The following is a 230,686-nucleotide window of genomic DNA, read 5'->3' on the forward strand; positions in this document are numbered from 1 at the left end:
AGTGGAAGCTGTAAACCATATTGGCTCGGTAGCTCAGTTGGTAGAGCAATGGACTGAAAATCCATGTGTCGGCGGTTCGATTCCGTCCCGAGCCACCACTTAATAACTTATAATAAAATAATGGCGGTTGTGGCGAAGTGGTTAACGCATCGGATTGTGGTTCCGACATTCGTGGGTTCGATTCCCATCAGCCGCCCCATATATGCGGGTGTAGTTTAGTGGTAAAACCTCAGCCTTCCAAGCTGATGATGAGGGTTCGATTCCCTTCACCCGCTCCAATATAAATGGGCCTATAGCTCAGCTGGTTAGAGCGCACGCCTGATAAGCGTGAGGTCGATGGTTCGAGTCCATTTAGGCCCACCATTTATAATTATTCCGCAGTAGCTCAGTGGTAGAGCTATCGGCTGTTAACCGATCGGTCGCAGGTTCGAGTCCTGCCTGCGGAGCCATATATATGGGGAAGTACTCAAGTGGCTGAAGAGGCGCCCCTGCTAAGGGTGTAGGTCGTGTAAGCGGCGCGAGGGTTCAAATCCCTCCTTCTCCGCCAGTTTTATCATTTCTTAGGCCCGTTGGTCAAGCGGTTAAGACACCGCCCTTTCACGGCGGTAACACGGGTTCGAATCCCGTACGGGTCATATTAAAAACACTGTTTATTAACAGTGTTTTTTTGTTTTGATTTAAATTCTAAATATGAAGTTTATAGTTTTATATGAACTTCTTGTGGTAACAACAAAATGAAAGACAGACCTCGGGGTTGGTGAGTAATGGTCTTTATCTCTATGCCTTATGAAAGACAAGACTTCTTGAGGAAATGACATGAATGTCCTTCATCGGTGTTATGAAAGACAAATTCTCTTGAATTCCCCTCGGTCATGTCCTTCATAGTCAATATGAAAGACATTTCTCTTAAATCACACCTCCGCAATGTCTTCAAAGGCGCTAAAAATACCCCCCTGCAATGCCTTCATAGCTGTTAAAAAAGACAAATGTCCTAACCTATATCACCATCGCATTCTCACAGCCCCTAAGAAAGGTAAATCCCTATATAAAATCACACACCGCCATATCTACATCCACACTATGAATAACTGATCACCTGAAATTACTATTCTATAAATTTCATATATAATCTGTCATAGAAAAACTATAGGTAAAACCTCTAATATTGCTTTACTAAAATATTTTACCTTTCGTTAAACTATTCTTTACCTCCAAGGAAAATCCTTCGTAAATTCAGAAAAACACCTTTATTTCACCTGAAAATAATTCAACAAATTCCAACAAAAAGTCGAAAAAACTATTTTACTTATATAATAATATGCCATATGTGTTTAGGTGGTTTTTCCTAATTAAAGCGGTTTCGTAAGGGATTTGGATATTATATCTAATGATTAAATTTTTTCCTATCACAGGGATACCAGCTATTTTCCTCGTGTATCCCATTAACATATAAAATTTCTCTTAAATTTTAAAAGAATAATAATAAAAAAATTATCATGAGTTCTTGTTGGTTTATGTCGGAAAAAAGAACGTTTTCATTAAAGGGATTCATTTGTAAGTATTGAATCTTTAGCATAGATAATAATAAGTGAAAGGGTGACTTCAGTGACCGTCACGTCTCTAACAGACTACGATATTCATTTATTTCATGAGGGACAGTTTTTTGAAAGTTTTCAAGTATTCGGAGCACATCTTACAGAGCAAAATGGTAAGAGAGGTACTTCTTTTTGTGTCTGGGCTCCACATGCCAAACAAGTTAGTGTAGTAGGCAATTTTAACAATTGGGATAGGAACACTCATCAGATGAAAAAGATGAATGAGGAGGGAATATGGAGCTTATTTATTGAAGGAATAGAAGAAGGTGAGATTTATAAATATGAAATTATTACTTCTAGTGACGAAACTTTATTAAAGGCTGATCCATATGCCTTTCAATCTGAAGTAAGACCGAATACAGCATCAGTTGTAGCTGATTTAGCAGGATTTAATTGGACAGATCAAAAATGGAAGAGAAGGAAAAAGCAAAGGCAACCGTATGATCGACCTTTAGCCATATACGAAGTTCATTTAGGTTCTTGGAAGTTAAACGATGAAAAAGAGTTATACAGTTATCAGGAATTATCTGAAATGCTTATACCATACGTGTTGGAGCATGGTTTTACACACATTGAACTTCTACCAATCATTGAGCATCCTTATGATCGCTCTTGGGGTTATCAGGGCACAGGTTATTTTTCTGCAACAAGCCGTTTTGGAAAACCAAAGGATCTTATGCATTTTATAAATGCATGTCATGAAGAAAATATAGGTGTCATTATTGATTGGGTTCCAGGACACTTTTGTAAAGATGCTCACGGACTTTATATGTTTGATGGGCAACCAACATATGAATATGCAAATGAACATGATCGTGAAAACTACATATGGGGAACTGCAAATTTTGATCTGGGAAAAACTGAGGTGCAAAGCTTCCTAATCTCAAATGCGTTGTTTTGGATTGAGTACTTCCATGTTGACGGTTTTAGAGTTGATGCTGTTGCAAATATGTTGTATTGGCCAAATTCTAATGAATTAGTGGAAAATCCTTATGCGATTTCTTTTTTAAAGAAATTAAATGAAGCAGTATTTATAAAAGATCCGGATATTTTAATGATTGCTGAGGATTCAACTGATTGGCCAATGGTTACCGCTCCTACCTCGTCTGGTGGTCTTGGCTTTAACTACAAATGGAATATGGGTTGGATGAATGACATTTTATCTTATATGGAGGCCTCTCCAGAGAGTAGAAATGAACTCCACCATAAAGTAACATTCTCCCTTATTTATGCTTTTTCTGAAAACTTCATTTTACCTTTTTCCCATGACGAAGTTGTCCATGGAAAAAAATCTTTATTGAATAAAATGCCGGGTGATTATTGGCAGAAGTTTGCCCAATTAAGGCTCCTATATGGATTTATGTTTACACATCCAGGTAAAAAACTATTATTTATGGGAGGTGAGTTTGGTCAGTATGATGAGTGGAAAGACTTAGAGCAACTAGATTGGATGCTGGAAGATTATGAAATGCACAATAAAATGAGAGTCTATTTTAAGCAACTTCTTTCTATCTATTCAAAACAAAAGCCGCTCTTTGAATTAGATCATTCAGATGAAGGATTCGAGTGGATTGATGTGAGTAACCGGGAACAGAGTATTTTTTCTTTTATTCGGAAAAGTAGAAAAGAAAATGAATTACTTGTCGTGGTATTGAATTTTAAGCCGGTTGTTTATCATGACTACAAAGTTGGAGTCCCAGTAGATACAGAGTATGTAGAGGTCATGAATAGTGATGAAATGCAGTTTGGAGGCTCTGGCCAAACGAATCCAAAAAATATAAAAGCGGTAGAAGGAGAATTTCATGGAAGACCTTATCATATTTCCATGACAATTCCACCATATGGAGCAGTCATTCTACGTGCAGTCAAAAAAAGAGGGGAGAATAAACATGGGAAAAAAACAGTGCGTCGCAATGTTACTAGCAGGGGGTAAGGGGAGCCGATTGAGCTCATTAACAAAAAATTTAGCAAAGCCGGCTGTTCCATTCGGAGGAAAATATAGAATTATCGATTTTACGCTAAGTAATTGTACAAATTCTAGCATTGATACTGTTGGTGTACTAACACAGTATCAGCCGCTGGTTTTGAATTCATATATAGGGATTGGCAGTGTATGGGACTTAGACAGAAAGAATGGTGGAGTAACAGTTCTGCCTCCTTATTCTGAATCCTCAGAAATGAAATGGTATAAAGGTACTGCCAGTGCAATCTATCAAAATATAAACTATATCAAACAATATGATCCTGAATATGTATTAATCTTGTCAGGGGATCACATTTATAAAATGGATTATTCAAAAATGCTGGACTATCATATTGAAAAAAATGCTGATGCGTCAATTTCCGTTATAGAAGTTCCATGGGAAGAGGCGAGTCGTTTTGGCATTATGAATACAAATGAAAAAATGCAAGTAGTTGAATTTGATGAAAAGCCAGCTAACCCAAAAAGTAATTTAGCTTCTATGGGTATCTATATTTTTAAATGGTCTATTTTAAAAGAATACTTAGAGATGGACGAAAGAAATCAATATTCAAGTCATGATTTTGGAAAAGATATTATTCCGCTGTTGCTAGATGAAAAGCGCAATGTCATTGCCTATCCTTTTAAAGGGTATTGGAAGGATGTAGGCACTGTTAAAAGCTTATGGGAAGCTAATATGGATTTGCTAAATGATGATTCAGAATTAAATATATTTGACCGCAATTGGAAGATATACACAGTTAATTCAAACCATCCACCACAGTTTATTGCAGAAGATGCAGTTGTAACAGATTCGTTTGTAAACGATGGTTGTGTCATTATGGGGAATGTTAATCATTCGGTCTTATTCCAAGGTGTTACTGTCGGTAAAAATACAGTAGTAAAGAATTCTGTTCTCATGCCGGATTGTGTTATCGGTGAAAATGTTTTGATTGAAAACGCAATTGTACCTAGCGGCATTGAGATACCAAATGGAACGGTTATTTGCCCTGATACGAACTCAGATGAAATTCTATTAGTAACAGAAGATATTATAGAGGAAATTAAAGCGATGGTAGAGGACAAAGTAAACTAAGAGATTATGACAAAATAGTTTGGAATAGGGAGCTTTTTAATCATTATCGTATCTTGTCTTTATCTATTTTTTAATACCCTGCATGATGGATAAGCAAACCTATTTCTACAAAGGGGAGTTTTTGACATGAGTAACAAATTATTGGGAATTATTGATGCTACAGCACATAAACCGGAAATTGAAGACTTAACCAACCATCGTTCATTAGCAGCAGTACCTTTTGCAAGCAGATATCGGCTAATTGATTTTGTCCTCTCAAATATGGTGAATTCTGAGATTGAGAGTGTTGCAATCTTTCCGAAATATTCTTACCGTTCATTGATGGATCATTTAGGGTCTGGTAAACAGTGGGATCTTAATCGTAAGAAAGATGGATTATTTTTCTTTCCATCACCACATCTCCACAACGAGTATGATGAATTCGGATCATTTCGTCAATTCTCAGATCATATTGATTTCTTTTTAAGAAGCACACAGGAATATGCGGTCATAACAAACAGCTATACGGTTTGTAACATTGACTTCCAAAAGGTATTAAAGCGACATCTCAATAATGGGTGCGACATTACCGAGGTACGTAAAGATGGTAAGCCTTTGCAAATGTATATTATGTCAACAAGACTTCTTATTGATCTTATTCATGATAAAGAAAAAACAGGCTGTAAAACACTAGCTGAAGTAATTGAAGAAAATCATCATCATTGGACAATTTGTGATTATGAATTTCAGGGATATGCAGCGGTTATTGACTCTATGGAAAATTACTACAAACATAGTATGGATATGCTAAACCCAATAATTTGGAATGAAATTTTCACCAAGAACCGTCCAATTTTAACAAAAGCAAAAGATGAGCCACCAACTAAATATGGTAAAGATGCAATGGTTAAGAATTCATTGGTTGCCAATGGTTGCAGAATAGAAGGACATGTCGAAAACAGTATTATTTTTAGAGGTGTCCATATTGGAAAAGATACAGTTGTGAAGAATAGTGTAATTATGCAGAAGACACAGATTGGGAATCAATGTTTCTTAGAAAATATCATTACAGATAAAGACGTAAAGATTCTGGATTATTCAAATATAACAGGTACGACTAATGCCCCGACTATTTTAAGAAAAAGAACCATTCAAGGAGCGATGATGAACTCGTGAACGTATTATTTGCTGTATCAGAATGTGTACCGTTTGTAAAATCAGGAGGATTAGCTGATGTTGCAGGTGCATTGCCAAAGGAATTAGTAAAGCTAGGCAATGATGTAAGAGTTATTTTACCTAAATATAGCTTAATATCAGAAACATATCGAGATGCCATGACAAAAGTAGAGGAAATAAAGGTTCCAGTTGGTTGGAGACAGCAATATTGTGGAATTGAAACCTTGGAATATGAAGGAATTACGTATTATTTTTTAGATCATGAATATTATTTTTATCGTGATTCATTATATGGCCACTATGATGATGCTGAACGTTTTTCATTTTTTTGTCGAGGTGTCTTAGAAGCGCTGCAGGTGATTGATTTCAAGCCGGATATCATCCATTCACATGACTGGCACACGGGCATGATTAGTTATCTGCTAAAAGTAGATTATCTTGAGCAGGATTTGTATAGAGATATTAAAACCATATTTACGATCCATAATCTTCAATTTCAAGGTGTGTTTCCATATAGTGTACTTGGTGAACTCTTGAACTTGGGAGATGAGCATTTTTATGATTTAGAGTTTCATGGAAATATTAGTTTTATGAAAGGTGCAATTCATTCAGCAGATTTCATTACGACTGTTAGTCCAACATATAAAGATGAAATACAAACAGCATATTACGGAGAAAATTTGGATGGACTATTGCGATCTCATCATGAAAAATTACTGGGAATAGTTAATGGAATAGATGATATAGTATACAATCCTGAGACTGATCAAAATATTACAGTGCCATATAGTGTAGACACTTTAAGTGAAAAAATGAAAAATAAATTAGCGCTTCAAGAAAGATTGGGGTTACCAGAAAATGAATTAACACCAATTATTTCAATGGTGACAAGATTAACGAAGCAAAAGGGCCTAGATTTAGTCAAGCGTGTACTTGACGATGTGCTAAGCCAGGATGTTCAAGTTATCGTGCTTGGAACCGGTGATAAGGCTTTTGAGGACTATTTCAGACATATGGAATGGGTTTACCCATCTAAGTTTAAGGCATACATAGGTTTTGATGAAGTACTTGCACATCAAATATATGCAGGCTCGGACCTTTTTCTCATGCCATCAAAATTTGAGCCATGTGGGTTAGGGCAATTAATTGCCTTAAGGTATGGAACAATTCCAATCGTTAGAGAAACTGGTGGCTTAAATGATACTGTGGCATCATATCGGGAAGATAGTGGAGAAGGAAATGGATTTACATTTAGGAATTTTAATGCACATGATATGCTCTTCACCATTAAAAGAGCTATTGAATTCTACCAACAAGAGGAAGTGTGGAAAAGTATTGTCAAGACAGCCATGACACAGGATTATAGTTGGGGAAGATCTGCATTAAAGTATGACCGGCTTTATGCTGGTTTAATGACTAGGAGTGAAAGTCATGTTCTCTAGTAAAGACAGCTTTAAAGACAGTTTTCTAAAAAGGCTTGAAAGCATGTGTGGAAAAGGTTTTGAAGAAGCGACGAAGCGTGATCAATACCATACATTAGGAAATATGGTAAGAGAATACATTAGTTCAAAGTGGATAGAAACAAATGAATTGTATCGATCAGAAAACAAAAAACAAGTGTATTACTTATCAATTGAATTTTTATTGGGACGTTTATTAGGTCAAAATCTTTTAAATCTAGGAATAAAAGAAGTAGTAGAAGAAGGATTAAATGAGTTAAACATTAGCTTAAAGGAAATTGAAGAATGTGAATCAGATCCAGCACTTGGAAACGGTGGGTTGGGAAGGCTTGCAGCATGTTTCCTGGATTCTCTTGCAACATTAAATCTTCCTGGTCATGGATATGGAATCCGTTATAAGCATGGTCTATTCGATCAAAAAATTGTTGATGGTTATCAGGTTGAGCTGCCAGAACAATGGTTAAGACATGGGAATGTATGGGAAGTGAGAAAACCTGATGAGGCAGTTGAAATTTCCTTCTGGGGAAGAATTGAGACTGGAGTTGATGATGGGACACTTTCCTTTAGGCATGTTGCAGATCAAAAGGTTTTAGCAGTTCCGTATGATATGCCGGTTGTAGGGTATAGAGTCGACACAGTGAATACATTAAGACTTTGGAATGCTGAACCGGCTTCTTTCGGACCAAATCAGGATGTCCTATCATACAAGCGTGAAACAGAGGCGATTACAGACTTTTTATATCCGGATGATACTCATGATGAAGGAAAGATACTTCGATTAAAACAACAGTATTTTCTTGTTTCTTCAAGTCTTCAAAGTATCATTAAGTCTTATAAAAAAGAAAACTCAAATATTCGAGACCTTCATCATTATGTAGCCATTCATATTAATGATACTCATCCGGCTATGGCGGTCCCTGAGTTAATGAGAATTCTTATGGACCAAGAAGATTTATCATGGGAAGATGCCTGGCATATCACAACAAACACAGTATCATATACTAATCATACAATTTTGGCAGAAGCATTAGAAAAATGGCCAATTTATTTATTTAAACCATTGCTGCCGAGAATTTATATGATCATTGAAGAAATAAATGAAAGATTTTGTGCAGAGCTCTGGGATCGTTATCCCGGAGAGTGGGAGCGGATTGAACATATGGCCATCATTGCCCATGGATTAGTGAAGATGGCACATCTTGCTATAGTTGGAAGTAACAGTATCAATGGTGTAGCAAAAATCCATTCTGACATTCTGAAAAACAGAGAAATGAAATCATTTTATGAGGTTTATCCCACGAAGTTTAACAATAAAACGAATGGAATTACTCACCGCAGATGGCTGCTAAAGGCAAACCCTGAGTTAACATCATTAATTAACGATACAATTGGTGAGGATTGGATAAAACAACCTGAGAAATTAATAGATTTAAAAAGACATGTCTATCATCCTGAACTAAAGGAACGATTTGCACAGGTAAAAAGAAAGCGCAAAGAAATCCTTGCGAAAAAAATAGCTGATAAAAATGGAATTCAAGTTGATATTGATTCTATTTTTGATGTTCAGGTTAAGAGGCTTCATGCTTATAAAAGGCAGCTCCTAAATGTTTTGCATATTATGTATTTATATAACCGCCTAAAAGAGGATGCAAATTATTCAATTCAACCTCGTACGTTTATTTTTGGAGCCAAGGCTTCACCTACGTACTATTATGCAAAGAAAATTATTAAGCTTATTCATTCACTGGCAGAAAAAGTGAACAATGATCCGAGAGTCTCGCAGACTATTAAAGTTGTGTTTATGGAGAATTATCGTGTTTCTCTTGCTGAAGATATTTTTCCGGCGGCAGATGTGAGTGAGCAAATATCAACGGCTAGTAAGGAAGCTTCAGGAACAGGAAATATGAAGTTCATGATGAACGGAGCTTTAACTGTCGGGACATTGGATGGTGCAAATATTGAAATCATGGAGGAAATCGGGGAGGGTAATATTTTTACATTTGGATTAACAGCCCCTGAAGTACTCAAATATGAAGAAAATGGACGATATCGTTCAATGGAATATTATCATCATGATTTACGAATTAGGCAGGTCATTGACCAATTAACGAATGGTTTCTTTTCTGAGGATGAAGGAGAATTTGAAGCAATCGCAGATTCCTTACTTGTGCAAAATGATCAATACTTTGTATTACGTGATTTTGCTTCATATATAGATATTCAGGAAAAGGTTGGTACGGCCTATCAAGATAGAGGAAAATGGCTTGAACAGGCACTTATTAATGTAGCGCATTCAGGCTATTTCTCGAGTGACCGGACAATTCAAAATTATGCTGACGGTATTTGGAACATCGAGTCTATCGGAGTAAAAATGTAAAAAAAAAGGTGCTGCTGGTCAGCACCTTTTTGCATGTTATTATCAGGTAAGTAAGTATAAATCTTGTACTTAGTGTTGGTGTCAAGCTCCAGCGCTTTTCCGATCAATCCCCGTCTAATAAGCGGCCTAATCCTCCAAGAATGCTGCCTTCGCCACGTGAATCTCCACCGCCAGCAGAAGGTGCACTTGCGATAACACGATCAGCAAGTCGGCTGAATGGTAGCGTTTGAATCCAAACAGTCCCAGGACCTTGGACAGTAGCAAAGAACAACCCTTCTCCACCAAAAAATGCAGTTTTTACTTTTCCGACAAATTCAATATTATAGTCAACTTCCTTTGTAAGTGCTACTAAACAACCTGTATCAATTCGTAATTTTTCACCTGGTTGCAGGTCACGGCGTATAATGGTACCACCTGCATGCAAAAATGCTAAGCCATCACCCTCGAGTTTTTGCATGATGAAGCCTTCTCCACCAAAGAACCCCGTACCCAGCTTTTTTTGGAAGTCTATTCCAACAGAAACACCTTTTGCTGCACATAGGAAGGAGTCTTTTTGACATATGACTTTCCCACCCATTTCACTTAGATCAACAGGGATAATTTTTCCAGGATAAGGGGCTGCAAACGAAACTCTTTTTTTGCCCACTCCTTTGTTTGTGAACACTGTCATAAACAAACTCTCACCGGTAAGAACTCGTTTACCGGCACCAACAAGCTTGCCTAAAAAGCCTTTTTGGCTATTATCTCCATCACCAAAAATGGTTTCCATGTCGATGCCATCTTCCATCATCATCATTCCACCGGCTTCAGCAACAACACTTTCATTTGGATCTAACTCGATTTCAACACACTGCATATCATCGCCATGCAAAACATAATCAATTTCATGAGCGTTCACTAGAATTCCCTCCATATGTAAAGAACAGTATATTTTTTGATTCATCTTCTATTTTACTAGGTTATGAAAATATTGGAAGATACAAAATAAAAAGGAGCAAGAATGCTCCTTTCAATACTATGCTTTAAACGAAGAGTCTTTGTTTTCCGAATTGCCTTTAGTGGTTCTTTTTCCCCACCATGTAGCGAGGAGTGGACCTGAAATGTTATGCCAAACACTGAAAATGGCGCTAGGGACTGCCGAAAGCGGTGAGAAATGAGCAACTGCTAAAGCGGCACCAAGACCTGAATTTTGCATTCCTACTTCAATTGAGATAGCTTTTTGATCTGCAAAATTTAATTTTAATCCTTTTGCTAATAAGAAACCTATTAGTAAACCCAATCCATTGTGTAATACAACGATGGAGAAGATTAATAAACCTGTTTCAGCGATCTTAGCTGAATTCACTGCTACAACTGCTGAGGCAACTGCAACAATCCCGATAACGGAGATAAGGGGTAAAACTGAAATACTTTTTTCAACTTGCTTTTTAAATAATAAGTTAACAATAATTCCTAAAATGATTGGAACAAGTACAATTTGAACAATAGATAAAAATAGTGAGCCAGCTGATACCGGTAGCCATTTACTTGCAAATAATAAAGTTAGAGCAGGTGTTAAAATAGGAGCAAGTAAGGTTGAAATAGATGTAACAGCAACTGACAATGCTGTATTTCCTTTTGCTAAAAAAGTCATAACATTTGAAGCAGTTCCACCGGGACAACATCCTACTAATATCACCCCTACAGCCACTTCAGGTGGTAACTGAAAAATTGTTGCTAATAAAAATGCTAATAATGGCATGATTGTGAACTGAGCTACCACTCCAATTATTACACTTTTAGGTGCTTGAAAAACGGCTTTAAAATCTTTTAATGATAATGTCAGGCCCATTCCAAACATGATAATTCCGAGTAGTAAAGAGATGTGTGGAGCTATCCATGTGAATCCACCTGGAATAAAAAAGGCCAACATAGCGAAAAGAATGACCCAAATGGCGAATGTATTTCCTGCTGTTTTACTGATTTTCTCTAATAGATGCATATGATCAATCCTCCTTATCGCATTATATATCTATTTATTCTGAAATTTCAATATTTAAGTTGAAAGAATAGAAAAAAATGCAAGCGATCTGGAAGGAAATGTAACATAGATCTTGAAATGTTTGTTATACAAAAAAGAGAACAATTTCTGTTCTCTTTATTTAGTGTGCCAGGCATGGCAACTATCTAGGTGGTGAAAGTCCACTGTGGGGGTACACATCGACCAACCACTAAGGAAGCGCAAGGTACTTATCGCGAGATAAGGGCTGGAGGAAGCGTGGAATAAAATCTTGGCTCGACGAACAGAAATCTGATACTAAGGCTTTACAAAGGGATAAGACTCCTAAACAAGTTAAAGTCCAAAAGATGTGCGTAACTTTGTAAAGGAGATCAGGCGAGTAAAAGAGGAAAGATGGTTGTCTTACCCTGGGAGATCGTGCGGATGTACAAAAGGTACAGTCGAAAAAGGTTAGTCGCAAGAAGTCAGCAGAAGCCATAGTAGTGAAGTAATTTCAGGAAGGGCTGAACAATTTATAGTGTTTCAACACCACGAATGCGCAAGTGACCTACTCCGAATGTGTTAGTGGTGAAAGTATGGGCGTACCTCAAAGGATAACCAAAATGGAGCTATCACTTACTACGTGAGAGGAAAGGAGAAACGAGTGTGGAACTTTTAGAACAAATTCTAAGTAATCAAAATATGAATGAAGCCTACTTGCGTGTATATAAAAACAAAGGTGCTAGTGGGGTCGATGGAATAACGGTCGATGAACTGAAAAAATATCTGAGAGAGAACAAGGATGAGCTACGTCAGCGCATCAGAACAAGAAAGTACCAACCACAAGCTGCCTTAAGAGTGGAGATCCCAAAAGAAAATGGTAAGATGCGCAAATTGGGAATACCAACAGTAGTGGATAGGGTAGTTCAACAAGCCATTCATCAAGTTCTCAGCCCAATATTTGAAAAGCAATTCAGTGAATTCAGTTATGGCTTTAGACCAAAAAGAAGTTGTGAGATGGCAATTATTAAAAGCTTGGAATTTCTAAATGACGGATACGATTGGATTGTGGATATTGACCTTGAAAGATTTTTCGATACAGTCCATCACGATAAACTCATGCGGATCATCTCTAATACAATAGATGATGGAGATGTCATTTCCCTTATAAGGAAATATCTTGTCAGTGGAGTTATGGAGAATGGAAGATATGAAGAAACACCAGTTGGAACTCCGCAAGGAGGAAACCTAAGCCCACTGCTGAGTAATATTATGTTGAACCAACTGGATAAGGAGCTAGAAAGTAGAGGACTTCAATTCGTGAGATACGCTGATGATGCCCTAATCTTCGTGAAGAGTGAGAAAGCAGCGAATAGAGTGATGGAATCAATCGTGAGATTTATAGAAAATAAATTAGGGTTAATAGTGAATGTAGAAAAGAGTAAAATCTCTCGTCCAAAAGATTTGAAATTCTTAGGATTTGGATATTATTACGATTTTAAGAATGAGAAATACCAAGTAAAACCTCATTCAACGTCAATACAAAAATTTCGAAGGAAGCTTCGAAAATTAACAAAGCGAAATTGGAGTGTTTCGCTAGGCTACCGAACCTTAAAACTAAAACAAGTCATACTTGGGTAGGTTAACTACTTTAGAATCTCGAATATGAAAAAAGCAATGACTGAGATAGATAAGAAGCTTCGCTCCAGAATTAGAGTCATCATCTGGAAGCAATGGAAGGTATCGAAGAAACGAATCAAATCGCTTATCCAATTAGGAATCCCTGAGGAAGAGGCGAAGGGATTAACCTTCTGTCGAAGAGGTTATCGATACATCGGATTATCGAAAGTTGTTCAAAGAGCAATCTCAAATAAAAGACTAAAGCAGAGGGGACTTCCCTCTGCTTTAGATCATTATCTAAAAGTACACACTGTAATATAAATTGAACCGCCGTATACGGAACCGTACGTACGGTGGTGTGAGAGGGGCGAAAATAATTAAATTATTTTTCCCTCTACTCGATCTGGTATTATTGTCTATACCTCTTCCTCAGTATATGGGTCCTTCTCATATGGAGGAAGATCTCCAAAAATGGTCATTAGACCTTCTTCATCTAACATATCTTCATATTGCTGATGCTGATTGGATGGATAGATCGTAATTTCTTTTCCTTCAATATCAGTTCCAATAAAGTTTTCGTAATCCTCAACATATCCATCAGGATCATTTGATTCCATGTAGACATCATTATAATGATCTTGTGGATTATTAAAATCTGATGGTGTTTCCGAAGAACCATAACTGTTTACAATTTGATAGGCGTCTTCAGCATCAAATGCCACATTTTCATCTTGATCATCATAATCAAATTTTCCAAAGGGAGGCATTAAAACTCCTTCCTCAATTGGACGGTTATGAGAAACAATTTGTTCAGGAGCATGCTCCTTACAAGTAGTGGCTGTAGGTATGGCATCAAGACGTTCCAGAGGTATATCAATGCCACATACTTCGCATTGTCCATATGTTCCATCTTCAATCTTCTGTAACGCTCGTTCAATGTCTAATTTTTCTTCTTCCGTATGTTCATTTAATGCGATATCTTTTTCTCTCTCATACAGTTCTGTTCCCTCATCACCTGGATGATTATCATAACTGGATAGTTCACCAACGGATTCATGAAAATGCCCTTCTTCTAATCCAAAATGTCCATTCATTTCAAAACGCTCGTCAATTTCCTTTTTCATTTGCGTAAGCTGTGAACGGAAGGTTTCTACTTGTTGTGAACTTAGCATACCATCCACGCTCCTTCCTTGATGAAATAGTTCTATACCTATTATGAACAGTAAGAAGAAAAACATGATTGTAAAAAATTTCATCGGAAAATCTTTAGAAAATTACAAAGGGGTTTATTTTACCAGTTGTACCTATAAAATTGAATGCTTATCCGAGACGTTTTCATTTTAATCTTGTACATCAAGATATATAATAAGGTTAGTACAGGGTAAACCTATTGACACACCTTCTAGCTAGGTGTATCTTAATATAAGCAATTTTTGGTGTCGGGGGGATAAGATTGATAACTACTTTGGACCATACATTAAAAGAATTCATTCAACAGGCATTGGAAGATGCAAAGCGAACGAAACAATCGGTAATCGTTAGCTGCATTAAAGAAGTGGACGCAATGGACCCCCTTCATTTCTTTGCTTCCGGTGAAGATCTTTTCCTTGGAGAGCGATATTTTTGGTCAACGCCTAATCGTGATTTTACAATGGCAGGATTAGGAAATGAATTGGTAATTGAAAATAATCTGACAACTAAAGAACGTTTTCGGGATATAGAAAATGAATGGAAGCGCTTTAAAAAAGTCGTTGTATCGAATGAAACAAATCAGGTAGGGATAGGACCCATCTTATTTGGCGGCTTTTCATTTGACCCGCTTAAAGAAAAAAGTCTACTATGGAATAATTTCTCAGAAGCAAAGTTCGTGTTACCTAAACATATGCTTTCTGTTATTGATCAGAAAAGCTATATAACGATAAATAAACTAGTCACACCTCATGATGAACTAACGATGTGTCTTAAACATTTTGAAAGTTCATTTGAAATTGGTTCGGCTCTTCCTTATCAATTAGATTGTGAAAAAGGTAACGAATTCTCAACCATTGAATATAAAACATCAGAGTGGCTAAAAGCCATTCAAAAGGCAACAAACAATATAAAGTCAAAAGAAATGGATAAAGTTGTGCTTGCACGCGAGGTTCACCTCAAGTTTTCAGACAAAATTAACCCGTATCAAGTTATCTACAACTTACAACAAGAACAGCCAACCAGTTATATTTTTGAGTTTGAAAACGGACCTCAACATTTTGTAGGAGCAACACCTGAAAGATTAATTAAAAAGAAAGACAATGAAGTTCTCTCGACTTGTCTGGCAGGATCAATCAAAAGAGGAAAAACAGAACAAGAGGATCATGATTTAGGACAGCAATTATTACATGATGATAAAAATTTACTGGAGCATGCGATCGTTGTAAAAATGATAAAATCTGCTATAGAAAGCTGTTGCTTTGACGTGATCACACCTAAGTCACCTGCTTTATTTAAATCGAAAAATATCCAGCATCTTTTTACACCTGTTAAGGGTTATGCAAGAGAAGGCTTTTCCTTCTTATCTATGGTAGAGAAACTTCATCCAACTCCGGCATTAGGAGGGTTCCCTAAATGGAAGGCTATTGAGAAGATTAGGGAATTAGAGCCGATGCATCGTGGCTGGTATGCCGGTCCATTAGGTTGGATTGATCATGAAGACAATGGTGAATTTGTTGTTGCTCTTCGATCTGGATTGTTGGAGGGACAAAATGCAGCCCTTTTTGCAGGATGCGGGATTGTTGAAGAATCGGATCCAAAATCGGAATATCTTGAGACAAAAATAAAACTAAAACCTATGATGTCTGCACTAGGAGGAGTTGTGAATGAAGACTAGTGATTCCCTAACAAGATTTGTCGCTAGTTTTGTTGATGAATTAACACGCTTAGGAGTTAATAAGGCAGTGATTAGCCCTGGTTCTCGCTCTACTCCATTAGCCATGTTAATGGCAGAGCATCCTAAACTTTCTTGTTACATGAATATCGACGAAAGATCAGCAGGTTTTTTTGCCCTTGGTTTAGCTAAGGAAAAGAAAAAGCCTGTTGTGCTTGTTTGCACATCTGGAACGGCAGCGGCTAACTACTATCCGGCAATCGTTGAAGCCCGTTACGCGAGAGTTCCCTTAATTGTTTTAACAGCTGATAGACCGCATGAGTTACGTGACGTAGGTGCTCCTCAAGCGATTGATCAGCTTCAAATGTACGGTAATTACCCAAAATGGTTTGTTGATGTGGCATTGCCTGAAGAAGAAGTTGGGATGTATCGTTATGTCAGAACGATAGCTGGCAGAGCATTTGCTATTTCCGCATCACATCCTGCAGGTGTTGTTCATCTGAATTTTCCATTTAGAGAACCTTTAATTCCGAATTTAGGTCTGTCAAATCTGTGGGAAGTAGAAGATGACAGACCAAGTTATTTACATACGATACAAGGTTTACCACAACTTGCAAAAAGTCAGATAGTGGATATTGCAGATATCATGAAGGGTATAGCAAAAGGTCTTATCATTTGTGGAGAACAAAATGATTCCGAATTCATTACAGCTGTTAAAGAATTGTCCGGTAAGCTGAAATACCCTATCTTGGCGGATCCTCTCTCTCAATTACGATCTGGTAAAAGTGATAAACAGGGAATAATTGAGGGATATGATTCTATTTTGAAAGATCCGGAAATGATTAATATTCTTAAGCCTGAACTTATTATTCGTTTTGGACCTATGCCTGTTTCCAAGCCATTGATGCTAATGCTGAAAAACAATCCGGATATTACACAGATTATTGTTGATCCGAGTGAGGAATATCGTGATCCTACATTAAATGCTTCCCATATGATTGTTTGCAATCATACTAAATTCTGTGAGGATTTATCTGAAATCTTAGAAGAATGTGTTTCAAATCAGTTCTATGATGACTGGATTCTTTCCAATACTATTTTTCAAGATATGATTGAGCATAAGCTTGGGCATATCAATGATCTATTTGAAGGAAAGATTGTAAGGGAGCTTCAGCATGTTCTTCCTGATGGTAGTCGTTTAGTTGTTGGGAGTAGTATGCCAATTCGGGATGTTGATACATTTTTTAGGAATACGGATAAAGAAATAAGAGTTCTCGCAAACAGGGGAGCAAATGGAATTGATGGTGTTGTATCTACTGCCTTAGGTATTAGTGCTGTTTCAACAGAACCTGCTTTTCTTTTAATAGGAGATTTATCATTTTTTCATGATTTCAATGGTTTACTGGCCGCCAAGATGAACAATCTTGATTTAACGATTATATTGGTAAACAATGATGGTGGAGGTATTTTCTCTTTTCTTCCTCAATCAAAAGAAGAAAAGCATTTTGAAACATTATATGGAACACCAATTGGCATCGATTTTTCTAAAGTGGTTGATATGTATCAAGGGGAGTATGAAAAAATTAATAGCTGGGATGAATTGCATACGTATTTTCAGGATAAATGGTCAAATAGAGGACTAAAGGTGATTGAAATCGAGACAAATCGCACTACACGTGTCAATATTCATCGGGAATTGTTAGATCATGTTTCCCAGGAAATAAGAAAAGTGTTGAAACAATGAAAATAAGAGATGTTTCTTATCATGTTGAAATTGAGGGAAAGGGAGAGCCGCTAGTATTTTTACATGGCTTTACAGGTTCTTCTTTGAGTTGGCAACACCTCATAAATGACTTTCGTAATTATCAATTAATCTTTATTGATATACTGGGTCATGGAAAATCTGATCATCCATCAGATTCGTCAAGATATAAAATGGAAGAAGTAGTTGAGGATATCATAGAGATTTTTAATCGTTTGACGATCGATAAAGCACATATTGTGGGGTATTCTATGGGAGGAAGATTAGCTTTGTCTCTTGCTGCATTATACCCTCATCGTGTCAAAAAACTTGTATTGGAAAGCAGTTCACCAGGATTGAACACTGATGAAGAAAGAAATCACCGTATCAAATCTGATCAAGCCCTTGCAGATGAAATAGTAAGAGAGGGAATTTCCCGCTTTGTTGATAAGTGGGAGAAAATCCCGCTTTTTTCCTCGCAAATGATGATGTCAGATTCGCAAAAAAACAAGTTGAGAGAACAGCGTTTATTAAATACTGAGATAGGCTTAGCTAATAGTCTTCTTGGCATGGGGACAGGCTCTCAACCATCATGGTGGGATGAATTGCCAACTCTCCATATTTCAGTTTTACTTCTTTGTGGTGAATTGGATCAAAAGTTTTGTGAAATAGCTAAAAGAATGCATGAAAGATTACCATTTTCTGTTTTAAAGGAAATTAATCAAGCGGGACATGCAATTCATGTAGAACAACCGCGAATTTTTGGTAAAATAGTAATTGAGTTCTTAAATGAGGACAAATCTTTAAACTAGGAGGCTATAAACATGGCAATTGAATGGGTTACAGAACGCCAGTATGAAGAAATTATCTATCAAACATATAATGGGATTGCAAAAATCTCAATTAATCGTCCACATGTACATAATGCATTTACTCCAAAAACAGTTATGGAGTTAATTGATGCATTTGCTTATGCACGTGATGACCAAAATGTAGGAGTCATTATCTTAACAGGTGAAGGTGGAAAAGCATTCTGTTCTGGTGGAGATCAGAAAGTCCGCGGACATGGCGGTTATGTTGGTGATGACCAAATTCCACGCTTAAATGTTCTTGATTTACAACGTTTAATCCGTGTTATTCCAAAACCGGTTATTGCGATGGTAGCAGGTTATGCAATCGGTGGTGGACATGTACTCCATATTGTCTGTGACTTAACAATTGCAGCTGACAATGCTGTATTCGGACAAACAGGCCCTAAAGTGGGAAGCTTTGATGCTGGATATGGTTCAGGATATCTTGCACGAATTGTAGGACATAAAAAGGCTCGTGAAATTTGGTACCTATGCAGACAATACAATGCACAAGAAGCAATGGATATGGGACTAGTTAATACAGTCGTTCCTCTAGATCAATTAGAAGAAGAAACAGTAAAATGGTGTGAGGAAATATTAGAAAAAAGCCCAACAGCTATTCGTTTCTTAAAAGCAGCATTTAATGCTGATACAGATGGACTGGCTGGTATTCAACAATTTGCTGGGGATGCAACTTTACTTTATTATACGACTGATGAAGCAAAAGAAGGTCGTGACGCATTTAAAGAAAAGCGTTCTCCAGACTTTAAGCAATTCCCGCGTTTTCCTTAAGCAATATTCTACTGAAACAGCTTGGTGATTTTTATCTCATCAAGCTTTTTTCATTATAGGAGGTAATTTTATGAACCAATCATATCCTAATTGGTTAAAGCAGCGGGCTGAACTTACCCCTGATCGTTTAGCTATCAAAACAGATGAAGTTGATCTGACTTTTTGGGAGCTATATCAACGTGTTCAACTACAGATAAAAAAATTAGTAGCTCTAAATGTGAAAAAAGGTGAGCATGTTGGGGTATTAATGAAAAACAGTGTAGAGATGATTGAGAGCATTCATGCTATTTTCTCTATAGGTGCTGTAGCTGTTTTATTAAATAACCGGCTTACTATGAAAGAAATTGCTTGGCAATTGTCAGATGTTCAAGCAAAGCATTTAATTTGTCATGAAGAATTTTTATTTCAAGTTGATGAAGAGATAAATGTAATAATCGTTGAGAAATTACATAAAAAAAGTAGCCTGGAAACTGATTATTTAATGGAAGGGTATAAAACAGATCAAGTCGCAACGATTATGTATACCTCGGGAACAACAGGTCATCCAAAAGGAGTTATGCAAACTTTTGGGAATCATTGGTCAAGTTCAATTGGCTCTGCCCTCAACCTTGGCATTAATTCGGATGATCGTTGGTTATTGGCCGTGCCTTTGTTTCATATTAGCGGGTTATCTATTTTGTTTCGAAGTGTGATTTATGGTATTGGAATTGTATTGTTCGAACGATTCAATGCGGAAAAAATGAATCGAGCAATTATGGAAGAAGGAGTAACAATTGTATCTGTAGTTACCACAATGCTCAACCAAATGCTGGATAAGTTAGGCAATGAAAAATATCCAGAAACTTTTCGCTGTATGTTAGCAGGGGGAGGACCAGTTCCAAGAGGTGTGCTTGAAAAAGCCATTGAAAGGGAAATTCCAGTATTTCAAACATATGGGATGACAGAGACAGCATCACAAATTGTTACACTTTCACCTGAATACAGTATTAAAAAGCTTGGCTCAGCTGGTAAACCATTATTTTCCTGTCAAATGAAAATAACGAAAGATGGGAAAGACTGTTCCGCATATCAAGAAGGAGAAATCCTTGTAAAGGGTCCAAATATCACAAAAGGTTATTGGAAGCTTGATGAAGCCACCAAAAAGGCATTTACAGAAGGTTGGTTTCATACTGGTGACCAAGGTTACATTGATGAAGACGGGTTTTTATTTGTACTGGACAGACGATCAGATTTAATCATATCAGGTGGCGAAAATGTTTATCCTGCAGAAATCGAAAATGTTTTATTATCACATCAAGCAGTTGTTGATGCCGGAGTTATCGGAATTGATGATGAGAAATGGGGACAAGTTCCATATGCTTTTATTGTTTCAAATAGGACGATAAGTCATGATCAACTTTTAATGTACTGTCAAAACAATCTTGCACGCTATAAAGTACCTAAGGGGATTACATTTTTGGATGAACTGCCAAGAAATGCTTCAAATAAACTATTGAGAAGAAAATTAAAGGGATTTTTGAAATGATCAAAATAGAAAAAGTAACATTACACCATATTACGCAAACGTTAAAAACTCCATTTACATCAAGCATAGGCCATGTAACAGACCGTGAGAGTATATTAGTAGAAGTTATGGATTCTGAAGGAATAAGCGGATGGGGAGAAGTAGTAGCATTTTCAACTCCCTGGTACACAGAGGAAACGACTTCCACATGTTTTCATCTGTTAAAAGATATTTTGGTTCCATTAGCAATTTCTCAAACAATTGAACATCCGGAGGAACTGCAGTTCATTTTTCATAAAGTGAAACGAAATCAAATGGCCAAAGCATCTCTCGAAGGTGCCATATGGGATATTTATGCTAAAAAGAAAAACATCTCTTTATCATCTGCTTTAGGGGGGACAAGAAACGAGATAGAATGTGGAGTTGTCGTTGGTATTACTTCAATTTCAAGTATGATTGACCAAATTTCCCGTTACCATGAAGAAGGATACAAACGATTTAAAATAAAGATTTCACCTGCACAGGACATTCAACTACTGCAAGAAATCAGAAAGACGTTTCCAGATCTTCCATTAATGGCTGATGCCAATTCAGCTTATACATTAGATGATATTGAACAATTAAAAGAGCTCGATCAATTTAACTTAATGATGATTGAACAGCCGTTGGCAGCAGATGATATTATTGATCATGCAAAGCTTCAAGAGGAGATAACCACCCCCATTTGTTTAGATGAAAGCATAGTGACAAGTGAAGATGCGAGAAAAGCAATTGAACTTGGCAGCTGTAAAATAATGAACATAAAACCCGGACGTGTCGGTGGGTTAACAGAGTCAAAGAAAATTCATGATTTATGCCAGGAAAATGGAATTTCCGTGTGGTGTGGCGGAATGTTGGAAACAAGTATATCCCGTGCACACAATATTGCGTTGGCATCTTTACCAAACTTTTCAATTCCAGGTGACATCTCTTCATTCTCTAGATATTGGGAACAAGACATCGTTTTACCGGAAATAAAAACAGTAAAAGGCAAAATCCCTGTCCCTGCTAGTCCAGGAATAGGCTTTGACATTAACAGAGAAGTTTTAAAAAAATACACCTCTTCAGTAACTACACTAACAAAATAGACTTTTGTATTTCTAAAATTGAATTTTATCTAAGTGAAAACCTGATTTTTATTTATGAATTGGCTGTATAAATGAAAAACTACGATTTTTAAAAATTCCCTTAAAACCGTATACTTTACACTGAAAGAAAAACAAATCTTATAAGTGAAGTTTCTCTTTCTGCTCATTTAGGATAACTGGCCTATCAACATATAGGGAGTTATCCTTTTTTGTCTTTAAAAAAATTTAACAGTATTTAAGGATAAAAGTATAAGAAAAATCATTGACTTCCACCATTCTTGGTGGAAGTCGTGTTTTTCTAATCGAGAAAACATAGTTGACATAAATTTCATAATGTTTTATTGTTGCGTTAAGGAAACTTTTTTAGTTGTACGAATAAAAGGTGAGAAAAGTAAAAATTATGGCACTCATCCTAAAAAACAACATAGACTACTTTTGACCTAGGAGAAGTTCTAACGTTTCATCTAAAAAAAGTGAATGGAGGAGAAAAAGGTGAAAAAATGGTTGGCAGGTGTAGGAATCAGTATTTTAATAGTATTTCTATTAACGGCATGTGGCAGTGGTCAAATAAGTGGAGATTCAAAGGATGGAAATGAAAGTTCTAGTGAAACAATTATAGTGACAACCACAACAGGTCAAGTTGCAGACGTAGTCAAAAATGTAGGTGGAGATCAAGTAGAAGTGACTTCATTAATGGGGCCAGGAGTTGATCCACACCTCTACCAAGCTTCTCAAGGTGATATTAAAAAACTAAATGATGCTGACATGATTTTTTATAATGGACTCCATTTGGAAGGAAAGATGGGGGAGATATTTGAAAAGATGTCAAAGGATAAAGCTACGGTAGCTGTTGCGGATTTTATTCCTGAGGATATGCTGTTAGGAGCAGATGATGATTCAAATGCTCATGATCCACACGTTTGGTTCAACATCCAAGCATGGACACATACTGTAGATGCAATAGAAGAAGAATTAACAAAACAATCTCCGGAAAATGCAGAATTATTTAAAGAAAATGCTGCAAATTACAAACAAGAATTAGAAGAAATGGACCAATATGCAAAGGAACAAATTCAAACAATTCCCAAAGAGAGTCGTGTCCTTGTTACAGCACATGATGCATTCAAATATTTCGGTCATGCATATGATTTAGAAGTAATGGGCTTACAAGGGCTAAGTACTGACTCAGAATACGGTTTAAAAGATGTTCAAAGTCTTGTTGATGCATTAGTTGATTCAAACATCAAAGCAGTTTTTATTGAAAGTAGTATTTCGGAAAAGTCAATTAGCGCAGTAGTAGAAGGTGCCAAAAAGAAAGGTCACGAAGTTGTCATTGGTGGAGAACTTTTCTCTGATGCAATGGGTGAAGAAGGAACTGAAGAGGGAACATATATCGGAATGTTCAAACACAATGTTGACACGATTGTATCTTCTTTAAAATAAAACAAGTACAGGTAGCTAAGGACAGGTTTGTATCTATTCTTAGCTCTCGTTGTATTTTTACTAGATATGTAGATTAAACGATCATTCTATGAATATGAAAAGTAAGGTTGGTGTGATGGATGAATCCTGTTACAGTTGAAAATTTAACAATTGCTTATCACCAAAAACCTGTTTTACAGGAAGTAACTTTTGAAGTTCCGGAAGGAAAATTAATTGGAATTATCGGGCCTAACGGGGCCGGTAAATCGACCTTAATTAAAGGAGTCTTAGGCTTAATCCCAACTGCATCCGGTGAAGTGAATATCTTTGGTGAACAATATAAAAAGCAGCGTAAACGCGTGGGATATGTTCCGCAGCGTGGCTCTGTTGATTGGGACTTTCCAACCAATGCCCTTGATGTTGTACTAATGGGGAGATATGGGCATGTTGGTTGGTTTAAACGTCCCGGTAAAAAGGACGTAGACTTTGCAAAAGAGTGTTTAAAAAAAGTAGGAATGCTTGAATTTGAAAATAGACAAATAAGCCAGCTTTCCGGCGGACAACAACAAAGGGTATTTTTAGCAAGAGCTTTAGCACAGGATGCTGATGTTTACTTTATGGATGAACCGTTTGTAGGAGTAGATGCAGCAACTGAGAAGGCGATCATTGCTCTGTTAAATGAGTTAAAAGCTAAAGGCAAGACTGTTCTCGTTGTTCATCATGATTTACAAACGGTAGAAGAGTACTTTGATTGGGTTCTTCTATTAAACATGAGAAAGGTTGCTTTTGGCCCAACGACAGAGACCTTTACAATCGATAATCTGCAAAAAACCTATGGTGGAAAACTTACATTTTTACAAGACCAATCTATTGTAGTTGAAGGAAAATAAGTACACCAATAAGGGAAATTGATATTTTAGGGAATACCCCCTTTAGAAAAATAGGAGTGAAGGAAATGCTTGGAGAACTTATGTTACAACTTCAAAATCCTAATACCCAATGGGTGTTACTTGGTACAATGCTCCTAGGAATTACCAGTGGTGTTGTTGGGAGTTTTACATTATTAAGAAAGCAGAGCTTAATAGGTGATGCCATGGCACATTCAGCATTGCCGGGGGTTTGTATCGCCTATTTACTATATGGTTCCAAATCACTGATTTGGTTTTTAATCGGTGCAGTGGTTGCAGGGCTAATATCTTCTTTTATCATTCAAGTGATTATTAACCATTCAAGAATAAAAGAAGATTCTGCTCTTGGAATTATTATTTCTGTATTTTTTGGATTTGGAATTGTTCTTCTAACCTATATTCAGCATAATGGTGCAGGTAATCAAAGTGGGCTGGATGACTTTATTTTTGGGCAGGCAGCTTCCATGGTAGGGGCTGATGTTCAATTAATCATGATGATTGCCTTACTATTATTAGCAATAACCGCTATCTTTTATAAGGAGTTTAAGTTACTTACATTTGATCCTCAATTTGCAAAAGGAATTGGAATACCAGCTGCATTTTTTAATGGTCTATTACTTTTATTAATTGTCTGTTCCGTAGTCATCGGACTACAAACAGTTGGAGTTGTATTAATGGCAGCTATGCTTATCACTCCGGCCATTAGTGCAAGGTATTGGACTGAGAAATTAAGTTCTATGATCATTATTTCAGGTTTTATTGGCGGTGTTTCCGGTGTAATGGGTACATTATTGAGTACCATTATGGAAGGAATGGCAACAGGTCCACTTATTATTGTGGCTGCTACGATCATGTTTATCATTTCATTAGTGTTTTCACCAAAGCGGGGGTTACTTGCTAAAGCCTTTAAGCTATTGTCCCTTAGAAAACGAACGGCGGTAGAACAAATTTTTCTTAGCATTTATGATGTTGCAGAAGGGGGAAATCTTGGTGACATTACTGAGGATGAAATTCTTATAAAACGTAAGGTTTCATCGAGCCTTTTTCAATATGCGATAAGTGTGTTGGAAAAGAGAGAGTACATTAGCCGAGCTAAGACAGGGAAATGGATGTTAACAGATAAGGGGATTGAAGCTGGATTTGAACTTGTCCTGCAACAGCGTTTGTATGAAATGTATTTAATGCATGAAATGGAGTTTGCTCACCTTGAGCTTAAAACGAGAGAGGATCTTCATTTAGCATCTATCTCAAATGAAACAAAGGATCAGCTGTTAAAGCTATTGCGCATTCATGATCGTGTTCCATTATTAATGCCCAAGTCAGCAATTAGTGATAGGAGGATGATGATAAATGACTTATGATGCATGGATTATCATCACTGGTTCATTAGTAGGTATTACTTGTGCGATGATTGGTTGTTTTCTCGTATTAAGGAAAATGGCAATGTTAGCGGATGCGATCTCACATACTGTTTTATTGGGTATTGTTGGCGGGTATTTAGTAAGCCGCAGTTTAGATGGTCCTTCATTATTAATCGGTGCAATAGTAGTTGGGTTGTTAACAGCATTGCTTGTACAGGTGTTAAGTGGAAAAGGGGTTCAGGGCGATGCTGCAATTGGAATTGTGTTTACATCACTTTTTGCAATCGGGGTCATTCTGCTGTCGTTGTTTGCAGGAAATATTCATCTAGATGTAGACCATGCATTGATGGGAGAGATCACATTTATTCCTTGGGATACAGTGGAGTGGAATGGGATGGAATTAGGGCCAAAGGCAGTCTGGCTTTTATCTTTTGTGTTTATAGTCAACCTGCTCATCATCATCTTTTTTTACAAAGAATTTAAAATTAGCTCATTTGATCCAGAAATGGCTGTTGCAATTGGAATCCCTGTGCTGTTTATTCATTATTTGCAAATGGGAATGTTATCGATAACAACTGTCGCCTCCTTTGATAGTGTTGGGGCAATCCTAGTAGTTGCTATGCTTATTGTTCCGGCATCGACAGCTTATTTATTAACAGATAAATTGATCAACATGCTCTTTATTAGTGCCGGTATCGGTGTGTTTTCGGCGATAAGTGGATATTACATGGCTACTATTCTTAATGTGTCAATAGCAGGTGCTATGGCAACCTCTACAGGAATTCTTTTCGCTCTAGCCTTCTTATTTTCTCCAAAGCATGGTCTAGTAGCAAAAAAACGAGCACAGAAAAAGCTTTCAAAGACAACATCAAAAAAGAATCTTTTCCAAAGTTGATTTTTTAATATGTACTTTGAAAAAATCTAAGTAAGTTGATAGGAGCGGAAGGCGCGAGACTCCTGTGAGAGCTGTGGACAGGTGAGACCCCGCAGGCGCTTAGCGCTGAGGAGGGATCACCGCCCACCCCACGGAAAGCGAGCAACCTGGAGCTCCTATCAACCCTCTCAATACTTAGTGCAAATCAACAAAGTTTATGAAAATAACCTAAAAGAAATCCCGACATCGTTAATGCCAGGATTATTAAGTATTTAAACAATATCATTATGTTTTTATTCCATTAACCCATATTCAATTGCGCGATCAGCTACTAACTCATCCACATCCTGTGGAAGATCATCTAATGAACCAAATTCATAATCCCATAAATTTGTAAAAGAATCGACAAACATAGGAAAAGAATCTGCATTAGAATCTTTAACTTCATGACGAAATGACTCAATAAGGCTTTCCTTCATTATTCATTTCCCCCTAACGCAATGATATCGTTTTTATTTTTTACCAAAATAATATCCTTATACATGGATCTAGGATTCATTTTGCTTTAAATAGCGCTTATCCTTCATAAACAGCTTCCAAAAGTAAACAAACCCTGGAAATAAAATAAGAAAACCAACAATATATGTTACAAATAAAGCTCTAAATGTATTTGGGTGTGTGAAGCCTGTTTCAATGGTTACATCAGGATATATCATATATGGTAAATGGGCCCTTCCGTATGCATAACTCGCTAGGAGATATTGTATAGTAACTGCGATAACTGCAAGTCTAGGGCGTCCAATTCGTCCCTTATGTCTCGCTGAGGGAAAAAATAGTGCAGCACCTGCAAGGATAAAAAGAAGAACAGACCCGATTAAAAATGGTAAATAGTCAAGCATATTTGTATATAACCAAGTTGCTTCAATCCTTAGAGTAATCATGATCAAAAAGGCCATTAATAATGAGATGGGGCCTAGGATCAGGGCATCTCTTCGATAAACCCGATATGCTTCCAGTTCATCAGCAACATTCGAGTAATCAGCTAATAGTAAAGATGATAAAAAAAGTGTGCTACTTATGGCAAAGCCTATAAAGGCATATATATTCGGGCTAGTAAACAAGGCAGCAAAGTTAAGTTGATGAACTTCATTAATTTGCTCTATATAACCACCATGTGTAATAGGTAAAACAAGCATAAGAAGGGCAGGTATAATAAATCCGGATATTCCTGAAACGTAAGTTAGCCCTTTTTCATAATCTTTTGCTACATGAGAAAATACTAAAAATCCACTGCGCAGTGCCAGCAAAATTAAGATGAAACTTCCTGGAATCAATAATACTGTTCCAAGAATAAAGGTGGCGCCAGGAAAAAAACTGACAAGTGCTATAACAATTGCGACAATAAAAACATTGGTTACTTCCCAAGTCGGTGATAAATAACGGTTTGCGATATTCGTTGCATTTGTTTTTTCTTTATTAAAATAAATCATCGACCAAAAGCCGGCTCCAAAATCCATCGTTGCCATTACAGCATAGATAAAAACGAATCCCCAGAGTACAGTGATTGCGAGTAACGAATCTGCGGTCATATTGTTTCACCTCTTTAAGATTAGGTAATACTTACATGATTTTGCTGTAGGCTACCACCGTCAAGCTCGTGCTCAACAGGATGACGTTTGAAATAATATTTTAGAACAGCCAAAACAGCGATTGCTAAAATAACATAAATAAGTGAAAAGAGTAAAAATAAAATTCCAATTTGGGTTGAGCCTGTAACGACATCTTCAGTCGCTAAGATTCGGTAAATAACCCATGGTTGCCTCCCTGTACAAGCAAATATCCAACCGAACTCAATGGAAAGGAGAGAGAGAGGACCTGCAATAACGAAGGCATACATAAATAGTTTTGGGAAATGCTGTTTCTTTAAAAATTTGTGCCAAATAAAGCCGGCGATCGACAAAAATATGAGAAAGCTGCCGATGAGTACCATACCATTGAATAATGTATGAACAAATAACGGTGGCCAATATTCTTCTGGAAAGTCATTTAATCCAATTACGACTGTTTCAAAGCTATTGCCTGCAAGAAAACTTAGTGCCCAAGGTATTTCAATCGCGAATTTAATTTCTTGTGTCTCACGATCTGTAAATCCTCCAATTGCTAAAGGGGCATAATCTTGTGTTTCAAAAAGTCCCTCTGCTGCAGCGAGTTTTTCCGGCTGATATTCATGGAGCATTTGTGCGGATTCGTGACCATTAAGAGCAGTTAAAAGAGAAAAAATCCCACCAACAATCAAGCTAAGCATGAGAGCCTTCCTATGAAAAAGATAGACTCGTTCGTTACGCTTGTTTTTTAACATTTTAAAAGCTGCAATCGTACTAATCATAAATGCACCGGTCATGTAGGCCGAAACTGCAACATGTGCAGCTGAAATAAAGAAGCTTGGATTAAAAAAAGCCGCCCATGGATCAACATCAACAATTTCTCCGTTTTCAATTTGAAACCCTGCAGGAGTTCCCTCAAAGGCATGAACATTTGTTATTAAGACAGCTGAGGCACTAGCTCCAATAAGGACAAGTGTGACACTAAAAATTCGCATTTTAGGTGAAATACGATCAGCGGCATACACATAAATAGACATAAATAAGGCTTCTATAAAAAAGGCATATATTTCAATTTGAAATGGTAAGGACATAACTCTACCAATAACCTCCATAAAGCCCGGCCACAATAATGCAAGTTGAACACCAGCAATTGTTCCTGTAGGTATAGCAACGCCTAATAGAACAGCCTGACCTTTTGTCCAACGTTTAGCCATGACGGCATAATCCTGGTCCTTTGTTTTCTGGAAAAGCAGCTCCGCACATAATATCATTAAGGGAAGCCCAACCCCCAGTGTTGCAAAAATGATATGAAAACCCATGGTTGTTCCGAACAGTGAACGTGCTAAAACTAAATCATCCATCATGATCCGCCTTTCTTTCCACTCTTGTCGTAATCAACCATAGTGTCCACTATTTTCTAAAGAATATTCTTCTAGTTTTGCTAATAATAAACATTAAAAAAAGTGAGCGTTGATCACGCTCACTTTTTTACTTAATTCAGTGCCTTTTCTAATGTTTTAATGTTTTTCTTCATAATACTAAAGTAATCTTCTTTATTAGTAATATCTTCATCAGTAAGTGTTTCTAAATTGTTTAAAGTTAATGCTTCTGCACCAATTTCCGACTGTACGATATCAGTTACATTACTACTTACATTCGTTTCAAAAATAATATATTTAATATCGTGTTCTTTAGCTGTTTCAATGATAGTTTGTAATTCCTTTTGTGAAGGTTCCTGGGTTGGAGACAAACCTAAAACACTAATTTGTTCAATGCCATAACGGCTTTCCCAATACCCATATGCAGCATGAGAAACTAGAATTTCCTTTTTGCTCGCATTGTTGATAACTTCTGAGAAAGATTGATCTAATTCATTTAATTGTGTTTTTAAAGCTTCAAAGTTATTTTCAAATGTTTCTTTTCCATCAGGATGTAATTCTGTTAATGCGTTTTTAATGTTTTCTGCTAATTGAATGGAAAGAATTGGGTCAATCCATACATGTGGATCTGTATCCCCGTGATTGTGCACATGTTCTTCCTCTTCATGAGCAGCCTCAGTTTCATCATGTGCATGTTCTTCTTCGTGAGCAGCCTCAGTTTCATCATGTGCATGTTCTTCTTCATGAGCAGCCTTAGTTTCATCATGTGCATGTTCTTCTTCATGAGCAGCCTCAGTTTCATCATGTGCATGTTCTTCTTCATGAGCAGCCTCATCTTCATCATGCTCTGCTTCATCATGTCCTTCCAACAATTCCAGACCTTCACCTGCATTGATGAAGCGGACATCTTCATCCTTAAGTGATTCTTGTACTGTTTCAGCAAAGGTTTCCAGGCCAACACCTGAATAGATAAAACCATCTGCTTCAGCAATGTTTACCATATCTTTTGTAGATGGTTCAAATGTATGTGCATCGGCACCAGGAGGAATGACGTTTTCAACCTCTACTAAATCTCCACCAATTTTTTTTGTGAAGTCCTCCAGAGGGTACAGTGTTGTGTAAATTTTTAGTGTATCCGAATCAGTTGCAGGTTCGGAGGATTGTGAGGAGGATGTATCTCCATTACTGTTGCAGCCAACTAGTAGACTAGATATAAAAAACATGGTGCTTAATGATAGTAAATATTTTTTCACTTTTCGTGATCTCCTTTCAATAAATCAGTATGATTACGATTAAGCCTTCATTATTATATCTTAATCATTACGATTTGAGAACCATTTTTTATTTTTAGTTATTAAATAGTAAGTATTACGATTTAAACAAGTAATATCTTAACCTAAAATTAGTGATAACTCAATAGATATGATATATTTATTTAAAAGCTTATTTTTTATATGGAGGAGATAGAACATGAGAATCGTAGATGAAATTTTAGCACATAATGAAAAGTTTGTAGCAAATAAAGAATTCGAAAAGTTTGAGACAACGAAATTTCCAGAGAAAAAGCTTGTTGTTCTTTCTTGCATGGATACTAGATTAGTTGAGCTGCTTCCTCAAGCAATGAATGTGCGAAATGGTGATGTGAAAATTGTTAAAAGTGCAGGTGCAATTGTAGCACATCCATTCGGAAGTATTATGAGAAGTATATTGGTTGCTGTATATGAATTAAAGGCAGATGAAATTTGTGTCATTGGTCACCATGATTGCGGGATGAGTAAAATCAGTCCAGAATCATTTCTTTCTAAAGCTATCGAAAAAGGTGTGGATAAAGAGAAAATCGACACAGTTAAGTATGCCGGGGTCGATTTAGATCAATGGTTAAAAGGATTCAATAACGTCGAAGACAGTGTGCGTGATAGTGTAGAAACTATTAAAAACCATCCATTCCTTGCTAGTGGTATTCCAGTACATGGCCTTGTTATTGATCCTTCAACAGGAAAATTAGATGTTGTTGTGAATGGATATGAAGCTTAATTCTCCTTTTTCTTTTCAGGTACAAGATCTATGCCGCCCGGGTGAAAAGGATGACATTTCAAAATCCGTTTGATCGTCAAATATCCTCCTTTAAGGATTCCAAAGCGTTGAATAGCCTCTATACCGTAGTGTGAGCATGTAGGATAGAAGCGACAAGTTGGAGGTTTAATTGGTGAAATGAATTTTTGATAGAACCGAATGATAAGGATAAATATGTTTTTCATAATTGACCTTCTTTTCCAATAAAATTGTCTAATCGCTTTTGTTACTATTTACTATACTAAAAGAGGGTATCATACGCTATTAACTTTACCTATGATACAATGATTAAGAATTAGGACTTATTATTTTTTATAGGAGTGAAAGAGTATGCCTTCAGTTGAAAGCTTTGAATTAGATCATAACGCCGTAAAGGCTCCATATGTTCGCCACTGTGGTGTTCATAAAGTGGGTAGTGATGGTGAAGTAAATAAATTTGATATTCGTTTTTGTCAGCCAAATAAACAAGCAATGAAGCCTGATACCATTCATACATTGGAACATTTATTGGCATTCAATATTCGTGAACATGCTGAGAAATATGATCACTTCGATATTATTGATATTTCACCAATGGGTTGTCAAACCGGCTACTATTTAGTTGTAAGTGGTAAGCCTGAGGTAAATGAAATTATTGATCTTCTTGAAGATACAATGAAAACAGCAGTGGAAATTACAGAAATTCCAGCCGCAAACGAAAAACAGTGTGGCCAAGCAAAGCTTCATGATTTAGAAGGAGCAAAACGTCTAATGCGTTTTTGGCTTGAGCAAGATAAAGAAGAACTAGCGAAAGTATTTGGATAAGTAAAGGTGTCCCAAGGAGGGCATTTTCGGGTATAAAGTACAAAAGATTTAAAAAGCAGACCAATTCAATAGGTCTGCTTTTTAGCCTTTGCTCTAAAAGCAATAGAAGCACTTGAGACAGGTGTAAAAGTAGATATTTAGCTTACTTAAAAGTTAGGTTTAAAATGGAGGATGGTAGAAGACCTCACTTTTTTGCTTAATGTATGGATTACAATTCATCATCCTCCTTTCCACAAAGAACGATTTTAAAAGTTCACATTTTTACCTAATTTATTTATTCTCCTAATTAAGCCTTCTTTCCCTTAAATTAACTCTTTCTCCCAAAACGTATATGTTTCCTGCCATAGCTCCACTACCTAGCTTCATTCTTTTTGTCGATTGTTCTTGATCTGTCTACATAAATTCTTGCTAAAAGATTTCTTTTAACTAGTAACCAAATATTCTTCGATTTGGTTTTGTGTGTATTATTGTTGAGTGATGTGTTTGTTTTGTTGTTTATCAAGTGGAGTCTTGTTATTTTGAAACTTTTAAATGCTTTTAATTTGAGGTTTTCTTAATTTTTTTAGTTTGGAAATTAACTGAGGGTGCTAAATTTGGTGGATTTTGTAGATGTCTATCGATTTTTCTATCTAATAATCCATAAGTAAATGTTCAAAATATTGTTGACATTGAAAGCGTATACATGGATAATGAAAACAAGCCAACAAAAACTCACAAAAACAGTTAACAAACCACAAGCAAACAACAGGTGTAATAGTTGGATTGCATGAAAGTATTCAAAAAACAAGATTTTTGACATCTTATACTAGTAATCTATTTTTGTTCGTGAGTTTCTAGGTGAGGAAATATTCATAACAAAGGGGGAAAAAGAATGAGCAGTATCAAAAAATCTTTATCTTTACTATTGATTTTAGTAATGAGCTTGGGAACGTTCCTAGTAGGTTGTTCCGGAAATGAAGAAACCACAACAAATGAAGAATCAAACAAATCGAAAGATGGGGGATCCGAAGAAGTCGTTGAACTTGATTTTTGGACATTCTGGGGTTCAGAAACACGGAGACCAATTATCGAAAAAATTATTGAAGACTTTAACAACTCCCAAGATAAAATCCATGTTAAACATACATATCTTCCATGGGGAGATATTTGGACAAAAGAGCTAGCTGCAGTAGCTGCTGGTAATCCCCCAGATGTGATCATCAATGACATAAATACAGTAAGACAGCGCGCTGATAAGAAGCAAAACGAAAGTTTAGGAGAATTCTTTGAACAAGATCCAAGTATAAAGGATCAGTATTATCCAGAATTATGGAATGCAGTTGTTCATGATGGTGAGCCATATGCGGTACCTTTTAATACAGACACTCGTTTACTTTTCTGGAACAAAGATATCTTTAAAGAAGTTGGCTTAGATCCAGATCAACCTCCTAAAACTTGGGATGAATTACAAGAATTCGCTAAGAAAATTGATCAAAAAGCAGGGAAGCGTTATACAAGGATCGGTTTCTTACCAAGACATAAAATTGGGCCGGATATGTGGACTATAAATGCAACAGGTCACGGTAACTGGGACTACGAAACTGCTAAACCAATCATTAATGAGCCTAAAGCAGAAGAAGCGCTCCAATGGGTATATGATTATGAACAACAGTATGGAGACGATGTGATCAATGGATTTAAAGCTGAATTTGGTCAAGATCAAGCAGATCCATTCATCTCTGGAAAACTAGGAATGGTTGTAACGACTCCAACTGATGCGTTTACAAAAATTCGTGACTTTGGAAATGGAATGAATTTTGGTGTTGCTCCAATGCCAGAGATGGAACCAGGTAATGGCCATACAGTATGGGGAGGAGGATTTGTAGCAGAAGTACCATTCGGTGCAAAGAATCCTGAAGCATCATGGGAATTTATTAAATATTTAACAGGTCCTGAAGCACAAGAATATTGGGCAGTTCAAAACTTTGATAATGTGGCCAGTATTGAAGGTTCAGAAAATGCTGCAAAAAGTTCTGAATTTGATGAAGATAGCAAGAGGGTTTATGATGCAGCCATTACGAATATGGAGCATACAATTTTAACTCCGTTCCCACTTGAGGCACCTGATCTAAATAACTTAGTTAATCCGGAGTTTGAAAAAGCATTGTTAGGTGAGCAAACGCCTAAAGAGGCATTAGAGGCAGCTCATAAAGCTGTGGAGAAATTAGCGGGAAGTTCAAAATAATTCAAAGAAGAAAAAGGGAGTGAAGCGCATTTTTCGCTCCCTGATTAATTAAACTTGGGATTAGGAGGATGGAAAATATGCAAACCCAGGTTACAACAAATAAAAAGACGGAAATAAAAAAATCGAAAAAAGTCATGAGTCTTGATAAAAAGGAAGGGTTACAAGGATATCTTTTCATAGCACCATGGATATTTGGTTTCCTTACCTTAATTGCAGGTCCGATGTTATTCTCGTTATACGCTAGTTTTACAAACTATGATATTACATCAAGAATGGATTTTGTTGGATTGAAAAACTATGTACGAATGTTTACGAATGATGATTTGTTCTGGACGGCCCTGGGAAATACGCTTTACTATGTTTCGATCTCTGTACCACTAACAACTGTTGGTGCTGTGCTATTAGCTGTTTTATTAAATCAGGGTGTACCAGGAATGAGGATGTATCGAACAATTTTCTATCTTCCAGCTGTCTTATCTGGTGTCGGGGTTTACTTGTTATGGATGCAATTATTAAGCCCAAGCTCCGGTCTAGTAAATACCGTTCTTTCTTGGGTGGGGATAACAGGTCCGGCATGGTTGTTTGATCCAGCATGGACAAAGCCGGCATTAATTTTTATGAAACTTTGGAGCCTTGGTGGTGGAATGCTATTATATCTTGCTAGTTTACAAGGTGTTTCTAAATCACTTTATGAAGCAGCAGAAATAGATGGTGCCAATGCATATAAACGTTTTAGACATATCACACTGCCTATGATTACTCCTGTTATTTTCTTTGACTTAGTGACAAGTTTGATTGGAGGGTTTCAAATTTTCCAAGAAGCATATGTAATGAGTGAAAGTGGTGACGGTGGTCCTGCAAACTCTCTCGTATTTTATAACCTACATATGTGGAATAAAGCATTTGAAGTCTTTGATATGGGATATTCAATGGCCATGTCTTGGGTCCTATTTATCGTCATTCTCGTCATTACAGTTATTAATTTAAAACTAGCTCCACGATGGGTGCACTATGAAGGAGAGGATCGAAAATGAGTGTTTCAGCCCAGAAAACTTCACATTTCCAAAGTGTAAAAGTAAAGAAGATAATAAATCAAACCATTGTCACGATTATCCTCTTGCTAGGAAGTGTATTGATTCTTTCACCAGTATGGTGGATGTTCGCGACATCTGTTAAAGACATGGGAGAAATCATGCAATATCCTCCTACATTTATTCCGAATGAATGGAACTGGAGTAATTATATAGAAACATGGAAAGCTGCTCCTTTTACTAGATACTTATTTAATACATTTTTAATAACCATTTTCGTTGTACTAGGAAATGTATTATCAAACTCCTTTATTGCGTATGGTTTTGCAAAGATTCGCTTTAAAGGTCGTAATTTTTTATTTGCTGTTGTTTTAGCGACAATGATGATTCCTGGATTCGTTACGATGATCCCCCATTATGTCATATTCTCTAAGTTAGGATGGTTAAACACATACCTTCCATTAATCGTCCCTGCTTTCTTTGGAAGTGCGTTTAATATTTTCCTTATTCGACAGTTTTTCCTAACAATTCCGAATGAACTCATTGAAGCAGCGAAAATTGATGGTGCCAGCCACTTTAGGATTTGGTATAAAATCATGCTTCCCCTTGCAAAACCAGCCATTGCAACTGTTGCTATTTTTTCATTTAATGGTGCATGGAATGACTTTTTAGGACCATTACTTTATGTAAATGATGAATCACTTTACACATTACAAATCGGACTTCAAGTGTTTAAAGGCCAGCTAGCCACACAATGGAATTATTTAATGGCCGGATCTCTATTGGTTTTACTACCAGTTATTGTTTTATTCTTTATCTTCCAAAGATATTTTATTGAAGGGATGAATTTAACAGCGGGATCTAAAGGTTAATGAAGTTATATGAGTAAGAATGTAAATATGGTAGTTATCTCTTACATTTTAAAGATAAAAACAGTAGGAGAGATAAGTTTTAAACAATCTGCTGTTAAAGATATCTAGGTTGTCAAAGGAGATTTCACATTATGACAAAAAAAACAAAGCTTAAAAACGTTCTAACTTTGAAAGAAGCTTTAGTAAAAGCTCAAGAAAACCATTTTGCCATTGGTTCTTTTTCACCAAGATATAGCCCAATGATTCGTCCAATTTTACGTGCAGGAGAAAAAACACAATCACCAGTTATTATACAAATTTCTGAAAAAGAATTAGTTCGTTATGATGTTACTCCAAAAGAAATTGCAGAGGAGTTTTATACAGCACTAATTGAAGAGAATATAACTGTTCCTGTAGTCCTTCACCTAGATCACACAAAACAAATGTCTGTCATAGAAGAAGCGATTGAAGCAGGTTTTACCTCTGTAATGATTGACGCATCCGAAAAAGAGCTAGAGGAAAATATTAAAATAAGTAAAGAAGCTGTTGAATTTGCTCACGCAAAAGGTGTGTCAGTTGAAGCGGAGTTAGGTAAAATTGGAACAACTGATTTTGTTGAAACAGATACGGATGAAGAGCTATATACGGATCCACAGGAAGCTCTAAAATTTGTAACGGAAACAAATTGTGATGCTCTAGCAGTTTCAGTAGGTACTGCACATGGTGTCTATAATGTAAGGAAACCAAAAGTAGACATAGAGAGACTTAAAGCGATTCGCGACCTTACACCTGTTCATTTAGTTCTTCATGGTGGATCGGGAGTTCCGTCATACATGATTCAAGAAGCAACAAATCTCCCAAATGGAGGTATCAGCAAAGTAAACATTGCCACTGATTTAGAGCTTTCTTTCTTAAAATCAATAGACCGAGAAGATAGAATGACAAACGAAGAATGTAAAGAACTTCCATTAGAACAATTAAAGGTTGGAAGAGCTGCAGTAGAAAAAACAGTGATTGATAAAATAGAAAATTTCTTAGGCAGTGCAAATAAATCTGATGTTTTTAATCTCTAAGACTCTTTTAGTCTAGCTACTTGATAAGTAAATTAAGCAAACGAAAACACCATCTTTAAAAGGAGATGTTATGTAATGTCCAATTCCCCTTTCCCTATAAGAGGGGTTATAGAAGGATTCTACGGTTTATTTTACACAGCGCCAGAACGAAATGATTTAATTTCTTTTATGGCAGATCATGGGTATAACCAATATATTTATGGCCCAAAAAACGACCGCCAGCACCGTGCTCGCTGGAGAGAACCATATCCTGAATTTATCATGAAACAGTTTGCTGAAACAGTTGAGCACTCAAAAGAACTCGGGATTGACTTTTGCTATTCGATTGGTTCTGGTGTATCCATAAATTATGCCTCTGACGATGATTTTCATTATATAACAACAAAATTTCAAGCATTTTATGATATTGGTGTTCGAACATTCATGATTATGCTTGATGATATTTCCGCTGAATTCCTCCATAAAGAAGAAAAGATGATGTTTGCAAGTTATGGTGAAGCACATGTTTCCTTAACAAATAAATTATTTCGTTGGTTAAAATCTTTTGATCCAACATGTCAATTGGCTATTTGTCCAACAGATTATCACGGTCGGGCACCATTTAGTGATTATATTCATGTGCTTGGAAGAGGGTTAGATCCTGAAATCGATATTTATTACACAGGTCCGGACATTTGCTCAGAAACCATTTCAGAACAAGATGCTGCTGATTTTGCAAAGGCGGTAAAGAGAAAGCCTATTATTTGGGATAACTACCCTGTAAATGATTTGGGGATGACTTCTGAAATGCACATTGGGCCAATTAGTGGTAGAGCTTCTAAACTTCCAGATGTGTGTAAGGGCTTTATTGTCAATACGATGCCACAAGCTGAAGCATCCAAAATTGCTTTACTCACATTTGCAGATTATTTTGAGAACCCTGAAAGCTATAACCTCTGGGATTCATGGGAAAAAGCGTTAAAACTTATTGGTGGTGAAGAACACTATCATGCATTAAGACGCTTTGCGGAGAATTCATTGTTTTCCTGCTTAGGGTACCAAGATGCTGAGTGTTTGAAGCAGCTAACTGCAAATGCTTTGTCTGCTCTTCAATCGGGAGAGTTAGCAACCAATAGTATAAATGTCCAAAACCTTTATGAATACTTAGATTCATTAGATGAAGCTGGTTATACCTTAAAGTTTAGAATGACAAATTATCACTTAAGAAATAATCTTGCCCCATGGATTGAGCTTATGGAAAGCTGGGCATGGGTAGCTAGGAGAGCAATCACTGTCTTAAGAGCCTTGGAAAAAAATGAAGAGGTTGATTCACTAGTCAACTTGCTGAAGGAATCTACTTTAGAAATAGAAAAGCATCCAAAAAAATATGCTGGAAGCATTCTCTATCCGTTAATTGAATTTGCATTGGCAAAGGCTGAAAAGAAGTCGGTTTTACGACAATAGAAGTCATTTAAATGCTAGAGACTGTGCTAAAGGGGCTATTAATAGTAAAGTATTCAATCTTCCAATAAAGACTGGTCCCTTAACTATCTTCCATTATGTTAGGACTTAGGGGTTGTGAATAAACGAATGAAACAAATCTCTACAAATCTATATGTTTATAAAGATACCTGTAATGTCTATATTCTCAAAATAAACGAGAAAGCCATTTTAATTGATTTTGGGCACGGTGATGTGTTGGATGAGCTTCATTCAATTGGAGTTACAGAAATAACGGATATCCTAATGACCCACCATCATCGTGACCAAGCACAAGGATTAGAAAAAGCAGTAAAGAGTGGCATCCGAATTTGGGTTCCACATGTAGAGAAGGATTTATTTGAAGTGGTTGATGAACATTGGAAGGCTAGAGAAATTGATAACAATTATAACATGAGGCAAGATCGATTCTCAATCCTTCATTCAATACCTGTATATGAAACATTAAGGGACTACACCACTTACAGCATAAATGGAATCGAGCTGAAGGTTGTACCTTCGCCAGGTCACACAACAGGATCCATTTCATTCATAACAGAGTTAGACAGAAAAAAGGTAGCTTTTACTGGTGACTTAATCTACGCCCCTGGAAAGGTATGGTCAATGTCTGCAACACAATGGTCATATAACGGGGGAGAGGGGATTGCATATAGTATCCTCTCCTTACTAGATATTCGGGATCAAAAGCCTGATCTATTGCTTCCATCACACGGACATATGATGGATAAAGCTTTTGAAGCGATTAATCAATTAGTAGACCGTTTTTCAAAGCTGATGAAACTTCGAAAGCAAAACCCAAGGTTATTTCAATTAAGAGATAAGCCATATGAAGCCATTACTCCACATTTATTAAAAAATCGCACGAGCATGTCAAATTCATACGTCGTTTTATCAAACAGTGGTAAAGCTTTATTCATAGACTTTGGCTACGATTTTATGGGAGGAGTTGCAGCAGGTGCTGATCGGGCGTCAAGAAGACCATGGCTTTATACGATTTCAAGGCTAAAGGAACAGTTTGGAATTAAAAAGATTGATGTTGTGATTCCAACTCATTTCCATGATGATCATGTGGCAGGGCTAAATGTTTTAAGGGATATAGAAGGGACGGAGGTGTGGTGTTCTGAAAATTTTTCATCCATTCTAGAACAGCCAAAAAAATATAATCTCCCATGTCTCTGGTATGATCCCATAAAAGTAGATCGAACACTGCCGCTGCAAAAAGCAATTAAGTGGGAAGAATATGAATTTACCTTGCATGAGCAATCAGGTCATACCTTTTATTCGGTTGTCATTGATTTTATGGTTGATGGTAAGCGAGTGTTGGCCATAGGAGACCAATATCAAGATGAGAATGTAAATTATGTTTACCATAATAAATTCCGAATTTGGGACTATTGTGACAGTGCTAACCTTTATCGAACATTAAATCCTGATATTTTAATTTCGGGTCATTGGGATCCGATTTATGTCACGGAAGAGTTTTTAAGCCAAATAAATGAACAAGGTCAATTATTAAAGCGATATCACGAGGAGCTGTTACCTTTAGAGGAGCTTGATCTTGGAGAAGAAGGTTTTGGTGCTGCTATTTATCCATACCAAACACATATTGAAGCAGGTGAAACTTTTTCCATAACCATTGAGGTTAAAAATCCTTTCTATGATGAAAAAACAGTCGTTGCCAAACTTATCACACCAGACGGATGGTTCGTTGAAAATAGTGAAGTATGTAAAAGTTTACCTGGAAATACGTCCTATCAGTACTCAACGGGAATTACAGTTCCAAAAGAGTTAGCAGGAAGCAAGCTCCTAATGGCTGTTGATTTAACGATTGATGAGCATCATTTAGGCCAACACGCTGAAGCGTTTGTCTCTATTTCAAATAATAGCAGGAAAGCTTAATGTGAATATAAAAAGCAAGGAGTGAAAATGATGACAGAAAAAACAACTGCAGTGAAAGAAAAGCAACAACCAAAAACTATGGAAAAAACATTACATATGATCGGAAATGCCCATCTTGATCCAGTTTGGTTATGGCAATGGCAGGAAGGATTCCAAGAAACAAAAGCAACCTTTCGTTCAGCTCTTGACAGAATGAAGGAATATCCAGAATTTGTTTTTACAAACAGTTCAGCTGCAAACTATGAATGGATTGAAAACAATGAACCAGAAATGTTTGAAGAAATCAAACAACGGATTAAAGAAGGTCGTTGGGAAATTGTAGGGGGCTGGTGGATTCAGCCAGATTGTAACATCCCTAGTGGTGAATCATTTGTCCGCCAAGGACTATATGGTCAACGTTATTTTCAAGAAAAGTTTGGGGTAACAGCAAAGGTTGGCTACAATGTTGATAGTTTTGGCCACCATGGTATGCTACCACAAATTCTGAAAAAGAGTGGTATGGACTATTATATTTTCATGCGTCCTAGTCCTCAAGAAAAAGGACTTCCAGCAAGACTTTTCTGGTGGGAATCTGATGATGCATCACGTGTATTAGCTTATCGTATCCCATATGAATATTGTACCTGGGGGAAGGATGTTGAAAAACATGTCCGTCGAAATGCCGGGGAGTTAAAAGCACCTTTTAATGATTTAATGTGTTTTTATGGAGTTGGTAATCATGGCGGTGGTCCTACAAAGGAAAATATTGAAAGTATTAAGCGATTAAATGAAGATCCAGCATTTCCGAGATTAGTCTTTAGTACACCAAATAAATTTTTTGAAGAAATGATGAAAAAGAATCTTCCATTCCCAGTTGTCCATGATGACCTCCAGCATCATGCTAGCGGATGTTATGCTGTTCACTCTGGCATTAAAAAATGGAACCGTGAAGCAGAAAATATGTTACTAAAAGCTGAAAAATTCTCTGCTTTAGCGAACTGGACCACGGGACAAAAATATCCAATAAGGGAATATGATCGCGGCTGGAAAAATGTTTTATTTAATCAATTTCATGATATCTTAGCAGGCACAAGCCTTGAAGAAGCGTATGATGATGCAAGAGAAATGCATGGGGAAGCAATGTCCATTGCAAATAGAGGGCTGAACTATGCTATCCAATCATTATCATGGAGAATTAATATTGAAGAAGAAGTAGGGATGAAACCAATTGTTGTCTTTAATCCACACTCCTGGAACAGTAGAGTAAACGTAGAACTGGAAGTTGGCGGATTAAAAGATGGGGATATTCTGATCGATGAAGAAGGAAAGCAAGTACCAATTCAATCCGTACAATCACATGCAACATCAGGCGGACGTTACCGTGTAAGCTTCATTGCTGACTTACCTTCAATGGGGTATCGTGTCTATAAAATTGTACGCAGTGAACTTTTTGAGGAATATACACCGATTCATGCAAGTGATACAACCCTTGAGAATGAGACATTCCGTGTTGAAATTGATCCAGTAACCGGATTTGTAAAAAGTTTATTCAACAAAGAGAAAAACCTCGAGGTGCTTGATGGTCCTGCGGCAAGACCTGTTGTCATAGAGGATAAAAGTGATACATGGTCACATAATGTGCTTCATTTCAATCATGTAGTTGGTTCATTTAAAGCAAAAAGTGTGAAACGTGTAGAACACGGACCTGTTAAATCTGTCATTCGTGTCATAAGTGAATACGGAAAATCTACCCTTATTCAAGACTTTACTATGTATAAGGAATTGGATCAAATTGATGTACATTGTACATTAAATTGGCAGGAACAATTTAAAGCATTAAAGCTTAAATTCCCAGTAAACCTTATTTTTAGAAAAGCAACCTATGAAATCCCTTACGGACACATTGTAAGAGAAAATAATGGTGAGGAAGAACCTGGTCAAAACTGGATTGATATGTCTGGAACAAATCCTCAAACAGGGGAAATGTATGGGTTGAGTTTATTAAATAATGGAAAATATAGCTTTGATATTCATAACAAAGAAATGAGTATAACTGTACTACGAAGTCCAATCTATGCTCACCATGATCCTTTAATACCGGCGGAAGATGGACACTACACATTTATAGACCAGGGAATCCAAAAATTCACATACACAATGCTTCCTCATAAAGGCAATTGGGAAACAGCTGGAACGGTAAAACGTGCAGCGGAATTAAATCAAAAGCCAATCAATATTATTGAAACTTATCATAAAGGGTCGCTACCTCAAAAAGACTCTTTCTTAACTGTTGATGTAGACAATGTCATTGTAAGTGTTGTGAAAAAAGCAGAGGATAATGATGACCTCGTTATTCGAGCATATGAAACATCAAATGATGCTACAAATGCAGTCATTAAACTGCCTAAATGGAATAGAACGATTCATGCTGAATTTAATCCTTCTGAAATTAAAACATTCAGAATTCCAGCCGATGAAGCTATGCCGGTTGTCACAACAAATTTACTTGAATGGGATGAGTAAAGGAAAAAATAAGGTTGAGAAAGGTATCCCTTTTCTCAACCCATTCCCTAGTATTATCTATTTATAAGGATTGTCCAGGAGGAGTTTAACATGTTTGTGGCTGAACGTCGCAAGATTATAAAGGAATTATTAAAAAAGAATAAGAGTGTAAAAGTATCTGGATTAGTACAATTACTCCACGTATCTGAAGAAACAGTACGGCGTGACTTATTGCATCTAGCAAAGGAAGGGATTGTCGAAAAAAACTATGGCGGAGCTATTTTAATTGAAGAAGAGCCAGACAGTAAACATGTTATTCTCCCTGTTGGTGAAAGAAAGCTTCAGTATTCACGTGAAAAGGATTTAATAGGTTACGCTGCAGCAAAATTAGTTAAAGAGGGACAAATTATTATTTTAGATGCAGGGTCTACAACATGGTATATTGCCAAAAATTTACCTGAAAACAATAAGCTCACGGTAATTTCTAATGGAATGAATGTAGTAGAGGAATGCAGTAAGGATGAGACAGCCTCGATTTACTTATTAGGCGGAAAATTACGAAGAAATACGATGAGTCTTGTTGGACCGCAAGCAGAAAATGAATTGCAAAAATATCGTGCAGATTTTGTGTTCCTTGGTACTTCTGGAGTCTCGATAAGACAGGGGTTTACTAGCTTTGACCTATATGAAGCAGAAATGAAACGTGCGATGGTATCAGCAGGGGAAAAGATTGTTGTTGTTGCCGATCACAGTAAGCTTGAAAAAGCTGGACTTACTTCATTTTGTAACTTTGAAGAAACAGATATATTTATTACAAGTGACCTAGCCAATAAAAATATTTTACATGAGATTGAAAAGAAAGGTATTCAAGTCATTGTCGTACCAATGGATCAAATTGAAAGCGTTTGATTTGAAGGCCGTGGAAAAAAACACTAAATTTCTTCAAGGATACCACTGAATTCTCTCACTTTCATATACGAAAGGAAGTGAGGGAAGAAAGCTAAATCATCACTTGGCTTTTTTCCCTGACTTCTATGACATGACAACAGGTTATAAAAAAATATTAAATATTCAGGAGGTTAATCAATGATAAACGTTGCCTTGCTAAGTAAATGGCATGTCCATGCTGATGATTATGCACGTCAAGCAACTAAAAATGAACATGTAGAAATCAAAGTGGTTTGGGATGAAAATCTAGAACGTGGTGAAAAATGGGCTGAAAAACTAGGAGTTCCTTTTGAAAGTGAGTTACTCAATGTTTTAAAAGATCCAGAAATTGATGCCGTCATTATTGATACACCTACAAATCTACATAAAGAAATCATTACACTAGCTGCAAAACATAAAAAGCATATTTTCACAGAAAAAGTGTTAGCGTTCACACTAGAAGACAGTGAAGAAATCATTTCAGCTGTAAAAGAAAATAACGTAAAGCTAATGGTCTCATTACCGCGATTAACGGAAAGTTATTATTTATATGCTCAAGAGATACTAGATAAAGGGTTCCTGGGAAAGCTTACATCAATTCGATGCAGATTAGCTCATAATGGAGCTGTCCCGTATGAGGATCATCCAAATGGATGGTTACCAAAGCATTTCTTTAACAAAGAGGAGTGTGGCGGTGGTGCGCTAATTGATCTTGGTGCACACCCTATTTATTTATCAAATCGTCTAGCAGGACCAGCAAAAGCAGTAACAGCAAAACTACAAAGAACATTAGGACATGAAGTAGATGATAATGCTGTTGTTCTTGTTGAATATGAATCAGGTGTTTTAGGAACTCTTGAAACAGGTTTTCTATCAAGTGGTTCACCATTTCAACTGGAATTATACGGAACAGAGGGAGCCCTATTAATAGAAGATCAAAGTATTCGCTTGAAGAGCAAAAAACTTGGTGATGGGTGGAATGTTCCTGAGCAACTACCAGAGGCACTTCTTATGCCGCTTGATCAATGGGTCTATGAGATTATAAATGATCGTCAACCGACTATTAGGGAAAGTGATTTTATGAATTTAACTGTTATAAATCAAGCAGCAAAACTCTCAAATGAACAGGGCAGTAGAGTTGAAATAGCTAAACTAATTTCTTCAAAATCCAACGTGTAATAAAAGGAGGAGCAAAGATGAGTAAAACGTTAAGGGTTGGAATTATTGGTGCAGGTGGTATAGCAAAAGGAGCGCATATTCCAAACTATTTAAAATGCAAAGATAAAGTCGAAATCGTTGCTGTTAGTGATGTTGTTAAGGAAAAGGCTGAGAAATTGGCGAAAGAGTTTAGTATTCCACACGTATTTACTAGCTATGAGGAAATGCTTGAAAGTGTACAGATCGATGCAATTAGTGTTTGTACTCCTAATAAATTTCATTACCCAGCAACAATGGCAGCTTTAAAGGCTGGTTGCCACGTACTATGTGAAAAGCCACCAGCAATGACTCCTCAAGAAGCAGAGGACATGGATGATACTGCTAAAAAGGCAGGGAAAATATTAACATATGGTTTCCATTATCGTCATGCACCAGAAGTTGAAGCTTTAAAACGATTTGTAGATGGTGGAGAACTAGGATATATTTATGCTGCACGTGTGACGGCAATGCGTCGTCGTGGAATTCCAGGATGGGGAGTCTTTACGAATAAAGAACTTCAGGGTGGAGGACCTTTAATTGATATTGGGGTGCATATGTTAGATACGGCTTTATATTTAATGGGCTATCCAGAACCTGATACTGTATTCGGCGTAACCTATCAAAAATTAGGAAATCGCAAAGGTGTAGGATTAATGGGTTCATGGGATTATGAAAATTTCTCCATTGAAGATATGGCTCGCGGAATGATTACATTTAAAAATGGAGCTTCCATTCTTCTTGAAACAGCTTTTGCAGCAAATGTTGAAAAACATGATGAGATGAATGTTACATTAATAGGAGAGCAAGGGGGAGCTGATGTATTCCCTCTTAAAATCTATCAGGAAAAGCATGAAACATTAATAGATATAACACCTTCCCACTTACCTAAGAAGGGATATCATGAATTAGAAGTTGAAAGATTTGTAGATGCATGTTTAGAAGAAAGAACTCCTTTAAGCACTGGGTTACAAGGAGTATATTTACAACGAATTATAAACGGCTTATACGAGTCAGCTGAAAAAGGTGAAGCTATAAAACTAACTGAAACAGTTAAGGCCTAATGACACAATACTGATTCAACTAGAGCGGTCATTTTTAAACATGGCCGCTCTGATTTTAAATAGAATAGGGAGGTTTTATGATGAGTCAAATCGGCTTACAATTATTTTCGTTATGGAAAGATGCTGAGAAAGATTTTTTAGGAACAGTCCAAAAGGTTACTAGTCTTGGATATGATTCAATCCAATTTGCTGGTTTTTATGATACTCCTGTTATAGAAATAAAGAAGGTAATGGATGCAAATGGATTAAAAACAGCTGGAGCTCACGTTGGGATCAATCAGCTTTTAGGTGAGGAATTATCTAAAACATTTGAAGATCATCATATGCTTGAAAACAATTTACTAATCTGCCCGGCCCTTCCAAAGGAAATGAGGCTGTCAGAGGAAGATTATAAAAAGTCAGCAGAAACCTTAAATGAAATTGGGCTAAGGTGTAAAAATGCTGGCTTTATTTTTGGCTATCATAACCATGATTTTGAATTTGAGAGTGTTGGAGATCAAACAGGGTTTGATTATCTTTTTGAAAACTCTAATCCAGACCTCGTAAAGATTGAACTTGATTGTTATTGGGCAACCTTCGCTAATCAAGATCCATTACAAATTATCAACAAATATAAAGATCGAATTATTTCCTTACATTTAAAAGATTTAAAGATAGTTGATGGGCATAAAAAAGGAACAGAAATTGGCAATGGTCAATTAGATTTTGAATCACTTATTAAAACTGGGAATAGCTTTAATATCGAGTGGTTTACCGTTGAACAGGAAGAATTTGAACGTAATCCATATGAAAGCCTTTCACTAAACGCAAACAATCTAAAAAGATTGATGAATAGGGTGGGAGTAAATTGACGTTGATTCCAAGACAAGAATATCCAAGACCAGATTTTATTCGAAAGGAATGGCTCAATCTAAACGGTCAATGGGATTTTGCCTTTGACGATGAAAATAAAGGTCTTAAGGAAGAATGGTATAAAAACCATCTTTATCATGAAGGAATTAATGTACCATATGCCTTTCAAACAAAGTTGAGTGGAATTGGAAAAAGAGAATTCCATGATGTTGTTTGGTATGAACGAACATTTTCAGTTCCGGAAAAATGGGAAGGAAATAACATTCATCTTAACTTTGGTGCAGTAGATTATGGTGCAACTGTATGGGTAAATGGATTGTTTGTCACGTTTCATGAAGGTGGTCACACACCTTTTTATGCTGACATTACAGAAGCGCTAAAGAAGGGTGAAAATAAAGTAACAGTTAGAGTAGAGGATGTTTCTACTGACCTTGAACAACCACGTGGTAAACAATATTGGGAAGAAGAATCAAAAGGGATCTTTTATACGAGAACAACAGGTATTTGGCAGACAGTTTGGATAGAACCAATTAGTTCATCCAATATTGAAAGAGTAAAGCTAACTCCGGATATTGATGATGGCAAAGTAACTGTTGAATACCTTATTCAAAATAGAACAAAAAACCAAGAAGTAGAAATGGAAATTTCGTTTGATAAGAAGATCGTTTCAAAAGTTATCGCACCTGTTTATTTAGTACAACGTAAAAATAAACTCTCTATTACTCTTGAGGATTTCGAGAAAGGTGAGGGAAAGCTTTGGAGTCCGGAAGAACCTAATCTTTATACAATTAAGTTTTTCTTAAAGGAAGAAAATCAGATTTTAGATGAGGTTGAAAGTTATTTTGGAATGAGAAAGGTAGCAATAAATAACGGGAAAATTGAGCTGAATAATAAGCCGTATTATATGAAGCTTGTTCTGGATCAGGGCTATTACCCAGAGAGTTTATTAACTGCCCCGACAGATTTGGATATAAAAAAAGATATCGAATTAACAAAGGAGATGGGCTTTAATGGCGTAAGAAAGCATCAAAAGGTCGAAGAGCCACGTTATTTTTATTGGGCTGATAAATTAGGGATTCTTGTTTGGGGGGAAATGGCTAACTGTCATACCTTTACAGATCAAGCAGTAAAAAGGATAACATCAGAATGGCAAGAGGCAGTAGAACGAGATTATAATCATCCTTCTATTGTTGCTTGGGTTCCTCTAAATGAAAGCTGGGGAGTGCCTAGATTAAAGAAAGATCCCCGTCAAGCAAATCATTTAGTTAGTATGTATTACTTAACAAAGACATTAGATCATTCACGCCTTGTCATATCAAATGATGGATGGGAGCATACCATATCAGATATCTTAACGATTCATGACTACGAAGGTGAAAAGCCACGATTAAAACAGCGCTATTCGAATGTTGAAAATGTATTAAAATTTACACCGGCTGACCGGTTTTTATATGTTCCAGGATTTAGCTATCGTGTTGAACCAATCATGGTTTCGGAGTTTGGTGGAATCGCCTTTCAAATAGATGAATCACAGGGGTGGGGATACACATCTGCTTCAGATGAACAGGATTTCATTGAAAGATATTATAACGTGGTTTCAGGTTTGCTTGAATCTCCACTTGTTCAAGGCTTTTGCTATACCCAACTAACTGACGTCGAGCAGGAAATAAACGGTCTCTTGACCTATAATCGGATTCCAAAAGTAGATCTTAATTTGATTCGCGAAATTAATGAAGGAAAGAAAATAACATTTTCAAAGTAAAGCCAATAATAGAGGAAGACTTAAAAGTAAAATGAACTTTTGAACCTAAATAGATTAACACGACTTAAGGGTGAGAAAATGAATGTTATTTTTATAATGATCGATACTCTTCGGAGAGATCATTTAAGCTGTTATGGAACTGAAAAAGCATCTCAATTTTTAAAAAAGCAAATCAAAACGCCACATTTTGATGAATTTGCAAGCCGTGGAATGATTTTTGACAAGGCATACCTGGGAAGTTTTCCCTGTATGCCTGTTAGGAGGGATTTTTGGACTGGACGATATGAATTCCCATGGCGAGGCTGGGGACCTTTGGAGGATGATGATCTTGATATGTTCAACCTTCTCCGTTCACATCATTACATTAATATGCTTATTAGTGATCATTATCATATATTGGAACGCGATGCGGGTAACTATCATTTCGGCTTCAATGGATGGGATATGATCAGAGGACAAGAGCATGATCCCTATTTAACTGAACCTTTAAATAATGGCATAAAAGAATCACTAGATCATACTAGAAGTGGAGCATGGTATTTACATCAAAAAAATCTTCGTGGCAACCAAAGGTATGAAGAAGAGCTATATGCACCACAAGTATTTCGACGAGCAGCATCATGGTTAGAAACAAATGCAACAGAAAAGCTTAGAAGAGATCGTCCCTTTTGCTTAATGGTTGAATGCTTTGATCCACATGAGCCTTGGGACCCCCCATTACACCGAGTTGAAGCGTTATATCCAAATGGCTTGAAGGAAAAGATGCCTCATAGCCCGGTATACGGTTCGGCTAATCGTTTTAATGAAGAAGAGCTTTTGCAAATGAGAACGTTATATACAGCAGAATTAACATTAGTTGACCATTGGTTTGGCTATTTTATGGATAAGTTTTCACAATTAAACCTATGGGATGATACTGTCATTGTCGTTACAACAGATCATGGCTTTTTCCTGGGGGAACATGGGCTTATTGGGAAACCTGATTTAGTTCCACTTTATTCAGAAATGAGCCATATTCCACTCATGATTTATCATCCAGAGGGAAAACCCAATTCAAGATCATCCCAACTAGTACAGTTAATCGATATTTTTCCAACGATCATTGACTCATTAAACATTGACCTTCCGCGAAATGTTAACTTTCAGAAAGCAATTGCTGGTTCAGGGCATAAAAAGGCTTGGGAAGGAATATCAGAACGTTCATTACAGTTACATGGAAAAAGCTTATTGCCGATCCTAAAAGGTAAAAGCATATCAATAAGACAAGCGGTCTTTTCTGGAAAGTTCGGTGATATGATCAGAGTGTCTGACGGAAAATGGTCATTATATTTACCACCAATAGAGGACAATGAACTTTATTGGTATGGCGTTCGTGAACCTGGTCGAACATTTATTGGCCGTCGTGGTCAGTTTGAACAGGAAAATCAGCGTTATACAATGGAATATCGCATTCCTTCCTATAAAAAGGAGCTTTACCATGTGGAGCTAGATCCTACTGAAGGAAATAATCTATTAGATCATCATCATGCAGAAATTGAAAGGTTGGAACAGTTATTCATACAGTGGCTTGATGAAATAGACGCACCGAATGAATTGAAAAAGCGTTATGGGGTATTAAGATGATCCCTGTAGTATGTTGGGAGCCCACTAAAAAAACATATCCAGTAGAACGAGATAGAGTTCTATTACAAAGTCTATTACAAAAAGGAGCTCCAGTTGAATTTGAATGTCAATTTGGTCATTGTCGAAAGTGTATCGTTCACCTAAAAGAAGGTTTTGTCAGACATGAAGACGCACAAGGTATAACAGAAGAAGAAAAGAAACAAGGATTTGTTTTACTTTGTTCAGCAAAGCCTTGCAGTGAAACCCTATCTCTTGCCCCGTTAAAAAATGACTGAAAAATATATAATAAAACGAGATCGTTTTTATTATTTCTTTGGCTCAAGAGGTATTTACTGTGAAGGAGAAAATAGTGGTGATAATGTGGCTGTTGGTCGGTCTAAGAACATTTAGGGTCCTTATGTTGATGGAGATGGAAAAGATATACAATTAACCTGGACCATCCTTTAAAATTAGGAGGTTAAAAGCTTGTGAAAAAATAGGATTATATGACAAACCGTTGTCATATAATCCTTTTTCTTATCTAAATGATATATTCAATGCTAGAAAACAAAATCAGACTTCTTTTCTATAACTTAAATTTGCTATTGCATCATGCAAGTGAATGGATTCTTCATTCCGACACTCTACTGAAAAAGCTTTAACAAAATCCAGTTCATATAAGTCAGCAGCTACTAATCTAACCATATCCTCCACAAATCGAGGGTTCTCATACGCTGTTTCTGTTACAACTTTTTCATCTGTTCGTTTTAGGACAGGATGAATCATGGCGCTGGCATTCGTTTCAGCGGCTTCCAATAATGCCGCCTTCCAGTCAATTTCCTCATGGTAGTCATTCGTAAACTCAATATTCATTGTGACAAATCCGCGTTGATTATGAGCGGAATATTCACTAATTTCCTTAGAACAAGGGCAGAGAGTGGTAACAGCACATTTTAATGAGGCAGTGCTCGTAAACCCAATACCTTGCTCATACGAAACAGAAATTGTAGCCTCAGCATGATTGAGTCCTACCAACTCTGAACTAGGGCCTTTTCTTTCATAAAACCATGGGAAAGATACTTCAATACTAGCATCTTGTTGTTTAAGGCGTTCCGCAAGCTCTTTTGTAAAGTCATAGAGATTTGTTAAAGTAAGTTGAAAACCTCCATTTTGGCGATACTGTTCTAACTGTTCTGTAAAACGACTCATATTCGTTCCTTTTGAATCATGAGAAATTTTACTTGTCATTTTAAAATTTGCAATCGTTGTTTGTTGTTTTGGAAGTAAACTAGAATGTATGATAATAGGGTGCTTTACATTACTAATTCCAACTGCATCTATAGTAAAAAGAAAATCTTTTTTCGTATTTTGTAGATCAGGCATTTTGTCTTTTTCAGTTGGCTTCAACTTTACTCCTGGTTCGACGGAGCCAAAAAGTCTATGACGTTCTTTTTTTGGTGGTAAGTTAATCTTTCTTGTCATCTTGATCCCCTCTCACTTACTCGATATTGAGAGTATACTGTATGTCGATAGAAAACATCAACGATTAAATCTCACCGATTTGTCTTAAAGTGTCGTAAGTAATCAAAAATTGTAAGAAAAGGACCAAAGGATTTCGAATTATCGGTCATAATTCTTTATAGAAACTAGTATGATATAGTACAAAGAATAATAGGTTAGGAGTTCAAATATGAATCGAACTGTATTGCCATTTTTGAGAGAGTCTCTTGCACTAGCTTTAATAGGATTGTTTTTTTATTTGTTTTTATTCGTTGATTTCCATGAGATTGAGTGGAATATTCCCTCTCAACTTTTGACTGTTAATACAATGTTTTTGAGTATTTTACTAGAAGCCATACCATTTATTCTATTAGGAGTTTTTGTTTCGGCGCTGATTCAAACATTTGTGTCAGAGGATTTTATTAAACGGGTATTGCCTAAAAATGCAATTCTTGCTTTATTACCTGCTGCCTTACTTGGAGCAATCTTTCCTATTTGTGAATGTGCGATTGTTCCCATTGTAAGACGATTAATGAAAAAAGGTATGCCTTTGCATGTAGGAGTAGTCTTTTTAGTGGGTGCTCCAATCTTAAATCCTGTGGTGTTTGCATCAACTTTCTATGCTTTTTCTTCACAGCTGCATATTGCCTATGCAAGAATGGGACTGGCATTTGTGTTATCCATAATCATTGGGTTTATCATGTACCTCATTTTTAAGAATCGAAATCAGCTAAAATGGACAAAGGAAGAATTAACGACCACTGTTCAGTTAAAAAGTGAGGAGAAGGTAGGGAAGTTAAAATCTACTTTGTTTCACGCCAGTGATGAATTTTTTGAAATGGGTAAATTTTTGATTATTGGGGCTTTTATTGCTAGTCTTTTCCAAACGTTTCTTGATCGAACATTATTAACAGAGCTTGGCAGCAGCGAATTTCTTTCTCCTGCTATCATGATGGGATTTGGATATATTTTATCATTATGTTCTGAGGCAGATGCATTTGTAGCAGCAACTTTCGGAGGAACCTTTACAACTGGTTCGTTGCTTGCCTTTTTAGTTTACGGACCAATGATTGATCTGAAAAATACAATTATGCTCTTTGCCTTTTTTAAAGCAAAGTTTGTCGCGGCATTCATCGGTGTTGTTACAGTCGTTGTTTATGTCTCGATCATCATTTATCAAGCAATTTTTCTATAAGAAGGGAGGTGAGCCCAAGGTGGATAATCAACAAAGTCAATACCGTTTTCAAGTATATATTCGCGGCATCATCTTAATTGGTTTTACATTATTAATGATAAAATTGCTCATTACAGGAAACATGGTCAATTTTATCGCACCTAAAATGATGCCCTTTATGTATTTTGCGATCGTTGTCTTTTTAATTTTAGGAGTTATTCAAATATGGAGAAGCGGTTCAAAGAAGCAAGCAGAGCTTTATTGTGATTGTGGAATAGATCATACGGCCCCATCTACTCCAGTTCGTTCAATTTTCGTTTATCTATTGTTTATCATTCCGATCGTAACTGGTTTTCTTTTTCCGGAGGTTATATTAGATAGTTCAGTTGCTGCTAAACGAGGTTTTAAATCCTTTGCAACGGCAGATACACAGCCTGTCGAAGAAGGTGGCACTGGAACAGAAAAAGCTGAAGCATATCTAAATGATCCCGAGGCTTATATGGAGGAGCTAGATGAGAGGATAGGTGATAAGGTTTTAGAGTCTTCCAGTAATATTCCTGAAGTACCTCTAGAGCATCCTGAAGGGTTTGAAGTTCAAGAGCGTCCTGTGGATATTTATGCTCAGTTAGAAAAAGAGATGCTGGAAATGGAAACTATTCAATTTATCGATGAGAACTATATTGCCATGACAACCATTATCGATCAAAACCCTGAGCAATTTGTTGGGAAAAAGGTGGAGATAGTAGGTTTTGTTTTTCGTGAGCATGACTTTAATGAAAATCAGTTTGTTATCGCAAGGTTTGGGTTATCCTGCTGTGTGGCCGATGCTTCTGTTTTTGGGACACTTGCATCATTCCCTGAAGCGAATCAATATGGTGATGATAAGTGGGTGAAACTAGAAGGGACACTAACAACGACAAACTATCAAGATTGGACATTGCCTTCCATTAATGTATCTAGTATTGAAGTTATCGAACAACCGGAAACACCATATGTATACGAAAAATATTAAAAACACGCAAATGCGTGTTTTTTAATTTTCCTCGTTACCTTGCTTTTTATTTTCTTCATCATCAGATTTTTTAATAGGATCAATTGTATGTTTGTATTGGTAAGCTTTACTTGTGGTTAAAACACTTAATAAAAGGACAACGATAACAATAATAATACAAATAATAAAAACAACTTTCACTGTATTTCCTCCTGTTTCCGAGCAACTGTTTCTTTAATCCTTTAAGAATGTTTAACTTAATTAAAGGATTAAAAGAAAAGAAAAGACATTATTTTCCATTTCGGGCTGTAAGTCTTGTTTTTCTAATCTTATCATGAAAAATTACCTGTGAGGCAATTATTGTTTAACCACAGGGTTTTAGAGCAAACTATTTGGGGTAAATATATACTAGATGCAAAAGGAGGAATAAATAATGTCAGACAAACTAGTCGCAACAGTAAACAAACAAATAGCCAATTGGACAGTGTTGTATGTGAAATTACATAATTATCATTGGTTTGTAAAAGGAGAAAACTTCTTTACTTTGCATGAAAAGTTTGAAGAATTCTACAATGAAGCCGCTGTTCATATTGATGAGTTAGCTGAACGATTATTAGCACTTGATGGTGAACCGGTAGCAACGATGAAAGAATGCTTAGAGATCTCTTCTGTGAATGAAGCTGAAGGAAACGAATCAGCACAACAAATGGTTCAAAGCATTTATGAAGATTTTAGTAAACTTGCAGAGGAATTAAAAGAAGGTATGGATTTAGCAGCAGAGGTTGGAGATGAAACGACAGGTGATATGCTTCTTGCCATTCACCAAGGGTTGGAAAAGCATAATTGGATGTTAAAGTCATTCTTAGGTAAGTAGGTAGGTAGGGACTGTCCCATGATGATAAATGGAACAGTCCCTTTTTTATTAATACTCTTTTTCAGCTATCTCTTTAGACATCTTTTCTGTCATAAAAGGGATGATCATTGACTGAATTTCCTGTTCAGGCAGTTCTTTTACCCAATTGAGAATTTCCTGTTTATTTGCATGGCGAATAATGGATTGAACGTATGCCAAAACATCTTCTTCGTCAGCTCGAAATTGACTGTGATCAGAATTAAAAAAGATTTGATGATCCACTTTTTATCCTCCATTCATTGTATACCAGTATTTAATTTATCCTTAACTTTTAATGAATGTTCTATTCTATCTTATCGACATAGAGAATAATGCAATACATAAGGGCAAAAGCTAATAGAAGGAATAAAAAGAAGGAGTGGGCATCATGGATCAAACAAAGAAGACTTATTATATTACGGTTGGAAGTGGGCAAATCTCTCAATTAAGCACTGTTTCTGCATGGGATTTCAAAATTGAAGCAACAGACGAAGAAATCGTTCAACTGCGTGAGTATTTTGATCAAGTCTATTCTGCAGATTTTCAAGGATTTCTTCGCTCGCATACACCATATGTACAATATCATTATGATCGAGAAAATGATGCGATTGATGAAACGCATAAAAAAGTCTATCGAATGATATATGAGCTAGGTGATGAAGAAGCAAGGGAGCATATCCGTTCCCAACAGCTTATGTCAAAAATTGATGAACAAGAATAAACTCTTACACATAGATTTGACATTGTGATAAGATTTGAATAGATAAGGAAAAATTGAGGGATCAACTATGTACCGATTTATTGATTATTATCACAATGAGGTTTTATTGTCATTTGACGATCATCCGTTTTCAAAAGAACCTAAACATGTTTGGGTTGTTTGTAGGCACAAGCAGAAATGGCTATTAACAAAGCATTCTGATCGCGGGATTGAGTTTCCTGGTGGTAAGGTGGAAGCAAATGAAACAGCACTGGAAGCGGCGATTAGAGAGGTAAAAGAGGAAACTGGTGGAATTGTACACAACATTGAATACATTGGACAATATAAAGTAAGAGGAAAAGAAAAAGTCATTGTGAAAAATATTTATTTTGCTAGAATTGAGAGACTTGAAAAACAAGACGGATATTTTGAAACATATGGGCCTGTTTTATTAGATAAACTTCCGGAAAATATCCAAACAAACAAGCAATATAGCTTTATTATGAAAGACGATGTTTTACAAAAAAGTTTAAAAGAAGTGGAAAAAAGAATAAAAATAAGAGGCGACATGTGACAAATCCCGTTAATGGGATCGTCTCATTCAGCCTCTTTTTTCTGATTTCACAAGCTTTTTTTCTACTAGTTCCACACCTTGATACATAATTGTCGCAAAGACAGCAATAATCAATAGGCTCAATAGAACAAGCGTAAAGTTAAATACTTGAAAACCATATATAATCATATATCCCAGCCCTTTTGCGGAGACGAGAAACTCTCCAACGATGACCCCTACCCATGATAAACCAACATTTACTTTTAAAGTAGACACAATCGTTGGAAAAGAGGCAGGCAAGATAGCATCCCTGAAAATCTGTATTTTATTAGCACCAAATGTTTGGAGAACCTTGATATAGTTGGTGTCCACTTCTTTAAAAGAGGTGTACACAACAATTGTTGTAATAATAACTGATATAATTGTTCCCATTGCAATAATGGATACAAAGCCCGGCCCTAGACCGACAATTAGTATTGGTCCTAAAGCAACTTTAGGCATGGCATTTAAGATCACAAGATAAGGATCAAGAATTTTTGATAATCTCGCAGACCACCATAGCAATGCGGCAAGAATAGCGCCAAGCAAGGTTCCTAAGATAAATCCTAAGACCGTCTCAAATAACGTAACTCCGATATGTGGAAGAAGTGTTCCATCCGTTATTTTCGTAATAAATAAATTCCAGACCTTAGAAGGAGAGCTAAATAGAAGAGGGTCAATCCAATCTCTTCGACTTGCAAGCTCCCAAAGACTGAAAAAACTGATGAAAATCAGAAGCTGATAAAACTTTACCCACATCTTTTCCCGTGCTACATTTCGCTTATAATTTCGATGAAGGAGTTCAATGCTTTCATTCTGTTTCATATTGATCTAACTCCTTCCATATTTGTTGGAATAATGTAGAAAACGAAGGGTGCTGTCTTGCATGAAATGGTGTAAGATCTCTTAATTCTTTAGGTACTACATATGTTTTTCTTATTCTTCCGGGTCTTGCAGAAAAAACATAAATTCGATCGCTCATTGCAATAGCTTCTCCAATATCATGTGTAACAAGAAGGGCTGTTTTATGAAAATCCTTTAATGTTTTGACAACTAAGTCTTCAAGTTTTAATTTTGTTTGATAATCAAGTGCTGAAAAGGGCTCATCAAGCAGTAAAATTTTAGGATCAGTTGCTAACGTTCGAACTAAAGCAGCACGTTGTCTCATACCGCCGGATAATTGATGGGGAAACTGCTTTTCTACTTGATCAAGTCCTATATCTTTTAGCATTTCTAAAGTTGATTTTGTTGTTTCAAATGTTTTTCTCCCTGTAATTTTTAGACCTAACGTTACATTCTCTTCAATTGTTTTCCACGGAAATAAATAATCTTGCTGAAGCATGTAACCTATAGCAGGATCCGGCTTTGTGATAAGTGAATTGGCAATTTTCACTCTACCTTGGATAGGTTTAATAAGGCCGGCGATGATAGAAAGCAATGTTGTTTTTCCACACCCACTTGGTCCAAGGAAGGAGATAAACTCCCCTTCCTCCACAGCCAGTTGAATACCTTCAAGCGCTACAGTTGCACTGTCCTTTGTTAAATATATATGACGAACATCTTCGACAAGTAAAAATGACATAAAGGTTTCTCCTTCCTAATTAGTAACTTCTTCTGCATAAGATGTGTTGACAAGTGTTTCATAATCAACACGCCCAGGAAGTTCTCCTGCTTCGTCCATAATGTCTTGTAAGTTATTCCATTCATCTGCTTCTAATATAGGATCTGTTGAAAAAGAACCTTGTTCCTTGTATCTTTCAACAACAGTTTCAATAATTTCAAGCTCTGTATCTTCAAATTGAGGGGCAATGGATGCGGCAATTTCTTCAACGCTTTTTTCATCTACCCATTGCTGTGCTTTATATATGGCAGCTGTGAATTTTTTTGCAGTTTCTGCGTTATCATCTAAGAAGCTTTGTTTGCTCATAAAGGTTGTATAAGGAACACTGCCCGATTCTGCTCCAAAGGAAGCAACAATATGACCTGTACCTTCTTTTTCAAATATACTTGCTGTTGGTTCAAATAGCTGAACATAATCACCTGTTCCAGATGCAAAGGCACTAGGAATATTAGCAAAATCAACATTTTGAATTAACTCCAGGTCTGAACTAGGATCGATTCCGTGTTGCTTTAATACAAATTCCCCGACCATCTGAGGCATTCCGCCTTTTCTTTGACCTAAAAAGGTACTTTCTTTTAGCTGCTCCCAATCAAATGAATCGATCTTTTCCCTGCTTACGAGAAACGTCCCATCTGTTTGGGTAAGTTGGGCAAAATTGATAATTGGATCATTTGAGCCTTGTGCATGAACATAGATAGAAGTTTCAGAACCAACCAATGCAATATCCGCTCCGTCAGACAAGAGAGCTGTCATTGTCTTGTCTCCGCCCCACGTAGTGGTTAATTCCACATTAAGACCCTCTTCTTCAAAAAAACCTTCTGCCATTGCAACATATAAGGGTGCATAGAAAATAGAATGAGTGACTTCAGCTAGTCGAATGGTTTCGGTTTTGTTTTGGCTGCAAGCAGTAAATGTAAAAAGAAGAAGGAATGCAATACAAACCCATGCTAATCGTCTTTTCATGATAACTTTAACCTCCTTGATGCACAGCATCACTGATTTTTGTACAATAAAAGATAATCTTCGTTACAATATGAAGATTAAATACTAACGGATATAGGATAATTTATGATTATTCTTAAAAATGTGTGAATGCCTAGAAAAATTGATTCACGTTAAATTGGGTAAAGTATTATAGTACAAGGTTTACAAAGTCAATGAGATATGAAAGAAAGAGTGAAAAAAATGAATGGTAAAGTGATAAGTAAAGTCAAATTTCCATCCCCTAGTCCACAAATAAATATATGGATTGTGACATATCTGTCGAATGGGTTAAAGATTAAAGGACTGCTTGCAGAGCCAAAGCTTGAGGGTACATATGATGGGCTGCTATACCTTCGTGGCGGGATAAAAAATGTTGGGATGGTAAGGGTTGGAAGAATTGTTCAATTTGCCTCAGAGGGATTTGTTGTTATGGCGCCGTTTTACAGGGGGAATCAAGGTGGAGAAGGAAATGAAGATTTTGCCGGGGAAGATCGTTATGATGCAATTTCAGCCATCGAAGTTTTGAAAAACCATTCCAAAGTGAATAAAGAACGTATTCATGCATTCGGCTTTTCAAGAGGAGGCGTAATGGCTTTATTAGCCGGAATCGTTGTAGAAAAGCTATGTTCAATTGTTACATGGGGAGGAGTATCTGATATGAGCTTAACCTATGTAGAAAGAGAAGATTTACGTAGAATGATGAAGAGAGTCATTGGTGGTACACCTTCAAAGTATCCTAAAAGGTATAAATGGAGAACACCTTTATATGAGTTGGAAAAGTTACATGCACCGGTCTTAATTATACATGGAGTACAAGATAAAAATGTGTCTGTTGAACATGCCTACAGACTTGAGAAACGTCTAAATGAGTTAGGAAAACAGGTAGAGAGCTGGTATTTTGAAGAGTATACACACTACTTTCCGCCAAGTATTAATCGAGAAACACTCCAAAAGCTTTGTATATGGATGAAAAAACAGCCCATTCACGTTTAATGATAAAAGCAATGATGGTATGATGGATGTATCCAATCAGTTAGAAGAGGAGGAATTCACATTGGGAATGCCAGTTGAATTTAATACAATGATTGTTACAAAAGGTAGAGAAACCCGTATAGATGAAAATACATTTGAACTACTAAAAGAAGGGTACCGTATTTATCCAATCGATATTCCGATAGAAGTAAGAAAAACAAAAAGCGGAGAAATGACAGGACAAGCCATTGTCCAAAAACTAGAATTATCGCATACGAATACGATTTTAACGTATCGTTTAATTAACTTGAATTCAACAAATTAACGTTTCTTATAAAGGGGATTTACAAAGGATCCCCTTTTGCTTCTCGTCTAGGAAATTATAAAATTCTTGAACTGTGGATAAGTGCGCGACATCTAGCTCCAGCGCCTAGCCCCTCTAGGGTCTAGCCACAAAGGAATTGAAGACAAAGAACGTCTTCTATTCCTTTGCGTCTTATTTGCCCTAGGCTGATCAAGGCGCTTGCGCTTTTGTTCATTTGCTGCCACAGGAGTATTGTCAGCTTTCCTTACCATTGCAATAAAACCCCTAACAATTAGAAATGTACTAGTGACTGAGAGAAAACTGTGAAAGCTATTCCAGCCACGTCTAAAGGTCACAAGAGTCGTGTTCTTCTCAAGCAAATGTTCTACAATCAAGTTTGTCCATAAATCTTTAAAATATTGATATAAGGGTCAACAGGATAGAAGTTCGATTATAAGTAAAGCTCTATAAAAAAGGACCTCTCTAAAATGAGAAAGCCCTCTTAAGCGTTTAAACAATATTCACTTAAACAATTGGTCCACCTAGTTTTTCAATATGTGTTGATAGATGTTCGAATTTTTTGAAGTTGTCTTTAAACTTTGTAGCTAACTCATTGGCTTTTAAAAAATATTCTTTTTGCGAATTCCATGTTTTATGAGGTTGCAGGACATCATCTGGAACACCTGGGACATGAATCGGAATATTTAGTCCGAATATTTCATCCTTCACGGTTTCAATATGGTCAAGATCTCCCTCAACTGCCGCCTGAACCATTGATCGAGTGTAATGCAGTTTCATTCGCTTTCCTTCACCATATGCTCCACCTGTCCATCCTGTATTAACAAGAAACACTTGAACATTATGTTCATCAATTTTTTGACCTAACATATTCGCATACCGCGTTGCTTCAAGCGGAAGAAATGGTGAGCCGAAACAAGTTGAAAATGTAGCTTCCGGTGCTGTTACACCTCGTTCTGTGCCAGCTAATTTACTTGTATATCCGCTTAAGAAATGAAACATTGCTTGTTCTCTTGATAATTTACTAATTGGAGGAAGAACTCCAAATGCATCAGCAGTTAAAAAGACAATTGTTTGCGGATGACCTGCGATGCTAGGAACTATAGTCTTGTCAATAGCTGAAAGTGAATAAGCTGCACGTGTATTTTCTGTGTAGAAGGGATTACTATAATCTGCTTCTCTGGTGAACTCATCAATAACAACATTTTCAAGTACAGATCCATATCGAATAGCGTTATATATTTGAGGTTCCTTTTCTTTTGTTAAGTTAATGCATTTTGCGTAGCAACCGCCTTCAATGTTAAACACTCCAGACGTTGACCATCCGTGCTCATCGTCACCTATGAGTCGTCGGTTAGGGTCAGCAGATAGTGTGGTTTTTCCTGTTCCGGACAAACCAAAAAATAAAGCAACATCTCCTTCAAATCCAACGTTTGCCGAACAATGCATAGGAAGAATGTTGTTTTCAGGTAATAAAAGGTTCATCACAGAAAATACAGATTTTTTCATCTCTCCAGCGTATTCTGTGCCACCAATTAAAATTGTTCTCTTCTCAAAAGAGATAATAATAAAGGTTTCGGATTTTGTGCAATCTACTTCTGGGTCAGCTTTAAAATGAGGAGCTGACAAAATGGTAAAAGGTTGTTCATTTGTAATCATTTCTTCTCCATTATTAGGAATGAAGAGCTGACTGGCAAAAAGATTATGCCATGCAAATTCATTTATGACTTTTAATGGAAGTTGATATCGAATATCAGCTCCTGCAAAACCATCGAAAATAAATATTTCATCCCGTTCTTTTAAGTATGAAATCATTTTGCTATAAAGCTGATCAAATACTTCCGAAGAAATAGGTTGGTTTACTGTACCCCAATTAATGATGTTTTTAGTAGTTGCTTCTTCTACAATAAATTTGTCCTGAGGAGATCTTCCGGTATATGCTCCAGTCGTCGCTCTTATTGCCCCTGTAGAAGTAAGAACACCTTCTTTTTTTTCAAGTACTTTTTCAACAAGCTGTGACACAGATAAATTATGCTTCGCATTTTCCCCATTAACAAGCTGAATAAGCCCATTTGTTAAATCAGTTACATTCATCCCCATACCCTTCTTTCTGAAAAAGTGATTTCTCGTTATTCAATAGTATAACACATTTATATTATTAGAACATACTAATTGTGAGAGCTTTATGAAAAAAACTGTACATACTATATTTTAAAACTAATTTCATATTTCATTATATGAGGGGAATACTATTCTTAAGATTTACTTAAAGCATAAGAAAATTCATATGGAATAACTGTCGATTTCTGTTGACACCATTAACTTAGTGCGCTATGATATGACCTTGAACGGATTCTCTTATCCCGAGCTGGTGGAGGGACAGGCCCTATGAAACCCAGCAACCTGCTATCAAAGGAAAGCGGCGAATGCGCACTAATTATATAGTTACTAGTATTAGCAGTTTTTTGCCTGACCTAATAAAAACAAAACTCGTTTTGTTTTTATTAGGTCAAGAATGATGCTATGCATCATTCTAAGCAAGCGTAAGCTTGCTTAGGCAAAAAAGTCCCAATCTGTGGAACTATGTTTAAAAGGCGCACTCCCTGCGACATTTTCCGACGCAAAGGTGCTAACCTGAAGCAAGGCGAAAGCCCTTGATCGATAAGAGCGAAAGGCGATGAACGATAACAAACCTTTCCTCATAGGGGAAAGGTTTTTTTGATAACAGAAATAAGTATTTTCTTCATTAGAGTTTTACCAGGACAAGCATTGTGGTAAAGGTACATAATACTTCTGTTCACAAATATGCCAACGTGATTTTCTAAAGGTCAAACTTTGGGAAGAGTTCCGGATCAACTGAATGAACAAATATGAGGAGGAAGCTTTTAACTATGTCTAAAAAACGTCTATTTACTTCTGAGTCTGTAACAGAAGGCCATCCAGATAAGATTTGTGACCAAATTTCAGATTCAATTCTTGATGCAATAATCTCAAAGGATCCTAACGCACGTGTAGCGTGTGAAACTTCTGTTACAACAGGTTTAGTACTGGTTGCTGGAGAGATTACAACAAGTACGTATGTTGATATTCCTAAGATTGTTCGTGAAACAATTAAAGATATCGGATATACTCGTGCAAAGTATGGCTTTGATGCAGAAACATGTGCTGTTTTAACTTCTATTGACGAGCAATCAGCAGATATTGCAATGGGTGTTGACCAAGCGCTTGAAGCTCGTGAAGGACAAATGTCTGATGAAGAAATTGAAGCAATCGGTGCAGGTGACCAAGGGTTAATGTTTGGTTTTGCTTGTAACGAAACGAAGGAATTAATGCCACTTCCAATTTCTTTAGCTCATAAAATATCCCGCCGTTTAACAGAGGTACGTAAAGAAGAGATTCTTCCATATCTTCGTCCAGATGGTAAAACACAAGTAACGGTTGAATATGATGAAAATAACAAACCGGTTCGTATTGATACAATTGTTATTTCTACTCAACATCATCCGGAAGTTACGTTGGAACAAATTCAACGTAATCTTAAGGAATATGTTATCAATCCAGTTGTTCCTAAAGAATTAATTGATGAAAACACTAAATACTTTATTAATCCTACTGGTCGTTTCGTAATTGGTGGACCACAAGGTGATGCAGGTTTAACTGGTCGTAAAATTATTGTTGATACTTATGGTGGATATGCTCGTCATGGTGGTGGAGCATTCTCAGGTAAGGATGCAACAAAAGTTGACCGCTCTGCTGCATATGCTGCTCGCTATGTTGCAAAGAATATTGTTGCTGCAGGATTAGCTGAAAAGTGTGAAGTTCAATTAGCGTATGCAATTGGGGTAGCACAACCTGTATCTATATCTATTGATACATTTGGAACAGGAAAAGTTTCAGAAGAAGTATTAGTAGAAGTTGTTCGCAGTAACTTTGATCTACGCCCTGCGGGAATCATTAAAATGCTTGACTTGAGACGTCCTATCTACAAGCAAACTGCTGCTTATGGACATTTTGGTCGAAATGACTTAGATCTTCCATGGGAAAGAACAGACAAAGCGGAAGCACTTAGTAATGCTGCGCTTAAGTAATTGTTGATGAAAAGAATGGCCTGTATAGGGTCATTCTTTTTTTATGCCAAAATCACGTTCTAAGATTTGGAAACAACCCTTTAATGGTGTATAGTGAACAGTGCGTATTGTTCAAAAAATCGCAATTCTTTTGTTGCAATTATTGATGAAGTCGATGATATAGTTAATATAGTAAAATGCAGGAGGATATTTATGAAAGCGTTTCTTATCGGGATATCTTTAGTTATAGGAATGTCTATAAGTAGTGGCTGTCAAAGTCAATCTCAAGCAAATGAATCAGATCAGAAAAGCATGAATACGACAAATGAAGTTTTGGCTCCGGAAGTTCAAATTATTGCTAATGAACAAGTTAAAAAAGGAAAGAGAGAAACGATTTCAGCTGTGGTTACTGTGGGTGATGAATTTGTGGATGATGCAGATGTTGAGTTTGAAATCAAACGTGATGAAGAATCTGAAAAAATAACAGCTAATTCTAAAGATAAGGGAAAATATACGATCTATTATACGTTTAAGTCGGATGGGCAATATGAAATTATTGCCCATACAAATGCAGAGGGGTACCATATTATGCCTTCGATGCAAATTCAAGTAGGTGATAGTGATACTGATTCCTCACCAAAACAGGATGAGAAAAGTGAAACATCGGAACATCATCATGATCATGAAGAGGAGCATTGATGCTCCTCTTTGTTTAGGCATAACGTATATGTTTTTCTTCTAATGCATCTTCATATTCCTTCAATAAACCGTTAAATATATGAGCCCAAGTTTGGGTTAAGGCATACTCCCGGGCAGCTTCTCCCATTTTGTTACGAAATGAATAATCTTCTAATAAATGAATAATGGCTTCTATAAATTGCTCTGTATTTTTAGGTTCACATAAAAATCCGGTTTCCAACGGTTTAATAATGTTTTTTACTCCACCTGAGTTTGCCCCAATAACGGGTGTTCCGGAAGCAAATGCTTCTAAAACAACATTTCCGAATGTTTCAGTCGGGGATGGAAAAACAAACACATCAGAACATGAGTAGATTTCAGCGAGTTCTACACCATTCACATATCCCACAAATGTCAGGTTATCTTGAGCATTTTTCTGCATCTCTTCTTTTGCCGGTCCATCTCCAACAATTAACCAGTGAACATTTTCTTGGAAATGATTGGGAAGTTTCTTTGTGATCTCCATTAATGTCTTAATATCTTTTTCCGGAGCTAATCTGCCTACATAAGATAGGATATATTTTTCTTTAATTTGATATTTCTTACGAATTTCTTCGTTCTGATAGTTTGGATGAAATAGGTTACAATCAACACCTCTTCCCCAAATTCGAAGATTTGAAAAGCCTTTTCGTTTTAATTGTTCCAGTGTTTCGTTCGAAGGTACAAATATCTTTCGCAGAGGTTTATGGAACCAATGCATGTATTTCCATAACACCTTCGATAAAAACTGAAAGTCATAATATTCTAAATATTGGTCAAAATCGGTATGATAAGATCCTACAATAGGAATGCCGAGCTTTTTAGCATAATGTAATCCGCAAAGACCAATGTTAAATGGAGTAGCCACATGAATTAAATCCGGTTGGAAGCGTTGTAGCTCAGCTTTAACATGCAGCATGTTTGGCAGTGCTAATCTGCATTCAGGATAAAGGAAGAAAGGTAAACTTGTGAAACGATGGATATGGCTAGAAAACATGCTTTCTTTTGTACTAACAGGTGCAAAAACTCTGTATTCATAGCCATGCTCTTCAAGATAATCTGTAAAACGCTTTAAGGTTCTTGCAACCCCGTTAACATCAGGTGAAAAAGTATCAGTGAAAATAGCTATTCTCAATGCAATCCCTCCAATTACATAAATGAAAGGTACCTAAATATGAGGCACTATTTTTTACACGTTACAAAGGCAATATAAAGAACCTGGTTATGATTGTGTAGCTTAGAAATCCAACAGAACTACCAAATAAGCAGCCTACTAATACGTCAGAAGGATAGTGCAATCCCAGATACATTCTTGAAAGGCCGACACTGATGGCTATTGGTAAAAGAATGACTGTTAGCTGAGGCATAAATAAAATAAATGGAATAATTACAGAAAAAATAGCTGTTGTATGTCCAGATGGAAAGGAATGATCTTCTAAAGGATTTGCAGGTACCTTTGTCTCAAGCAAAGCTAGATAGGGCCGTTTTCTTGGATATAACTTTTTCACCAGTGCAACCGGTAAATGGCTGAATAGAAGGGAGATTGCACATGTTATTCCAATGATTTGTAATAGGTCTTTTGTGAAAAAAACGAGAAATAAACAAACTGCAATGGTTGAAATAGCTCCACCTAGGTGTGTGATGTTTCGAAAATAAAAGTTCAGCATTTTTTGATCGAAATGACGATTAACACTTCGAAACAGCCTGCATTCGAAATTGTACATGTTGGTCATCAGCTTTGTTTTCATTTGGACGCTCCTTTATTTACCCCTTTTCTATTATTTTAGTAGAGAATTATTTAGTTAATAATAAGAAAATGTAAAAAATCCCTTCACATAATATTCACAAAATTAATGTTTGTTGATGAAAAGAGAAAATATTTAAATGAAAAATACTTAGTTTAAAAAGTGGGAGAGTGGTATTTAAATATAGGGGATCATTAATAATAGCAACAGAGTAAGGAATTGAAGAAAAAATACCTATTCCTTACTCAGAAGAGTTTTTAATTTTTATACTTTAAGAAAGTTTAACTATAAAGGTTTAAAGTATAAGAAAAGACATCGACTTCCGCCATTCTTGGCGGTAAATCGTGTTTTTCTAAGATTGTATTGCTTTGTAATATTGACCTTTTTCAACATATTCACGACGAATTCTTTCCATGTCTAACAGATCTTCTGATGTTAATGTTCTTACAACCTTTGCAGGGCGACCTAGAGCAAGTGTGTAAGGAGGGATTTTTTTTCCGGGAGGGACAAGGCTGCCTGCTCCGATAAAGGCTCCTTCACCAACTTCTGCACCATCCAAAATGATGGATCCCATTCCAATTAATGCTTTTTGGCGAATAATTGAACTATGTAGGATAACACTATGTCCAACGGTAACATCATCCTCAAGGATAAGAGGTTTGTTTGGACTTTGATGAAGACAGCACAAATCTTGAACATTTACACGTTTTCCTATCACAGTAGGGGAAACATCGCCACGAATAACTGTTTGAAACCAAATGCTGGATTCATCTCCAATCTCAACATCGCCTGTGATTGTAACGTAGTCAGCAATAAAAGCTGATTCAGAGATCTTTGGACTTTTTTCTTTATAAGGATAGATCATGTTTTTCATTCCTTTCAGTTGGGAATTCTTTATTTATTATATCAGTAGACAAAGAAGAAAGAGAAAGAAGGTAGTGGAATTGTGGAAATGGAAAGCTGAGATTGAACCCGTAAAAGGGGTTATAGTGATCATTCATGGAGCAGCAGAACATCACGGTCGCTACAAATGGCTGGTAGAAATGTGGCGTTTATCAGGTTACCATGTGGTCATGGGAGATTTACCTGGTCAAGGAACTTCAACAAGAAGAAGAGGACATATCAAATCATTTGATGAATATATAAAAGAAGTGAATATATGGATAACTGAAGCGAAAAAGTTCGGGGTACCTTTATTTTTATTAGGGCACAGCATGGGTGGACTGGTAGTTATCAGGGCTCTGCAAGAAAAACATCATGAAATAAAAGCAGTTATTTTATCGTCTCCTTGCTTGGGCATTTTGTTTAAACCAAATAAAGCTATAGAACTGGCTTCAAAAGGATTAAATATGATCGCACCATCGTTTAAAGTTGATTCAAAATTAAGCGTAGAGATTGCCACACGTAATAAATCAGTACAGGAGTTAGATGAAAACGACTCTTTATATGTGACAAAGGTTTCAGTAAGATGGTATCGTGAGTTGATAAAAGCTATGGAAGAAGCTCAAAATCAGGTTGGCAAATTTCAACAAGTTCCCCTGCTTCTTATGCAAGGCGGAGAAGACAAAATTGTTGATAAATCACTAGTGAAAAAGTGGTTTAACAAAGTGGATTTACTGGAAAAAAATTATAAGGAATGGAAAGGGCTCTATCATGAAATCTTTAGTGAGCCTGAAAGAGATCTGGTATTTGAAACAGCTAAACGTTTTTTTGATACCCATTCAGAGTACGTGACTTAGTGTGTAAACTTTGTCTTCTTCATGTGACAAGAGAGCTAATTGATAAAAAAAAGAAACAAGAGGTGACACTCCCTTTGACAGTACCACAGCATCCGATAAAATTAATGACCAAAGTATATAGAGAGATCTTTCCCATTGTTCACTTTTATATTGGACAATGGAGAGTACAAGCAGAAAAAATACCAAATCAGGAATTGAGAATTCAAGCCTTAAACAGTATTCAGGACAAAGAATTTCACTGTGAAGGTGGAGGCATTTTAGCCATGATATCAGGTCCACATAAACAACAATGTATCGAGTTTATTGTAGCATATCAAACAATAAGCGATTATTTAGATAATTTATGTGATCGAAGTACATCGTTAGATCCAGTTGATTTTCGTATGTTACACCAATCTATGCTTGATGCATTAACATGTGGTGAACCTTGCAAGGAGTACTACAAATATAGAGAAGATCAAGATGATGGTGGATATTTGAACCGTTTAGTACAAACATGTCAAAACGTTCTTTCTGAGTTAGAGCACTATCCGATGATATCAAAATATTTACTGGAGCTTTCACGCTATTATTGCGATCTGCAGGTACATAAGCATGTGAAAAAAGATGAGCGTGTTCCAAGACTTGAAAATTGGTTTGAGAATCATAAAAACAGTCTTCCTGAGATGGAATGGTATGAGTTTTCGGCATGTACAGGGTCAACACTTGGCATCTTTTGCTTAGTTGCGTATGCTTTCCAAGAAAGTTTTGAGGAAAAACAAGCACAACAAATAAGAGATAGTTATTTTCCATATATTCAAGGTCTTCATATTTTACTCGATTATTTAATTGATCAAGAGGAAGATGAGCTGGGCGGTGACTTAAATTTTTGCAGTTACTATGATTCAGAAGCAACCATGATGGAAAGGTTAGAGTATTTTGTAGAACAAGCAGATTATCAGTTAAGCGGTATTCCTCATGAAAATTTTCATAAATTAATTAATCGGGGTTTATTAGGTGTTTATTTATCAGACGATAAAGTGGCAACTCACAAAGAGCTTAATAAATTGGCAAAAAGGTTAATAAAAGTTGGAGGCATGACAAGTTTCTTTTTTTATTTTAACGGAAGAGCCTATCGTACAATTCAAAAACTTTCTTGGAAAAAGCATTCACAAAAAGCAATGTAATGTAAAAGGCGCTCATTTGGAAAAAGCGCCTTTTAACATTTCTCAATGGCAACGATATACGGTGGATGATTATTCTTGTTAATAAATTGATATTGTAGGACATGGGCGTCACGGGGATCAATTGTTTTGAGGAATGTCATTAAAGCATCTCGTTCAATTTGTCCTTCCTCATGCCCGTGGTAAATAACAATGACAATGATTCCTTCAGGTTTTAACATGCTTAATAATTGTTGTACAGCAGAAATGGTTGTATCAGGAACCGTTACAATGGTTTGGTCCCCTCCTGGTAAATATCCAAGGTTAAACATTGCAGCTGAAATGGTTCCTTTATGTTCGTCTGATATGACAGAGTTAATATGCTGATGACCTTGCCGGACAAGTGTAACTTGTTCCACGAGGTTCTCGGTCATTAATCGTTCACGGGTATTTATTATTGCTTGTTCTTGAATGTCAAAGCCAAATACTTTGCCTGTTTCTCCAACCAGCTTAGCTAGGAAAACCGTGTCATGTCCATTTCCGATCGTTGCATCTACTACGATATCTCCTTTAGATACAGCTTTTTCTAATAGTTGTTTTGCAAATGGTAAAATTCGTTGAAGCTTCATTATAGTTGTACCTCAGCTTTTTGATAAAACTTTCCTTGATAGCTATTACGACGTTTTAATTCTGCATCAATTGAATTTAAAACATCCCATTTATTCACACTCCACATCGGTCCAATCATTAAATCAATAGGACCGTCACCAGTTATTCGATGAACAATCATTTCAGGAGGGATGATTTCTAACTGATCACATACCAATTTGACATATTCCTCTTGTGTAAGAAATTCAAGCTTTCCTTTTTCATATTGTTTTACCATTGGCGTCCCTTTTAGTAAGTGTAAAAGGTGTATTTTTATCCCTTGTACATCTAATTGTGCTACAGTTCTAGCTGTTTCCATCATCATTTCTTCATTTTCAAGGGGCAATCCATTAATAATATGAGAGCAAATACGGATACCATGTTTACGTAATTTTTCGACTCCATCTACATAGCATTGGAAGTCATGTGCCCGATTAATAAGAAGAGCTGTCCGTTCATGTATTGTTTGTAAACCAAGCTCTACCCATAAATATGTTCGTTCATTTAATTCTGCCAGGTATTCAACAACATCATCCGGTAAACAGTCTGGCCGGGTAGCAATTGAAAGACCGACAACATCTTCTTGATTTAAGACAGATTCAAACTTTTCTTTTAACACATGTAGGGGTGCATGAGTGTTTGTATAGGCTTGAAAGTAAGCCATATATTTCCCGTCTTTCCATTTTTTGTGCATTTTTTGTTTAATTGTATGAAATTGAGTAACAAGATCATCAGCTCGATTCCCGGCAAAATCACCGGAGCCTGCAGCACTGCAAAACGTACACCCACCATGAGCAACCGTGCCATCACGATTTGGGCAATCAAAGCCTCCATCTAAAGCAACCTTAAATACTTTATGTCCAAAATGGTTTCGTAAATGATAATTCCATGTATGATATCGCTTATTATCTGACGCGTATTCGAATACAGAGGATTGGTTCAAGTAAGATACCTCCTTTTAGGTCATTCCTAATTTTCCATTTAAACATTTTACCATGTCAGCATAAAGAAAAACAGAATGGCTCAATACTTACCAATTATTTAAGCACAATTTTTTTACTGTTTTGCGAACAATAGTATTGATGAAGCATTATTGACTTCATATCGTTTGGAGGAGAGACATATGGCAACAAGACAATCCGTTAACGAATATCTTCAACGCTGTACGGACGCAATCGAATATGCTCGTGAGCAATATAAAATCGGCTCACAACAAGAACACTATAATGCATCTGAATATACAAAAGCACTGCAAGGATTAGAAAATGCAGTGAATGATATTAATCATCTGTCACTTAGTGCGAATGATCAACAACAAGACCAGCTTTATCGTATGAGACTGCAGCTTCAGCAAGTACAAAATGAAATGATTTTAAAAGGAGATGCAGAACGATGAAAAAGCGTTCAAAACAAAACAACCCTGAGCAAAAAACCAAAAATGGTGTGAATAATAATGATTTAGAACTAGGTCAGGATCTTGATCCAGTTATTCAAACAAAAGCAAAAAATGCCAAAAAAGGGCAACCGATTAAATCAAAACAAAGAGTAGAGAACAAGAAGTAGGAGAGGGCCGAATTGGCCCTTTTTGTTTGTGTATTGAGATGATAGCGTAATCATTCATATAGGGAAGTGATCGAATGAAAGGAAAAAGTGGTTGAAAAACGAGGGGAAGTGGTTGAATCAGGTATTGAGAACATAGAGTTGGTTTAAAAAAATAAAATGATAGCGCAATCACGTGAATAAGTGATCGAATAAAAGGAAAAAGCGGTTGAATCATGAGGTGATAGTATGATATAGACAAATTAGACAGGAGGAATGAGATGACAATTGAGGTAAGATTATCAAAAGAAAGTGATTTTGAGCAATTACTCGAAATCGATAATAGAATTTGGAATTCAACTACAACACCTGCAATCATTAAGTGGAATTCAGTAAGTGAATATAAGCAAAGAAATCCGGAGGGAAGTCAGCTTGTTGCATTGGTGAACGGCCAAGTAGCCGGTTTTCTTGGGTTTCATTCACCTACACCTTTGAATACAAATCAACATGTATTGGAAATAGATATTGCAGTAGACATGCATTTTCAAGGTAGAGGAGTAGGAAGGAGTTTGCTTTTGAATGCGGAAAATATATTTAAAGAAAAAGGTATTAAAAAACTCTCGCTCCGTGTATTAGAAACCAATAGTGGTGCAATCCAATTTTATCAAAAATGTGGGTTCAGCATGCAAGGTAAACTGATCAACGAGTTTTTTATTGATGGAAAGTATGTAAATGATCTATTGATGTACAAACTTTTAGAGTGGTAGAAAAATCTATATTTTCGCATTATTATAACATTATGAAATGGGGCATTTCTTCATTGCAAAACAAGGAAAAAGGGGCTAAAATTCTCTGAGGAATATTCACGTGTGAATTCGTGAAAATCATGTTAAAGGAGGAGGATTTATGCCACGTTCTCTTTGGTTGCTTGTAATTGGAATGATGATTAATGTGACAGGTTCTTCATTTCTATGGCCGTTAAATACGATATATATTCATGATCATCTTGGTAAGTCTTTGACGGTTGCGGGAATTGTTCTCATGTTAAACGCTGCAGCAAGTGTTGTTGGAAATCTTCTTGGTGGGGTATTATTTGATAAGATCGGTGGTTATAAATCCATCCTTTTAGGAATTGTGATTACATTGATTTCTGTCGTTGCCCTTATGTTTAACCATTCTTGGCCTGTATATATGTATTTATTAATTTTTATTGGATTGGGATCAGGAATTGTGTTCCCAGCTACATATGCATTAGCCGGAACGGTATGGCCGGAAGGTGGCAGAAAAGCATTTAATGCTATTTATGTTGCTCAAAATGCAGGTGTAGCAGCAGGAGCTTCCCTAGGTGGATTTGTTGCTTCTATCTCATTTGATTATATATTTGTTGCTAACGCAGCACTTTATGCTGTTTTTTTCTTGCTTGCATTCTTCGGTTTCCGAAATATCGATGATTCATCAGTAAAACAAGTATCGATATTGGATCAAAATCCGACCATAAAAAATCGTGAAAAATTTGGGGCTTTGGTCGTTTTATGTATTGGATATTTACTCTGCTGGGTAGGTTATGTTCAGTGGCCTTCAACGATCTCATCCCATACCCAAACCTTGAATATTTCATTAAGTCAATATAGTTTACTTTGGACAATAAATGGTGTGTTGATTGTACTTGGTCAACCGCTTATTTCTCTGTTTGTAAAGCATTTTGCCAAAACATTAAAAAAGCAAATGGTTCTGGGCTTTATCGTGTTTATCATTTCATTTGCTGTTGCATCATATGCAGAGCAATTTACAGCATTTCTTGTGGCAATGGTGATATTAACGATAGGAGAAATGTTAGTGTGGCCAGCTGTGCCAACGATTGCAAATGATTTAGCTCCTAGTGGCAGACAGGGCTTTTATCAAGGCTTTGTTAACAGTACTGCTACGGGAGGAAAAATGATTGGTCCTCTCCTTGGAGGAATTGTTGTGGATTACTACAATATGAGCTTATTATTTATGATCATCATTAGCTTGTTAATAGTAGGGATCTTTACTACCTTGATCTATGATAAAAAATTGAATGCAAAGCTTGAAGGTAAAGGGTCTCAGGCCTCCGACGCTGTCGGGGTCTAAGGCCTTTTTTTTAGTTTCTTTATCTTGAAAGACAAATTAAGACTCTAAAAATAATTGTGGTGTGATACGATATAAGAAAATATTTGCTAGGGGAAGATACTATGTTAGATCATCGTTTTCCATATGCGAAAGAAATAATTGAGACAGTAATAGAAAACGCTTACATTTGGGTTGTGATTGTTGATGCGGATGGAAAGATTATTTATATGAATGAAAACTACTGTCGATTTTGTGAAGTAACAAAAGAGGAAGTCGTTGGAAAGCATGTAACAGAAGTCATTGAAAACACACGAATGCACATTGTGGCTAAAACCGGAGATGAAGAAATAGCTGATCTTCAGTATATCCGCGGTAATTACATGATAGCCAATCGAATTCCAATCTTCGCAGATGGTAAAATAGTTGGTGCTTTTGGAACAGTTATGTTTCGTGATACAAAGGAATGGAGTGAGATGAACTCCCATGTTCGGCATCACCTTTCATCCATTCAGTCTTTTATTGAACAGCAGGAAGTTACTGGAGCGAAATATACATTAAATGATATTCATTCAAATTCTGCTACTATGTCTGAATTAAAAGAGAAGGTCAAATCGATTGCTGCTACAGATAGCTCAGTTTTAATCCGTGGGGAAAGTGGGACAGGAAAGGAATTGTTTGCACATAGCATTCATTTGTTAAGTCATCGAAGTGAAGGGCCGTTTGTTAAGGTGAACTGTGGAGCCATACCTGAGCAGTTGCTTGAGTCTGAATTATTTGGGTATGAAGATGGTGCGTTTACTGGAGCTAAAAAAGGTGGGAAAAAGGGAAAGTTCCAGCAAGCAAATGGTGGTACAATTTTTTTGGATGAAATCGGTGATATGAGTCTTCATATGCAAGTTAAGTTATTGCGTGTTCTCCAAGAAAAAGAAGTAGAACCGATTGGAGGCAATAGGACAATACCCTTGGATGTTAGAGTTATAACAGCTACGAACAGACCGTTAGAGGAACTCATGAAAACAAATGACTTTAGAAGTGATCTTTATTATCGAATCAGCGTTATTCCGCTGTTTATACCGCCTTTAAGGGATCGAATGGCAGATTTAGAAACACTTGTCCGTTATTTTATTAAAAAAGTTTCTTTAAGAACAGGTAAAAGAATTTCTATGATTCATGAAGACGTGATGGAGACGCTTCATCAATATCATTGGCAAGGGAATATTCGTGAACTGGAAAATATTATTGAAGCAGCCATTCATTTAGCCAAAACAGATGTCATTACACTGGAGGCAGTTCCTGAATATATTAAAAATCGGCCTAGCTATCATACTGATATGAAAGTCAACTCATTAAAGGAAATGTTAGCTCAAGCAGAAAAGAACATTCTTATTCGGACAATACAAAAACATGCTGGTGATAAAAGAATGGCAGCAAAAGAATTGCAAATTAGTAAGTCAAGTATGTATGAAAAAATTCAAAAATATGGCTTAACTTAGTAGTCCGAAAAAATGGAAAGCAGTCCGGAATTATGGACTGTTATTTTTTTAGTGTCATATAAATACGTAAAGTAGATGGACAAGTCTCATATTAAGATTGAGTGTCCGAAAAGGTGGAATGATTCTCGTGATATGTGAACCAAATTCGCAAGTTTAATCATAAGTGCATGTAAAGGGATATCGGTTTAAACATATTGTTTATTGAAATAGAGGTATTGGCACACTTCTTGCTGTTATATATGTGAAAGGAGGAAGTGACCATTTTCATTTTCATGATGAAAGGAAGGTTGTAAATAGGCGGACGTAAAAATGGAGAAATGAAAGCGGTTACCAAAAGACGTAGCTAGATTACTAGTTTGAGAACAGGAAAATACAAACGAAAGCCTCAAACAAAGGGGGAAACGAAATGTTAAGTATGATTGGGCTAGTCGGTGGTTTAGCACTCTTAATTTATTTGACTATGAAGGGTATGAACTTGTTAGTTGCAGGTCCGTTATGTGCTTTATTTGTAGCTATTTGTAGCGGGCTACCTTTATTTCCTCAATTAGTTGGTGAAGGGGAAGCTAACTTCGTAGGTAATTATATGACAGGCTTTTCAGGTTTTATATCATCTTGGTACCTGATGTTTTTATTAGGAGCGATTTTTGGAAAGGTTATGGAGGATAGTGGTGCGGCAGATAGTGTTTCAAAATGGATTGTTAGTAAGATTGGGATGAAAAGAGCTGTTATGGCAATTGTCATTGCTTGTGCTGTTTTAACATACGGTGGTGTCAGCTTATTCGTTGTTGCCTTCTCCGTTTATCCAATGGCGGTTAGTTTATTTAGAGAAGCTAACTTACCTCGGCGTTTTATCCCTGCAGCTCTTGCTTTTGGGTCTGTTACATTTACGATGACATCTGCCGGTTCACCCGAAATTCAAAACTGGATTCCAATTGAATACCTTGGTACATCACCGTACGCAGGTTGGGAAGTTAGTTTAATTGTAGCTGTATTTATGATCATTTTCGGGTATTGGTGGTTACGTCGAATGATCACAAAAGCTATTGCAAATGGTGAAACATTTGTTGCAAGAGAAAATGATCCAGTTAATGAAGATAAAGTTTTGCCAAATCCGTTATTCGGTATAATCCCATTGGTTGTTGTGTTAATTATTTCTTTTGCTTTCCACGACTCTTTACAACAATCAGCCCTTATTATTGCTTTATTAGGTGGAGTTATTGCTACGTATTTATTAAATCGTACCTATTTCAAATCTTTTTGGAGTGCAGTTTCAGAAGGGACGTTGGGAGCTTTAATCGCTCTCGGGAATACGGCGGCAGTTGTTGGCTTTGGCGGAGTAGCAAAAGCAGTACCTGCTTTTGAAGTGGCTGTTAATGCGATGACAAGTATACCGGGAAGTCCTCTCATCGGAGGTGCCATTGCTGTAAGTGTGATAGCGGGTATGACAGGTTCAGCATCAGGAGGTCAGGCTATTGCGTTGCCGTTGATTTCACCACATTACATGGATATGGGTGTGAATCCTGAAGCGTTACACAGAGTTGTATCAATTTCTTCAGGGGCGCTTGATTCCCTTCCACATAATGGCTATGTTGTAACAACTATTCGGGGAATTTGTGGGGAATCTCATAAAGATGCTTATAATCCGGTTGGTGCACTAACTGTCATTGTTCCATTATTAGGTGTTATTTTAGCCATTATATTATTTTCATTCGGACTTGGAATTTAGGAACGGAGGTAGGGTGTAAATGGTTCTGGCTCAAGTTGTGCTATTAACAGGAGCTGCCCGGGGGATAGGCTTTGAACTAGCAAAAGCCTTTGCAAAAGAAGGCGCAAAAGTAGTTTTAACAGACTTACATGAAGAACAGGTTCGTGCGAGTACAAAACGGCTGCAAGAAGAAGGATTGGATGTCAGTGGTTTACCTTGTGATGTCACAAACGAACAAAACATAATTGATGTTGTAAAAGAAACAGCCGCAAGATATGGAAGAATTGATACACTTATAAATAATGCAGGGCTTCAACATGTTGCACTTATCGAAGATTTCCCAACTGAAAAATTTGAGCAACTTGTTGGTGTTATGCTAGTCGCACCTTTTGTTTTAACAAAGCATGTTTTTCCGTTCATGAAAAATCAACAGTTTGGGAGAGTTCTAAACATCGCCTCTATTAATGGTTTAATTGGCTTTGCAGGCAAAGCTGCTTATAATAGTGCAAAGCACGGTGTCATTGGTTTAACAAAAGTCGCAGCATTAGAGGGGGCTCCTTATGGTATTACAGTGAATGCCTTGTGTCCGGGATATGTCGACACACCTCTTGTTAGAAACCAGCTTCAAGATTTGGCAAATACAAGAAAATTACCATTAGAGAATGTATTAGAGGATGTATTATACCCTCTCATTCCTCAGAAACGATTGCTTGATCCTAAGGAAGTGGCAGATTACGCTATATTTTTAGCCAGTGAAAAGGCAAAAGGAGTGACAGGGCAGGCAGTTGTTTTAGATGGTGGATATACAGTCCAGTAATATGAATAAAAAAGTTTTCATTATGAAGCTGACATATTACCCGCTACTTGCATATCCCGACAAATTTATATAAAATAAGCTTAATATGTATAGGAAATGAACGGTGAAAAGGAATAGTAGTTAGTAAAAATGTGTTCAGAGAGTTGACGGGTGGTGTGAGTCAATCAATTTTTGCTAATGAACTCACCTTTGAGTTACAAATGTGAACACCGCTTAAGGTAAAGTAATATTTGTCGTCGATCCACGTTACGGATGTCAAAGTGGGCATAATAACACTATGCCAAAGTTGGGTGGTACCACGGGAATTAAGCCTCTCGTCCCTATTTGGGATGTGGGGTTTTTTTGATTTTTTGAATTGGTAGTTGAATCTGAAGTCAGCCTTTCAGAGGTTATAAGCCACTACTGAATGGAAGGTGAAAAAACCTTCTATTCAGTAGCGTCTTATTGCCCTAGGTTGGCCAAAGTGCCTCCACCTTTATTTAAAGCTTTGACCCGTTCAACCGGTTTAATATATATAATGAAAGAATGAGATTTAAGGAGGAAAATACAGATGAGCTTCAATCATCAAGAGATTGAAAAAAAATGGCAAGATCATTGGCTACATAACAAGACATTTAAAACAACAGAGGATACAGACAAGCCGAAGTTTTACGCGCTTGACATGTTTCCATATCCATCTGGTGCAGGCCTTCATGTAGGTCACCCTGAAGGATATACAGCTACTGATATTTTATCCCGTATGAAACGCATGCAGGGCTACAATGTTCTTCACCCTATGGGATGGGATGCATTTGGATTGCCTGCTGAGCAATATGCGCTTGATACAGGAAATGATCCTGCAGAATTTACAAAACAAAATATTGATAACTTCAGAAGACAAATTCAAGCACTTGGTTTTTCTTATGATTGGGACCGCGAAGTAAATACAACAGATCCTGAATACTATAAGTGGACACAATGGATCTTCTTGCAGCTTTATAAAAAAGGTCTTGCTTATGTAGATGAAGTGCCTGTAAACTGGTGCCCTGCTTTAGGAACAGTTTTAGCAAATGAAGAGGTTATTGATGGAAAAAGTGAACGAGGAGGACACCCTGTTGAACGTCGTCCAATGAAGCAGTGGATGTTAAGAATTACAGCCTATGCTGATCGTTTATTAGAAGATTTAGAAGATGTTGATTGGCCGGAGAGCATTAAGGATATGCAACGTAACTGGATTGGTCGCTCTGAAGGGGCACATGTAACTTTCGAGATTGACGGTCATGATGAAACATTCACTGTTTTCACAACTCGCCCTGATACATTATTTGGTGCTACTTATGCAGTATTAGCTCCTGAACACAGCTTTATTGAAAAGATTACAACACATGATCAAAAAGATACAGTTGAAGCTTATATTGATCAAGTAAAACATAAAAGTGATTTAGAACGTACTGAGCTTTCAAAAGAAAAAACAGGTGTATTCACTGGTGCATATGCGATTAATCCTGTAAACAGTGAAAAAATGCCGATCTGGATTGCTGATTATGTTCTTGTAACTTATGGTACAGGTGCAATCATGGCGGTACCTGCTCATGATGAGCGTGACTATGAATTTGCAGTAAAGTTTGATCTTCCGATTAAAGAAGTTGTTAGCGGTGGAGATGTAACGAAAGAAGCGTATACTGGTGACGGTGAACATGTAAACTCTGATTTCTTAAACGGACTAGGAAAGCAAGAAGCGATCGAAAAAGCAATTGCTTGGCTTGAAGAAAACAATAAAGGTGAGAAGAAGGTAACATACCGCCTCCGTGATTGGTTATTCAGCCGTCAACGTTATTGGGGTGAGCCGATTCCAATTATCCATTGGGAAGATGGCACAATGTCAGCTGTTCCTGAAGAAGAGCTTCCACTTGTTTTACCAAAAACAACAGAAATCAGACCATCTGGAACAGGTGAATCACCACTTGCGATTATTGAAGACTTCGTAAATGTTGTTGACCCTGAAACAGGTAAAAAAGGTCGTCGTGAAACTAATACAATGCCACAATGGGCAGGAAGCTGCTGGTATTACCTGCGTTATATCGATCCAAAAAACAGTGAAGCATTAGCAGATGATGAGAAGCTTAAGCAATGGCTGCCTGTGGATATTTATATCGGTGGAGCAGAGCATGCAGTTCTTCACTTACTATACGCTCGTTTCTGGCATAAGTTTTTATATGATATTGGTGTTGTTCCAACAAAAGAACCATTCCAAAAGCTATTTAACCAAGGAATGATTCTTGGTGAGAACAATGAAAAAATGAGTAAATCAAAAGGAAATGTTGTAAATCCTGATGAAATCGTTGGCTCACATGGTGCCGATACACTTCGCTTATACGAAATGTTCATGGGACCATTGGAAGCTTCTATTGCATGGTCAACAACAGGCCTTGATGGAGCAAGACGTTTCTTAGATCGTGTGTGGCGCTTGATTATCGAAGACAATGGAGAAGTAAGTCCAAAGATTGTGGATGAATCAAGTGATACACTTGAACGCGTCTATCACCAAACCGTTAAAAAAGTAACTGAAGACTTAGAAGGCTTACGATTTAACACAGCCATTTCTCAGCTGATGGTGTTCATTAATGAAGCATACAAAACAACTGTCCTGCCAAAAGAATATGTAGAAGGTTTTGTGAAATTACTATCTCCAATTGTTCCGCATTTAGCCGAAGAGCTATGGAGTAAGCTTGGTCATGACACAACCATTTCTTACGAAGCATGGCCAGCATTTGACGAAGCAAAACTAGTAGAAAACGAAGTGGAAATCGTCGTACAAGTAAACGGAAAAGTTCGCGCAAAACTTTTAGTTGCCAAAGATGTAACAAAAGATCAGTTGGAGCAAATTGCTCTTGAAGATGATCGTGTGAAAGATCAAATTGAAGGAAAAACAATTCGTAAAGTTATTGCAGTACCAGGCAAGCTGGTAAATATTGTTGCAAATTAATTATAGCTAGGTAAGCCGACTCTTGGAAAAGAGTCGGCTTTTATATTGGGAGAAATATATACAGTATTGGTAGGGAATATGAAATGATACCGTAATCATACAAGAAAGTGATCGAATTAAAATAAAAGTTGGTTGAAAAAATCGAAATGTTACCGTAATCATACAAGAAAGTGATCGAATCGAAATAAAAGTTGGTTGAAAAACAAAGAAAAGTGGTTGAATCAGGTGGTGAGAGTAAGGAGTTGGTTGAAAAAATCGAAATGTTACCGTAATCATACAAGAAAGTGATCGAATCGAAATAAAAGTTGGTTGAAAAACAAAGAAAAGTGGTTGAATCAGGTGGTGAGAGTAAGGAGTTGGTTGAAAAAAGTGAAATGATACCGTAATCATACAAGAAAGTGATCGAATTAAAATAAAAGTTGGTTAAAAAACAAGAAAATGTGCTTGAATCAGAAGGTGGGAGTACACTATCTTCAATAATAGAGAACATATTATCGCCGAAGCTTCCCAAAACTAGCACCACCGCCCCTCACTTTGATATAATGCAACTATTAAATCTGAAAGGGTGTACAAGATGTACGAAATGAAAGAAATAACAGCTGAAGAAGTGCAACGCAAGTTAGAAAATGGTGAGAACATTGAATTAATTGATGTTCGTGAAGATGATGAAGTAGAAGCTGGAATGATTCCACAAGCACGCCATATTCGTATGAATGATATTCCGGAGCAGCTTGATGCGCTTGATAAGGACAAAGAAACGATTTTCATTTGCCGTTCTGGTGGACGCAGTGCAAATGTATGTGCTTATTTACAGGATAAAGGTTATGATGTTGTGAACATGGTAGGCGGAATGCTTGATTATAAAGGTAAAACAAAGCCAAAGAGTGAACTTTAAGTTCAAAAATAAACGTGCTTGTCCAAAAGACGAGCACGTTTATCTTTTTTCATGATAAATAATGAGGGCTGAGTAACAATAAATTTGCTCACCATCTTCATCCGTAGAAAAAGCAACATTGTATTTAATATCTCTTATTTGATTTTCCTCAAGCTCCTCTAAAAATTCATTGATTTCTTCTTCTAAGTCTTTTTCATGTTCTTCATCAAATAATGCAACCTTTAACATATGTTGTCACATCCTTTTGAAAATACTAGTTACCTACACTATATTAGGCTTCATCCTTGTGTATACCTAGTTTTTGAAAAAGAAAAGTCAAAGACAATCAAATATCATTATTATCTGACGGAATTAGCGTGTAAAGCTGCATTTGTTCCGGCCAGACGACCTGTTACAAGAGCAGATGTAATATTATAACCACCTGTATATCCGTGTATATCTAGAATTTCTCCGCAAAAATATAAGCCATCTATTAATTTTGAGGCCATTTCTTTTGGATGGATTTCCTTAACAGATACACCGCCACCGGTTACAAATGCTTTTTCAATTGACAATGTTCCATGAACCTGAAACTGAAATTGTTTGCAATCTTTCACAAATAAGCGAAGTTTTTCATTTGAAAGATTATCATAAGTAATGAGTGGATCTATCTCATTTTTCTCTAATAAAAATAATAAATATCGCTCAGGTAATAATCCTTTAAGGACATTTTTGATTGCTTTTTTAGCATCCGATTTTAAATCTTTAACAATTGATTGGAACAGCTGCTCTTCATTTGTGTCAGGTATAGCATCAATGCTGACAGTGATTGCATTTGTTTTGTATTTTTTCATCGCCTTCACAACATATTGACTACATCTAAGGACAGCAGGACCTGATATACCGAAATGGGTAAAAATCATATCCATTTTATGAGTGATGATCGCTTTTCCCTTTGGATTTAGCACGCTTAATGCAACATCGCGGAGAGAAAGTCCTTGAAGTGTTTTCTCTTGGATAAATGGTTCATTTGAAGTAATAGGAACCTCTGTTGGAAACAGCTCCGTAATCGTATGACCTGCTTTTTCCGCCCAAGCGTACCCGTCACCTGTGCTTCCGGTGTGTGGCACACTCTTGCCTCCAACAGCAAGCACAATAGATTTAGTTAAAAGGGTTTCACCGTTAATTAATTCAACACTTTGTACCTGATTTTCATGATAATGAACATCTCTAACTGGTTCGTTTGTTCTCACTTCGACATTTAGTCGTTTTAATTCACTAATTAAGGCATCAACGACTGATTGGGCCTTGTCTGTGACAGGAAACATACGACCATGATCTTCTTCTTTTAATTGAATACCTAAGTTTTCAAAGAATAAAATAATATCCTCATTACTAAATTCAGAGAATGCACTATAGAGGAAGCGTCCATTACCTGGTATGTGCTTGATGATTTCATCAATCGGCAGCCGGTTTGTCACATTACAACGGCCACCTCCTGAGATTGCTAATTTTCTACCTAATTTGTTTCCTTTATCTATGAGGAGAACCTTTGCCTTTTTCTCACCTGCTGCAATTGCAGCCATCAAACCTGAAGGACCTCCGCCAATTACGACTACATCATATGTCATTAATTTTTCACACCTTTATTTCTTCGTCTGCTTTAATATTATAGCTAAAGCTCTAGAAAGTAAAAACAAGATACGTTACTTTTTGTATAGAAGTTATGAAACCATACAATGATGTGGTATACAAGAAGGTTTATGGTAAAATAGAAAAGTTGAATCTTCATAGAGAAGAATGGTGAATAAGAAAATATGTCAAATAAATTATTAAGAGGTACCTTTGTCTTAACACTAGGAACCTATATATCAAGAATATTGGGAATGATTTATTTAATTCCATTTGCGGCGATGGTCGGAACAAATGGTGGGGGATTATTTCAAACTGGGTATGCCCAGTACACAATTTTCCTTAGTATAGCGACAGCGGGATTTCCAGCGGCTGTTTCCAAATTTGTATCGAAATATAATGCAGTTGGTGACTATGAAACAAGCAGGAGAATGTTCAAAGCAGGTATTTTCGTCATGCTTGCAACAGGATTTATTGCTTTTGCCATTTTGTATATGCTTGCACCTCAATTTGCGATCATGTCTCTTGCGGAAAACGAGCTTAACGGAATCACAGTTGAGGACGCAACACTTGTGATTCGGATGGTAAGTATCGCTCTTATTGTTGTTCCTTTAATGAGTTTAATTAGAGGATTCTTTCAAGGACATCAGTCAATGGGGCCAACAGCTGTATCGCAGGTTGTGGAACAATTAGTTAGGATCGTGTTTCTTTTAGCTTCAACATACTTAATAATGAATGTGCTAAATGGAGGGCTTGTTTTAGCAGTTGGCTATGCGACTTTTGCAGCCTTTGTTGGCGCAATTGGTGGATTAATCGTTCTGTTTATTTATTGGATTCGTCGAAAACATACACTTTTAGCCATGAAAGAAAATGTTGTGGAGACAGTATCTATGCCTTTAGGAAAAATGTTTAGAGAGGTATTTAGATATGCAGGTCCGTTTGTTTTTGTAGGCCTGGCCATCCCGATTTATAATTATATTGATACCGTTACGTTTAACAGAGCGATGCTACAAGTGGGAAATGACCAATCATACACAATGGATATGTATTCTGTACTGCTTTTGTATGTACCAAAACTTGTCATGATACCTGTTTCATTGGCTACCGCTTTTGGATTAACGTTAATTCCAACGATTACAGAGTCTTTTACGAATAATAACCGTACACTCCTGCATAAGCAAATTGATCAAACTTTGCAATTAATTATGCTGCTTGTTTTACCTGCGGTTGTAGGTCTTTCTATCTTAGCAGGACCCGCTTACAATGTATTTTATGCAGGTACTTCAGAAGAAGTTGGGAAGCAAATCTTAATGTGGTACGCACCAGTAGCATTGCTGTTTTCACTTTTTACAGTTAATGCTGCGATTCTGCAAGGATTAAATAAACAAAAACTTGCTGTCATTAGTTTAGTTATTGGAATTATTGTGAAGTTAGCTTTAAATACAACATTAATCGAGCTTTACGAAGGAGTAGGTTCGATCCTGGCAACAGCTGCAGGATATCTAGTTTCATTAATTTACGGGTTTGCGATGATTAAACGTCATTCAGGATATTCATTTAGGCTGTTAGTAAAAAGAACGGTTCTGATCTCTATGTTATGTATGTTTATGGGGTTAGCTGTTTCAGTTATACAATCCATATTAGGCATTTTTATCAACTATGCTGATGGAAGAACGAATGCGGTAATTGTAACGTGTGTTTCAGTAGCAATTGGAGGAGCAATTTACATATACTTAGCATACCGTTCACACCTCCTGGAAAAAATAATGGGCAACCGACTTAATCGTTTCTTACCGAAAAGGAGAAATCATGAGAATTGACAAATTATTATCTAACATAGGCTTTGGGAGTCGAAAAGAAGTAAAGCAATTACTCAAAAAAGGAGTCGTAAAAATAGATGGGCGGCCTGTAAAAGATCCAAAAACACATGTTGACCCTGATCAACAAGAAGTTATGGTAAATGAAGAGGTAGTTGAGTACAAAGAGTTTGTTTATTTGCTCATGAATAAACCTGCAGGCTATTTATCAGCAACAGAAGATGAATACCAAGAAACAGTCATTGACCTATTGGAAATGGAGGATGCCGTCCTTCAACCATTTCCAGTCGGCCGACTTGATAAAGATACAGAAGGATTACTGTTATTAACGAATGATGGACAACTTTCTCATCAACTTCTTTCACCGAAAAAACATGTTCCGAAAACCTATTACGCTGTCATTCTTGGTGAAGTAACAAATGATGATATCGCTGCATTTAAAAAAGGCGTAGAATTAGATGACGGGTATGTAACGAAGCCAGCTAATCTTGAGATTATATCGTCAGGAAATCAATCGACCATCCATGTGACAATCACAGAAGGGAAATTCCATCAAGTAAAAAGAATGTTTGAATCAGTAGGAAAAAAAGTTACGTATCTTAAAAGAATTTCGATGGGGCCAATTGTTCTGGATGAAGAAGAACTAAAAACAGGTGAATATAGAGAGCTAACTGAGGAAGAGGTTCAGATACTAAGAGAGGCAAAACCTATTGAACTATAGTTAGCAAAAAAAGAGGAACCTTTTAACAGAAAGGTTCCTTTATATGTATAGGGATCTAATTTTTACACTTAAAATTTAAGAAGACATCTTAACCTTTTTCTTTGTAGTGGCCCATTTACCTCTTGTTGGGCTGTGAACCAAATCGTTATATGCTAACACATTTAAGTCCCGCTGTATTGTTCTGGGTGTAATTCCAAATTCATCAACGAGTTGCTGTGTCGTCACAGTTCCCCGCTCATTTATAAACATGTAGACTGATTTAATTCTGGTTAGCATACGGTTTGTTGAAGGTTTCAAAAAACCACTCCTTATCGTTTGATCGCACTGGCTATGCCTACTACAACCTTTCGATGACTGCAACTTCAGATGTCACTTCATACATATTTAGTTTTTGCGGTTAAACGTTACAACAATATTTTACACGATTTCGACAGAAATAATCCATAGAAAAGATTCAATTTACACAATATTTACATATTAGTATGTTAAAAAGCTTGCACGCGCGTACTTAACACACTAAATCTATATGATTATTGTTCTGAATAGTATGACAATAAAATGAAAAAACTTCAAGTTTTTTGAATCTTTCTTAAGTTATTTTCGTATAAAAATTAAGGAGGAAAAGCAGATGAGTATCTTAACTGTGAAGATTGAAGAAGCTGGTTATGATGAAAAGGCACCGGTGATTAAAGATATTGAATTTATCCTGAACAAAGGTGAAATGATTGGACTAATCGGACCAAATGGTGCTGGTAAGAGTACAACCATTAAGACATTACTAGGTGTTATGGAATATGTAAAAGGAACAGTAACAAAGCAAGATCAAAGCGTATATGCTTATATACCGGAAAAACCAATTTTTTATGATCATTTGACATTATGGGAACATCTTGATTTAATCGCTTCCATCAATAGGATAGATGATAACGTATTAAATGAACGTGCTCATACATATTTGAAAACATTTAAAATGGAAAAGGTAAAACATGAAATGCCTGCTACTTTTTCTAAAGGGATGCAGCAGAAAGTGATGATCATCCAAGCATTGATTCTAAGGCCTGATTTTTATATTGTAGATGAGCCTTTTATCGGCCTTGATCCCAGTGCGATTAAGAAGTTTTTAATGATTATAGAAGAAGAAAGAAAACGAGGTGCAGGTGTATTAATGTGTACACATGTTCTTGATACAGCTGAAAAAATTTGTGATCGTTTTTTGCTTGTGTCAGAAGGGAAAATTGTTGCAAGAGGGACAGTTGATGATATAAGAGAAAAGACAGGTTTAGAGAATGGATCATTATTAGATTGCTTTTATCTAATCGAAGAAGGTCTTTAAGATGAGCGGTGTCAAGATATGGTGGTTACGTGCAAAGCGAGATGGGCTTTATCAATTAAATATTTTACGGTCTGTTTTCGACTGGACCGTCATTGTATATCTTTTCATTCCTGCATTAATACTAGCTGGAATTGCCTATAAATCTTGGTGGGTTTCCATGCCGAGTTGGCTTTCTCCTTTTCCATACGAGCTATTTTTTCTGGTTTGTTTTTTCTTTAGCTGGCAAGGGGGAATCCGAACGTTTATGGAAGAGGCAGATCAACTTGCTCTCCTTCAGTTTCCTAAAAGCATTTATACAATAAGATATATAGGTGTAATCTATTCGTGGGGATTGCTTATAGGAAAATGGATAGTGATCTCTTTATGGCTATATCCTTTACTAAATCATTTTCCGGAGCTAGATGCAGTTTATTTTTATTTATACGTGATATTCTTTATATGTTTAAATGTGCTTCTTACAACGTATAAGCAAATCATTTATCGTTATGGATTATTGAAAAGAATTCTTATTCATTGCATTGTGTTTATCATGATTGCTGTATTGGTTTATTTCACTCTATTCAACTTGATCAACTGGTTAATCACCATTATTTCATTCATTTTTATTCTTTATGCCATTTGGCAAGTGAAAATCTATCAATCTCAATTAGGAACTTTCTATACCGATGTTGAGAAAGAACAGCGAATTAAGGTTAAATATATCTCCTTATTTTTTGCTATTAACCCTGAAGTTTATATGCCAAAAGCAAAGAAACAGAAGAAACGTTCATGGGTATTATGGAGAAACTCTACTAGAATATTTCAAGAGCGTACACCGGAAAATGGCGTTACTGAGCTTTTTATAAAAGCTTCCCTTCGTGATAAATCGAATATATTTCGTTATCTGCAACTTCTCTCTGTTACTACAGTTATTATTTTTGCTGTGCCCATATGGTTTAAATGGCTGGTGTTTATCGCATTTTACTTTTTCTTTAGTATGTGGATTGGGATGTTATTTCAAGAATTAGTAAAACAAAATCCATACCTGTCAATTGATTATGGCAAAGAAGATTATATGTTTAAAGCTAAGAAAAAATGTGAAAATCGATTCGTCTATCCCGCTCTGATTGTTGTGTTCCTTGTAACATGTTTATCTACCACCATTTCCAGTATGTTTTTCTAGTCTCTTTCTTCGTAATTGTCTTCAAGGTGTGCTAGGCTATAATCTATAGACAAAAAGTTTATTTGTTTACATACTAAATATCAAATATTTGTATACAATGTAAGGAATGGAACTATCGGAGGGAATATGTATTGATTATTTTAAAGAGTAAACGTGAAATTGAACTAATGCACAAAGCTGGTCAGCTATTAGCAGATTGTCACAAAGAAATTGCTAAGTTGATAAAGCCGGGTATAACAACGTTGGAAATCGATGCTTTTGTTGAAAACTACCTGAAAAAGCATGGAGCAACTCCAGAGCAAAAAGGGTACAAAGGTTATGAATATGCAACATGTGCATCCATTAACGATGAAATATGTCATGGATTTCCGAGAAAAACTCCTTTAAAGAGCGGAGATATTGTGACCATTGATATGGTTGTGAACCTTAATGGTGCACTGGCAGACTCTGCGTGGTCATATGCAGTTGGCGACATATCGCCTGAAGCAAGGAGGTTATTGCAAGTAACAGAAGAAGCTTTAAGTAAAGGGATCGAACAATCAGTTGTAGGAAATCGCCTGGGTGATATTGGACATGCGATTCAATCGTTTGTTGAAGCTGAAGGTTTTTCGGTTGTAAGAGACTTTACCGGTCATGGAATTGGCAGAACTATTCACGAACCGCCAACAATCCTTCACTATGGAGACGCTAATAAAGGGCAAAGGCTTAAAGAAGGCATGGTCATAACAATAGAACCAATGGTAAACATCGGTGCATGGAAATCCAAAATGGACAGTAACGGCTGGACTGCCAGAACAATAGATGGAAAACTCTCTGCACAATATGAACATACAATTGCGATTACGAAAGAAGGACCATTTATTTTAACAAAACAGTGATTTTTTCTAAAAGGAAAGGGCCAGATCGGATAATACGATCTGGCCCTTTCCTTTTTAATGTCCCCCAATAAAAGCGAGTTGGATAAAAAATAAAACCGCAAAGATATAGACAAATATATGAACTTCTTTCCATTTTCCTTTAGCTATTTTCATTAAAGGATATGAAATGAATCCAAGGGCAATACCTGTTGCAATACTGGAAGTCAGCGGCATGCTTAATACGACCAGGAATGCAGGAAATGCTTCATCAAGCTCTTTCCAATTGATTTCTGAGATTGCACCCATCATTAAGCTCCCAACAATGATTAAAGCAGGGGCTGTAATAGCTGAAAGATTAGACACAGCTCCAATTAAAGGGCTAAAGAAAAGGGTAAGTCCAAACAAGATGGATACTGTTAAGGTTGTTAAACCAGTACGACCTCCGGCTGCAACTCCTGAAGATGATTCAATATACGCGCTAGTAGGGCTTGTTCCGAACATAGCTCCAACTGTTGTGGCAGCAGAATCAGCTAAAAGAGCGGTTCTTGCACGAGGAAGTTCATTCCCTTTCATTAAACCGGCTTGTTGGGCAACACCAATCATTGTGCCTGTCGTATCAAATATTGTTACGAGTAAGAAGGAAAAAACAACAGCATATAAACCATGTGAGATCACGTCTGTTAAAGCTGTAAAAGGATTTGTAACAATAAGACCTTCCGGTAAGCTGGGGAATGATACAAAACCTTGTTCAAATGAAAGCTGCCCGGTGAAGAAAGCAATGACTGCTGTGATGACCATACCAATAAACAATGCTCCATGAACATTTAAACTCATCAATACCAATGTAACAGCAAGTCCGATTAAGGCTAATACAACGGATGGTGAGTGTAGGTCTCCTAATGCAACTAAATTGTTAGGATCTGACGTAACAATACCAGTTAATCGCAGTCCAATAAAGGCAATAAAAAGACCGATACCAGCTGTAATTCCGTGTTTTAAATTATTAGGAATTGCTTCAATCAGTTTTTTGCGAAATGGTGTTAAAGACAAGATGACAAAGATAATACCTGCCACAAAAACAGCTGAAAATGCAGTCGTGTATGTAATGTTTTCATTAGCACCAACGACAGAATAAGCAAAGTATGCATTTAATCCCATTCCGGGAGCAATAGCGATTGGATAGTTTGCAGACAGGGCCATCCATAAAGTTCCGACAATCGTTGCAATAATTGTTGCTGTAAAGACTTGGTCAAAAGGAACTCCGGCGTCTGCCAATACAATCGGGTTGACAACAACAATATAAACCATTGTTAAAAAAGTAGTAATTCCTGCAATAATCTCAGTTCGTGCGTTCGTTTTGTTTTCTGATAACTTAAACATATGTACCTCCGGGTTTACGAACATTTTTCAAAACATCTTATATATTATTCGTTTTTTGTCTATATTGCAATAGTTTTCTCTTCTTTTTGCATTTCTATGATATTTAAGTGAAAATAGATAGAAACTACTCATGAGATGGTTTTATTCACCTAGGAGTGCACACACATGTTAGTATGTTAGTAGAACATTTATATCATTTGCAGGAGGTTAACAAATGGATTGGAAGAAAGAAGTAGAAAATCGAAAAGATGATCTCATAAAAGATACACAAGCATTTCTGAGAATAAAAAGCGTACTTGATGAAGAAACAAAATCAGCAGAAGCTCCATTTGGTGATGGAATTAACGAAGCTTTCTTGCATTTGCTCGAACTTGGTGAAGCATCAGGATTTACAGTGAAGAATGTGGATGGATATGCCGGTCATATTGAGTTATCAGGTACTTCAGAAGAAATTGTCGGGATATTATGTCATGTAGATGTAGTACCTGAAGGTGATGGATGGACAAGTGATCCATATCATGCAGAAATCCGTGACGGTAAAATTTTTGCAAGAGGAGCAATGGATGATAAAGGACCGACAATAGCTGCCTTCTACGCAATGAAAATAGTGAAAGAACTTAACTTACCCTTAACGAAGAATGTCCGGATGATTATTGGTACAGATGAAGAAAGTGAATGGCGTTGTGTTGATCATTATTTTAAACATGAAAAAATGCCTGAGCTTGGATTTGCCCCTGATGCAGATTTTCCTATAATCCACGCTGAAAAAGGTATTATTGACTTAACAATAAAACAACAACAAGTTGAAAAAGAACAGCGAACGTCGGAATTAACTCTTGGATCTTTTCAGTCCGGAAGAAGATATAATATGGTTCCTGATTATGCGGAAGCAGTATTAAAAGGGGAAGAGAATCTGGCAAAGGTTGAAATATTATTTGCCGAATTCTTAAGTGACAATGAAGTGAAAGGGCAACATCATCTTGAAGCTGACTCATTAAAACTTTCAATTGAAGGTGTTTCTGCTCATGCAATGGAACCGAATAATGGGAAAAACGCTGGAATTATATTAGCGGCATTTTTACATAAGTTGGAACTTGATCAAAAAGCACATCATTTTGTGAGCACGATTGTAGATAAATTTGAAAGTGACACTCGAGGAAATAAACTAAACATAGCGTTTAAAGATGAGATTAGTGGTGAGCTAACGTTAAATGTTGGGATCATCTCTTATCAGGAAGAAAGACTTGGACAAATCGGAATAAATATTCGTTATCCGGTGACAGGTAATTCTGAACAAATAAAAGAAAAAATGTTACAGATAATTGGTTTTGAGCTGCAATCATTTGATGATTCTAAGCCTCATCATGTTGAGAAAAATCATCCACTCATTCAAGCACTCCAAAAAGTATATGAAGAGCAAACAGGTGATCACGCTGAATTAATTGCAATAGGCGGAGGAACATATGCAAGGTCATTAGAGGCAGGAGTTGCTTTTGGACCTTTATTTCCGGGTCGACCGGATGTCGCCCATCAAAAGGATGAATACATTGAGATTGAAGATCTTTTAAAAGCAACAGCGATTTATGCTCAAGCTATTTATGAATTAGCAAAATAAGAGAAAGAAAAAAGATGATTTTTATGATCATCTTTTTTCTTGGAAATTTAATTAAACAAACACATCACTAGACAAATAACGTTCGCCTGTATCACATGTAATACAAACAATAACATCCTCAGGAGTTAAGCGCTTGGCAACTTCAATTGCTGCGAAGCAAGCTGCACCTGATGATGGACCGACTAATAATCCTTCCTCACTTGCCAGTCTTCTAGTGATATCGTACGCTTGTTTATCTTCAATTTTAAATATTTCATCATAAACCTGTTGATTTAAAATAGGAGGGATAAAACCGGGGCTTGTCCCAACTAATTTATGATTTCCGGGTTTTCCTCCAGAAAGGACAGGGGATCCTGCTGGTTCAACTACATGAACCGTTAAATTTTTATAATGTTCCTTTAGTGCTTCACCTGTGCCTGTAATCGTCCCACCGGTTCCTGCTGTTGCAACAAAAGCTGAAAGCGGCTTTCCAATCTCGTCCATTGCTTCTATAATTTCTCTTGCAGTTGTATGTCTATGTGCATCAGGGTTAGCAGGGTTATCGAATTGCATCGGTATAAAAGAATTTGGTATTTCCTTTGCTAGTTGTTCCGCCTTTTTAATTGAACCGGGCATTCTTTCGGCACCAGGTGTTAAGACAACCTCTGCTCCATAAGCTTTTAGTAAATTAATTCGCTCCTTAGTCATTGTATCAGGCATGACAAGTATAGCTTTATATCCACGTGCTGCTGCGTTCATAGCAATTCCAATTCCTGTATTGCCGCTGGTTGGTTCAATAATGGTTGAGTTAGGTTTTAATAAACCTTTACGTTCAGCTTCTACAATCATATTGAAAGCAGCCCGATCCTTTACACTTCCACTTGGATTGAAAAACTCCAACTTTAAGTAAATGGCTGCCCCTCCCTTTGGATTCACTTTATTTAATTTTACCAATGGGGTATTCCCTATAAGTTCAGACATATTTTGAACAACTTTCACGTCAATCACTTTCCTTTCGGTAGTATCTCAGTTATGTGTTTGTGATTTAATGGTTAAGAGGATTGATAAAATTATAACGTAACTGAAAAAAATATCACAATAATAGGTTTAGCTTATATGAAATGATTAAACTATATCCTTTTAATAGGAGACATTGTGGGATAGAATAAAGAAATATACTCAGTCTGAATCGTTGGCAAATAATGAAATAGCAAACTTAGTGCATATTAAATCTTCTTGGAGGGCTACAATGAAGAAACATTATTTTCTCGCGGTACCTATTGAAGAAAAGCAAAGAATGATACTTCAAAACTGGATACATAATCATAAATCATCACTACCTTTTAAGTCATGGGTTCATCCTGAAGATTATCATATTACCCTTGCTTTTTTAGGAGATATTGAACAACATAGCAATTTAATTGAGTTAACAAAAAGAGTTAATGAAACATTGAAAAATGATCAACAGTTTGAGATTTCGCTAAAAGGGATTGATGTTTTTGGCAAAGCAGAATCACCAAGAATCCTTTGGGCAGGTGTAGAGCATTCTGCATCACTAAATTATTTGCAAACACGAATTGTAAAGGCGTGTGAAGAAACAGGTTTTCAACTTGACCGTAAACCATTTCGTCCTCATATCACACTGGCTAGAAAATGGAATTCTGTCCAACCCTTTATAAAATTTGCAAGGCTGGACGAAGTGTTTAATGATCAACCATCACCAAGCCTTGTATCGTCAATACATTTATATCAAACAAACCTTGATCAAATTCCTAAATATGAAGCGATTAATATCTTTCCTTTAAAACGGAAATAAGGTTATCCTTTGAAACTGCTGTTTTGGGGGGAGAGAGGCAGAAATGTTGAAATATGTTTATTTTATTCTACAAATTGCTCTTTTATATATAATTTTTTTTATAGGTGAATGGATTCAACTGATTACCCACATGCCAATACCAGGAAGTATTATTGGAATGATCATATTGTTTTTAGCGCTAATCTTTAAGGTTATCAGACGGGAATGGATTTCTTTGGGAAGTAATTTCCTTTTAAACAATCTTCCACTTCTCTTTGTTCCTGCTACCGTAGGGATCATTGATTATCTTGAATTATTTAGTGGCTATGGATTTCTCAGCTTGATCATCTCTTTTGTCAGTACAATGGTTGTTTTCATTGCTTCATCAATCATAAGTGAAAAGTTGTTGAAAAATGAGAAGAGGCTCTTAAACAATAAGGAGTTACATTTATGAGTTGGATCATATATGCTGTCGGATTTATTTTTCTAACAGTTCTCGTTTTTTTCTTAATGAAAAAACTTTACCAGCGTTTTTCATATCCTGTTTTTGTTCCAATATTTACAACAAGCCTGCTCATTGTTTGTTTTTTATTGCTTTTTAATATTTCTTATCATACATATATGAGTGGAGGAGAATGGATTGCAAAACTTTTAGGACCTGCTGTAGTGGCATTAGCCATTCCATTGTTTGATCACCGTGAGATGTTAAAAAAATATTTTTTTACTATCGTGTTCAGTGTTTGTATTGGGGCTATTATCGGCATTTCCAGTGGACTGGCATTAGGGGTTATTTTTCAGTTAGATCAAAATCTGCTCCTTTCGATTGCACCAAAATCAGTTACCACACCGATAGCAATGGATATTAGTGAGCTGAGTGGAGGAACTCCAACACTGACCGCAGTGTATGTGATGATAGCGGGGATTTCTGGTGCAATGTTTGGACATTTTGGCATGAACCTCTTTAAGGTGAAAAACCCAATAGCAAAGGGAATTGGATTTGGCACCGCATCACATGGGATTGGTACAGCAAAAGCTTTAGAAATAGGTAGTTTAGAAGGGGCAATTAGCTCAATATCTATGACATTAAGTGCGATCATGACCAGCATCTTTTGTCCGATCATTATATCTATTATTTTTTAGGTCATGTTTTAAGAGGAGTTGGAAAGCATTTGGCGCAAATTATTAAACTTTATGACTATATTTCACGCTATGAAATAGATGCTTATCGGTATCCTAGTCAGTTTATACGGTTAAAACGTCAGCAATGGAACAAGGTTTCACATGCGTGGGAACATAACATGTTTCACACTGTCATGAAGGTAAGTGAACAACCAATTAATACAGTGGAAGAACCGAAGGGAAGATTCATTGAAAAAATTAAAAATCGATTGTCGAAGCACGAAGAGCCACCAAAGGAAGCTAAGCCATTAATTAGGGATGCTGTTTTGGATGATGATGAATTGCAATTTGCATTTACCACCGTTCCTAGAACAAAGGAAGATTTAAAGCACTTATTTTTAGATTATATTTTTCGATTTCAAGTTCGCTGGGCAAGTTCAACAATACGCGAGAAGTCGTCTGTAGACCTGGCAATATATCGAGATCAATTATTACAATACTTTGCTAAACGACTCCCGGATCATTATTTGTTCCTTTATCGACCGATTTTTAAATTAAAAAATGCACCTGTAGAATTAGACATCATTTTAATTGGTACAACAGAGATATACTGTATCACGATTGTTGAACAACAAAACGATACAGTTTTTATAGGCTCAAAAGAAAATTTCTGGCTTGCTCGTAAAGGGGAGGATCAAAAAAAATTCCTCAATCCGCTGCTTAGCTTAAATCGAACAGGTACGATTGTTCAAAAGCTGATTACGTCAAACAACATTGATCTTTCTGTCAAAAAAATGGTGATCAGTCGAAATGGATATATCGACTATCCCTTTGTTCCATATGATATTTCAATCTTAGATAAAAGATCATATAACGAGTGGTTCCAGCGGCTGAGACAGACTTCTGCTCCATTAAAACATACACAATTAAAAGGAGCCCAAGTACTTCTTTCACACTGCGTAACAAACTCCTATTATCGTAAGGAGTGGAATGACACTCCTTAGATGAAGTTAGATATAAGACATGAACACATACATAAACGAGTACATAAACTAAGATAAAGATGGAGTTATAAGGATGAATGGATTATTTTTTATTATTAATCAACATTCAGGGTTTGGTAGGGGTGAAAAGGCGTGGAAAAAAGTAAAAAAAGAACTCGAGAAGAAAAAAATATCGTTCCGTTCTTTTTATACAGACTATCATGGACATGCTGAAGTACTTGCCAGACAAATTGCCACCATTCAAGACTATCATTTAAAAACAATTATTGGTGTTGGTGGTAACGGTACAATGAATGAAATTGTAAACGGTTTAAGTGGTTTTACCAAAGTGAAAATAGCCTTTCTCTATACAGGAAGAACAACACAACGGTCTCATTCCAGATTATCCTCTAACCCATCAAAAGCTATAAAGAATATCCTTAAGATGTTGAGCAGACCTGTCAATAAGGTAGATCTTGTTGAATATCAACTTGAAGGAAAAGGTGTAAAAAGAAAGTATTTTAACAAGCTTGGAATGGGTCTCACAACAAAGGTGATTGAACAAGAAAACTTGCTAAAAAAAGAATTAATGAAGCCCATTTTATTTCGCATCAGGTTTATGACAGGCTTTATAAAGGTAATATGGGGTTATCAGCCAATTTCCATTATGATGAAGACTGATAAACAAGAAATGGTACAGCATGATAATGTTTGGTTACTATCTGTATCAAACCAACCATATCAATGGGCAGGAATTAAAATAGCTCCAAAAGCCAAAGAAAATGATGGAATGTTAACAATAACAATGATTAAAAATATATCTCTTTTTCAGCTAGTTGTCTTTCTTGTATTTAAACAAATGAGTCATCATGTAAAACAGAATGCTTTCTCTGAATTCACTTGTGAGAAAATAATGATTTCTACGAATGCTGTTCAAACTATTGAGGCCGACGGTGAGCTAATTGGTGAAAGTCCGGTGACAGTCGTTGTGAAAAAGTCTCATAGTGAATTAGTCATATAAATTTAAACTCTCATTTGGGGGTGCTCATCTTGCTTAATATTAATAGGCCATTTGAAGCTTTCTTAGATAAAATAGATGAAGTGACAATTCTTATTCCGAAGGATCGGGATGGAGAAAAGAAGAATTTCTCACTTATGTTAAACAAAGGGACTGAACCCCTTTTCATTATAGATCGAATGGATATTGGAACACATAGTAAATATATTTGTAAACTTCCTTGTGAGTTTCAGTTTGGGAAAACGTATATGATTACCGATGAGCAAGGGACAGAAACAGATCTTCAAATAGGTTCTGTTATACGGACGTTCGAGTTTGATGAAAAATTTGCTTATCCTGCATCAGATTTAGGAGCAAATTATTCAAAAGAACGTACAGACTGGAAAGTATGGGCACCAACAGCTACACATATGAAACTACGTCTTTATCTTCAAAATGAACAAGTATTTGAAACCTATCAAATGACCAGAGAAGAAAAAGGAACATGGTCTATTTCCTTAGAGGGAGATTATGATGGATATTATTACACCTATCTTGCCTGTATAAATTTATTGTGGAATGAAGCAGTAGATCCTTATACTAAGGCAGTTTCTATTAATGGAAAATATGGTGTAATTATTGATGAACAAAAAACAAATGTACCCAAAAATAATCTTCCTCATTTAAAAAGCAAAACAGATGCCATTATATACGAAGCCCATATCCGTGATTTCTCAATCCATGAAAACAGCGGTCTTGTTCATAAGGGAAAATATGAAGCTTGGCTTGAAACTCTAACAAATAACAGCCAAGGTGATCCTACAGGAATTAGTTATTTGAAGGAATTAGGGGTCACACATATCGAACTCTTGCCGGTAAATGATTTTGAAGAGGTGGATGAAAAAAAACCGCAAGATTCCTATAATTGGGGCTATAATCCACTTCATTTTTTTGCTCCCGAAGGTAGTTACTCAAAATATCCGGAGGATCCGTATAAAAGAATTATTGAACTAAAATCAGTCGTTCAATCTCTTCATAAGCAAGGCTTGAGAGTAATTCTTGATGTTGTATTTAATCATGTTTATTCAAAAGAAAATTCATCATTTGAAAAATTATTACCTGGTTATTATTTCAGATATGATGAAAATGGAATGCCTTCAAATGGAACTGGCGTGGGAAATGATCTTGCATCCGAACGCTATATGGTAAGAAAATTTATTGTTGATTGTGTCACATATTGGATGAAAGAGTTTGATATTGATGGTTTCCGGTTTGACTTAATGGGAATTCATGATATAGAAACAATGAATCAAGTTGAAGCAGCTGTTCTAACATTAAAGCCGGATGCATTCCTGCTGGGAGAAGGTTGGGATTTAAATACTCCTCTACCATTGGAACAAAAAACAATCATTAAAAATGCACACAAAGTACCCAATATCAGTTTTTTCAATGATCAGTTTCGTGATGTGATAAAAGGAAGTACATTCAGTCTGAACGACACTGGATTTGTGTACGAAAATATGGGTAAATTTGATCAAACAAAGCTTCTGATTAGTGGTTCAACAACAATATTTGCTAATCCCGAACAATCCATTAACTATGTTGAATCACATGACAATCATACAATGTGGGATCGATTCTTCTTATTTTCTGAAACAGAAGAAAAGGAGATAAAGCAAGCAAGGCACCGGTTGGCAACAGGTATTGTCATATTATCACAGGGAGTCCCTTTTCTACATGCCGGTCAGGAGTTTTTCCGGACGAAAAAAGGTGTGGAGAATAGTTATAATTCCCCTGATCATATCAATTGCCTTAACTGGAGCGACCGCTCAAGTTATAAAGATAATATTGAGTATATTAAAGGATTAATAAAGCTAAGAAAACAGCATGGTGGTTTTCGTCTCACAACAAAAAAACATATTGAGAAGCATTTATCCTTTAGTACTAATCAACAGCTGCTTTCTTATCACCTGAGAGATATTGGAGTATTCGGTCCTTGGGAGCAAATATATGTTGTACATCATGTTCAATTAAATCTTTCCCATGATTTAAGACTTCCGGGCGGTGGGGAATGGATGCAAATTGTAAGTCCGACACATATCTTTTTGGATTCACCAACTGCAGTGAAAAATGAAATCAAGGTGAATGAAATAGGAACGTATGTTTTTTGTAAAAACTAGGATTTTAGTTTTGCTTGACTAGTCTTATCATAAGGGGATAAAATTTAATAGGATGGCTATAGTGCAATATTTTATATAATTACTAATAGCTATCCTTTTTATGTGAATAAACATTAAACTAAGCATAGGATTGACTGTACTTATACCTGAAAAGGAAAACGTTAAAAACATGCTAATCTTAAATGATAAATTATATTATGAAATGTTGGGTTGAAATTGAAGGTGAACTGGTTGGAACAAGTATTAGGTAGTGAGTGGAAGATTACACCTGCTGGAGGAGCAACAGGAGATGCATACTTTGCAACAAATGACGAGCAGGAGCTTTTCTTAAAGCGAAACAGTTCTCCGTTTTTAGCTGTTCTTTCTGCTGAAGGCATCGTTCCAAAATTAATATGGACAAAGCGGATGGAAAATGGTGATGTAATTACAGCACAACACCGAATTGGCCGTGAGCTTAAACCGAAAGATATGAATGGTCAAAATGTTGCTGAGCTATTAAGAAAAATTCATCGTTCTAAAGAACTGCTTGATATGCTCAAGCGCTTAGGAAAGCAACCGCTCACTCCTAATTCCATTGTGGAAGATATAAAGGAAGCAGTTGCTTTTGAAGGGATAAACCTTTCAATCATAAATGAAGCACTTGAATTATTAACCAAACAGCTGCCGAATGTACAATGTGATGAACAAGTTGTTTGTCATTGCGATGTCAATCATAATAATTGGCTTTTGTCTGACGAAAACCAACTATATTTAATTGATTGGGATGGTGCAATGATTGCCGATCCGGCTATTGATGTCGGCATATTGTTATATTGGTATATTGATGAAGCTGATTGGAGAGAGTGGCTTTTATCGTATGGACTTATATTGGATGAACATTTAAAAACAAGAATTTACTGGTATGTGCTATTACAAGCACTTACTTCATTTTTATGGTATTATGCGAAAAATAATGAAAAAGAAAAACAGAATTGGATTGAGCATATTCACATCATAATGAGAAAGATCATGACATGTTAAGAATAAGTGTCAATATCTTGAATCCACTGAGACAATTGTTGTTGATGTGATTCAATATGCTGATCCAGAGCTGTTGAATTTTTACCAGCTTGACTGTAAGAATAAATATCTTCCAGTAAGGTTTTCGCTTGTTGGTTTGTATTTCCGTTAACCATCAACGATTTAATGACTCTTTCAAGTTGTTCACATTCTGCAACTGTTCCACAGCATTCACTTTGATGATCTGATAAAATATCTTTTAATAAATTCACTTGGTCATGGTATTGGATTGGCAAAATAAACACTCCTTTTCATTGGCCATATACATATAATGTGTGACTTTAGAACAAAAATATTCAAGAATAGACCAAGTAAGGATGAGAGAAGAAAGGGAAACACCCTTAATTCAAATCATTCTTTTTCTTTGTACTATAAGAAAGTATAAAATTTTATACTGAGTTTTAGTGTCCAGCTCCAGCGGCTAGCCCCTCTAGGGTCTAGCCACAAATGAATTGAAGACAAAGAACGTCTTCTATTCATTTGCGTCTTATTTGCCCTAGGCTGATCAAGGCGCTTGCGCTTGTTTCTAAAAGATGTCTTAAATATTGGTAAGAACGAAATAATCCTTGCGGACAAGGTTTTATTCATGGTATCTTTTAAAACGATATTAAATCGATAGAGGTGTCTACATGCGTTTACGTCACAAACCTTGGGCCGGTGATTTTATTGCCGAGCAATCAGAATATGCTATTTCAAATCCTGAACAATATAAAGGAAAATGGCATGAGGTCTTTGGAAATGATAATCCAATTCATATAGAAGTTGGAACAGGTAAAGGGCAATTTTTAGCTGGAATGTCCCAACAGAATTCTGATATTAATTATATAGGTATTGAATTATTCGATAGTGTCATTGTGGCAGCTATTCAAAAAGCTGTGGATTTACAGAGCCGTAACTTAAAATTTCTTAATGTAAATGCTAAAGATTTAGCAGAGTATTTTGCACCTGGTGAAATTGATCGAGTTTATTTGAATTTTTCAGATCCTTGGCCAAAATCGCGTCATGCAAAAAGAAGACTCACATATAAAAGTTTTTTGGCATTGTATGAAGAAATTCTTGTAAAAGGTGGAGAAATTCATTTTAAAACAGATAATCAAGGTTTATTTGAATATTCTTTAATAAGCTTCTCTGAATATGGATTACAATTAAAGTTTGTCAGTCTAGACCTCCATAATAGCGAGTATGAGGGTAATGTCATGACAGAGTATGAAGAGAAATTTTCAGAAAAAGGTCAGAGGATCTACCGTGTTGAAGCAAAATATATGAACGAAGCTATTCGAGATTAAAATAAGATGATGAAAATACCACGGAGATTTGTGGTATTTTTTTATTTCTTCAAACAGACAATGCAGCCTCACAAATACCCTTGATCCTACATATAAATAAATGAATTGCTGAGTTAATTGCCTATATTGGTTAGAACTATCTATGTTTGCCCAAGGTGATTTTCCTTACTAAATTGTGATCATACAGGGGTGTTTGAAAATGAAAAAAGCAAAAGAATTATTAAATCTTCCTATTATCAATATTACGGAAGGAAGTCAGGTAGGCTTTGTTAAAGATCTGGTTATTGATCCAAGTGAATTGTCTGTAGAATTTTTTATTGTTGGCCAGGGGGATTGGCAAGTGGGAGTGAATGCTCTTCGGTATGAGAATGTCATCGGTGTCGGAGAGTTTGCTGTCATTGTAGAAGGAGATCAACCTTTATTGGACTTAAGAGACATACCTTTATTATATAAAAAAGGTAACTTAAATGGAGCTCAAGTTGTGACAACAGGAGGAGACTTTGCAGGAAGTATCGTAGATTATTACTTCAATGAAGAAAATGGTCAATTAGAGACCTTACTCATAAATTCTTCTAACCAGGAATTGTTTTTCCCAATCGAAAACGTTATTTCCCTTGGTAGAGAGTTTATAATGGTTAATGGATCAATATCGGATATGATCCCAAGAATGGAAGGCAATGAACAGCAGGGAGCTGCTTTACAAAGACGGGAAGGACAACAGAACATTAAGAAAGAGGCTCTAAAGGTCATGTTAAGCGAATTAATGAAAAAAGACCTTTCCAAAGAAATCAATAACCCCCAAAAAACGGAGGAAGAGTAAAGAATCGTTATTTTTACTTAATCATGTGACCAGGTCATCATCGACTTTGGTCTTTTATTGTTTTTGGAGAATGTTGTATCAAGTATGTCAAGTTTTCTTTAAAAACAGTTCATATGGTAAAATTATTTAGGGAGGGATTGAAATGGAAACACTTCAAATAGGGAAGACAATCATTACATGGCTAAATGGCGGAGTAACCCATATGGATGGAGGAGCAATGTTCGGGGTAGTTCCAAAACCATTATGGTCAAAAAAATATGCTGTAAATGAAAAAAACCAAATCGAACTCCGGACAGATCCATTGCTTATCCAAAAAAACGGTCTGAATATTTTACTGGAAACAGGAATAGGATCCGGTAAACTGACCGAAAAGCAAATGCGAAACTATGGGGTAGAAGAAGAATCGTCAGTTGAAGAATCCTTAAAAAAATTAGGATTGACGACTGAGGATATTCATTATGTATTAATGACTCACATGCATTTTGATCATGCCTGCGGATTAACGAAGTGGGAAAATGGCAGTTTAACATCTGTTTTTCCTAAAGCGAAAATTATGACGTCATCTATTGAGTGGAAAGAGATGCAACATCCGAATATAAGATCTGCTAATACATATTGGAAACAAAATTGGGAAGCTGTTAAAGATCAAGTAACCACATTTGATTCAACGATTTCAATACTGGACGGTTTAGAAATGCATCATACTGGTGGACATAGCGATGGACATAGCATCGTCATTCTCCAGGATGGAGGAGAAACACTTGTCCACATGGCTGATTTAATGCCGACACATGCCCATGAAAATCCATTATGGGTACTTGCCTACGATGATTATCCTATGACATCTATCGAAAATAAGCAGAAGTGGATAGAATTTGGAAAACAACGCCAAGCATGGTTTACATTCTATCATGATGCTGTTTATCGGGGCATAAAATGGAATGGAAAAGGTGAAATTGTCGATAAGCTTGATCGAATAAAGAATAAATGATAGGGGCATAAATCAATTAAATGCCCCAGTATTCTTATTAATGAATCCGATCAACATGCACGATTGTTCCTGTCTTTGTATCAACGAAAGCTTCATATTGCTCGAGATGATGATCTACTGACCTTGAAATACCTGCTTTGTAAACATCATAGGATAGATGCTCATTAGAAAAAGTTTCAGGAACTGTATATATCCATGATCCATCGATAGGCCCTTTTTCTTTAAAAGCTTTTTTTACAATTTCAAGCGCTTTATCAGAAGATATATTGTGAGGCATTATTTGATCTTTCATAAAATAGGTTCCAACAATACCTATACCTAATCCCAATAAAAAGTACCTTGCCTTCATAATTTTCAACACCCCTTTAGTTTTATGTATACATCACTAGTACAACGGGTATTCATATTCCTTCTCTTATTAGTATACAAAAACCTTAGGTACATGTTAAGGAAGAATAAAAGAAGAGAAACATTTATAATAGGATATAAAGTTTTTATTTACATAAAGGCTTTTTTCTAAATTATTTTTTAAGAAGTTTATGCTATATAACACTATTTAAAAACGATAGTGGAATGGAGCGGAAGCCACTTGACTCCTGCGGGAAGTAGAGGGAAGGCTTAGACCCCACAGGTGAAGCCGAGGAGGCTCAGCTTCCTCCCCGCGGAAAGCGAGTGGCTGGAGCGCAATGGAACGAACTATTTTCTATCTTTAAGTATTAAAGAGCACAAATTCTGAAATTATTTGCAGCGTTATATAAAAAGCTATTTGGCTGAAAAGAGGGATTATATGAACCAAGAAACATTAGAATTATTTAAAACATTAACAGAACTGCCCGGAGCACCTGGAAATGAGCACCAAGTAAGATCATTTATGAGAACGCAACTTGAACCAATATCAGATGAAATTGTTCAAGACAAATTAGGTAGTATATTTGGTGTCAGACGTGGAAAAGAAAACGAACCGACAATCATGGTTGCCGGCCATATGGATGAAGTAGGTTTTATGGTAACGGCCATTACAGAAAATGGTATGCTTCGATTTCAACCACTTGGAGGTTGGTGGAGTCAAGTTCTTTTAGCTCAAAGAGTACAAATTATCACCGACAACGGTCCAATCATCGGAGTTGTTGGTTCGATTCCTCCTCATCTTCTAAGTGAAGGCCAAAGAAATAAGCCGATGGACATAAAAAATATGTTGATTGATATTGGTGCAGATGACCGCGGAGATGCGAAAAAATTCGGAATTAAGCCAGGGCAGCAAATTGTACCTATTTGTCCGTTCACTCCTATGGCAAATCCTAAGAAAATCTTGGCAAAAGCATGGGATAATCGTTATGGATGCGGTTTAGCGATAGAGCTTCTTAAAGAATTAAAAGGTGAGGTTCTTCCTCACACATTATACTCAGGAGCCACTGTACAGGAAGAAGTTGGCCTGCGAGGAGCACAAACAGCTGCAACGATGATTAATCCTGACTTGTTTTTTGCACTTGATGCAGGACCGGCTAATGATATGAGTGGAGATAAAAAGGAATTCGGTCATCTCGGAAAAGGTGCTGTTCTCCGCATACTAGATCGCTCAATGGTCACTCATCGTGGAATGAGAGAATTTGTACTTGATATGGCAGAAACTCATAACATTCCCTATCAATACTTTGTGTCCCAAGGAGGAACAGATGCTGGTCGGGTCCATGTTTCAAACAGTGGAGTGCCATCAACAGTAATTGGAGTAAGCTCACGATATATTCATACTTCAGGGTCAATTTTACATGTAGATGATTATGCGGCGGCAAAAGAACTTCTCATAAAGCTTGTTAAATCATGTGATACAACTACAGTTCAATCGATAAAACGTAATTCGTAATTTCATAAGGGAGATGCAACAGTGAAAATTGCAATAGGAACAAAAAATCCTACCAAAGTTAAAGCGGTGAATGATGCATTTGCTTCATTCATAGAAGCTGAATTTATCTCAACAAATGTGCTTTCCAATGTTTCGGCACAGCCACTTACAGATTTGGAAACATTAACAGGTGCAATCAATCGGGCAAAGAATGCGTTGGAAGCTGAAAGAGCCGATCTTGGAGTTGGTTTAGAAGGCGGGCTCATAAAAACTGATTCTGGCTATTTCTTATGTAATTGGGGAGCCATTTATGTAAAAGATCAACAGCCTATTATTGCAGGTGGAGCAAGGATAGTAGTACCTGATGAAATAGGAGAGCTTGTTTTCGCTGGTCGTGAATTAGGTGATGTGATGGATATATATGCAAGGAAAAAGAATGTTCGTCACAATGAAGGAGCTATTGGCATTTTTACAAATGGAGTTGTGGATCGGACCACAATGTTTAAAGAGCTTTCCAATCTTTTGATTGGTCAGTATTTATATAAACAAAATGTGTAATGAAAAGTAAAAAAAACCCTTCAGTTGTATGATCAACTGAGGGGTTTTTACTTATATTGGTTCTGAGCGTTGAGGCAACCAATTAGCCAAATAGGAAGGCAGATCTCTATCATTTGCTCTAGTTGTATGTCCACCATCTTCCAATAAAAATGTCTTATCTTTACTTGAAACAAAATCAATAACACGCATATTTTGTTCCTTTAAGACAAGACGATCATGTTCAGTGGAGATGACCAATAGATTTGCATGGATATTTTTTAATTCTGCTTTTTTTCCATGAATGATTAACCCGCCGTCAATTAATTTGTTTTTCTTCCCTAATTCATTCATTAATTCTTTCATAGCTGCACCTGAAAAAGGAATATGCCCATCTGTCCATGTTTTTAATCTTTTCCATTTTTCAACATAATTCTCATCATGAGCTTTATTTAGTAACGAAAGATATGGGCTAAAATATATCGGATTTGTCACCATTCTCATTCCGGCTTTCATGGAATCGCCGGAAATTAAACCAACAGCATCTAAAAGTCCATTAATGTTTAGTTTATCCTCTTTACTTGCTTGAGCTAGTTTATCAAAAAAAGGAACGACCTCAAAATCGATCGGAGAAACATTTAAAATGAGGTTGCGGATAGGCTCCTCAGCAATCGTTGCGTACATTGTAGCTAATGTACCGCCAAGACAATATCCTATAATGGTTAATTCATCTGCTTTAGAATGTCGAAGTGCCCTTTTTACTCCTTTTTGGATGTAATCTACAACATAGTCACTTGCAGATATATCTTTGTCTTCATATCCGGGAATACCAAAGTCCATTAAATAGACTTCAAATCCATTTCGTGTGAAATTTTCGATGACACTATTTCCAGGTGCCATATCTAAAATAAACGGCTGATTAACAAGAGAATATACGAGAAAAAGAGGGACATTATATTTTTTTTCTGCAGGGGCGTAATACCATAAAGTAGCTTTGTTTTTTTTCCAAATCGCTTCCTTGGGAGTAGCACCAATCTTTGGAGTCGGGCGGTTCCAAGCGTTTAAAAAACCCTTCCATCTTTTTAATTCTGTTTCAAGGTCATACTTCGGGCCGGAATTATGCTGTTTATTCATATTAATTCCCCCATTTATTTGCCTGTTTTTCTTGAAGCCGGTTCAATAGCTTTTTGTTTATTTCCTTTAAATCCACTTGACCCGGTGGCTTCATTAGTTCTCTTTGTAACTCCTCTTTTAGTGTATTCGTATTTGATAAAGATCCTTGTTTGTGCGCTGCTAATCTTTCCTTATAAGTTATCACTCTATTTTTAATTGTCGTTTCTAACCCTTCTAGTGGAGTTGGGATGTCTTTAACATCCTTTAAGATCATCATTTTAAGTTCTTTTACTAAACTTAAAACCTCATGTAGCTCCTCCTCTACGTTATCCAGCTTATCTTCGGATTGAACAATTAATTTTCCTAACCGTCCTACATCCCTTTTGGTAGGGAAATTTAATTGTGAAGACAGTTGCTCTACATAGTCATGTATGGCTTCAATTAAGTGTGCAAGTACGTGACCAGCTGTATTGGCAGTAACAGCTAGTTCTTCTTTATTCAATTGATCTTGAATATATTTATTCACTTTACCCTCTAGTTGGAAACCCAGCTTTTTTAAGAGTGAAAACAATTCTGGTTTTTCAATGTTTGACATATCCTATTTAATCCTCCAATCTAACGTTCTCCGTATTCGTTTTATAAAAACTTTTATACTCTATTTTAGATAGCAATGATATAAAAGGTGCATAAAATAATGAGTTTGCCTTAGCCTGATTTAAAAATAGATAACTAATTTAATAAAAAATAGTTTTGTAACCGTAACCTGAAAGTAGAGTTGCGAATAAACTATCTCGTTTACTTAAATATGTAGAGGAGGGATAAAGTTATGACTGAACAACAATTTCTGGATTTACTAGATGATCATGATGCACATCGAAACATACAACCATACTATGAACAATTGATGTCTTCACAGGTGTTGAGGTCTATGGATGTAGAACTAGTAGATGCGTTTTTATCGCATTTTGAATTAAGTGAGGATATGACCTTTGAAGAGTTTATGGGTTTGTACAAAATATTTGAAGCAGTCTATGAGAAAGATAAATTTCCTATTATCTATTAACCAGACCAGAGTTTTATGGCTTATTAATTCTTAACATGTTTCTTTTAAAACAAGAGCGGTTGTCTATACACAATTGTATATCCCTCATACCATAGTGTAAAAGGAGGGTATTATCTATGAGAAAGAAACTCATTACAACGAGTACACGAGGAATAAGGGAAACGGCCTTCCCGTATCAGTTATATCAAAAGGCAAAAAAATTCGGAGCATGGAATCCTCAAGACATAGATTTTACGCAAGACAAAGAGGATTGGAAAAACCTTTCTACGAGACATCGCGATTGGATTATAAAATTACTTGCTCAGTTTCAAGGCGGAGAAGAGGCCGTTACACATGATTTACTACCGCTTCTTAAAATCGCTTCTATTGAAGGTAGAATAGAGGAGGAATTGTTTTTAACAACATTTCTCTATGATGAAGCAAAGCATACAGAACTTTTTAGAAAAGTTTTAGATGAGTTGGATGAAAGAGATGATTTAACACATCTGCATTCAAAAACATATCGAAAGTTTTTTTATGAAATCCTCCCTGATACAATGGAACAACTGTGGAATCATCCTACTCCGGAAGCACTTGCTGATGCAGCTACTGTATATAATATGTTTTCTGAAGGAGTATTAGCGGAAACAGGGTATAAAGTTTTCTCAGATGGATTAAATAAAATGGGGATCATGCCCGGATTATTAAAAGGTATAGAATATTTAAAAAAAGACGAATCAAGACATATTGCGTATGGGACGTATTTGCTTCAACGATTAATTAGTGAGCATCCTCAGCTTTTTGATCGGGTAATCAAAAAAATGCAAGAATTGGCCCCTCTGGCTCTAGCTTTAAACGAGGAAGGAATGGCCTTTGAAGAGGATGAAAAAGGAAAAACAGCTACCAAAGAACTAATGAATTTCTCTAAGAAACAATTAATGACGCGAATTGAAATTCTTTCAAGAGCTAAAACAAAAAGTATCGATGAATTATATCCGTATTAAGGTAGAGAGGCTAGGAGATGTTCCTAGTCTTTTATGTTGTATGTATTTCTCCTACTAAGTAAACAATATATTCCATAACGATGACTTTTTACCTTCCTTTAACATATCATTTTTCAAAAGCACCTACACTTGTCAAATAGAAAAAAATAAAGGTAGAATTAAATAGGTCCTTTTTTCCTATCTTGGATGAAGGTTAAATCCTGAGGAGATTAAGTCTTTTCATTAGAGGAGGATTTATATGAGAATATTTTCTTGCTTTTTAAGTGGAATTGTCTTATTTATTCTAACAGGCTGTATGCCATCAAGTGAAGAAATAAAGAAAGAAACGATAGAAAGTGGAGAACAAGCTTTTTTAAGTAAGAAACAAAAGTCAAATGAAACATCAAACCTGTTTTCCTACTATCTTCCAGAAGATTTTCAAGTGAAAGAAATGAAAAAAGCTAATGTTCTGCTTGAAAAGGGGAACCAAAGCTTTATTCTTTTTGTTAATCAAAATGAAGACGAAAGCAGTAAGGTTTCCTATGAAACACTAGCGGAACAATATAAAGAACCTTTCATATCGGAAACATTTGAAAGAGATAATGAGTTTGGATATATATTTGTAGTCAAGATTGATAAAAACTTGTATGAAGTAACCGTTGGTTTAGGTGGAACAAAGCTTACGACAGAATCGGAAGCACATAATCTCCACGATGATGTACAAGTAATGATGGAAATTGTGAAATCTGTTCAATAGGAAAGAAACTCCCCTGGTCACCACGGGAGTTTTTGTATGTTAGGATCAAAAACACATTTTTGCAAGGTGGCTAAGTGGAATCAAAAGAGGATATCATATAAACTAGAATATGTAACAAAAGTAAGGTTGCATGAATAAAGGAGGACATAACAATGAAACAGCTACAATCCATTGATGAATATAAAAAGATCACAAAAGAAGAAAAGGTTATTCTGATGTTTTCTGCTGATTGGTGCCCGGACTGTCGAGTAATCGAACCTATTCTACCAGAGATAGAGCAGGAAAATAGCGAATTTACTTTTTATTATGTAGATCGTGACGAGTACATTGATTTATGTGCGGAGCTGAATGTGTTTGGAATTCCAAGCTTTGTTGCATTTCATGAAGGAAAAGAAGTAGGTCGTTTTGTTAATAAAGACCGTAAATCAAAAGAACAAATTCAGGAGTTTATTGATAGTATTTCAATATAAAGAGATGTGAAAGTGTATAGAAAGGAGGGGTAGAGATGAAAATGACATCAAGAAAATTAGTCGAAATACTAAAAAACCAACTTTCTAATCAAGGCTTGAAGTTTCATTTTGATCGTGAAAAAGACACACTGCGAATAGAAGACAATGAAACAAAAAAAGGTGTTACGTTATCAATGCCAGGCATTATAGCCAAATGGGAGACAAAAAACCAAAATGCGATAGATGAAGTTGTTTATTATGTTGAAGAAGCTCTACATGCAATGAAAAATCAGCAGGAGCTAACAGGTAAGGAAAAATCAATTTTTCCGGTTATCCGCTCAACTTCCTTTCCAACTGAAAGCAATGAAGGCATTGCATTAGTGTATACAGACCACACAGCTGAGACACGAATCTATTACGCTCTTGACCTAGGTAATACGTATAGGCTGATTGATGAAAAAATGATGCAAAGGGAAAATTGGAATATGGAGCAAATCAAAGAAATTGCATCATTTAATATAAGGTCATTAAAGACAAGTGTGAAAGAAGATCATGTCGCAGGAAATGTTTTTTATTTCTTTAATGCTAATGATGGTTACGATGCAAGCCGTATATTAAATGAAAGTCTTCTCCATTCATATAAAGAAAGAATGGTTGGAAAAATGGCGGTTGCTGTTCCACACCAGGATGTCCTCATTATTGTTGACATTCAAAACGATACAGGATATGACATTTTAGCTCAATTAACGATGAGCTTTTTCGCAAGCGGAAGAGTTCCTATTACGGCTTTGTCATTCTTATATGAAAACAATGAGTTGGAGCCAATCTTCATTTTAGGGAAAAACAAGCCCAAGCATTGATTTAATTAGTATGAACGTAATGTAACCATTAATAGAGGGCTTTATTGACACCCATAAAAAAACAATTGAATCGTAACATGTACATAGAAATGAAAAAGGAGGCGCCGTGCAATATGAAACAATTGCATTGGTACCTCTTTTTTTATTATCACAATGGTGAAACAAAATTTTCTTTTACACTTATACCTACAAATTCAGACATTTATTGATACAATAGAAGAGATATTTTTTAGTTCTTAACTAAAATAAATGGCTCCTTGATTATGAGATGAGCCATATTTTGATTATATTGAAAGAGTGATAATATGAGTTGGTTTAAAAAAATGATTTCACTATTGTTCGGAGATGAAGAAGAAACGGAGACAGATGCGATCGAGCATCAGCCAAAATCCCATCAAGAGCATCAATCAGTAAAAAATGTTCTTAGCGATCCCAAAACAACTGATGGGGAAAACCGTCAGCAGATTAAAGCGGAGGCAAGAGTTTCCTATCAATATCCAAAAGGGAATTTTCGATTTCCTATTATTCCTGATGAAAGACATATCAAAAGAGTTGAACGTCCAAGAAGAAAAGATAATCAAGAAAACAATCAAAGGAAGCAGCCTGAGAAAAAAACACAAGATTATAAGAGCTTCGACCGATACAAACAGGCACAGGAATCTGCAGTTGAAAAGAAAGAAATAGTATATGCAAATAAAAGGCCGTTTCATCCAACAGCTATTCCATCACCTGTTTATGGGTTTCAGCCTAGAGATGAGAGGATAAAGAAACGGCCAATTCACCTCGAAAACCATAGGAATAATCAAGAACAACAGCTTGCAGGTGAAACAAAAGAATCCGGAGAAGAAAAGATCACTTCAATAGAACTTGAAGAATCATATGAAACAAACCATGTAGTGGAACATGTACATAGAGATGAAGAGCAGCCTGCTCATCTTTCGGATGATCAACTTACTGCAGTTGATGAAGATGAGGATGAGGATACATTAACTTTCGAGGTTGATAGTAAAGAAATAAACGCTGAAATTCATCTTGAGGAAGAAGATCTTGTAGATGAGGCTCTAACGATTGTAAAAACAGAGTATCAAAAACAATTACATGATGATCAAGTAAATTTAAAAGAAATAACTAAGCATGAAGAACAGGCTGAGTACCGATATGAAGAAAATGAAACTATCATTGAACTAGAAGAATCTCCACAAGAAGGTGAACAGCATGATGAGAATATACACGCTGAAAACACGATACTTGTAGAGCAATCGCCATCAACTGAGGTAGATCAGACAGAAAGTATGAAACAGGAGAAACTAGATAGTACAAACCATAGTCATAGTGAAAACACACCTAGACGTAAGTCAGCTCCATTTAATGTGATGATGTTAGGGAGAGATAAGCAGAAATTAAGAGAGAAGAGTCAGGAACATGGCTATCAATTTCCATCACTTAACTACTTAAATGTAGCGGATAGAGAAGTAATCGAAGATCATACTTGGCTGGAATCTCAAAAAGATCTTTTGAATGTCACATTAAAAAACTTTAATGTGAGAGCCAGTGTTGTAAATGTTACACAAGGACCTTCTGTAACACGATTTGAAGTACATCCTGAGCCCGGAGTAAAGGTAAACAAGATAACAAATTTGAGTGATGATATTAAATTAAGCTTATCTGCTAAAGACATAAGAATTGAGGCGCCAATTCCGGGGAAAAATACAATAGGAATTGAGGTCCCTAATAAAGTAAGTAAGATGGTTTACTTAAGAGAAATCTTAAGAAGTACTGAGTTTCGTTCAAATCCTTCACCGATGACTGCAGTATTAGGTTTAGATATTGCCGGACAACCGGCTGTTACAGATTTAAAGAAGATGCCACATGGTTTGATAGCAGGGGCAACAGGATCAGGGAAAAGTGTGTGTATCAATACGATTCTTATTAGCTTGTTATATAAGGCTTCCCCACATGAAGTGAAATTAATGCTAATTGACCCAAAAATGGTTGAATTAGCACCTTATAATGAAATCCCTCATCTTGTAAGTCCGGTGATTACAGATGTAAAAGCTGCAACAGCTGCATTAAAATGGGCTGTTGAGGAAATGGAAAGACGCTATGAATTATTTGCACACTCCGGTACCAGGGAAATTACAAGATATAATCAGCTCGTCAAAGAGCACAAACAAGGTGAGCATTTACCATATTTAGTCATTATCATAGATGAGTTAGCTGATTTAATGATGGTTGCTCCAAATGATGTTGAGGAAGCGATTTGTCGGATTGCACAAAAAGCACGGGCATGTGGTATTCATCTTATCGTTGCAACTCAAAGACCATCTGTTGATGTTATTACAGGATTAATTAAAGCAAATATTCCAACAAGAATTGCCTTTTCTGTATCATCACAGGTTGATTCAAGAACAATCATTGATGTTAATGGAGCAGAGAAATTATTAGGTAAAGGTGATATGCTGTTTTTGGAAAATGGTTCATCAAAAGCAGTTAGACTTCAAGGTACCTTTGTATCAGATGAAGAAATTGAGCGAGTTGTGAAACATGTGAAGCTTCAATCAAAGCCTGATTATTTATTTCATCAAGATGAATTGGTAAAAAAAGCGACCATTCAATCAGAAGAGGATGAACTATTCCTTGAGGCCTGCGAGTTTGTCGTAAATCAGGGTGGTGCATCAACATCCAGTCTGCAAAGAAGATTTAGAATTGGATACAATCGTGCCGCCAGATTAATCGATATGATGGAAGAACAAGGAATTATCTCCGAAAATCGAGGAAGTAAGCCAAGAGATGTGTTAATCTCTGAAGAAGAGTTAGATGCAATCCACGAAACCCACGTACTATAAAAAAATATGATAAGATACGATTAAAAAGGTAAGGTTTTTTGTATGGATAATATTGTTTATCTACAAGCTCTTCGTGAAGAAAAAGAAAATCAACTCACAACTTTTATATGTGACCATTTAAAGGCGGTCCAGACACATGTTGACCGCCATGTAAACATAAGGGAGAAAGTAAAAGCAAAACATATTTTAACCAAAAAGCTTTGGAATGAGAAATCAGCGGTTTTAACTTTATCTCAAGAGTTATTATTTAAAGACTGGTTTACGTTTGATTATTTAACGATAAAAGGCTTGACCAACTATCAAACTTATATTAAATACGGGAACCGTATGAAGCACCCACTGGATTCTGTCGTACATGCTTTATTTATGGCTAGTGTACTTGAACCATTTAAAGTAATAAAATATGATAAACCACATATACATGCAAAGAAATTACTAACGAATGAAGTCTGTACAATAAAGCTGGATGAAGGAATTCCTGACTTACAGGATAATGAATGGGTCTTTTTACGCTCAATTCCTGTATTTGATGATTTATTTTTAATAAGTGATATGTTTATTCAACATGATAATATGATGATGGATGAATTACATAAACACTTCGAAAAAAGTACTGATAGTTGGCGTACATTTTTAAAGAAATATTCCATAAAATATAGTTGGAATTGTACGAAGGTGAAATTGAGTTCAAAAGAGTAATTCGATTTTTCATAGTCATTACGGATGGCTAATGGTATAATATAATTTTGTAGGCTGATTACATATTAGGAAAAAAAACAAGAATTGTTTGTATTTCTAAGAGACGTTTACTATACAACGGGTTGCAAATCAAGATAAGCGTCATATACTGTCAATCAGATAGACGTTTGTTGGAGGTTCTAATTATGACTGTTTATCATTTTGTTGGAATTAAAGGGACTGGAATGAGTGCCCTTGCACAGATTTTACATGATATGAACTATGAAGTTCAGGGCTCTGATATAGAGAAAAAAGTATTTACACAGAAAGCACTTGAAGCACGAAATATTAAAATTTTACCCTTCTCAAAAGAAAACATTAGAGAAGGTTTAACGATTATTGCAGGAAATGCGTATCCGGATACACATGAAGAAATTGTTGAAGCAAAAACACAAGGCTTACCAGTCATTCGGTACCATCGCTTTTTGGGAGAATTTCTTCAAAAATATATTAGTGTGGGTATAACGGGTGTACATGGAAAAACATCGACAACCGGATTGCTTTCACATGTAATTAAAGGCGCTGAACCTACCTCGTTTTTAATAGGTGATGGTACAGGTAGTGGAGTTCCTGAAAGCAAGTATTTTATTTTCGAAGCATGTGAATATCGCAGACATTTCTTATCTTACCAGCCGGATTATGCGATCATGACAAATATCGATTTTGATCATCCTGATTATTTTACAAGCATTGAAGATGTTTTCAGTGCATTTCAGGAAATGGCTCTTCAGGTGAAGAAAGGGATCATCGCATGTGGGGATGACGAGCAGCTGCAGCAAATTCAGGCAAAAGTACCAGTTGTTTATTATGGATTTAATGAAGATAATGATTTTCAAGCTAGAAATATCGTGAAATCAACTGAGGGTACAGCATTTGATGTATTTGTTCGTAATACATTCTATGCATCTTTCAACATTACCTCTTACGGAGATCATAGTGTATTAAATGCATTATCAGTTATTGCACTATGTCACTATGAAGGAATTGATGTTGAAATTATTCAACAAAGACTTCAAACGTTTGAAGGTGTAAAAAGACGTTTTAATGAAAAACGAATTGGAAACCAAATTTTAATTGATGATTATGCACATCATCCAACTGAAATTAACGCAACGATTGATGCTGCTAAACAAAAATATCCTGATCGTGATATTGTCGCGGTTTTCCAGCCGCATACATTTACAAGAACACAATCCTTTTTAGATGAGTTTGCGGATAGCTTGCAAAGAGCAGACTACGTCTACTTATGTGATATTTTCGGTTCTGCACGTGAAAATGTTGGAAAGTTATCAATTGATAATTTGCTTGAGAAAATTGAAAATTCAAGTCTTATTAAAGAAGATGGTACTGCTGTTCTTAAAGCACATGAACATGCTGTATTGGTTTTCATGGGTGCTGGTGATATTCAAAAATATCAAGAAGCTTATGAAAACGTCTTAGCATAAAGTATATAAAAACAGCTGACATTTATGTCAGCTGTTTTTATATACATGAATTTCTTTTACCTGCTAACAATGGGTATCCTATCCTCTTTCATGGTTAGTGTGTAACCTCTGCCCCTGATCGTGTTGATTTTAATTGAACTCGGTAATTTTTTTCTAAGCCTATAAATAAGTGCATTCACTTCTTCATTCCCAACCAAGTATTCGTTACTAACCGTTATTTGTCTTTCCGGCCACACATATTCAATAATTTCTTCTCTCGATATAAACGTTTTTCTTTGTAAAAGAATATCTATGAACTTGAATTCTTTCTCAGTTAGGGAAATAGTGTCGTTTTGAATGTGCAATGTTTGCTTAAGAAAGTCAAGTTTAGGCTCAGGTTTCGCCAGATTGTCTATGTTTAGGACTGATAGCTCAGAGGTTTGCTCAAAATCTCTAAGTGAAAATGATAAAACAACTAAATTTTTAGCAAATGAAATTTTATCGTTGGTTTTGAGTTGAACGGGTTTAAAAGGATTTAATTTTTTATCATTAAGGTAAGTGCCGTGTTTGCTAGCCAAATCCTTAATATAAATATTGTTCGACTGAAGGAAAATGGTGAAATGCTTCCTGGAAACAAAAATATTATTAAAAGATATATCAGGTGTCAAAGTACTTGATTTCCTACCAAAGGTTGTTTCTGGTTTATGTAAGGAAATAATATCCCCTGATTCAAAATATGGTGCTTGTTGAACAACAAGATAAGAATAAATGTCCATTTTTCTAATTACTCCTATTTATTAGATTCCTATCATTCACTTATTATCCTATAACTATTGTCTATCGGCAATTGAATCTTTACTATAAAAATGTGGAAGAAGCAATTTAGGAAGCAGGTGTTATCATGCAAGAGCAAGATATACTATTAAAAGTATCAAATGTATCGAAAAAAATAGGAAAAACATCGATAATTAATGATGTTAGCTTTGAATTGTGTAATGGTGAAATCCTCGGTTTATTGGGGCCAAATGGTTCTGGTAAGACAACAATCCTAAAAATGCTTGTTGGACTATTAAAACCAACGAAAGGATCTATAACAATTCACGAGTTTGATCTGCAGAAAGACTTTGAAAGAGCTATTTCAAATGTAGGAGCAATTATCGAAAACCCGATCATGTATGACTTTCTTTCAGGTTATGAGAACCTTGTCCAATTATTTAGAATGACAGACCAATTTTCCTACGAGAGAATAGATGAAATGATAGAGTTATTAAGAATGGACGAGTACATAAATGACAAGGTCCATACTTATTCATTAGGAATGAGGCAAAGATTAGGCTTGGCACAGGCTTTACTCCACCGTCCTTCAATCCTTTTGTTAGATGAGCCAACAAATGGCTTAGATCCTGAAGGAATGAAAAGTCTAAGAGATACCCTGAGAAGACTCGCAGACAAAGAAGGCGTATCAATCATTATATCAAGTCATATTCTTTCTGAAATTGAACTTATTTGTGACAGCGTGCTTGTGATGAATGATGGAAGATGTATTGAGCGTTCACAATTAAGAGATTGGCAAAACAATCAAATTGAAAAACAAACCTTTCAATTCAGAATATTAAATGTAGATTCACTTAAAACATACTTAATAGATGAATATAGAGGAAAAGATATTGTTTTTCAATCTAATGGATTCTCAATTGAGGTAGAGCTTGAAGAAGTGGCAAGATTAAATAAACTGTTAGTAGGTAGGGGATTTGATGTAGTGGGCATCGAGAGAATAGATAACCCAATAGAGCAGATATTTCTAAAGAAGTTAGGAAGGGGGGAATAGCCATGAATATCCTTTACCAGCTTATCCGTAATGAAAATCAAAAGTTATATAAGCGCATGAGGATGTGGATCTTCCTTGGGTTGATCATGGTTGCAAATATCCTGATGGGTCTCTTTTTCCATTTTTTATTTAAGGATACTGAATTTTCTTTTTGGGATTATGTTCAAGTGAGTTCGTATGTACTGCTTGTTATTCAATTAATAAGTATTATCATAGCGGGGGAGATTGTTTCTAGTGAGTTTGAAAGAGGTACGATTAAATTTTTGTTAATCAGACCTGTTAAACGTGTAAATATATTAGTTTCCAAATATATAACTGTTCAATCCAATGTATTTTTACTTGGAATGTTTCAATTATTTTTATCGATCATAATTGGCCTCATCTTTTATGGTGATACACTTTTTGTACTTGATCAAAGAGTACTTGTTGGATTAGGCAGTTACTTATTTCAGTTGATAGAAATTGGAATCATCACCTCAATAGCTTTTGGTTTGTCAGCTATAACGAGAAATAGTGTCATTTCAATTGCACTGCCTATTTTCTTGGTTTTTACTTCAAGTGCACTTATGACACTATTTCAACATTATCATGTTGATGCAGCAAAGTATTTATTGTTTGCTAACACAAATTTAATGCCTTACTTTTTTGGAGAGCCAATGTTTGAGGGAATGACCTTACTTTTTTCAATTGTCATTATTATGATTCATATGATGTCATTCTTTCTACTTGCTGGTTATTTATTTACAAAGAAAGATGTGCATGTTTAATACATAAAAAGACGGTAGAAGCAGCTCTACCGTCTTTTTTAGAATACTATTTTAAATTTTCAGGATTAAGAGGCTCTAGTTCAGGAATGACAAAACGTCCATCTTTTCGTATAAGAACATCATCAAAATAAATCTCGCCACCGCCATATTCCGGGCGCTGAATCATAACCATATCCCAATGGATATTGGAGTTATTTTCATTATAAGCATCATCATAAGCTTGACCAGGGGTGAAGTGGAAGCTGCCGTCAATCTTCTCATCAAACAAAATATCCTGCATTGGATGCTGGATGAATGGATTCACTCCTATTGCAAATTCACCTATATACCTTGCACCTTCATCTGTATCGAAGATTTTATTGATTCTTTCTGTATTGTTTGCAGTTGCTTCTACAATTTTTCCATCTTTAAAAGTAAGTTGTACATTTTCAAATGTAAAGCCATTATATGGCGATGGAGTATTATATGAAATTTTCCCATTAACTGAATCACGAACAGGCGCTGTGTAGACTTCTCCATCCGGAATATTCATTTGTCCAGAGCATTTAATTGCCGGAATGTCTTTAATTGAAAATGTTAAATCTGTATCATTTCCAGTTAAACGCACTTTGTCTGTTTTATTCATAAGCTCAACTAAAGCATCCATTGCTTTGTCCATTTTGCTGTAGTCAAGATTACATACATTAAAATAGAAGTCTTCAAATTGTTCAGTACTCATTTTGGCTAATTGAGCCATAGAAGAAGTTGGGTATCTTAACACAACCCATCTTGTTTTAGGTACACGAATGTCCCGATGAACCTTTTGGCCGATCGTTTGACCTTGCAACTTCATTTTATCATCTGGGATATCGGCAAATTCATTAATGTTATGACCAGATCTTAAACCTATGTACGCATCCATTTTACCCATTACTTCAGCTTCGAAGTCAGCCATCATTTCATATTGTTCTTGGATTCCGCCCATCATGAGGGCACGGTCTACCTGATGATCTTTTAAGGATACAAATGGATATCCTCCAGCCTTATAGGCTTCTTTAACAAGAGCAACAACCAACTCTCTTTGTAGGCCGAAATTCTCAATCAGAACCTTTTCACCTTTTTGTAATTTTATCGAATAATTTATAAGGTTTTTTGCTAAAGTATCAATTCTTGAATCTTTCATATATATCCTCCTTTTCTGCTTAAACAAGCCTGGTAATTAGTGTTGTGCATGGTTGATTGCAGCTCCAGGATGCTCGCTTTCCGTGGGGCGTGCGGTGAGCCCCCTCGTCGCACAGCGCCTGCGGGTCTCACCTGTCACGCTGCTCCCACAGGAGTCTCGCATATCCGTTTCAATCAACCAAACAGTTTATTGATAGAACTTTTAGTAAACAAAATTATGTTCAAAAAGCTTCCTTTTATATTGTACCCGATTCTATTGAAACATTGGTGTTTCATCAATACAAAAGGTTGTTTTTTAGAACACTAATTAATTAAGATGAAAGTGGAAAGCAAGTGTCTGGAGCGCAATGGAACGGACCTGTCTTTACTTTTTATCTGCCTTAAAATATAACAAAGTATGCAGAAATAACCAACCAATTAAAATCAATGTCTAAAAAGAAGGAGATTTTAGCTATTATGTAAAATTTATGTTTATAATAGAAAAGATAGGGTATGGAATATAACAAGGAAAATATGGGAGGTGTATGATTTGATTATCATTTTATACTTAAGCGTAGCATTAATAGCCATTGCATTTACAATATTAGTGGTATATGTATCGAAAACATTAAAAGCTTTACAAGCTACGCTCACAAATGTTGCAGGAACTTTATCAGGTCTTGAGAATCAAATGGCAGGAATAACGACCGAAACAACAGAATTATTACATAAAACAAATGCACTTGCGGAAGATATTCAACACAAGTCTGAAAAGTTGAATAATGTTGTCGAATCAGTAAAAGATGTAGGGGATACCATTCAACAACTTAATGTAACAGTCAAGAAGGTAACAACTACAGCGTCAACAAATCTTGAGCAAAATCAGGAAAAAATTAATCAAGTTGTTCAATGGAGTAATGCTGCGATGGAAATATGGGCAAAATGGAAACAGAAGAGTGAAAAAAAACAACAATTGAATGGTTAGATGCACAAATAATTTGAGGAGGTTGAAATCATGGCTAAAAATAGCAATGGAAAAGACTTTATTATCGGTTCACTAATCGGAGGACTTGTTGGTGCAGCAACTGCATTGTTTTTGGCTCCTAAATCCGGAAAAGAAATGAGAAGCAATTTAGGTCAACAAGCATCAGTAATGAAGGAACGCACAGGCAAAATGACCAATGATGCGTTAGAAAAAGGTTCAGAATTTGCAGCAGTTGCAAAGGATAAAACATCCTCTCTTACACAAGTAGTAACAGGACAGTCTTCACAAATTATGGACAAAGTCCGTTCGATAACAAATTCATCGAACTCAAGTGAACAATCAGATGTTGTAGAAAAAGAGATAACAAATGCTTTAGAACAATTAACAGAAGAATCAACTGAAGTAAAGAATCAAGATAAAACTGAAACACCTTCAGAATCTGATGCAGAAACAAAAAATAGCCATGTTCAAGAAGAATCTCCTAAAGAAGAGGGTTTTGAAACTACGGTAAAATCTAATAGTTAATATTGAACATGAATATTACTTAGATAAAAATGAATAATTGACTAGGTGTAGAGGTGATAGAATGAGTAACCAGATAATTGAGTCAATTGAACAATTTGAGGGACTATTACAAAAACATGATGAGTTTTTATTTGTTAAGAATAGTTTAACATGTCCTATAAGCCAAGCAGCATTTGATGAATACCAGGAATTTACTGAAATTCATAAAGATTATCCCAGCTATCATTTACATGTTCAAGAAGCTCGTGATCTCTCCAATTATATTGCGGAAACATACGGTGTAAAACATGAATCTCCACAAGCATTAGTTTTTCGGGGAAATGAAGTTGTTTGGAATGCTTCCCACTGGAAAATTACATATGATGCTTTAAAACAGGAAATTGTAGGGTGAAAGAAAAGAGGATTATGCCTTGTTATGGCATAATCCTCTTTTCTTTATATCCATTGAATCTCGAGCTCATCTCCAGGATTCAAGGGTTCTTGAAAAGATACTTCCCTGCTGTTTTTTAATAACTTAAATTGATTGCTGCTTGAATGAGGTATGTCAATCTCAACGGCAGTAAAAAGGTCTTGAAAAATAAAGGGTTCTACCTTTCTTCTTTTCGTTTCTACAAATTCTCCATTATATAGAACATCACGATCGGTTAGCTTTATTCCATCTCGATAAAATTCTTGTAGTGTTTTTTCTAGTACAATTGATTGTCCATTAAAAATAATCGGCATTGTTTGTGATTGTTGGATGTTGGCTTCTAAGATAAATTCTTTCAATAATGGCTCTTTCATAGGTTTGAGAACGAGAATATCGCCATCTTCAAGTTTTGAATCTCTTGAGGCTTCCAATCCGTTTTTAAAGAGTTTCCCTGAACATGCTGGAACTGGTAAGACTTTATCATCTATCATTATTGAAAACGGTTTTACCTTGTCTAATTCATATTTTAAACCAATGGAATATAGACCTTCTTCAACAGTTTCCGGTATTGAACACAATAAATGGTCACGATCAGACAAAAGCACATTTTGGCTAGCTTTCTTGTTGTTAAGCAAAATAGAAGCTGTTAATTTATAGTCCTGTCCATTCACATGAAATGATTTTGTAGGAATATCATCTAAAATAGAACTGACTGTAACAACAGGATCCTCTCCATCTTTTCCTTTTTCCACTGTAATTGTATCACCATGTGTAATCGGATCCTTAATGGAACAGATCATGCCGTTTCTCTTTATAATTGGTGCTGTGCCATGCCCACCAGGTATGGTAATCGCTTTATTGTTTACAGTTACCATTAAGGCCATTCCGGGTTTTCCATACAGTTTCGTTAATTGTACGCCAGAAGACAATAAACTATCAGCTACTGTTAAAGATTTCATATGGAATAGCCGAACAGTACGCTCATTAACGGTTACACTTATATATTGAATGGGATTTTGTTTGGATGAAACGGCAATTCCAATCGGAGTGACTAGTTCGGGACCTTTTTGAACATGCTCTTCTAGCTTAAGCTGAGGTATAGCATCAATTCCTCTGATCGCCACCCGATTTTCAGGTAACTCTAGTAATGCTGCCAACCTTTTTGGAAGTTCCGGAGTTAGACTGCCTCCTCCTACAAGCATAATCGCTTTAGGAGATACGCCATTATTCAAACGGATGATCTCATCCCTGATTGATGCAGCAAGCTTATCAATTGCAGGGGAGATTTTTTTCAAAATATCTTCTTTTGAAAGTTCAGTTTCGAATCCTAAAATATCTGTAACTGTTATCTTATTCTCAGATTCCAGTTGTCGCTTAGCTTCTTCAGCTTTTGGGAAATCAAGTAAAAATTCGTCTGATACAGCTTCTGTAATTTCATCACCTGCTATAGGAACCATTCCATATGAAATGATCGTTCCCATATCAGTAATAGCTATATCAGATGTTCCTGCTCCAATGTCAACAAGAGCAACATTCAATCTCCTCATTGACGTGGGAATTAAAACATTAATGGCGGCAATTGGTTCTAATGTTAATGCTTCCATTTCAAGTTCGGCGCGATTAAGTGCAGCAAGCAAAGATTCAACCACAACTTTTGGAAGAAAGGTGGCGATAATCTCCACCGATACTTCCTCACCTTGTTGATCAATTAAACTACCAATCTCTTCACCATCAAGATCATAATGTAGAACAGAATATCCTACACAATCATAATGATGGGCACGCTCATTTTCATGTTTTTTAGCAAGTTGTTGCTGAGCAATTTGTACAGCCATGAGTTCCAGATGAAGAATGTCTTCTTTTTGGATCATAGGTTTGCCGGTTATTTCAATAGAAGCAGTTGCTCTTTCTGTTTTTAATGCACGACCTGCTGCAGCAACACATACTTTATGAAGAGGTCCGTGTATTTTTTCAAGTTCTTTTTTTACAGAAGAGATGACATTTGCGACAGACAAAACATCATGAATTTGTCCGTCTAACATAGATCGTTTTGTGTGTTCCTTTACTACAGTATCAACAATAAGATAAGAATCGTTTTCTTCTTTTAAGATTAAGCCGACCACAGATCTAGTTCCTATATCAAGTGCAAATGCTAGGTCATTAGGGGTCATGTTTGTACACCTTCTTTAAGCAGATGGTCATCATCATTTACAAATAAACGACAAATAAAATAATAATACAATTCCATTGTGTTTGTTCGCTTTATCGCATAAAAGCTTAAAAGCGTTTAAATGTTAAAGTTTTTAATGACAATCACAATTATATGGTTTATAATTACAACTAATTAAAGAAAATGTACCACACTTTTAGTGAATGATAAAGAAATCTTACCCTAGTTTTCATACTAGTAAGAGAATCGAATTTCTAATCAATTTTAAATGCGAAAGGATGAGAGAGATGAGTAATGCAGAATTAGAAGCATTAAGAGCGAGAGCTGAGGAAATTAACTTACAAATCTTAAAGTTAATTAACGAGAGAGGTAGAGTTGTTCAAGAGATTGGTAAGGCTAAAGAAGCACAAGGTGTCAATCGTTATGATCCTGTTCGCGAGCGAAAAATGCTAAATAGTATTAAAGAATATAACGATGGACCATTTTTAGACTCAACCTTACAACATATTTTCAAAGAAATCTTTAAGGCTGGTTTAGAGCTTCAAGAAGATGATCATAGTAAAGCATTGCTAGTTTCACGTAAGAAAAAGCCGGAAGATACAGTTATTGAAGTGAATGGTGTTAGGATTGGGGATGGAAGCCAATCATTTATAATAGGTCCTTGTGCTGTTGAGAGCTATGAGCAGGTAGCTGCAGTTGCAGAACAAGCCGTTAAACAAGGGATTAAAATCATGCGTGGGGGTGCCTTCAAACCGCGTACCAGTCCATATGACTTCCAAGGCTTAGGAGTAGAAGGCCTTAAGATACTAAGAAAAGTTGGAGACGAATACGGTTTAGCTATTATTAGTGAAATTGTAAATCCAGCAGATATTGAATTAGCATTAGATTATGTTGATATTATTCAAATTGGTGCACGTAACATGCAAAACTTCGAATTGCTAAAAGCAGCGGGTGCTGTTCGTAAACCTGTTCTTTTAAAACGTGGTCTTGCAGCTACAATTGATGAATTCGTAAACGCAGCAGAATATATCATTGCACAAGGAAATGATCAAATCATTCTATGTGAGCGTGGAATCCGTACGTACGAGCGTGCAACTAGAAATACGTTGGATATTTCAGCAGTTCCTATTTTAAAACAAGAAACACACTTACCGGTATTTGTTGATGTTACCCATTCAACAGGTCGAAGAGATCTATTAGTTCCTACTGCAAAAGCAGCACTAGCAATCGGAGCTGACGGTGTAATGGCCGAAGTACACCCGGACCCGGCTGTCGCTCTATCTGACTCTGCACAACAAATGGACTTCGACCAATTCGATCAATTCATGACTGAATTAAAGCCTTTAGTTAAAGTAAATGTATAAGAATTTAGAAAAGATTTTTGATTGTAATTAAAAAGGTACTTGAACAAAGAGGTTGACTTAAGATAGGAATTTCAATTCTTCTTTTTAGAGGAACAATTCCTATTATATAAAGTCACCCTCTTTTTTTGTTTTTTATTCATAAAAATGAAAAAGTTAGGCAAAATAATAATAAGTAAAACCTCAAAAACTGAATAAAAGTGTGAAAATCGAACAAATATGTGAAAACAGCCTGAAAATCGATGGAAATAGATTGCGGACGTTTTCAGAGTATCGTATGATAAGAAACATAGAATTGGATTTACGACAAGACGTAACAACTTTCTACATAACAAAATGAGACTGGTAAAACCAAGTCAGATAATAAATGTTCTTAATGTAACAGAAGGAGTGTTTTAAATGTCAAGTGTAACAATATATGATGTAGCTCGTGAGGCAAATGTATCAATGGCAACTGTCTCTCGTGTAGTAAATGGTAATCCAAATGTTAAACCAACAACAAGAAAAAAAGTGTTAGATGCAATTGAAAGATTAGGGTATCGTCCAAATGCAGTTGCAAGAGGTCTTGCAAGCAAAAAGACAACAACTGTTGGGGTAATCATTCCTGATATTTCAAGTATCTTTTATTCAGAGCTTGCGCGTGGAATTGAAGATATTGCCACAATGTACAAATACAATATTATCTTGAGTAATTCTGATCAAAATAAAGATAAAGAATTACATTTGTTAAATACAATGCTTGGAAAACAAGTGGATGGAATAGTCTTTATGAGTGGAAATGTAACAGAAGAGCTTGTAGAACAGTTCAAACGCTCTCCAGTACCGATTGTTTTAGCAGCATCTGTAGATTTAACGAATACTACACCATCGGTTAACATTAACTATGAACAGGCTGCCTATGATGTAATTTCCATGCTTATTGAAAAAGGCCATAAGAGAATCGCTTATGTTGAGGGACCAGCAGAGGAGCCGGTTAACCGTCTGAAAAAATCAGTAGGATATAAACGTGCTCTTGAGGATGCAGGACTGCCGTTTGATGAAGAATTGGTTGTAGAAGGAGACTACACATACGATTCTGGTATAGAAGCTTTTGAAAAAATTGAGGAATTAACAGAGAAGCCAACAGCTATCTTTGTTGGTACCGATGAGATGGCATTAGGTGTCATTCACGGGGCACAGGACAGAAACTATTCAATTCCTTCTGATTTCGAAATTGTTGGGTTTGATAACACAAGATTGGCAACAATGGTACGCCCGCAGCTAACAACAGTTGTTCAGCCAACATATGATATTGGTGCTGTAGCTATGCGTTTATTGACAAAATATATGAATAAAGAAGAAGTTGAAAATCACATCGTTGAATTACCTCATCGATTGGAATATAGACAATCAACGAAGTAATCAATAGCTGAAATGATAAGAAGGGCTGTCCTAAACTTTAGGCAGACCCTTCTTTGCTATTTTGGTCAATTTCGTCGAATAGGATGTAGTGCCTTTTCGACAGTCAAAGCATTTTTCTCTTCAATCTCAGGTTTTCTTGGTATTGGTTTATACATATCTGTTGGATCGTACCAGCGATCGGACAGGGTAACAGGTGCCTTTTTCTGCCATTTATCAATCCATGTTTTTGGAAGGTTTTCCGGTACTTCTATTTGATTCATTTCAAGCCAAATTAAGCTCCATGCTCTTGGTACAACACGCCATATATCATATCCTCCTCCACCAACGGCAATCCACTTACCATTACAATATTGATGAGCAATTTTATGAGCAATCTTAGGAATCTCATGATAAATGGCCATTGTGGCGGATAAATGTGTTAAAGGGTCGTAAAAATGAGCATCTGCACCGTTTTGGGTTAAAATAACATCCGGTTTAAAAAAAGCAGCGACTTCTTCAATTGATGTTCGATAGGCATGAAGCCAGGAATCATCTTCAGTAAATGCGTCTAATGGAATATTGAATGTATAGCCATATCCTTTGCCTGCGCCTCTTTCTGTAATATTTCCTGTTCCCGGGAATAAGTATCTCCCTGTTTCATGGATTGATAGTGTACATACATTCGGATCATCATAAAATGTCCATTGAACTCCATCACCATGATGTGCATCTGTGTCAATGTATAAGACTTTTGCCCCGTATTTTTCTTGTATATAGCGAATAGCAACAGAACTATCATTATAAATGCAAAAGCCTGAGGCCTTTCCTCTAAAACCGTGGTGTAACCCGCCCCCAAAATTAGCAGCATGTGTTGCTTTGCCTTCCATGACATAATCTACAGCTGTTAAGGTAGCGCCAACAAGCAAAGAACTTGCTTCATGCATTTGTGGAAATATAGGTGTATCCTCTGTCCCGATCCCATAATTATTTCCTTCTTCATTTGCTAGTTTTCCGTGTCCGGCTAATTCTACAGCTTGAATATATTTTTTATCATGGATAAGAGCTAATTCTTCAATTGATGCAACCCTGGGTGTGATAATCCTTGAATCATCTAATGCATTCATGTTCTTTAATAGGTCATAAGTAAGCTCTACCCGCAACTGATTAAAAGGATGATCATGTGAAAATTTATATTGTTGAAAATCCGGTGAGTAAATGAAGACAGTGTCTTGGTTTGTCATTTTGCATTCTCCGGCAATTCAGGCCATATAACCTGATATCCTGATGATTGTATATCCTTAATAATCAGAGTTACATTTATTGTTTGGACACGAAGAACAAGAATCTTATATCGGTCATCAGTGTCAGAATAAACGAGTGCACTCGCAATATTTACTCTTCGATTTAATAATATGGACGAAACTTCTGCTAGCATGCCGGGCTTATTTGGAACTCTTATTTCAAGGTGTGAAGCAGGCTGGTCTGCACCTGTAAGCTTTACAAAAGTATGTAATAAGTCTGTCTCAGTAATCAATCCAACAAGTTTCCGGTCTTGTAGAATAGGGAGGCACCCGATTTGATTATCAATGAGGACTGCTGCAATTTCCTCAACAAAATCGAGAGGATGTCCAGTAATGAGATCTGTAGACATTACATCTTTAATAGGTTTTGTTAAAAAGTTTTCTTTTAACTCTAATTGAAAAATAGATGGACTGGCATCTTTAACATCACGTTCAGTAATAATTCCTACTAGAATATGATGATCGTTTACGATAGGAATATGTCGTATTTTATTTTCTTTCATTGACTTTAATGCCAGACTAATCGTGTCTTCAGATCGAAGAGTTATCATATTTTTTTTCATTATATGTTTAACAAGCAATTTTTTGCCCTCCTTACCCTTTAGAGCGTGCAATATAGTTTTGATTATTCGTTAATACATGAAACGGTTTTTAAATCTTAACTGATCGAATTTCTGAACAGAGTCAGAAGGAATTCTTTTTCCGATTCTAGCCATTAAACAATTAGCGGGATGGGAACTTATTTCCGGCTCATCTGTTGCATACCATTCTAAACCACCTGCATTCATCATTTTCTCCATCACTTTTCGATATTCCCACACGTTTAAACCAGAACCCTTTAAGTCCCAATGCCAGTAATATTCTGTTGTAATAATAATATAATTTTCCATTGCGTCATCCATCATGGAGACTTTTAGTAGATTTTTCCCAACTGAAAACCCTCGAAACTCAGGTGCAACCTCAATCGCCCCAAGCTCAATTAAGTCTTCCATATTTCCTTCAGACCATCTTTCCAGAGGATCGGGATATAGATATGTAACATAGCCGATAACGACATCACGGTGTCTGGCAATAATGATTCTGCCTTCTGGCAATTCTCCAATTTCAACTAGAGCCTTTTTCTGTTGATCTGGTTGACGAAAAGCAACTAAACCATTGTGAAATTCGTAGCTTGAAAGTTTATCAGGTGAAACAGGTCCTTCGATTAAAATACTTCCGATGGATGTTTTTAATTCTTTTGCATTATATGTCTTAGGGTGTTTCATTAAGTCACCGCCCTTTAGTTTTAGTGAAAGATTATCAATAATTTGTGAAAGTAAATCTTTTGGGAGATATCATATCTTTTTTCTATTATACTAGATTAATTGAAAAAATTAAGCGTTTACAAGATAGTTAAGAATATAAATTTCAAAAATTGAGAAAAATGAAGTATTGTAATATAATAGAAATTGAATTCTACATAAGGGGGAATTAGGGATGAAATTGGAAGCGTTACCAGTGGTGAAGGGTAATCATAATTTAGCAGATTACGATCATACTTATGAGACGTTCGATTGGTCAGAGGTAGAAAAGAATTTTACTTGGTCAGAAACCGGACGTATGAATGCAGCTTATGAGGCTATTGATAAGCATGCAGAAACTGCTCGTAAAAATAAGGTGGCGCTTTATTATCGCGACCCTGAACGAGAGGAAAAATATACGTTTAAAGAGTTAAAAGAGCTATCAAACAAAGCGGCAAATATCCTGAAAAACAAGGCAGATGTTGTAAAAGGTGACCGTCTTTTCGTCTTTATGCCAAGAACTCCTGAATTATATTCAGTCATCTTAGGAGCAATTAAACTTGGCGCAATTGTGGGGCCTCTGTTTGAAGCATTTATGGAAGGCGCAGTAAAGGATCGATTAGAAGATAGTGATGCTAAAGTTATAGTAACGACTCCTGAGTTGCTAGAAAGAATTCCATTAAATGAACTTCCATCATTAAAACATGTTGTAGTTGTTGGTGATTCTGTTGAAGCACCGCATATTGATTTTTTAAATGAAATGAAAACGGCAAGTAAAGAGCTGGAAATTGAATGGGTTGATAAAACCGATGGATTACTTCTCCACTACACATCAGGCTCAACCGGTAAACCAAAAGGGGTTCTTCATGTTCATCAGGCCATGGTACAACATTATCAAACAGGACAATGGGTGCTTGATTTAAAAGAAGATGATGTTTATTGGTGTACAGCTGATCCAGGCTGGGTAACAGGCACGGTATATGGTATTTTCGCACCTTGGTTGTCAGGTGCAACAAACGTTATCGTTGGAGGAAGGTTTAAGCCTGAAACATGGTATCAAACGATCGAAGACTTTGGTGTGACTGTTTGGTACAGTGCTCCAACAGCATTTAGAATGCTTATGGGTGCAGGAGATGAACTTGTTAAGCAATTTGATACGAGTTCATTAAGACATGTTTTAAGTGTCGGAGAGCCTCTTAATCCGGAAGTTGTTCGCTGGGGTGTAAAGGTATTTAATAATCGCATTCATGATACTTGGTGGATGACAGAAACAGGGGCACAACTTATTTGTAACTATCCTGCGATGGAAATAAAGCCAGGTTCAATGGGAAAACCTATCCCTGGAGTAAAAGCAGCCATTGTGGATGATCAAGGTAATGAATTACCACCGTATCGAATGGGGAACTTAGCGATTAAAAAGGGTTGGCCGTCCATGATGCATACCATTTGGAATAATCAAGAAAAGTACGAATCCTATTTTATGCCTGGTGATTGGTATGTATCAGGTGATTCAGCTTATATGGATGAAGAGGGCTATTTCTGGTTCCAAGGTAGAATAGATGATGTAATCATGACTTCAGGTGAACGTGTTGGACCATTTGAGGTTGAGAGTAAGCTTGTGGAGCATCCTGCTATTGCAGAAGCTGGTGTAATTGGAAAACCTGATCCTGTAAGAGGAGAAATTATTAAAGCATTTGTTGCCCTTCGAGAAGGCTATGAGCCGACAGATGAACTGAAGGAAGAAATTCGTACTTTCGTAAAGAAAGGTTTAGCGGCACATGCTGCACCACGTGAAATTGATTTCCGTGACAAATTGCCGAAAACACGAAGTGGAAAAATCATGAGACGTGTCCTAAAAGCATGGGAATTGGATTTACCAACCGGTGATTTATCAACGATGGAAGATTAATTTAAAACAAATAAAAAAGAGCTGATTACAGCTCTTTTTTAATACAACTATTCGTAGTTATTCGGGTTTGTTGTTGTCAGTTGAGGAAGAGGCTGGTGCCTCTTCTTGTTTTTGTTTTTGATCAGCATTTTTATTTTCATTTTGTTTGTTAGTATCTTTGTTTTGATCAGCATTTGCTGCTTGCTTTGGATCCTCAGTTTTTGGCTTTTCTTCAACTTTTGGTTTTACCTCAGCATAATCACCGATTTTAACAATAGTAGAAGGTGAAGATTCATTGCCGGCAACATCAACTGCGACAATGTAATAAGCAGCAGGGCTACTTCCAACTGATACAGATAATTTGTCAGATGACGGCAAACTCGCTACCTTTTTAAAGCTGGTTGAGTGATTTGCTGCACCATATACACGGTATCCAACAACGTCATTATCTGAGTTGGCTTTCCAGCTTATCGTTGAACCGCCAGATGAGACTCCGCTTACTTGTCTCGGCTTGGAGCCATTATCAACAATTTCTTTTCCATCTGTAACAACTAAGTTACCCCATTTAGAAGTACTAGGCAACAAGCGTTTAAGATCACTTGTACTGCTAATATTATATTTTTGAAGAACTTCTTTTTTTAGCATTACACCTTCTTGAACAAATTCAGAAGGAGCAGAAGCTGGCACTTTGTATGCTCTGTCTTTTACATACACATATTTTCCTTGTGTTAAGCTATCATCAACTTTGGTAGGAACATATTTTGCATTAAATATGTCTGTTGCGACAAGTCCTGCTTTACGGCAAAGATCTGAAGCCAATTCTCCTGTTAATGCACAATAAGATCTTTGAACAATACCACCTGGTGTTTCATGTCGGTTTTTTGGTGCAATCAAGTTTGGTTCAACATCATGTGAAGCATTCATCAGTTTTGCCCAAAGTAAGAGATTACGTTTGCTGTATGACATGCCTTTATAGTTTTGTTCCAATGGCTTTGGTGTATCATACCCAATCCATGTTCCGAATGTTACATTCGGATTTGTCGCAACGAACCATGCATCATGGTAATCTTGACCAGTACCTGTTTTTCCGGCCCAATCAGCACTAAATGAGAGGTAGCCATTTAGTGAAGCGGCTGTACCACTGCTTATAACATCCCGCATCATATCGATTGTTAAATAAGCAGTTTGAGCTGAGAATACATCGTTTTGTACCTTTTCATGTTGATAAATGACTTCTCCATCACTATTTTCAATTTTTTCTATAAGGTAAGCATCAACAAACTTACCTTGGTTGGCAAATGTTGAGTAGGCATTTACATTTTCTTCAACTGTTACTCCGTCGGTCATACCACCTAAACTTAGTGATGCTATTCCATAATCAATTTTGTTTAAGCTGGAAAAGCCCATTTTTTCTAAGTAGGAGACAGGTTTTTGATTCATAATGTTCATATATGTTTTAGCCGCGGGCACATTGTATGAATATTTCAAGGCAGTTCGTGCACTTGTTAATCCGTGGTAGGCACCGCCATAGTTTTTTGGCTTATATGAACCTGTCATTGGCGTATCCGCAATAACTGTTCCCGGTTGAGTTGCTCCCAATTCCATTGCAGGAGCATAAACCAATAATGGCTTCATTGTTGATCCATTAGCACGTAGTGCATCTGTAGCATGATTTAAATTTTCACGTTCAAAATCGCGTCCGCCAACAAAACTAATGATTTTTCCTGTCTTGTTTTCAATTAGAACACCGCCGACTTCGACAGGTTCTTGAATGGTTTTCGTTTCACCAGTGTCCGAATCTTTGATTTGTTCTGGTTTATCACTACCATAATATTCATATTGTTTAACAACTTCCTGCATCTTGTCATATATATCTTTATTTATTGTTGTATGAATTCGGTATCCATTATGTCTTATGTCTTGATCAGCGAGTGTACGGTACTGATTTTTCAAATCTATATCTTTTGTTAATTCATCTTCTGTATACCCGTCTTTTTGGGCAAGTTGTACAGCTATAATATCTTTCGCCCGATCTTCTACTTCATAAGTCAGGTATGGATATTGTTCAGTGGATGTCGGTTTTTTAGGTGTTAGATTAGCACGAATATCATATGAAAGCGCTTGTTTGTATTGCTCTTGTGAAATAAACCCGCCAGTGTACATCCGGTTTAAGACAGTTTTCATTCTGTTTATGCCTGAACTTAGATCTTCTTTTACCTTGCCGCCATCATTTGAAAATGGAGTATATCCAAACGGACTTTGAGGCAAGCCTGCGATAAATGCAGCTTGTGGAATTGATAGGTCCTTAGCAGAAACTCCAAAAATGCCTTTTGCAGCTGCTTCTACACCTGCAATATTCTTACCATTAGAATTTCGTCCAAAATCTGCAACATTTAAGTATGCTTCAATAATTTCCTCTTTCTCAAAAAACTTTTCTAATCGTAACGCTAATAGAATTTCCTTTGCTTTTCGATCAAAAGATACTTCATTTGTTAGTATTTGGTTTTTAATTAATTGCTGTGTTAGTGTACTTCCACCCGTTTGAACAGAGGCATTTGTGAATTCCTGAAAAATTGCGCGCATGATTGCTTTAGGTACAACACCGTCATGTTCGTAAAAGAGTTCATCTTCAGTTGCAATAACTGCATCAACGAGATGTTGAGAAACGTTTTCCAACTGGACTTCCTCGCGTTCAATGTCAGCATTTAATTTTCCTAAATAAATATTTTGATCAAAGAAGACCTGTGACGTCTCTTCATAGTTGTAAATATCATTTTTCATTTCTTCGTAAGATCGAACAGGTTCATCCTTCACAAGTGAAGCGAAATAACCGGCCCCTACACCCCCTGCAAAACATATACCTATAAGTCCAATAATGAGAAATAGTAAAAGGAGATTTCCAATAACATTGTATGAGATCCGTAGACTTTTACCTATATCTTTGTTAAAGGGTGAGAAACGCCTGTGTTTTTCTTCCTTTTTTTTCATTGTGCATTCCCCCAAATCTAACTTATTATAACATAGGAAATGATGAAATTTGTATGCTTTTGTCATAAAGGTTGGAAACACTTCATGCCAAGTGTTGACATTAGAATGATATTATGGTTAAAATTGCTTGTAATTAGTATATGAAAAAGCAAAGATTGGATTCAGTAATGGATGTCTCCCTGTTATTAGAGAGCTGATGGGTGGTGAAAATCAGCACATAGATATTCCATGAATTACATCCATGAGCTTCTTTTTTGAAAAGGTTAAATAACCTGAGTAGGAGAAGACGGTCTAACCGTTATGTAGTCGAGAGAGGATTACGCTTAAGTAATTCTAAGTTGGGTGGTACCGCGGATTATTTCGCCCCTTCAGTGATGAAGGGGCTTTTTCGTGTTTTCTTTGCTGAAAAATAGAATATTATAAAAAGGAGTAAAACAATGAGCGAATTATTAAATGATTTAAAGTTTAGAGGTTTAGTGAATCAAGTAACAGATGAAGAAGGCTTAGCAAAAGTTTTAGAAGAAGGAGATATTAGGCTTTACTCAGGTTTTGACCCTACTGCAGACAGTCTTCATATTGGGCATTTGTTACCTGTGTTAACTTTGCGCCGCTTTCAATTAAATGGCCATCATCCAATTGGACTTGTTGGAGGTGCTACGGGTTTAATTGGAGACCCAAGTGGGAAAAAAGCTGAGCGCACTCTTAATACAGCTGATATCGTACAAGATTGGTCTAACCGAATTAAAGGACAGTTATCAAGATTTCTTGATTTTGAGAATGAAAAAAACCCTGCCATTATCGTGAACAATTTTGATTGGATAGGAAAGCTGGATGTTATTTCATTTTTACGAGATGTTGGTAAAAACTTTGGGATCAATTACATGCTTGCAAAAGATTCTGTTCAAACGCGAATTGAAACAGGTATTTCTTTTACAGAATTTAGTTACATGATTTTGCAATCATATGATTTCTTGAATTTATACCAAAACAATGGTTGTAAATTACAAATCGGTGGAAGTGACCAATGGGGAAATATTACAGCAGGTTTGGAACTAATTCGTAAATCTGAAGAAGATTCAAAAGCATATGGATTAACAATTCCTCTTGTTACAAAGGCTGATGGGACAAAGTTTGGAAAAACAGAAGGTGGAGCTATCTGGTTAGATGCTGAAAAAACATCTCCATATGAATTCTACCAATTCTGGATCAATACAGATGATCGAGATGTAATGAAATACTTAAAATACTTCACTTTCTTGACTCATGAAGAAATCTTGGAGCTCGAAAATGAAGTTGCAACAGCACCTGAAAAACGTTCTGCTCAAAAAGCACTTGCAGAAGAGGTGACAAAGCTTGTACATGGTGAAGAAGCACTTCAACAAGCAATAAAAATTTCTGCTGCCTTATTTAGCGGTGATATTAAACAATTAACTGCGAGTGAGATTTTAGAAGGATTTAAAGATGTTCCTACTACTGAAATAGAAGAAGGCGAGATTGGCTTAATCGATTTACTAATTCAAGCAAAAATATCTCCGTCAAAACGTCAAGCTCGTGAAGATATTTCAAATGGTGCGATTTATATTAATGGAGATCGTGAGCAAGATTTAACAAAAGTTATCACAAACGAAGATAAGATTGATGGAAAGTTCACAGTCATCCGCAGAGGAAAGAAGAAGTATTTCCTAATTCGTTACGTAAAATAACATTTATTAGTGGGGGAACTCAATAATGATTCTACAAAAGAATCTGTTATTGGGTTTTTTTATATAAATAAGAACAAAAAAACCTATGCCAAAGGACATAGGTTTTTTTACTATTAACGAGAGTAGAACTCAACGATAAGAGCTTCGTTAATTTCAGCAGGTAATTCAGAACGCTCAGGTAAGCGAGTGAAAGTACCTTCTAATTTATCAGCGTCGAAAGTTAGGTAGTCAGGTACGAAGTTGTTTACTTCAATAGATTCCTTAACGATGTCAAGGTTACGAGATTTTTCACGTAAAGTGATTGTTTGACCAGGTTTTAATTGGTAAGATGGGATATCTACACGTCCGCCATCTACCATGATATGACCGTGGTTAACTAATTGACGAGCTTGACGGCGAGTACGAGCTAAACCTAAACGGTATACTACGTTATCAAGACGAGAATCAAGAAGAATCATGAAGTTCTCACCATGGATACCAGCCATTTTACCAGCTTTATCAAATAAGTTACGGAATTGGCGCTCATTTACACCATACATGTGACGAAGCTTTTGCTTCTCTTGTAATTGTAATCCGTATTCAGAGATTTTTTTGCGTTGTCCCGGACCGTGTTGTCCTGGAGCATATGGACGCTTTTCTAATTCTTTACCTGTACCACTTAATGAAATACCTAAACGACGAGAGAGTTTCCAGCTTGAGCCTGTATAACGAGCCATGCTAACTCCTCCTTTATGTTTTTATTTTGCATAAAATAAAAACCAAACTGATTGACAATCATGCACATTTTATTTTCATGTATCCTCGCTCCAGCAGCATAGAGTTACTCGATACACCTCCTTATAAAAAAGGGGAATAAAATGAAATCAAAACTGCTACATCAATAGGCTGCATATTTTATACACAACGAACATTATATGTTTTTGTATGTATAAAGTCAAGAAGCTTTACATAAAAAATATGTAATAAAGAGCAAACTCATAAATAAAAACATTTCGTCTACTATAAATAGGAAAGTTTTATGATATAATGAATTATCAAATTTTGTAACTTACTGGTGTGGGTGATTTCATGAATAATCAAGTTCAAGCGATAAAAGGTGCTTTTTTTGATTTAGTAAATAAATGTAATGATTATTGTTCTGTTATTGACTTAAATAATGAGCTTGTTACAGTTTTAAAAAGAGAGCTTGCTATTGGTCATGTTGCTTTTTATTCATTGTCGCCACAAACGAATTCCTTCCCGTTTCAAATGTTCCTACACAATTTTAAGCCAGGACAAGCTATTTGGATTCAAAAAGATGTATTGCTTCCAATATATTGCCATGAGGATATGTGTGGAGTCATAGAACTTAGGGAATTTGACAGCACTATATCTGTTGATTTAGATGAAGTTGCAAAAGCATGTTCAGAATTTTATACCTATTACATACACTCTTTTCAGTTAAGAGAAAAGGAACAAAAGTATGAAAAACTATATTATTTAACCGAGAAGTTTCATTCTCTTATGAATAAAGATGATGTTTTAGTTGCATTAATAGAAACATTACAAAAAATGTATCAGGAGTATACGTTCTATTTGTTTCTATCACATGATAATGAAAACAAACACCATTTACCTATAAAAAATTTAAGTTTTGATGATCAGGATGATGAAATGGCAATGGAAGCTTTTGTTACCGGAAAAGCTCAGTCTATTATTCATGAACAGACCAAAGACATGTTTTTTTATTCACCATTAAAAGGAAAACAAGGTGTATACGGGGTTCTGCAGGTAGTCATCCATTTCGCATTAAATTTAGATGAACAAGATAGGCATTTCATTACACTGCTAACAAATGCTGCAGGAACTGCGATGGAAAATGCACAGCTTTATGATCAATCAAAGAGATTAATTAAAGATTTGCAATTAATAAATGAAACATCACACAGGTTAAATAAAAATCTGAGATTAACTGATACGATGAGCTATATGTCTATGCGAATCTTGGAGTCATTCCAAGCGGATGAGGTCGGGTTCTTTACTAAAAATAGCAATGACATTCATATTTTTCCAGGAAGCACTAGCTATTTTGAGTCAGAGGAAGTAAAGGTATATATTAATTATATTCAAGAGAAGCTTGAAAAAGATTTAGAAGGATTGTTTTTGGGAGATATAACATCACATCTTCCTGGTTTGCCATATTCTTCTGTTATGGCCGTTCCAATGGTTCAAAGTGATGTGCTTAAAGGATGTGCTTTAGTTCTTCACAAAAACCCTTATCATTTTTCTTTTGATATGTACAAATTGCTTCAATCGCTGATACACCATTCTACACTGGCATTATCAAATTCTTTATTAAGAGAAGAGCTTGAGACATTAGTGAAAACTGATCAATTAACACAATTATATTCACGTAATTATATGAATTCCTGCATTGAAAATTCGATGAATATAGATCGGCAAGGTACATTTGTATTAATTGATATCGATAATTTTAAGGCGATAAATGACAATTATGGACACCAGATTGGTGATGAAGTTCTCGTTCAAGTTGCAAATATACTAAAAAACAATATTAGGGATCATGATATTGGAGCAAGATGGGGTGGAGAAGAATTGGCCATCTATTTACCACATGTAGAACTTGATGCGGGTACAGCTATTGCAGAAAGAATAGTGAAAAGAGTAAAGGAAAACACTTTACCGACTGTAACAATCTCATGTGGGGTGTCACATTGGAAGGCAGAGCATGAAAGGAATTATGATGAATTGTTCAGACGGGCAGATAAAGCTTTATATGCTGCAAAGAATTTAGGGAAAAATCAAGTGATAGTTCAGGTGAGCTGATGGTAAGCTCACCTTTTATACTATTATCTTTTAAACATGTTCCATTAAAACATCAACAAACTCTTCTAAAAAAGTTTGGTCCTGTTCATTAAAACGATTTTTTGATGGGCTATCGATATCAAGGACACCGATCACTTTGCCATCTGAAACAAGAGGTACGACGATTTCTGAGTTAGAAGCAGCATCACATGCAATATGTCCTGGAAATTGATGAACGTCTGCAATTCTTAATGTTTCTTTTTTTTCTGCAGCAGTACCACACACACCTCTTCCAAGCGGGATTCTTACACATGCAGGAAGTCCTTGGAATGGCCCTAAGACAAGCTGATCTTCTTTCAACAGATAAAAGCCTACCCAGTTGATATTCTCTAAAAATTGATTTAGGAGAGCAGACGCATTAGATAGGTTTGCAATGATATCTTCTTCCCCTTCTACTAATGCTCTTAGTTGTTTAATAACTAAAACTGATTGTTCAGCTTTATTGCCTTGGTATTTTTCGACATGAAACATCTTTATTACCCACCTTTTGATTATTTTTTTGCTATAGAAAAAACTTTGTCGAGAAAAACATGAAGGAGTAACTCCCCTATAAATTGAATTTGTAACATAAGGTATAGGGGGTGTGAAATTTGACTCAAGAAAATACACGAGATACAAAACAAAAAATAGTAAATGCAGCAATCTACCTTTTTAACTCGAAAGGATTTACAGGAACTTCTGTTAGAGAGATTGCTTCCAGAGCAAATGTGAATGTTGCACATATCTCATATTATTTTAAAGGAAAGGGTGGTTTACTCGAATACTTAGTGTCATATTATTATGAAGGGTACTTAAAAGTAATTGAAGAAAACTACACCCAAATTAAGTTTGGTCATGCCTATTCAGTCTTAAGTAAATTGGCTCTTGATTTGCTCTACTACCAGCATGAAAATCGCCAGCTTTCAAGATTGGTCTATCGGGAAGTAACGGTAGACTCCGTTCTGATCCGTGAAGTAATGACGACTTATTTAACAAAAGAAAAGTATTATCTCAAATCATTATTGGAACAAGGGATCGAGGAAGGACAGTTTCGAAAAGGTTTTGTCCCACATATGATTATCCAGCTAAGAAGTCTTTTGCATATGCCGTATTTACAGCCCCAATACATGAGTGAGGTCCTTCATATTCAACCACATGAAGCGTATTTCGTCCATCAGTATTACAAAGAATTGAAAATTTGGCTTAATTCCTTGTTAGCAGAGCAAACGACAAAAGAAAATCGGTTAGTAGCGATTCCTTAAAAGATCATAATGTGTATAGTTCTTTCCAACGTCCCTAGCACTATGGGCATCAGATCCATAGATGAGAGGGATTTTTTGTTTTTGAGCTAAATAAATGATATCCGAATTCGGATAGGTTTCTCCACAATATTCTTTTCTTAATCCGGCAACGTTATAATCCAGTTCAAGGTTTTTCTCCTTTACAGATGCCAGTATTTTCTCTATTATCTTTAGCATTGAAAACGTTACAGGGTAAAGCTTTTGGAATTTATTAACTAATGTAATATGACCAATTCGCTTTGGCTTATAGTCGCCTAATTGGCTATTAATAGATTTTAACACTTCATTATAATAAATATGATGAACATGATATAAGGATCCTGCCTCATTAATCATTAACCCGAACGTTTTTTCATCAAAGTCCATGCAATAGTATCGGTCATTAATCTTCAAAAAATGGACGGATAAGATACTATCATCTAGAAATTTACCATATTCGTTTAGGAAATCGGTTATTTCTTGTTCATAGTCTTGAATATAGTCAACTTCCAAGCCGATATGAATGCGAATATCATTTTTATGCTTTTCTTTCATTTCTTGAACACTTTGAATATAATCTTCCATCTTATAGTAGTCCAATGCACTGTCTTTCATTGGTGTTGGATCAATAAAACCCTTTGGAAGCGGAGCGTGTTCCGTAAATGTTAAATCTGTAAAACCCTCTTGAACAGCTTGTGCAATATACATTTCAAGTGTGTCCTTCGTTCCATGTGGACAAAAAGGTGTATGAACATGCCCATCCTTTTTCCTCATCACTCACATCACCCTCCAAATTGTTAGGATTATGATTTGACCCTTTTTCCAGGTTCTAAATGGCCATTTAATTGAAGTGGACAAATAATGTAAAAAAATTTAAATTTCTGGTCAAAAAATGTCGTTTACATGGTATCATAAATACATTGAAATAACATTAAGAAAGTTTCAATTATAAGATGAAAATCAAAATCATAATAACTTTGTTATTGTGTAAACTTTTTAAAATTGAAATCATAACACATAAAAATATAAATTCGATGTATTTTTACATCATGGAGAAAGATTTTTCTCCTTAACAAGGATTTGTGTAGTAACGAGGGGGCTAACTATGGAGGTTTTAATTGGACTAGTCCTTCTGATATGTATTTTATCGGGTTCCGGATACATGTTTAGAAGAAAGATCTATAAAGAGGTTGATCGATTAGAGGCACGTAAGATTGAAGTCATGAATCGTTCCATTATTGATGAACTGTCAAAAGTTAAAGAATTAAAAATGACCGGACAAGCTGAAGAGTTGTTCGAACAGTGGAGAAGTGAATGGGATGAGATTATCACCAGCCAACTTCCCAAGATTGAAGAACTATTGTTTGATGCGGAAGAATTTGCGGATAAATACCGCTTTAAAAAGTCACAAAATGTCCTTCAGCATATTGATAATATGTTAATGACTGTGAACGAAAACATTGACAAAATCATTGAAGAAATTAATGAATTAGTAACTAGTGAGGAAAAGAATGCTGTTGAAGGTGAAGAGGTTAAAGAGCTGTATAAAAAAGTCAAAAAAACCTTATTGGCCCATAGTCGACAGTTCGGTAAAGCTCACCGGAAATTAGATGAGAATCTAACTTCAATTACAGATTCTCTTAAAGAATTTGATCATGAGACCGAACAAGGAAATTATCTTTTAGCAAGACAGGTTTTGATCAATTTGAAACAACAACTTGATGTCCTTCAATTTAAAATGGATGAGATTCCTAAATTATTAACAGAATGTACAGTTACGATTCCTAGTTTAGTTAATGAACTAAAAGACGGCTACAAAGAGATGAAGGAAGCAGGATATTGCTTAGAACATTTTCAGCTGGATATGGAACTGGACAAAATTAATACAAACTTGGAACAGTTCAAAGGGAAAATAGAGGAAGCAGAACTTGATGATGTGCAGGAGGGGCTTCAGCTTATCCAGGAATCAATAGACCAAATGTACGATCTACTTGAAAAAGAGGTTGAGGCAAATCAGTTCGTTAAACAAACAAAAGATCAAATTAACACGAAATTAATTAAGCTATCTGAGCAGAAGCTCTCGACAATTGAAGAAACGAATCTTGTTAAGCAAAGCTATCAATTATCGGAAACTGAGCTTGATAAACAGAAGTTACTAGAAAAACGCATTACACAGGTAGAAAAGAAATTTGTCCAAATCCAACAAAATCTGTTAGAAGATCAAGTAGCTCATTCTATCGTTAAAGAAGAACTTGAAAAAATTCAAAAGCAGATCTCAGAACTATTCGATGAGCACAACCAATATCGCGAAATGCTTCAAACACTTAGAAGAGATGAGCTTGAAGCACGAGAGAAACTAGTTTCATTGAAACGATTGCTTTTAGAAACAACCAGATCTGTTCAGCAAAGTAATATTCCCGGACTACCTGAAGAATTTTTAAAGCTAATTGAACTAGGAAAAAGAGATGTTCAAAAAGCAACAATGAAACTAGAAGAAATACCTCTTAATATGTTGATGGTCAATGAGTTACTTAAGAGTGCCGTTGAATCTGTTGATTCCCTAAAGGCATTTGCGGATGAATTAATTGAGCAGGTCTACTTATTTGAACAGGTCATTCAATATGGCAATAGATACCGTAGCCGTCAACCACAATTAGCAAACAAATTCATCGAAGCGGAGAAATTATTTAGAGAGCATCTATATAAAGAAGCATTAGATACTGCAGCAGCTGCAATTGAGCAAGTTGAACCTGGCTCAATCAATAAATTACAGAATATAATAAACGAACAAGAAAAAAATGTTTTAGTGAAAAAATAATTGTAGATATTTTAAACAGGAATGTAAAGAATGCAGGTGCCCCTCTTCTTGATCATTCCTGTTTTTTTACGTAATTATTTTTCTTTCACACTCTATTATGATATGATTACAAATTGATAAAAGATAGCTATGGAGGAAATAACATGTTGTATCTAGACAACAGTGCAACAACAAAACCTTATAAAGATGTCCTTTCAACTTACATGAAAGTGACAGAAGATTATTTTGCAAATCCTTCTTCAATCCATAAATTAGGAAGTAAAGCTGAAGCTTTATTGGTTCAATCAAGAAAACAAGTTGCAGGCTTATTAAATGTTTCGGATGAAGAGATCATCTTTACTTCAGGTGGAACTGAAGGAAATAATTTAGCAATAAAGGGTGCAGCATTCGCATATAAGCACAAGGGTAACCATTTAATCACATCTGTTATTGAACATCCATCTGTTTTAGAAGCGTTTAAACAATTAGAAGCCATTCATGGTTTTCAGGTAACATACTTAGAGGTAGACGAAAATGGACGAGTATCTGTTGATGAGTTGAAAGAAGCTATACAGGAAAATACGATTCTTGTTTCTGTTATGCATGTACATAATGAAATAGGAATGATTCAACCAATTGAACAGATTGGAAAGATGATTAAGCAATACTCAAATGCTATTTTCCATGTTGACTATGTTCAGGGTGTAACAAAGGTGCCCCTGAATTTTTATGGAGCCGGCATTGATTTATGTACGATTTCAGGACATAAATTTCATAGCCTAAATGGTACGGGTGCTTTATTTGTGCGAAAGGGTATTCAATTAGTTCCCCTATTTTCTGGAGGGGCTCAAGAGCTACAATTAAGATCAGGTACTGAAAGCTTAGCTGGAATTGTATCGATGACAAAAGCATTAAGAATGTCTATGGAGAAAGCAAACCGACAGATAGAATATCTATTTGCAACACATAAGAAATTAAGATCTGAATTAACAAAAATAGATGGTGTTAAAGTAAATACTCCTGAGGAATTTTATGCACCTCATATTATGAATTTTTCAGTACCGGCATTAAAATCAGAAGTTCTCATCCACTTTTTCGGAGAGAACAATATATTTGTATCAACAACATCAGCTTGTTCATCAAGAAATAAAAAGGTAAGTCAGGCATTGCTTTCGATGAATAAGAGCGAAGACATTGCTAAATCCGCGATTAGGATTAGTTTATCACTTGATCACAATGAAGCCATTATTGATCCATTTGTGACAACACTTACAAAAGGAATAGAAAAACTAACGAAAGTTATGAGGTAGAAAAATGGAATTTGATCACATATTAATTCGGTTTGGGGAAATATCTACTAAGGGAAGAAATAGAAAGAAGTTTGTTGATCGTTTGAAAAAAAATATAAAAGAAGTTCTCAATCAATTTCCTAGCTTAACCTATGAAGGTACAAGAGATCGATTATATATTCATTTGAATAATGAGCAGCATGAAGAAATTGTGGAGAAGCTTAAACTTGTTTTTGGTATTCAATCGTTTAGTTTAGCTATTAAATGCAAAAGTGAAATAACGGATATAAAAGAAATGGCGTTAAAAGCTGTGAAAAGTTTATATAAATCGAATGATACGTTTAAAGTAACGGCTAAAAGAGCCGATAAGCAATTTCCATTGGACACTAATGAGCTTAATTATCAAATTGGAAGTCACATATTAATTCATACTGAAAATCTAACGGTAGATGTAAAAAAACCGGATATAAATGTCCGAGTGGAAGTTCGTGTTGAGGCTACCTATATTACTTGCTATGATTTCAAAGGTGCTGGTGGACTGCCGGTTGGCTCAGGTGGGAAGGCTATTCTGTTATTATCAGGTGGAATTGATAGTCCGGTTGCAGGCTTCTTATCATTAAAAAGAGGTGTAGAACTGGAAGTTGTTCATTTTTTCAGCCCGCCGTATACGAGTGAACGTGCGAAACAAAAGGTAATTGATTTAACAAAAGAATTAACAGCATATGGTGGAAAAATAAAACTTCATATCGTTCCTTTTACAAAGATTCAAGAAAAAATTCAGGAACAAGTTCCGGAAAATTATACAATGACATCTACTCGTAGAATGATGGTGAAAATAGCTGACCAACTCAGACAAAAGCAGCAAGCGTTAGCGCTTATAACAGGTGAAAGTCTAGGGCAGGTAGCAAGTCAAACCCTTGAAAGCATGGTGGCGATTAATGATGTGACGAGTACACCAATTTTAAGGCCGCTTATTACAATGGACAAAACAGAAATCATTGAAATTGCCAAAGAAATTCATACACATGATATTTCAATAAGACCATATGAGGACTGCTGTACGATTTTTACTCCAGCGAATCCAAAAACAAAACCGAAAGTTGATAAAGTATCGAGATTTGAAAGTTTTGTGGACTTTGAAGAGCTTGTCACAGAAGCGGTTAATAATGTTAATACTTTAACTATAACAGAAAATCAAAAAGATGAATTTGCAGATTTATTTTAAATCTGACTATCTAGATGAGCATGGAAAACAAACAATATTTTGTGAAGAATTACCAAAAAAAAAGATGAATGAAGCCATGTGTATTTACACATTCTATACTCACAAGGAGGTGATACACATGGCACAAAACAGCGGTTCAAACAGCTCAAATCAATTAGTTGTACCTGGTGCTGCACAAGCAATCGACCAAATGAAGTATGAGATCGCTTCTGAATTTGGTGTAAACTTAGGACCAGAAACAACTTCACGTGCAAACGGTTCTGTTGGTGGTGAAATCACAAAACGTTTAGTTTCTTTTGCTCAACAACAAATGAGCGGTTCTTTCCAAAAATAATAGAATAAACATGGCTACTAAGGGTGGGGGTAACCCCACTCTTTTCTTGTTCAAGTGTCCAACTCCACCGGAGATGAGTAAAGGGAGGTACATAATATGACAAGAGATGACCGTGAAAACATCGCAGAAGACGGTGAACGAGAGCAGCAACAAAGATTAGAAAAAAGTAGAAAACAACAAAGAAAAAGAAGAAATGAGCCGAAAAACGCGAAACAGGCAAATGAACAAAGTTAATATTTAAAAACAGACCCTCATAAGGTCTGTTTTTTGCATATTGCAAATACTAGGGTTGTATATATTAGAGTGCTTTTATTTCATAAGATTTTAAAAAGTTATATTTATTAGGTATAATATGTATGTATGATCCAAGAAGGAGGGGGAAGTATGGTAAGAGAAGAGCTTCTTGCGCCACCCATTTATAATTTAGTAGAAGAAATAGAAAAGTATTCTAAAGATGTTACAAAGGTAGCTCTAAAATGGGAAAATGAATCAGGTGAGACAAGTGAGATTACCTATAGTTCACTAATAAAAAGAGTAAATCGGATTGGAAACGCTTTCATTAACAGAGGACTAAAGCAAGGTGATAAAGTTCTTGTGGTGATCCCTAGAGTTATTGATGCTTATGCCGTTTATTTAGGAGCCTTAAAGGCAGGGTTAGTCGTTATTCCTAGTTCTGAAATGTTACGTACAAAGGATTTACAATATCGCATAACACATGGTGATGTAAAAGCTATAGTAAGCTATGGTTTATATACCAGTGAGTTTAAAGATATAAAAGAATATGATTCAATTAAAAAGTTTGTCATTCATGGATCTGAGCATGATTGGATTTCTTTAGAACAACTATTAAACACGCAAAGTACTGAAATGGAAATGGTAAAAACAGAATCCTCGAGTATGGCATTTATCTCCTATACTTCAGGAACTACAGGAAATCCTAAAGGAGTTGTCCATACACATGGCTGGGCATTTGCACATTTAAGGACTGCCGCTAAAAACTGGCTAAGTATAAAAGAGGAAGATGTTGTTTGGGCAACTGCAGGACCTGGTTGGCAGAAGTGGGTGTGGAGTCCCTTTCTATCCGTTCTTGGGAGCGGGGCAACAGGTTTAATTTATCATGGTAAATTTAATCCGGAGAAATATCTCCAACTCCTTGATAACTATAATGTTAATGTTTTATGTTGTACTCCAACTGAATATCGTTTGATGGCAAAGGTTGAAAACCTTGAGAATTATTCGCTTTCTTCTTTACATAGTGCCGTTTCTGCAGGGGAGCCGTTAAATCGTGAGGTAATTGAGACATTTGAGAAGTATTTCAATGTACAAGTTAGAGACGGTTATGGCCAAACAGAAAACACATTATTAGTTGGTGTAATGAAAGGAATGGAAATTAAACCAGGTTCTATGGGAAAACCAACGCCTGGAAATGATGTGAAAATTATTGATGATGAAAGCAATATTTGTAAGGTTGGAGAAGTTGGTGATATTGCTGTACATCGTGATACCCCCGCCTTATTTAAGGAGTACTATAAAGACTTTGAACGAACAACGATGCAATTTAGAGGGGACTATTATGTAACAGGAGATCGTGCAAAAATGGATGAAGACGGATACTTCTGGTTTGAAGGAAGAAGTGACGATATTATTATTAGTTCTGGATACACGATTGGACCATTTGAAGTGGAAGATGCGCTTGTAAAGCATCCATATGTAAAAGAATGTGCAGTAGTTGCTAGTCCTGATGAAGTGAGAGGAAATATAGTTAAAGCTTATGTTGTGTTAAGAAATCCATCCTTATCAGAACAAAAGGAAATGACTAAAACCCTGCAGGATCATGTCAAGACTTTAACAGCCCCATATAAATATCCTCGTGAAATAGAATTTGTCGAGGATTTACCTAAAACAACTTCCGGTAAAATTCGCAGGGTTGTTTTAAGAGAACGGGAGCTGCAACTAAAACAAGGATAACAAAAAAATTAAAACCGAGAGCTATTCTCGGTTTTTTTGATATTATCAGAATTTATTAGTTTTGTAATTAGTTTCAGTGTCTAGCTCCAGCGCCTAGCCCCTCGAGGTCATAAGTCAATTTGGAATTGAAGGCAAAGAACGCCTTCTATTCCAAATCGCCTTATGCTTGTCGGGGCTGACCAAGGCGCTTGCGCTTTTCTTATATGGTTTGTTCTGTGCTACTATTATTGAAAAGATTTTGACTTTGGAGGGATGGATAGTGGGTATTTTGTGGTATGGAGGAAGAATTTATACGCTGGAGAACGAAGGGAATACGGTACAAGCTGTTTTGACCAGTGAAGGTCAAATTGTAGCCACTGGAAATCCCAAATTTCTCAGGGCAGTATTCCATAAAGAAATCGCAAAAGAACATAATCTGCAAGGTAATACGATGATACCAGGATTAGTTGATAGTCATATGCATTTAATTGGACATGGGGAAAAGCTGTTAAGATTGGATTTTTCAAAAATAAAGAGTTCCGCTGAAATGCTTGATATGATAAAGCAAAGAGCAAGTGAAGTTCCTAAAGGCCGTTGGATCATTGGTGAAGGGTGGAATGAAAACCAATTAGAGGATAGTAAGATTCTTCATAGAACAGAACTGGATGAAGTATCACCAAATCATCCTGTTCTGCTAAAACGAATATGCCGTCATGCGCTAATTGCCAATTCAAAAGCATTACAACTTGCGAATATTTCCAAGGAAACAATTGATCCTGCCGGGGGAGTTATTGTTAGAGGCGATGACAATCATCCAACAGGTTATTTACTGGATAAAGCTCAGGATATGCTATTATCTATTTCTCCCTTTCCAACGTTGGATGAAATTCAATATGCACTAGAAATCTCAATAAAAGATTGTTATAAAAAAGGTCTGGTTGGTGGCCATACTGAAGATCTTTCTTATTATGGTAGTTTGGAAAATACTTTAAAAGCATACGAAAATGTTGTGGAAAAAGGACTGAAGTTTCGAAGTCATTTATTAGTTCATCATCAAGTAGTTGATGAATTTCACCTTAGAAAAAGAGAGAATGGTCCGTTTATAGAATTTGGAGCGATGAAAATTTTTGCGGATGGTGCATTAGGGGGCAGAACAGCCTTATTAAGCTTCCCTTATAAAGATGATCCGACAACTTCAGGGGTGGCTATTCATACAAAAGAAGAAATTGAGGAATTAATTAAAAAAGCAAGAAGATTTAAGATGGAAGTTGCAGTACATGCAATTGGTGATTTAGCTTTTGAATGGATTCTCGACTTAATTGAAAAGCATCCGCCTGGTGATAGACAACATGATCGTCTAATTCATGCTCAAATTTTAAGAGAGGAATTAATCGAAAAGGCCAAATCACTACCTATTATACTTGATATTCAGCCTCGTTTTGTTGGGAGTGATTTTCCCTGGGTGATAGATCGGATTGGTGAAGAGAATTTGAAATCCTGTTATGCATGGAAAACTCTCATAGACATAGGAATTCCTTGCGCAGGAGGTTCTGATGCCCCAATTGAGCCAGTGGATCCGATACTCGGAATTTACGCTGCAATGAAAAGGACAAGCGATTACGAAAAATCGGGGAAATCCTATTTGCCAGAGCAAAAGCTTAGTGTATATGAAGCGGTAGAATTATATACAAAGGGCAGTGCCTATGCTGTTCATAAAGAAAGGAAACAAGGGATGATCAAACCGGGTTATGTTGCTGATTTCACCGTTTTTGATCAGGATATTTTTGCGATAGATGCGGAAGAATTACTAAATACAAATGTTGTCATGACAGTTGTTGATGGTGACATAATGTATAAAAGGGGACAGTGAAAGCTGGCCCCTTCTTCAAAGTCTATTTACAAAAACGTTCTTTTTACTTTTTCCCAGAATGAGTTATCCTTCAACTTAACTGTTTTAATCGGGAGCTCACTTAGACTATATTCAAGCTGCTGTACATGACGAATACTAAGTGCTTCGTTATCAATACCGATCACCGGGTAATCGTTTCCATCCTGAACAACTTTAAGAGTTAATTTTCGTTTATCACTCAAAATAAAAGAAGAACCTAAGGTACGGTATAAATTGTTATTTAAAGATGCCAGTTCACTTACCTGTAAGCATGGTAGCATAGGATCAACAACTGCTCCATTTACTGATTTGTTATATGCTGTACTTCCGGTTGGTGTAGAGATTAGCATCCCGTCACCTCTAAATGTTTCGAAGTGAAGATCATCAATAAAGACATCAATAACAAACGTTTTAATAATACTTGAGCGGATGGAACATTCATTTAAACATTTGAATGAAGTATTATTGTCAATTTTTACATCTAAAACAGGGTATCTTCTAACTTCAATTTGAGATTCATTCATTGCTTGAAGCATTTTCTCCCGGTCATCAAGATGGAAATCACAATATAGACTTAATGTATCATCCACACCAATTCCTACATATAAACAATCTGCTCTGAAATTTGTTTTTCTTACAGCTTGAAGAAAGGCACCATCCCCGCCAATACTGACAATGATGTTCGCATTTTTATGATCTTCTACGACTTTAAAATCTCTTTCCCTTGCGAAATTGATCAATGAGTGAATTTTATCAATCGTGCTTTCATCTTTTTTGTAATAAAAATAAACATTTCGACGGTCTGACATAGTGAATCCTCCTTATATATGTATACCTCCACTTTTTTCCTGGAAGATGGTACAATACTTTATGTTGTTTAGTTTACCACTTTTGCACGATTAAATGTTTGATTCTGCTAGAATAAAGCATATTGAAATTCTAGCAAAAATTAGGGAGGTAGAAAAAAGATGAATGGTAAACGATGGGGAGCAATTGCTATAGCTGGGGTTTTATTTGTATTTTCCATCATTATAAGTTCGACAATGATGTTTCTAAATCAAAGTGAAATGTTCTCAGAGGCTTTTGCGAGCGGATCAGAATTCTCTGAAGAAGTAATTGAGGAAGGCTCTGAATTCAACAAAATCCTGGTACTGAATGTTAACGGAGTTATTCAAGATACAGGTGAAGATGTTACATCTTTCTTTAGCACCGCTGGCTATCAACATCAAACATTCCTGGATATGGTTGAAGCAGCAGGTGATGACGATGCAATTAAAGGGATTATATTACGTGTGAATTCACCAGGCGGTGGAGTGGTTGAAAGTGCTGAAATACATAAAAAACTCTTAGAATTAAAAGAGTCCAGTAAAAAACCGATTTACGTTTCTATGGGGACGCAAGCAGCTTCAGGTGGTTATTATATTTCAACTGCAGGCGATAAAATCTTTGCAGCACCAGATACATTAACTGGCTCGCTTGGCGTTATTATGCAATCTGTTAACTATGGTGAGCTAGCTGAAAAGTATGGTGTGAAATTTGAAACCATTAAAAGCGGCCCATACAAAGATATTTTCTCACCTACACGTGATATGACTGAAGAAGAGAGAAAAATCTTACAAGCGATGGTAAACAATGCATATGACGGTTTTGTAGATGTTATTACACAAGGGCGTCCATTATCCGAAGAAGAGGTTCGTAAGGTTGCAGATGGACGAATCTATGATGGAAGACAAGCAAAGGAAAATAAACTAGTCGATGAACTAGGTTATTTTGATGATACAGTAGCGACTATGAAAAAGGATTTGAAGTTGAAAGATGCGAAGGTCGTTCAATATGGGTCAGCCTTAGGATTTGAGAGCTTCCTTTCTATGAGTGCTAGCAAAATATTTAAAGAAGACGCCGAGTTATCAATTCTTCTTCAGCTTTTATCAAATTCAAATTCGCCTAGATTGATGTATTTATATTCTGAGTAAGGGGGACTAAAACGTGGACAGTACATTTGAAGGTCCAGAGCAAAATGAATCTGTTGAACAGATGCCTGTAGATAAGAAATCAATCGTTCATTATCCAAACATGCTTGCTGGGTTTTGGATTCGTTTTTGGGCATATCTAGTAGATTTACTTGTAATAGGAAGCGTAAATCGCATTATCATATATCCCTTATTCAGTTTTATTGGCTTAGATACAAGCGACTCATTTATCTTCTCTCCAGTTTCCATTGCAACAGCTATTACCTATTTTGCCTATTTTGTTTTTATGACAAAGTTCCTGAACCAGACTTTAGGTAAAATGATCTTTGGATTGAGGGTCGTATCGAATGATGATACGAGTCTAAACTGGAGTACGATTATATTTAGAGAATTAGTTGGAAGATATATATCTAAGATGATATGGATCGGCTTCCTAATTGCAGCCTTTACGCCGAAAAAACAGACTTTACATGACATTTTTGCAGACACACTAGTCATTCATGAAAAGGTTTTTTCAAAATCAGTAAAAGAAGAAACAATTTATAACACTAGTCCTTCTGAAATATAGATAATACAATTATGTTGTTCTTAGAACCTGCTATATAAAATAGCAGGTTTAATTTGTTTATATAGAGGTGATAATGAGAAATTGAAAGGATGTGATGAATTTGTTGTGGATCATAATAATTCTTATGATATTATTCTTTATTCTTTTTCTTATCTTCATCACAAAAATAACGATTATCCTTGATCTTCAACATATCGGAAATGATGATCATTTGAAAATCAAACTACGTGCTTGGCGATACATTCGGTATACAATAAATATCCCTCTTGTAAAGATCGATGATGAAGCCAATCTAATCATAAAAAAAGAACAAAAAGCCGGGGCAGAAGAGTCCAATCGTAAAGTAAAGGAAACGGAAAATAAAATAACACCAGAAGAAGAAGTGAGAGCTTTACATGATGTAAAAGAAATACTTCAACATATTATAGGGTTACATAAAATAGTTCGTCGTTTTTTAAAGAAAATAAAAGTGAAGGAATTCGAGTGGCACTCACAGATAGGAATAGGAGATGCTGCACATACCGGTATGATTACTGGGGTTGCTTGGTCTATTAAAGGTGGTGTTGTAGGACTAATCAGTAGCTATATGAAATTGCAAACAGTCCCTGTCATGACGATATCACCTGCTTTTAATGTTTTTTGCTCAAGGACAAAACTCAAATGTATGATTCAGTTTAGAATCGGGCAAGCTATTTTCGCAGGTATTCAGTTCATAAAATATTGGCGGGGAGGTCGTCCTCACTTAAAAAGTAAACCATTTTCATTTTTTGCAAATTAAGAATAGACGACCATTCTCGGAAGGTATATGAACTTGACCGTTTAGTTATTTCTAAAGGAGGATACATAAAATGAGTGATCATCCAATTCAAGGATTAATGAAAACCGCGATGGAAAACCTTAAGCAAATGATTGATGTTAATACAATCGTAGGCGATCCAGTCGAAACACCAGATGGTAGTGTTATTCTAACTGTTTCAAAAGTAGGATTTGGGTTTGCTGCCGGTGGTAGTGAATTTAATTCAACAAGTACAGAAGGAAGTAATGGGCAAAATGGTCCTAAGCTTCCGTTTGGTGGAGGAAGTGGAGGAGGAGTTTCAATTACTCCAATTGCTTTTTTAATTGTTTCATCAAATGGCGTGAAAATGCTTCATCTAGATGAAAGTACTCATTTATATGAGAAAATACTAGAAGCTGCTCCTCAAGCAGTTGAAAAGATTCAAGGTGTCTTTAAGAAAAATAAAGATAATGAGTCATCTAAGAGTGATCCGTTGGAAAATACTGGTTCAACGAACAAGCAAGATTTAGATATTTAACTGCCTACTAGTAGGCAGTTATTTTTCTGAAGAAGAATATGAAGAGATAATCATATTTATTGATAAATATGGAAAGCTAGGATATATTTACTCTGTACATAATTTTAAGGGAGGAATTTCGGTATGGCTTCAATTACGTTTAAAAACAACCCTGTAACTTTGATTGGAAATGAAGTAAATGTAGGTGATCAAGCACCAGACTTTACTGTATTATCAAATGATTTATCTCCTGTTACATTAGCGAATTCAAAGGGGAAAGTACGCATTATCTCAGTCGTACCATCTATTGATACTGGTGTATGTGATGCACAAACTCGTCGTTTTAACGAAGATGCATCCAATCTTTCAAATGTAGAAGTTTTAACAATCAGTATGGACTTACCATTTGCACAAAAGAGATGGTGTGCATCAAACGGGCTTGAAAATGTTCAAACATTATCAGACCATCGTGACGCATCTTTTGGTGAAGCATACGGTGTCCTTATTAAAGAATTACGTTTACTTGCTCGTTCGGTCTTTGTAGTAGATTCAAACGATAAAGTAACGTATGTTGAATACGTAAGTGAAGCAACGAATCATCCTAACTATGAAGCAGCAATCGAAGCAGCAAAAACAGCTCAATAAGTTGTAGAAAAAGGACTGTCCATTACATTTGGGGAGTCCTTTTTTTATAGGTTTAGAAAGTAGGCTGACCAAGGTGCTTGCGCTTTTATACTCGTCTAGGAAATTATAAAATTCTTGAACTGTGGATAAGTGCGCGACATCCAGCTCCAGCGCCTAGCCCCTCTAGGGTCTAGCCACAAAGGAATTGAAGACAAAGAACGTCTTCTATTCCTTTGCGTCTTATGCTTGTCGGGGCTGATCAAGGCGCTTGCGCTTTTGTACATAAAGAATTGTTTTCATTTATTTTGACTAAAATATGAAGTATGTCTAGAATGGTAAGAGGGAAAAGGCTAGGAGGAGTAAATGAATGAAAACACTATCGAAAATCGAAAATTTGTTTACGGTTATAAATGAAACAGCAGATTTACTTGCGGCCGAATGTAAAATTAGTTACATAGAAGCATTGGCTGAAACAGGGGAAAATTTATTTCAAGGAACAATACTTCAAGAGAACCTTAGTGAAGTAACAGTAAAGAGCCTGGAGAGAAAATATGATTCGGTTTCTTTACATACATTTGATAAAGAAGAAATTCGTAAGGCATATCAATTGGCAATTTTAAAGGGCTTAAAAGAAGGAGCCCAGCCAAATCATCAAATGACCCCTGATACAATAGGATTGTTTTTAGGGTATTTAGTAAGTAACTTCATTGGACAAAGAAACGTTCTTTCCATACTAGATCCTGCGGTAGGAACAGGTAACCTACTAACAACGACCTTAAATTATTTAGCAATAGAGAATACAAATAGCTATGGTGTTGAAGTGGATGATTTACTTATTAGATTAGCATATATCAATGCAAATCTCCAAGAGCATCCAACACACTTTTATAATCAGGACAGTTTAGAAAGATTATTAATTGATCCTGTAGATGTGGTAGTTTGTGATCTGCCTGTCGGTTATTATCCGAATGATCTAGAGGCGAGTAGATACGAATTAAAGGCGGATGAAGGACATTCGTATTCCCATCATTTATTTATGGAACAAAGCATAGATCATATTAAAGAGGACGGGTATCTTTTCTTTATTGTTCCAAATTCTTTATTTGAAACAAAAGAAGCTCCAAAATTAAATAAGTACTTAAAAGAAACAGCCATTATTCAAGGGTTTATTAAATTGCCTTTATCTTTATTTAAAGATGAGAGACATGGTAAAAGCATCTTAATTCTACAGAAAAAAGGTCCTGAAGCAAAAATGCCTAAACAAGCAATACTTGCAGAGCTACCAAAGTTTTCGAATGTAGATGCAATGAATTCAATCATGAAACAAATGGATCAATGGTTTAAGGATAATAAGGATAAAAATTGAGGCTCATGGTGAATGAGTCTCTTTTTTACGTGAAAGAAACCGCATACTTTTTCTTCCTATACAAACAGTACCACCACTTAATTTACCAGCCAAATTAATTGAATAATACAAATTTTATCTGTAACCGATTGCAATTTTATCAAGTCCTTGAAATGTCGAAAAGGCAGTGTTTAAATGGAAAAGGCAGATAATAATCAGAGACATTTTGTAGAGAATAAGAATGTTTAGAAAAAAGACAAGAGGTACAATTTATCGGAATAATTCTAAAATGAATCCCTCTAAATGATTTTTGTAATTTACTGATCGTTTTACATATATTTTTGTTGTTTACGACAGTTGTTTAAAATGAAAAGGAGCGAAACTAGATGGGTAAAATTATCGCAATCAATGCAGGTAGTTCGTCACTAAAATTCCAACTATTTGACATGCCAAGTGAAAAAGTTCTAACAAAAGGGTTAGTGGAAAGAATTGGAATCAATGACTCTGTTTTTAGCATTTCAGTTAATGATGAAAAACAAACAGAGGTAACAGACATTCCTGATCATGCTGTTGCTGTTAAAATTTTATTATCCAAATTGACTGATTTGGGAATCATTAAATCCTTAGATGAAATTGATGGGATCGGACACCGTGTTGTACATGGTGGTGAAGTGTTTAATGACTCTGCTTTAATCACAGATGAAACACTTGAAAAGATTGAGGAGTTATCTGATTTAGCACCACTTCATAATCCTGCAAATATTGTTGGAATTAAGGCATTTAAAGAAGTATTACCAAATGTAAATGCAGTAGCTGTTTTTGATACAGCTTTCCATCAAACAATGCCGGAACAATCATTCCTATATAGCTTACCTTATGAATATTACGAAAAATACGGTATCCGTAAATACGGTTTCCATGGTACTTCACATAAATATGTATCCGAACGTGCTGCTGAAATCTTAGGTAGACCAATTGAGCATCTTCGTCTAATCTCATGCCATCTTGGTAATGGGGCAAGTATTGCAGCTATTGAAGGTGGTAAATCAATTGATACTTCTATGGGCTTTACACCACTTGCAGGTGTTGCAATGGGAACACGTTCAGGGAATATCGATCCTGCGTTAATCCCATTCATCATGGAAAAAACAAATAAATCAGCTGATGAAGTACTGGATATCTTAAATAAGAAAAGTGGTATTTTAGGTATTTCTGGTTTATCAAGCGATTTGCGTGATATTCACAAAGCGGCTGAAGAAGGTAATGAAAGAGCGAAAACAGCTTTAGAAGTATTCGCCAGCAGAATTCATAAATACATTGGATCTTATGCTGCAAGAATGTCAGGTGTGGATGCTATTATCTTTACTGCAGGAATTGGTGAGAACAGTCATGATATTCGTGCAAGAGTATTAAAAGGCCTAGAGTTCATGGGTATTTATTGGGATCCTGCTCTAAATATGGTTCATGGGGAAGAAGCGTATATTAGCTACCCTCATTCTCCTGTAAAAGTATTAGTTATTCCTACGAATGAAGAAGTTATGATTGCACGTGATGTTGTAAGATTAGCTCAATAATCGTGATAAAAGGCAACCATTACGGTTGTCTTTTTTAAAAATTAAAAAGGGCATATGTTTAATGAGGAAATAGTTCCAACACATGCCCATTTATAAAAATAAAAAGATTGTTAATTTTTTTCTTTTGACCATTAATACTTTACACCTACAAATTTTAGTTTATTGTTTTCGTTTCCTCTTTCTACAATGACTTTTTTCACTTGAGCAATGGCATCAATCATCCCGTTTGCATTAATCACAATTTCATCGGATCCGATGGTAAAGATAAATTGTTTCTTCATAACAAAACACTCCTTTCAAATGATAACTTGAGAACATGATAAGACAGAACAACAGCACTTTCTAGTTGATTGTCAGGTTTTGTTCCTAGTTTTTCTTGTCGAATATAGTGAGTCTGTAACAAAATCTTCATAATTGGAATTAAACAATGTCATTTCTATGACAAAGCTGATTTATGTTATGATAAAACTAATTAATTCACTAAAAAATACCTTTTATGCTTTTGATAAGGAGACATGTGGATGAATGAATTAGAACGTGAAAAGGAAATCTTAGAGGAAATAAAAGCGTGGGAACATGAATTGCAAAATGATAACCGAACAGATTTTCAGCGTACTTTTAGCCGATGGTTGGACCGGAAAATGGATGAAATTCCAGATCGAATGAAGAAGGTATTTTATGAAAAAGTAGATGCAAGTCTGTTTAATTTACATTCTGTTATACAAAATTCGTTTATCCAGCAGGATGCGAAGAAACAAATCATCTTATCTGCAAGAGCTTTAAATGAAAACATAATAGAAATTAGTGATTTGCACTTTCTCTCTGTTGATCAACTTCATTATTTAGCGGATTTACAAACTTCCAAGCACCGGCTATATTCATTTTTACAAGGAGGTATGACAGGAACTGGAGGATTCCTCCTGATTGGTGCTGATCTTCCCCTGCAGACAATATTGAATTTACGTTCTATTCAAATGATCTCAATGTGTTATGGATTTGAGATTAATAATCCTTATGAAATGATGACATCTTTAAAGGTATACCATGCTTCATTGATGCCGAAGCACCTACAGTATAGTCAATGGAAAGAATTAATAGGAGAAATTGATTCAGAAGATCATATGGGCTATTTTTATTCAGGCAATGAGGACTTAGCGGATGTGAAAAGTGTAGAATTTTTCTTAAAGCAAATCGCAAAGCTTTCAGTTTTATCATTGTTTAAACGTAAATTAGTTGCCGGTATACCGGTAGTGAGTATGATGGTTGGCGCAACAAGTAATTATCATGCTACACGGAAAATTACTGAATTTGCCAATAAATTTTATCAATACAGACTAATTACTGAAACAAAACAATAAAGTATTGGAGGATAGTATGAGTACGTTTGAACATAAACAGGAAGCTCCTGATCAAGTTAGATGTAAAGTAATAACAGTTAGTGATACAAGAGATAAAGATAGTGACAAAAGTGGTCAGCTCATAAAGCGTTTTTTAGAAGATCAAGGACATGTGGTGATTGATTATGAAATAGTCCATGATGAAAAAACTCTCATTCGAAGTGCTATTTTAAAGGGATGTGAAGCACAAGAAGTGGATGTTGTCCTAACAAATGGCGGAACAGGTATCGCCAAAAGGGATGTGACAATTGAGGCGGTTGAATCATTGATTGAAAAAGAAATTCCTGGCTTTGGTGAGATTTTTAGAATGCTGAGCTATCGAGATGATATAGGATCTGCCGCTATATTAAGTAGAGCAATTGCTGGAGTGTCCATGGATACAGCGGTATTTGCCATGCCGGGATCTTCAGGGGCTGTTAAACTAGCGATGGAAAAACTCATTTTACCTGAGTTAGGACATATCGTAAGAGAAATTCAAAAGGATCTGTAAAAGAAGGTTGTAAAACACAGCCTTCTTTTCTTATACATTTGAATTTGTTATTAATTATGTATTTTAGCATTTGAGATATGCTGTGTCGTGCGAAACCAAATCCATAAATCATTGATAATAGAAGCGAGCTCGGAAATTTCATGATTTAATTCACAAGATCGATTAAAATCTTCTTCGATGTTCAATGCTTCCTGCTTATTATTTATTTCTGCCTCAAGCTCCCCGATTCGATCTGGAATACTCCCTCGAATTGTTTCCCATTCGGTTAATATTTTATTTTGAATCTGAAGGTTATAGGCTGTCCATGATTTTGTTAATTGTGGAACCTTTATTTTAAGTCTTTGATCATAGGTAAAGTAATCGCTCAATTTTTCTTCCTCCATTCTGATCTTTCCTTATTTTACAATACCTCCAATCATTCATCTACCATCACAAAAATGAGAAAAATGAATAAAATATAATAAAATTTAATTTTTATACAAAAAATCTGCAAAAATATACAATTTTTCTATTGACGAAATAGGGAAACAGTTGGTAAAGTGGTACCTATACAAGAGATGTATTTTTATAAACACACATTCATTTTTATACAACCGAGGAGGAACAAATAGATGAAAAAGGTAGTTTTAGCATATTCCGGAGGATTAGATACCTCTGTTGCAATTAAATGGTTACAAGAACAAGGTTATGATGTTGTTGCGGCATGTCTTGATGTAGGTGAAGGAAAAGATACTGCATTTGTTCAACAAAAAGCTCTTCAAGTAGGTGCAGTTGAATCATATATGATTGATGCTAAAGAAGAATTTGCAAATGACTTTGCGTTAGTAGCACTACAAGCACATACATTATATGAAGGAAAATATCCATTAGTATCTGCACTATCACGTCCATTAATCGCAAAGAAGCTTGTGGAAATCGCAGAGAAAGAAAACGCAGTTGCAGTTGCTCATGGTTGTACTGGAAAAGGAAACGACCAAGTACGTTTTGAAGTTTCAATCAAAGCTTTAAATCCGGAACTTGAAGTACTTGCTCCAGTTAGAGAATGGGGTTGGTCACGTGAAGAAGAAATTGAATATGCTTCTAAGCACGGTATTCCGATTCCGATCAATTTAGATAGCCCATATTCAATCGACCAAAACCTGTGGGGAAGAAGTAATGAGTGTGGTATTTTAGAAGATCCATGGGCTGCGCCACCAGAAGGTGCATACGATTTAACAACACCTTTAGAAAAAACACCTGACCAAGCAGAAATAATTGAAATTGACTTTGAACAAGGTGTTCCAGTAAAGATCAATGGTAAAGCATATCCTTTACATGAACTTATTTTAACTTTAAATGAAATTGCTGGTAGACATGGTGTGGGACGTATCGATCATGTTGAAAACAGACTTGTGGGAATTAAATCTCGTGAAGTGTACGAATGCCCTGGTGCAATGACGTTAATTAAAGCACATAAAGAACTTGAGGATTTAACACTTGTAAAAGAAGTCGCTCACTTCAAACCAGTTATAGAGCAAAAAATGGCTGAACTTATCTACAATGGTTTATGGTTTTCTCCATTAAAACCTGCCCTGCATGCATTCTTAAAAGAAACACAAAAGTATGTTACAGGTACTGTAAGAGTAAAATTATTTAAAGGTCATGCCATCGTAGAGGGAAGAAAATCAGAGTATTCTTTATATGATGAAAAGCTTGCAACATATACAAAAGACGATGCATTTGATCACAATGCAGCAATCGGATTTATTGAATTATTTGGATTACCAACAAAAGTAAACAGCATGGTGAAAAACAAGAAGGTGGAAGTATGAAAAAACTCTGGGGTGGACGCTTCCAAAAAACCCCTGAACAATGGGTGGATGAGTTCGGCGCATCCATCCATTTTGATCAGGAATTAGTTGAGGAAGACATCACTGGCAGTCTTGCACATGTTGATATGCTAGGCAAGTGTGGGATTATTAGCAAAGAAGAAGCAGATCAAATTACAAATGGCTTAACAACTCTTTTAGAAAAAGCCAAAAAGAATGAGCTTACTTTTTCCGTTAACTATGAAGATATTCATCTGAATATTGAAAAAATGTTAATTGATGAAATCGGTCCTGTTGGAGGAAAACTACATACAGGTAGAAGCCGTAATGATCAGGTTGCAACTGATATGCATTTATATTTACGTAAGCATGTTGCAATGGTTGTTGAGCTTATTGAGGGTCTTCAAAAATCGCTGATTGAAAAAGCAGAAGAAAATGTAGAAACGATTTTACCTGGCTATACACATCTTCAAAGAGCACAGCCGATTTCGTTTGCACATCATTTAATGGCTTATTTTTGGATGTTGGACCGTGATAAGCAAAGATTTACAGAATCCCTTAAACGAATTAATATCTCTCCATTAGGAAGTGCAGCGCTTGCTGGAACTACATTTCCGATAGACCGTGAATATACTGCACAAAAGCTTAATTTTGCAGGTATTTATGAAAATAGTCTTGATGGTGTTAGTGACCGTGACTTTATCATTGAATTTCTAAGCAATAGCTCTCTTATGATGATGCATTTATCCCGTTTTTGTGAAGAAATCATTTTGTGGTGCTCTCAGGAATTCCAGTTTATTGAGCTTGATGATACGTATGCTACCGGCAGCAGTATCATGCCACAAAAGAAAAATCCTGATATGGCAGAGTTAATTAGAGGGAAAACAGGAAGAGTCTACGGTAATTTAATGTCTCTATTAACGATTCTAAAGGGACTTCCGCTTGCTTACAACAAAGATCTTCAAGAAGATAAAGAAGGTATGTTTGATACAGTTAAGACAATTGAGGGCAGCTTACAAATCTTTATCGGAATGATTGATACATTAAAAGTGAATAAAGAAAAAATGGAAAAAGCAACATCAGAAGATTTCTCAAATGCAACTGAATTAGCAGACTATCTTTCAACAAAGGGAATGCCATTCAGAGAAGCGCATGAAGTCGTTGGTACTTTGGTTTATCAATGTATCCAGTCCGGAATTTATTTAAAGGATTTGCCGTTTGAAGAATATCAAAAAGCCTCAAATCTTTTTGAAGAGGATATTTATGAGATGATCAATCCTTATGAAGCTGTACGAAAAAGAATGAGTGCTGGTGGGACGGGCTTTGGAGTTGTAAAGAAAGCACTTGAAAAAGCAAAAGCAACACTATCTTAATAAAATCATCGTATAAGCTCTTTATTTTCAGAGACACTAATGTTCGAATGCTGAAAATAAGGAGCTGTTTTATTTTGAAAGAGAAACGTGTAACAAGACAAACCTATTATTATGATCACTTGGGTGAACAAGAAACAATGCAACAACTAACAGATTCTTATTCAAGTGGAGTAGTTGAACAACAGTATGATCCAAATTTTCTCCAAGAGCATTTTAGATTAAGAAGAGACTCATAATGAAAAACTGCTGGCTTACTTTTATAGTCAGCTTTTTTTTGCCCTCAATTTCCCCATACTTACTTTTCCAAAAAGAGCAATAAAAATAGAAACAATTTATATTTTCGTTTATTGTTATAATAACACCCAATACAAATATAAACATAATGAATGAAGGAATATTCATAAAACGGAACAAATAAAGATGTATAGAATAAGACAAGCTTTATGGGGAGGAAATGATATCGTGAGACATGCCCTTATTACTGCAGGATCAAAAGGGTTAGGAAAGAAAGTGACAGAAGAATTTTTGAAAAAGGGTTATTCCGTCACTGTCAATTACCGAAATGATATAGAAGCAGTAAATGAGTTCAAAGCGAATTACTCTCATCTTCTTGATCGTATTTTATTTGTTCAAGGTGATGTTACAAAGAAAGAAGATTTATCAAATATGATCGATGTATCACTTGAACGTTTTGGAAGACTAGATTGTTTAATAAATAATGCAGGCCCTTATATATTCGAAAGAAAAAAGCTTGCTGATTATACTGATGATGAATGGTACCAAATGATCGAAGGAAACTTAAGCTCTGTTTTTCATTTATTTAAAAAGGTTGTTCCCATCATGAGAAAGCAAAAGTATGGAAGAATTGTTACATATGGTTTCCAAGGCGCTGAATCTTCTCCAGGTTGGCTACACCGCTCTGCTTATAGTGCAGCAAAGGTGGGATTAGTTTCTTTAACAAAATCAATTAGTATCGAAGAAGCTGAACACGGGATTACTGCTAATATGATTTGTCCTGGTAATATTATTGGGGAAATGAAAGAAGCAACCATCGAACATTCGAGAAAAATAAGTGAGGGTCAATCAAAAACACCGATAGGACGGTCAGGAACTGGAGAAGATATTGCAAGAACTGTGGCTTTTATTTGTGATGAAAATTCAGATTTGATCACCGGGTCAATTATTGAAGTGACTGGCGGTGCAAATGTCATCCATCGATTCCACTTGTAAAAGTGGTAAGAGGAGAGAGAAGGTTTAAACGATAGTGGATAGTGGGTAAAATTTTTATAAGGTTGATGTAGGACAATATACGTTCCTTTAAATATCAAATTACATTTCAAAGAAAGCGGTGAAAAGTTTGCAAGTTTCATACCACGGTCATTCTGTTGTACAAATGATGAGTAAGAAAAAAAACATAATTATTGATCCATTTATCAAAGGCAATCCTATAACTGATTTAACTGTTGACCAGGTAAAGGTTGATGTTATTATCCTTACACATGGCCATAACGACCATGTGGGCGATACAGTTGAAATAGCCAAGAAAAACAAAGCGTTGGTCATTGCTCCATATGAACTGGCTGTTTACATAGGCAAGAATGGTATAGACATTCATCCTATGAACCTCGGCGGTGCCTATCAATTTGATTTTGGTACCGTAAAGCTTACACAGGCATTTCATGGGTCGAGCTATCAGGAAGAAGATGGAACAGTTGTTTATACAGGAATGCCATCAGGAGTTTTAATTACAGCTGAGGACAAAACACTTTATCATGCAGGTGATACTGCATTGTTTTCAGATATGAAAATGATAGGTGAGCGCCATGAAATAGATATTGCGTTTCTGCCTATTGGTGATAATCTAACAATGGGACCTGATGATGCAAAAGATGCTGCAAAATGGTTGAAGGCGAAAAAAGTCGTTCCAATTCATTACGATACGTTTCCTCACATTAAACAAGACCCTATAAAATTTTCTGAATTGCTCCCTGAAGGGGTCGGCCTGCCTTTAAAAGTCGGCGAATCATATCGAGTATAGAAAGAATTGACGTATCATGGTGATACGTCAATTCTTTTTTAATTTAAAGAAAAGTATGATGATGCATTATGTAAACTTTACATTTCTACTCTCCAAAGCTTCTTTTCTATATTGTACATGCATACAATATTAATAAAGTTATGGATGTGAAAGGATGGTTGAAATGAAAAGTTTGATTTATGCATTTTTAGCATTAGTGATGCTTTATTTTGGACTGCAAAATATTGCATTAACAGGTGATAAGATGCAGACTGTGTTTGTATTAAGTTGGTTATGTCTTGCGATCTTTGTCATAGGCGGTAATTTTGCGCAGTTCTTATATCGTCCAAAGCAGCAAGCTTCTGCAAGACAAGTAAAAGCATATAAAGAGTCACTGCAAAGAAAAAGACAACGCCAAACGTTGCGTTGATATAAGCTATTATCACCCTTATAATATAAGTGGACATGTTTGTTTAGACAACAACTCTCTTAAGAGTTATGTTTGCAGATAGATGCACAAATAGAAAAAGGGTGATGCAGCTTGGCTACAAAGCACGAGCAAATATTACAGCATATAACTTCACTGCCTGTAGGAGAAAAAATTTCTGTTAGGCAAATTGCGAAAGATATTAATGTTAGCGAGGGAACAGCATATCGAGCTATAAAAGAAGCTGAAAATAAAGGGTATGTAAGTACAATTGAACGTGTAGGGACAATTAGGATTGAAACAAAGAAAAAGGAAAACTTTGAAAAATTAACATATGCAGAGGTTGTTAATATTGTTGAGGGACAAGTTTTAGGTGGACGAGCAGGGCTACATAAGACATTAAACAAATTTGTTATAGGTGCCATGAAACTTGATGCGATGATGAGGTATACAGGAGCTGGTAATCTGCTTATCGTAGGAAACAGAACAACTGCTCATCAATATGCACTTGAAGCCGGTGCAGCTGTACTCATTACAGGTGGGTTTGATACCGAAGATAGTGTAAAAAAACTCGCTGATGAACTTGAATTACCGATTATTTCAACAAGTTATGACACGTTCACAGTAGGAGCTATGATCAACAGAGCGATTTATGATCAGCTAATCAAAAAAGAAATTGTCCAAGTTGAAGATATTTTAACACCGATAGATAAAACAATTTGTTTATATACATCTGATACGATTGCCACATGGTATCAACATAATTATGAAACAGGACATGGACGCTTTCCGGTTATTGATCAAAACCTTAAAGTGCAGGGGATTGTGACGTCAAAAGATATCATGGGGAATGATCATTCAACCTTAATTGAAAAAGTCATGACAAAAAGTCCGATTACAGTTATAGGAAAAACGTCCGTTGCTTCTGCAGCGCAAATGATGGTGTGGGAAGGGATTGAGCTTCTCCCGGTTGTTGACCAACATAATCGACTTCAAGGAATCATTAGCCGCCAAGATGTTTTAAAAGCTCTTCAGGTTATTCAAAGACAGCCGCAAATTGGGGAAAAACTTGATGATATTGTGACAAATCAGTTCGTTACAATAGATGATGAGGCAAAACGAAGCAGTATTTTTCGTTGTGAAGTCAGTCCTCAAATGACGAACCACTTAGGTACCATTTCATATGGTGTCTTTACAACCCTTGTAACCGAATCGGTAAATCGGTTTTTAAGAGCACAGAAAAAGGGTGACATTGTCGTTGAGAATATTACGATCTATTTCATTAAACCTGTACAAATGGAATCAATGCTTGAAATACATCCGAAAATTCTTGAAGTTGGGCGTAAATTTGGAAAGATTGATGTTGAAGCATTTAGTAATGGTGTAGTCGTTGGGAAGGCAATGTTAATGGTCCAGCTAATTGAAAGATAGAAAAAGAGGTGTATTTGTCTTGGACTCTTAAAAAGTCATAAGACACACACCTCTTTTTTACTTTTGTTTTACTTCGCTTAACACGTGTGGTAAATAGTGTTTGTAAGCACGATAGCCTGTCCAGGCACTTGCAAAGCCGATTAGAAGGAAGATCGCTCCTACACACAAGGATAATGTTGAGCGATAGAGAAAGAGCTGGTTCATTCCGAAAAATGCTACAAACAAGCCTAAAGCAATGCTTGATTTTGCCGATATCCAACGCTTTTCAATTGGCTTATTTGATCGATAAGATTTGATCTTATAATAAACATAAAAAGCTAAAGCGAAAATGATGAGAACAACTAAAACTGGCATTTACAAAACCTCCATAAGGTTCTACTCTATCTAACTTTTACGAATCTATTTTACCATGTCCCAATTAAAAACAGGATAAAAAATGAACAAGGCAATTAATCATTCTTTTTAAATCCGGAAAATTGTGATTTAATAACTTTATAAAAGGTAAAAAGGAGAACGAAATGAAACAACAAATTTTAGATGAAATTCGCACTCATGATTCCATTATTATTCATCGTCATGTTCGTCCAGATCCAGATGCTTACGGTTCACAATGTGGGTTGTCGGAGATTTTAAAAGCGTCTTATCCGGACAAAAAGATTTATGTTGTTGGAGAAACTGAACCATCATTAGAGTTTCTTTATAAAATGGATCTTGTTCCTGATGAACTTTATCAAGATTCATTAGTGATTGTATGTGATACGGCAAATCAGGCTAGAGTAAGTGATCAGCGTTATCATACTGGAAAAAAACTTATCAAAATTGACCATCATCCAAACGATGATCAATATGGGGACATTATTTGGGTAGATACATCAGCAAGTGCTACAAGTGAAATGATATACGAGTTATTCTTAGAAGGAAAAGAAGCTGGATTAGAGCTTTCTAAAAAGGCTGCAGAGCTTCTGTATACAGGAATTGTTGGAGATACAGGGAGATTTCTTTTTCCAAGTACAACCGAAAAAACATTTCAATATGCAAGTGCATTAATTTCTGTGGGAATTAAACCAACACCAATTTATGATGAGCTATACAAAACTAAGAGAAATGTGGCTAAATTAAGCGGTTTTGTCTTACAAAACTTTTCTTTAACCTCTTCAGGCGCGGCATCTATGAAAATAACAAAAGAAATGTTAAAAGAGTATGAAGTGACACCATCAGAGGCTTCACAACTTGTAGGGATCTTAGGAAATATTGAAGGGGTAAAAGCATGGGTATTTTTTGTAGAGGAGGAGACACAAATTCGTGTTCGACTTCGTGCAAAAAGTCTTGTGATCAATGGATTAGCAAAACGATATAATGGCGGCGGACATCCTCTTGCTTCCGGAGCATCTGTATATAGCTGGGAAGAGGCTAACCAGGTTGTCCAAGAATTAGAAAAGCTATGTCAGGACCATATATAATGAAACTAAGGGCTGTAATTTCTTATGAACAGCCCTTTTCTCTGCATGAAAATCTGTATGAATAGCAAATAATCACTATGTGAGGAACTTAAATATGAGGGAAATTTCGTCTTTCCGTCTTTGATGAAAGTTGGGTTCATACTAAGCCTGAGGAAATCGACTTTAGAAGACAATAAAATAATAGCGCTTACTTTTCTCTGTTCGGAATAAACCAAAAACCAAGCTCTGTTACATCTTCGTAAACATCAAGCTGTAATTTCTTTAATTCTTTTTTTATTAGTCCTGCAAGTTCAGCTGATTCAACATAAGCAGAAAAGCCATTTTTAATAATTTCTACTTTCTCTAAAGCTACTTTTTTAGAATTTAAAATATACATATCTCATCCCTCCATCTCATATTTTCCCTGACTATAGCGCAGAAATATTGGAAAACAAGGGTATGGATGTTTTGTTAGGATATGAATGAACGAAAGGAACATGAATTGTAGGAACTAAGAGTCCAAGAAGCCAATTTTAATGATAAACTGACTTCTTGATGATTTCCTTGTTTTTCCTACTTCTATTTTATCGAAAAAACAAAGAAAATGCGATCCAATTTTTTAAATTATTGGAAAAAAGACATATTTTTAATCAAGAAAGGAAATTTCTACTTCGATGTACAGGGTGGTGTGTAACACTAATTTTATCATCTCAAGGTGATATTTTTTTCCTTCAATATCAAAGGTGCGATTTTCAATTGTCCGCTCAATCAAAAGTTGATTTGAGGATACACTTTCAATATCTTTAGCAACTAAGTCAAATAAATCCTCTTTTATCTTATTTTCGATAATATTAATTCTGAATTCCTTAAAATTGAAACGATCACCATTTGTTAAATGGACATTAATTTCTTGAATCGTTAATTTTTTTTGTGCTTCTTTATTTAGCTTTGTATATTCTTCCTTATAAATTTTATTATCATTCTGTAATTCTTGAATTATTTGCTTTTGCTCATTTATAATTGTACTGTGCTTTTCCTGATTCACACCATAAATAAATAGAAACACGCCCCAACTGATAATTGCTCCTATTGCTGCACCAGCAAAAAATCTTTGCCATGTAGGCTGTTGATAGTGTGGCGGTATTCTCATGATAAATGCTCCTGAGTTAACCAAGTAATAAGAAGCCAGCCTGTTTGTGCTCCTCCCATAGCAGAAACGATTAAGAGTACCTGTTTCACAATATCTCTTGTTTCACCTTGGAAAATCCCGCGTTCAAAACTGTAAAAAGCGTCAAAGGTTCCGCCTATTGCAGCAACAAGAGCCCATATTTTTAGTCGATTTGCAAATTCAAACATCTTTGTTAATGGTGGCTCTCCGGCTAAAAAGGCACCAATAGCGCCGATCAAGGTCCCTCCTAAAAGTACTCCTAAGGCAATAAAATAACTATGAATAAAAGCCGGCATAAAGGCTTCTTTGTCCATGTCCATCAACCTCCTATTTCTATATATATGGACGACCATTTTTAAGTATGTTTGCCATGACAAAATAAATGGTGCTAACTTTTTAAAAGCTCTTATTTGTGCAGCATCCTATACAGGAATATAATATTAACTAAGATACCGATCGAATGATTTTGAAAAGAAAGGGGGATATCAATGCCTTTTGTTCATCTCCAAGTTAAAAGTGCGTACAGTTTACTTACAAGTGCAGCAAGATTAGATAGACTTGTAGGCAAAGCGAAAGAACTTCAATTCAAAGCGATGGCATTAACTGACTTTCAAGTAATGTATGGCGCCATTGCCTTTTATAAATTATGTCAACAACATGGCATAAAGCCAATTATGGGCTTATCCATTAACGTAATCGATAACGATAGTCAAATTCCTCTTGTTCTCTTGGCTGAGAATAATGATGGTTATCAAAATTTAATCAAGATTAGCAGTGCTCTACAAACAAAGTCGCCAGAAGGACTTCCTAAGCGCTGGTTAAAAAGCTATAGCCGGGGATTAATTGCCATCCTGCCCGGACGAAATGTGGTGAACCTCGATGATGCTATCCATAAAGTAGAAGAATATCAGTCGATTTTTGGACAGCAGTCATTTTACTTAGGTTTTCAATTAATATCTAAGAACGAGGATGATGGACCTGAGCATTTGGTCAAGTTAAGTAATCAAACAAACAGTCCTCTTGTTGCTATCAATGACGTTTGTTACATCGAAAAAGAAGACTATTTAGCACATAAGTGTTTACAGGCAATAAAAAATGGAGACAAGCTTTCTGATGAAAAAATTGACCTTAAGGAGCCTAAGGAACACTATTTAAAATCAGCTAATGATATGGTCTCACTATTTGAGGACTATCCTGACGCTCTGGAAAATACATTAAAGATTGCTGAAAGATGTTGTGTGAATTTGGATTTAGGTGTTTCTCATTTACCAACCTTTCCAACTCCTGAAAATCAAAGTGCAGATGTTTATTTGGAGGAGCTGTGCTATGAGGGTTTAGCATCTCGCTTTAACAATAAGGATTCTATATCTATATATGAGCAACGGTTAAAGTATGAGTTGAGTGTGATTAAAAGGATGAATTTTAGTGATTACTTCTTAATTGTATGGGATTTTATGAAGTATGCTCACGAAAATAAGATCCTGACTGGCCCGGGGCGTGGGTCAGCTGCCGGATCGCTTGTATCATATGTCTTAAAAATTACAGATGTGGATCCTATTCAACACAGATTGCTCTTTGAGAGGTTTTTAAATCCTGAACGTATCTCAATGCCTGATATTGATATTGACTTCCCTGACACAAGACGTGATGAAGTTATTGCATATGTTGCTAAAAAATATGGAAAGCTTCATGTTGCTCAAATTATCACTTTTGGCACACTGGCAGCTAAGGCTGCAATTCGGGATGTAGGCCGAGTGATGGGAGCTTCTCCGAAAGAGACAGACGTCCTCTCCAAGCTTATTCCCTCACGTCCTGGAATATCGTTGAATGACGCATATAAAGAATCGGAAACTCTCCAAAAAGCGATAACAGAAAGCGATTTATACAAGCAAATCTTCAAAACAGCTTTGAAAATTGAAGGACTTCCACGTCACACGTCAACACATGCGGCAGGCGTTGTCCTAAGTGATCAGCCGCTTACAAATATTGTTCCAATTCAGGAAGGACAGCAAGATGTATATTTAACTCAATTTTCAATGGATTATTTAGAGGATCTGGGCCTCTTAAAGATGGATTTTCTTGGTTTAAGAAACTTGTCTTTAATCGAAAATGTCATAACACTGATTCAACGTGGAGAAGGAAAAGGTGTAGACCTATCAGACTTGCCTTTTCAGGATGAAAAAACGTTCCGGCTCTTAACAAAAGGGGATACGACAGGTGTATTCCAGCTTGAATCCGATGGTATGAGAAGTGTTTTAAAACGCTTGGGACCAACAACTTTGGAGGATATTGTCGCGGTAAATGCTTTGTATAGACCGGGCCCAATGGAAAATATCCCGCTTTATATAGAGCGAAAACATCATAAAAGTGACATTACATACCAGCATCCTGCACTAAAACCGATTTTGCAGAATACGTATGGTGTAATCGTTTATCAAGAACAAATTATGGAGATAGCATCCACTATGGCAGGCTTTTCATTAGGAGAAGCAGATTTATTAAGGAGAGCAGTAGGAAAGAAAAAGAAAGAAATACTTGATAAAGAACGCGAGCATTTTGTTAAAGGGTGTCAATTAAATGGATATAACCTTCAAGTGGCCAATTCTATCTATGATCTGATTGTGAAATTTGCTAATTATGGATTTAATAGGAGCCACGCTGTTGCATATAGTATGATTGCTTACCAGCTTGCTTTTTTAAAAGCTCATTTTCCTTTATACTTTTGGACCGCATTATTAACAAGTGTGAATGGAAATGAAGATAAGGTTGCTCAATATGTTCGGGAAGCGAAGCAAATAGGAATTTCAATCTTACCTCCTTCCATTAATAAAAGTGCATTTCCGTTTCTTGTTGAAAGGAAGTCCATTCGTTTTAGTTTATCAGGAATTAAGAATGTTGGGGTTGCTGCTGTTAAGGAAATTTTTCATGCAAGAAAACAAAAACCGTTTGAAGACCTATTTGATTTTTGTATTAGAGTCTCTATGAAAGTTATTACTAGACGAACAATGGAGCAACTTATATTTGCAGGTGCAATGGATGAATTTGGGGTGGATAGAGCCACATTACTAGCAAGTTTAGATGTTGCGATTGAGCATGCTGAACTTATGACACCTTCAGATGATCAACATTTTGATTTGTTTTTAGGTGATGAGTTTAACCTAAAGCCCAAATACATTGAGGTAGAGCCATTTAAAGCAGAAGAAAAACTAAGATATGAAAAAGAATCTTTAGGATTTTATTTTTCTAGTCATCCTGTTGAGGTTTTTCGTAAAAAGTTAATTGATATAGGAGCAACTACTATTGATCAATTACCCTCAAAAATAGATCGTAAAGTTTCGATAGGCGGGATGATTGGGGCAGTAAGAACCATCCGTACAAAAAAAGGGGAGGTTATGGCTTTTTTAAGTCTAGGCGATGAAACGGGCGAAATTGATGCCGTCTTATTTCCGCAAACCTATACTAAATTTAGTGAAAAAACAAAGGATGGATTAGTGTTTTTGTTTGGAGGTAAGGTAGAGAAAAGGCAGGATAAGATACAATTTATTATTCAACAAATTTTAGATACAAATGATTTGCCTGAGCTGCCACAACAGGAAAAGCTATTCATAAAAATAGAAAAACAGAGTGCTGAACAAAATAAGCTTATTCAGGTAAAAGAGATGCTCAAAAGTTTCCATGGCAAAACACCTGTTTTCCTTCATTATGAAAATGAGAAACGAACCATACAATTGCCTGAGGAGTTCTTTATTCATGCATCGGACACCAGTCTAGATGAATTAATGAAACTGTTGGGTAAAGAAAATGTGGTGTTAATGAAAGGGAAAGGTGATAGATAAAATATGCCTATGACATTGTATCTAATCATGTAACGACACTTTACAAAGTAGTGATTTATGTTATTATTTAATAATGATTAAAGGGTGGTCAGACCACTTGAGAAATTAGAAAGAATGCTATTTGAACATAACAATTTTTATGTTAGTAACCATTATTTATGAATAAATGTGATCTGAAAAAATATAAGAAAAACTGCTATTCTAAAACGTTTTTATTTTTCTGAGATTGATTCAACAAATGTTAGGATATCTTAATGACTTTCACAGGGGAGTGTTCAATTATGTCATTGCGGGAAGAAGCCTTACATATTCATCGAGTTCATAGAGGAAAGTTGGAGTCAAAATCAAAGATACCAGTTAAGAATGCCCATGATTTAAGTCTGGCTTACTCACCTGGAGTAGCAGAACCGTGTAAAGATATCTATGATGATAAGAACAAAGTATACGAGTACACAATGAAAGGGAACATGGTAGCTGTTGTATCTGATGGGACTGCAGTGTTAGGGTTGGGGAATATTGGACCTGAAGCCGCATTGCCAGTAATGGAAGGAAAGGCTGTATTATTTAAAAGCTTTGCAGGTGTCGATGCTTTTCCAATTTGTTTGAACACAACTGATATTGAGCAAATTGTCAATACTGTTAAACTCCTTGAACCAACATTCGGCGGAGTAAATTTAGAAGATATAGCAGCGCCAAACTGTTTTGTCATTGAAGAAAGGCTAAAAAAAGAAACAAATATACCAATTTTCCATGATGATCAGCACGGTACCGCGATTGTAACCGTAGCAGGACTTGTCAATGCTTTGAAGTTAGTAGGGAAAAGCATGTCAAATATTCGTGTAGTAGCAAACGGTGCGGGAGCTGCGGGTATTGCCATCATTAAGCTTTTATACAGATACGGTGTCAGAGATATTATCATGTGTGATACAAAAGGAGCTATCTACGAAAATCGACTGCATGGAATGAATAGTGTGAAGTCAGAAGTAGCTAAGTATACCAACCGGGATCAAAAAGAAGGATCACTTGCTGATGTTATAAAAGGAGCAGATGTATTCATTGGGGTTTCTGTCCAAGGAGCATTGACAAAAGAAATGGTTCAATCGATGAATGAAAATCCCATTATTTTTGCAATGGCAAATCCAGTCCCTGAAATTATGCCCCAGGAGGCAAAAGAAGCTGGGGCAAAGGTCATTGGTACAGGTCGCTCTGATTTTCCTAATCAGGTGAATAATGTTCTTGCATTTCCAGGAATCTTTAGAGGTGCTCTCGATGTCAGAGCAACACATATCAATGAACAAATGAAAATTGCAGCGGTCGAGGCTATTGCATCTCTTATATCAGAAAAGGATTTGAACTCTGATTATGTAATACCGGCACCTTTTGATCCAAGAGTGGCACCGGCTGTAGCATCGGCAGTTGCAAAAGCTGCAATGGAGACAGGTGTTGCAAGAATAAAGGTTGATCCTGAGGAAGTTGCTGAAAAAACAAGGCAGCTTGCCATTATTGAATAAAAGTGAGTGATACGTCATTGTCAACATCACAATCTAAGGTATATATTGAAATTCTTCGTTATATCCGGGCTTTTATTTCAGAAAAGCAGCTTTCTTATGGGGAAAAAATACCTTCCGAACGAGAGTTAGCTGAAAAATTAAAGGTTGGAAGATCCTCTGTTCGCGAAGCATTAAGAGCGCTTGAGTTACTTGGGATGATTGAAACGCGAAGAGGGGAAGGTACTTTTTTAAAAGATTTTAGGGAACATAATTTGATTGAAGTGCTCGGAACGTTTATATTAGAGGACTCAAAGGCAATAGATGATATTATTGAAATGAATGATCTTCTTGAACGAAATGCCTTGCTATTAATTTTATCAATTGACGAGGAACAAACCCTGAAATTATTAGGGGGAAAACTTCATAATGGTATGATGAGCAGATATGAATTTATGAAGGAGCTAATGCTTCTAGCCGATAACCATCTTTTATATCGTATTTGGAATGTATTAAATGAGTATGTTTACTTTGTTCATAAAGGCAATGATGAAATTTATTATACAAAGAAAAATGGTGAAAAGCTAATAAGCGCTTTAATAGAAAAAGACCAGGTGGAAGTGTACAGAATATATGAATCGGTATCTCTTAAAGAAAATGTCGAATAATAACATACAAAATTCTACAACATCCTTGTCTTTCATTAGTTAAAGTTAGATTAATTGACAAACATCATATAGACATAAGAAACGAAAAAAGAGTAGCAGCTTAAGTATAGGGGAGGTACCGTTTTGCTAAAAGATTTATTTACAAAGCCAAAACCAAAGAAAAAGAAATATGCCTCAATTCCTTCAGAGCAGGCCAAACAAGATGTTCCGGAAGGAATTGTAATAAAATGTCCAAGCTGTAAAAAAATTATGTACACAAAAGAATTAATGAAGAATGTAAAGGTGTGTATGAACTGTTCCTACCACCATCAAATGAACGCTAGAGAGCGTATTGCAAGCTTGTTAGATGAAAATAGCTTTATCGAATATGATAAAGAAATGATTTCTGAGAATCCATTAAACTTTCCCGGTTATGAAGAAAAATTAGAGAAGGACCGCCAAAAAACGAAACAAAATGAAGCGGTTGTTACAGGAGAAGGAACGATCAACGGGTTCAGGACAAGTGTTGCCATAATGGATGCAAGCTTCAGAATGGGAAGCATGGGATCTGTTGTTGGAGAAAAAATAACCCGCGCAATAGAAACAGCTAATGAAAAGGGATTGCCTATCATTATTTTCACTGCTTCTGGTGGGGCAAGAATGCAAGAAGGTGTTTTAAGCTTAATGCAGATGGCGAAAACAAGTTCAGCACTTAAGCTCTTTAGTGATAATGGCGGGTTAATTATCTCGGTCATGACTCATCCAACCACAGGAGGAGTTTCAGCAAGTTTTGCCTCTCTTGGTGATTATAACTTTGCAGAGCCAGGGGCTCTTATAGGTTTTGCAGGTCGTAGAATTATTGAACAAACAATACGAGAAGAACTGCCGGAAGACTTCCAAACTGCAGAGTTTCTCTTGAAGCATGGGCAATTAGATGCGGTTATTAATCGACAGGATTTAAAAGAGAAACTTGGTAATATCCTTGATATTCATCAAGCGGGAGGTGAAATCACATGGTAGGTGAATTAGAATTTGAAAAACCGGTCATGGAGCTCAGAGGAAAAATTAAAGAGCTTAAGGAATTTACAGCCCAGTCTGATGTGGATTTATCTTCAGAAATTCAAAAGTTAGAAGACCGGTTGGAAAAGCTGGAAAATGAAATCTATTCAAATATAAAACCGTGGGACAGAGTTCAAATTGCCAGACATCCAAACCGTCCAACCACACTGGATTATATTGAACATATTTTCACAAATTTTATCGAATGTCATGGTGACCGCTTTTATGGTGATGATGATGCGATTGTAAGTGGAATCGCTAAATTCAGAGGTGTTCCTGTTACCGTAATCGGACATCAACGTGGAAAAGATACAAAGGAAAATATTAAAAGAAATTTTGGTATGCCACATCCTGAAGGATATCGTAAAGCGTTGAGATTAATGAAACAAGCAGATAAATTTAACCGTCCCATCATTTGCTTTATTGATACAAAGGGTGCTTATCCAGGTAAGGCTGCTGAGGAAAGAGGGCAAAGTGAAGCAATTGCTAAAAACTTATTTGAAATGGCTGGCCTCTCCGTACCTATTATTTGTGTCGTTATTGGAGAAGGAGGAAGCGGTGGGGCTTTAGCGCTAGGTGTTGGAAACTACATTCATATGTTAGAGAACTCTACTTATTCTGTGATCTCTCCTGAAGGAGCTGCTGCCCTATTATGGAAGGATGCCGGATTGGCGAAAAAAGCAGCGGAAACAATGAAGATTACTGCACCGGATTTAAAAGAATTAGGTGTGGTAGACGAGATTATCCCTGAAGTAAAGGGTGGAGCACATAAAGACGTAGGTCTCCAAGCAAAGAATATTGAAGAGGTTTTGGCAAAATCATTAAAACAACTTTCAACGATGAGTGATGAAGAACTAATTAAGCATCGTTATGAAAAATATAAAAGAATAGGTCAAGTATCGTTTGCAGACGATCTTCTTGGGGTAAAATAGATAAACGTGTGGCCTTAACAGGTCCACGTTTTCTTTTCGGCCTCTATTATTGATGCAATCATGACAAAGTTGGACAATAATTTTGCAAAATTACATAATTCAATAAACACAAATGATAATTTATTGTATAATGAAAAAGGCTCATAAATAGGATATTCGACAAAAGTTGACCTTTTGTTGTATCTACAATATTTTCATGTTATTTTTGAAGTAATTCAAAATTTCTATTTAAAATAGTGGGGTGAGGAAAGGTTGAAAAAAATAGGTGTTTTAACAAGTGGTGGAGATGCTCCAGGTATGAATGCAGCTATCCGTGCAGTTGTTCGTAAAGCAATATATCACGATATTGAAGTTTATGGAATCTATAATGGATACACTGGATTGATTGAAGGCAGAATTGAAAAGTTAGAACTTGGCTCTGTTGGTGATATCATTCATCGTGGAGGAACAAAATTATATTCTGCAAGATGTCCGGAATTTAAAACAATTGAAGGTCAGAAAAAAGGTATTGAGCAATTAAAGAAACATGGAATCGAAGGCTTGGTGGTCATCGGTGGAGATGGTTCTTATATGGGAGCTAAAAAGCTTACAGAACACGGCTTCCCTTGTGTTGGTGTCCCTGGTACTATTGATAATGACATTCCGGGAACAGATTTTACAATTGGCTTTGACACTGCTCTAAATACAGTAATTGATGCAGTAGATAAAATTCGTGATACTGCAACATCACATGAACGTACATATGTAATTGAAGTAATGGGAAGACATGCGGGTGATATTGCTCTTTGGTCAGGTTTGGCTGGTGGGGCAGAAACCATTTTAATTCCTGAAGCTGATTATGATATGGATCAAGTTGTATCACGATTAAAAAGAGGACATGACCGCGGCAAAAAACACAGTATCATTATTGTTGCTGAAGGTGTTGGAAGCGGTGTGGAATTTGCTAAAAAAATTGAAGAAGCTACTTCATTTGAAACACGTGTTTCAGTATTAGGACATGTTCAACGTGGTGGTTCACCAACTGCATTTGACCGTGTTTTAGCAAGCAGACTTGGTGCATATGCTGTTGAATTACTCTTAGATGGTAAAGGTGGACGCTGTGTTGGTATTCAAAAGAATGAACTAGTTCACCATGATATCCTTGAGATTCTTGATCAGCCTCATTCAATTGATGAAAACATGTACAGATTGTCTAAAGAACTATCCATATAGAAACCTGGTGGTATCGTTTCCATAAATACATGTTTTTTAAATAAAAGATTATAGCCATACTAACAATGGATAAAGGAGTAGGCTGTGAAAGAGTGTCTATCTTCTTTATCCGCTAAATGGTAGGAGGAAAACAATATGCGTAAAACAAAGATTGTATGTACAATTGGTCCAGCTAGTGAAGCAATTGAAAAGTTATCTGAATTGATGGAAGCTGGTATGAATGTAGCCCGTCTAAACTTTTCTCATGGTGATTTTGATGAGCACGGTGCCAGAATTAAGAATATTAGAGAAGCGTCTGCGAAATTAAATAAAAATGTAGCCATTCTATTGGATACAAAGGGCCCTGAGATCCGCACAAATACAATGGAAAACGGTGCTATTGAACTGATTGCGGGAAATGAAATCATCGTTTCAATGGAAGAAGTTGTAGGAACAACAGAAAAATTTTCTGTAACGTATGAAGGACTAATTGATGACGTACATACTGGTTCAACTATTTTACTTGATGATGGACTTATTGAACTTGAAGTTCTTAGTTTAGATCATGCAAAAGGTGAAATTAAAACCTTAATCAAAAACAGTGGTACATTAAAGAATAAAAAAGGTGTTAACGTACCGGGTGTTAGTGTTAAACTACCGGGAATTACTGAAAAAGATGCAAGAGACATCGTGTTTGGAATTGAACAAGATGTGGATTTTATCGCTGCTTCATTTGTTCGTCGCGCTTCAGATGTTCTTGAAATTCGTGAATTACTTGAAGAACATAATGCAGGTCATATTCAAATCATTCCTAAGATTGAGAATCAAGAAGGTGTTGACAACATCGACGAGATTTTAGAAGTTTCTGATGGATTAATGGTTGCTCGCGGAGATTTGGGTGTTGAAATTCCTGCTGAGGAAGTGCCATTAGTTCAAAAAGAGTTAATCCGTAAATGTAATGCGTTAGGAAAACCTGTTATTACAGCTACTCAAATGCTAGATAGTATGCAACGTAACCCAAGACCAACACGTGCAGAAGCAAGTGATGTGGCAAACGCTATTTTTGATGGCACTGATGCAATCATGCTTTCTGGTGAAACTGCTGCCGGTTCTTATCCGGTGGAAGCGGTTAAAACAATGCATAACATTGCATCTAGAGCAGAACAGGCTTTAGATTACAAACAGATTCTTTCTAAACGAAGTGCTGAAGTAGGAACAACGATTACAGATGCAATTGGACAATCTACAGCTTATACAGCCTTAAATTTAGGTGTATCTGCTATTGTTACTCCAACTGAAAGTGGTCACACAGCGAGAATGATCTCTAAATATCGTCCAAAGGCACCAATTATTGCCGTGACAGTTTCTGATTCAATTTCTCGTAAGTTAGCATTAGTATGGGGAGTTTATCCAAGAAGTGGCAATCACTCAACTTCAACAGATGAAATGTTAGACTCCTCAATCTTACAAGCAATTAACAGTGGTTTAGTTACACACGGAGATTTAATTGTTATTACGGCTGGTGTTCCGGTTGGAGAGTCTGGAACGACAAACCTTATGAAAGTACATGTTATTGGTAATGTACTTGCAAAGGGTCAAGGAATTGGAAGAAAAACTTCTTTTGGTAAGGTAGTTGTAGCAAGTACAGCAAAAGATGCTAAAGAAAAAATGACAGACGGTGCAATTCTAGTAGCACAAAGTACTGACCGCGATATGATGGAAGCACTTGAAAAGGCGTCTGCCCTAATTACTGAAGAAGGCGGATTAACAAGTCATGCTGCAGTAGTAGGTTTAAGCCTTGGGATTCCTGTTATTGTAGGAGTGGAAGATGCAACAAACATTTTACAAGATGGTCAGGATATAACGGTTGATGCTGTAAGAGGTGTCATCTACCAAGGGCATGCTAGTGTTCTTTAATAATAAGAGAAAATAGATAACATATAAAAAAGAGAAGGGTTTATTCCTTCTCTTTTTTACTATAAATGAATATGATTAAGTAAAGCTTTCTACAAAATTGATGTGTTATGAGGTGAAGGTGTGCGTTTACTAATGCTACTCATTATCGTTATTCCAGCTTTAGAGATTGGAGTCTTTATCCTTTCCGGCAGGACGATCGGTACAATTCCAACAATTTTACTTATTATCTTGACAGGAGTCTTAGGTGCATGGCTGGCAAAGAAACAAGGACTGGAGACATTACGTAATGCTCAGCAGCAAATGCAGTTCGGTCAAATCCCCGGGGCTGCTCTCATAGATGGGATATGTATCCTTATAGGTGGATTATTACTATTAACCCCTGGATTTATTTCTGATATAGTTGGTTTTTTATTATTAATTCCTACCACAAGGAACAAAATTAAACCTTTATTCCTATTTGTAATCAAAAAAATGATCGATAAAAATCATTTCACAATTATAAGATGACTTAATTGGTTTTATTAGACCAAATTAAACAAATAGGGACAGTTCCTTAAAAAAATTCAATTGGAACTGCCCGCCTCTTTTTATTTTTTATGATGACCAGCAATAAACTGCCACAAATCTTCATACACTCCGGCACTCTTCAATGTTTTTAAAACAACCAGTACAATTGGTCCCACTATTAATCCTAAAAAACCTATCAATTTATAACCAACAAATAAAGCAACAAGTGTAGCTAGAGGATCTAAACCAATACTTGAAGAAAGAATTTTCGGTTCCATGATTTGTCTTTGGACTAAGACTATCATATAAAGTATTCCCAGCCCTATAGCAAGAGGTACTCCATCACTAAAAGAAAGATAAACAATCCACGGTACAAACACTAAACCTGTACCTAAATAAGGAAGAATATCAACTAGTCCAATTAAAAGCGCAATTGTGATGGCATAGTCAACTCGTAAGACTAATAATCCAATTAAGACAATGGCTGTAGTAATGGAAATCAAGGTTGCCTGAGCCCGAATAAAGCCAATAAGTGCTTTCTTTAATTCCACAAAAATAGTTCTCCCGCTTGACTTTGCTTTCTGTGGGATAAAAACAGCCACTGCAGATTTAAACTTATACCAATCTTTGCTAATAAAAAATGTGGCTAATAGCGAAAAGATAATGACTGTAGCGGTGTTAGGAAGCCAGCTAATGATAACAGGTATAATTTCTAAAAAGCTTTTAATGAAGTTTCCTACACTTGATGCAACTTGCTCGCCAATATTCTGGATATTTGCAATAATAGATTGTTGTTGATTTGTTTCAAGTGTATTAAAGAAATATGTTAATTGATTATAGACAGGCATAATTTTAGTCACGAAAAACGTTTCAATGTAAAGAGCTAGTAAATCTAAGTGACCTGGAATAACTTTTGCTAAATAAGTCGTACCGGCAACAATTTCAGCAACTAAAAGAATAAGAACACCTGCTATCAAGCAAATTAAGAGCAAGATAGAAAGAATCACAGCAAAACCTCTAGGTATTCTGAAAAGTCGTTCTATTCCATTTACAATAGGGTTAATCAGCATGCTGATTAAAATTGCAATAATAAAAGGATAAGTGAGTGTTGCCAGATAATAACTAATGGATATGCTCAAAAAAATGATGGCCAAAATAAACAAAGCCCTTAATACACTATTTACGTATTGCAAATTCACTCTTGCAATCCCCCCATACGATAAGCTCTATGTTCCGCTATTAATTCCCAGCCGTTTTCTACTAACCATTGGCGAATCGAAATTGCATGTATATTAGGCTGTAAAATTAAACGAGTGACCTTTGATAGCTTCCCAGATCCTTCTTCTAAAATTTTACTAATGAGAGTTCCACCCATCCCAGCGATTGTTATACAATCAACTTCGTCTTCCTTTCGAAGAACAGATAATCCGTCTCCTTTTCGAACAGATATTACATCAGAAAGTCCACATTTTCTCACTTGGCTGTCAGCTGACTCGTATGGGCCATCTGTAATCTCGCCGGCAATTGCCCCACTGGCTTTTCCTTGTAAGACAGAATAGCAGGGTAAGTAAGCATGGTCTGAACCTATATCTGCAAATACTGCTCCTTCAGGAATATAGTTAGCAACTGTTTCAAGTCTTTTGGATAATTTCAATTCATTCATCATTTCACCACAATTCATTTATTTACACTTAAGAGTGAAGTAACCTATTCATCAAGTATAAAAAAAGTCCTTCACAGATGCAAAGGACTTCTTTATAATTATTTAATTTGTGATACCCATTCTGCCATTTCGTCAAGCTTTTCGTCTGGCACAAGACCAGCTGGCATGATTCCTTTACCTTGCTGAATTGTTGTCTTAATTTCATCTACGCCAATTTTATCACCAACACCTACAAGAGCAGGACCTGCACCACCTTCATAGTTTTCACCATGACAGGAAATACAGTTTTGCTGGTAAATCTCTTCCGGGGTAGCGTTTGCAACATCTTCAGTGCTTGGCTCTTCTTCTCCGCCGCTAGCTAGTTCTTCATGATCGCCGATACCTTTAAATGATAAAAGGAACATAAGGCCGATTCCTAGAACAGCGATTAATAAAAATGGAATAAGTGGATTGCGATTCATCATGTAACCTCCCTTATGTAAATAGTAAACCTTTCCATTAATAGGCTCCATATCTAACCTACTAATGTATAGTAGAATTATCGTAATCATTCGAGCAGCTCCACTCGATAATTCTAATTTTTATTTATGTTTTACTCAGCTGCCCGTTACTGCTGGATAATCAACATAAGTACAAATGTTTTTAAACAACCTCTATTTTACTGTAATTTTCCACTAAGGAAAAGACCTATCTTTTAACATCTCCATGTTTTTCACACTTTAGACAAAAAACAGACAAGAGTTTCGGTTAATGCCAATAACCTGTTGACATTTTCCTATAGACTATAAGAAGAGTGTCACCCCAAATATTAGACTTGCTATTATTCCACTAATTAGTAAATAGTAAATCCGTAAGAAGCCCCCTATTGTGATCCAAAGCAAGCAGTTTGTTACAACCGTCGTTGCAATCCAAAAAGAATTTCCCTCTGTTACAAATTCAACAAATGAAAGAGACGTGATTAACAGCTGAATAAATGTTATAACTAAAGGCATTTGAAACTTACCTTTTCTAACCAGAAGGAAAGCGGTAACAAGAATTGAAGCTAAAAGTAAAAAACCTGATGTAACTGTTTGCAAAACAAAAGACAATTCAGTAAAATAGGTGACAAGAGCACTGATTAGAAGTAACACAAAAACTGCACTAGTCCAAATTATATTCGTACCTGTTTTACTATTAGCAGAGGATGCAGTTGTTTCTTCAAAATGATTTCCTTCAGTATAAAGTGCTAGTAAAAAATCACAGTATGTATCTGGAAGTAGTTTATTTTCTTTCCAGTAATAAATTTCTTTAATGATTATTTCCTTTTTTTCTTTATCCATAAATGCATCCTTAAATAATCTTTCTAAATTGTACAAAAGTAAAAAAAGCATAAATATACTATGCTATGATTCCCTTTTCTAAACTGTTTTTTATGAAGAAAAGACGGACATTCGTCCGCCCTATATCCTACTCTAAGAAATCTTTAAGACGTTTACTACGGCTAGGATGACGCAATTTACGGAGTGCTTTTGCTTCAATTTGTCGAATTCGTTCACGCGTAACTCCAAACACCTTACCTACTTCTTCAAGTGTTCTTGTTCGTCCATCATCAAGGCCAAACCGTAAACGTAATACGTTTTCTTCACGATCAGTTAATGTATCAAGTACATCCTCAAGCTGTTCTTTTAGTAGCTCATACGCAGCATGTTCAGAAGGAGACGTTGCATCCTGATCTTCAATGAAATCACCCAAATGAGAGTCATCTTCCTCACCAATAGGTGTTTCCAAAGAAACGGGCTCTTGTGCAATTTTAAGAATTTCTCTCACCTTATCAGGTGTGAGCTCCATGTCTTCTCCAATTTCCTCAGGAGTAGGTTCTCTTCCTAGGTCCTGTAGTAACTGGCGCTGAACTCTAATCAATTTATTAATGGTTTCAACCATATGAACAGGAATACGTATTGTTCGAGCTTGGTCAGCAATAGCACGTGTAATTGCTTGACGAATCCACCACGTAGCATACGTACTAAATTTATAGCCCTTTTCATAATCAAATTTCTCAACAGCTTTCATTAGTCCCATATTACCTTCCTGAATTAAATCAAGGAACAGCATTCCGCGACCAACATAGCGTTTAGCAATACTAACCACCAGTCGAAGATTGGCTTCTGCAAGTCGGCGTTTAGCTTCTTCATCGCCTTCTTCTATACGTTGAGCTAATTTAATTTCTTCATTAGCTGATAAAAGATCAACACGACCAATTTCTTTTAAGTACATTCTAACAGGGTCATTAATTTTAACTCCTGGAGGTACACTCAGATCATTCAAATCAAATTCTTCTTCTTTTGCAAGATCTTGAATATTAGGATCCGCTTCGGCTGCCTCACCAGCTTCACCAATTAATTCTACACCTTGTTCACCAAGAAATTCATAATACTCATCCATTTGGTCTGATTCAATTTCAAAGTTTGACATACGTTCAGCTATTTCTTCATATGTCAAGACTCCTCGTTTTTTCCCAATTTCTGTTAACTGCTCCTTCACCTGTTCAAAGGTTACTTCAGTTTCGTGGGTTTGTTTATCAGCCATAGGATCCCCTCCTTCCAAACTTACCATTGTAAGATAAGCTATCGGATTACTGTCTAGCAAGTACGTTACATATTTTGATGTGCCCTTTTTACACAATCTTATGCTACAAAATAATCGTCTATTATTAGCTTACTTATCATGATTTTAGAGCTTGTTTTAGTTGAATAATTTCCATTGCAATTTGGGCTGCTTCTTTGTATTGCTTATTTCTTTCAGCCTCAATTTTTTCTACTTCTTTTTCTTTTATCATTAACATTTTTTGATGATTCAACACCTGTTTTATATAATCTGAAAGTTCTTGTTCACTCACCTCAGAATTCAGGGTAATCATTGCAATGTTGGATACAATATGTTGTAATTCAGGACTCGGCAACTTCGATAAAAATGAACTAACATTTTCTTCATTTCCTTCTTCATAAAAAGCGTATAAATAAGTAACAATTGCTTTATGTTCTTCGATATTAAATTGAAGTCCAAGTCGTTCCAAAACTTTTTCTGCCATATCTTTGCTTCTTAACATGTGACCGATTAACATTCTCTCAGCGGTATGAAATGCGGGTAATAACCGCTTGGATTGGATCGGCTTTCTTTTTGGCTGTTCCTGGGTAGTGATTTTTTGCTGCTGCGGAGTTCTTTGCCTGTTCTTCTGTTGTTCTTTCTGCAAAATCTGCTGCTTTAAAACCTCCATCGATAGGTCAAATTCCGATGATAATTGTTTTAAATAGATCTCCTTTTCAACTGCATTGTCCAATTGTGCTAGTTCACTAATGACATTTTCAATATACTGAAGCCTTTCTCCTTCATTTTGAAGGTTTTTGCCTCTCCTGTAATAGGACATTTTAAATGTCATGACCGGAACACTGGCCCCTATTACATCAAGCTTGAATTTTTCAGATCCAAACTTATTAATGTAGTCATCAGGGTCTAATCCATCAGGAATCATCGCAACCTTTAGCTTACAACCGGCCTCTTTAAGGATCTTTGCAGCTCTATTTGTAGCCTCAATTCCGGCTGAGTCAGAATCATAACAAATAATCACCTCTGAAACATTTCTTCGAATGATCTTTGCCTGTTCCTCGGTAATAGAAGTTCCCATTGTAGCAATTGCTTGCTCAACGCCTGCCCTTGTTGAAGAAATAACATCAGCAAATCCTTCAAACAATACAACCTGCTGATTTTTTCGAATATGTACTCTAGCACGATGAAAATTATAGAGTAATTTACTTTTATTAAATATTTTTGTTTCAGGACTATTAAGATATTTAGGCTTCTCGTCTCCAAGTACACGTCCCGAAAATGCAATCGTATTCCCATGGTGGTCCATGATCGGAAACATAATTCGATTCCTGAACCGATCAAAAAATTCTTCGTTTGAGTTGTTTTTTTTAACTAATAATCCTGCTTCCTCCATTAAGGATAAGGTAAATCCCCGCTTTTCTAAAAACTTTTTCACAAAGTCCCAAGAATCTAAGGAGTATCCAATCTCAAACGTATCAATGATGTCTTTAGTAAATCCCCTGCTTAAAAGGTAGTCTAATGCGTGCTGACCTTCCTTTGTGTTTACAAGTAAATGATGGTAGAATTTTTTTAACAGCTCATGAGCTTCGATCATTTTCTCTGAGTCTTTTGAAATTGTGGGTCCTGGCCCCTGCTCAAGTGAAGGTATGCTTGGTAATTCAATATTAGCTTTGTCAGCGAGATGTTGCGCTGCTTCAATAAATGAATATCCTTCGTGCTGAATAAGAAATGAAAAAACATTTCCACCAGCACCACAGCCAAAGCAATGAAAAATCTGTTTGTCTGCTGAAACTGAGAACGAAGGGGATTTCTCGCCATGAAACGGACAAAGTCCAAAGTAGTTGCGTCCTTGTTTCTTCAATTGAACATATTCACTTATTACATCAACAATGTCAGAAGTTCTTTGTATTTTTTCGATTAATTCCTCGGGAATTCGATTTCCCATGCTAACAACCCCGTATTACAGATATTCGATATTTATTTAAGATCTCCTGCATGTTTCGACAAAATCTTTTCAAATGTTGTGATAAAATTCAAGGTATCTTCATCTGTAAATTTTTTCGGACCTTTTGTAAATTTACCACTACGTCTTTCTATAGCAGATAAATAACGAAACTGAAGAGCTGTATCAATATTTTCTTCTGTATATTGCTTTCCCCTGGGTGTAATAAAACAAACGCCTTTTCGTATTAAAAGACCAGCTAATCCAATGTCTTGTGATATTACCATATCACTTCTGCTGACATGGTTAACTATGTATAGATCTGCTTCTTCTTTACCTGTATCAACAAATACCCATTGTCTCCCATAGGTCTTATCAGAAGTGTGGTTATAGGAAGCTACAAAAACAACATCCATTTCGTATTTGTTGGCAATTAGCATGATCTCTTTTTTTACAGGACAAGCATCAGCATCGACAAAAATCTTCATCGTTTTTTCGCCATAATTCTCTATTCTACATCACTCCGCAATTTCCTTCTACCTAATACACTTTTGTACTGAATACTATTCGTGAGAAAGACCTTAAATTCCTTTTTGTCGAAAATTATTTTATTTATTCTCTTGACAGTTTACAAATAATAGTTTATTCCCATATGTCAAGTTCTAAACCTAAAAAAAGTATTTTTATCACAATTTTTTATTATAATACAAGTGTTTCTAAATTTCTATCATTTTTTCAACAAAATAATCGACTCACCTAATTGAGAAAAGGATGACCTACAAATCCCCTTTGTTATGCCATCCTTTTAAACTCATCCATTTTGATTATTCATAAAGTTAGCGATTATATTAGCTGTTTCCTCAACTGCTTTGTTTGAGACATCAACCACTTTACAACCAATTCTTTCCACTACCTTATCAAAATAGTTAAGTTCTTCTTTAATTCGATCTATGTTTGCATAAAAAGCTTCATCATTTAAGCCAAGAGATTTGAGCCGCTCTCTCCTAATATTATTTAACTTCTCCGGCATAATACGCAGCCCGATGCATTTTTGCGGTGAAACTTTGTACAATTCTTCTGGTGGCTCAACTTCTGGTACAATCGGTACATTTGCTACCTTGAATCGTTTATGTGCTAAATATTGAGATAAAGGTGTTTTAGAAGTTCTTGATACACCTATTAATACGATATCTGCTTTTAAAATCCCTCTTGGGTCTCTTCCATCATCGTATTTTACAGCAAATTCAATAGCTTCAACCTTTTTAAAATAATCATCATCCAACTTTCTAACTCGTCCAGGCTCATACTTGGCCGTTATTCCATATGAAGTTTCCATTTTATCAATTAATGGTCCGATTATATCGTAATAAACTACTCCTTTTTTATTTGCCTCTTCAATTAGATACTCTCTCAGCTCAGGGACAACAAGAGTGAAACATACTATTGCATTATCTTTCTTAGCTAAAGCAAGAACCTCCAGAATAGTTCCTTTATCTTCAACATAAGGAATGCGCTTTATTTTTGTGTTTGATGAGACTCCATTAAATTGACTTGCTGCTGCTTTTACTACCAGCTCAGCTGTTTCACCAACAGAATCTGATAAAACATAGATCAATTGATAATTCATTTTCATCCCCATTTCTTATGCTATATTTAGTCATTTAGGAAGCTAACCAAGATTTTCGTCATATTTGTTTTCGTAATTCTCCCGATTACCTCATAGCCCTTTTCAGTTTCTTTGACAACAGGTAATGCATCAATCTGTTTATCTATTAACACTTGTGCAACGTCAATAATGTAGTCATCAGGCTTGCACACCGTAATGTTTGGCATTCTTGTCATGATTATATTTACAGGAATAGATGTAAGTTCCTGCTTGCCAATACTCGTCCGCAAAAGATCCTTACGGGAAAGCACGCCAACTAAAATAGATTGCTCATCAACAACAAACAACGTTCCTACATCTTCTAAAAACATCATGCAAATCGCATCATAGACTGATACATTGATACTGACGACTATTGGAATAGACTGATAATCCTTTACTTGAAGCTTTCTTAGCTGTTCTGTAAGCATATGAGTATTTGTTTTTCCTGTAAAATAATATCCTACTCTAGGTCTTGCCTCTAAGTAGCCAGACATTGTTAATATAGCTAAATCCGGGCGAAGTGTTGCTCTTGTTAAATTTAATTGATCAGCAATCTGCTCACCTGTTATTGGTCCATTTTCTTTAACAATTTCAACAATTTGCTCCTGCCTTTTATTCAGTTCTATTTTCCTCACCGCCTTGCATATTCATTTTTAAACAGAAAATTTGTGGCACAAATGATTTATACTTGTTTGTTAATAAATTATATCTCAGTTTAAATATTATAGATTTCAGATTAAACAGAGCCTAAACTAATTATATACTTTACACTGTTTTTGAAAAGGAATAAGTTTTAAATCTAAAGACTATAGAAAAAGGGCTGACGTCTTTGTCAGTCCCTATTCATCTTGAATTTTACTTACTTCACCAAAATAACATTCATTTTTGCGAATGATTCAATTAGTTGAGATAATTTATGCATTTGTGCCAATCGATTACGTTTTATTTCTTCATTATCTGACATAACCATCGTATGGTCAAAATATTCGTTGATGACAGGCTTTAAAGATGCCAGTGCTTTGTAAACATCCTCAGCATTGTTTAAAGAGTCTATTTTCATGTTTGTTTCTGTATAGGCATTAAATAATGCTGTTTCATAATCACTTTCAAAAAGCTCACTATTAATGTCGCTTTCCGTAGCCTTTTTCGCTATGTTCATCACACGGGCAAGTGCCTCGATTGTTTCTTTGAAATCTGTATGAGATGAAACATCTTGAAGTACTTTTGCTCGAGCTACAATTGAATTAGCCTCTAGCACCGAAGATTCTAACACAGCATCATTTAAATCATAGCGGATTTTCTCTTCAGCCAAACGGTATTTTAATCGCAATTTAAAGAATGAAACTAACTCCCCAAACGCCTCTTTTGATTTCTTATCATCATATTGACTAAGCGCCAGTTCAAACAATTGCGATAAGCTAATTGTCCACTCTTTAGATAATAAAATTTGCAGAATTCCACTTGCTTGTCTTCTAAGAGCATAAGGATCCTGTGATCCGGTTGGAATCTTACCGATCGCAAAGAACCCTACGATTGTGTCCAACTTATCAGCCAGTGCAACGATTGCACCTACATTTGACTCCGGTGCAGCATCCTCTGCATGTCGTGGCATATAGTGCTCATTTATAGCAACCGATACTTCTTCTTTTTCTCCACTTAGACGTGCATATTTCTCCCCAATTTTCCCTTGAAGTTCAGGAAATTCATAAACCATATGAGTAACTAAATCGAATTTACAGATTGATGCGGCCCGTTCAACATTTCCTTTTTCATCATTTTGCAATTGCACCATATCTGCTAATTGTTTAGACAGATTAACTATTCGGTTAACCTTTTCTCCCAAAGTTCCTAGCTCTTCATGGAATACGATTTTGTCCAGTTTTTTCACAGCATCCTCTATCTTAAGCTTTTGATCTTCCTGATAGAAGAAATTTGCATCAGATAATCTTGCACGTAATACTTTTTCGTTTCCTCTTGCTACATTTTCTAAATGGTTTTGATCTCCATTTCTTACTGTAACAAAAAATGGCTGAAGTTGTCCTTCATTATTTCGCACCGGGAAGTAACGCTGATGTTCCTTCATTGTTGTTACAAGCACTTCATCAGGTAAAGAAAGATACTCTTGTTCAAACGTCCCATAAAGTGCGGTTGGGTACTCAACAAGATTATTCACTTCTTCTAGAAGTTCTTCATCCACTGGGATTACCCAATTTTTTTCGTTTTCTAAATCAACCAATTGTTGACTAATCGCTTCTTTTCGTTTGACAGGATCAGCGATCACAAATTGCTCTAACAAAGCAGCTTCATATAGTGAAGGAGAGGCAATCTCTACCTTATTTCCGAGAAAACGATGTCCATATGTAAATGAATCTGTTTTAGCACCGGCAATTTCAAATGGAATAACATCTTGACCAAAGAGTGCAACTAACCATTTAATTGGACGAATATACCGTAATTCTTGGCTTCCCCAACGCATATTTTTAGGGAAAGTAAGACCTGTGATTAATTCACGTGTTTCTAACAGTAAATCTTTTGCTTCTTGCCCTTTAACAAATTTTTGGACATGAACATATTCAACACCATTGATTTCTTTAAAATAGATATCTTCAACAGATGCACCTTGTCCTTTTGTAAAACCAATTGCAGCTTTTGACCAATTTCCATTTTCATCGAGCGCTATTTTTTTCGCAGGACCCTTTGCTTCTTCCTCAATATCCGGTTGCTTTTCAAAAACATCCTTTACAAGAACAGCCAATCTTCTTGGAGTTGCATATGTTTTTACTTCTCCATGAGATAACTGCTTTTCTTCAAGCCATTTTGTAAGCTTTTCAGCAAATTGGTTCATCGCAGGTGTTACATAATGGGCTGGTACTTCTTCTAAGCCAATTTCTAGTAATAAGTCTTTTTTACTCATGTTCTTTTCCTCCTTCCTGTAACATTGGGAAGCCTAATTTTTCACGCTCATCATAAAATGTTTTTGCTACTTTTCTAGCTAAGTTTCGAACACGACCAATATAGCCTGTTCTTTCTGTAACCGAAATTGCTCCTTTTGCATCAAGTAGGTTAAAGGTATGTGAGCATTTTAATACATAATCATAGGCAGGGTGCACAAGACCTTCGTCCATTTGTCTCATTGCTTCTTTTTCATAAATCGAGAACAATTCAAATAACATATCAGTATTAGATGTTTCAAATGTATACTTTGAATGTTCATATTCCGGCATTAGGAAAATATCGCGTATTGTATATCCATCTGTCCATTCCAGATCAAAGACATTTTCTTTATCTTGAATATATGACGCTAGTCTTTCGATACCATATGTTATTTCTGCTGATACCGGCTTACATTCTAAGCCGCCAACTTGTTGGAAATAAGTGAATTGTGTAATTTCCATCCCATCAAGCCATACTTCCCAGCCAAGGCCTGCACAACCTAGAGAAGGATTTTCCCAGTTATCTTCAACAAATCGTATATCATGCTCCAAAGGATTGATACCCAAGGCACGTAATGAATCTAAATATAACTCTTGTATATTGTCTGGTGAAGGCTTCATAATAACTTGAAATTGATGATGCTGATAAAGTCGGTTAGGATTTTCCCCATAACGGCCATCTGCAGGTCTTCTGGATGGTTCTACATAAGCAACCTTCCATGGTTCTGGTCCTATACTTTTTAAAAAAGTATAGGGACTCATTGTTCCTGCACCTTTCTCAGTATCATACGCCTGCATAAGCACACACCCTTGATCAGACCAGTGCTTTTGAAGAGTTAATATCATGTTTTGAATATTCATATCCAAACACCTCCGTGAATAATAAATAATCTCTGACTAAAGACAAAACAAAAAGCTCTCATCCCTATGTCAGATTATTGACATAGGGACGAGAGCTAACCCGCGGTTCCACCCTAATTGCTTATATGTATAAGCCACTTTAGAAGAATTTGCTCCGGAATGCCTTTCCTTACGATTCAATCCTTAGCTTTCACCATCCTAAGGTCGCTTTCATTTGAGTCTTTCGCAAGTACTTCTTTCCATCTACACAAAATGTTAAATTATAATTGCATCTTAATCGAAATTTTGAAGGATGTCAATATCCCCTATTTAAGCTTTCCCTTTAATGAGTCTAATTGATCAAGAAATCTTTTAGACTTAATTGTTAAGCCGGAATACTCTTGATAATACGCATCAATAACTAACTTTAGTTCGTTTTTTGTTTCTTGCTTTACTGAAATATTACCCAGTCTATTTAAATCAAAATAAAAGAACAGTCGAAGAAGCTTTCCTGTCATAGGAGTAATTTTTATACGATATGGGTCAACTTCGAAGCATCTGTGACATAGGAAGCCACCTTCTCTGATCGAAAAATGAAAAGTACCATCTTTTTGCCCGCAATTTGTACAACAATCAAGTTGAGGGTGAAGTCCTAATACAGGAAGCATTTTCATTTCAAAGATATAAAGTAATATGTCCGGATCTACATCTTCATCTAAATAGGTAAAAGTTTGCATTAATAACTCAAATAGAAATGGATTTCTTTCCAGATTTTCTGTACTCTTGTCCAACAATTCTGCAATATATGAGGCATATGCTGTAAGAAAAATATCTTCTCTAATACCCCTTAAAGACTGTATAGTCTCTCCTTGCTGGAGACTTCCTAATCCACTGGATTTTTGAAATAAAAAGGAGCCATAAGTAAAAAGCTGGGTGATAGACGTAAGGCGACTACTTGGTTTCTTTGCGCCTCTTGCCATAACCCCAACTTTTCCTAGTTCTCTTGTATATAGTGTAATAATTTTGTTTGTTTCACCGTAATCAGTTGATCGGATCACAATTCCTTCACATTTTTGTAGCAAAATATCCCTCACCTTTCAAAGGTTCAGGCAAGATCAGGAAATTGGAAAATCTAATTCAGCTAGTTCATCTTCTTGAGAATCGGGTCCTTCATCATTCTCCTTTTCCAGTTCCTTAAAAAGAAGATACGTATCAATGCTACCTGTTTGCGAAAAAACTTTCCAGGTAAAATCCAACATATAAACCCCACCTTTCAGTTGTTAAGACTAGCAAGCATCATTCCAATTTCTTTATCGTTATCTTGACCTTTTCTTCTACTTTTCATGTTAAACAATTTTTGCTAAATCTTAAGATGAATATTATCTTTTTTAGTACTCATCTTCTCTAAAACCATAGTCTCTCAGCTGTGAAGCTTTGTTACGCCAATCCTTCTGGACTTTTACCCAAAGTTCCAAAAATACTTTTGATCCCAAAAGCGCTTCAATGTCCACTCGGGCTCTTTTTCCGACTTCTTTTAACATACTTCCTTGCTTACCAATGACTATTCCTTTTTGAGAATTACGCTCAACAATAATGGTTGCCCCTACATAGATTGCAGCATTATTTTCTCTGCGTTCAAGAGTATCCATCACTACAGCTATAGAGTGTGGAATTTCTTCCCTAGTTAAGTGTAAAACTTTTTCTCGAATTAATTCTGTAATAATAAAACGCTCTGGATGGTCTGTTACTTGGTCTTCAGGATAGTATTGTGGCCCTTCTGGTAAGAGATCTTCAATCTGCTGTAATAATGTATCAATATTATTTCCTTGCAGAGCAGAGATAGGGACAATTTCTTTAAATGGATAAAGCTTTTTATATTGTTCAATTAAAGGTAAAAGTTCATCCGGGTGAATTTGATCAATTTTATTAATAATTAAAAATACAGGTGTATTGGTTTGTTTTAGCCTCTCAATGATAAATTCATCTCCGCGCCCGTAACCTTCTTCAGCATTGATCATAAATAATACTAAATCAACTTCTTTTAATGTATTCTGTGCTACTTTCATCATAAAGTCACCCAGTTTATGTTTGGGTTTATGAATGCCAGGCGTGTCGATGAAAATCGTTTGAGATTGGTTCGTCGTATAAACTCCTTGTATCTTGTTTCGAGTTGTTTGCGGCTTATCGCTCATAATGGCAATTTTTTGTCCGATTACTCGATTGATGAATGTTGATTTCCCAACATTAGGTCTTCCTATTATTGAAACAAATCCTGATTTATATGGTTGATTATGATTCATGTAAATCCTCCGCTGAAAATGCTCCCGGTAGTAATTCCTGTACTGTAAGTTCTGTAATATCACCATGGAGGTTTGTTAATATAACTTTCATATCTTTTGGACAAAGCTCTGAAATAACTTGACGGCATGCACCACATGGAGGTACCGGTCTATCCGTGTCTGCTACAACAGCCATAGCAGAATAAACCTTATCTCCTTCTGAAAATGCTTTGAAAATAGCTGTTCTTTCAGCACAATTACACATGCTGTATGCGGCATTTTCAATATTGCATCCCTTATATACTTTGCCATCTTGAGTTAATAAAGCCGCTCCTACTTTAAACTTTGAGTAGGGAGTATAAGCCATTTCCCTTGCTGCTTTTGCTTCATCGATGAGTTGTTCAATTTTCACTAGAGTTTCTTCCTTTCTATCCTGGCTAATGACTTTACTCTTCTTTATTTTAACTAATTTTCACAGTAATTTCACGCCTAATTCTGCATTTGTAATTTAATTGTAAGAATTTTCGAAAATTAATTAAAATAGACTAAAAATGATGTTCGAACTCCTTACAAGTCTCTTGAAAACACTTTTGTTTTATGAGGCAAAAAGGTGATTGGTAATCAGGATTATTCCAATTATAAATGAAAGAATCGCGTAAACCAAAACAGCCCCTGCCGCTGCATCCTTAGCAGCTTTAGCTAACGGATGCTTTTCACTTGTTATCATATCGACAACACGCTCTATCGCAGTATTAATCAGTTCAAGTGCCAGCATACCACCGATTAAAAACAGGACAATCATCCATTCGATGATTGAAAAACGTAATACCATGCCGGTTATAAACATAATAATTGATATGGCAACATGTATTTGAAAGTTTCGTTCAGATTTAAATGTGGATACAATTCCATTCCAGGCATATTGGAAACTCTTATAAAAACGTACCCATTCAGAATTCTTCGGTTCTTTTGAGTCCATAATTATTTAATATTTCCTTTTGTTTTGTAAACATCACTTTTTCCTCAGAATCTGTCATATGATCATACCCTAGTAAATGTAATAAGCCATGTACTGATAAAAAGCCCAGCTCTCTCATGAAAGAATGACCATATTCTTCTGCCTGCTCTCTTGCTCTTGGAATTGAAATAATAATATCGCCAAGCACACGGGGCTGATCACCCCCTACTATTTCTAGTTCTCCCTCACTCATCTCTTCAAGAGCAAATGAAATAACATCTGTTGGTTGATCTTTATCCCGGTATTCACGATTGACTTCTTGTATACGTTCATTTGTTACAAATGTGACCGACAGCTCTGCACCTTCAGAAACGTCTTCCACATCAGCAGCAAATTGAAGAAGCTCTTCAACAGTCCTTATTTGTTCCTCTGTTAATTCATTTGTTTCATCATGACTGTCAATTGATAGTCTCATTATTTCACCTTCTGTTTTTTAGTTAATTCGGGATACTCAATCCGCGAATGGAAAATCCCTTTTAAAGATTCGCAAAATGATTTGGCGATAATATCTAATTCTTTTAATGTGATATCACATTCATCTAATTGATGATCTTGTAATCGATCAGAAATAATCGATCTGACCAATTTTTCAATTTTCTCTGGTGAAGGGTTTGCCATAGAACGTACTGCAGCCTCTACACTGTCCGCGATTGAAATAATGGCAATTTCCTTTGTTTGCGGCTTAGGTCCTGGATAGCGAAACTCTTCTTCATAAATTGAATCATTTGATTGTTTAGCTTGATGATAAAAGTATTTTAAAAGTGTTGTGCCATGATGCTGCTCGGCAATATCGATAAACTCTTTCGGCATTTTATGCTTTCTTAACATTTCAACACCATCGGTTACATGAGCAATGATAATATTCTTACTAAGTTGTGCTGACAGTTTGTTATGTGGATTCTCAATATTCATTTGATTTTCTATAAAATACTGAGGCCGCTTTGTCTTCCCTATATCATGATAGTATGCGGCAACTCTTGCAAGTAATCCATTTGCCCCAATGGCTTCACATGCTGATTCACTCAAATTGGCGACCATTACACTGTGGTGGTATGTACCAGGTGTTTCCGTGAGAATTTTTCTAAGTAACGGATGATTCGGATTTGATAACTCAATTAATTTCATTGTTGATAAAATACCAAACCCTGTTTCAAAAAATGGCATGAAACCTATTGTTAAAACAGAAGACACAAGCCCAGATACGCACGCCATAATAAAATAGGAGCTTATTTCAACATTTGAGTAGCCGCCGTTTCTGATTAACATAATCGCTGTTAAAGCAAGGATATTAACACCGGCAACAAATAAACCTGCCTGCAGGATTTTTGAACGAAGATTGTGTTCTCCTAAAAATAATACTGCTGCCAAACATCCAAAAAGATAGTAAATTCCAACTGAAAAGTTAAAACTTCCTGTTACACCTTCATTAAAAATAACACTTCCGCAAACTGCAAAAATCATACTTGTCCATATAGCTAGTCGCTCATTTAACAATAATTTAACCAGCATGACTCCCATTGCAACCGGCACAATATAGCCAATATGCGTATAATCAATTTTCTGAAACAAGCTAATGATCTTCATTAGAAGAATTGTAATTGCAAATATCAAACAATATAATAACAAAAAATTATGCTTTTTAGAAATGGGACTATCTTTCTTCTCAAAGAAATACACAACGCCTGATATTATCAGGAGCACAAATATCCCGAGTCCTAAAAAGGGTTTCATGGATTGTTGATCATCCAGCAAACCAACCAGGCCTAACTTTCTGTAAATTTCGCGATTAATCAGCTCATTTTCTTCAACAAGTATTTGCCCCTGTTTAATTTGGGCTTCTTTTACGCCGTCAATGGCTAACTGCCGCTGTTCTTCAGTTGCGGTTAAATCAAATACATAGTTTGGTGTAATGGCGAAACGGGCTAAAAATATGGCAGAATCCATTATTTCAGTTCGCATTGACGTGTATTGCAGTTCTTCCTCGACCTGTTTTTTTGCTTCTGTCAGCTGAACAATAGGAATTTCTTTGCTCATGACATTGTTTACAACTGTTACAACAGCGTCCTTTGCCAAAACAACTTCATCATCCGTAGTTTCTAGTAATGGAAGAAATGTTTCACCAGGAATTTTTTTATTAATCGAAGGTGTTAGTTTTTCTTGTACTTTTTCAACTTGTTCCTCCACAGTTGGTTTTGCAGAATCTGAATTTGCAGCCTCTTCTTTTCGCACTTCAATAACTGTGTCAAAAATTGAAGAAATTAAATCTACTTGTTTTTCAGTTATTTCTTTTTTCAAAACATATTGATCTTCTACAGAATCATACGCTTCTTGGCGTTTCCGCTCTGTTTCTACCTTATCCTCGACAGTTGCTGGAGCATATATCGTTTCATCAGAAACAGTAAAAAGCTCAATATCAAGCGTTTCAGGCTTTACATTACTATATAGGGCAACAAATATTACGACAGCTAATATTGCATATAAAAAAACATATAAAAATCGATATTCTTTAAATTTCTCTACTATTCTATTCGTTTTTTTCACTTCTTTTGAGTTAGGTTTTTTCTTTTTCAACTTTGCACCACCCTCTAAACACCTTCAAACGAAAGGCTTTTTTTACCGTTCTTCTTCCATTATTCAATTTTATCGAAAAATGTTCAACTATTAAGACAAAATATGACAAAAAAAGCTCTTTTTGCAAGCACTTTCATTTATACTCACCAATTAAATAAATATAGTTCTCTAGCTATTTTTGACACCGATCTGCGAAAAAGAAAGTGACCCGTTTCAAACTTCCCGGGTCACGATCCTTCTTTAGAATTTTCATATGCCGTAATAATTTTTGCAACAAGCGGGTGTCTGACAACATCAGATTGTTCAAGATGAACAAAAGACAAACCACTCACATTAGTTAGAATGTCTTTAGCAACAGACAACCCTGATTTTACTCCTTTTGGCAAATCTACCTGTGTAATATCACCTGTTATGACCATTTTTGATCCAAATCCCAATCGTGTCAGGAACATTTTCATTTGCGCAGGTGTGGTATTTTGGGCCTCATCCAAAATAACAAATGCATCATCAAGGGTTCTACCTCTCATATACGCCAACGGGGCGATTTCAATCGTACCACGTTCTATTAAGCGTTGAGTATGTTCCATCCCTAACACATCATGTAAAGCATCATATAAAGGTCTTAGATAGGGATCTACTTTCTCTTTTAGATCACCGGGTAAAAATCCTAGGCTCTCCCCTGCTTCCACTGCAGGCCGTGTTAAAATAATTCGTTTTACAGATCCCAGTTTCAAAGCATTCACAGCCATCACAACGGCCAAATAAGTTTTTCCTGTTCCGGCAGGACCGATTCCAAAAACAAGATCTTTATTTTGAATAGCTGAAATATAGTGGCGCTGCCCCAATGTTTTGACTCGAATGGATTTACCTTTGGCTGTTTTAGCAATTTCTTGGATATAAAGATTCTCTAACTGATCTAACTTTTTTTCCTTCGCCATACTAATGGCATAAAGAACATCGCGTTCACTTATGTTTATCCCTTTTCGGATGATGAGGAGTAAGGATTTTAATAATTCATCTACAAGTTGTACATGTTCAGCATTTCCTGAAACATATACACCTTCTCCCCTTGTTACGATGGATACGTTTAGTTCTTCTTCAATTCTTTTTAAATGAATGTCATGGTTTCCAAAAAGCGCTATCGCTTCATTTGGATTTTCTACTTGCTGATTCATTGTCACTAATTCTTCTGGCATTCTTTAGTCTCCCTGAACAATTGGTGTGGTTTTCACAATATTTTCAATTGCTTGATATAGTACGGTTAACCTAACTTTACCATTCTCATTCGTTTGGTGCAAAACTTTTTCTCCAGTTACCTTCTCTTTATCATCTAAATTCCCCTCTATATCCTTTCGGCCACGATCTAATGCAGCCTCCTTGGCTTGTTCAACTGTATATTTCCTCGTAACTTCTTCTTTTTCAAGGTAGGTTTCATTTGCATATGCGATCGGCAACGTAAAATTCAAAAACTTCAAGTGATAAACATCATCTTCCACTTCAAACGTTTTATACGTGTTTTTTCCAAATCCCCATATTGGAATCCTAAAATTGCCTATTTGAAGAAAATGCTTATCCTTATTATCCCCAGTTAATACTTGAAAAGTCGTATTTAAAGGAATTGTAATTGTTGTTTTATACCAGGTCTCACCATAAATTTCAGCTTTTGCTGGAACTTTCTTTTGGTCCTCTTCCTTACCGATTAAACCTGAAACTAAAACTTGTCCTTTTGTTACGTGTTCATTCAATGTAGTTAATGGCTGCCCCTGCTCGACAAACATTTTTTTAATAACTGCTTCTTTTTCTGCGACAATGTTTCTTGGACTTACAAGTTCTTCTTCTTCAGGTTGATTTTTTTCTACAACTTTTAAATGATAGGTTGTTCCCATCAGTTCAACTCCAACCCATGTAATTTGCTCAATATTATCAGTTAAGGATTTTTGTATATCATCCGGATTCTCAACGAAAAATTGAAGCTTACCTGTTTTCACTCCAATTCTCGCTAATTCTTTTTTTATAATATGTTCTGTTTCCGGTGATGCACCCTCAACCTTAATTCCCCAAATCATATTTGATAAAACAAATATAACAACTAAAAATGCCAATAAACCAAGTACAAATCCACTGTTTTTCCAAGACTTCCTTATTAAGAAAGGAAAACCTGCTCTCCTTTCAAACCGGCATTTACATTCATTTTTTCTTACAACTGAACGAAGGGCATGTACATCTTGGAGGCGAATAAAAAAACTTAAGCTATTATTTTTGCTGCGCTTAACTTTCCAAATAACGATATTCTCCCTCATACAGTCATTTAAAAACCTTTCTGTTCCTCTTCCCTCGATATTGACTTTTACAACACCATATAGATAACTAGTCCATTGATTTTTCATCCTTCTCCCCCTTGTAAACCACATTACACTTAAATGCTCTATTCTATTTGTCTGCTGTGTTTCTTTCAGATGATCCACAGCAGACGCCAGAGATCATGTCCCAAGATCCTTTTTGGTTTTTATCCTGAGTACATTTAACAAAAAAGAAATTATGTTTCATCGAGATATAAAACTTGAACGATTTTTCCTTCTAATAAAATTTCTTCCGGTAGGATCGTCTTTATGACAAAGGCCTCGCCTTTAATTAATAATTGTCCCTGCTTGAGTAATAGGCGAAGCTCAGTATCAGTGAATTTTAGGAGTCCACGATGATTTTCTATGTAAATATGAAGCTGTCCAACCATCGTAATTCTAGGAAGATCCATCATGACATCCGGCGGTAGTTCGATTGTGTTAGTGATCCATCGTGTAAGTTGCTGGCGCCATTTTTTTGCCATAAAAAAAGACCCCCTTTCATCTCATATGTATGAGAGAAAATGAAGTCTTATAACAGATTATTTGATAAGTTACGAATGTCTTCTCGTTTTTGTATAATGTGGATTTTTTGCACGGGGCGGCCCTAATATTTCACTCCAAATAACACCTTGGGCTGCCTTATTTTGATCAATAACAAGATGATTTTGCCGAACATTTCGATTAACTGAAAGTGTTCGCTCCTGAGGCATGACGGACTTTGGTTTAGGTTGCTCTTTTACAACCCTTACCTCTATCTCTTTTTCTGAAGAACGCTGCTTCATCTTCTCATATGCCTCTTGTACCGTTTGAAGAGGTGGCTTACTTCCATCGTTTCTTTTTTTAGATTCAACAGTTGTCATGACAGGTTTTGGTACCGGCCTTGCAGTTGGTCTAGGGTTTTGCCTAGGTTCTTGACGAGTTTTTGGTTGATTAGGTACTTTTTGCTTGTTTTCTTCTTTATTACTTTTATTGGTAAAGAGTCTTGAAAACAACCATACAAGAAATGCCCATACGATTGGATTGGAAATGATATCTGTAATATCCATGTTTTCTCCCTCCTTTTGTGAGGAAAGGGAATGAAGCCCAATCTTTCATCCCCTTATTATTTACAACTATTAATATTGCTCAGGATCACTTTGATCATTATTTGTTTTTCCAATTGAATCTCTCATCTCAGTATCAGCTGAAATATTTTTGATGTTCATATAATCCATCACACCAATATTCCCAGAACGTAATGCCTCAGACATAGCAAGAGGAACCTGTGCTTCTGCTTCCACAACTTTCGCTTTCATCTCTTGGACACGAGCAAGCATTTCTTGTTCCTGTGCTACAGCCATTGCTCTTCTTTCCTCAGCTTTTGCCTGTGCTATTTTCTTATCTGCCTCAGCCTGCTCTGTTTGTAATTCAGCACCGATATTTTTACCGATATCAACGTCCGCAATATCAATCGAGAGAATTTCAAAGGCAGTACCTGAATCAAGGCCTTTACCTAATACTGTTTGTGATATCATATCAGGGTTTTCTAGAACTTTTTTATGGTCTCTTTGAGAACCGATTGTACTAACAATCCCTTCACCAACACGAGCAATAATGGTATCTTCCCCTGCTCCACCGACCAAACGATCTATATTAGCTCTAACAGTAATCCTTGCTTTTGCTTTAACTTCAATACCATCCATTGCTACACCGGAAATGAATGGCGTTTCTATGACTTTAGGGTTAACACTCATTTGTACAGCTTCTAACACGTCACGTCCAGCTAAATCGATTGCTGCAGCACGTTCAAACGTTAAATCAATATTTGCTCTTTCTGCTGCTATTAGTGCATTTACAACACGGTCTACATTTCCTCCCGCTAAATAGTGACTTTCTAGCTGATTTGTCGTAACACCAAGCCCTGCCTTATGTGCCTTAATTAATGGATTAACTACTCTGCTTGGGATTACTCGACGTAATCTCATCCCGATTAGAGTGAAAATACTAATTCTTACACCTGCAGCTAAGGCAGAAATCCACAGTGCGATTGGCACAAACGTAAAGAATACACCCAAAAAGATTAAACCTAAAATAACGAGTCCAATTAATAAGATACCAGATGGATCCATTGTTATATTCCTCCTATTTTCCTAAATATTAATATTAATCATTTAACTCTCTCACAACAATACGTGAGCCTTCAACTTTAATCACTTTAACCTTTTGACCTTTTATAATATACCCGCCTTCAGTTACGACGTCCAGTCGTTCATCATTAATAACCGCTGTCCCAGAAGGTCTTAATGTTGTTAAAGCAATACCTTCTGCTCCAACTAATTCACGTCTGGAAACATTTGATACATACCCACTTTCGGTATTTGTTGAGTCACGCAATATTAGCTTTTTAAAGATATTCATACGCTTTCCAAACACCTTTACTAATAGAATAGATGCTGCAAATGCTACAGCAAAAGAAATCAATAATGATATCGTCATATGAACGAAATTCCCTGACGCAACATACAAACTGCCAATAACGCTTGCAAAACCTAGTATACCTAATATCCCGCCAGGTACAAATAATTCAGCTATTAAGAAAATAACCCCTAATATAAAGAGTATTATGGCTTCCATCCCTGCCAGACCAGCTACTAGGTGCCCGTAAAAGAATAAAAGCAGTGCAGAAATTCCCATAAACCCAGGAACTCCAAATCCTGGTGAATAAAGCTCCACAACTAATCCTAAGCTGCCTATAGATAAAAGAATTGGAACAACAACAGGGTTTGTAATAAATCGGGCTATTTTCTCTGCAAGACTTTCCTCGGCTTTTAAGACTTCTGCACCCTCAAGGTCAAGTTGAGTTAACAAGTCTTCTAAGCTTGAAGCAGTTCCTTCTGAATAGCCAACTTCTAATGCCTGCTTTGTTTCAAGAGTTAACAAATCACCCTTGCCGGCACCATATTCAGGAATATCTACATCTTTATCGGCCATAGCTAACGCAAATTTAGGATCACGGCCATTTCGTTCTGCAGATTCCCGCATTTCAGACAGCCACAAAGATTGTGCTTTATCATCAGCTGCATTCCCATCACCTGTGATAATTGCTGCAGACCCCATTTGACTGCCTGGCGCCATATAAATTTGATCAGCATTTAATGCAATATAAGCTCCAGCTGATATAGCGCGTCTATTTATATAAGCTGTTATTGGAATCTCACTTGAACGAAGGGTATCTGAAATTTCCATGGCTCCGTCAACTGCTCCACCAAGAGTATCAATTTCCAGGATAATATGATCTACATTTTGTGTTTGTGCTTCATTAATATTTCTTTTTATATATTGAGAAAGTCCTTTTTCAACAGTTTCTTCGACAGGAATGACATAAACTTTTTGAGTCGAATCAGCTTTAGCTATTGCCTGATACCCTTGATAAAAACTAAGCAAAAAAGCAAAAGCAATCAAAAATAGAAAAAACTGTTTTTTCACTTATTTCCCTCCTTTCACTTTAATAGTTCATGGTTGGACCAGACGCAAATTGCTTCTTGGCTCAAGCTCTTAAAAGCCCGAATTGAACACTGAAAATCTAAAGCTTAATCAGATAATAGTAATACGAATGTAAGTGCAAAAGGTTTCAATAATTTTATGTATACGTTATCTCACTTCTTATTAGTCTTTTTCTTATATTAGTTTGTTTACTTTTGCAGATAGTAAAAACACCTTGCTAAGGCAAGGTGTTTTACTCATTTATGATAGCTGTTGTTGCACAAGCTTATTAACAAGACTTCCGTCTGCTTTACCTTTTACTTTGGGCATAAGTGCTCCCATGACTTTCCCCATGTCGGCTTTAGAAGTAGCATTTACTTCTGAAATAGTCTTTTTTACAATTTCAGAAACTTCTTCCTCGGAAAGCTGCTCAGGCATATAATCGACAAGTATATCGATTTCTGCTTGTGTTTTTTCAACTAAGTCCAAACGATCAGCATTTTTGAATTCCTGGAGGGAGTCTTTTCGTTGTTTAAGTTCGCGAGAAAGAACCGTCAATTCTTCTTCAGCAGACAATTCGTTATTGCCAAGTTTAATTGCTTCATTTTGTAAAGCAGCCTTGACCATACGAATAACAACTAATTTGTCTTTTTCTTTGTTTTTCATCGCTTGTTTCATGTCTTGATTCAACCGATCAAGAAGACTCATACGTACACCCTCTTTTAGAATTTGCGCTTTCTAGCTGCTTCAGACTTTTTCTTACGCTTTACGCTAGGCTTTTCATAGAATTCGCGCTTTCTAGCTTCTTGTATTGTACCACTTTTTGATACAGTACGTTTGAAACGACGAAGAGCATCTTCAAGCGACTCGTTTTTACGAACGACCGTTTTTGACATTCTCTTTCCCTCCCTCCGAATACAACCAATCGACATCTTGTAAATAAAAACATGTCTATAGATAAACATGTACTTTGACATTATAATATAATGAATAATACAGGTCAACTCATATCATAAAAAGATCTTGGTTTCTGAATAAGTTTAAATGTTAAGTTTATTTTATGCAGATTAAAATTGTTTGATTGTACAAATTGACCAGATGTTATCAGATTTAAATTAGTAATCTGATGTTGAAGCTTCTCCTTTTATAATGGCTACTCCAGAGCTTGCTCCTATTCGTGTTGCACCAGCTTTTATAAGTGCCTCTGCACCTTCTGTATCTCTTACTCCTCCTGAAGCCTTTACACCTATTGTAGGACCTACTGTTTTTCTCATTAGTGAAATATCCTCTACAGTAGCGCCACCTGTTGAAAAGCCTGTCGAAGTTTTCACAAAGTCTGCTCCTGCTTTTACAGAAAGTTCACAAGCTCTAACTTTTTCTTCTTCAGTAAGCAAACTAGTTTCAATAATAACCTTCGTTAACGCTTTCCCATTTGCAGCGTCAACAACTGCTTTTATGTCTTTTAGAATAAGATCATCGTTTTTATCCTTTAGTGCTCCGATATTAATGACCATATCCACTTCTGTTGCACCTTTTTCAATGGCATCCTTTGTTTCAAACGCTTTTGTTTCAGGTGTGTTTGCCCCTAGTGGAAATCCAATCACTGTGCAAACCTTAACTTCTGAATTCTTTAGTAACTGAGCAGCTGTTTCAACCCATGTCGGGTTTACGCAAACGGATGCAAATTTATACTCAGTTGCTTCCTGACAAAGCTTTTCAATAACATCTCTGGTTGTATCTGCTTTCAAGGCTGTATGGTCAATCATATTCGCTATTTTAGACATTATGTATCGTCTCCTTATTAATAGTTGTCCGACCTCTTACATCTTAACATTTATTCTGTATAAAAACGAGTACAAAATTAATTTGTACTCCATCACTGCTTTTTATCACATTATCATTATATATTTCAAAAGGGCCAGCATTTTTTATGCTGACCCTTTTGAAATCATGATGTTAATCGTACTTTTTCAGTTGGTTTGTGAATATCTTCCATTACTTTTACAAACTGACCCTCATTGTAGGGGTACCCGGCTTTCGTAATTTTCACTTTAACAATTTTTCCAACCATTTCTTCATTTGCAGGTAATACAACCTTCAAGTAGTTATCTGTATAACCTACATATAAATCTTCGTTTTGCTCTTCTTTATATCTTTCTTCAGGAATAACCTCTAACACTTCATTTTCAAATTGTGAAGAATATTCCTTCGCAAGTTGGTTAGAAAGTTCAATTAATCGATGAACACGGTTATTTTTAATTTCTTCATCTATTTGATCATCCATGCGAGCAGCAGGTGTTCCTGTACGCTTGGAATAAGGAAAAACATGGAGCTCAGAGAACTTGTATTTTTTTATGAAGTTATAAGTTTCCATAAATTCTTCTTCTGTTTCACCTGGGAACCCAACAATAACATCAGATGTTATGGCTAAGCCCGGCAATGCTTCTTTTAAGCGATCTAAACGTTCCGCAAAAAACTCCATTGTATATTTTCTGCGCATACGCTTTAATACTGTGTCAGATCCAGACTGAATTGGGATGTGCAAATGACGTACAACCTTGTCTGATTTCTTAAGGACCTCAATAACTTCATCTGAAATCTGACTCGCTTCAATAGAAGAAATACGAATACGTTTCAGTCCTTCTACTTGTTCATCTAAATCTCTTAATAGCATAGCAAGATTATAATCTTTTAAATCTTCACCATAGCCCCCTGTATGAATTCCTGTTAGTACGATCTCTTTATATCCAGCGTTAACTAGCTGCTGAGCTTGTGCAACAACCTCTTTCGGATCACGTGAACGCATTAACCCACGAGCCCACGGAATAATACAGAAAGTACAAAAATTATTACATCCTTCCTGTATCTTTAATGAAGCTCTTGTACGATCAGTAAAAGATGGTACATCAAGTTCTTCATATACACGTGTCTTCATGATATTTCTAACACCGTTAATCGGCTGTCTTTCTTTTTTAAATTGTTCTATATACTCAAGCATTTTTACACGATCTTGAGTTCCTACAACAATATCTACACCTGGTATCGCCATAATTTCAGCAGGTGAAGTCTGGGCATAGCATCCTGTTACACAAATAACACCATCAGGATTTTTTCTAATCGCACGTCGAATAACTTGTCGACTTTTTTTATCACCTGTGTTTGTTACTGTACACGTATTAATGACATATACATCTGCAACTCGTTCGTATTCTGTCCGCTCATAGCCAGCTTCTTTAAATAGCTGCCAAATGGCTTCTGTTTCATAATGATTTACCTTGCAACCTAATGTATGAAATGCTACTGTAGGCATTATTTATCACCTCGATAGTTCGAAATAATAAGAAACAGCAGATAATAAATATAATGGCGCTGTTTCCGTTCTTAAAATTCTTGGTCCAAAACTGCATATATAAAAACCAGTTTGCTCTAATCTTTCAATTTCCTTCTCTGTTAGCCCGCCTTCAGGTCCAAATACAACCAGAAGTGAACTGCCTTCTTCTAATTTTTCGAAAGCTTTAGCAAGATTTTTCTTTTCACCTTGCTTTGCCGACTCTTCATAAGCTACGACCTTCACATCATAGCTTTTTGCTAACTCTATAATATGTTGGAAATCACAAGGCTCTAAAACCTCAGGTATTTTATTGCGGTATGACTGTTCAGAAGCTTCCTTTGCAATCTTATTCCAACGCTCAAGCTTTTTCCCGATTTTCTTTGCTTCAAGCTTCACAATTGAACGAGCAGCATTAAAAGGGATAAATGAAGAAGCACCTAATTCGGTGCCTTTCTGAATGATCCATTCAAGCTTATCCCCTTTAGGCAACCCGCTCGCAATGGATATAGATACAGGTAATTCACGATTCACTGTCATCCATTCTAATACAAAACATTGAACCTGGTCATTGGTAATTTCAACAATTTCACAGAGAGCTTCAAAACCATCCTTCGTACAGCATATAATCTTATCGCCTGCTTGCATACGCAAGACCCGCAAAATATGATGGACATCATCACCATTAACATAGATAGTTGTCTCAATATTAGTTTTATCTTCTTTAATAAAGTACCGTTGCAAAAGAAACGCCTTCTTTCCTTACTTCTTTTTTGCTATAAACGCTACCCAGTCTTCCATGACCATTGTTTCTTCAATGACAAAGCCTGCATTTATTAGGGCTTCTTTTACTTCCTGTTTTTTATTTTGAATAATTCCGGACGTGATGAACGTTCCGTTATCTTTTAATACATCATAAGCTTTGTCTATGAAACGAACAATAATTTCAGCTAATATATTTGACACTACTAAGTCAACTGGTCCTTCAACACCATCTAGTAAGTTTTTTTGTGAAACATTTACAACGTTTTGAACCTTATTTAGCTTCACATTCAGTTTTGCGCTCTCAACAGCTACTTGATCTAAATCATACGCTTCAATTTGTTTAGCACCTAGTAATCCAGCTGCAATACTTAACACACCAGACCCTGTACCGACATCAATGATCGTGTCTTCCTTTTGTACGGTACGTTCTAATGCTTGAATACATAAAACCGTTGTAGGATGTGTACCTGTTCCGAATGCCATTCCCGGATCAAGCTCAATGATCAGTTCATCAGAACTTACCGGCTCATATATTTCCCATGTTGGAACAATGGTAAACTTTTCAGAAATCTTTACGGGATGATAATATTTTTTCCATGCCGTCGCCCATTCCTCTTCATTTACCTCACTTATTGTAATATGATTTCTTCCCAGATCAATATCATATAACAATAGATTGTTGATACCGGCTTTAATTGCATCAACAGTTTCCCCAAGAAAGCTATTCACGGGTAAATAGGCTTTTACAACAACGCCCTCTTCAGGATAATCGGTTGGATCGAGTTGGTAGATTTCACCTAGTGCGGTACTACGTTCTTTCATTAAATCTGCAAGATCCTCAATGACTACACCACTCGCTCCAGCCTCATGCAGGATATTTGAAATAGGTTCAACTGCTTCTTGTGTTGTATGAACACTTAATTCTGACCATTTCATATCTACCAACTCCAATCCTAAACCATTAAAAAATTTCGTAATTTAATCACCTTTAAAGGCTCTTTTTACTTTATCAAAAAAACTTTCTTCATGTTCATCAGGCTTTGAACCGCTTATGTCCGCAAATTCTCTTAAAAGATCTTTTTGCTTTTCAGTTAAGTTTGTCGGCGTTAATACACGTAAAATAACGTATTGATCTCCCTGACCATACCCTCTTACATTTGGCACACCTTTCCCAGATAAACGGAATTTCTTACCAGTCTGTGTTCCTGCTGGTACTTTTAATTTCACTTTTCCATGCAATGTCGGTACCTGGATTTCATCCCCAAGTGCTGCCTGCGCAAACGTTAATGGCATTTCACAATAGATATCATCGCCATCTCTTTCAAAGAATTCATGATCTCTTACGTTGAACACGACATAAAGGTCACCTGGAGGTCCACCATTTACACCTGGTTCTCCTTGTGCAGAAACACGTAATTGCTGACCATCATCTACACCTGCAGGAATTTTCACTGAAATTTTCTTCCGTTTTTTCACCTTTCCGGTTCCACGGCAAGTTCCACATTTATGTTTGATCATTTTCCCTGTACCTTCACAGTGGTGACAAACACGGCGATTTACTATACGGCCAAATGGTGTATTTTGTTCAACGCTTTGTTGCCCGCTACCACCACAATGTGTACATGTTTCCGGTTTTGTTCCCTTTTGAGCGCCTGACCCATCACATGTTTCACAAGTTTCTTCTCTAGGAATTTCAATTGTTGTTTCTTTACCGAATACAGCCTCATCAAAATCCAATGTCATTGTATATTGCAGGTCGGCACCTTGTCTTGGTGCATTTGGGTCTCTTCTACGAGTTCCGCCACCAAAGATTGAGCTGAAAATATCTTCAAATCCAAAGCCGTCTCCACCAAATCCGGCACCGCCACCGAAACCTTGGTTCGGATCAGTATGACCGAATTGATCATAATGAGCTTTCTTTTGATCATCACTTAATGTTTCATAAGCTTCCGTAATTTCTTTGAATTTTGCATCAGCATCAGCTTCTTTGTTAATGTCCGGATGATATGTTTTTGAAAGCTTTCGATAAGCTTTTTTTATCTCATCCTTACTCGCGTTCTTACTTAACCCGAGGACTTCATAGTAATCACGCTTGCTCATAATTTCTCACTCCCGATTTTCTCACATAAGGTAAATTGTATCACTCAAAAGAGATGAAAAGCAACATAATTATCTATACATATAATGCTTTTCATTTTAATAAAAAAATCCGGCTTGTCACCAGGTCATAATGGGGAAGCCTTCGTTTTTCATATACGATCATCCATAACATTTTTATATTTTCTGATCGTGCAAAAAAAAGTCAAAGTCAAGACGCACCCTGACTTTGACTTTTTACCTTAGATTGACTTATTTTTTGTCGTCATCATTTACTTCTTCAAATTCAGCATCTACAACATCATCAGCTTTGCTGCCTGCATCTCCGCCTTGTTGCTGCGCACCTGCTGCTTGCTGAGCTTGTTCATAAAGCTTCACTGAAAGCTCCTGTACGATAGTTTGAAGAGCTTCTTTTTTCGCTTTAATTTCTTCTAAGTTATTACTTTCAATCGCTGATTTTAAAGCATCCTTCGCTTCATTCGCTTTTGCTACTTCAGCTTCGTCTACTTTTCCTTCAAGATCTTTTAACGTTTTCTCTGTTTGGAAGACTAATTGATCTGCTTCATTACGAAGTTCCACTTCTTCTTTACGCGCTTTATCAGCATCAGCGTTTTCTTCCGCTTCTTTTACCATACGGTCGATTTCATCATCTGATAATCCAGTGTTTGATTTAATCGTAATGGCTTGCTCTTTGTTTGTACCTAAATCTTTCGCACGAACATTTACGATACCATTTTTATCAATATCAAAGGATACTTCAATTTGTGGCACACCACGTGGTGCTGGTGGAATATCAGTTAATTGGAAGCGACCTAATGTTTTGTTGTCAGCTGCCATTGGACGTTCACCTTGTAGTACGTGAATATCTACTGCTGTTTGGTTATCAGCTGCTGTTGAGAACACTTGTGATTTACTTGTTGGGATGGTTGTATTACGTTCAATAAGCTTTGTAAATACACTACCCATTGTTTCAATACCAAGTGAAAGTGGAGTAACGTCAAGTAATACAACATCTTTAACGTCTCCAGTAATAACTCCACCTTGAATTGATGCACCAAGTGCAACAACTTCATCAGGGTTTACACCTTTATGCGGTTCTTTTCCTAATGCTTTTTTAATTGCTTCTTGTACAGCAGGAATACGAGTAGAACCACCAACAAGGATAACTTTATCAATTTCATTTGCTGAAAGATCTGCATCACTTAGTGCTTGACGAACAGGTCCCATTGTTCTTTCTACTAAATCAGATGATAGTTCATCAAATTTCGCACGAGATAGGCTTACTTCTAAGTGAAGCGGTCCAGCTTCTCCAGCTGTAATAAATGGTAATGAGATTTGAGTTGATGTTACACCTGAAAGATCTTTTTTCGCCTTTTCAGCTGCATCTTTTAAACGTTGTAATGCCATTTTATCTTTAGAAAGGTCAATGCCGTTTTCTTTTTTGAATTCAGCAACTAAGTAGTCAATAATAACTTGGTCAAAGTCATCTCCACCTAGACGGTTGTCCCCAGCAGTAGAGCGTACTTCGAATACACCATCACCAAGTTCAAGTACAGATACGTCAAATGTTCCGCCACCTAAGTCATAAACAAGAATCGTTTGATCTTCATCTGTTTTATCTAAGCCATATGCTAGCGCTGCTGCTGTTGGTTCGTTGATAATACGCTCAACTTCTAAACCGGCAATCTTACCGGCATCTTTTGTAGCTTGACGCTCAGCATCATTGAAATATGCCGGAACAGTAATAACTGCTTTTGTAACTGGCTCACCTAAATACTCTTCAGCATATGATTTTAAGTGTTGAAGAATGATCGCTGAAAGTTCTTGAGGTGTAAAGTTTTTACCTTCAACCTCTACTTTGTGATCAGTACCCATATGACGTTTAATAGAGATAATTGTATTTGGGTTAGTGATAGCTTGACGCTTTGCAACCTCACCAACTTGACGTTCACCGTTTTTGAAAGCAACTACAGAAGGTGTTGTACGGTTTCCTTCTGGGTTTGGAATTACTTTCGGTTCTCCGCCTTCTAAAACTGCGACACATGAGTTTGTTGTACCTAAGTCGATACCGATAATTTTACTCATTGAATAGAACCTCCTAATATGTAAGTTTTTTTATTGATTTACTTTTACCATTGCAGGTCGTATGACCCGATCCTTGAGTTTGTAGCCTTTTTGTAGTTCATCTACTACAGTGTTGGATTCAAAGTTGTCATCTTCAACTTGCATAACTGCTTGATGCAGATGTGGATCAAATGGTTCACCAACAGATTTAATTGTTTCTACACCTTCATTTTGAAGGGCTTGAACTAACTGATTGTAAACCATATTCATACCTTGTAATAATGATTTTGTTTGTTCATTATCAGCTTCTATTTGTAACGCTCTTTCAAAGTTATCAAGAGCAGGTAAAATGTCAGAGACAATACTTTGAGCACGATACTTTTGAGCAGCTTCCTGATCTAAGCGAGTGCGGCGTCTAAAGTTATCGAAATCAGCTTGATTTCGAAGCATTTTATTTTCTGTTTCGTCAAGCTTCGCTTGTAATTCAGCAATTTTTGCAGTTGTTTCATCAGCAGTTTCTTCAGCTTCTTCAACAGTAACATCTTCTGCATCAACTACTTCAACTTCGACTTCTTCAGTGTCTTGTGTATCTACTGTTTCTTCTTGTTCTGCAACGTTTTTCTCATTTGACACGATGTTTCACCTCCCTTAAAGAAATCGTTATATCATATGATTTATATGCATAGGAATCGGATGGAATAGAGTATATCCCATCCATATATCAATATAACCAAGCTTATCTTTCGTGATACAATTCGGTAAGGGTTTTAGAAAGGTCACGGGTCATTCTTGTTAATAAGCTGATCACTCGTGAATACTCCATTCTTGTCGGACCTAATACAGCAATTGTACCGAATTGATTTTCTCCTAGAGAATATGTTGCTGTTATCAAGCTACAATTTTCCATTGCGGAATTATCATTCTCTTTACCGATTTTAATTGTTATTCCCGTGTTGTTGCTTTTTAATAGACCATATAATTCTTTTTCATGTTCAATCATCGTTAATAACGACCTAATTCTGCCGATATCTGAAAACTCGGGTTGGCTTAGCATATTAGTCTTACCGCCAAAATAAATCTTTTCAACTGAGTCTAACTTTAATGATCCAGCCATGATCCTTAATAGCATATCATAGTTTTCAATATGATCTTTAAGAACTGTGACAACTTCTTTGAAAATTTTATTCTGCAGCTCAACTAGAGGAACCCCGACTAATCTTTCATTTAAAATATTGACCATTTTTTCAATATCACCAGGGTCAAGTGATCCTGGAAATGTAATGGTTCGATTTTCAACATGACCGGTATTTGTCACAATGATAGCTACCGCTGTATCATGATTTATCGGGACTATTTGTAACCTTTTTAAGCGATTTTCATTCACTTTAGGCCCGAGTACAATCGATGTATAATTTGTCAATTCCGACAAAATTTGCGCTGATTTTTGAACAACCTTTTCTAGTTCAAATATTTTCTCAGCATAAATTGATTTAATTTGTGATACTTCTGTTTTCGTTAATCTCTGTGGAGATAATAAATGGTCCACATAATAGCGATATCCCTTCTCAGAAGGAACACGTCCAGAAGAACTATGGGTTTTTTCAATAAATCCAAGGTCCTCTAAGTCAGCCATCTCGTTCCTTATAGTAGCCGAGCTAAACGTTATATCGTCTTTTTTCGCTAATGATCGAGAACCTACAGGCTGAGCTGAATGAATAAAATCATCAATTATTACTTGAAGGATTAACAATTGGCGATCTGTAAGCATTATTCATCACCTCTGTTAGCACTCTTTAAGAGTGAGTGCTAAATATATATAAAAAGTTATCAAAACCAAAATAAATTGTCAATTAATAAATACATGAATTTTTATCCAGATTTATGAGATCAAGAACTCTTGAAATACTTCATTACCCAATAATTTACCTTTTCGTGTTAAGAAAATAGACTTTTCAGTATCAACTAATAATCCTTTATGAACTAATTGCTTAATTTGTTCTCCAAACTTACTTTCTAGTGTTAAATCAAATTTCCCAAAAAACCTTTCCTTATAAACACCTTCAACTTTGCGGAGTCCTAAAAACATTTCCTCTTCCATTGCCTCTTCCATACTCACTTGATGTTGAGATTGAAAAGCAGATCCTAGTTCAAGCACATTTTCCATATATTTTTTAACAGGTCCGACATTTGATGTTCTAATCCCATCTTCATAGCCATGTGCGCCGGCTCCAAAACCATAATAGTACTCATTATTCCAATATGTGATATTGTGGTTACTTTCATAGCCCGGTATCGCATAATTACTAATTTCATATTGTTTGAATCCCTGTTTCTCCATTTCTTCCATTGCCAGCTCGTACATAATCGCTTCCTGCTCTTGAGGCGGCAATGATAATCTCCCCTTTTGCATAAGATTATAGAATACAGTTTTAGGTTCAATAATTAAGGAATAAGCTGAATAGTGTTTAACATTTAACGTAAAAGCTGTTTCAAGAGTTTTCTTAAACTGCTCTACCGTTTGGCCGGGAAGAGCATACATGAGATCTAAACTTATATTATCAAAGCCTGCCTTTTCAGCCTGATGGACCGTTCTAAACACATCTTCCGTTCGATGAACACGCCCAATTTTCTTTAATAACTCATCATCAAAGCTCTGAACTCCTATACTTAAACGATTTACACCGGCATTTTTTAATACGGACAACTTCTCTTCTGTTAACTCTCCGGGATTTGCTTCAACTGCAAACTCTACAAGCTGATTTTCAGGAAGTAATTCACTTGTAATTCCTTCAAATAGCCGATCTAACTGTTTTGCTGATAATGCTGTTGGTGTTCCTCCACCTATAAATATTGTCTTAAGAGGGTGTTCCCGGCTAATTTCACTTCTATGATGCATCTCTTTAATGACCATTTCAATATATTCATCAACAGGCTGTTGTTTAAAGAATACTTTATTAAAGTCACAATAGTGACATATATGATGACAAAAGGGGATGTGAATGTAAGCTGATTGAATCATTATTTCACCTTCTAATTAAGAAGCCGCAGACATCGCTGCGGCATCAGTTTATTTCAGTTTAATGGTATCAAGTATAGCACAGGCTACTTTTTGATGAAAAAGATCAGCTTTCATCCATTCGTAGTACTGCCATAAATGCTTCCTGCGGCACTTCTACTGAACCGACTTGCTTCATACGTTTTTTACCTTCTTTTTGCTTTTCTAAGAGCTTACGTTTACGGGAAATATCTCCACCGTAACATTTTGCAAGTACGTTTTTACGCATAGCTTTTATTGTGGACCTAGCCACAATTTTTTGACCAATTGCTGCTTGAATTGGTACTTCGAATTGTTGACGTGGAATTAGTTCCTTTAGTTTTTCAACAATCATCTTTCCACGGTCGTATGCTGAATCACGATGAACAATAAATGAAAGAGCATCTATTTTTTCAGCATTTAACAGAATATCCATCTTCACCAATGTTGATGTCTTATACCCTATTAATTCATAATCAAATGAAGCATACCCCTTCGTGTTTGATTTTAATTGATCAAAGAAATCATACACAATTTCTGACAACGGAATCTCGTAATTTATGCTCACACGATTTTCATCCAAGTATTGCATGTCGATAAAGTTCCCGCGTTTTTTCTGGCAAAGTTCCATAACTGCACCGACATAATCGTTCGGAACCATAATTGCCGCCTTTACATAAGGCTCTTCAATATGGTCTATTTTTTGAGGGTCTGGCATGTTAGAAGGGTTATCTACTCTAATTGTCTCCCCATCTGTTAAATGAACATCATAGATAACACTCGGAGCAGTTGTAATTAAGTCAATTTTGAATTCACGTTCAATTCGCTCCTGGATTATCTCCATGTGTAGTAATCCCAGGAACCCGCAACGGAACCCAAACCCTAAGGCTTGTGATGTCTCTGGCTCAAATTGAAGAGAAGAGTCGTTTAACTCAAGTTTTTCTAAAGCTTCGCGTAAATCATTATATTTTGCCGTATCGATTGGATATAGACCACAGAAAACCATAGGATTAAGCTTACGATAACCCGGAAGTGCCTGAGTTGCCCCATTTTTTGCATTTGTAATCGTATCACCGACACGAGTATCTCCGACATTTTTAATAGCTGCTGTTAAAAAACCTACGTCCCCGACATTTAATTCTTTTAACTGTACAGGCTTTGGATTAAATACCCCTACTTCAGTTACTTCAAATTCTTTACCTGTAGCCATCATCCTAATCTTTTGACCCACTTTAACCGTTCCTTCTACGACACGGATATAGGCAACTACTCCGCGGTAAGCATCATATAAAGAGTCAAAAATCAAAGCTTTTAATGGTCCTTCAGGATCCCCCTGTGGTGCAGGAACTTTCTCAACTACTTGCTCCAGAATTTCTTCAATTCCAATACCAGCCTTAGCAGAAGCTAATACTGCTTCTGAAGCGTCTAGGCCGATTACATCCTCAACCTCTTGACGAACACGTTCTGGATCAGCACTTGGTAGATCGATTTTATTAATAACAGGTAATATTTCTAAATCATTATCAAGAGCTAAATACACGTTTGCCAATGTTTGTGCTTCAATTCCTTGAGCTGCGTCTACAACAAGGATCGCTCCTTCACATGCTGCAAGGCTTCGTGAAACCTCGTATGTAAAGTCGACATGTCCTGGTGTATCAATTAAATGGAAGGTGTATTCCTCTCCATCTTTCGCTTTATATTTCAATTGAACAGCATTTAATTTTATTGTAATTCCACGTTCTCTTTCCAAATCCATAGAATCTAATAATTGATTCTTCATTTCACGCTGAGTTAATGCAGATGTTTTTTCTAAAATACGATCTGCTAGAGTTGATTTACCATGATCAATATGGGCAATGATCGAAAAATTCCGTATTTTCGATTGCCTATTTAATTTTTCTTCTCTGTTCATATTATGACTTCACTCCTACATAGCTTACAAATACACTATTTCTCATTATATCAACTGGCAAATCAACATTCAATGGATAATAAACGTGCATTGAACAAAGTTTATTCCATCAAGAAATGATTCTGTATATATTGGTTGCAAAAAAGCCAGGAAAGTTGCAAGAAAAATATATAACCTGCAAAATTCTGCTGTACATTGCAAAATTCCAGACAAAGTTGCAAAATCGAGGGAAACTGGCCATTGAAAGCAACTATTTACAGTAGATAAGAAAGAATATTGAGTTCCAAACAATAAAAAACTGTCAAAAGATACAGTATATAATGTACTCTTTTGACAGCTTTTTCATTAATTTTTGCTTTTATGATTCATCCATCCATTAACTCTGTTACTATTTTAAGCAAAGATGATACACCACTGCTAACAATATTGGCAAATTGTTTACCTAATTGAGAGAATATATTAAAAGCTTCAATTTGTTCTAACTGTTCTTGTTTTTTTTGAAGGTCTTGGCTTGTAACCTCATTCCCCAGGATTGAAGCTTCTACGTCACCAGTTTCATTACTATCAATTTGGAAAGCACCTTGAAAATCAGGATCATTGTAGCCCTTCATTTTAATCATCCCTTGATTAGCTTGTTGCATCCCTATAAGTACTCCAAAAAGCAGAACAGAACAAAGAACAATGCATTTTAACATAAATTTCACCATCTTGCTTCCCTCACAATAAGTTTACTTTTTTTCAGAAGAAGTTTCCCCATTCACCTTTTCTGCTTGCCAATAGTATTCACTAAAAACATCTGCCACTGCTGCAATTGTATTTTTCAATTCGTCGATGTTATTATCCACACCTCCAAATTCAAGAAGCATGGCATTATTTGATAAATCTTGATTATAAACTCCGTTGTAGCCTTTACCACCTTGTTCAAAAATACCTCTACTTAAACCTGGATATTTTTCTTGCAGTAAATCATGAAGATCTTTTGCCAGCTGTTCATTTTTTTCCGCTGTTGGATTGTCTCCACCTATAACAAATGCAAGCTTCGCGTACGATTTGTCCCCAATTTTTATGGTTGTGACATCCTTCCTTTGTGAATCACGGTGAATGTCAATCATATACGTTAGGTCCTGATTACTCGCCATTGCACTTTGAACTATTGGACGAGAAGCTGTATAAGACTTGGCATAGTTCCAACCTTTTTGCTTCAAATTGTCTTGAATATCGGTTGTTTCCACTTGACTTCCAATTCCTTCTTCTTTAAGGGCTTTTCCTAATAGTTCACTAACCATTGTTACATTAGCCTTGGAATGAATGGCCCGATTTGGATCGTCTTCACCCTCTAAAAGAGGAAGGTATGACTCCGTATTATGCGTGTTGTAAATGTACACTACTTTTTTGTCACCTGTTGTTAATGCCGGAGGAGTTTTAGGTTCACCATCATCAGCATTGACAACATCATTTTTATCAATTGACGCTTCTCTTTCTTGAAGTAATACTTCTGTTGGTGGTGGTGATTCATATGGCATATTTGTATAGTTCGTCCCATCTCCGGCAACAACAATTTCACTGTCAAAGAGAGAAAAACCCGGTAACTCCCGTCCTAAAAGGCTTCGCGGATCATCAGGGTTAATGCTTGTTGCCACTTTAAACATAATAGAGGAAAGTTTTATTGGCTCGGCTTTTTCCGGCATAGCAGAAACAAAATAACGGTTTTCCGCTCCTAACAATTGCAAGAATGCCTCACTATCAATGTGTTTTGTTAAATCATGAATAGATGAAGAAGTTAATCGGTATTCCGGCTTTAACGATGTTAAAATACCGGAAAGTAAAAAGGTTATGACCAAAACAATGAAGCTTATGACGATTCCCTTTTTTATGCTTGTCCCATTTAAGGTAACAATCATATTGCGACTAGTAGTAGTACGCTTCATTCTTATATCCTCCTTATGCTTGTCTACTAAAATGTATGTACAAGCATAAGAAAGTAGAACAACGTGTTAATGGGTATAACCGCCTGAATTACTCTGATCCACTTGTTGATGAAGGGCTGAGTTTAAGCCACTTGCAATAACATTTGCCATGTCATCAATAAATGTATCCACCTCTTTAGGTGTTACCATTAAATTATGTCCCAGAGGTGCAAGCACTTCGTGAATGAGCTTGCGCTTCTCATCATCCTCCAACCCCCCCACAATACCCAAAAATTGTTGGCGATGTTCATCACTTGGTAAATCCTCATCTGTTAACACACGGCGTTCGCCAAAATTCATTCCTGCCGGTGTTAATGATCTTGACGGCCTGTTACCTTCGTTCATTTCTCGACCGAAATGCTTTAAAATATAATCGATCGTATCACTTGTTATGGATACAGCGTCTACTACTGTCGGGATCCCGATAGCAATAACAGGGATGCCGAATGTTTCTTTACTTAATGCCTTTCGTTTATTCCCAACTCCTGACCCGGGGTGGATACCTGTATCTGAGATTTGAATAGTCGTATTTACACGTTCTATTGATCTAGCAGCCAACGCATCAATAGCAATAACAAAATCCGGTTTTGACTGCTCGATTACACCGGAAATAATGTCACTTGTTTCAATACCTGTTAATCCCATAACACCTGGCGCTATAGCACTAACCGGCCTGAACCCTTCTTCAATATTCTCGGGTTGAAGCTTAAATAAATGTCTTGTAATTAGAAGGTTTTCTACTGCAAGAGGACCAAGAGCATCTGGTGTTACATTCCAATTACCGAGTCCAACGACTAAACAGCTTGCATCTTTAGGTATATTTAAATCAGATATAAACTGACTGAAATGTTTTGCAAAAACTTCAATGACTTTTTCTTGAAGCTCTGTGTCTTTTTGTCTTATCCCTTGAACTTCTAGCGTTAAATATTTCCCTGCTTTTTTTCCAACAATTTCAGAACCCTGTTCATCTATTTCCAATGAGGAAAGACCTACTCCCTCTTCCTCCCACTCTTTTATAATAACACCGCTTATATTTGATGTATTTTCAACCTCTGTCTGCTCAAGTGCCATCGCCCTTGCTTCAACTGCCAAGTCTGTTCGAACCGAATATTTACTTAAATCAAGTGACTTATCCATTTTTCATTACCTCCCATTTCATTATTCCTACTTTATAGCCTTGCCATTTATACACGGAAACATTCTCTAATTTTTGTTCAAAATGGAAGGAGAAATTCCACTTGAATCCAAAATGAAATAAATTTTAATGGCTTTCAATGTATTTTCCTTTACATTAGTATTGCAATATGGGTAGCTGTTTGATAGAATATCTTTTGTTCATGTAAAGGAAATGGTCGAGTAATATAGATCTCGATTTACTTCTTAGGAGGTGAAAGATATGCCAAATATTAAATCTGCAATCAAACGCGTAAAAACTAGCAATGAGCGTAATGCACATAACTCTGCTATCAAATCAGCAATGCGTTCTGCTATTAAAAAAGTAGATGCACTAGTTTTAAACAATGATGCTGATAATGCAAAAACTGCACTAGTTGAAGCAAACAGCAAAATTGATAAAGCTGCACAAAGCGGTTTAGTACACAAAAACACTGCTGCTCGTTACAAATCACGTTTAGCAAAAAGTGTTAACGGATTAACTGCATAATTTTAAGAGAAAAATACGCAGGAGCTTTTAGAGTCCCTGCTATCAAATCTTTCTCAAACAAAAAAAAACGATCCGGTTTGGATCGTTTTTTGTTATTTTTCATTAAACAATTTTAATAAAAATAGCTCTATTAGTAGCTGTTTATCTTTTTTCCCTGTCTTCATTTCGTAATCTGCCTCAGCTAACTCCATTAATATCTTGGCCAATTCTTCGGTTTGAAATAGCTTGGCTTGTTGTAAGGCAAGCTTGACTCTGAAAGGATGTACTTTTACAGTTGTTGCAATCTGCTGCTGACCATATCCTACAGTAGACAATTCCTTGACCTGTAAAATCAGGCGAAATTGATTAACTAATAGAGATAGAATTTTAATTGGTTCTTCATTGTTTTTTAATAGGTCATAGAATATTTGCAAAGCATGTTTGCTTCTTTTATGAATAACATGATCAATTAAGTCAAATATATTTTGCTCAAGTGTCCTGGCGACAAGAAGATTAACTGTATCAACTGTAACGATTCCACCTTCTCCCACATATGTACTGAGCTTTTGTAACTCTTGATGAATAACCATTAGATCCCCTGCTGTTAATAAAAGCAGCTGATTAACGGCATCTCCTTCTAGTTCAACTTGCGTTTCCCTAGCAACATTTACCATCCACTTTATTGTATCCGCATCTGATAGTGACTTCATTTCAAGTACTGTCGCTTGCTTTTTTAACAGCTTTGTAATCTTTTTCCGCTCATCTAATTTTTCATATGGCGCAACAAATACGACAACTGTATATGGGGCAGGTGAATGTAAATACTGTTCAAGTTTTTCAATACGATGTTCCACTTTTTCCTTCTTTTTTTCACTTGTTAAAAACACAGGATTTTTTATTACCACAACACGGCGCTCTCCCATAAATGGCAGAGTTTCCGCATCCTCAATGGCTGTTTCAATTGCCGTATCCTCCATGTCATACATAGATAAATTAAAATCTTTTTCCTCTTCAAGTAAAGAAGCTTGAACTATATAGCGCAATGTTTCTTGCATTAAAAAAGCCTCTTCTCCTAAAAGTAAATATACGGGGGTTAATTTTTTATTCTGGATATCCTTCCATACATCAAAAATCATCTTTATTCTCCAATCGTTCATTTCACTTCACTTATCGTAAAATGAAACCATCACTTTGGCAAGTATGAAAAGGAAACTCTATTTGCATTTACCAGGCTTTTTTTTATAAAATAATTGTAAGGGACCTGAGATTGCAGCTCAGATCCCCTTTCATCTATATGAACGTTCCGATCCAGGGCCTAGGTAACCTGAATACGAAACGATGCCCCAATGTTATCTATAGTGTAGCCATTCAACTTAAAATTATTTGTGAGTAATCAAGGCAACAATGGAAAGAAATAGCCTTTGTTAAGTAGAAGATAATGTAGATTTTTTTAGTGTAATCGCTTATACTAAATATGATATAGGAGGGGTAAACGTGAACGAATTTGAAAAGAACGTCCAAAGTAAGCGTAATGATGCTGTCGATTCAGGTGTAGGATTTGTTGTCTCATTTGGATTCTTCGCGACAATTTTCATTATTGCTACTGTTGTAAAACTAATTGCTACATAACTATGATTGACTACATAAGAGACTGCTCCTTGCAGTCTCTTTTTTCTTTCTATTTTACTTCATCATATGGAGGGTGAATCGAAAAGGTTCCATTTGTTCCTTTAAATTCATATAAAATTCCTCCATGTAAATCAGTCCTAAATATTTTAATATCTCGACTTTTTAATTTTTCAATTACCTCAAGATGAGGATGTTGATATCTGTTGTTATATCCTGCAGAAATAATAGCTACAGATGGTGATAAAGCATCTAAAAACAGTTCAGATGTCGAACCCTTACTCCCGTGATGACCAACTTTTAGAACATCAGCTTGTATGCCTGGGTATTTTCTAAGAAGTTTTTCTTCACTACCGTGTTCAGCATCACCTGTAAATAACCACTCCACACCTCCTAACTCAGTCCACAAAACGAGAGAATCATCATTTTTGCTGTCAGTTAGCTCCTGGGGGGATACTATATAAAAAGGAAAACCATTAAAAATCAACTGATTACCGGCACGCACAACCTCCACATTAGTATTGTTTTCATTTGCTATATCTATCACCTCTTTTTCAACATCTCCTCTTACAAACCCTTCCGGGACAATTAGGTCCTCAATCTTTATTTGATTTATGAGTTCTACCGCCTCACCAATATGGTCAACATCACCATGGGTTAGAAATAGACCATTTATTTTTGTTATTCCAATTGATTTTAAATACGGTATTGTGATGTTTTCTACAAGAGAATATGTGCTTTTGGTTTTTTCCCATTCTTCTTGCGGAAAAGAAATTCTCCCACCTGTGTCAATCAGGAAAACCCCCTTATTAAACGGCAATTGTATTAACACTGAATCACCTTGTCCTACGTCGATAAACATAACTTTCCCATACGGATTCACATGAATAGAAGAAACTTGAATAATAAATAACAACATTAAAATTCCTACAGAATGACAGACTTTATTTATTGAAACTCTTTGTTCTATTCTAAAGAGAAGAAAATATGTTGCAAGACAATATAAGAAGATAAAAATTATAGTTGGTCTCCCAGTTACTAGTGTTGAAAATGGCAATTGCAATACATACAATACAAATTGATGCGAATATGAAAGAATACTATCAAGTAACGAAACAAAGACAGTGCCTAAAGGAGGAAAAGCGATGATGAAGAAAGCAGCGGCAATTGACAGTGGCAAAATAAGGTATGAATAGAATGGTACAAACATCATATTTAAAGGTAAACTTATTAGTGACACTTCAAAAAAGTGGAATAACAAAAGTGGTATTGAACAAATTTGAGCGACGGATGAGACGATGGTTAATACAGCTAAAAAGCTTTTATATTGACTGATTAACTTTGCAGAGAGTAATAAACCTAGACTGACGACAAAAGATAATTGAAATCCAATCTGAAATAAATAATATGGATTAAAAATAAGTAAAAATAAGCAAGTAAAGCTTATGACATCAATAGCTGGAATCTTTAAACGGAATATCTTAATAAGAAAATAAAGTATTACCATAAAAGATGCACGAATAACAGAGGGAGATCCTCCCGTTATGACCATATATATTGGCAATAATACAAGGAAGATCAATCTTGCTCTTTCATGAGTAACTCCACAATAAATAATGACATAATATATTCCACCTACTAAAATAGCTACATGAAGGCCAGAAATGGCTAATAAATGGACAATACCTAAGGCTTGGTACCCCTTTTCAACCTCCTCATCAATTAATTGCCTTTCACCAAATAATAAAGCTTGAACAATTCCCTCTGATGAAGGTGGAAAATGAAGTTCAATTAATTCCAACCCCTTCAATCGAATATGTAATAAAAAAGTATCCACTTTAAACTGATTTGGTGAATAACATCTCTCAATTTTTTCGATTTTATATTGCCAATGAATATGTTGGTCATGAAGGTACTGCTTATAGTCAAATGCGTTTGGCATTGTAGCTGCTTTTGGTGTATGTAGCTCCCCTTTAAAAACGCATTGATCACCCGGCTTTAGTTTTTTCACCACTTCTTTTTGCTCTATTGTTTCTATCCTATATCGAAAAGTTAGCTTTTCTTTTTCTTCGTTTTTCATCAGTCCCTTTAGTTGATTTCCATCAACACTTGGAATGGATATTATTTCACCTAGTGTGAAATAATCCCCTTCAGTCAGACTTGATTGATTATGTTTTTCTGTAATTGTAAAAAGGAAAATAAAGAAAAGAATGGTTAAAATATGAAAAACTACGTGAATAGGTTTGAATTTAAGTAGAATATACAGAAGGAATAATAGAGTGAGACATAAAGAAAGAGGATGAAATTGTAAACGGCATATTGATAGTGATAAGGAAGCAGAAATTGCGAAGAAAAGTAACTGACCTTTAATATGCAACACCTCTACAAATTTTTTATATTAAGTTTAAGTCAAGTAGAGAAGGAGGACTAACACTCCACCTCTACTGACCTGACTTAAATTTGGTTATGACAGTATTTGATCTGCTTTGTTTCGAAGAGCTTGTACTACATCATCATCTGTATTTGATTCAGATAGCTTATTAAGTAAGTGTAAGATTAGTTCATCTTTACCCTTGTCAGCCTCACTTATTGTCTTTTCAAATTTAACAAATTCTATTTTGACATCCGCTTGTTCAAAAAGTTCAATAGCATAAGGATGGTTTTTATAATCAGTCGCATAATAAACGGTTTTTATGCCTGCTTGAATTAGTGCTTTACAACATTGTAAGCAGGGAAAATGAGTGACATAAATTTCAGCACCTGCAGTCGGCACTCCGAATTTCGCACATTGCAAAAGAGCATTCATTTCTGCATGAATTGTTCTTACACAATGATTCTCAATCACATAGCAGCCCTCATCTGAACAGTGAACACCTCCTGCAATCGACCCATTATATCCTCCTGCAATAATACGTTTATCTCTAACAATCGTTGCTCCAACAGCTAATCTTGTACAAGTGCTTCTCATTGCCAAAAGATGGCTTTGAGACATAAAATATTGATCCCATGAAATACGGCCCAAGATGTTATCCCCCTACTCGACATTTTTCTTTCTATAGTGTATCTGCAATACTAAATATTCGTCAATTTAAACTTCCTTAATAAAATCATTTTACCGTAATTTCTTCACGTAATTTCTCAAATGATTTATCTCCAATTCCAGTTACTTCGAGAAGATCTTCAATCTTTGTGAAAGGCCCATGTTCCTCGCGATAAGAGATAATTGACTCTGCTTTAGAAGGACCTATTCCTGTAAGTGTTTGAAGTTCCTCACTAGTTGCAAGATTAATATTCACCTTTTTTTGAGAGGGGTCTTCAGCAACATTTTGTGAGATAAAGGGATTTTCTTTTGTTTCTCCTTTAATAGGGATATAAACCACCATTCCATCCTGTAGGGGAGAAGCTAAATTAACTGCTAATTCATCAGCTTTTTCATTTAATCCTCCCGCCTCTTGAATAGCCTCATACACTCTGGAATCCACAGGAACCTCATAAACTCCCGGTTTTAGTACTGCTCCCTTTACATCAATAACAATTGAAGTCCGTTCTTCTCCATTATCAACGTGTTCCTTTTCATTTACGGAAATGGTTTCTTCAAATTCATTCATGTCCATTTCTTCCACCTTAACGACTTCAGATTTCACAGGTTCTTTAGCGTAAAAATAATAAAAACAACAAACAATTAATACACTTATACAAATGATTATCATCCATTTTTTGTTTATTTGTAGATTCACTATTTCAAACTCCTTATTAAATAATCATTAGAAAAACTTGGCTCTTCGCCAAGTCCTACTGGCGAAAGACTTAGATTTTCTTATACTATCATCAATAAAATTTTATACATTTGATAGTATAATTTAACATTTCATATCATATCGTGTAGGAGAGAATTGCATTCTAAGGAGGGGATATACTTTGAATGTAGGTTTTATTGGAACAGGGAACATGGGGAGAATACTTATTGAATCATTCGTTGAGTCGGGTGCTATTAGACCCTCATTCATTTATATGACAAATCGAACAATCACAAAGGCCGAGGTGATAAAAGAAATATATCCAAAGACAAATGTGATGGAAACAGCAGATGAAGTGGTAAAAAGGTCTGATTTAGTTTTTATATGTGTTAAACCATTAGATATACACCCCCTATTAAAAAAACTGGATCACCTTTTAACACCAAACAAGTGCATTGTATCGATTACAAGTCCATTAAGTGTTGAGCAACTAGAATCACTTGTTCATTGTCAAGTAGCACGTGCCATTCCTAGCATTACAAACCGGGCTTTCTCAGGAGTTTCCTTACTCACATTTGGTAACTCATGCCATAAAGAGTCACAAAGAACAATCGAGGAGCTTTTTGAACAAATTTCAAATCCTGTTCAGATTGAAGATGATATTACAAGGGTTTCATCTGACATTGTTAGCTGTGGCCCAGCATTTTTCAGTTATTTACTTCAACGGTTTGTTGATGGGGCTGTAACAGAAACGAATATTTCAAAAGATCAAGCAGTTGTATTAGCCAGTGAAATGATTATTGGGATGGGTAAATTACTTGAAACAGAATTATACACGTTACCTACCTTACAAGAGAAAGTATGTGTAAAAGGTGGAGTAACAGGAAAAGGAATAGAGGTACTGGAAGAAAATGTTGGAGATATGTTTGAGAAAATATTTCAGGCAACACATAAGAAATTCGATGAGGATCTTGTAGAAGTTTCAGAGCAGTTTAGTAAAATACCAAATAAGTAATTCTACTTAAGAATGATAAACTCCTTTATTTATTTAAATTTTTTTAAAAAAAGGTGAACTCACTTAAAATGGAGTTCACCTTTTTTTACAAATGAAAAATATTCTCTCAGTCATATCATTAGGCTCTTTATTTAATTCGAAGTCTCCACAAATGTTTACTATTTCAAAAGAGGCCTCTTTTAACCACAGTGAATATTGTTCGATAGAAAAGGTACGCTGGTAATGGAGCTCATCATAGCGTTCATAACATTCATCTCTTTTCACAAAAAAAGTCATATCATGTTCAATACTATTCGGTTCCTCACCTAAAAAGGAATTCCAAATAAAGCTTACCTCTTCATCTTGATCAGCAAATGTTGCATTTGCGAATACATTGTGAATTTTATGTAGTGAATGGACATCAAAAATAAATAATCCCTCATTTTGAAGCTGTGAATGCACAGCTTCAAACGTTGCTTGTACATCTAGTTCTGTCTCTAAATAATTAAGGGAATCACAACAAATTGTGATGACATCAAAGGGGATGGGGAAATCCGTTAAATGTCGCATGTCTTGCTGAAGAAATAAAATGTTTGCTTTGTTCTTTTCCGCTTTTGACTGCGCGACAGCTAACATATCCTCACTAAGATCAACACCTGTTACTGACAGCTGTTTATCTGCTAATAAAACCGCAATTTCTCCCGTTCCACAACCTATATCTAATAAGGTTGATGCCCCCGGGTGATAGAGTGAAATCGATTCTTCAATAATATTTACCCACAGTTCATAAGGAGCATCCTTCATTAACTGATCATAAATATAGGCGAAGCCTTGATAGATCATTGCTCAAGCTCACTTACAAGATCTTCGATAGGAGCATCTCCCCATAAACGTTCTAAATTATAGTAGCTTCTCTCATCTTTATGAAACACATGTGCTACCACATCACCTAAGTCGATCAATATCCAACGTGCCTCATCAAACCCTTCGAGTCTTCTTACATGAATTCCGTTTTCTTCAGCTTGTTCTTTCATTTCTCTTGCAATGGCCTGTACTTGTTTGTCTGAGTTACCATGACAAATAAGAAAATAATCAGCAATTAATGAAATCCCATCCATATTGAGTGCAACCAGATCCTCTGCACGTTTACTATCAGCTGCTTTTGCTACGATTGTTAAAATATCTCTGCCTGTCATTAACTTGTTTTTCCTCCTTCTAATACTAACCAATTGTATGTCTCTATTGTGTCCGGATATACGGCTTGATTTTTTTTCAGTAAAAATATCATTGTATTTTGTAGAGACTTTAAAAGAGCTTGATTTAAGCTGGTTTCTGCAAGTTCTCTTACTTCTTCCACCCCTGGAAAATGTCTTCCCGGTTCTATATAGTCTGCCACATAAATGATTTTTTCAAGCATTGTCATATTTGGCCGACCGGAAGTATGATATTTTATGGCCTGTAAAACTTCTTTATCCTTAATCCCTACTTCTTTATTAACTAGATATGCTCCAACAGGTGCGTGCCATAGCTCACTATTATGCCTTAATAAAATTGCAGGTATTTCCTGTTCTTTAATGATTTTTTCCATTTCTTCTTTCGGTCTAAATTTAGCGTAATCATGAAAGATGGCTGCCAGTTCCGCCTTTTTGACGTCTCCCCCATATGTTTTTGCAAGCCGGATAGCTGTCTCCATCACACCTAATGTATGAACATATCGATGCTCTGTTATTTGTTCAGCTACTATTTTTAAGGCTTCCTCACGTTCCATATAATTGATTCTCCTCAATATATCTTCTCACATCATCCTGAATAAGAAATTCTGTATTTCCACCTTTTCTTAATCGTTCTCTTAACATTGTTGAAGACACCTCAAACTGTGGTATTTCAACCTCCATTACTGGATAAGGTGTGTTTGTTTGATACCCACTTCTCTTCACACCGACAAAGGTGACCAAGTTGATCACTTCATCGATTTTATGCCAATTTGGCAAATACTCAATCATATCTGCTCCAATGATAAAATAAAACGTATGTTCAGGAAATTCTTCACGTAGCAATCTTAATGTATCATATGTATAAGATGGTCCTTCCCGTTCTAATTCAATTGTATTAACTGAAAAGTCCGCGTGATCCTTTACAGCAATTTTTATCATATTAAGCCGGTGGTCACTGTTAGTAAAATGATCCAGTTGTTTATGAGGAGGAATTTGATTCGGAATAAACCATATTTCAGATAGTGCAAGAGCATGCTGTACTTCACTGGCGATTAATAGGTGGCCAAGATGAGGCGGATCAAAGGTACCACCTAAAATACCTATTTTTTTTGACATCCTCATATCCCCCTACTTGTTAATTAGGTAGTCGAATTTGTTTATTTTCTTTGGATTCTTTATATAATACAATCGTGTTTCCAATAATTTGAACAAGATCTGCACCTGTTCCATTAACAATTTCATCAGCCACCGTATTTTTATCATCTTCACAATTTTGCAATACAGACACTTTAAAAAGCTCACGTGCCTCAAGCGCATCCGATAATTGCTTAATCATATTTTCATTGACCCCACCTTTACCCACTTGAAAAATTGGATTTAAGTGATGAGCTTCAGAACGCAAAAAGCGTTTTTGTTTTCCTGTTAACATGATGTACCTCCTAGTTGGTTATATACAATTTTTGTCATTTTTTCGATTGATGGAGCTTGTTTTGTCCATATCTTGAAAGCTAATGCTGCTTGATGTACGAACATACCAACACCAGTATGAACAGTTAACCCAAGCTCCTCCGCTTCTTTCAATAAAGCCGTATAAATTGGGTTATAAATTATATCACTAACGATTGCAGTCTTTTTAGCATTTTTTAGTGATAAAGGTTTCTGATCGATATGAGGATGTAATCCGACAGCAGTTGTTTGGATAATAATGTCGTAGTTTTCAATAACATCCTCCGCTTCTTGTATGGTTAACGCATTGCTATTATTCGTAAAAGGACACTCTTGAATGAGCTCTTCAGCTTTTGAAATCGTACGATTAGAAATATCAATATCCCGACACCCTTGGTGAGTAAGAGCAAGAAATATCCCTCTTGCTGCACCTCCAGAACCAATAATTAGAATTTTATGATCTGAGACCGGTTTATTGACCATTTCTTTTAGAGATTCAACATATCCATTTCCGTCTGTATTGTGTCCAATTAATCGACCATTGTCATTCACTACAGTATTCACTGCACCTGCTATCTTTGCTGTTTCATGCAGTTCATCTAAAAATGGAATAATAGAAATCTTATGTGGAATCGTAACATTAAATCCTTTTACCTCTAATAACTTTAGGGCTTTAACAGATTCCTTTAAATCTTCGGGTTCAACATGAAAAGCATGGTAATGATGTTCCATGTTTTTTTCTTTAAAAGCATCATTATGGATTGCCGGTGACATTGAATGCTCTACCGGACATCCAATCAGTCCATATAAATTCCCCATCCTCAACTCTCCCTAATTAAATTAGCGATTTTCTCAGTGTAACATTTACTCCTTTTGGTGCAAAAGCAACGATTTTTTTACCCGGATTATTAACTGTAACCCATCCTAAACCTGAAAAGACAACATCTGTTTTTCCTTCATGAATCGTTAATTCATGAGGAACTAACTCCGGAAATGTTTCTACATCATCTTTTCTTGGTGGTGTTAAAAGCTCTCCAACATGTTTTTCATAAAGGGAATCAGCATTCTCCAGTTTAGTTCGATGAATAATTAACTCAGTTGGAATATAGCATACGAGTGCTTCTCTTCCACCTGATACATAATCTAATCTTGCCAACCCGCCAAAA

At 36.1% G+C, this 230,686-nt stretch carries 220 protein-coding genes, 7 tRNA genes, 1 pseudogene and 3 other annotated features (1 of these 231 cut by a window edge); of the genes and pseudogenes, 132 read left to right on the plus strand and 96 right to left on the minus strand.

Annotation, left to right across the window (positions count from 1 at the left end):
* Positions 1–22 precede the first annotated feature (22 nt).
* The 12 genes from BK577_RS06745 (at position 23) to BK577_RS06800 (ending at position 9,643) form a co-directional block, all read left to right on the plus strand.
* Positions 23–98, plus strand: a tRNA-Phe gene (locus tag BK577_RS06745).
* A gap of 25 nt (positions 99–123) precedes the next feature.
* Positions 124–199: transfer RNA gene (locus tag BK577_RS06750), tRNA-His, on the plus strand.
* 5 nt (positions 200–204) lie between these two features.
* A tRNA-Gly gene (locus BK577_RS06755) sits at positions 205–278 on the plus strand.
* 8 nt (positions 279–286) lie between these two features.
* Positions 287–363: transfer RNA gene (locus BK577_RS06760), tRNA-Ile, on the plus strand.
* Positions 364–374: 11 nt separating this feature from the next.
* Positions 375–449: transfer RNA gene (locus BK577_RS06765), tRNA-Asn, on the plus strand.
* A gap of 7 nt (positions 450–456) precedes the next feature.
* Positions 457–547 (plus strand) — tRNA-Ser (locus BK577_RS06770).
* A gap of 16 nt (positions 548–563) precedes the next feature.
* A tRNA-Glu gene (locus BK577_RS06775) sits at positions 564–635 on the plus strand.
* A gap of 970 nt (positions 636–1,605) precedes the next feature.
* Positions 1,606–3,528, plus strand: coding sequence for a 1,4-alpha-glucan branching enzyme (gene glgB / locus BK577_RS06780; RefSeq protein ID WP_139367279.1), 1,923 nt, complete (start codon positions 1,606–1,608; stop codon positions 3,526–3,528).
* Positions 3,485–4,651, plus strand: a complete 1,167-nt coding sequence (locus BK577_RS06785) for a glucose-1-phosphate adenylyltransferase (RefSeq protein WP_078432217.1) — start codon at positions 3,485–3,487, stop codon at positions 4,649–4,651. The genes glgB and BK577_RS06785 overlap by 44 nt, the downstream gene beginning before the upstream one ends.
* 126 nt (positions 4,652–4,777) lie before the next feature.
* A complete protein-coding gene (locus BK577_RS06790) occupies positions 4,778–5,806 on the plus strand; it encodes a GlgC family sugar phosphate nucleotidyltransferase (RefSeq protein ID WP_078432218.1) in 1,029 nt (342 codons plus the stop codon).
* Complete coding sequence (gene glgA / locus BK577_RS06795; RefSeq protein WP_078432219.1) at positions 5,803–7,248, plus strand: glycogen synthase GlgA; 1,446 nt, start codon at positions 5,803–5,805, stop codon at positions 7,246–7,248. The genes BK577_RS06790 and glgA overlap by 4 nt, the downstream gene beginning before the upstream one ends.
* A complete protein-coding gene (locus tag BK577_RS06800; protein ID WP_078432220.1) occupies positions 7,238–9,643 on the plus strand; it encodes a glycogen/starch/alpha-glucan phosphorylase in 2,406 nt (801 codons plus the stop codon). The genes glgA and BK577_RS06800 overlap by 11 nt, the downstream gene beginning before the upstream one ends.
* Positions 9,644–9,746: 103 nt before the next feature.
* On the opposite strand, the gene BK577_RS06805 is transcribed toward BK577_RS06800, so the two are convergent.
* On the minus strand, positions 9,747–10,541 hold the full coding sequence (locus BK577_RS06805; protein ID WP_078432221.1) for a TIGR00266 family protein: 795 nt from the start codon (positions 10,539–10,541) through the stop codon (positions 9,747–9,749).
* Positions 10,542–10,658: 117 nt separating this feature from the next.
* Entirely contained in the window at positions 10,659–11,624 is a 966-nt protein-coding gene (locus BK577_RS06810) for a bile acid:sodium symporter family protein (protein ID WP_078432222.1), read from the minus strand.
* 663 nt (positions 11,625–12,287) lie between these two features.
* Between BK577_RS06810 and ltrA the strand changes: the two genes are divergently transcribed.
* Together ltrA and BK577_RS26740 are read left to right on the plus strand one after the other, a co-directional pair.
* Positions 12,288–13,262 (plus strand): group II intron reverse transcriptase/maturase, encoded by a 975-nt coding sequence (gene ltrA, locus BK577_RS06815; RefSeq protein WP_342743274.1) that lies wholly within the window; start codon positions 12,288–12,290, stop codon positions 13,260–13,262.
* A 24-nt stretch (positions 13,263–13,286) separates the two neighbouring features.
* Complete coding sequence (locus BK577_RS26740) at positions 13,287–13,562, plus strand: hypothetical protein (RefSeq protein ID WP_342743275.1); 276 nt, start codon at positions 13,287–13,289, stop codon at positions 13,560–13,562.
* Between the two features lie 95 nt (positions 13,563–13,657).
* Here the strand turns inward: BK577_RS26740 and BK577_RS06820 are convergent, their stop codons facing one another.
* Positions 13,658–14,413, minus strand: a complete 756-nt coding sequence (locus BK577_RS06820) for a TraR/DksA C4-type zinc finger protein (protein WP_078432223.1) — start codon at positions 14,411–14,413, stop codon at positions 13,658–13,660.
* Positions 14,414–14,694: 281 nt separating this feature from the next.
* Between BK577_RS06820 and BK577_RS06825 the strand changes: the two genes are divergently transcribed.
* The 10 genes from BK577_RS06825 to BK577_RS06870 all read left to right on the plus strand — a co-directional run bounded on the left by BK577_RS06825 (position 14,695) and on the right by BK577_RS06870 (position 26,705).
* Positions 14,695–16,107: an isochorismate synthase gene (locus BK577_RS06825; RefSeq protein ID WP_078432224.1), complete on the plus strand. Its 1,413-nt coding sequence runs from the start codon at positions 14,695–14,697 to the stop codon at positions 16,105–16,107.
* On the plus strand, positions 16,097–17,848 hold the full coding sequence (menD, locus tag BK577_RS06830; RefSeq protein ID WP_078432225.1) for a 2-succinyl-5-enolpyruvyl-6-hydroxy-3-cyclohexene-1-carboxylic-acid synthase: 1,752 nt from the start codon (positions 16,097–16,099) through the stop codon (positions 17,846–17,848). The genes BK577_RS06825 and menD overlap by 11 nt, the downstream gene beginning before the upstream one ends.
* Positions 17,845–18,657: a 2-succinyl-6-hydroxy-2,4-cyclohexadiene-1-carboxylate synthase gene (menH, locus tag BK577_RS06835; protein ID WP_078432226.1), complete on the plus strand. Its 813-nt coding sequence runs from the start codon at positions 17,845–17,847 to the stop codon at positions 18,655–18,657. The genes menD and menH overlap by 4 nt, the downstream gene beginning before the upstream one ends.
* 12 nt (positions 18,658–18,669) lie before the next feature.
* On the plus strand, positions 18,670–19,488 hold the full coding sequence (gene menB, locus BK577_RS06840; protein WP_078432227.1) for a 1,4-dihydroxy-2-naphthoyl-CoA synthase: 819 nt from the start codon (positions 18,670–18,672) through the stop codon (positions 19,486–19,488).
* Positions 19,489–19,558: 70 nt separating this feature from the next.
* Complete coding sequence (locus tag BK577_RS06845; protein ID WP_078432228.1) at positions 19,559–21,013, plus strand: o-succinylbenzoate--CoA ligase; 1,455 nt, start codon at positions 19,559–19,561, stop codon at positions 21,011–21,013.
* On the plus strand, positions 21,010–22,119 hold the full coding sequence (gene menC / locus BK577_RS06850) for an o-succinylbenzoate synthase (RefSeq protein WP_078432229.1): 1,110 nt from the start codon (positions 21,010–21,012) through the stop codon (positions 22,117–22,119). Before BK577_RS06845 ends, menC begins: the two co-directional genes overlap by 4 nt.
* A 477-nt stretch (positions 22,120–22,596) precedes the next feature.
* A complete protein-coding gene (locus BK577_RS06855; protein ID WP_078432230.1) occupies positions 22,597–23,562 on the plus strand; it encodes a metal ABC transporter solute-binding protein, Zn/Mn family in 966 nt (321 codons plus the stop codon).
* 119 nt (positions 23,563–23,681) lie between these two features.
* Positions 23,682–24,431: a metal ABC transporter ATP-binding protein gene (locus BK577_RS06860; RefSeq protein ID WP_078432231.1), complete on the plus strand. Its 750-nt coding sequence runs from the start codon at positions 23,682–23,684 to the stop codon at positions 24,429–24,431.
* Positions 24,432–24,496: 65 nt separating this feature from the next.
* On the plus strand, positions 24,497–25,810 hold the full coding sequence (locus tag BK577_RS06865) for a metal ABC transporter permease (protein WP_078432232.1): 1,314 nt from the start codon (positions 24,497–24,499) through the stop codon (positions 25,808–25,810).
* Positions 25,800–26,705, plus strand: coding sequence for a metal ABC transporter permease (locus BK577_RS06870; RefSeq protein ID WP_078432233.1), 906 nt, complete (start codon positions 25,800–25,802; stop codon positions 26,703–26,705). The genes BK577_RS06865 and BK577_RS06870 overlap by 11 nt, the downstream gene beginning before the upstream one ends.
* Before the next feature lie 272 nt (positions 26,706–26,977).
* Here BK577_RS06870 and BK577_RS06875 read toward each other — a convergent pair whose 3' ends face one another.
* The 4 genes from BK577_RS06875 to BK577_RS06890 form a co-directional block, all read right to left on the minus strand.
* Positions 26,978–27,163, minus strand: a complete 186-nt coding sequence (locus BK577_RS06875) for a hypothetical protein (RefSeq protein ID WP_078432234.1) — start codon at positions 27,161–27,163, stop codon at positions 26,978–26,980.
* A 69-nt stretch (positions 27,164–27,232) separates the two neighbouring features.
* Positions 27,233–28,273 (minus strand): cytochrome d ubiquinol oxidase subunit II, encoded by a 1,041-nt coding sequence (locus BK577_RS06880; RefSeq protein ID WP_078432235.1) that lies wholly within the window; start codon positions 28,271–28,273, stop codon positions 27,233–27,235.
* A gap of 20 nt (positions 28,274–28,293) precedes the next feature.
* Entirely contained in the window at positions 28,294–29,649 is a 1,356-nt protein-coding gene (locus tag BK577_RS06885; RefSeq protein ID WP_078432236.1) for a cytochrome ubiquinol oxidase subunit I, read from the minus strand.
* Positions 29,650–29,780: 131 nt separating this feature from the next.
* Positions 29,781–30,920, minus strand: coding sequence for a metal ABC transporter solute-binding protein, Zn/Mn family (locus tag BK577_RS06890; RefSeq protein ID WP_245823443.1), 1,140 nt, complete (start codon positions 30,918–30,920; stop codon positions 29,781–29,783).
* A gap of 217 nt (positions 30,921–31,137) precedes the next feature.
* Between BK577_RS06890 and BK577_RS06895 the strand changes: the two genes are divergently transcribed.
* On the plus strand, positions 31,138–31,701 hold the full coding sequence (locus BK577_RS06895) for a beta-class carbonic anhydrase (RefSeq protein ID WP_026561801.1): 564 nt from the start codon (positions 31,138–31,140) through the stop codon (positions 31,699–31,701).
* On the opposite strand, the gene yidD is transcribed toward BK577_RS06895, so the two are convergent.
* A complete protein-coding gene (gene yidD / locus BK577_RS06900; RefSeq protein WP_026561800.1) occupies positions 31,698–31,925 on the minus strand; it encodes a membrane protein insertion efficiency factor YidD in 228 nt (75 codons plus the stop codon). The genes BK577_RS06895 and yidD overlap by 4 nt on opposite strands.
* Positions 31,926–32,070: 145 nt before the next feature.
* Between yidD and BK577_RS06905 the strand changes: the two genes are divergently transcribed.
* The 15 genes from BK577_RS06905 (at position 32,071) to BK577_RS06975 (ending at position 51,279) form a co-directional block, all read left to right on the plus strand.
* Positions 32,071–32,544: an S-ribosylhomocysteine lyase gene (locus BK577_RS06905; protein ID WP_078432237.1), complete on the plus strand. Its 474-nt coding sequence runs from the start codon at positions 32,071–32,073 to the stop codon at positions 32,542–32,544.
* 871 nt (positions 32,545–33,415) lie between these two features.
* Positions 33,416–34,768 carry an ABC transporter substrate-binding protein gene (locus tag BK577_RS06910; protein ID WP_245823444.1) on the plus strand — a complete coding sequence of 451 codons (1,353 nt, stop codon included), beginning with the start codon at positions 33,416–33,418 and terminating at the stop codon, positions 34,766–34,768.
* Between the two features lie 77 nt (positions 34,769–34,845).
* Complete coding sequence (locus BK577_RS06915; RefSeq protein ID WP_169908139.1) at positions 34,846–35,802, plus strand: carbohydrate ABC transporter permease; 957 nt, start codon at positions 34,846–34,848, stop codon at positions 35,800–35,802.
* Entirely contained in the window at positions 35,799–36,671 is an 873-nt protein-coding gene (locus BK577_RS06920) for a carbohydrate ABC transporter permease (RefSeq protein ID WP_078432239.1), read from the plus strand. Before BK577_RS06915 ends, BK577_RS06920 begins: the two co-directional genes overlap by 4 nt.
* A 131-nt stretch (positions 36,672–36,802) precedes the next feature.
* Positions 36,803–37,723, plus strand: a complete 921-nt coding sequence (locus tag BK577_RS06925) for a class II fructose-bisphosphate aldolase (protein WP_078432240.1) — start codon at positions 36,803–36,805, stop codon at positions 37,721–37,723.
* A gap of 75 nt (positions 37,724–37,798) precedes the next feature.
* Positions 37,799–39,166, plus strand: coding sequence for a protein O-GlcNAcase (locus BK577_RS06930; protein WP_078432241.1), 1,368 nt, complete (start codon positions 37,799–37,801; stop codon positions 39,164–39,166).
* Between the two features lie 126 nt (positions 39,167–39,292).
* The gene (locus tag BK577_RS06935; protein WP_078432242.1) at positions 39,293–41,101 is read left to right on the plus strand and encodes an MBL fold metallo-hydrolase; all 1,809 of its coding nucleotides are present in this window, start codon (positions 39,293–39,295) and stop codon (positions 41,099–41,101) included.
* Positions 41,102–41,131: 30 nt separating this feature from the next.
* Entirely contained in the window at positions 41,132–43,603 is a 2,472-nt protein-coding gene (locus BK577_RS06940) for an alpha-mannosidase (RefSeq protein WP_218970490.1), read from the plus strand.
* A gap of 90 nt (positions 43,604–43,693) precedes the next feature.
* Positions 43,694–44,491: a DeoR/GlpR family DNA-binding transcription regulator gene (locus BK577_RS06945; protein ID WP_078432243.1), complete on the plus strand. Its 798-nt coding sequence runs from the start codon at positions 43,694–43,696 to the stop codon at positions 44,489–44,491.
* Positions 44,492–44,668: 177 nt separating this feature from the next.
* Positions 44,669–45,688, plus strand: a complete 1,020-nt coding sequence (locus BK577_RS06950; RefSeq protein WP_078432244.1) for a Gfo/Idh/MocA family protein — start codon at positions 44,669–44,671, stop codon at positions 45,686–45,688.
* Positions 45,689–45,705: 17 nt separating this feature from the next.
* Positions 45,706–46,767: a Gfo/Idh/MocA family protein gene (locus tag BK577_RS06955; protein ID WP_078432245.1), complete on the plus strand. Its 1,062-nt coding sequence runs from the start codon at positions 45,706–45,708 to the stop codon at positions 46,765–46,767.
* An 80-nt stretch (positions 46,768–46,847) separates the two neighbouring features.
* On the plus strand, positions 46,848–47,618 hold the full coding sequence (locus BK577_RS06960) for a sugar phosphate isomerase/epimerase family protein (protein ID WP_169908141.1): 771 nt from the start codon (positions 46,848–46,850) through the stop codon (positions 47,616–47,618).
* Positions 47,615–49,381, plus strand: coding sequence for a glycoside hydrolase family 2 protein (locus BK577_RS06965; RefSeq protein ID WP_078432247.1), 1,767 nt, complete (start codon positions 47,615–47,617; stop codon positions 49,379–49,381). Before BK577_RS06960 ends, BK577_RS06965 begins: the two co-directional genes overlap by 4 nt.
* Positions 49,382–49,459: 78 nt before the next feature.
* Entirely contained in the window at positions 49,460–51,004 is a 1,545-nt protein-coding gene (locus tag BK577_RS06970; RefSeq protein WP_078432248.1) for a sulfatase family protein, read from the plus strand.
* Positions 51,001–51,279 (plus strand): 2Fe-2S iron-sulfur cluster-binding protein, encoded by a 279-nt coding sequence (locus BK577_RS06975; protein ID WP_078432249.1) that lies wholly within the window; start codon positions 51,001–51,003, stop codon positions 51,277–51,279. Before BK577_RS06970 ends, BK577_RS06975 begins: the two co-directional genes overlap by 4 nt.
* 277 nt (positions 51,280–51,556) lie before the next feature.
* Here BK577_RS06975 and folE2 read toward each other — a convergent pair whose 3' ends face one another.
* The gene (folE2, locus tag BK577_RS06980) at positions 51,557–52,465 is read right to left on the minus strand and encodes a GTP cyclohydrolase FolE2 (protein WP_078432250.1); all 909 of its coding nucleotides are present in this window, start codon (positions 52,463–52,465) and stop codon (positions 51,557–51,559) included.
* 208 nt (positions 52,466–52,673) lie between these two features.
* Here folE2 and BK577_RS06985 point away from each other — a divergent pair, with 208 nt between their 5' ends.
* Positions 52,674–53,678, plus strand: coding sequence for a permease (locus BK577_RS06985; protein ID WP_078432251.1), 1,005 nt, complete (start codon positions 52,674–52,676; stop codon positions 53,676–53,678).
* Positions 53,679–53,697: 19 nt separating this feature from the next.
* Complete coding sequence (locus BK577_RS06990; protein ID WP_169908143.1) at positions 53,698–54,669, plus strand: TIGR03943 family putative permease subunit; 972 nt, start codon at positions 53,698–53,700, stop codon at positions 54,667–54,669.
* Between the two features lie 21 nt (positions 54,670–54,690).
* On the opposite strand, the gene ytzI is transcribed toward BK577_RS06990, so the two are convergent.
* A complete protein-coding gene (gene ytzI / locus BK577_RS06995; protein WP_078432253.1) occupies positions 54,691–54,849 on the minus strand; it encodes a YtzI protein in 159 nt (52 codons plus the stop codon).
* Positions 54,850–55,081: 232 nt separating this feature from the next.
* Here ytzI and BK577_RS07000 point away from each other — a divergent pair, with 232 nt between their 5' ends.
* Positions 55,082–55,522 (plus strand): Dps family protein, encoded by a 441-nt coding sequence (locus BK577_RS07000; RefSeq protein WP_078432254.1) that lies wholly within the window; start codon positions 55,082–55,084, stop codon positions 55,520–55,522.
* A 48-nt stretch (positions 55,523–55,570) separates the two neighbouring features.
* Here BK577_RS07000 and BK577_RS07005 read toward each other — a convergent pair whose 3' ends face one another.
* Positions 55,571–55,783 carry a DUF6154 family protein gene (locus BK577_RS07005; protein ID WP_078432255.1) on the minus strand — a complete coding sequence of 71 codons (213 nt, stop codon included), beginning with the start codon at positions 55,781–55,783 and terminating at the stop codon, positions 55,571–55,573.
* A 142-nt stretch (positions 55,784–55,925) separates the two neighbouring features.
* Here BK577_RS07005 and BK577_RS07010 point away from each other — a divergent pair, with 142 nt between their 5' ends.
* A complete protein-coding gene (locus tag BK577_RS07010; RefSeq protein ID WP_078433490.1) occupies positions 55,926–56,261 on the plus strand; it encodes a hydrolase in 336 nt (111 codons plus the stop codon).
* Positions 56,262–56,328: 67 nt separating this feature from the next.
* Positions 56,329–56,814: an RNA deprotection pyrophosphohydrolase gene (gene ytkD, locus BK577_RS07015; protein WP_078432256.1), complete on the plus strand. Its 486-nt coding sequence runs from the start codon at positions 56,329–56,331 to the stop codon at positions 56,812–56,814.
* Positions 56,815–56,841: 27 nt separating this feature from the next.
* Here the strand turns inward: ytkD and BK577_RS07020 are convergent, their stop codons facing one another.
* The 3 genes from BK577_RS07020 to BK577_RS07030 are packed head-to-tail and all read right to left on the minus strand — an operon-like array spanning position 56,842 to position 59,416.
* On the minus strand, positions 56,842–57,657 hold the full coding sequence (locus tag BK577_RS07020; protein WP_078432257.1) for an ABC transporter permease: 816 nt from the start codon (positions 57,655–57,657) through the stop codon (positions 56,842–56,844).
* A complete protein-coding gene (locus BK577_RS07025) occupies positions 57,644–58,414 on the minus strand; it encodes an ABC transporter ATP-binding protein (RefSeq protein ID WP_078432258.1) in 771 nt (256 codons plus the stop codon). The genes BK577_RS07020 and BK577_RS07025 overlap by 14 nt, the downstream gene beginning before the upstream one ends.
* Before the next feature lie 15 nt (positions 58,415–58,429).
* Positions 58,430–59,416: an ABC transporter substrate-binding protein gene (locus BK577_RS07030; protein ID WP_078432259.1), complete on the minus strand. Its 987-nt coding sequence runs from the start codon at positions 59,414–59,416 to the stop codon at positions 58,430–58,432.
* A gap of 222 nt (positions 59,417–59,638) precedes the next feature.
* Between BK577_RS07030 and BK577_RS07035 the strand changes: the two genes are divergently transcribed.
* Together BK577_RS07035 and BK577_RS07040 are read left to right on the plus strand one after the other, a co-directional pair.
* A complete protein-coding gene (locus tag BK577_RS07035; RefSeq protein WP_078432260.1) occupies positions 59,639–60,430 on the plus strand; it encodes an alpha/beta hydrolase family protein in 792 nt (263 codons plus the stop codon).
* 61 nt (positions 60,431–60,491) lie between these two features.
* A complete protein-coding gene (locus BK577_RS07040) occupies positions 60,492–60,734 on the plus strand; it encodes a DUF2584 domain-containing protein (protein ID WP_078432261.1) in 243 nt (80 codons plus the stop codon).
* Positions 60,735–61,238: 504 nt separating this feature from the next.
* Here the strand turns inward: BK577_RS07040 and pckA are convergent.
* Positions 61,239–62,825, minus strand: coding sequence for a phosphoenolpyruvate carboxykinase (ATP) (gene pckA, locus BK577_RS07045; protein ID WP_078432262.1), 1,587 nt, complete (start codon positions 62,823–62,825; stop codon positions 61,239–61,241).
* A 797-nt stretch (positions 62,826–63,622) separates the two neighbouring features.
* On the opposite strand from pckA, the gene metK reads away from it, so the two are divergent.
* Positions 63,623–64,819 (plus strand): methionine adenosyltransferase, encoded by a 1,197-nt coding sequence (gene metK / locus BK577_RS07050; RefSeq protein WP_078432263.1) that lies wholly within the window; start codon positions 63,623–63,625, stop codon positions 64,817–64,819.
* A 192-nt stretch (positions 64,820–65,011) separates the two neighbouring features.
* Entirely contained in the window at positions 65,012–65,497 is a 486-nt protein-coding gene (locus BK577_RS07055) for a FixH family protein (RefSeq protein WP_078432264.1), read from the plus strand.
* Between the two features lie 13 nt (positions 65,498–65,510).
* On the opposite strand, the gene BK577_RS07060 is transcribed toward BK577_RS07055, so the two are convergent.
* From BK577_RS07060 to BK577_RS07070, 3 genes are all read right to left on the minus strand, one after another.
* Positions 65,511–66,650 carry a glycosyltransferase family 4 protein gene (locus BK577_RS07060; protein ID WP_078432265.1) on the minus strand — a complete coding sequence of 380 codons (1,140 nt, stop codon included), beginning with the start codon at positions 66,648–66,650 and terminating at the stop codon, positions 65,511–65,513.
* A 61-nt stretch (positions 66,651–66,711) separates the two neighbouring features.
* Positions 66,712–67,263: a phosphatase PAP2 family protein gene (locus tag BK577_RS07065; protein WP_245823445.1), complete on the minus strand. Its 552-nt coding sequence runs from the start codon at positions 67,261–67,263 to the stop codon at positions 66,712–66,714.
* Between the two features lie 349 nt (positions 67,264–67,612).
* On the minus strand, positions 67,613–68,125 hold the full coding sequence (locus tag BK577_RS07070; RefSeq protein WP_078432266.1) for a gamma carbonic anhydrase: 513 nt from the start codon (positions 68,123–68,125) through the stop codon (positions 67,613–67,615).
* A 79-nt stretch (positions 68,126–68,204) separates the two neighbouring features.
* Here BK577_RS07070 and BK577_RS07075 point away from each other — a divergent pair, with 79 nt between their 5' ends.
* The gene (locus BK577_RS07075) at positions 68,205–68,999 is read left to right on the plus strand and encodes an alpha/beta hydrolase (RefSeq protein WP_078433492.1); all 795 of its coding nucleotides are present in this window, start codon (positions 68,205–68,207) and stop codon (positions 68,997–68,999) included.
* Positions 69,000–69,073: 74 nt separating this feature from the next.
* Entirely contained in the window at positions 69,074–70,165 is a 1,092-nt protein-coding gene (locus tag BK577_RS07080) for a tetraprenyl-beta-curcumene synthase family protein (RefSeq protein WP_078432267.1), read from the plus strand.
* Positions 70,166–70,197: 32 nt separating this feature from the next.
* Here BK577_RS07080 and mnmM read toward each other — a convergent pair whose 3' ends face one another.
* Both mnmM and mnmL read right to left on the minus strand, forming a co-directional pair.
* Positions 70,198–70,770 (minus strand): tRNA 5-(aminomethyl)-2-thiouridylate-methyltransferase MnmM, encoded by a 573-nt coding sequence (gene mnmM, locus BK577_RS07085; RefSeq protein WP_078432268.1) that lies wholly within the window; start codon positions 70,768–70,770, stop codon positions 70,198–70,200.
* On the minus strand, positions 70,770–71,732 hold the full coding sequence (mnmL, locus tag BK577_RS07090) for a tRNA modification radical SAM protein MnmL/YtqA (protein WP_078432269.1): 963 nt from the start codon (positions 71,730–71,732) through the stop codon (positions 70,770–70,772). Before mnmL ends, mnmM begins: the two co-directional genes overlap by 1 nt.
* Before the next feature lie 180 nt (positions 71,733–71,912).
* On the opposite strand from mnmL, the gene BK577_RS07095 reads away from it, so the two are divergent.
* From BK577_RS07095 to BK577_RS07135, 9 genes are all read left to right on the plus strand, one after another.
* The gene (locus BK577_RS07095) at positions 71,913–72,185 is read left to right on the plus strand and encodes a YtzC family protein (RefSeq protein ID WP_026561776.1); all 273 of its coding nucleotides are present in this window, start codon (positions 71,913–71,915) and stop codon (positions 72,183–72,185) included.
* Positions 72,182–72,352 (plus strand): glycogen biosynthesis protein GlgD, encoded by a 171-nt coding sequence (locus BK577_RS07100; RefSeq protein ID WP_078432270.1) that lies wholly within the window; start codon positions 72,182–72,184, stop codon positions 72,350–72,352. Before BK577_RS07095 ends, BK577_RS07100 begins: the two co-directional genes overlap by 4 nt.
* Positions 72,353–72,609: 257 nt before the next feature.
* Positions 72,610–73,095 (plus strand): GNAT family N-acetyltransferase, encoded by a 486-nt coding sequence (locus BK577_RS07105; RefSeq protein WP_078432271.1) that lies wholly within the window; start codon positions 72,610–72,612, stop codon positions 73,093–73,095.
* 139 nt (positions 73,096–73,234) lie between these two features.
* Entirely contained in the window at positions 73,235–74,440 is a 1,206-nt protein-coding gene (locus tag BK577_RS07110) for an MDR family MFS transporter (protein ID WP_078432272.1), read from the plus strand.
* A gap of 101 nt (positions 74,441–74,541) precedes the next feature.
* A complete protein-coding gene (locus BK577_RS07115) occupies positions 74,542–75,912 on the plus strand; it encodes a sigma-54 interaction domain-containing protein (protein ID WP_078432273.1) in 1,371 nt (456 codons plus the stop codon).
* 406 nt (positions 75,913–76,318) lie between these two features.
* Positions 76,319–77,638 (plus strand): GntP family permease, encoded by a 1,320-nt coding sequence (locus BK577_RS07120; RefSeq protein ID WP_078432274.1) that lies wholly within the window; start codon positions 76,319–76,321, stop codon positions 77,636–77,638.
* Positions 77,639–77,657: 19 nt separating this feature from the next.
* On the plus strand, positions 77,658–78,434 hold the full coding sequence (locus BK577_RS07125; protein WP_078432275.1) for a 3-hydroxybutyrate dehydrogenase: 777 nt from the start codon (positions 77,658–77,660) through the stop codon (positions 78,432–78,434).
* Between the two features lie 94 nt (positions 78,435–78,528).
* Positions 78,529–78,759 (plus strand) — a binding site (T-box leader).
* Between the two features lie 225 nt (positions 78,760–78,984).
* Positions 78,985–81,399, plus strand: a complete 2,415-nt coding sequence (gene leuS / locus BK577_RS07130; RefSeq protein WP_078432276.1) for a leucine--tRNA ligase — start codon at positions 78,985–78,987, stop codon at positions 81,397–81,399.
* A 574-nt stretch (positions 81,400–81,973) separates the two neighbouring features.
* A complete protein-coding gene (locus tag BK577_RS07135; RefSeq protein WP_026561316.1) occupies positions 81,974–82,294 on the plus strand; it encodes a rhodanese-like domain-containing protein in 321 nt (106 codons plus the stop codon).
* A gap of 39 nt (positions 82,295–82,333) precedes the next feature.
* Here BK577_RS07135 and BK577_RS07140 read toward each other — a convergent pair whose 3' ends face one another.
* Together BK577_RS07140 and BK577_RS07145 are read right to left on the minus strand one after the other, a co-directional pair.
* Positions 82,334–82,522: a sporulation protein Cse60 gene (locus tag BK577_RS07140; RefSeq protein ID WP_026561317.1), complete on the minus strand. Its 189-nt coding sequence runs from the start codon at positions 82,520–82,522 to the stop codon at positions 82,334–82,336.
* 110 nt (positions 82,523–82,632) lie between these two features.
* Complete coding sequence (locus BK577_RS07145) at positions 82,633–83,904, minus strand: BaiN/RdsA family NAD(P)/FAD-dependent oxidoreductase (RefSeq protein WP_078432277.1); 1,272 nt, start codon at positions 83,902–83,904, stop codon at positions 82,633–82,635.
* Between the two features lie 186 nt (positions 83,905–84,090).
* On the opposite strand from BK577_RS07145, the gene BK577_RS07150 reads away from it, so the two are divergent.
* The gene (locus BK577_RS07150; protein ID WP_078432278.1) at positions 84,091–85,725 is read left to right on the plus strand and encodes a putative polysaccharide biosynthesis protein; all 1,635 of its coding nucleotides are present in this window, start codon (positions 84,091–84,093) and stop codon (positions 85,723–85,725) included.
* Positions 85,715–86,443 carry a pseudouridine synthase gene (locus BK577_RS07155; RefSeq protein ID WP_078432279.1) on the plus strand — a complete coding sequence of 243 codons (729 nt, stop codon included), beginning with the start codon at positions 85,715–85,717 and terminating at the stop codon, positions 86,441–86,443. Before BK577_RS07150 ends, BK577_RS07155 begins: the two co-directional genes overlap by 11 nt.
* 75 nt (positions 86,444–86,518) lie before the next feature.
* Here the strand turns inward: BK577_RS07155 and BK577_RS07160 are convergent, their stop codons facing one another.
* Complete coding sequence (locus BK577_RS07160) at positions 86,519–86,740, minus strand: DeoR family transcriptional regulator (protein ID WP_046590011.1); 222 nt, start codon at positions 86,738–86,740, stop codon at positions 86,519–86,521.
* A 331-nt stretch (positions 86,741–87,071) separates the two neighbouring features.
* Between BK577_RS07160 and BK577_RS07165 the strand changes: the two genes are divergently transcribed.
* The 3 genes from BK577_RS07165 to map all read left to right on the plus strand — a co-directional run bounded on the left by BK577_RS07165 (position 87,072) and on the right by map (position 89,816).
* Positions 87,072–87,776, plus strand: a complete 705-nt coding sequence (locus tag BK577_RS07165; protein WP_078432280.1) for an ABC transporter ATP-binding protein — start codon at positions 87,072–87,074, stop codon at positions 87,774–87,776.
* 1 nt (position 87,777) lies between these two features.
* The gene (locus BK577_RS07170) at positions 87,778–88,938 is read left to right on the plus strand and encodes an ABC transporter permease (RefSeq protein ID WP_078432281.1); all 1,161 of its coding nucleotides are present in this window, start codon (positions 87,778–87,780) and stop codon (positions 88,936–88,938) included.
* A 131-nt stretch (positions 88,939–89,069) separates the two neighbouring features.
* A complete protein-coding gene (gene map / locus BK577_RS07175; protein WP_078432282.1) occupies positions 89,070–89,816 on the plus strand; it encodes a type I methionyl aminopeptidase in 747 nt (248 codons plus the stop codon).
* 54 nt (positions 89,817–89,870) lie between these two features.
* Here map and BK577_RS07180 read toward each other — a convergent pair whose 3' ends face one another.
* Positions 89,871–91,175, minus strand: coding sequence for an NCS2 family permease (locus tag BK577_RS07180; protein ID WP_078432283.1), 1,305 nt, complete (start codon positions 91,173–91,175; stop codon positions 89,871–89,873).
* A 214-nt stretch (positions 91,176–91,389) separates the two neighbouring features.
* On the opposite strand from BK577_RS07180, the gene pepV reads away from it, so the two are divergent.
* A complete protein-coding gene (pepV, locus tag BK577_RS07185) occupies positions 91,390–92,790 on the plus strand; it encodes a dipeptidase PepV (protein WP_078432284.1) in 1,401 nt (466 codons plus the stop codon).
* A 51-nt stretch (positions 92,791–92,841) separates the two neighbouring features.
* On the opposite strand, the gene cysK is transcribed toward pepV, so the two are convergent.
* Positions 92,842–93,768 carry a cysteine synthase A gene (gene cysK / locus BK577_RS07190; RefSeq protein ID WP_078432285.1) on the minus strand — a complete coding sequence of 309 codons (927 nt, stop codon included), beginning with the start codon at positions 93,766–93,768 and terminating at the stop codon, positions 92,842–92,844.
* A 250-nt stretch (positions 93,769–94,018) separates the two neighbouring features.
* Between cysK and thpR the strand changes: the two genes are divergently transcribed.
* The 7 genes from thpR to BK577_RS07225 all read left to right on the plus strand — a co-directional run bounded on the left by thpR (position 94,019) and on the right by BK577_RS07225 (position 100,863).
* Positions 94,019–94,585 carry an RNA 2',3'-cyclic phosphodiesterase gene (thpR, locus tag BK577_RS07195; protein WP_078432286.1) on the plus strand — a complete coding sequence of 189 codons (567 nt, stop codon included), beginning with the start codon at positions 94,019–94,021 and terminating at the stop codon, positions 94,583–94,585.
* A 43-nt stretch (positions 94,586–94,628) separates the two neighbouring features.
* Entirely contained in the window at positions 94,629–95,018 is a 390-nt protein-coding gene (locus BK577_RS07200; RefSeq protein ID WP_078432287.1) for a CidA/LrgA family protein, read from the plus strand.
* Positions 95,015–95,704 (plus strand): LrgB family protein, encoded by a 690-nt coding sequence (locus BK577_RS07205; RefSeq protein ID WP_078432288.1) that lies wholly within the window; start codon positions 95,015–95,017, stop codon positions 95,702–95,704. The genes BK577_RS07200 and BK577_RS07205 overlap by 4 nt, the downstream gene beginning before the upstream one ends.
* Positions 95,705–95,733: 29 nt before the next feature.
* The gene (locus tag BK577_RS07210) at positions 95,734–96,687 is read left to right on the plus strand and encodes a nuclease-related domain-containing protein (protein WP_078432289.1); all 954 of its coding nucleotides are present in this window, start codon (positions 95,734–95,736) and stop codon (positions 96,685–96,687) included.
* 73 nt (positions 96,688–96,760) lie between these two features.
* Complete coding sequence (locus BK577_RS07215; RefSeq protein ID WP_078432290.1) at positions 96,761–97,687, plus strand: diacylglycerol/lipid kinase family protein; 927 nt, start codon at positions 96,761–96,763, stop codon at positions 97,685–97,687.
* Between the two features lie 29 nt (positions 97,688–97,716).
* Complete coding sequence (gene pulA, locus BK577_RS07220; protein WP_078432291.1) at positions 97,717–99,843, plus strand: type I pullulanase; 2,127 nt, start codon at positions 97,717–97,719, stop codon at positions 99,841–99,843.
* A gap of 222 nt (positions 99,844–100,065) precedes the next feature.
* On the plus strand, positions 100,066–100,863 hold the full coding sequence (locus tag BK577_RS07225; RefSeq protein WP_078432292.1) for a phosphotransferase family protein: 798 nt from the start codon (positions 100,066–100,068) through the stop codon (positions 100,861–100,863).
* On the opposite strand, the gene BK577_RS07230 is transcribed toward BK577_RS07225, so the two are convergent.
* Positions 100,860–101,138 carry a YtzH-like family protein gene (locus BK577_RS07230; RefSeq protein ID WP_078432293.1) on the minus strand — a complete coding sequence of 93 codons (279 nt, stop codon included), beginning with the start codon at positions 101,136–101,138 and terminating at the stop codon, positions 100,860–100,862. The two genes, BK577_RS07225 and BK577_RS07230, sit on opposite strands and share 4 nt — an antisense overlap.
* A 393-nt stretch (positions 101,139–101,531) precedes the next feature.
* On the opposite strand from BK577_RS07230, the gene trmB reads away from it, so the two are divergent.
* The 3 genes from trmB to BK577_RS07245 all read left to right on the plus strand — a co-directional run bounded on the left by trmB (position 101,532) and on the right by BK577_RS07245 (position 103,999).
* Positions 101,532–102,188 (plus strand): tRNA (guanosine(46)-N7)-methyltransferase TrmB, encoded by a 657-nt coding sequence (trmB, locus tag BK577_RS07235; protein WP_078432294.1) that lies wholly within the window; start codon positions 101,532–101,534, stop codon positions 102,186–102,188.
* A gap of 199 nt (positions 102,189–102,387) precedes the next feature.
* A complete protein-coding gene (locus BK577_RS07240; RefSeq protein WP_078432295.1) occupies positions 102,388–103,008 on the plus strand; it encodes a PRC-barrel domain-containing protein in 621 nt (206 codons plus the stop codon).
* Positions 103,009–103,150: 142 nt separating this feature from the next.
* Positions 103,151–103,999, plus strand: a complete 849-nt coding sequence (locus BK577_RS07245; RefSeq protein ID WP_078432296.1) for a YtnP family quorum-quenching lactonase — start codon at positions 103,151–103,153, stop codon at positions 103,997–103,999.
* A gap of 37 nt (positions 104,000–104,036) precedes the next feature.
* Here the strand turns inward: BK577_RS07245 and BK577_RS07250 are convergent, their stop codons facing one another.
* The gene (locus tag BK577_RS07250; protein ID WP_078432297.1) at positions 104,037–104,348 is read right to left on the minus strand and encodes a PepSY domain-containing protein; all 312 of its coding nucleotides are present in this window, start codon (positions 104,346–104,348) and stop codon (positions 104,037–104,039) included.
* A gap of 438 nt (positions 104,349–104,786) precedes the next feature.
* On the opposite strand from BK577_RS07250, the gene BK577_RS07255 reads away from it, so the two are divergent.
* Both BK577_RS07255 and BK577_RS07260 read left to right on the plus strand, forming a co-directional pair.
* On the plus strand, positions 104,787–105,860 hold the full coding sequence (locus BK577_RS07255; RefSeq protein WP_078432298.1) for a M42 family metallopeptidase: 1,074 nt from the start codon (positions 104,787–104,789) through the stop codon (positions 105,858–105,860).
* A 21-nt stretch (positions 105,861–105,881) separates the two neighbouring features.
* A complete protein-coding gene (locus BK577_RS07260; protein WP_078432299.1) occupies positions 105,882–106,397 on the plus strand; it encodes a DUF84 family protein in 516 nt (171 codons plus the stop codon).
* 51 nt (positions 106,398–106,448) lie between these two features.
* Here BK577_RS07260 and BK577_RS07265 read toward each other — a convergent pair whose 3' ends face one another.
* Both BK577_RS07265 and BK577_RS07270 read right to left on the minus strand, forming a co-directional pair.
* Complete coding sequence (locus BK577_RS07265) at positions 106,449–107,507, minus strand: alpha/beta fold hydrolase (RefSeq protein ID WP_078432300.1); 1,059 nt, start codon at positions 107,505–107,507, stop codon at positions 106,449–106,451.
* A 1-nt stretch (position 107,508) separates the two neighbouring features.
* Positions 107,509–108,081: a hypothetical protein gene (locus BK577_RS07270; RefSeq protein ID WP_078432301.1), complete on the minus strand. Its 573-nt coding sequence runs from the start codon at positions 108,079–108,081 to the stop codon at positions 107,509–107,511.
* 231 nt (positions 108,082–108,312) lie between these two features.
* Here BK577_RS07270 and BK577_RS07275 point away from each other — a divergent pair, with 231 nt between their 5' ends.
* From BK577_RS07275 to murC, 8 genes are all read left to right on the plus strand, one after another.
* Positions 108,313–108,549, plus strand: a complete 237-nt coding sequence (locus tag BK577_RS07275) for a hypothetical protein (protein ID WP_078432302.1) — start codon at positions 108,313–108,315, stop codon at positions 108,547–108,549.
* Between the two features lie 116 nt (positions 108,550–108,665).
* On the plus strand, positions 108,666–109,532 hold the full coding sequence (locus BK577_RS07280; protein WP_078432303.1) for a R2-like ligand-binding oxidase: 867 nt from the start codon (positions 108,666–108,668) through the stop codon (positions 109,530–109,532).
* 238 nt (positions 109,533–109,770) lie between these two features.
* Positions 109,771–110,268, plus strand: coding sequence for a hypothetical protein (locus BK577_RS07285; protein ID WP_078432304.1), 498 nt, complete (start codon positions 109,771–109,773; stop codon positions 110,266–110,268).
* A gap of 152 nt (positions 110,269–110,420) precedes the next feature.
* The gene (locus BK577_RS07290; RefSeq protein WP_078432305.1) at positions 110,421–110,738 is read left to right on the plus strand and encodes a thioredoxin family protein; all 318 of its coding nucleotides are present in this window, start codon (positions 110,421–110,423) and stop codon (positions 110,736–110,738) included.
* A 35-nt stretch (positions 110,739–110,773) separates the two neighbouring features.
* A complete protein-coding gene (locus BK577_RS07295) occupies positions 110,774–111,577 on the plus strand; it encodes a DUF1444 domain-containing protein (RefSeq protein ID WP_139367280.1) in 804 nt (267 codons plus the stop codon).
* Between the two features lie 305 nt (positions 111,578–111,882).
* The gene (locus BK577_RS07300) at positions 111,883–114,423 is read left to right on the plus strand and encodes a DNA translocase FtsK (RefSeq protein WP_078432306.1); all 2,541 of its coding nucleotides are present in this window, start codon (positions 111,883–111,885) and stop codon (positions 114,421–114,423) included.
* 42 nt (positions 114,424–114,465) lie between these two features.
* A complete protein-coding gene (locus BK577_RS07305) occupies positions 114,466–115,122 on the plus strand; it encodes a hypothetical protein (RefSeq protein ID WP_078432307.1) in 657 nt (218 codons plus the stop codon).
* A 185-nt stretch (positions 115,123–115,307) separates the two neighbouring features.
* Positions 115,308–116,606, plus strand: coding sequence for a UDP-N-acetylmuramate--L-alanine ligase (gene murC, locus BK577_RS07310; RefSeq protein WP_078432308.1), 1,299 nt, complete (start codon positions 115,308–115,310; stop codon positions 116,604–116,606).
* A 56-nt stretch (positions 116,607–116,662) separates the two neighbouring features.
* Here the strand turns inward: murC and BK577_RS07315 are convergent, their stop codons facing one another.
* Positions 116,663–117,361, minus strand: coding sequence for an FHA domain-containing protein (locus BK577_RS07315; protein WP_078432309.1), 699 nt, complete (start codon positions 117,359–117,361; stop codon positions 116,663–116,665).
* 125 nt (positions 117,362–117,486) lie between these two features.
* Between BK577_RS07315 and BK577_RS07320 the strand changes: the two genes are divergently transcribed.
* Both BK577_RS07320 and BK577_RS07325 read left to right on the plus strand, forming a co-directional pair.
* Positions 117,487–118,413: an ABC transporter ATP-binding protein gene (locus tag BK577_RS07320; protein ID WP_078432310.1), complete on the plus strand. Its 927-nt coding sequence runs from the start codon at positions 117,487–117,489 to the stop codon at positions 118,411–118,413.
* Positions 118,414–118,415: 2 nt separating this feature from the next.
* Entirely contained in the window at positions 118,416–119,180 is a 765-nt protein-coding gene (locus BK577_RS07325; RefSeq protein WP_078432311.1) for an ABC transporter permease, read from the plus strand.
* Between the two features lie 46 nt (positions 119,181–119,226).
* Here the strand turns inward: BK577_RS07325 and BK577_RS07330 are convergent, their stop codons facing one another.
* The gene (locus BK577_RS07330; protein ID WP_078432312.1) at positions 119,227–120,342 is read right to left on the minus strand and encodes an aminopeptidase; all 1,116 of its coding nucleotides are present in this window, start codon (positions 120,340–120,342) and stop codon (positions 119,227–119,229) included.
* A 528-nt stretch (positions 120,343–120,870) separates the two neighbouring features.
* Between BK577_RS07330 and BK577_RS07335 the strand changes: the two genes are divergently transcribed.
* The 3 genes from BK577_RS07335 (at position 120,871) to ytxJ (ending at position 122,221) form a co-directional block, all read left to right on the plus strand.
* Entirely contained in the window at positions 120,871–121,305 is a 435-nt protein-coding gene (locus BK577_RS07335) for a DUF948 domain-containing protein (RefSeq protein WP_078432313.1), read from the plus strand.
* A gap of 30 nt (positions 121,306–121,335) precedes the next feature.
* Positions 121,336–121,830, plus strand: coding sequence for a YtxH domain-containing protein (locus tag BK577_RS07340; protein ID WP_078432314.1), 495 nt, complete (start codon positions 121,336–121,338; stop codon positions 121,828–121,830).
* Between the two features lie 61 nt (positions 121,831–121,891).
* Positions 121,892–122,221, plus strand: coding sequence for a bacillithiol system redox-active protein YtxJ (gene ytxJ / locus BK577_RS07345; protein ID WP_078432315.1), 330 nt, complete (start codon positions 121,892–121,894; stop codon positions 122,219–122,221).
* A 44-nt stretch (positions 122,222–122,265) separates the two neighbouring features.
* On the opposite strand, the gene pilM is transcribed toward ytxJ, so the two are convergent.
* Complete coding sequence (gene pilM, locus BK577_RS07350) at positions 122,266–124,410, minus strand: pilus assembly protein PilM (RefSeq protein ID WP_078432316.1); 2,145 nt, start codon at positions 124,408–124,410, stop codon at positions 122,266–122,268.
* 286 nt (positions 124,411–124,696) lie between these two features.
* Here pilM and BK577_RS07355 point away from each other — a divergent pair, with 286 nt between their 5' ends.
* Both BK577_RS07355 and ccpA read left to right on the plus strand, forming a co-directional pair.
* Positions 124,697–125,773: a bifunctional 3-deoxy-7-phosphoheptulonate synthase/chorismate mutase gene (locus BK577_RS07355; protein ID WP_078432317.1), complete on the plus strand. Its 1,077-nt coding sequence runs from the start codon at positions 124,697–124,699 to the stop codon at positions 125,771–125,773.
* A 396-nt stretch (positions 125,774–126,169) separates the two neighbouring features.
* Positions 126,170–127,171 carry a catabolite control protein A gene (gene ccpA / locus BK577_RS07360; RefSeq protein ID WP_078432318.1) on the plus strand — a complete coding sequence of 334 codons (1,002 nt, stop codon included), beginning with the start codon at positions 126,170–126,172 and terminating at the stop codon, positions 127,169–127,171.
* 65 nt (positions 127,172–127,236) lie between these two features.
* Here the strand turns inward: ccpA and BK577_RS07365 are convergent, their stop codons facing one another.
* Genes BK577_RS07365 through BK577_RS07375 form a run of 3 tightly spaced genes read right to left on the minus strand, consistent with a single transcriptional unit; the run spans position 127,237 to position 129,716 of the window.
* Complete coding sequence (locus BK577_RS07365; protein WP_078432319.1) at positions 127,237–128,391, minus strand: acetoin utilization protein AcuC; 1,155 nt, start codon at positions 128,389–128,391, stop codon at positions 127,237–127,239.
* Positions 128,388–129,032, minus strand: coding sequence for an acetoin utilization AcuB family protein (locus BK577_RS07370; protein WP_078432320.1), 645 nt, complete (start codon positions 129,030–129,032; stop codon positions 128,388–128,390). Before BK577_RS07370 ends, BK577_RS07365 begins: the two co-directional genes overlap by 4 nt.
* A 51-nt stretch (positions 129,033–129,083) precedes the next feature.
* Positions 129,084–129,716: a GNAT family N-acetyltransferase gene (locus tag BK577_RS07375; protein ID WP_078432321.1), complete on the minus strand. Its 633-nt coding sequence runs from the start codon at positions 129,714–129,716 to the stop codon at positions 129,084–129,086.
* Between the two features lie 211 nt (positions 129,717–129,927).
* Here BK577_RS07375 and acsA point away from each other — a divergent pair, with 211 nt between their 5' ends.
* The gene (gene acsA / locus BK577_RS07380) at positions 129,928–131,640 is read left to right on the plus strand and encodes an acetate--CoA ligase (protein WP_078432322.1); all 1,713 of its coding nucleotides are present in this window, start codon (positions 129,928–129,930) and stop codon (positions 131,638–131,640) included.
* A gap of 57 nt (positions 131,641–131,697) precedes the next feature.
* On the opposite strand, the gene BK577_RS07385 is transcribed toward acsA, so the two are convergent.
* Positions 131,698–134,607 carry a transglycosylase domain-containing protein gene (locus BK577_RS07385; RefSeq protein ID WP_078432323.1) on the minus strand — a complete coding sequence of 970 codons (2,910 nt, stop codon included), beginning with the start codon at positions 134,605–134,607 and terminating at the stop codon, positions 131,698–131,700.
* A gap of 142 nt (positions 134,608–134,749) precedes the next feature.
* Positions 134,750–134,978 (plus strand) — a binding site (T-box leader).
* Between the two features lie 66 nt (positions 134,979–135,044).
* Here BK577_RS07385 and tyrS point away from each other — a divergent pair.
* Positions 135,045–136,310: a tyrosine--tRNA ligase gene (gene tyrS / locus BK577_RS07390; RefSeq protein WP_078432324.1), complete on the plus strand. Its 1,266-nt coding sequence runs from the start codon at positions 135,045–135,047 to the stop codon at positions 136,308–136,310.
* Between the two features lie 113 nt (positions 136,311–136,423).
* Here tyrS and rpsD read toward each other — a convergent pair whose 3' ends face one another.
* The gene (gene rpsD, locus BK577_RS07395) at positions 136,424–137,026 is read right to left on the minus strand and encodes a 30S ribosomal protein S4 (protein WP_026560793.1); all 603 of its coding nucleotides are present in this window, start codon (positions 137,024–137,026) and stop codon (positions 136,424–136,426) included.
* A gap of 352 nt (positions 137,027–137,378) precedes the next feature.
* Between rpsD and BK577_RS07400 the strand changes: the two genes are divergently transcribed.
* On the plus strand, positions 137,379–139,136 hold the full coding sequence (locus BK577_RS07400; RefSeq protein ID WP_245823446.1) for a sensor domain-containing diguanylate cyclase: 1,758 nt from the start codon (positions 137,379–137,381) through the stop codon (positions 139,134–139,136).
* A gap of 30 nt (positions 139,137–139,166) precedes the next feature.
* Here BK577_RS07400 and BK577_RS07405 read toward each other — a convergent pair whose 3' ends face one another.
* Complete coding sequence (locus BK577_RS07405) at positions 139,167–139,646, minus strand: GAF domain-containing protein (RefSeq protein ID WP_078432325.1); 480 nt, start codon at positions 139,644–139,646, stop codon at positions 139,167–139,169.
* Between the two features lie 119 nt (positions 139,647–139,765).
* Between BK577_RS07405 and refZ the strand changes: the two genes are divergently transcribed.
* On the plus strand, positions 139,766–140,416 hold the full coding sequence (gene refZ, locus BK577_RS07410; protein WP_078432326.1) for a forespore capture DNA-binding protein RefZ: 651 nt from the start codon (positions 139,766–139,768) through the stop codon (positions 140,414–140,416).
* On the opposite strand, the gene hisJ is transcribed toward refZ, so the two are convergent.
* Positions 140,399–141,208, minus strand: coding sequence for a histidinol-phosphatase HisJ (hisJ, locus tag BK577_RS07415; protein WP_078433495.1), 810 nt, complete (start codon positions 141,206–141,208; stop codon positions 140,399–140,401). The genes refZ and hisJ overlap by 18 nt on opposite strands.
* Positions 141,209–141,539: 331 nt before the next feature.
* Here hisJ and ezrA point away from each other — a divergent pair, with 331 nt between their 5' ends.
* From ezrA to BK577_RS07445, 7 genes are all read left to right on the plus strand, one after another.
* Positions 141,540–143,252: a septation ring formation regulator EzrA gene (ezrA, locus tag BK577_RS07420; protein WP_078432327.1), complete on the plus strand. Its 1,713-nt coding sequence runs from the start codon at positions 141,540–141,542 to the stop codon at positions 143,250–143,252.
* Between the two features lie 143 nt (positions 143,253–143,395).
* Complete coding sequence (locus tag BK577_RS07425) at positions 143,396–144,541, plus strand: cysteine desulfurase family protein (protein ID WP_078432328.1); 1,146 nt, start codon at positions 143,396–143,398, stop codon at positions 144,539–144,541.
* A 4-nt stretch (positions 144,542–144,545) separates the two neighbouring features.
* Entirely contained in the window at positions 144,546–145,745 is a 1,200-nt protein-coding gene (thiI, locus tag BK577_RS07430) for a tRNA uracil 4-sulfurtransferase ThiI (protein WP_078432329.1), read from the plus strand.
* A 118-nt stretch (positions 145,746–145,863) separates the two neighbouring features.
* Positions 145,864–146,079 (plus strand): alpha/beta-type small acid-soluble spore protein, encoded by a 216-nt coding sequence (locus BK577_RS07435; RefSeq protein WP_078432330.1) that lies wholly within the window; start codon positions 145,864–145,866, stop codon positions 146,077–146,079.
* 96 nt (positions 146,080–146,175) lie between these two features.
* Positions 146,176–146,313, plus strand: coding sequence for a hypothetical protein (locus BK577_RS25915; protein WP_156931967.1), 138 nt, complete (start codon positions 146,176–146,178; stop codon positions 146,311–146,313).
* A 150-nt stretch (positions 146,314–146,463) separates the two neighbouring features.
* On the plus strand, positions 146,464–148,047 hold the full coding sequence (gene mbcS / locus BK577_RS07440) for an acyl-CoA synthetase MbcS (RefSeq protein ID WP_078432331.1): 1,584 nt from the start codon (positions 146,464–146,466) through the stop codon (positions 148,045–148,047).
* A gap of 259 nt (positions 148,048–148,306) precedes the next feature.
* A complete protein-coding gene (locus tag BK577_RS07445; RefSeq protein WP_078432332.1) occupies positions 148,307–149,896 on the plus strand; it encodes an amidohydrolase in 1,590 nt (529 codons plus the stop codon).
* A gap of 26 nt (positions 149,897–149,922) precedes the next feature.
* Here BK577_RS07445 and BK577_RS07450 read toward each other — a convergent pair whose 3' ends face one another.
* Complete coding sequence (locus BK577_RS07450) at positions 149,923–150,723, minus strand: NAD kinase (protein ID WP_078432333.1); 801 nt, start codon at positions 150,721–150,723, stop codon at positions 149,923–149,925.
* A 159-nt stretch (positions 150,724–150,882) separates the two neighbouring features.
* On the opposite strand from BK577_RS07450, the gene sppA reads away from it, so the two are divergent.
* The 7 genes from sppA to BK577_RS07485 all read left to right on the plus strand — a co-directional run bounded on the left by sppA (position 150,883) and on the right by BK577_RS07485 (position 157,287).
* The gene (gene sppA, locus BK577_RS07455) at positions 150,883–151,887 is read left to right on the plus strand and encodes a signal peptide peptidase SppA (RefSeq protein WP_078432334.1); all 1,005 of its coding nucleotides are present in this window, start codon (positions 150,883–150,885) and stop codon (positions 151,885–151,887) included.
* 13 nt (positions 151,888–151,900) lie between these two features.
* Entirely contained in the window at positions 151,901–152,452 is a 552-nt protein-coding gene (locus tag BK577_RS07460; protein ID WP_078432335.1) for an RDD family protein, read from the plus strand.
* Between the two features lie 100 nt (positions 152,453–152,552).
* Complete coding sequence (locus tag BK577_RS07465) at positions 152,553–153,230, plus strand: DUF2953 domain-containing protein (RefSeq protein WP_169908145.1); 678 nt, start codon at positions 152,553–152,555, stop codon at positions 153,228–153,230.
* Between the two features lie 70 nt (positions 153,231–153,300).
* Positions 153,301–153,765 (plus strand): GerW family sporulation protein, encoded by a 465-nt coding sequence (gene ytfJ, locus BK577_RS07470; protein WP_078432337.1) that lies wholly within the window; start codon positions 153,301–153,303, stop codon positions 153,763–153,765.
* A gap of 123 nt (positions 153,766–153,888) precedes the next feature.
* Positions 153,889–154,389, plus strand: a complete 501-nt coding sequence (tpx, locus tag BK577_RS07475; protein ID WP_078432338.1) for a thiol peroxidase — start codon at positions 153,889–153,891, stop codon at positions 154,387–154,389.
* Positions 154,390–154,735: 346 nt separating this feature from the next.
* Positions 154,736–155,734 (plus strand): class I SAM-dependent methyltransferase, encoded by a 999-nt coding sequence (locus BK577_RS07480; protein ID WP_078432339.1) that lies wholly within the window; start codon positions 154,736–154,738, stop codon positions 155,732–155,734.
* A gap of 365 nt (positions 155,735–156,099) precedes the next feature.
* Complete coding sequence (locus BK577_RS07485; protein ID WP_078432340.1) at positions 156,100–157,287, plus strand: acetate kinase; 1,188 nt, start codon at positions 156,100–156,102, stop codon at positions 157,285–157,287.
* Between the two features lie 131 nt (positions 157,288–157,418).
* On the opposite strand, the gene BK577_RS25920 is transcribed toward BK577_RS07485, so the two are convergent.
* Positions 157,419–157,568, minus strand: coding sequence for a hypothetical protein (locus BK577_RS25920; protein WP_169908147.1), 150 nt, complete (start codon positions 157,566–157,568; stop codon positions 157,419–157,421).
* 240 nt (positions 157,569–157,808) lie between these two features.
* Here BK577_RS25920 and BK577_RS07490 point away from each other — a divergent pair, with 240 nt between their 5' ends.
* Positions 157,809–158,645 (plus strand): EcsC family protein, encoded by an 837-nt coding sequence (locus BK577_RS07490; RefSeq protein ID WP_169908149.1) that lies wholly within the window; start codon positions 157,809–157,811, stop codon positions 158,643–158,645.
* 16 nt (positions 158,646–158,661) lie between these two features.
* On the plus strand, positions 158,662–159,174 hold the full coding sequence (locus BK577_RS07495) for a MogA/MoaB family molybdenum cofactor biosynthesis protein (RefSeq protein ID WP_078432342.1): 513 nt from the start codon (positions 158,662–158,664) through the stop codon (positions 159,172–159,174).
* A gap of 50 nt (positions 159,175–159,224) precedes the next feature.
* Here BK577_RS07495 and BK577_RS07500 read toward each other — a convergent pair whose 3' ends face one another.
* Complete coding sequence (locus BK577_RS07500) at positions 159,225–159,542, minus strand: hypothetical protein (RefSeq protein WP_139367281.1); 318 nt, start codon at positions 159,540–159,542, stop codon at positions 159,225–159,227.
* A 243-nt stretch (positions 159,543–159,785) separates the two neighbouring features.
* Here BK577_RS07500 and BK577_RS07505 point away from each other — a divergent pair, with 243 nt between their 5' ends.
* From BK577_RS07505 to BK577_RS07530, 7 genes are all read left to right on the plus strand, one after another.
* Entirely contained in the window at positions 159,786–160,985 is a 1,200-nt protein-coding gene (locus tag BK577_RS07505) for an argininosuccinate synthase (protein WP_078432344.1), read from the plus strand.
* Entirely contained in the window at positions 160,982–162,355 is a 1,374-nt protein-coding gene (gene argH / locus BK577_RS07510; protein ID WP_078432345.1) for an argininosuccinate lyase, read from the plus strand. The genes BK577_RS07505 and argH overlap by 4 nt, the downstream gene beginning before the upstream one ends.
* Before the next feature lie 74 nt (positions 162,356–162,429).
* Positions 162,430–162,591 (plus strand): hypothetical protein, encoded by a 162-nt coding sequence (locus BK577_RS25925; RefSeq protein WP_156931970.1) that lies wholly within the window; start codon positions 162,430–162,432, stop codon positions 162,589–162,591.
* A gap of 226 nt (positions 162,592–162,817) precedes the next feature.
* Positions 162,818–163,585 (plus strand): SDR family oxidoreductase, encoded by a 768-nt coding sequence (locus tag BK577_RS07515; protein WP_078432346.1) that lies wholly within the window; start codon positions 162,818–162,820, stop codon positions 163,583–163,585.
* 127 nt (positions 163,586–163,712) lie between these two features.
* Positions 163,713–164,393, plus strand: a complete 681-nt coding sequence (locus BK577_RS07520) for a metal-dependent hydrolase (RefSeq protein WP_078432347.1) — start codon at positions 163,713–163,715, stop codon at positions 164,391–164,393.
* Between the two features lie 154 nt (positions 164,394–164,547).
* Entirely contained in the window at positions 164,548–164,802 is a 255-nt protein-coding gene (locus tag BK577_RS07525) for a hypothetical protein (protein ID WP_078432348.1), read from the plus strand.
* 111 nt (positions 164,803–164,913) lie between these two features.
* Positions 164,914–166,230 carry a CBS domain-containing protein gene (locus tag BK577_RS07530; RefSeq protein WP_078432349.1) on the plus strand — a complete coding sequence of 439 codons (1,317 nt, stop codon included), beginning with the start codon at positions 164,914–164,916 and terminating at the stop codon, positions 166,228–166,230.
* Between the two features lie 57 nt (positions 166,231–166,287).
* On the opposite strand, the gene BK577_RS07535 is transcribed toward BK577_RS07530, so the two are convergent.
* Positions 166,288–166,584 carry a YtpI family protein gene (locus tag BK577_RS07535; protein ID WP_078432350.1) on the minus strand — a complete coding sequence of 99 codons (297 nt, stop codon included), beginning with the start codon at positions 166,582–166,584 and terminating at the stop codon, positions 166,288–166,290.
* 164 nt (positions 166,585–166,748) lie between these two features.
* On the opposite strand from BK577_RS07535, the gene BK577_RS07540 reads away from it, so the two are divergent.
* Complete coding sequence (locus tag BK577_RS07540) at positions 166,749–167,690, plus strand: DHH family phosphoesterase (RefSeq protein ID WP_078432351.1); 942 nt, start codon at positions 166,749–166,751, stop codon at positions 167,688–167,690.
* Between the two features lie 187 nt (positions 167,691–167,877).
* Here BK577_RS07540 and BK577_RS07545 read toward each other — a convergent pair whose 3' ends face one another.
* From BK577_RS07545 to ytrH, 3 genes are all read right to left on the minus strand, one after another.
* Entirely contained in the window at positions 167,878–168,066 is a 189-nt protein-coding gene (locus tag BK577_RS07545; protein ID WP_078432352.1) for a YtzJ family protein, read from the minus strand.
* 249 nt (positions 168,067–168,315) lie between these two features.
* Positions 168,316–168,819, minus strand: coding sequence for a sporulation membrane protein YtrI (ytrI, locus tag BK577_RS07550; RefSeq protein WP_078432353.1), 504 nt, complete (start codon positions 168,817–168,819; stop codon positions 168,316–168,318).
* Positions 168,816–169,151, minus strand: a complete 336-nt coding sequence (gene ytrH, locus BK577_RS07555; protein WP_026560822.1) for a sporulation membrane protein YtrH — start codon at positions 169,149–169,151, stop codon at positions 168,816–168,818. The genes ytrI and ytrH overlap by 4 nt, the downstream gene beginning before the upstream one ends.
* Before the next feature lie 174 nt (positions 169,152–169,325).
* Between ytrH and dnaE the strand changes: the two genes are divergently transcribed.
* The 8 genes from dnaE to BK577_RS07595 all read left to right on the plus strand — a co-directional run bounded on the left by dnaE (position 169,326) and on the right by BK577_RS07595 (position 180,413).
* A complete protein-coding gene (gene dnaE, locus BK577_RS07560) occupies positions 169,326–172,673 on the plus strand; it encodes a DNA polymerase III subunit alpha (RefSeq protein WP_078432354.1) in 3,348 nt (1,115 codons plus the stop codon).
* Between the two features lie 281 nt (positions 172,674–172,954).
* Positions 172,955–174,184 (plus strand): NADP-dependent malic enzyme, encoded by a 1,230-nt coding sequence (gene ystJ, locus BK577_RS07565; protein ID WP_078432355.1) that lies wholly within the window; start codon positions 172,955–172,957, stop codon positions 174,182–174,184.
* A 17-nt stretch (positions 174,185–174,201) separates the two neighbouring features.
* Complete coding sequence (locus tag BK577_RS07570; protein WP_169908152.1) at positions 174,202–174,828, plus strand: FadR/GntR family transcriptional regulator; 627 nt, start codon at positions 174,202–174,204, stop codon at positions 174,826–174,828.
* A 123-nt stretch (positions 174,829–174,951) separates the two neighbouring features.
* A complete protein-coding gene (gene accD / locus BK577_RS07575; protein WP_078432357.1) occupies positions 174,952–175,827 on the plus strand; it encodes an acetyl-CoA carboxylase, carboxyltransferase subunit beta in 876 nt (291 codons plus the stop codon).
* Positions 175,821–176,798 (plus strand): acetyl-CoA carboxylase carboxyl transferase subunit alpha, encoded by a 978-nt coding sequence (gene accA / locus BK577_RS07580; RefSeq protein WP_078432358.1) that lies wholly within the window; start codon positions 175,821–175,823, stop codon positions 176,796–176,798. The genes accD and accA overlap by 7 nt, the downstream gene beginning before the upstream one ends.
* Positions 176,799–177,050: 252 nt before the next feature.
* Positions 177,051–178,010: a 6-phosphofructokinase gene (gene pfkA, locus BK577_RS07585; protein WP_078432359.1), complete on the plus strand. Its 960-nt coding sequence runs from the start codon at positions 177,051–177,053 to the stop codon at positions 178,008–178,010.
* 135 nt (positions 178,011–178,145) lie between these two features.
* Entirely contained in the window at positions 178,146–179,906 is a 1,761-nt protein-coding gene (gene pyk / locus BK577_RS07590) for a pyruvate kinase (protein WP_078432360.1), read from the plus strand.
* A 120-nt stretch (positions 179,907–180,026) separates the two neighbouring features.
* Positions 180,027–180,413 carry an FxsA family protein gene (locus BK577_RS07595; RefSeq protein WP_078432361.1) on the plus strand — a complete coding sequence of 129 codons (387 nt, stop codon included), beginning with the start codon at positions 180,027–180,029 and terminating at the stop codon, positions 180,411–180,413.
* Between the two features lie 80 nt (positions 180,414–180,493).
* Here the strand turns inward: BK577_RS07595 and ytvI are convergent, their stop codons facing one another.
* The 39 genes and pseudogenes from ytvI to gpr form a co-directional block, all read right to left on the minus strand.
* A complete protein-coding gene (ytvI, locus tag BK577_RS07600) occupies positions 180,494–181,612 on the minus strand; it encodes a sporulation integral membrane protein YtvI (RefSeq protein ID WP_078432362.1) in 1,119 nt (372 codons plus the stop codon).
* A gap of 32 nt (positions 181,613–181,644) precedes the next feature.
* Positions 181,645–182,076, minus strand: a pseudogene (locus tag BK577_RS07605) (tRNA (adenine(22)-N(1))-methyltransferase); the annotation flags it as partial.
* A gap of 98 nt (positions 182,077–182,174) precedes the next feature.
* Entirely contained in the window at positions 182,175–182,537 is a 363-nt protein-coding gene (gene cccA / locus BK577_RS07610) for a cytochrome c550 (protein ID WP_026558719.1), read from the minus strand.
* Positions 182,538–182,858: 321 nt separating this feature from the next.
* The gene (locus BK577_RS07615) at positions 182,859–183,395 is read right to left on the minus strand and encodes a hypothetical protein (protein ID WP_078432363.1); all 537 of its coding nucleotides are present in this window, start codon (positions 183,393–183,395) and stop codon (positions 182,859–182,861) included.
* A gap of 127 nt (positions 183,396–183,522) precedes the next feature.
* On the minus strand, positions 183,523–184,641 hold the full coding sequence (gene rpoD / locus BK577_RS07620; protein ID WP_026558718.1) for an RNA polymerase sigma factor RpoD: 1,119 nt from the start codon (positions 184,639–184,641) through the stop codon (positions 183,523–183,525).
* A gap of 136 nt (positions 184,642–184,777) precedes the next feature.
* A complete protein-coding gene (gene dnaG, locus BK577_RS07625; RefSeq protein ID WP_078432364.1) occupies positions 184,778–186,604 on the minus strand; it encodes a DNA primase in 1,827 nt (608 codons plus the stop codon).
* A gap of 32 nt (positions 186,605–186,636) precedes the next feature.
* Positions 186,637–187,089 carry a YaiI/YqxD family protein gene (locus BK577_RS07630; protein ID WP_078432365.1) on the minus strand — a complete coding sequence of 151 codons (453 nt, stop codon included), beginning with the start codon at positions 187,087–187,089 and terminating at the stop codon, positions 186,637–186,639.
* Positions 187,090–187,412: 323 nt separating this feature from the next.
* Positions 187,413–188,228: a pyruvate, water dikinase regulatory protein gene (locus BK577_RS07635; RefSeq protein WP_078432366.1), complete on the minus strand. Its 816-nt coding sequence runs from the start codon at positions 188,226–188,228 to the stop codon at positions 187,413–187,415.
* A 26-nt stretch (positions 188,229–188,254) separates the two neighbouring features.
* Positions 188,255–188,884 (minus strand): transcriptional regulator CcpN, encoded by a 630-nt coding sequence (ccpN, locus tag BK577_RS07640; RefSeq protein WP_139367282.1) that lies wholly within the window; start codon positions 188,882–188,884, stop codon positions 188,255–188,257.
* Between the two features lie 224 nt (positions 188,885–189,108).
* Positions 189,109–191,163, minus strand: coding sequence for a glycine--tRNA ligase subunit beta (gene glyS / locus BK577_RS07645; protein WP_078432368.1), 2,055 nt, complete (start codon positions 191,161–191,163; stop codon positions 189,109–189,111).
* A complete protein-coding gene (gene glyQ, locus BK577_RS07650; protein WP_078432369.1) occupies positions 191,156–192,043 on the minus strand; it encodes a glycine--tRNA ligase subunit alpha in 888 nt (295 codons plus the stop codon). The genes glyS and glyQ overlap by 8 nt, the downstream gene beginning before the upstream one ends.
* A gap of 81 nt (positions 192,044–192,124) precedes the next feature.
* Positions 192,125–192,298, minus strand: a binding site (T-box leader).
* Between the two features lie 50 nt (positions 192,299–192,348).
* On the minus strand, positions 192,349–193,104 hold the full coding sequence (gene recO / locus BK577_RS07655; protein WP_078432370.1) for a DNA repair protein RecO: 756 nt from the start codon (positions 193,102–193,104) through the stop codon (positions 192,349–192,351).
* 33 nt (positions 193,105–193,137) lie between these two features.
* Positions 193,138–193,281, minus strand: a complete 144-nt coding sequence (locus tag BK577_RS07660; protein ID WP_078432371.1) for a YqzL family protein — start codon at positions 193,279–193,281, stop codon at positions 193,138–193,140.
* A 129-nt stretch (positions 193,282–193,410) separates the two neighbouring features.
* Complete coding sequence (era, locus tag BK577_RS07665; RefSeq protein WP_078432372.1) at positions 193,411–194,322, minus strand: GTPase Era; 912 nt, start codon at positions 194,320–194,322, stop codon at positions 193,411–193,413.
* The gene (locus BK577_RS07670; RefSeq protein WP_169908258.1) at positions 194,312–194,743 is read right to left on the minus strand and encodes a cytidine deaminase; all 432 of its coding nucleotides are present in this window, start codon (positions 194,741–194,743) and stop codon (positions 194,312–194,314) included. Before BK577_RS07670 ends, era begins: the two co-directional genes overlap by 11 nt.
* 153 nt (positions 194,744–194,896) lie before the next feature.
* Entirely contained in the window at positions 194,897–195,280 is a 384-nt protein-coding gene (locus BK577_RS07675; RefSeq protein ID WP_078432374.1) for a diacylglycerol kinase family protein, read from the minus strand.
* Positions 195,252–195,734, minus strand: coding sequence for an rRNA maturation RNase YbeY (gene ybeY, locus BK577_RS07680; RefSeq protein WP_078432375.1), 483 nt, complete (start codon positions 195,732–195,734; stop codon positions 195,252–195,254). Before ybeY ends, BK577_RS07675 begins: the two co-directional genes overlap by 29 nt.
* The gene (locus BK577_RS07685) at positions 195,734–197,890 is read right to left on the minus strand and encodes an HD family phosphohydrolase (protein WP_078432376.1); all 2,157 of its coding nucleotides are present in this window, start codon (positions 197,888–197,890) and stop codon (positions 195,734–195,736) included. Before BK577_RS07685 ends, ybeY begins: the two co-directional genes overlap by 1 nt.
* Before the next feature lie 227 nt (positions 197,891–198,117).
* Entirely contained in the window at positions 198,118–199,086 is a 969-nt protein-coding gene (locus BK577_RS07690) for a PhoH family protein (RefSeq protein ID WP_078432377.1), read from the minus strand.
* A gap of 3 nt (positions 199,087–199,089) precedes the next feature.
* Entirely contained in the window at positions 199,090–200,277 is a 1,188-nt protein-coding gene (yqfD, locus tag BK577_RS07695) for a sporulation protein YqfD (protein WP_078432378.1), read from the minus strand.
* 149 nt (positions 200,278–200,426) lie between these two features.
* A complete protein-coding gene (gene yqfC, locus BK577_RS07700) occupies positions 200,427–200,714 on the minus strand; it encodes a sporulation protein YqfC (protein ID WP_026558703.1) in 288 nt (95 codons plus the stop codon).
* Positions 200,715–200,783: 69 nt separating this feature from the next.
* The gene (locus tag BK577_RS07705; RefSeq protein ID WP_078432379.1) at positions 200,784–201,278 is read right to left on the minus strand and encodes a hypothetical protein; all 495 of its coding nucleotides are present in this window, start codon (positions 201,276–201,278) and stop codon (positions 200,784–200,786) included.
* A 69-nt stretch (positions 201,279–201,347) separates the two neighbouring features.
* Positions 201,348–202,340 (minus strand): flotillin-like protein FloA, encoded by a 993-nt coding sequence (gene floA, locus BK577_RS07710; protein WP_078432380.1) that lies wholly within the window; start codon positions 202,338–202,340, stop codon positions 201,348–201,350.
* A gap of 34 nt (positions 202,341–202,374) precedes the next feature.
* Positions 202,375–203,697: an NfeD family protein gene (locus BK577_RS07715; protein ID WP_078432381.1), complete on the minus strand. Its 1,323-nt coding sequence runs from the start codon at positions 203,695–203,697 to the stop codon at positions 202,375–202,377.
* Between the two features lie 258 nt (positions 203,698–203,955).
* Positions 203,956–204,402 (minus strand): GatB/YqeY domain-containing protein, encoded by a 447-nt coding sequence (locus tag BK577_RS07720; protein ID WP_078432382.1) that lies wholly within the window; start codon positions 204,400–204,402, stop codon positions 203,956–203,958.
* Between the two features lie 14 nt (positions 204,403–204,416).
* A complete protein-coding gene (gene rpsU, locus BK577_RS07725) occupies positions 204,417–204,590 on the minus strand; it encodes a 30S ribosomal protein S21 (protein ID WP_015595024.1) in 174 nt (57 codons plus the stop codon).
* Positions 204,591–204,809: 219 nt separating this feature from the next.
* Positions 204,810–205,478 carry a deoxyribose-phosphate aldolase gene (gene deoC / locus BK577_RS07730; RefSeq protein WP_180321204.1) on the minus strand — a complete coding sequence of 223 codons (669 nt, stop codon included), beginning with the start codon at positions 205,476–205,478 and terminating at the stop codon, positions 204,810–204,812.
* A gap of 164 nt (positions 205,479–205,642) precedes the next feature.
* On the minus strand, positions 205,643–207,004 hold the full coding sequence (mtaB, locus tag BK577_RS07735) for a tRNA (N(6)-L-threonylcarbamoyladenosine(37)-C(2))-methylthiotransferase MtaB (RefSeq protein ID WP_078432384.1): 1,362 nt from the start codon (positions 207,002–207,004) through the stop codon (positions 205,643–205,645).
* Positions 207,005–207,010: 6 nt separating this feature from the next.
* Positions 207,011–207,766 (minus strand): 16S rRNA (uracil(1498)-N(3))-methyltransferase, encoded by a 756-nt coding sequence (locus tag BK577_RS07740; RefSeq protein WP_078432385.1) that lies wholly within the window; start codon positions 207,764–207,766, stop codon positions 207,011–207,013.
* Between the two features lie 18 nt (positions 207,767–207,784).
* Positions 207,785–208,723, minus strand: a complete 939-nt coding sequence (prmA, locus tag BK577_RS07745) for a 50S ribosomal protein L11 methyltransferase (protein ID WP_078432386.1) — start codon at positions 208,721–208,723, stop codon at positions 207,785–207,787.
* 42 nt (positions 208,724–208,765) lie between these two features.
* A complete protein-coding gene (gene dnaJ / locus BK577_RS07750; protein WP_026558694.1) occupies positions 208,766–209,887 on the minus strand; it encodes a molecular chaperone DnaJ in 1,122 nt (373 codons plus the stop codon).
* 249 nt (positions 209,888–210,136) lie between these two features.
* The gene (gene dnaK, locus BK577_RS07755) at positions 210,137–211,969 is read right to left on the minus strand and encodes a molecular chaperone DnaK (protein WP_078432387.1); all 1,833 of its coding nucleotides are present in this window, start codon (positions 211,967–211,969) and stop codon (positions 210,137–210,139) included.
* A 30-nt stretch (positions 211,970–211,999) separates the two neighbouring features.
* Positions 212,000–212,581, minus strand: coding sequence for a nucleotide exchange factor GrpE (gene grpE, locus BK577_RS07760; protein WP_078432388.1), 582 nt, complete (start codon positions 212,579–212,581; stop codon positions 212,000–212,002).
* 103 nt (positions 212,582–212,684) lie between these two features.
* The gene (gene hrcA / locus BK577_RS07765) at positions 212,685–213,716 is read right to left on the minus strand and encodes a heat-inducible transcriptional repressor HrcA (RefSeq protein ID WP_078432389.1); all 1,032 of its coding nucleotides are present in this window, start codon (positions 213,714–213,716) and stop codon (positions 212,685–212,687) included.
* A gap of 111 nt (positions 213,717–213,827) precedes the next feature.
* The gene (hemW, locus tag BK577_RS07770) at positions 213,828–214,964 is read right to left on the minus strand and encodes a radical SAM family heme chaperone HemW (RefSeq protein ID WP_245823491.1); all 1,137 of its coding nucleotides are present in this window, start codon (positions 214,962–214,964) and stop codon (positions 213,828–213,830) included.
* Between the two features lie 106 nt (positions 214,965–215,070).
* Positions 215,071–216,894, minus strand: a complete 1,824-nt coding sequence (lepA, locus tag BK577_RS07775; RefSeq protein WP_078432391.1) for a translation elongation factor 4 — start codon at positions 216,892–216,894, stop codon at positions 215,071–215,073.
* A 365-nt stretch (positions 216,895–217,259) separates the two neighbouring features.
* Positions 217,260–217,601 (minus strand): YqxA family protein, encoded by a 342-nt coding sequence (locus tag BK577_RS07780; protein ID WP_078432392.1) that lies wholly within the window; start codon positions 217,599–217,601, stop codon positions 217,260–217,262.
* Between the two features lie 21 nt (positions 217,602–217,622).
* Positions 217,623–218,822 (minus strand): stage II sporulation protein P, encoded by a 1,200-nt coding sequence (gene spoIIP / locus BK577_RS07785; RefSeq protein ID WP_078432393.1) that lies wholly within the window; start codon positions 218,820–218,822, stop codon positions 217,623–217,625.
* A 66-nt stretch (positions 218,823–218,888) separates the two neighbouring features.
* A complete protein-coding gene (gene gpr / locus BK577_RS07790; RefSeq protein ID WP_078432394.1) occupies positions 218,889–219,998 on the minus strand; it encodes a GPR endopeptidase in 1,110 nt (369 codons plus the stop codon).
* A 259-nt stretch (positions 219,999–220,257) separates the two neighbouring features.
* Between gpr and rpsT the strand changes: the two genes are divergently transcribed.
* Positions 220,258–220,524 (plus strand): 30S ribosomal protein S20, encoded by a 267-nt coding sequence (gene rpsT, locus BK577_RS07795; protein WP_078432395.1) that lies wholly within the window; start codon positions 220,258–220,260, stop codon positions 220,522–220,524.
* A 92-nt stretch (positions 220,525–220,616) separates the two neighbouring features.
* On the opposite strand, the gene holA is transcribed toward rpsT, so the two are convergent.
* Positions 220,617–221,639, minus strand: coding sequence for a DNA polymerase III subunit delta (gene holA, locus BK577_RS07800; protein ID WP_078432396.1), 1,023 nt, complete (start codon positions 221,637–221,639; stop codon positions 220,617–220,619).
* A 358-nt stretch (positions 221,640–221,997) separates the two neighbouring features.
* On the opposite strand from holA, the gene BK577_RS07805 reads away from it, so the two are divergent.
* Positions 221,998–222,132, plus strand: a complete 135-nt coding sequence (locus tag BK577_RS07805; RefSeq protein ID WP_078432397.1) for a YqzM family protein — start codon at positions 221,998–222,000, stop codon at positions 222,130–222,132.
* A gap of 49 nt (positions 222,133–222,181) precedes the next feature.
* Here BK577_RS07805 and BK577_RS07810 read toward each other — a convergent pair whose 3' ends face one another.
* From BK577_RS07810 to BK577_RS07820, 3 genes are all read right to left on the minus strand, one after another.
* Complete coding sequence (locus BK577_RS07810; RefSeq protein ID WP_078432398.1) at positions 222,182–224,509, minus strand: DNA internalization-related competence protein ComEC/Rec2; 2,328 nt, start codon at positions 224,507–224,509, stop codon at positions 222,182–222,184.
* Positions 224,510–224,593: 84 nt separating this feature from the next.
* Complete coding sequence (locus tag BK577_RS07815) at positions 224,594–225,151, minus strand: ComE operon protein 2 (RefSeq protein ID WP_078432399.1); 558 nt, start codon at positions 225,149–225,151, stop codon at positions 224,594–224,596.
* 85 nt (positions 225,152–225,236) lie between these two features.
* The gene (locus BK577_RS07820) at positions 225,237–225,839 is read right to left on the minus strand and encodes a helix-hairpin-helix domain-containing protein (RefSeq protein WP_078433497.1); all 603 of its coding nucleotides are present in this window, start codon (positions 225,837–225,839) and stop codon (positions 225,237–225,239) included.
* Positions 225,840–226,047: 208 nt separating this feature from the next.
* Between BK577_RS07820 and comER the strand changes: the two genes are divergently transcribed.
* Positions 226,048–226,881: a late competence protein ComER gene (gene comER, locus BK577_RS07825; protein ID WP_078432400.1), complete on the plus strand. Its 834-nt coding sequence runs from the start codon at positions 226,048–226,050 to the stop codon at positions 226,879–226,881.
* 75 nt (positions 226,882–226,956) lie between these two features.
* Here the strand turns inward: comER and BK577_RS07830 are convergent, their stop codons facing one another.
* The 7 genes in view from BK577_RS07830 to yqeH are tightly spaced (at most 19 nt apart) and all read right to left on the minus strand, a layout consistent with a single transcriptional unit that may run on beyond the window.
* Positions 226,957–227,703 carry a class I SAM-dependent DNA methyltransferase gene (locus BK577_RS07830; RefSeq protein WP_078432401.1) on the minus strand — a complete coding sequence of 249 codons (747 nt, stop codon included), beginning with the start codon at positions 227,701–227,703 and terminating at the stop codon, positions 226,957–226,959.
* Complete coding sequence (gene rsfS, locus BK577_RS07835) at positions 227,700–228,056, minus strand: ribosome silencing factor (protein WP_078432402.1); 357 nt, start codon at positions 228,054–228,056, stop codon at positions 227,700–227,702. The genes BK577_RS07830 and rsfS overlap by 4 nt, the downstream gene beginning before the upstream one ends.
* Entirely contained in the window at positions 228,056–228,628 is a 573-nt protein-coding gene (gene yqeK, locus BK577_RS07840) for a bis(5'-nucleosyl)-tetraphosphatase (symmetrical) YqeK (protein ID WP_078432403.1), read from the minus strand. Before yqeK ends, rsfS begins: the two co-directional genes overlap by 1 nt.
* Positions 228,618–229,190 (minus strand): nicotinate-nucleotide adenylyltransferase, encoded by a 573-nt coding sequence (locus BK577_RS07845; protein WP_245823448.1) that lies wholly within the window; start codon positions 229,188–229,190, stop codon positions 228,618–228,620. The genes yqeK and BK577_RS07845 overlap by 11 nt, the downstream gene beginning before the upstream one ends.
* 19 nt (positions 229,191–229,209) lie before the next feature.
* A complete protein-coding gene (gene yhbY, locus BK577_RS07850) occupies positions 229,210–229,503 on the minus strand; it encodes a ribosome assembly RNA-binding protein YhbY (RefSeq protein WP_078432405.1) in 294 nt (97 codons plus the stop codon).
* Positions 229,497–230,339: a shikimate dehydrogenase gene (gene aroE / locus BK577_RS07855; RefSeq protein WP_078432406.1), complete on the minus strand. Its 843-nt coding sequence runs from the start codon at positions 230,337–230,339 to the stop codon at positions 229,497–229,499. Before aroE ends, yhbY begins: the two co-directional genes overlap by 7 nt.
* Positions 230,340–230,355: 16 nt before the next feature.
* Positions 230,356–230,686 carry the 3' end of a ribosome biogenesis GTPase YqeH gene (gene yqeH / locus BK577_RS07860; protein WP_078432407.1) on the minus strand. It continues 776 nt past the right edge of the window, so only the last 331 of its 1,107 coding nucleotides appear in the window; its start codon lies beyond the right edge, outside the window; the stop codon is at positions 230,356–230,358.

This window comes from Metabacillus halosaccharovorans (genome assembly GCF_002019635.1).
Classification (GTDB): Bacteria; Bacillota; Bacilli; order Bacillales; family Bacillaceae; genus Metabacillus; species Metabacillus halosaccharovorans.

What these genes read in the sequence shown, in the direction of transcription:
- BK577_RS06785 (WP_078432217.1), top strand. Translation starts at nt 3,485, where the DNA reads ATGGGAAAAAAACAGTGCGTCGCAATGTTACTAGCAGGGGGTAAGGGG.
- BK577_RS06790 (WP_078432218.1), top strand. Translation starts at nt 4,778, where the DNA reads ATGAGTAACAAATTATTGGGAATTATTGATGCTACAGCACATAAACCG.
- BK577_RS06800 (WP_078432220.1), top strand. Translation starts at nt 7,238, where the DNA reads ATGTTCTCTAGTAAAGACAGCTTTAAAGACAGTTTTCTAAAAAGGCTT.
- BK577_RS06810 (WP_078432222.1), bottom strand. Translation starts at nt 11,624, where the DNA reads ATGCATCTATTAGAGAAAATCAGTAAAACAGCAGGAAATACATTCGCC.
- BK577_RS26740 (WP_342743275.1), top strand. Translation starts at nt 13,287, where the DNA reads ATGAAAAAAGCAATGACTGAGATAGATAAGAAGCTTCGCTCCAGAATT.
- BK577_RS06820 (WP_078432223.1), bottom strand. Translation starts at nt 14,413, where the DNA reads ATGCTAAGTTCACAACAAGTAGAAACCTTCCGTTCACAGCTTACGCAA.
- menD (WP_078432225.1), top strand. Translation starts at nt 16,097, where the DNA reads ATGAAGACTAGTGATTCCCTAACAAGATTTGTCGCTAGTTTTGTTGAT.
- menH (WP_078432226.1), top strand. Translation starts at nt 17,845, where the DNA reads ATGAAAATAAGAGATGTTTCTTATCATGTTGAAATTGAGGGAAAGGGA.
- menB (WP_078432227.1), top strand. Translation starts at nt 18,670, where the DNA reads ATGGCAATTGAATGGGTTACAGAACGCCAGTATGAAGAAATTATCTAT.
- BK577_RS06845 (WP_078432228.1), top strand. Translation starts at nt 19,559, where the DNA reads ATGAACCAATCATATCCTAATTGGTTAAAGCAGCGGGCTGAACTTACC.
- menC (WP_078432229.1), top strand. Translation starts at nt 21,010, where the DNA reads ATGATCAAAATAGAAAAAGTAACATTACACCATATTACGCAAACGTTA.
- BK577_RS06855 (WP_078432230.1), top strand. Translation starts at nt 22,597, where the DNA reads ATGGAGGAGAAAAAGGTGAAAAAATGGTTGGCAGGTGTAGGAATCAGT.
- BK577_RS06860 (WP_078432231.1), top strand. Translation starts at nt 23,682, where the DNA reads ATGAATCCTGTTACAGTTGAAAATTTAACAATTGCTTATCACCAAAAA.
- BK577_RS06865 (WP_078432232.1), top strand. Translation starts at nt 24,497, where the DNA reads ATGCTTGGAGAACTTATGTTACAACTTCAAAATCCTAATACCCAATGG.
- BK577_RS06870 (WP_078432233.1), top strand. Translation starts at nt 25,800, where the DNA reads ATGACTTATGATGCATGGATTATCATCACTGGTTCATTAGTAGGTATT.
- BK577_RS06875 (WP_078432234.1), bottom strand. Translation starts at nt 27,163, where the DNA reads ATGAAGGAAAGCCTTATTGAGTCATTTCGTCATGAAGTTAAAGATTCT.
- BK577_RS06880 (WP_078432235.1), bottom strand. Translation starts at nt 28,273, where the DNA reads ATGACCGCAGATTCGTTACTCGCAATCACTGTACTCTGGGGATTCGTT.
- BK577_RS06885 (WP_078432236.1), bottom strand. Translation starts at nt 29,649, where the DNA reads ATGGATGATTTAGTTTTAGCACGTTCACTGTTCGGAACAACCATGGGT.
- BK577_RS06895 (WP_026561801.1), top strand. Translation starts at nt 31,138, where the DNA reads ATGAGAATCGTAGATGAAATTTTAGCACATAATGAAAAGTTTGTAGCA.
- yidD (WP_026561800.1), bottom strand. Translation starts at nt 31,925, where the DNA reads ATGAAAAACATATTTATCCTTATCATTCGGTTCTATCAAAAATTCATT.
- BK577_RS06905 (WP_078432237.1), top strand. Translation starts at nt 32,071, where the DNA reads ATGCCTTCAGTTGAAAGCTTTGAATTAGATCATAACGCCGTAAAGGCT.
- BK577_RS06910 (WP_245823444.1), top strand. Translation starts at nt 33,416, where the DNA reads ATGAGCAGTATCAAAAAATCTTTATCTTTACTATTGATTTTAGTAATG.
- BK577_RS06915 (WP_169908139.1), top strand. Translation starts at nt 34,846, where the DNA reads ATGCAAACCCAGGTTACAACAAATAAAAAGACGGAAATAAAAAAATCG.
- BK577_RS06920 (WP_078432239.1), top strand. Translation starts at nt 35,799, where the DNA reads ATGAGTGTTTCAGCCCAGAAAACTTCACATTTCCAAAGTGTAAAAGTA.
- BK577_RS06925 (WP_078432240.1), top strand. Translation starts at nt 36,803, where the DNA reads ATGACAAAAAAAACAAAGCTTAAAAACGTTCTAACTTTGAAAGAAGCT.
- BK577_RS06930 (WP_078432241.1), top strand. Translation starts at nt 37,799, where the DNA reads ATGTCCAATTCCCCTTTCCCTATAAGAGGGGTTATAGAAGGATTCTAC.
- BK577_RS06935 (WP_078432242.1), top strand. Translation starts at nt 39,293, where the DNA reads ATGAAACAAATCTCTACAAATCTATATGTTTATAAAGATACCTGTAAT.
- BK577_RS06940 (WP_218970490.1), top strand. Translation starts at nt 41,132, where the DNA reads ATGACAGAAAAAACAACTGCAGTGAAAGAAAAGCAACAACCAAAAACT.
- BK577_RS06945 (WP_078432243.1), top strand. Translation starts at nt 43,694, where the DNA reads ATGTTTGTGGCTGAACGTCGCAAGATTATAAAGGAATTATTAAAAAAG.
- BK577_RS06950 (WP_078432244.1), top strand. Translation starts at nt 44,669, where the DNA reads ATGATAAACGTTGCCTTGCTAAGTAAATGGCATGTCCATGCTGATGAT.
- BK577_RS06955 (WP_078432245.1), top strand. Translation starts at nt 45,706, where the DNA reads ATGAGTAAAACGTTAAGGGTTGGAATTATTGGTGCAGGTGGTATAGCA.
- BK577_RS06960 (WP_169908141.1), top strand. Translation starts at nt 46,848, where the DNA reads ATGAGTCAAATCGGCTTACAATTATTTTCGTTATGGAAAGATGCTGAG.
- BK577_RS06970 (WP_078432248.1), top strand. Translation starts at nt 49,460, where the DNA reads ATGAATGTTATTTTTATAATGATCGATACTCTTCGGAGAGATCATTTA.
- BK577_RS06975 (WP_078432249.1), top strand. Translation starts at nt 51,001, where the DNA reads ATGATCCCTGTAGTATGTTGGGAGCCCACTAAAAAAACATATCCAGTA.
- folE2 (WP_078432250.1), bottom strand. Translation starts at nt 52,465, where the DNA reads ATGACAAGAAAGATTAACTTACCACCAAAAAAAGAACGTCATAGACTT.
- BK577_RS06985 (WP_078432251.1), top strand. Translation starts at nt 52,674, where the DNA reads ATGAATCGAACTGTATTGCCATTTTTGAGAGAGTCTCTTGCACTAGCT.
- BK577_RS07000 (WP_078432254.1), top strand. Translation starts at nt 55,082, where the DNA reads ATGTCAGACAAACTAGTCGCAACAGTAAACAAACAAATAGCCAATTGG.
- ytkD (WP_078432256.1), top strand. Translation starts at nt 56,329, where the DNA reads ATGTACCGATTTATTGATTATTATCACAATGAGGTTTTATTGTCATTT.
- BK577_RS07020 (WP_078432257.1), bottom strand. Translation starts at nt 57,657, where the DNA reads ATGAAACAGAATGAAAGCATTGAACTCCTTCATCGAAATTATAAGCGA.
- BK577_RS07025 (WP_078432258.1), bottom strand. Translation starts at nt 58,414, where the DNA reads ATGTCATTTTTACTTGTCGAAGATGTTCGTCATATATATTTAACAAAG.
- BK577_RS07030 (WP_078432259.1), bottom strand. Translation starts at nt 59,416, where the DNA reads ATGAAAAGACGATTAGCATGGGTTTGTATTGCATTCCTTCTTCTTTTT.
- BK577_RS07035 (WP_078432260.1), top strand. Translation starts at nt 59,639, where the DNA reads ATGAATGGTAAAGTGATAAGTAAAGTCAAATTTCCATCCCCTAGTCCA.
- pckA (WP_078432262.1), bottom strand. Translation starts at nt 62,825, where the DNA reads ATGAATGTAACTGATTTAACAAATGGGCTTATTCAGCTTGTTAATGGG.
- metK (WP_078432263.1), top strand. Translation starts at nt 63,623, where the DNA reads ATGTCTAAAAAACGTCTATTTACTTCTGAGTCTGTAACAGAAGGCCAT.
- BK577_RS07055 (WP_078432264.1), top strand. Translation starts at nt 65,012, where the DNA reads ATGAAAGCGTTTCTTATCGGGATATCTTTAGTTATAGGAATGTCTATA.
- BK577_RS07065 (WP_245823445.1), bottom strand. Translation starts at nt 67,263, where the DNA reads ATGAAAACAAAGCTGATGACCAACATGTACAATTTCGAATGCAGGCTG.
- BK577_RS07070 (WP_078432266.1), bottom strand. Translation starts at nt 68,125, where the DNA reads ATGATCTATCCTTATAAAGAAAAAAGTCCAAAGATCTCTGAATCAGCT.
- mnmM (WP_078432268.1), bottom strand. Translation starts at nt 70,770, where the DNA reads ATGAAGCTTCAACGAATTTTACCATTTGCAAAACAACTATTAGAAAAA.
- BK577_RS07095 (WP_026561776.1), top strand. Translation starts at nt 71,913, where the DNA reads ATGGCAACAAGACAATCCGTTAACGAATATCTTCAACGCTGTACGGAC.
- BK577_RS07100 (WP_078432270.1), top strand. Translation starts at nt 72,182, where the DNA reads ATGAAAAAGCGTTCAAAACAAAACAACCCTGAGCAAAAAACCAAAAAT.
- BK577_RS07105 (WP_078432271.1), top strand. Translation starts at nt 72,610, where the DNA reads ATGACAATTGAGGTAAGATTATCAAAAGAAAGTGATTTTGAGCAATTA.
- BK577_RS07110 (WP_078432272.1), top strand. Translation starts at nt 73,235, where the DNA reads ATGCCACGTTCTCTTTGGTTGCTTGTAATTGGAATGATGATTAATGTG.
- BK577_RS07115 (WP_078432273.1), top strand. Translation starts at nt 74,542, where the DNA reads ATGTTAGATCATCGTTTTCCATATGCGAAAGAAATAATTGAGACAGTA.
- BK577_RS07120 (WP_078432274.1), top strand. Translation starts at nt 76,319, where the DNA reads ATGTTAAGTATGATTGGGCTAGTCGGTGGTTTAGCACTCTTAATTTAT.
- BK577_RS07125 (WP_078432275.1), top strand. Translation starts at nt 77,658, where the DNA reads ATGGTTCTGGCTCAAGTTGTGCTATTAACAGGAGCTGCCCGGGGGATA.
- leuS (WP_078432276.1), top strand. Translation starts at nt 78,985, where the DNA reads ATGAGCTTCAATCATCAAGAGATTGAAAAAAAATGGCAAGATCATTGG.
- BK577_RS07135 (WP_026561316.1), top strand. Translation starts at nt 81,974, where the DNA reads ATGTACGAAATGAAAGAAATAACAGCTGAAGAAGTGCAACGCAAGTTA.
- BK577_RS07140 (WP_026561317.1), bottom strand. Translation starts at nt 82,522, where the DNA reads ATGTTAAAGGTTGCATTATTTGATGAAGAACATGAAAAAGACTTAGAA.
- BK577_RS07145 (WP_078432277.1), bottom strand. Translation starts at nt 83,904, where the DNA reads ATGACATATGATGTAGTCGTAATTGGCGGAGGTCCTTCAGGTTTGATG.
- BK577_RS07150 (WP_078432278.1), top strand. Translation starts at nt 84,091, where the DNA reads ATGTCAAATAAATTATTAAGAGGTACCTTTGTCTTAACACTAGGAACC.
- BK577_RS07155 (WP_078432279.1), top strand. Translation starts at nt 85,715, where the DNA reads ATGAGAATTGACAAATTATTATCTAACATAGGCTTTGGGAGTCGAAAA.
- BK577_RS07165 (WP_078432280.1), top strand. Translation starts at nt 87,072, where the DNA reads ATGAGTATCTTAACTGTGAAGATTGAAGAAGCTGGTTATGATGAAAAG.
- BK577_RS07170 (WP_078432281.1), top strand. Translation starts at nt 87,778, where the DNA reads ATGAGCGGTGTCAAGATATGGTGGTTACGTGCAAAGCGAGATGGGCTT.
- BK577_RS07180 (WP_078432283.1), bottom strand. Translation starts at nt 91,175, where the DNA reads ATGTTTAAGTTATCAGAAAACAAAACGAACGCACGAACTGAGATTATT.
- pepV (WP_078432284.1), top strand. Translation starts at nt 91,390, where the DNA reads ATGGATTGGAAGAAAGAAGTAGAAAATCGAAAAGATGATCTCATAAAA.
- thpR (WP_078432286.1), top strand. Translation starts at nt 94,019, where the DNA reads ATGAAGAAACATTATTTTCTCGCGGTACCTATTGAAGAAAAGCAAAGA.
- BK577_RS07200 (WP_078432287.1), top strand. Translation starts at nt 94,629, where the DNA reads ATGTTGAAATATGTTTATTTTATTCTACAAATTGCTCTTTTATATATA.
- BK577_RS07205 (WP_078432288.1), top strand. Translation starts at nt 95,015, where the DNA reads ATGAGTTGGATCATATATGCTGTCGGATTTATTTTTCTAACAGTTCTC.
- BK577_RS07215 (WP_078432290.1), top strand. Translation starts at nt 96,761, where the DNA reads ATGAATGGATTATTTTTTATTATTAATCAACATTCAGGGTTTGGTAGG.
- trmB (WP_078432294.1), top strand. Translation starts at nt 101,532, where the DNA reads ATGCGTTTACGTCACAAACCTTGGGCCGGTGATTTTATTGCCGAGCAA.
- BK577_RS07240 (WP_078432295.1), top strand. Translation starts at nt 102,388, where the DNA reads ATGAAAAAAGCAAAAGAATTATTAAATCTTCCTATTATCAATATTACG.
- BK577_RS07245 (WP_078432296.1), top strand. Translation starts at nt 103,151, where the DNA reads ATGGAAACACTTCAAATAGGGAAGACAATCATTACATGGCTAAATGGC.
- BK577_RS07250 (WP_078432297.1), bottom strand. Translation starts at nt 104,348, where the DNA reads ATGAAGGCAAGGTACTTTTTATTGGGATTAGGTATAGGTATTGTTGGA.
- BK577_RS07255 (WP_078432298.1), top strand. Translation starts at nt 104,787, where the DNA reads ATGAACCAAGAAACATTAGAATTATTTAAAACATTAACAGAACTGCCC.
- BK577_RS07265 (WP_078432300.1), bottom strand. Translation starts at nt 107,507, where the DNA reads ATGAATAAACAGCATAATTCCGGCCCGAAGTATGACCTTGAAACAGAA.
- BK577_RS07270 (WP_078432301.1), bottom strand. Translation starts at nt 108,081, where the DNA reads ATGTCAAACATTGAAAAACCAGAATTGTTTTCACTCTTAAAAAAGCTG.
- BK577_RS07275 (WP_078432302.1), top strand. Translation starts at nt 108,313, where the DNA reads ATGACTGAACAACAATTTCTGGATTTACTAGATGATCATGATGCACAT.
- BK577_RS07280 (WP_078432303.1), top strand. Translation starts at nt 108,666, where the DNA reads ATGAGAAAGAAACTCATTACAACGAGTACACGAGGAATAAGGGAAACG.
- BK577_RS07285 (WP_078432304.1), top strand. Translation starts at nt 109,771, where the DNA reads ATGAGAATATTTTCTTGCTTTTTAAGTGGAATTGTCTTATTTATTCTA.
- BK577_RS07290 (WP_078432305.1), top strand. Translation starts at nt 110,421, where the DNA reads ATGAAACAGCTACAATCCATTGATGAATATAAAAAGATCACAAAAGAA.
- BK577_RS07295 (WP_139367280.1), top strand. Translation starts at nt 110,774, where the DNA reads ATGAAAATGACATCAAGAAAATTAGTCGAAATACTAAAAAACCAACTT.
- BK577_RS07300 (WP_078432306.1), top strand. Translation starts at nt 111,883, where the DNA reads ATGAGTTGGTTTAAAAAAATGATTTCACTATTGTTCGGAGATGAAGAA.
- BK577_RS07305 (WP_078432307.1), top strand. Translation starts at nt 114,466, where the DNA reads ATGGATAATATTGTTTATCTACAAGCTCTTCGTGAAGAAAAAGAAAAT.
- murC (WP_078432308.1), top strand. Translation starts at nt 115,308, where the DNA reads ATGACTGTTTATCATTTTGTTGGAATTAAAGGGACTGGAATGAGTGCC.
- BK577_RS07315 (WP_078432309.1), bottom strand. Translation starts at nt 117,361, where the DNA reads ATGGACATTTATTCTTATCTTGTTGTTCAACAAGCACCATATTTTGAA.
- BK577_RS07320 (WP_078432310.1), top strand. Translation starts at nt 117,487, where the DNA reads ATGCAAGAGCAAGATATACTATTAAAAGTATCAAATGTATCGAAAAAA.
- BK577_RS07325 (WP_078432311.1), top strand. Translation starts at nt 118,416, where the DNA reads ATGAATATCCTTTACCAGCTTATCCGTAATGAAAATCAAAAGTTATAT.
- BK577_RS07330 (WP_078432312.1), bottom strand. Translation starts at nt 120,342, where the DNA reads ATGAAAGATTCAAGAATTGATACTTTAGCAAAAAACCTTATAAATTAT.
- BK577_RS07340 (WP_078432314.1), top strand. Translation starts at nt 121,336, where the DNA reads ATGGCTAAAAATAGCAATGGAAAAGACTTTATTATCGGTTCACTAATC.
- ytxJ (WP_078432315.1), top strand. Translation starts at nt 121,892, where the DNA reads ATGAGTAACCAGATAATTGAGTCAATTGAACAATTTGAGGGACTATTA.
- pilM (WP_078432316.1), bottom strand. Translation starts at nt 124,410, where the DNA reads ATGACCCCTAATGACCTAGCATTTGCACTTGATATAGGAACTAGATCT.
- BK577_RS07355 (WP_078432317.1), top strand. Translation starts at nt 124,697, where the DNA reads ATGAGTAATGCAGAATTAGAAGCATTAAGAGCGAGAGCTGAGGAAATT.
- ccpA (WP_078432318.1), top strand. Translation starts at nt 126,170, where the DNA reads ATGTCAAGTGTAACAATATATGATGTAGCTCGTGAGGCAAATGTATCA.
- BK577_RS07365 (WP_078432319.1), bottom strand. Translation starts at nt 128,391, where the DNA reads ATGACAAACCAAGACACTGTCTTCATTTACTCACCGGATTTTCAACAA.
- BK577_RS07375 (WP_078432321.1), bottom strand. Translation starts at nt 129,716, where the DNA reads ATGAAACACCCTAAGACATATAATGCAAAAGAATTAAAAACATCCATC.
- acsA (WP_078432322.1), top strand. Translation starts at nt 129,928, where the DNA reads ATGAAATTGGAAGCGTTACCAGTGGTGAAGGGTAATCATAATTTAGCA.
- BK577_RS07385 (WP_078432323.1), bottom strand. Translation starts at nt 134,607, where the DNA reads ATGAAAAAAAAGGAAGAAAAACACAGGCGTTTCTCACCCTTTAACAAA.
- tyrS (WP_078432324.1), top strand. Translation starts at nt 135,045, where the DNA reads ATGAGCGAATTATTAAATGATTTAAAGTTTAGAGGTTTAGTGAATCAA.
- rpsD (WP_026560793.1), bottom strand. Translation starts at nt 137,026, where the DNA reads ATGGCTCGTTATACAGGCTCAAGCTGGAAACTCTCTCGTCGTTTAGGT.
- BK577_RS07400 (WP_245823446.1), top strand. Translation starts at nt 137,379, where the DNA reads ATGAATAATCAAGTTCAAGCGATAAAAGGTGCTTTTTTTGATTTAGTA.
- BK577_RS07405 (WP_078432325.1), bottom strand. Translation starts at nt 139,646, where the DNA reads ATGTTTCATGTCGAAAAATACCAAGGCAATAAAGCTGAACAATCAGTT.
- hisJ (WP_078433495.1), bottom strand. Translation starts at nt 141,208, where the DNA reads ATGAGGAAAAAGGATGGGCATGTTCATACACCTTTTTGTCCACATGGA.
- ezrA (WP_078432327.1), top strand. Translation starts at nt 141,540, where the DNA reads ATGGAGGTTTTAATTGGACTAGTCCTTCTGATATGTATTTTATCGGGT.
- BK577_RS07425 (WP_078432328.1), top strand. Translation starts at nt 143,396, where the DNA reads ATGTTGTATCTAGACAACAGTGCAACAACAAAACCTTATAAAGATGTC.
- thiI (WP_078432329.1), top strand. Translation starts at nt 144,546, where the DNA reads ATGGAATTTGATCACATATTAATTCGGTTTGGGGAAATATCTACTAAG.
- BK577_RS07435 (WP_078432330.1), top strand. Translation starts at nt 145,864, where the DNA reads ATGGCACAAAACAGCGGTTCAAACAGCTCAAATCAATTAGTTGTACCT.
- BK577_RS25915 (WP_156931967.1), top strand. Translation starts at nt 146,176, where the DNA reads ATGACAAGAGATGACCGTGAAAACATCGCAGAAGACGGTGAACGAGAG.
- mbcS (WP_078432331.1), top strand. Translation starts at nt 146,464, where the DNA reads ATGGTAAGAGAAGAGCTTCTTGCGCCACCCATTTATAATTTAGTAGAA.
- BK577_RS07450 (WP_078432333.1), bottom strand. Translation starts at nt 150,723, where the DNA reads ATGTCAGACCGTCGAAATGTTTATTTTTATTACAAAAAAGATGAAAGC.
- sppA (WP_078432334.1), top strand. Translation starts at nt 150,883, where the DNA reads ATGAATGGTAAACGATGGGGAGCAATTGCTATAGCTGGGGTTTTATTT.
- ytfJ (WP_078432337.1), top strand. Translation starts at nt 153,301, where the DNA reads ATGAGTGATCATCCAATTCAAGGATTAATGAAAACCGCGATGGAAAAC.
- tpx (WP_078432338.1), top strand. Translation starts at nt 153,889, where the DNA reads ATGGCTTCAATTACGTTTAAAAACAACCCTGTAACTTTGATTGGAAAT.
- BK577_RS07480 (WP_078432339.1), top strand. Translation starts at nt 154,736, where the DNA reads ATGAAAACACTATCGAAAATCGAAAATTTGTTTACGGTTATAAATGAA.
- BK577_RS07485 (WP_078432340.1), top strand. Translation starts at nt 156,100, where the DNA reads ATGGGTAAAATTATCGCAATCAATGCAGGTAGTTCGTCACTAAAATTC.
- BK577_RS25920 (WP_169908147.1), bottom strand. Translation starts at nt 157,568, where the DNA reads ATGAAGAAACAATTTATCTTTACCATCGGATCCGATGAAATTGTGATT.
- BK577_RS07490 (WP_169908149.1), top strand. Translation starts at nt 157,809, where the DNA reads ATGAATGAATTAGAACGTGAAAAGGAAATCTTAGAGGAAATAAAAGCG.
- BK577_RS07495 (WP_078432342.1), top strand. Translation starts at nt 158,662, where the DNA reads ATGAGTACGTTTGAACATAAACAGGAAGCTCCTGATCAAGTTAGATGT.
- BK577_RS07505 (WP_078432344.1), top strand. Translation starts at nt 159,786, where the DNA reads ATGAAAAAGGTAGTTTTAGCATATTCCGGAGGATTAGATACCTCTGTT.
- argH (WP_078432345.1), top strand. Translation starts at nt 160,982, where the DNA reads ATGAAAAAACTCTGGGGTGGACGCTTCCAAAAAACCCCTGAACAATGG.
- BK577_RS07525 (WP_078432348.1), top strand. Translation starts at nt 164,548, where the DNA reads ATGGTTGAAATGAAAAGTTTGATTTATGCATTTTTAGCATTAGTGATG.
- BK577_RS07535 (WP_078432350.1), bottom strand. Translation starts at nt 166,584, where the DNA reads ATGCCAGTTTTAGTTGTTCTCATCATTTTCGCTTTAGCTTTTTATGTT.
- BK577_RS07540 (WP_078432351.1), top strand. Translation starts at nt 166,749, where the DNA reads ATGAAACAACAAATTTTAGATGAAATTCGCACTCATGATTCCATTATT.
- BK577_RS07545 (WP_078432352.1), bottom strand. Translation starts at nt 168,066, where the DNA reads ATGTATATTTTAAATTCTAAAAAAGTAGCTTTAGAGAAAGTAGAAATT.
- ytrI (WP_078432353.1), bottom strand. Translation starts at nt 168,819, where the DNA reads ATGAGAATACCGCCACACTATCAACAGCCTACATGGCAAAGATTTTTT.
- ytrH (WP_026560822.1), bottom strand. Translation starts at nt 169,151, where the DNA reads ATGGACAAAGAAGCCTTTATGCCGGCTTTTATTCATAGTTATTTTATT.
- dnaE (WP_078432354.1), top strand. Translation starts at nt 169,326, where the DNA reads ATGCCTTTTGTTCATCTCCAAGTTAAAAGTGCGTACAGTTTACTTACA.
- ystJ (WP_078432355.1), top strand. Translation starts at nt 172,955, where the DNA reads ATGTCATTGCGGGAAGAAGCCTTACATATTCATCGAGTTCATAGAGGA.
- accA (WP_078432358.1), top strand. Translation starts at nt 175,821, where the DNA reads ATGGTAGGTGAATTAGAATTTGAAAAACCGGTCATGGAGCTCAGAGGA.
- pyk (WP_078432360.1), top strand. Translation starts at nt 178,146, where the DNA reads ATGCGTAAAACAAAGATTGTATGTACAATTGGTCCAGCTAGTGAAGCA.
- cccA (WP_026558719.1), bottom strand. Translation starts at nt 182,537, where the DNA reads ATGAATCGCAATCCACTTATTCCATTTTTATTAATCGCTGTTCTAGGA.
- BK577_RS07615 (WP_078432363.1), bottom strand. Translation starts at nt 183,395, where the DNA reads ATGGATAAAGAAAAAAAGGAAATAATCATTAAAGAAATTTATTACTGG.
- rpoD (WP_026558718.1), bottom strand. Translation starts at nt 184,641, where the DNA reads ATGGCTGATAAACAAACCCACGAAACTGAAGTAACCTTTGAACAGGTG.
- dnaG (WP_078432364.1), bottom strand. Translation starts at nt 186,604, where the DNA reads ATGGGAAATCGAATTCCCGAGGAATTAATCGAAAAAATACAAAGAACT.
- BK577_RS07630 (WP_078432365.1), bottom strand. Translation starts at nt 187,089, where the DNA reads ATGAAGATTTTTGTCGATGCTGATGCTTGTCCTGTAAAAAAAGAGATC.
- BK577_RS07635 (WP_078432366.1), bottom strand. Translation starts at nt 188,228, where the DNA reads ATGAATTATCAATTGATCTATGTTTTATCAGATTCTGTTGGTGAAACA.
- glyS (WP_078432368.1), bottom strand. Translation starts at nt 191,163, where the DNA reads ATGAGTAAAAAAGACTTATTACTAGAAATTGGCTTAGAAGAAGTACCA.
- glyQ (WP_078432369.1), bottom strand. Translation starts at nt 192,043, where the DNA reads ATGAATATTCAAAACATGATATTAACTCTTCAAAAGCACTGGTCTGAT.
- BK577_RS07660 (WP_078432371.1), bottom strand. Translation starts at nt 193,281, where the DNA reads ATGTTGGATTTTACCTGGAAAGTTTTTTCGCAAACAGGTAGCATTGAT.
- era (WP_078432372.1), bottom strand. Translation starts at nt 194,322, where the DNA reads ATGAATCATAATCAACCATATAAATCAGGATTTGTTTCAATAATAGGA.
- BK577_RS07675 (WP_078432374.1), bottom strand. Translation starts at nt 195,280, where the DNA reads ATGGACTCAAAAGAACCGAAGAATTCTGAATGGGTACGTTTTTATAAG.
- ybeY (WP_078432375.1), bottom strand. Translation starts at nt 195,734, where the DNA reads ATGAGACTATCAATTGACAGTCATGATGAAACAAATGAATTAACAGAG.
- BK577_RS07690 (WP_078432377.1), bottom strand. Translation starts at nt 199,086, where the DNA reads ATGCCAGAAGAATTAGTGACAATGAATCAGCAAGTAGAAAATCCAAAT.
- yqfD (WP_078432378.1), bottom strand. Translation starts at nt 200,277, where the DNA reads ATGAAAAATCAATGGACTAGTTATCTATATGGTGTTGTAAAAGTCAAT.
- yqfC (WP_026558703.1), bottom strand. Translation starts at nt 200,714, where the DNA reads ATGGCAAAAAAATGGCGCCAGCAACTTACACGATGGATCACTAACACA.
- BK577_RS07705 (WP_078432379.1), bottom strand. Translation starts at nt 201,278, where the DNA reads ATGGATATTACAGATATCATTTCCAATCCAATCGTATGGGCATTTCTT.
- floA (WP_078432380.1), bottom strand. Translation starts at nt 202,340, where the DNA reads ATGGATCCATCTGGTATCTTATTAATTGGACTCGTTATTTTAGGTTTA.
- BK577_RS07720 (WP_078432382.1), bottom strand. Translation starts at nt 204,402, where the DNA reads ATGAGTCTTCTTGATCGGTTGAATCAAGACATGAAACAAGCGATGAAA.
- rpsU (WP_015595024.1), bottom strand. Translation starts at nt 204,590, where the DNA reads ATGTCAAAAACGGTCGTTCGTAAAAACGAGTCGCTTGAAGATGCTCTT.
- deoC (WP_180321204.1), bottom strand. Translation starts at nt 205,478, where the DNA reads ATGTCTAAAATAGCGAATATGATTGACCATACAGCCTTGAAAGCAGAT.
- mtaB (WP_078432384.1), bottom strand. Translation starts at nt 207,004, where the DNA reads ATGCCTACAGTAGCATTTCATACATTAGGTTGCAAGGTAAATCATTAT.
- prmA (WP_078432386.1), bottom strand. Translation starts at nt 208,723, where the DNA reads ATGAAATGGTCAGAATTAAGTGTTCATACAACACAAGAAGCAGTTGAA.
- dnaJ (WP_026558694.1), bottom strand. Translation starts at nt 209,887, where the DNA reads ATGAGCAAGCGTGATTACTATGAAGTCCTCGGGTTAAGTAAGAACGCG.
- dnaK (WP_078432387.1), bottom strand. Translation starts at nt 211,969, where the DNA reads ATGAGTAAAATTATCGGTATCGACTTAGGTACAACAAACTCATGTGTC.
- hrcA (WP_078432389.1), bottom strand. Translation starts at nt 213,716, where the DNA reads ATGCTTACAGATCGCCAATTGTTAATCCTTCAAGTAATAATTGATGAT.
- lepA (WP_078432391.1), bottom strand. Translation starts at nt 216,894, where the DNA reads ATGAACAGAGAAGAAAAATTAAATAGGCAATCGAAAATACGGAATTTT.
- BK577_RS07780 (WP_078432392.1), bottom strand. Translation starts at nt 217,601, where the DNA reads ATGGTGAAATTTATGTTAAAATGCATTGTTCTTTGTTCTGTTCTGCTT.
- spoIIP (WP_078432393.1), bottom strand. Translation starts at nt 218,822, where the DNA reads ATGAAGCGTACTACTACTAGTCGCAATATGATTGTTACCTTAAATGGG.
- gpr (WP_078432394.1), bottom strand. Translation starts at nt 219,998, where the DNA reads ATGGATAAGTCACTTGATTTAAGTAAATATTCGGTTCGAACAGACTTG.
- rpsT (WP_078432395.1), top strand. Translation starts at nt 220,258, where the DNA reads ATGCCAAATATTAAATCTGCAATCAAACGCGTAAAAACTAGCAATGAG.
- holA (WP_078432396.1), bottom strand. Translation starts at nt 221,639, where the DNA reads ATGATTTTTGATGTATGGAAGGATATCCAGAATAAAAAATTAACCCCC.
- BK577_RS07820 (WP_078433497.1), bottom strand. Translation starts at nt 225,839, where the DNA reads ATGATAATCATTTGTATAAGTGTATTAATTGTTTGTTGTTTTTATTAT.
- BK577_RS07830 (WP_078432401.1), bottom strand. Translation starts at nt 227,703, where the DNA reads ATGATCTATCAAGGCTTCGCCTATATTTATGATCAGTTAATGAAGGAT.
- rsfS (WP_078432402.1), bottom strand. Translation starts at nt 228,056, where the DNA reads ATGACAGGCAGAGATATTTTAACAATCGTAGCAAAAGCAGCTGATAGT.
- yqeK (WP_078432403.1), bottom strand. Translation starts at nt 228,628, where the DNA reads ATGGAACGTGAGGAAGCCTTAAAAATAGTAGCTGAACAAATAACAGAG.
- BK577_RS07845 (WP_245823448.1), bottom strand. Translation starts at nt 229,190, where the DNA reads ATGTCAAAAAAAATAGGTATTTTAGGTGGTACCTTTGATCCGCCTCAT.
- yhbY (WP_078432405.1), bottom strand. Translation starts at nt 229,503, where the DNA reads ATGTTAACAGGAAAACAAAAACGCTTTTTGCGTTCTGAAGCTCATCAC.
- aroE (WP_078432406.1), bottom strand. Translation starts at nt 230,339, where the DNA reads ATGGGGAATTTATATGGACTGATTGGATGTCCGGTAGAGCATTCAATG.